The 230,686-nt window shown below is 40.9% G+C and carries 182 protein-coding genes, 1 tRNA gene and 65 pseudogenes (2 of these 248 cut by a window edge); 111 read left to right on the forward strand and 137 right to left on the reverse strand.

Going from position 1 to position 230,686, the window contains the following annotated elements:
* The 8 genes and pseudogenes from KA717_03335 to KA717_03370 all read right to left on the reverse strand — a co-directional run.
* Positions 1 to 511, reverse strand: the 5' end (the start) of a protein-coding gene (locus tag KA717_03335; protein UXE61963.1) for a glucose-6-phosphate isomerase. 1,085 nt of this gene lie to the left of the window's left edge; 511 of the gene's 1,596 nt are visible here — the first part of the coding sequence; the start codon lies at positions 509 to 511; its stop codon lies off the left edge, out of view.
* Between the two features lie 132 nt (positions 512 to 643).
* Positions 644 to 943 carry an HNH endonuclease gene (locus KA717_03340; protein UXE61964.1) on the reverse strand — a complete coding sequence of 100 codons (300 nt, stop codon included), beginning with the start codon at positions 941 to 943 and terminating at the stop codon, positions 644 to 646.
* Between the two features lie 231 nt (positions 944 to 1,174).
* Entirely contained in the window at positions 1,175 to 1,780 is a 606-nt protein-coding gene (locus tag KA717_03345; protein UXE61965.1) for a hypothetical protein, read from the reverse strand.
* 66 nt (positions 1,781 to 1,846) lie between these two features.
* A complete protein-coding gene (locus KA717_03350) occupies positions 1,847 to 2,149 on the reverse strand; it encodes a hypothetical protein (protein UXE61966.1) in 303 nt (100 codons plus the stop codon).
* An 89-nt stretch (positions 2,150 to 2,238) separates the two neighbouring features.
* Complete coding sequence (locus tag KA717_03355) at positions 2,239 to 3,051, reverse strand: IS1 family transposase (protein UXE61967.1); 813 nt, start codon at positions 3,049 to 3,051, stop codon at positions 2,239 to 2,241.
* Positions 3,052 to 3,102: 51 nt separating this feature from the next.
* A pseudogene (locus KA717_03360) lies at positions 3,103 to 3,437 on the reverse strand (transposase).
* Entirely contained in the window at positions 3,430 to 4,326 is an 897-nt protein-coding gene (locus KA717_03365) for an ISL3 family transposase (GenBank protein UXE61968.1), read from the reverse strand. The pseudogene KA717_03360 and the gene KA717_03365 overlap by 8 nt, the downstream one beginning before the upstream one ends.
* Positions 4,323 to 5,030: pseudogene (locus tag KA717_03370) on the reverse strand (IS630 family transposase). The gene KA717_03365 and the pseudogene KA717_03370 overlap by 4 nt, the downstream one beginning before the upstream one ends.
* 197 nt (positions 5,031 to 5,227) lie before the next feature.
* Here KA717_03370 and KA717_03375 point away from each other — a divergent pair.
* Together KA717_03375 and KA717_03380 are read left to right on the forward strand one after the other, a co-directional pair.
* Positions 5,228 to 5,422 (forward strand): transposase, encoded by a 195-nt coding sequence (locus KA717_03375; protein ID UXE61969.1) that lies wholly within the window; start codon positions 5,228 to 5,230, stop codon positions 5,420 to 5,422.
* A 17-nt stretch (positions 5,423 to 5,439) separates the two neighbouring features.
* Positions 5,440 to 6,360: pseudogene (locus KA717_03380) on the forward strand (IS4 family transposase).
* 229 nt (positions 6,361 to 6,589) lie between these two features.
* Here KA717_03380 and KA717_03385 read toward each other — a convergent pair.
* Positions 6,590 to 7,931: pseudogene (locus KA717_03385) on the reverse strand (IS5 family transposase).
* 124 nt (positions 7,932 to 8,055) lie between these two features.
* Between KA717_03385 and KA717_03390 the strand changes: the two are divergent.
* Positions 8,056 to 8,313, forward strand: a pseudogene (locus KA717_03390) (IS4 family transposase).
* Positions 8,314 to 8,328: 15 nt separating this feature from the next.
* Here KA717_03390 and KA717_03395 read toward each other — a convergent pair.
* From KA717_03395 to KA717_03405, 3 genes and pseudogenes are all read right to left on the reverse strand, one after another.
* Positions 8,329 to 8,475: pseudogene (locus KA717_03395) on the reverse strand (IS630 family transposase).
* Positions 8,476 to 8,527: 52 nt separating this feature from the next.
* Positions 8,528 to 9,607: an IS1 family transposase gene (locus tag KA717_03400; GenBank protein UXE61970.1), complete on the reverse strand. Its 1,080-nt coding sequence runs from the start codon at positions 9,605 to 9,607 to the stop codon at positions 8,528 to 8,530.
* Between the two features lie 147 nt (positions 9,608 to 9,754).
* Positions 9,755 to 9,961, reverse strand: a pseudogene (locus tag KA717_03405) (helix-turn-helix domain-containing protein).
* 591 nt (positions 9,962 to 10,552) lie between these two features.
* Between KA717_03405 and KA717_03410 the strand changes: the two are divergent.
* From KA717_03410 to ureG, 6 genes and pseudogenes are all read left to right on the forward strand, one after another.
* A pseudogene (locus KA717_03410) lies at positions 10,553 to 11,834 on the forward strand (ISKra4 family transposase).
* 252 nt (positions 11,835 to 12,086) lie between these two features.
* Positions 12,087 to 13,412: pseudogene (locus tag KA717_03415) on the forward strand (IS4 family transposase).
* A 234-nt stretch (positions 13,413 to 13,646) separates the two neighbouring features.
* A complete protein-coding gene (locus tag KA717_03420) occupies positions 13,647 to 14,801 on the forward strand; it encodes an alanine--glyoxylate aminotransferase family protein (protein ID UXE61971.1) in 1,155 nt (384 codons plus the stop codon).
* A gap of 606 nt (positions 14,802 to 15,407) precedes the next feature.
* On the forward strand, positions 15,408 to 16,190 hold the full coding sequence (locus KA717_03425; GenBank protein ID UXE61972.1) for a segregation/condensation protein A: 783 nt from the start codon (positions 15,408 to 15,410) through the stop codon (positions 16,188 to 16,190).
* A 1,080-nt stretch (positions 16,191 to 17,270) separates the two neighbouring features.
* Entirely contained in the window at positions 17,271 to 19,379 is a 2,109-nt protein-coding gene (locus KA717_03430; GenBank protein UXE61973.1) for a sigma 54-interacting transcriptional regulator, read from the forward strand.
* A gap of 471 nt (positions 19,380 to 19,850) precedes the next feature.
* Positions 19,851 to 20,456: an urease accessory protein UreG gene (gene ureG / locus KA717_03435; protein UXE61974.1), complete on the forward strand. Its 606-nt coding sequence runs from the start codon at positions 19,851 to 19,853 to the stop codon at positions 20,454 to 20,456.
* Between the two features lie 49 nt (positions 20,457 to 20,505).
* On the opposite strand, the gene KA717_03440 is transcribed toward ureG, so the two are convergent.
* Genes KA717_03440 through KA717_03450 form a run of 3 tightly spaced genes read right to left on the reverse strand, consistent with a single transcriptional unit; the run spans position 20,506 to position 23,243 of the window.
* On the reverse strand, positions 20,506 to 21,768 hold the full coding sequence (locus KA717_03440) for an FGGY-family carbohydrate kinase (GenBank protein UXE61975.1): 1,263 nt from the start codon (positions 21,766 to 21,768) through the stop codon (positions 20,506 to 20,508).
* Positions 21,769 to 21,783: 15 nt separating this feature from the next.
* On the reverse strand, positions 21,784 to 22,872 hold the full coding sequence (gene ald, locus KA717_03445) for an alanine dehydrogenase (GenBank protein ID UXE61976.1): 1,089 nt from the start codon (positions 22,870 to 22,872) through the stop codon (positions 21,784 to 21,786).
* A 2-nt stretch (positions 22,873 to 22,874) separates the two neighbouring features.
* A complete protein-coding gene (locus KA717_03450) occupies positions 22,875 to 23,243 on the reverse strand; it encodes a hypothetical protein (GenBank protein UXE61977.1) in 369 nt (122 codons plus the stop codon).
* Between the two features lie 1,030 nt (positions 23,244 to 24,273).
* On the opposite strand from KA717_03450, the gene KA717_03455 reads away from it, so the two are divergent.
* Entirely contained in the window at positions 24,274 to 25,788 is a 1,515-nt protein-coding gene (locus tag KA717_03455; protein ID UXE61978.1) for a hypothetical protein, read from the forward strand.
* Between the two features lie 38 nt (positions 25,789 to 25,826).
* Here the strand turns inward: KA717_03455 and KA717_03460 are convergent.
* Positions 25,827 to 27,108, reverse strand: a pseudogene (locus tag KA717_03460) (ISKra4 family transposase).
* 252 nt (positions 27,109 to 27,360) lie between these two features.
* Between KA717_03460 and KA717_03465 the strand changes: the two are divergent.
* Positions 27,361 to 28,697, forward strand: a pseudogene (locus tag KA717_03465) (IS5 family transposase).
* 310 nt (positions 28,698 to 29,007) lie between these two features.
* Here the strand turns inward: KA717_03465 and KA717_03470 are convergent.
* Positions 29,008 to 29,991, reverse strand: a complete 984-nt coding sequence (locus tag KA717_03470) for an IS110 family transposase (GenBank protein ID UXE61979.1) — start codon at positions 29,989 to 29,991, stop codon at positions 29,008 to 29,010.
* A 379-nt stretch (positions 29,992 to 30,370) separates the two neighbouring features.
* Here KA717_03470 and KA717_03475 point away from each other — a divergent pair, with 379 nt between their 5' ends.
* From KA717_03475 to KA717_03485, 3 genes are all read left to right on the forward strand, one after another.
* Positions 30,371 to 30,808, forward strand: coding sequence for a hypothetical protein (locus KA717_03475; protein ID UXE61980.1), 438 nt, complete (start codon positions 30,371 to 30,373; stop codon positions 30,806 to 30,808).
* Positions 30,809 to 30,850: 42 nt separating this feature from the next.
* Complete coding sequence (locus tag KA717_03480) at positions 30,851 to 31,330, forward strand: hypothetical protein (GenBank protein ID UXE61981.1); 480 nt, start codon at positions 30,851 to 30,853, stop codon at positions 31,328 to 31,330.
* A gap of 138 nt (positions 31,331 to 31,468) precedes the next feature.
* On the forward strand, positions 31,469 to 32,296 hold the full coding sequence (locus KA717_03485) for a glucosaminidase domain-containing protein (protein ID UXE61982.1): 828 nt from the start codon (positions 31,469 to 31,471) through the stop codon (positions 32,294 to 32,296).
* Between the two features lie 64 nt (positions 32,297 to 32,360).
* Here KA717_03485 and KA717_03490 read toward each other — a convergent pair whose 3' ends face one another.
* The 14 genes from KA717_03490 to KA717_03555 form a co-directional block, all read right to left on the reverse strand.
* On the reverse strand, positions 32,361 to 34,877 hold the full coding sequence (locus KA717_03490) for a hypothetical protein (protein ID UXE61983.1): 2,517 nt from the start codon (positions 34,875 to 34,877) through the stop codon (positions 32,361 to 32,363).
* 81 nt (positions 34,878 to 34,958) lie between these two features.
* A complete protein-coding gene (locus tag KA717_03495; GenBank protein UXE61984.1) occupies positions 34,959 to 41,549 on the reverse strand; it encodes a type I polyketide synthase in 6,591 nt (2,196 codons plus the stop codon).
* A gap of 60 nt (positions 41,550 to 41,609) precedes the next feature.
* Entirely contained in the window at positions 41,610 to 43,649 is a 2,040-nt protein-coding gene (locus tag KA717_03500) for an AMP-binding protein (protein ID UXE61985.1), read from the reverse strand.
* Between the two features lie 64 nt (positions 43,650 to 43,713).
* The gene (locus tag KA717_03505; GenBank protein UXE61986.1) at positions 43,714 to 47,883 is read right to left on the reverse strand and encodes a thioester reductase domain-containing protein; all 4,170 of its coding nucleotides are present in this window, start codon (positions 47,881 to 47,883) and stop codon (positions 43,714 to 43,716) included.
* 208 nt (positions 47,884 to 48,091) lie between these two features.
* Positions 48,092 to 49,342, reverse strand: coding sequence for a hypothetical protein (locus KA717_03510; GenBank protein UXE61987.1), 1,251 nt, complete (start codon positions 49,340 to 49,342; stop codon positions 48,092 to 48,094).
* A gap of 19 nt (positions 49,343 to 49,361) precedes the next feature.
* Positions 49,362 to 50,537, reverse strand: coding sequence for a hypothetical protein (locus tag KA717_03515; protein ID UXE61988.1), 1,176 nt, complete (start codon positions 50,535 to 50,537; stop codon positions 49,362 to 49,364).
* 38 nt (positions 50,538 to 50,575) lie between these two features.
* On the reverse strand, positions 50,576 to 51,652 hold the full coding sequence (locus KA717_03520) for a radical SAM protein (protein UXE61989.1): 1,077 nt from the start codon (positions 51,650 to 51,652) through the stop codon (positions 50,576 to 50,578).
* 8 nt (positions 51,653 to 51,660) lie between these two features.
* Positions 51,661 to 52,998: an MFS transporter gene (locus KA717_03525; GenBank protein ID UXE61990.1), complete on the reverse strand. Its 1,338-nt coding sequence runs from the start codon at positions 52,996 to 52,998 to the stop codon at positions 51,661 to 51,663.
* 587 nt (positions 52,999 to 53,585) lie between these two features.
* Positions 53,586 to 53,993: a hypothetical protein gene (locus tag KA717_03530; GenBank protein UXE61991.1), complete on the reverse strand. Its 408-nt coding sequence runs from the start codon at positions 53,991 to 53,993 to the stop codon at positions 53,586 to 53,588.
* 85 nt (positions 53,994 to 54,078) lie between these two features.
* Positions 54,079 to 55,023, reverse strand: coding sequence for an isoaspartyl peptidase/L-asparaginase (locus KA717_03535; protein ID UXE61992.1), 945 nt, complete (start codon positions 55,021 to 55,023; stop codon positions 54,079 to 54,081).
* Between the two features lie 57 nt (positions 55,024 to 55,080).
* A complete protein-coding gene (locus KA717_03540) occupies positions 55,081 to 55,983 on the reverse strand; it encodes a CoB--CoM heterodisulfide reductase iron-sulfur subunit B family protein (GenBank protein ID UXE61993.1) in 903 nt (300 codons plus the stop codon).
* The gene (locus tag KA717_03545) at positions 55,980 to 56,255 is read right to left on the reverse strand and encodes a glutaredoxin family protein (GenBank protein UXE61994.1); all 276 of its coding nucleotides are present in this window, start codon (positions 56,253 to 56,255) and stop codon (positions 55,980 to 55,982) included. The genes KA717_03540 and KA717_03545 overlap by 4 nt, the downstream gene beginning before the upstream one ends.
* A gap of 4 nt (positions 56,256 to 56,259) precedes the next feature.
* Entirely contained in the window at positions 56,260 to 56,676 is a 417-nt protein-coding gene (locus KA717_03550) for a phosphomannose isomerase type II C-terminal cupin domain (GenBank protein ID UXE61995.1), read from the reverse strand.
* Positions 56,677 to 56,730: 54 nt separating this feature from the next.
* Positions 56,731 to 57,111, reverse strand: coding sequence for a DUF4359 domain-containing protein (locus KA717_03555; GenBank protein ID UXE61996.1), 381 nt, complete (start codon positions 57,109 to 57,111; stop codon positions 56,731 to 56,733).
* Positions 57,112 to 57,234: 123 nt separating this feature from the next.
* Here KA717_03555 and KA717_03560 point away from each other — a divergent pair.
* From KA717_03560 to KA717_03570, 3 genes are all read left to right on the forward strand, one after another.
* Positions 57,235 to 57,307, forward strand: a tRNA-His gene (locus tag KA717_03560).
* Between the two features lie 296 nt (positions 57,308 to 57,603).
* Entirely contained in the window at positions 57,604 to 57,909 is a 306-nt protein-coding gene (locus KA717_03565; GenBank protein UXE61997.1) for a hypothetical protein, read from the forward strand.
* 15 nt (positions 57,910 to 57,924) lie between these two features.
* On the forward strand, positions 57,925 to 58,383 hold the full coding sequence (locus KA717_03570) for a hypothetical protein (GenBank protein ID UXE61998.1): 459 nt from the start codon (positions 57,925 to 57,927) through the stop codon (positions 58,381 to 58,383).
* A 15-nt stretch (positions 58,384 to 58,398) separates the two neighbouring features.
* On the opposite strand, the gene KA717_03575 is transcribed toward KA717_03570, so the two are convergent.
* The gene (locus KA717_03575; protein ID UXE61999.1) at positions 58,399 to 59,235 is read right to left on the reverse strand and encodes an Rpn family recombination-promoting nuclease/putative transposase; all 837 of its coding nucleotides are present in this window, start codon (positions 59,233 to 59,235) and stop codon (positions 58,399 to 58,401) included.
* A 230-nt stretch (positions 59,236 to 59,465) separates the two neighbouring features.
* On the opposite strand from KA717_03575, the gene KA717_03580 reads away from it, so the two are divergent.
* Complete coding sequence (locus tag KA717_03580) at positions 59,466 to 59,882, forward strand: hypothetical protein (protein UXE62000.1); 417 nt, start codon at positions 59,466 to 59,468, stop codon at positions 59,880 to 59,882.
* On the opposite strand, the gene KA717_03585 is transcribed toward KA717_03580, so the two are convergent.
* The 8 genes and pseudogenes from KA717_03585 to KA717_03620 form a co-directional block, all read right to left on the reverse strand.
* On the reverse strand, positions 59,879 to 63,916 hold the full coding sequence (locus KA717_03585; GenBank protein ID UXE62001.1) for a CHAT domain-containing protein: 4,038 nt from the start codon (positions 63,914 to 63,916) through the stop codon (positions 59,879 to 59,881). The two genes, KA717_03580 and KA717_03585, sit on opposite strands and share 4 nt — an antisense overlap.
* Before the next feature lie 84 nt (positions 63,917 to 64,000).
* Positions 64,001 to 64,120, reverse strand: a pseudogene (locus KA717_03590) (DUF4351 domain-containing protein).
* A gap of 310 nt (positions 64,121 to 64,430) precedes the next feature.
* Positions 64,431 to 65,384: pseudogene (locus KA717_03595) on the reverse strand (ISAs1 family transposase).
* 60 nt (positions 65,385 to 65,444) lie between these two features.
* Positions 65,445 to 66,524: an IS1 family transposase gene (locus KA717_03600; GenBank protein ID UXE62002.1), complete on the reverse strand. Its 1,080-nt coding sequence runs from the start codon at positions 66,522 to 66,524 to the stop codon at positions 65,445 to 65,447.
* Between the two features lie 147 nt (positions 66,525 to 66,671).
* Positions 66,672 to 66,842 (reverse strand): annotated as a pseudogene (locus tag KA717_03605) (transposase family protein).
* 48 nt (positions 66,843 to 66,890) lie between these two features.
* Complete coding sequence (locus tag KA717_03610; protein UXE62003.1) at positions 66,891 to 67,268, reverse strand: type II toxin-antitoxin system PemK/MazF family toxin; 378 nt, start codon at positions 67,266 to 67,268, stop codon at positions 66,891 to 66,893.
* Positions 67,265 to 67,498, reverse strand: a complete 234-nt coding sequence (locus tag KA717_03615) for a hypothetical protein (protein UXE62004.1) — start codon at positions 67,496 to 67,498, stop codon at positions 67,265 to 67,267. Before KA717_03615 ends, KA717_03610 begins: the two co-directional genes overlap by 4 nt.
* 253 nt (positions 67,499 to 67,751) lie before the next feature.
* On the reverse strand, positions 67,752 to 68,816 hold the full coding sequence (locus tag KA717_03620) for an ABC transporter substrate-binding protein (GenBank protein UXE62005.1): 1,065 nt from the start codon (positions 68,814 to 68,816) through the stop codon (positions 67,752 to 67,754).
* A 476-nt stretch (positions 68,817 to 69,292) separates the two neighbouring features.
* Here KA717_03620 and KA717_03625 point away from each other — a divergent pair.
* The 4 genes and pseudogenes from KA717_03625 to KA717_03640 all read left to right on the forward strand — a co-directional run bounded on the left by KA717_03625 (position 69,293) and on the right by KA717_03640 (position 73,151).
* A protein-coding gene (locus KA717_03625; GenBank protein ID UXE64541.1) for an ISKra4 family transposase occupies positions 69,293 to 70,350 on the forward strand; the annotation gives its coding sequence in 2 pieces (ribosomal slippage) (positions 69,293 to 69,449 and positions 69,449 to 70,350; 1,059 coding nt in all).
* Between the two features lie 42 nt (positions 70,351 to 70,392).
* Positions 70,393 to 70,662 (forward strand): annotated as a pseudogene (locus tag KA717_03630) (IS4 family transposase).
* A 124-nt stretch (positions 70,663 to 70,786) separates the two neighbouring features.
* Positions 70,787 to 72,124 (forward strand): annotated as a pseudogene (locus KA717_03635) (IS5 family transposase).
* A gap of 226 nt (positions 72,125 to 72,350) precedes the next feature.
* Positions 72,351 to 73,151: pseudogene (locus KA717_03640) on the forward strand (IS4 family transposase).
* Here KA717_03640 and KA717_03645 read toward each other — a convergent pair.
* Entirely contained in the window at positions 73,128 to 73,712 is a 585-nt protein-coding gene (locus KA717_03645) for an N-6 DNA methylase (GenBank protein UXE62006.1), read from the reverse strand. The pseudogene KA717_03640 and the gene KA717_03645 overlap by 24 nt on opposite strands.
* Before the next feature lie 139 nt (positions 73,713 to 73,851).
* Here KA717_03645 and KA717_03650 point away from each other — a divergent pair, with 139 nt between their 5' ends.
* From KA717_03650 to KA717_03660, 3 genes and pseudogenes are all read left to right on the forward strand, one after another.
* Positions 73,852 to 74,046: a transposase gene (locus tag KA717_03650; GenBank protein UXE62007.1), complete on the forward strand. Its 195-nt coding sequence runs from the start codon at positions 73,852 to 73,854 to the stop codon at positions 74,044 to 74,046.
* 17 nt (positions 74,047 to 74,063) lie between these two features.
* The gene (locus tag KA717_03655) at positions 74,064 to 75,239 is read left to right on the forward strand and encodes an IS4 family transposase (GenBank protein UXE62008.1); all 1,176 of its coding nucleotides are present in this window, start codon (positions 74,064 to 74,066) and stop codon (positions 75,237 to 75,239) included.
* A gap of 782 nt (positions 75,240 to 76,021) precedes the next feature.
* A pseudogene (locus KA717_03660) lies at positions 76,022 to 76,333 on the forward strand (ISAs1 family transposase).
* A gap of 34 nt (positions 76,334 to 76,367) precedes the next feature.
* On the opposite strand, the pseudogene KA717_03665 reads toward KA717_03660, so the two are convergent.
* Positions 76,368 to 77,649, reverse strand: a pseudogene (locus tag KA717_03665) (ISKra4 family transposase).
* A gap of 238 nt (positions 77,650 to 77,887) precedes the next feature.
* On the opposite strand from KA717_03665, the pseudogene KA717_03670 reads away from it, so the two are divergent.
* Positions 77,888 to 78,238 (forward strand): annotated as a pseudogene (locus KA717_03670) (transposase).
* Between the two features lie 159 nt (positions 78,239 to 78,397).
* Here the strand turns inward: KA717_03670 and KA717_03675 are convergent.
* Positions 78,398 to 79,679 (reverse strand): annotated as a pseudogene (locus tag KA717_03675) (ISKra4 family transposase).
* Between the two features lie 640 nt (positions 79,680 to 80,319).
* Here KA717_03675 and KA717_03680 point away from each other — a divergent pair.
* Complete coding sequence (locus KA717_03680) at positions 80,320 to 81,213, forward strand: fatty acid desaturase (GenBank protein UXE62009.1); 894 nt, start codon at positions 80,320 to 80,322, stop codon at positions 81,211 to 81,213.
* Between the two features lie 616 nt (positions 81,214 to 81,829).
* Here KA717_03680 and KA717_03685 read toward each other — a convergent pair.
* Positions 81,830 to 82,018 (reverse strand): annotated as a pseudogene (locus tag KA717_03685) (ISAs1 family transposase).
* Between the two features lie 7 nt (positions 82,019 to 82,025).
* A protein-coding gene (locus KA717_03690) for an IS630 family transposase (GenBank protein UXE62010.1) occupies positions 82,026 to 83,101 on the reverse strand; the annotation gives its coding sequence in 2 pieces (ribosomal slippage) (positions 82,026 to 82,738 and positions 82,738 to 83,101; 1,077 coding nt in all).
* A gap of 78 nt (positions 83,102 to 83,179) precedes the next feature.
* Here KA717_03690 and KA717_03695 point away from each other — a divergent pair.
* A complete protein-coding gene (locus KA717_03695) occupies positions 83,180 to 83,608 on the forward strand; it encodes a hypothetical protein (GenBank protein ID UXE62011.1) in 429 nt (142 codons plus the stop codon).
* On the forward strand, positions 83,574 to 84,356 hold the full coding sequence (locus KA717_03700) for a hypothetical protein (GenBank protein ID UXE62012.1): 783 nt from the start codon (positions 83,574 to 83,576) through the stop codon (positions 84,354 to 84,356). The genes KA717_03695 and KA717_03700 overlap by 35 nt, the downstream gene beginning before the upstream one ends.
* A 155-nt stretch (positions 84,357 to 84,511) precedes the next feature.
* Here KA717_03700 and KA717_03705 read toward each other — a convergent pair.
* A pseudogene (locus tag KA717_03705) lies at positions 84,512 to 85,849 on the reverse strand (IS5 family transposase).
* A gap of 141 nt (positions 85,850 to 85,990) precedes the next feature.
* Between KA717_03705 and KA717_03710 the strand changes: the two are divergent.
* Positions 85,991 to 86,182 (forward strand): annotated as a pseudogene (locus KA717_03710) (ISKra4 family transposase).
* 152 nt (positions 86,183 to 86,334) lie between these two features.
* Here KA717_03710 and KA717_03715 read toward each other — a convergent pair.
* Positions 86,335 to 87,276, reverse strand: a pseudogene (locus tag KA717_03715) (ISAs1 family transposase).
* A gap of 138 nt (positions 87,277 to 87,414) precedes the next feature.
* Here KA717_03715 and KA717_03720 point away from each other — a divergent pair.
* Positions 87,415 to 87,831 (forward strand): DUF4277 domain-containing protein, encoded by a 417-nt coding sequence (locus KA717_03720; GenBank protein UXE64542.1) that lies wholly within the window; start codon positions 87,415 to 87,417, stop codon positions 87,829 to 87,831.
* A gap of 88 nt (positions 87,832 to 87,919) precedes the next feature.
* On the opposite strand, the gene KA717_03725 is transcribed toward KA717_03720, so the two are convergent.
* From KA717_03725 to KA717_03750, 6 genes and pseudogenes are all read right to left on the reverse strand, one after another.
* On the reverse strand, positions 87,920 to 88,606 hold the full coding sequence (locus KA717_03725; protein ID UXE62013.1) for a hypothetical protein: 687 nt from the start codon (positions 88,604 to 88,606) through the stop codon (positions 87,920 to 87,922).
* Positions 88,607 to 89,000: 394 nt separating this feature from the next.
* A pseudogene (locus KA717_03730) lies at positions 89,001 to 90,282 on the reverse strand (ISKra4 family transposase).
* Between the two features lie 66 nt (positions 90,283 to 90,348).
* Positions 90,349 to 90,954, reverse strand: coding sequence for a Rha family transcriptional regulator (locus tag KA717_03735; GenBank protein ID UXE62014.1), 606 nt, complete (start codon positions 90,952 to 90,954; stop codon positions 90,349 to 90,351).
* A gap of 3 nt (positions 90,955 to 90,957) precedes the next feature.
* Complete coding sequence (locus tag KA717_03740; protein ID UXE62015.1) at positions 90,958 to 91,299, reverse strand: ribbon-helix-helix domain-containing protein; 342 nt, start codon at positions 91,297 to 91,299, stop codon at positions 90,958 to 90,960.
* A 75-nt stretch (positions 91,300 to 91,374) separates the two neighbouring features.
* The gene (locus tag KA717_03745) at positions 91,375 to 92,241 is read right to left on the reverse strand and encodes a protein rep (GenBank protein ID UXE62016.1); all 867 of its coding nucleotides are present in this window, start codon (positions 92,239 to 92,241) and stop codon (positions 91,375 to 91,377) included.
* Between the two features lie 322 nt (positions 92,242 to 92,563).
* Positions 92,564 to 92,857, reverse strand: coding sequence for a hypothetical protein (locus KA717_03750; GenBank protein ID UXE62017.1), 294 nt, complete (start codon positions 92,855 to 92,857; stop codon positions 92,564 to 92,566).
* Positions 92,858 to 93,071: 214 nt separating this feature from the next.
* On the opposite strand from KA717_03750, the gene KA717_03755 reads away from it, so the two are divergent.
* Positions 93,072 to 94,406 carry a cation:proton antiporter gene (locus KA717_03755; protein UXE62018.1) on the forward strand — a complete coding sequence of 445 codons (1,335 nt, stop codon included), beginning with the start codon at positions 93,072 to 93,074 and terminating at the stop codon, positions 94,404 to 94,406.
* Between the two features lie 183 nt (positions 94,407 to 94,589).
* Here the strand turns inward: KA717_03755 and KA717_03760 are convergent, their stop codons facing one another.
* Positions 94,590 to 95,396 carry an ISAs1 family transposase gene (locus KA717_03760; GenBank protein UXE62019.1) on the reverse strand — a complete coding sequence of 269 codons (807 nt, stop codon included), beginning with the start codon at positions 95,394 to 95,396 and terminating at the stop codon, positions 94,590 to 94,592.
* Positions 95,397 to 95,460: 64 nt separating this feature from the next.
* Between KA717_03760 and KA717_03765 the strand changes: the two genes are divergently transcribed.
* Both KA717_03765 and KA717_03770 read left to right on the forward strand, forming a co-directional pair.
* Positions 95,461 to 95,889 carry a hypothetical protein gene (locus KA717_03765; protein UXE62020.1) on the forward strand — a complete coding sequence of 143 codons (429 nt, stop codon included), beginning with the start codon at positions 95,461 to 95,463 and terminating at the stop codon, positions 95,887 to 95,889.
* Positions 95,855 to 96,637 carry a hypothetical protein gene (locus KA717_03770; protein UXE62021.1) on the forward strand — a complete coding sequence of 261 codons (783 nt, stop codon included), beginning with the start codon at positions 95,855 to 95,857 and terminating at the stop codon, positions 96,635 to 96,637. The genes KA717_03765 and KA717_03770 overlap by 35 nt, the downstream gene beginning before the upstream one ends.
* Positions 96,638 to 96,792: 155 nt before the next feature.
* Here KA717_03770 and KA717_03775 read toward each other — a convergent pair.
* Positions 96,793 to 98,130, reverse strand: a pseudogene (locus KA717_03775) (IS5 family transposase).
* Positions 98,131 to 98,271: 141 nt separating this feature from the next.
* Here KA717_03775 and KA717_03780 point away from each other — a divergent pair.
* Positions 98,272 to 98,463: pseudogene (locus KA717_03780) on the forward strand (ISKra4 family transposase).
* A 35-nt stretch (positions 98,464 to 98,498) separates the two neighbouring features.
* Here KA717_03780 and KA717_03785 read toward each other — a convergent pair.
* Positions 98,499 to 99,454 (reverse strand): annotated as a pseudogene (locus tag KA717_03785) (ISKra4 family transposase).
* Between the two features lie 212 nt (positions 99,455 to 99,666).
* Between KA717_03785 and KA717_03790 the strand changes: the two are divergent.
* The 3 genes from KA717_03790 to KA717_03800 all read left to right on the forward strand — a co-directional run bounded on the left by KA717_03790 (position 99,667) and on the right by KA717_03800 (position 101,456).
* Complete coding sequence (locus tag KA717_03790) at positions 99,667 to 99,909, forward strand: hypothetical protein (protein ID UXE62022.1); 243 nt, start codon at positions 99,667 to 99,669, stop codon at positions 99,907 to 99,909.
* Between the two features lie 8 nt (positions 99,910 to 99,917).
* Entirely contained in the window at positions 99,918 to 100,283 is a 366-nt protein-coding gene (locus KA717_03795; protein UXE62023.1) for a hypothetical protein, read from the forward strand.
* A gap of 93 nt (positions 100,284 to 100,376) precedes the next feature.
* The gene (locus KA717_03800) at positions 100,377 to 101,456 is read left to right on the forward strand and encodes an IS1 family transposase (protein UXE62024.1); all 1,080 of its coding nucleotides are present in this window, start codon (positions 100,377 to 100,379) and stop codon (positions 101,454 to 101,456) included.
* Between the two features lie 32 nt (positions 101,457 to 101,488).
* Here KA717_03800 and KA717_03805 read toward each other — a convergent pair whose 3' ends face one another.
* Both KA717_03805 and KA717_03810 read right to left on the reverse strand, forming a co-directional pair.
* On the reverse strand, positions 101,489 to 102,037 hold the full coding sequence (locus KA717_03805; GenBank protein UXE62025.1) for a hypothetical protein: 549 nt from the start codon (positions 102,035 to 102,037) through the stop codon (positions 101,489 to 101,491).
* Positions 102,003 to 102,431, reverse strand: coding sequence for a hypothetical protein (locus tag KA717_03810; GenBank protein ID UXE62026.1), 429 nt, complete (start codon positions 102,429 to 102,431; stop codon positions 102,003 to 102,005). Before KA717_03810 ends, KA717_03805 begins: the two co-directional genes overlap by 35 nt.
* 799 nt (positions 102,432 to 103,230) lie before the next feature.
* Between KA717_03810 and KA717_03815 the strand changes: the two genes are divergently transcribed.
* Complete coding sequence (locus tag KA717_03815; GenBank protein UXE62027.1) at positions 103,231 to 103,383, forward strand: hypothetical protein; 153 nt, start codon at positions 103,231 to 103,233, stop codon at positions 103,381 to 103,383.
* Here the strand turns inward: KA717_03815 and KA717_03820 are convergent.
* Positions 103,370 to 104,413: an IS630 family transposase gene (locus KA717_03820; GenBank protein ID UXE62028.1), complete on the reverse strand. Its 1,044-nt coding sequence runs from the start codon at positions 104,411 to 104,413 to the stop codon at positions 103,370 to 103,372. The two genes, KA717_03815 and KA717_03820, sit on opposite strands and share 14 nt — an antisense overlap.
* Positions 104,414 to 104,480: 67 nt before the next feature.
* Between KA717_03820 and KA717_03825 the strand changes: the two genes are divergently transcribed.
* From KA717_03825 to KA717_03835, 3 genes and pseudogenes are all read left to right on the forward strand, one after another.
* Positions 104,481 to 105,473: an ISKra4 family transposase gene (locus KA717_03825; protein ID UXE62029.1), complete on the forward strand. Its 993-nt coding sequence runs from the start codon at positions 104,481 to 104,483 to the stop codon at positions 105,471 to 105,473.
* Positions 105,474 to 105,500: 27 nt separating this feature from the next.
* Positions 105,501 to 105,722, forward strand: a pseudogene (locus KA717_03830) (ISKra4 family transposase).
* Between the two features lie 226 nt (positions 105,723 to 105,948).
* Positions 105,949 to 107,076: an ISAs1 family transposase gene (locus KA717_03835; protein UXE62030.1), complete on the forward strand. Its 1,128-nt coding sequence runs from the start codon at positions 105,949 to 105,951 to the stop codon at positions 107,074 to 107,076.
* On the opposite strand, the gene KA717_03840 is transcribed toward KA717_03835, so the two are convergent.
* On the reverse strand, positions 107,065 to 107,505 hold the full coding sequence (locus KA717_03840) for an ISAs1 family transposase (protein ID UXE62031.1): 441 nt from the start codon (positions 107,503 to 107,505) through the stop codon (positions 107,065 to 107,067). The two genes, KA717_03835 and KA717_03840, sit on opposite strands and share 12 nt — an antisense overlap.
* 251 nt (positions 107,506 to 107,756) lie before the next feature.
* On the opposite strand from KA717_03840, the gene KA717_03845 reads away from it, so the two are divergent.
* The 3 genes from KA717_03845 (at position 107,757) to KA717_03855 (ending at position 109,618) form a co-directional block, all read left to right on the forward strand.
* Positions 107,757 to 107,972, forward strand: a complete 216-nt coding sequence (locus KA717_03845; protein ID UXE62032.1) for a helix-turn-helix domain-containing protein — start codon at positions 107,757 to 107,759, stop codon at positions 107,970 to 107,972.
* Positions 107,973 to 108,049: 77 nt separating this feature from the next.
* Entirely contained in the window at positions 108,050 to 109,093 is a 1,044-nt protein-coding gene (locus KA717_03850) for an IS630 family transposase (protein UXE62033.1), read from the forward strand.
* 96 nt (positions 109,094 to 109,189) lie between these two features.
* Complete coding sequence (locus KA717_03855; protein UXE62034.1) at positions 109,190 to 109,618, forward strand: hypothetical protein; 429 nt, start codon at positions 109,190 to 109,192, stop codon at positions 109,616 to 109,618.
* Here the strand turns inward: KA717_03855 and KA717_03860 are convergent.
* Positions 109,574 to 109,870, reverse strand: a pseudogene (locus KA717_03860) (transposase). The gene KA717_03855 and the pseudogene KA717_03860 overlap by 45 nt on opposite strands.
* A 216-nt stretch (positions 109,871 to 110,086) precedes the next feature.
* Between KA717_03860 and KA717_03865 the strand changes: the two are divergent.
* Complete coding sequence (locus tag KA717_03865; protein UXE62035.1) at positions 110,087 to 110,329, forward strand: hypothetical protein; 243 nt, start codon at positions 110,087 to 110,089, stop codon at positions 110,327 to 110,329.
* A gap of 761 nt (positions 110,330 to 111,090) precedes the next feature.
* Here KA717_03865 and KA717_03870 read toward each other — a convergent pair.
* On the reverse strand, positions 111,091 to 111,762 hold the full coding sequence (locus KA717_03870; protein ID UXE62036.1) for an IS630 family transposase: 672 nt from the start codon (positions 111,760 to 111,762) through the stop codon (positions 111,091 to 111,093).
* Between the two features lie 17 nt (positions 111,763 to 111,779).
* Entirely contained in the window at positions 111,780 to 111,926 is a 147-nt protein-coding gene (locus KA717_03875) for a hypothetical protein (protein ID UXE62037.1), read from the reverse strand.
* A gap of 139 nt (positions 111,927 to 112,065) precedes the next feature.
* On the opposite strand from KA717_03875, the gene KA717_03880 reads away from it, so the two are divergent.
* Both KA717_03880 and KA717_03885 read left to right on the forward strand, forming a co-directional pair.
* A complete protein-coding gene (locus tag KA717_03880) occupies positions 112,066 to 112,260 on the forward strand; it encodes a transposase (GenBank protein UXE62038.1) in 195 nt (64 codons plus the stop codon).
* Positions 112,261 to 112,277: 17 nt separating this feature from the next.
* Positions 112,278 to 113,453 carry an IS4 family transposase gene (locus tag KA717_03885; protein UXE62039.1) on the forward strand — a complete coding sequence of 392 codons (1,176 nt, stop codon included), beginning with the start codon at positions 112,278 to 112,280 and terminating at the stop codon, positions 113,451 to 113,453.
* 296 nt (positions 113,454 to 113,749) lie between these two features.
* Here the strand turns inward: KA717_03885 and KA717_03890 are convergent.
* The 4 genes and pseudogenes from KA717_03890 to KA717_03905 form a co-directional block, all read right to left on the reverse strand.
* Positions 113,750 to 115,031, reverse strand: a pseudogene (locus KA717_03890) (ISKra4 family transposase).
* 55 nt (positions 115,032 to 115,086) lie between these two features.
* Complete coding sequence (locus KA717_03895) at positions 115,087 to 115,233, reverse strand: hypothetical protein (protein ID UXE62040.1); 147 nt, start codon at positions 115,231 to 115,233, stop codon at positions 115,087 to 115,089.
* Between the two features lie 268 nt (positions 115,234 to 115,501).
* Positions 115,502 to 116,257 (reverse strand): annotated as a pseudogene (locus KA717_03900) (IS630 family transposase).
* A gap of 496 nt (positions 116,258 to 116,753) precedes the next feature.
* Entirely contained in the window at positions 116,754 to 117,908 is a 1,155-nt protein-coding gene (locus KA717_03905; protein ID UXE62041.1) for an ISL3 family transposase, read from the reverse strand.
* Positions 117,909 to 118,307: 399 nt separating this feature from the next.
* Here KA717_03905 and KA717_03910 point away from each other — a divergent pair, with 399 nt between their 5' ends.
* From KA717_03910 to KA717_03940, 7 genes are all read left to right on the forward strand, one after another.
* Positions 118,308 to 119,228 carry an IS982 family transposase gene (locus KA717_03910; protein ID UXE62042.1) on the forward strand — a complete coding sequence of 307 codons (921 nt, stop codon included), beginning with the start codon at positions 118,308 to 118,310 and terminating at the stop codon, positions 119,226 to 119,228.
* Positions 119,229 to 119,267: 39 nt separating this feature from the next.
* Positions 119,268 to 119,912, forward strand: coding sequence for a pyridoxamine 5'-phosphate oxidase (pdxH, locus tag KA717_03915; GenBank protein ID UXE64543.1), 645 nt, complete (start codon positions 119,268 to 119,270; stop codon positions 119,910 to 119,912).
* A 204-nt stretch (positions 119,913 to 120,116) separates the two neighbouring features.
* A complete protein-coding gene (locus tag KA717_03920) occupies positions 120,117 to 120,830 on the forward strand; it encodes an ISAs1 family transposase (protein ID UXE62043.1) in 714 nt (237 codons plus the stop codon).
* 118 nt (positions 120,831 to 120,948) lie between these two features.
* The gene (locus KA717_03925; GenBank protein UXE62044.1) at positions 120,949 to 122,028 is read left to right on the forward strand and encodes an IS1 family transposase; all 1,080 of its coding nucleotides are present in this window, start codon (positions 120,949 to 120,951) and stop codon (positions 122,026 to 122,028) included.
* Between the two features lie 89 nt (positions 122,029 to 122,117).
* Positions 122,118 to 122,591: an ISAs1 family transposase gene (locus KA717_03930; GenBank protein ID UXE64544.1), complete on the forward strand. Its 474-nt coding sequence runs from the start codon at positions 122,118 to 122,120 to the stop codon at positions 122,589 to 122,591.
* A 226-nt stretch (positions 122,592 to 122,817) separates the two neighbouring features.
* Positions 122,818 to 123,261 (forward strand): helix-turn-helix domain-containing protein, encoded by a 444-nt coding sequence (locus tag KA717_03935; protein ID UXE62045.1) that lies wholly within the window; start codon positions 122,818 to 122,820, stop codon positions 123,259 to 123,261.
* A 17-nt stretch (positions 123,262 to 123,278) separates the two neighbouring features.
* Positions 123,279 to 123,860 (forward strand): IS630 family transposase, encoded by a 582-nt coding sequence (locus KA717_03940; protein ID UXE62046.1) that lies wholly within the window; start codon positions 123,279 to 123,281, stop codon positions 123,858 to 123,860.
* 19 nt (positions 123,861 to 123,879) lie between these two features.
* Here KA717_03940 and KA717_03945 read toward each other — a convergent pair.
* A pseudogene (locus KA717_03945) lies at positions 123,880 to 124,071 on the reverse strand (ISKra4 family transposase).
* Between the two features lie 141 nt (positions 124,072 to 124,212).
* Between KA717_03945 and KA717_03950 the strand changes: the two are divergent.
* Positions 124,213 to 125,550: pseudogene (locus tag KA717_03950) on the forward strand (IS5 family transposase).
* A gap of 155 nt (positions 125,551 to 125,705) precedes the next feature.
* On the opposite strand, the gene KA717_03955 reads toward KA717_03950, so the two are convergent.
* Both KA717_03955 and KA717_03960 read right to left on the reverse strand, forming a co-directional pair.
* Positions 125,706 to 126,488 (reverse strand): hypothetical protein, encoded by a 783-nt coding sequence (locus tag KA717_03955; GenBank protein UXE62047.1) that lies wholly within the window; start codon positions 126,486 to 126,488, stop codon positions 125,706 to 125,708.
* Positions 126,454 to 126,882, reverse strand: coding sequence for a hypothetical protein (locus KA717_03960; GenBank protein UXE62048.1), 429 nt, complete (start codon positions 126,880 to 126,882; stop codon positions 126,454 to 126,456). The genes KA717_03955 and KA717_03960 overlap by 35 nt, the downstream gene beginning before the upstream one ends.
* 47 nt (positions 126,883 to 126,929) lie before the next feature.
* On the opposite strand from KA717_03960, the pseudogene KA717_03965 reads away from it, so the two are divergent.
* Positions 126,930 to 127,748 (forward strand): annotated as a pseudogene (locus tag KA717_03965) (ISAs1 family transposase).
* A 324-nt stretch (positions 127,749 to 128,072) separates the two neighbouring features.
* Here KA717_03965 and KA717_03970 read toward each other — a convergent pair.
* A pseudogene (locus KA717_03970) lies at positions 128,073 to 128,429 on the reverse strand (transposase).
* Between the two features lie 122 nt (positions 128,430 to 128,551).
* Here KA717_03970 and KA717_03975 point away from each other — a divergent pair.
* Complete coding sequence (locus tag KA717_03975) at positions 128,552 to 128,869, forward strand: transposase (GenBank protein UXE62049.1); 318 nt, start codon at positions 128,552 to 128,554, stop codon at positions 128,867 to 128,869.
* Positions 128,863 to 129,447 carry an IS3 family transposase gene (locus KA717_03980; GenBank protein UXE62050.1) on the forward strand — a complete coding sequence of 195 codons (585 nt, stop codon included), beginning with the start codon at positions 128,863 to 128,865 and terminating at the stop codon, positions 129,445 to 129,447. The genes KA717_03975 and KA717_03980 overlap by 7 nt, the downstream gene beginning before the upstream one ends.
* Positions 129,448 to 129,474: 27 nt before the next feature.
* Here KA717_03980 and KA717_03985 read toward each other — a convergent pair.
* Positions 129,475 to 130,532, reverse strand: a protein-coding gene (locus tag KA717_03985) for an ISKra4 family transposase (GenBank protein UXE64545.1) whose coding sequence is annotated in 2 segments (ribosomal slippage) — positions 129,475 to 130,376 and positions 130,376 to 130,532 — 1,059 coding nt in all. Because the reading frame shifts where the segments join, the coding sequence is not laid out codon by codon here.
* A gap of 157 nt (positions 130,533 to 130,689) precedes the next feature.
* On the opposite strand from KA717_03985, the pseudogene KA717_03990 reads away from it, so the two are divergent.
* The 3 pseudogenes from KA717_03990 to KA717_04000 all read left to right on the forward strand — a co-directional run bounded on the left by KA717_03990 (position 130,690) and on the right by KA717_04000 (position 131,792).
* A pseudogene (locus KA717_03990) lies at positions 130,690 to 131,061 on the forward strand (ISKra4 family transposase).
* 34 nt (positions 131,062 to 131,095) lie between these two features.
* Positions 131,096 to 131,461: pseudogene (locus KA717_03995) on the forward strand (transposase).
* 33 nt (positions 131,462 to 131,494) lie between these two features.
* Positions 131,495 to 131,792, forward strand: a pseudogene (locus tag KA717_04000) (transposase).
* Between the two features lie 10 nt (positions 131,793 to 131,802).
* On the opposite strand, the pseudogene KA717_04005 reads toward KA717_04000, so the two are convergent.
* The 4 genes and pseudogenes from KA717_04005 to KA717_04020 all read right to left on the reverse strand — a co-directional run bounded on the left by KA717_04005 (position 131,803) and on the right by KA717_04020 (position 134,789).
* Positions 131,803 to 132,081 (reverse strand): annotated as a pseudogene (locus tag KA717_04005) (transposase).
* A gap of 34 nt (positions 132,082 to 132,115) precedes the next feature.
* Positions 132,116 to 133,397, reverse strand: a pseudogene (locus KA717_04010) (ISKra4 family transposase).
* A gap of 55 nt (positions 133,398 to 133,452) precedes the next feature.
* Positions 133,453 to 134,319: an IS630 family transposase gene (locus tag KA717_04015; protein UXE62051.1), complete on the reverse strand. Its 867-nt coding sequence runs from the start codon at positions 134,317 to 134,319 to the stop codon at positions 133,453 to 133,455.
* A 38-nt stretch (positions 134,320 to 134,357) separates the two neighbouring features.
* Positions 134,358 to 134,789 carry a helix-turn-helix domain-containing protein gene (locus KA717_04020; protein UXE62052.1) on the reverse strand — a complete coding sequence of 144 codons (432 nt, stop codon included), beginning with the start codon at positions 134,787 to 134,789 and terminating at the stop codon, positions 134,358 to 134,360.
* 227 nt (positions 134,790 to 135,016) lie between these two features.
* Between KA717_04020 and KA717_04025 the strand changes: the two genes are divergently transcribed.
* The 3 genes and pseudogenes from KA717_04025 (at position 135,017) to KA717_04035 (ending at position 139,299) form a co-directional block, all read left to right on the forward strand.
* Positions 135,017 to 136,171 (forward strand): ISL3 family transposase, encoded by a 1,155-nt coding sequence (locus KA717_04025; GenBank protein UXE62053.1) that lies wholly within the window; start codon positions 135,017 to 135,019, stop codon positions 136,169 to 136,171.
* Positions 136,172 to 136,541: 370 nt separating this feature from the next.
* Positions 136,542 to 137,823, forward strand: a pseudogene (locus tag KA717_04030) (ISKra4 family transposase).
* 194 nt (positions 137,824 to 138,017) lie between these two features.
* Positions 138,018 to 139,299: pseudogene (locus KA717_04035) on the forward strand (ISKra4 family transposase).
* A 33-nt stretch (positions 139,300 to 139,332) separates the two neighbouring features.
* Here the strand turns inward: KA717_04035 and KA717_04040 are convergent.
* Positions 139,333 to 139,650: pseudogene (locus KA717_04040) on the reverse strand (ISAs1 family transposase).
* 170 nt (positions 139,651 to 139,820) lie between these two features.
* On the opposite strand from KA717_04040, the gene pgm reads away from it, so the two are divergent.
* The gene (gene pgm, locus KA717_04045) at positions 139,821 to 141,467 is read left to right on the forward strand and encodes a phosphoglucomutase (alpha-D-glucose-1,6-bisphosphate-dependent) (GenBank protein ID UXE62054.1); all 1,647 of its coding nucleotides are present in this window, start codon (positions 139,821 to 139,823) and stop codon (positions 141,465 to 141,467) included.
* A gap of 24 nt (positions 141,468 to 141,491) precedes the next feature.
* On the opposite strand, the pseudogene KA717_04050 reads toward pgm, so the two are convergent.
* From KA717_04050 to KA717_04090, 9 genes and pseudogenes are all read right to left on the reverse strand, one after another.
* A pseudogene (locus KA717_04050) lies at positions 141,492 to 141,626 on the reverse strand (IS1 family transposase).
* Positions 141,627 to 142,362: 736 nt separating this feature from the next.
* Positions 142,363 to 145,344 (reverse strand): leucine-rich repeat domain-containing protein, encoded by a 2,982-nt coding sequence (locus KA717_04055; GenBank protein UXE62055.1) that lies wholly within the window; start codon positions 145,342 to 145,344, stop codon positions 142,363 to 142,365.
* A 214-nt stretch (positions 145,345 to 145,558) separates the two neighbouring features.
* Positions 145,559 to 145,954 (reverse strand): type II toxin-antitoxin system VapC family toxin, encoded by a 396-nt coding sequence (locus KA717_04060; GenBank protein ID UXE62056.1) that lies wholly within the window; start codon positions 145,952 to 145,954, stop codon positions 145,559 to 145,561.
* 9 nt (positions 145,955 to 145,963) lie between these two features.
* Positions 145,964 to 146,146, reverse strand: a complete 183-nt coding sequence (locus KA717_04065) for a hypothetical protein (protein UXE62057.1) — start codon at positions 146,144 to 146,146, stop codon at positions 145,964 to 145,966.
* Between the two features lie 46 nt (positions 146,147 to 146,192).
* Positions 146,193 to 146,492, reverse strand: a complete 300-nt coding sequence (locus KA717_04070; GenBank protein ID UXE62058.1) for a nucleotidyltransferase domain-containing protein — start codon at positions 146,490 to 146,492, stop codon at positions 146,193 to 146,195.
* Between the two features lie 165 nt (positions 146,493 to 146,657).
* Entirely contained in the window at positions 146,658 to 146,795 is a 138-nt protein-coding gene (locus KA717_04075; GenBank protein UXE62059.1) for a type II toxin-antitoxin system HicA family toxin, read from the reverse strand.
* A gap of 14 nt (positions 146,796 to 146,809) precedes the next feature.
* Complete coding sequence (locus KA717_04080) at positions 146,810 to 147,064, reverse strand: type II toxin-antitoxin system HicB family antitoxin (GenBank protein ID UXE62060.1); 255 nt, start codon at positions 147,062 to 147,064, stop codon at positions 146,810 to 146,812.
* Positions 147,065 to 147,228: 164 nt separating this feature from the next.
* A complete protein-coding gene (locus KA717_04085; protein ID UXE62061.1) occupies positions 147,229 to 148,248 on the reverse strand; it encodes an AI-2E family transporter in 1,020 nt (339 codons plus the stop codon).
* Positions 148,249 to 148,337: 89 nt separating this feature from the next.
* Positions 148,338 to 149,060, reverse strand: coding sequence for a TPM domain-containing protein (locus KA717_04090; protein UXE62062.1), 723 nt, complete (start codon positions 149,058 to 149,060; stop codon positions 148,338 to 148,340).
* A gap of 221 nt (positions 149,061 to 149,281) precedes the next feature.
* On the opposite strand from KA717_04090, the gene KA717_04095 reads away from it, so the two are divergent.
* From KA717_04095 to KA717_04105, 3 genes are all read left to right on the forward strand, one after another.
* Positions 149,282 to 149,755, forward strand: coding sequence for a photosystem I reaction center protein subunit XI (locus KA717_04095; protein ID UXE62063.1), 474 nt, complete (start codon positions 149,282 to 149,284; stop codon positions 149,753 to 149,755).
* Positions 149,756 to 149,819: 64 nt separating this feature from the next.
* Positions 149,820 to 149,936 (forward strand): photosystem I reaction center subunit VIII, encoded by a 117-nt coding sequence (locus tag KA717_04100; protein UXE62064.1) that lies wholly within the window; start codon positions 149,820 to 149,822, stop codon positions 149,934 to 149,936.
* Between the two features lie 168 nt (positions 149,937 to 150,104).
* Positions 150,105 to 150,887: a Gfo/Idh/MocA family oxidoreductase gene (locus KA717_04105; GenBank protein UXE62065.1), complete on the forward strand. Its 783-nt coding sequence runs from the start codon at positions 150,105 to 150,107 to the stop codon at positions 150,885 to 150,887.
* Here the strand turns inward: KA717_04105 and KA717_04110 are convergent.
* Positions 150,876 to 152,003, reverse strand: coding sequence for an ISAs1 family transposase (locus KA717_04110; GenBank protein UXE62066.1), 1,128 nt, complete (start codon positions 152,001 to 152,003; stop codon positions 150,876 to 150,878). The two genes, KA717_04105 and KA717_04110, sit on opposite strands and share 12 nt — an antisense overlap.
* Positions 152,004 to 152,098: 95 nt before the next feature.
* Between KA717_04110 and KA717_04115 the strand changes: the two are divergent.
* Together KA717_04115 and KA717_04120 are read left to right on the forward strand one after the other, a co-directional pair.
* Positions 152,099 to 152,512: pseudogene (locus KA717_04115) on the forward strand (Gfo/Idh/MocA family oxidoreductase).
* 60 nt (positions 152,513 to 152,572) lie between these two features.
* Positions 152,573 to 153,508 carry an NAD-dependent epimerase/dehydratase family protein gene (locus KA717_04120; GenBank protein ID UXE62067.1) on the forward strand — a complete coding sequence of 312 codons (936 nt, stop codon included), beginning with the start codon at positions 152,573 to 152,575 and terminating at the stop codon, positions 153,506 to 153,508.
* A gap of 1 nt (position 153,509) precedes the next feature.
* Here the strand turns inward: KA717_04120 and KA717_04125 are convergent, their stop codons facing one another.
* Positions 153,510 to 153,959: an SRPBCC family protein gene (locus KA717_04125; GenBank protein ID UXE62068.1), complete on the reverse strand. Its 450-nt coding sequence runs from the start codon at positions 153,957 to 153,959 to the stop codon at positions 153,510 to 153,512.
* 248 nt (positions 153,960 to 154,207) lie between these two features.
* On the opposite strand from KA717_04125, the pseudogene KA717_04130 reads away from it, so the two are divergent.
* The 8 genes and pseudogenes from KA717_04130 (at position 154,208) to KA717_04165 (ending at position 159,043) form a co-directional block, all read left to right on the forward strand.
* A pseudogene (locus tag KA717_04130) lies at positions 154,208 to 154,518 on the forward strand (ISKra4 family transposase).
* Between the two features lie 46 nt (positions 154,519 to 154,564).
* Positions 154,565 to 154,993 (forward strand): hypothetical protein, encoded by a 429-nt coding sequence (locus KA717_04135; GenBank protein ID UXE62069.1) that lies wholly within the window; start codon positions 154,565 to 154,567, stop codon positions 154,991 to 154,993.
* Positions 154,959 to 155,168, forward strand: coding sequence for a hypothetical protein (locus KA717_04140; protein UXE62070.1), 210 nt, complete (start codon positions 154,959 to 154,961; stop codon positions 155,166 to 155,168). Before KA717_04135 ends, KA717_04140 begins: the two co-directional genes overlap by 35 nt.
* 197 nt (positions 155,169 to 155,365) lie before the next feature.
* Positions 155,366 to 155,560 carry a transposase gene (locus KA717_04145; GenBank protein ID UXE62071.1) on the forward strand — a complete coding sequence of 65 codons (195 nt, stop codon included), beginning with the start codon at positions 155,366 to 155,368 and terminating at the stop codon, positions 155,558 to 155,560.
* A 17-nt stretch (positions 155,561 to 155,577) separates the two neighbouring features.
* Positions 155,578 to 156,753 (forward strand): IS4 family transposase, encoded by a 1,176-nt coding sequence (locus KA717_04150; GenBank protein UXE62072.1) that lies wholly within the window; start codon positions 155,578 to 155,580, stop codon positions 156,751 to 156,753.
* Between the two features lie 15 nt (positions 156,754 to 156,768).
* Positions 156,769 to 157,431: a hypothetical protein gene (locus KA717_04155; GenBank protein ID UXE62073.1), complete on the forward strand. Its 663-nt coding sequence runs from the start codon at positions 156,769 to 156,771 to the stop codon at positions 157,429 to 157,431.
* Between the two features lie 48 nt (positions 157,432 to 157,479).
* Positions 157,480 to 158,608, forward strand: a pseudogene (locus KA717_04160) (ISAs1 family transposase).
* Between the two features lie 159 nt (positions 158,609 to 158,767).
* Positions 158,768 to 159,043 (forward strand): annotated as a pseudogene (locus KA717_04165) (ISKra4 family transposase).
* A 27-nt stretch (positions 159,044 to 159,070) separates the two neighbouring features.
* Here KA717_04165 and KA717_04170 read toward each other — a convergent pair.
* Positions 159,071 to 159,262 (reverse strand): annotated as a pseudogene (locus tag KA717_04170) (ISKra4 family transposase).
* Between the two features lie 141 nt (positions 159,263 to 159,403).
* On the opposite strand from KA717_04170, the pseudogene KA717_04175 reads away from it, so the two are divergent.
* Positions 159,404 to 160,741: pseudogene (locus tag KA717_04175) on the forward strand (IS5 family transposase).
* A gap of 155 nt (positions 160,742 to 160,896) precedes the next feature.
* Here KA717_04175 and KA717_04180 read toward each other — a convergent pair.
* Both KA717_04180 and KA717_04185 read right to left on the reverse strand, forming a co-directional pair.
* Entirely contained in the window at positions 160,897 to 161,679 is a 783-nt protein-coding gene (locus KA717_04180; protein ID UXE62074.1) for a hypothetical protein, read from the reverse strand.
* Positions 161,645 to 162,073 (reverse strand): hypothetical protein, encoded by a 429-nt coding sequence (locus tag KA717_04185; GenBank protein UXE62075.1) that lies wholly within the window; start codon positions 162,071 to 162,073, stop codon positions 161,645 to 161,647. Before KA717_04185 ends, KA717_04180 begins: the two co-directional genes overlap by 35 nt.
* Before the next feature lie 47 nt (positions 162,074 to 162,120).
* On the opposite strand from KA717_04185, the pseudogene KA717_04190 reads away from it, so the two are divergent.
* Positions 162,121 to 162,318 (forward strand): annotated as a pseudogene (locus tag KA717_04190) (ISKra4 family transposase).
* A 67-nt stretch (positions 162,319 to 162,385) separates the two neighbouring features.
* On the opposite strand, the pseudogene KA717_04195 reads toward KA717_04190, so the two are convergent.
* Positions 162,386 to 162,901: pseudogene (locus KA717_04195) on the reverse strand (transaldolase).
* A gap of 151 nt (positions 162,902 to 163,052) precedes the next feature.
* Between KA717_04195 and KA717_04200 the strand changes: the two are divergent.
* From KA717_04200 to KA717_04210, 3 genes and pseudogenes are all read left to right on the forward strand, one after another.
* Entirely contained in the window at positions 163,053 to 164,930 is a 1,878-nt protein-coding gene (locus KA717_04200) for an ABC transporter ATP-binding protein (GenBank protein ID UXE62076.1), read from the forward strand.
* A 174-nt stretch (positions 164,931 to 165,104) separates the two neighbouring features.
* Positions 165,105 to 166,442: pseudogene (locus KA717_04205) on the forward strand (IS5 family transposase).
* A 295-nt stretch (positions 166,443 to 166,737) separates the two neighbouring features.
* Positions 166,738 to 166,983, forward strand: coding sequence for a hypothetical protein (locus KA717_04210; GenBank protein UXE62077.1), 246 nt, complete (start codon positions 166,738 to 166,740; stop codon positions 166,981 to 166,983).
* Between the two features lie 124 nt (positions 166,984 to 167,107).
* Here KA717_04210 and KA717_04215 read toward each other — a convergent pair whose 3' ends face one another.
* Positions 167,108 to 167,536: a hypothetical protein gene (locus KA717_04215; GenBank protein UXE62078.1), complete on the reverse strand. Its 429-nt coding sequence runs from the start codon at positions 167,534 to 167,536 to the stop codon at positions 167,108 to 167,110.
* Positions 167,537 to 167,671: 135 nt separating this feature from the next.
* On the opposite strand from KA717_04215, the pseudogene KA717_04220 reads away from it, so the two are divergent.
* Positions 167,672 to 168,694 (forward strand): annotated as a pseudogene (locus KA717_04220) (IS5 family transposase).
* 73 nt (positions 168,695 to 168,767) lie between these two features.
* Here KA717_04220 and KA717_04225 read toward each other — a convergent pair.
* Together KA717_04225 and KA717_04230 are read right to left on the reverse strand one after the other, a co-directional pair.
* Entirely contained in the window at positions 168,768 to 170,093 is a 1,326-nt protein-coding gene (locus tag KA717_04225; GenBank protein ID UXE64546.1) for an IS4 family transposase, read from the reverse strand.
* A gap of 98 nt (positions 170,094 to 170,191) precedes the next feature.
* Positions 170,192 to 171,253: an ISKra4 family transposase gene (locus KA717_04230; GenBank protein ID UXE62079.1), complete on the reverse strand. Its 1,062-nt coding sequence runs from the start codon at positions 171,251 to 171,253 to the stop codon at positions 170,192 to 170,194.
* Positions 171,254 to 171,368: 115 nt separating this feature from the next.
* Here KA717_04230 and KA717_04235 point away from each other — a divergent pair.
* Positions 171,369 to 171,698: pseudogene (locus KA717_04235) on the forward strand (transposase).
* Positions 171,699 to 171,938: 240 nt separating this feature from the next.
* On the forward strand, positions 171,939 to 172,235 hold the full coding sequence (locus tag KA717_04240) for a helix-turn-helix domain-containing protein (protein ID UXE62080.1): 297 nt from the start codon (positions 171,939 to 171,941) through the stop codon (positions 172,233 to 172,235).
* Here the strand turns inward: KA717_04240 and KA717_04245 are convergent.
* The 4 genes and pseudogenes from KA717_04245 to KA717_04260 form a co-directional block, all read right to left on the reverse strand.
* Positions 172,202 to 172,528 (reverse strand): annotated as a pseudogene (locus KA717_04245) (IS4 family transposase). The gene KA717_04240 and the pseudogene KA717_04245 overlap by 34 nt on opposite strands.
* Positions 172,529 to 172,563: 35 nt before the next feature.
* Positions 172,564 to 173,845: pseudogene (locus KA717_04250) on the reverse strand (ISKra4 family transposase).
* A 66-nt stretch (positions 173,846 to 173,911) separates the two neighbouring features.
* The gene (locus KA717_04255) at positions 173,912 to 174,430 is read right to left on the reverse strand and encodes a transposase (protein UXE62081.1); all 519 of its coding nucleotides are present in this window, start codon (positions 174,428 to 174,430) and stop codon (positions 173,912 to 173,914) included.
* 24 nt (positions 174,431 to 174,454) lie between these two features.
* Positions 174,455 to 174,940 (reverse strand): hypothetical protein, encoded by a 486-nt coding sequence (locus KA717_04260; GenBank protein ID UXE62082.1) that lies wholly within the window; start codon positions 174,938 to 174,940, stop codon positions 174,455 to 174,457.
* Positions 174,941 to 175,070: 130 nt separating this feature from the next.
* Between KA717_04260 and KA717_04265 the strand changes: the two genes are divergently transcribed.
* The 3 genes and pseudogenes from KA717_04265 (at position 175,071) to KA717_04275 (ending at position 178,390) form a co-directional block, all read left to right on the forward strand.
* Complete coding sequence (locus KA717_04265; GenBank protein ID UXE62083.1) at positions 175,071 to 175,529, forward strand: hypothetical protein; 459 nt, start codon at positions 175,071 to 175,073, stop codon at positions 175,527 to 175,529.
* A 66-nt stretch (positions 175,530 to 175,595) separates the two neighbouring features.
* Positions 175,596 to 176,878 (forward strand): annotated as a pseudogene (locus tag KA717_04270) (ISKra4 family transposase).
* A 649-nt stretch (positions 176,879 to 177,527) separates the two neighbouring features.
* Positions 177,528 to 178,390, forward strand: a pseudogene (locus KA717_04275) (ISKra4 family transposase).
* A gap of 227 nt (positions 178,391 to 178,617) precedes the next feature.
* Here KA717_04275 and KA717_04280 read toward each other — a convergent pair.
* Positions 178,618 to 179,955: pseudogene (locus KA717_04280) on the reverse strand (IS5 family transposase).
* Between the two features lie 123 nt (positions 179,956 to 180,078).
* Here KA717_04280 and KA717_04285 point away from each other — a divergent pair.
* A pseudogene (locus tag KA717_04285) lies at positions 180,079 to 180,279 on the forward strand (ISKra4 family transposase).
* An 87-nt stretch (positions 180,280 to 180,366) separates the two neighbouring features.
* Here KA717_04285 and KA717_04290 read toward each other — a convergent pair.
* The 9 genes and pseudogenes from KA717_04290 to KA717_04330 all read right to left on the reverse strand — a co-directional run bounded on the left by KA717_04290 (position 180,367) and on the right by KA717_04330 (position 186,366).
* Positions 180,367 to 180,651, reverse strand: a pseudogene (locus tag KA717_04290) (transposase).
* A 112-nt stretch (positions 180,652 to 180,763) separates the two neighbouring features.
* Entirely contained in the window at positions 180,764 to 181,405 is a 642-nt protein-coding gene (locus KA717_04295; GenBank protein ID UXE62084.1) for a transposase, read from the reverse strand.
* Between the two features lie 26 nt (positions 181,406 to 181,431).
* Positions 181,432 to 182,115, reverse strand: a complete 684-nt coding sequence (locus KA717_04300; GenBank protein ID UXE62085.1) for a hypothetical protein — start codon at positions 182,113 to 182,115, stop codon at positions 181,432 to 181,434.
* On the reverse strand, positions 182,105 to 182,497 hold the full coding sequence (locus tag KA717_04305; GenBank protein UXE62086.1) for a hypothetical protein: 393 nt from the start codon (positions 182,495 to 182,497) through the stop codon (positions 182,105 to 182,107). Before KA717_04305 ends, KA717_04300 begins: the two co-directional genes overlap by 11 nt.
* A gap of 139 nt (positions 182,498 to 182,636) precedes the next feature.
* Entirely contained in the window at positions 182,637 to 182,873 is a 237-nt protein-coding gene (locus tag KA717_04310; GenBank protein UXE62087.1) for a hypothetical protein, read from the reverse strand.
* A 172-nt stretch (positions 182,874 to 183,045) separates the two neighbouring features.
* A complete protein-coding gene (locus KA717_04315; protein ID UXE62088.1) occupies positions 183,046 to 184,005 on the reverse strand; it encodes an ISKra4 family transposase in 960 nt (319 codons plus the stop codon).
* A 299-nt stretch (positions 184,006 to 184,304) separates the two neighbouring features.
* Positions 184,305 to 185,642, reverse strand: a pseudogene (locus KA717_04320) (IS5 family transposase).
* Between the two features lie 122 nt (positions 185,643 to 185,764).
* Complete coding sequence (locus KA717_04325; protein UXE62089.1) at positions 185,765 to 186,163, reverse strand: IS1 family transposase; 399 nt, start codon at positions 186,161 to 186,163, stop codon at positions 185,765 to 185,767.
* 74 nt (positions 186,164 to 186,237) lie between these two features.
* A complete protein-coding gene (locus KA717_04330) occupies positions 186,238 to 186,366 on the reverse strand; it encodes an IS1-like element transposase (protein UXE62090.1) in 129 nt (42 codons plus the stop codon).
* 236 nt (positions 186,367 to 186,602) lie between these two features.
* Here KA717_04330 and KA717_04335 point away from each other — a divergent pair, with 236 nt between their 5' ends.
* Entirely contained in the window at positions 186,603 to 186,845 is a 243-nt protein-coding gene (locus KA717_04335) for a hypothetical protein (GenBank protein ID UXE62091.1), read from the forward strand.
* A 214-nt stretch (positions 186,846 to 187,059) separates the two neighbouring features.
* On the opposite strand, the gene KA717_04340 is transcribed toward KA717_04335, so the two are convergent.
* From KA717_04340 to KA717_04350, 3 genes are all read right to left on the reverse strand, one after another.
* Positions 187,060 to 187,503 (reverse strand): DUF29 domain-containing protein, encoded by a 444-nt coding sequence (locus KA717_04340; protein ID UXE62092.1) that lies wholly within the window; start codon positions 187,501 to 187,503, stop codon positions 187,060 to 187,062.
* A gap of 63 nt (positions 187,504 to 187,566) precedes the next feature.
* Positions 187,567 to 188,187, reverse strand: coding sequence for a Uma2 family endonuclease (locus KA717_04345; protein UXE62093.1), 621 nt, complete (start codon positions 188,185 to 188,187; stop codon positions 187,567 to 187,569).
* Positions 188,188 to 188,219: 32 nt separating this feature from the next.
* The gene (locus tag KA717_04350; protein UXE62094.1) at positions 188,220 to 189,140 is read right to left on the reverse strand and encodes a hypothetical protein; all 921 of its coding nucleotides are present in this window, start codon (positions 189,138 to 189,140) and stop codon (positions 188,220 to 188,222) included.
* A gap of 87 nt (positions 189,141 to 189,227) precedes the next feature.
* On the opposite strand from KA717_04350, the gene KA717_04355 reads away from it, so the two are divergent.
* The 5 genes from KA717_04355 (at position 189,228) to msrB (ending at position 192,671) form a co-directional block, all read left to right on the forward strand.
* Positions 189,228 to 189,896, forward strand: a complete 669-nt coding sequence (locus KA717_04355; protein ID UXE62095.1) for an energy-coupling factor ABC transporter ATP-binding protein — start codon at positions 189,228 to 189,230, stop codon at positions 189,894 to 189,896.
* A gap of 4 nt (positions 189,897 to 189,900) precedes the next feature.
* A complete protein-coding gene (gene rsmG / locus KA717_04360) occupies positions 189,901 to 190,635 on the forward strand; it encodes a 16S rRNA (guanine(527)-N(7))-methyltransferase RsmG (GenBank protein UXE62096.1) in 735 nt (244 codons plus the stop codon).
* A gap of 16 nt (positions 190,636 to 190,651) precedes the next feature.
* Positions 190,652 to 191,056 (forward strand): MAPEG family protein, encoded by a 405-nt coding sequence (locus KA717_04365; GenBank protein UXE62097.1) that lies wholly within the window; start codon positions 190,652 to 190,654, stop codon positions 191,054 to 191,056.
* A 100-nt stretch (positions 191,057 to 191,156) separates the two neighbouring features.
* A complete protein-coding gene (locus tag KA717_04370; protein ID UXE62098.1) occupies positions 191,157 to 192,119 on the forward strand; it encodes a glycosyltransferase family 9 protein in 963 nt (320 codons plus the stop codon).
* 42 nt (positions 192,120 to 192,161) lie between these two features.
* Positions 192,162 to 192,671 (forward strand): peptide-methionine (R)-S-oxide reductase MsrB, encoded by a 510-nt coding sequence (msrB, locus tag KA717_04375; protein UXE62099.1) that lies wholly within the window; start codon positions 192,162 to 192,164, stop codon positions 192,669 to 192,671.
* A gap of 169 nt (positions 192,672 to 192,840) precedes the next feature.
* Here msrB and KA717_04380 read toward each other — a convergent pair whose 3' ends face one another.
* The 9 genes from KA717_04380 to KA717_04420 all read right to left on the reverse strand — a co-directional run bounded on the left by KA717_04380 (position 192,841) and on the right by KA717_04420 (position 199,339).
* Entirely contained in the window at positions 192,841 to 192,921 is an 81-nt protein-coding gene (locus KA717_04380) for a hypothetical protein (GenBank protein ID UXE64547.1), read from the reverse strand.
* A gap of 72 nt (positions 192,922 to 192,993) precedes the next feature.
* Positions 192,994 to 193,521 (reverse strand): DUF433 domain-containing protein, encoded by a 528-nt coding sequence (locus tag KA717_04385; protein UXE62100.1) that lies wholly within the window; start codon positions 193,519 to 193,521, stop codon positions 192,994 to 192,996.
* Between the two features lie 51 nt (positions 193,522 to 193,572).
* The gene (locus tag KA717_04390) at positions 193,573 to 193,881 is read right to left on the reverse strand and encodes a hypothetical protein (protein ID UXE62101.1); all 309 of its coding nucleotides are present in this window, start codon (positions 193,879 to 193,881) and stop codon (positions 193,573 to 193,575) included.
* A 566-nt stretch (positions 193,882 to 194,447) separates the two neighbouring features.
* Complete coding sequence (locus KA717_04395) at positions 194,448 to 194,681, reverse strand: hypothetical protein (GenBank protein ID UXE62102.1); 234 nt, start codon at positions 194,679 to 194,681, stop codon at positions 194,448 to 194,450.
* Between the two features lie 232 nt (positions 194,682 to 194,913).
* Positions 194,914 to 195,585: a hypothetical protein gene (locus KA717_04400; protein ID UXE62103.1), complete on the reverse strand. Its 672-nt coding sequence runs from the start codon at positions 195,583 to 195,585 to the stop codon at positions 194,914 to 194,916.
* Positions 195,586 to 196,224: 639 nt separating this feature from the next.
* Positions 196,225 to 197,205, reverse strand: a complete 981-nt coding sequence (locus KA717_04405) for a caspase domain-containing protein (GenBank protein ID UXE62104.1) — start codon at positions 197,203 to 197,205, stop codon at positions 196,225 to 196,227.
* A 228-nt stretch (positions 197,206 to 197,433) separates the two neighbouring features.
* Positions 197,434 to 198,609: an IS4 family transposase gene (locus KA717_04410; protein ID UXE62105.1), complete on the reverse strand. Its 1,176-nt coding sequence runs from the start codon at positions 198,607 to 198,609 to the stop codon at positions 197,434 to 197,436.
* A 17-nt stretch (positions 198,610 to 198,626) separates the two neighbouring features.
* A complete protein-coding gene (locus KA717_04415) occupies positions 198,627 to 198,821 on the reverse strand; it encodes a transposase (GenBank protein UXE62106.1) in 195 nt (64 codons plus the stop codon).
* Positions 198,822 to 199,018: 197 nt separating this feature from the next.
* Positions 199,019 to 199,339: a hypothetical protein gene (locus KA717_04420; GenBank protein ID UXE62107.1), complete on the reverse strand. Its 321-nt coding sequence runs from the start codon at positions 199,337 to 199,339 to the stop codon at positions 199,019 to 199,021.
* A 148-nt stretch (positions 199,340 to 199,487) separates the two neighbouring features.
* Here KA717_04420 and KA717_04425 point away from each other — a divergent pair, with 148 nt between their 5' ends.
* Positions 199,488 to 200,228 carry a hypothetical protein gene (locus tag KA717_04425; protein ID UXE62108.1) on the forward strand — a complete coding sequence of 247 codons (741 nt, stop codon included), beginning with the start codon at positions 199,488 to 199,490 and terminating at the stop codon, positions 200,226 to 200,228.
* A gap of 114 nt (positions 200,229 to 200,342) precedes the next feature.
* On the opposite strand, the gene KA717_04430 is transcribed toward KA717_04425, so the two are convergent.
* The 7 genes from KA717_04430 to KA717_04460 all read right to left on the reverse strand — a co-directional run bounded on the left by KA717_04430 (position 200,343) and on the right by KA717_04460 (position 206,616).
* Positions 200,343 to 200,807, reverse strand: a complete 465-nt coding sequence (locus KA717_04430) for a DUF29 domain-containing protein (protein ID UXE62109.1) — start codon at positions 200,805 to 200,807, stop codon at positions 200,343 to 200,345.
* Positions 200,808 to 201,110: 303 nt separating this feature from the next.
* Positions 201,111 to 201,509 (reverse strand): DUF29 domain-containing protein, encoded by a 399-nt coding sequence (locus tag KA717_04435; protein ID UXE62110.1) that lies wholly within the window; start codon positions 201,507 to 201,509, stop codon positions 201,111 to 201,113.
* 254 nt (positions 201,510 to 201,763) lie between these two features.
* Positions 201,764 to 202,369 carry a GUN4 domain-containing protein gene (locus KA717_04440; protein ID UXE62111.1) on the reverse strand — a complete coding sequence of 202 codons (606 nt, stop codon included), beginning with the start codon at positions 202,367 to 202,369 and terminating at the stop codon, positions 201,764 to 201,766.
* 57 nt (positions 202,370 to 202,426) lie between these two features.
* Positions 202,427 to 203,353: a histone deacetylase gene (locus KA717_04445; GenBank protein UXE62112.1), complete on the reverse strand. Its 927-nt coding sequence runs from the start codon at positions 203,351 to 203,353 to the stop codon at positions 202,427 to 202,429.
* 61 nt (positions 203,354 to 203,414) lie between these two features.
* On the reverse strand, positions 203,415 to 204,863 hold the full coding sequence (gene cysS / locus KA717_04450; protein ID UXE64548.1) for a cysteine--tRNA ligase: 1,449 nt from the start codon (positions 204,861 to 204,863) through the stop codon (positions 203,415 to 203,417).
* 151 nt (positions 204,864 to 205,014) lie between these two features.
* Positions 205,015 to 205,944: a hypothetical protein gene (locus tag KA717_04455; GenBank protein UXE62113.1), complete on the reverse strand. Its 930-nt coding sequence runs from the start codon at positions 205,942 to 205,944 to the stop codon at positions 205,015 to 205,017.
* A 381-nt stretch (positions 205,945 to 206,325) separates the two neighbouring features.
* Positions 206,326 to 206,616, reverse strand: coding sequence for a 4a-hydroxytetrahydrobiopterin dehydratase (locus tag KA717_04460; GenBank protein UXE62114.1), 291 nt, complete (start codon positions 206,614 to 206,616; stop codon positions 206,326 to 206,328).
* 93 nt (positions 206,617 to 206,709) lie between these two features.
* Here KA717_04460 and KA717_04465 point away from each other — a divergent pair, with 93 nt between their 5' ends.
* Together KA717_04465 and KA717_04470 are read left to right on the forward strand one after the other, a co-directional pair.
* A complete protein-coding gene (locus KA717_04465; protein ID UXE62115.1) occupies positions 206,710 to 208,404 on the forward strand; it encodes a glycosyltransferase family 4 protein in 1,695 nt (564 codons plus the stop codon).
* Positions 208,405 to 208,820: 416 nt separating this feature from the next.
* Positions 208,821 to 209,513 carry a hypothetical protein gene (locus tag KA717_04470; GenBank protein UXE62116.1) on the forward strand — a complete coding sequence of 231 codons (693 nt, stop codon included), beginning with the start codon at positions 208,821 to 208,823 and terminating at the stop codon, positions 209,511 to 209,513.
* A gap of 326 nt (positions 209,514 to 209,839) precedes the next feature.
* Here KA717_04470 and KA717_04475 read toward each other — a convergent pair whose 3' ends face one another.
* Together KA717_04475 and surE are read right to left on the reverse strand one after the other, a co-directional pair.
* Positions 209,840 to 210,421, reverse strand: coding sequence for a DUF3727 domain-containing protein (locus KA717_04475; GenBank protein ID UXE62117.1), 582 nt, complete (start codon positions 210,419 to 210,421; stop codon positions 209,840 to 209,842).
* Between the two features lie 71 nt (positions 210,422 to 210,492).
* Positions 210,493 to 211,308: a 5'/3'-nucleotidase SurE gene (gene surE, locus KA717_04480; GenBank protein UXE62118.1), complete on the reverse strand. Its 816-nt coding sequence runs from the start codon at positions 211,306 to 211,308 to the stop codon at positions 210,493 to 210,495.
* Between the two features lie 130 nt (positions 211,309 to 211,438).
* Here surE and KA717_04485 point away from each other — a divergent pair, with 130 nt between their 5' ends.
* The 6 genes from KA717_04485 (at position 211,439) to KA717_04510 (ending at position 218,592) form a co-directional block, all read left to right on the forward strand.
* On the forward strand, positions 211,439 to 212,617 hold the full coding sequence (locus KA717_04485; protein UXE62119.1) for an extracellular solute-binding protein: 1,179 nt from the start codon (positions 211,439 to 211,441) through the stop codon (positions 212,615 to 212,617).
* 107 nt (positions 212,618 to 212,724) lie between these two features.
* Positions 212,725 to 213,606: a response regulator gene (locus KA717_04490; GenBank protein ID UXE62120.1), complete on the forward strand. Its 882-nt coding sequence runs from the start codon at positions 212,725 to 212,727 to the stop codon at positions 213,604 to 213,606.
* A gap of 4 nt (positions 213,607 to 213,610) precedes the next feature.
* Positions 213,611 to 213,904 (forward strand): circadian clock KaiB family protein, encoded by a 294-nt coding sequence (locus KA717_04495; GenBank protein UXE62121.1) that lies wholly within the window; start codon positions 213,611 to 213,613, stop codon positions 213,902 to 213,904.
* A gap of 184 nt (positions 213,905 to 214,088) precedes the next feature.
* The gene (gene murQ, locus KA717_04500; protein ID UXE64549.1) at positions 214,089 to 215,009 is read left to right on the forward strand and encodes an N-acetylmuramic acid 6-phosphate etherase; all 921 of its coding nucleotides are present in this window, start codon (positions 214,089 to 214,091) and stop codon (positions 215,007 to 215,009) included.
* Between the two features lie 111 nt (positions 215,010 to 215,120).
* Positions 215,121 to 216,638, forward strand: a complete 1,518-nt coding sequence (locus KA717_04505; protein ID UXE62122.1) for a site-2 protease family protein — start codon at positions 215,121 to 215,123, stop codon at positions 216,636 to 216,638.
* Positions 216,639 to 216,678: 40 nt separating this feature from the next.
* Positions 216,679 to 218,592, forward strand: a complete 1,914-nt coding sequence (locus tag KA717_04510; protein UXE62123.1) for an ABC-F family ATP-binding cassette domain-containing protein — start codon at positions 216,679 to 216,681, stop codon at positions 218,590 to 218,592.
* Between the two features lie 43 nt (positions 218,593 to 218,635).
* On the opposite strand, the gene KA717_04515 is transcribed toward KA717_04510, so the two are convergent.
* The 4 genes from KA717_04515 to trpA all read right to left on the reverse strand — a co-directional run bounded on the left by KA717_04515 (position 218,636) and on the right by trpA (position 222,674).
* Positions 218,636 to 220,054 (reverse strand): ATP-binding protein, encoded by a 1,419-nt coding sequence (locus tag KA717_04515; GenBank protein UXE62124.1) that lies wholly within the window; start codon positions 220,052 to 220,054, stop codon positions 218,636 to 218,638.
* 177 nt (positions 220,055 to 220,231) lie between these two features.
* Positions 220,232 to 221,029: a protein phosphatase 2C domain-containing protein gene (locus tag KA717_04520; protein ID UXE62125.1), complete on the reverse strand. Its 798-nt coding sequence runs from the start codon at positions 221,027 to 221,029 to the stop codon at positions 220,232 to 220,234.
* 3 nt (positions 221,030 to 221,032) lie between these two features.
* Positions 221,033 to 221,692, reverse strand: coding sequence for a VWA domain-containing protein (locus tag KA717_04525; protein UXE62126.1), 660 nt, complete (start codon positions 221,690 to 221,692; stop codon positions 221,033 to 221,035).
* Between the two features lie 187 nt (positions 221,693 to 221,879).
* On the reverse strand, positions 221,880 to 222,674 hold the full coding sequence (trpA, locus tag KA717_04530) for a tryptophan synthase subunit alpha (GenBank protein ID UXE62127.1): 795 nt from the start codon (positions 222,672 to 222,674) through the stop codon (positions 221,880 to 221,882).
* Positions 222,675 to 222,817: 143 nt separating this feature from the next.
* On the opposite strand from trpA, the gene KA717_04535 reads away from it, so the two are divergent.
* From KA717_04535 to KA717_04545, 3 genes are all read left to right on the forward strand, one after another.
* Complete coding sequence (locus tag KA717_04535; GenBank protein UXE62128.1) at positions 222,818 to 223,540, forward strand: pyridoxine 5'-phosphate synthase; 723 nt, start codon at positions 222,818 to 222,820, stop codon at positions 223,538 to 223,540.
* Positions 223,541 to 223,633: 93 nt separating this feature from the next.
* Complete coding sequence (locus KA717_04540) at positions 223,634 to 223,963, forward strand: DUF2488 family protein (GenBank protein UXE62129.1); 330 nt, start codon at positions 223,634 to 223,636, stop codon at positions 223,961 to 223,963.
* Between the two features lie 280 nt (positions 223,964 to 224,243).
* Entirely contained in the window at positions 224,244 to 224,543 is a 300-nt protein-coding gene (locus KA717_04545) for a hypothetical protein (protein UXE62130.1), read from the forward strand.
* Between the two features lie 86 nt (positions 224,544 to 224,629).
* On the opposite strand, the gene KA717_04550 is transcribed toward KA717_04545, so the two are convergent.
* Together KA717_04550 and KA717_04555 are read right to left on the reverse strand one after the other, a co-directional pair.
* Entirely contained in the window at positions 224,630 to 226,903 is a 2,274-nt protein-coding gene (locus KA717_04550; GenBank protein ID UXE62131.1) for a polysaccharide biosynthesis tyrosine autokinase, read from the reverse strand.
* Between the two features lie 73 nt (positions 226,904 to 226,976).
* Entirely contained in the window at positions 226,977 to 228,476 is a 1,500-nt protein-coding gene (locus KA717_04555; protein UXE62132.1) for an SLBB domain-containing protein, read from the reverse strand.
* A gap of 168 nt (positions 228,477 to 228,644) precedes the next feature.
* Between KA717_04555 and KA717_04560 the strand changes: the two genes are divergently transcribed.
* On the forward strand, positions 228,645 to 228,896 hold the full coding sequence (locus tag KA717_04560; GenBank protein ID UXE64550.1) for a TIGR02450 family Trp-rich protein: 252 nt from the start codon (positions 228,645 to 228,647) through the stop codon (positions 228,894 to 228,896).
* A gap of 64 nt (positions 228,897 to 228,960) precedes the next feature.
* On the forward strand, positions 228,961 to 229,704 hold the full coding sequence (locus KA717_04565; GenBank protein UXE62133.1) for a DUF1995 family protein: 744 nt from the start codon (positions 228,961 to 228,963) through the stop codon (positions 229,702 to 229,704).
* Positions 229,705 to 229,725: 21 nt separating this feature from the next.
* Here KA717_04565 and KA717_04570 read toward each other — a convergent pair whose 3' ends face one another.
* Positions 229,726 to 230,686: the 3' portion of a SpoIID/LytB domain-containing protein gene (locus KA717_04570; GenBank protein UXE62134.1), read on the reverse strand. Its footprint extends 275 nt past the window's final position; 961 of the gene's 1,236 nt are visible here — the last part of the coding sequence; the start codon falls outside the window, past its right edge — the gene reads right to left on this strand; it ends in the stop codon at positions 229,726 to 229,728.

Consider the following 230,686-nt stretch of genomic DNA (forward strand, 5'->3'; position numbering starts at 1 on the left):
GAGTGCTTTTGAGCTTGTCCCGCAGACGATTTAACAGGCGATCTAAACCGGCTGGATCAGAATTATCAATAAAATGAATAGCTAGGGGTGGAAAATCGGGGGAAAGAGCTTCAGCCACGAATTGAGGGCCTAGGGCAGAGCCACCAATCCCAATAGAAACAATATCGGTAAATTTATCGCTCTGAGGCGGTTTAATCACTCCCTGGTGAACTTGAGCGACAAAATCATGGATCTGTGCCAAGGGTTCTAGAATTTCCTGCTTTAGAGCCTCATTGGGAGCTAAATCGGGATTCCGTAACCAGTAATGACCTACCATCCGTTGTTCATCGGGATTGGCGATCGCCCCTTTTTCGAGGGCCACCATATCCTGAAAAGCCTTAGCAAACTTCGGTTTGAGATATTCAACAAACGCTTCATCGAAACGCATCCGACTGATATCCAAATAAAAATTCAGATCAGGGTGATAATACAGCCAATCCTGGTAACGTTGCCAAAGTTCTTGATTATTCATACATAGCTTCAGAGGTGACTGTTAGGAGTCGAGAAAAAGGGCAACCTTTTTCCCTCCCATTCAGAACCGGACTTGAGACTTTCACCTCATCCGGCTCCTAGTTCGATTTTCCTTTTGTCATAAGGAACAGCTTTAGTGCCTTTGATTGATTTGTTGAGAACCATCATTGGCAGTTTTTAAGTCGTGACAGTGACGGTGTAACAATTGTAAGTTCGCATATTCATCTTTTCCCCCATGGGAGATTGGTTGAATATGGTTAACTTCTAACTGGTCTGAGTTAGTAAAGTATTGATTACAGATTGTACACTGTCCTTGCTGCCTCTTGAGTAGTGTTGCTACTCTTTTTGGGGTTCCTAATTCGGTTCCCTTTCGGGTTGCCCAATATATCCAGTTTCCGTCATAGGGTGATGCGTCTGGCTTAACTAGCAGCAATTCTAAATTTGCCCTGTAGCAAGGGTTTCAGGTTTTAGTTCGCGTAATACGGGGTAAAATTCAACGGGATTAACAAGTTCATTTTACGAGTCTTCAGGCTTTCAGGCATGGTAGTACACATAGAATTGCCCCAAAAACCCCCTTTGAAATGTTCTTTAAATCCCTAAAAGGCTTGCTGTATCTAAAACTGAGAATTGCTGTTCTGAGGTCAGCAATTCTAAATTTGAAAAATCAGGAGGAATTAGTGGCGGGCAGAGAGTCAAATGGCTCAAGCATAAAATCAAGAAGGTGTTGCCAGCTATCAAAGACAAAATAGGTAGTAAGAGTGCGTAAATGGGAAAAAAAGCATCTTCGAGTCCCTAAAAGTAGTCGGATACGTTGGTAGGACTCATCTAAAAGCTGTAAAACGGTGTGAAACAAGAAAGCCAGTAAATTTAAGGTGAGCAAAAAGGTAGCAAGATGGTGGTCACCATGTCCAAAATTGTGTTCTAGATGGTAGCCCTGAGTCTTAAGAGTATTATGGTTCTCATTTTCGGTTTTCCAACGAGAGCGAGCGACACTGACTAACTCAACAATGTTATCGGCTTGGGGAAAAAGGTCGGTAATCCAATCGTTGTGAAAGAGAACCTGACCGTCAGAACGGCGAGTAACAGTGACCTCAAACCAATGAGTATTGAGGGCGGCGGAACCATCTCTTAGGGGCAAGTGATAAGTCCAACGATAATGATAGTCATGCCAATCGCGACCATGACGACGACGCTCATGGAAAGAGTAAACTTCCCCAATCTTCTCGGCATAGTCCAAAAACTCATAGAGAGTAGGGTGAGATTCAGGCAAACGACAAAGAGATAGTGAAAGTGGTTTTGAAGAGCCTCTTCGCACATCGGTTGACGACTATAGAGGTCATCCCCCAATCATAGTAACGCTAAACGGGTCAAAGAATTCTCGATGTCTGTGGAGCCAACGTTTTGCCGCCGCTACCTCACAGTCCTGTTTCTCGTGACCATCTTGAGGAGTAATAAATTCAGGGTCAAGACTAATCACCGCTTTTTGCTGAGGTGAGACAATTACCGGTAAGATTGCCGAATGAAAGTAAGTCACTGTCCCGTTTTTATGGGTTCGATGGGAACATTGCTCACAGTGGATATTTTGGGAGGAGAAATACTCTGTGCCATCTAGCGGAATTAGTAATTGCTTGTCTAACACCTCATACCGAGTCAATATTCCTCTGGTCTTTAGTAGTTGGGCACTGGTATCGTCTAGCTAGAAGCTACAAACGTTGCAATACGAGAGGTTCAAGAAATCAGGCGAATTTGGAGTAAGTCCTCCCAAGTTAACCCTTTTTCAATTATACCGAGAGCTACAGCAGGAACTTCTCTAGTCGTAAAATGGCTGCGAACAAAGTTATGAACCATCCAGAAAATATCTAGGACTCGCTGTAATCCCACAACAGATTTAGCATAAGTATTTGTACGACGACGAAAGGCGGCTAAATAGCGTCGGATAGCACTATTAAATGCCTCAACGTGGTTGGCATGGACGTCCTTTTCTTCTGGTTTTTCTGTTGTCTCTGGATGTTCTGGTTTCGGCGTTTCTACTTTCTTTAGTTTACCTTCAGAATCTCGACGTTTACTACTCTTATTTTTTAATCTTACTACCATTCCCTTCGGTAATACTTTGACGGGACGACCACGTTTTCCAGTCTTCAATACTTCGTGACAAATATTAAATAGCAGTTGACTATATCGCTTTTCTCCATCTGTAAATAACTGGAGAGATTCTGCACTCCTTTCAAATAATTCCGCTACCGTCATCATTGCCTCTAGAAATAATTTCTGCTCTTTTCGACCACATTTTAAATGCCAAATAAAGCGGCTAGCCCTGTCCATGAGAACGATTGTCCACCACTCAGAGGCACTTGCTTCTTTATTTTTTCCAACTTTTGTGTATAGTTCATCCCCTTCTATTACTAATTTAACAAATTCATTCACTAAGGCGTATAAAAACAATGTCTCTTGTAATCCTGATAATTTCTTTTCCCAATTCAATATTGTTGTTTTCGCGTAGCCGAATACTCGGACTGCGGCATTTAATCCTATTCCTTCCATTCTAGCTTTTAATACTTTTATAATTGGTTCTACCAGAGTTGCTAGGTAAAATTAAGAAACAGAAGCAAAACTTAGCTCACATCGTAGCACAAAGTTGTCGAAGTTTCTAAACCCATAACTGCGTCTCTTAATTACCTTTAGCTTATTATTTATCCTTCTACAACCCCTTGAGTTGTTCTATTATCAAAATAAGCCACTATCTCCCCTAACCATCTTCTTATTACCCCACAACTCTTCGGTAAATAGTATATCGCTTTTCGCATCCAGTTGGTTATTCTTAATAAACCATCCGCCCAGTTTTCACAGGTGTTAAATATCTGTCTTAGCTTTTCTTTTAGGCGATACGTACTCCCCAGCTCCTCATAATTTTTGAGGATATCATCCATTTTTTTTCACCTCTTCTTCTTCCAAGTCTTCCCGATTTTTCAGTAAGACATATTTGCTATTTTTAAGTATTTCTAACTGGCTTTTTAATTCCTGTTTCTTCTTTTTGTTTTTTGCTTTTTTGATCCTTAATTCCATTTCTCTTTTCGCACTTCTTCTCGCTTTATCTAACTCCTCATTAATCTGCTTCATTACATGAAATCTATCCACCACTACCTCCGCTTCTGGCATCATTTCTTCCGCCACTTTTTGATAGGGTCTCCACATATCTATGCTTACCTCCTCAATACCTAAAAGCACTTCTTCCCCCCATTCTTTCATGTATTTTATCAATTCTTCCTTGTTTCGCTTTTCTAATATCCCTAACAGCTCCCCCGTTTCTATATTTACTAATACTGCACAATAATTCTGCTTACCTTTTTCTAACGCTATTTCATCTATCCCTAACTTTTTCAGCCCTACTGGCTTCCCCTTTTTTAGTTCTTCTCCTTTGTCTTTTAGCATTGTTTGAATTTCTTGCTCACTCACTTCATTATTGAGCGCTGTATTTTTTATGTCACTATTGATGACTTCTTTGATAATCTTCTCTGCCATTCTATTGGTAAATTTTCTGTTTTTCTTCACATAGCTTAATTCTTCGACAAATTTATGACCGCACTTTTGACATCTCATTTGACGACGATTAATATTTAAATGAACCATTTTACCCATCATCGGTAAATCTCTAATCAACTGGCTATCATTTCTATTTACTCTACCCGTTTTGCTTTGACATTTAGGGCATTCTACTATTGGACATTTATTCTCCACTGAAATGACTAGACCGAACTCAGGTATGAATCCAAAATTGATGACTTTTACATCATCTAAGTCTAAACATTTATACTTCAAACGTTCATAATCTGAGATTTATCAAAGCGTTGAAATCGTAAGGTGAGCAAAGAATCAAGCTCCTCCTTATATTTTACGTTAGCATCTTCAAGACATCCTGAAATTGCTGCAGAAAACTGCGTAAAATCTTCATAATATTTTGCGTATAAACACTTCTTCTTCACAAACTTCCACAGTCTTTCAATTAAATTCAAGTTAGGAGAATAAGGAGGTAAGTACAGTAACTCTATTCCTAATGATTCTGCCAACTCCTGCACAATTCGGCATTTTTGATAACGAGCATTGTCTAATACCAACGTAATCGGTATTAATAGTCCTAATTCTGCTATCTTTTCTAGGAGTTCACAAACCTGAGTTCCCGTAATATAAGAACTGTTCGTTACCATAATTACTTCATGGGTAATTGCATTTAATGCTCCTAACACATTAAAACGTTTTCTCCCTGATGGTGACTTAATAAAAATCCTCTTGAAGCACCATATAAAATTTACAAATGCTCCCATTACAAAATGAGAGGCATCTACAAAGAAAACTGCCCTTTTTCCTGCTTTTGCCTCTTCTAGCCTTGGTTCTAGCTCTTTTTCTCTATAGCTATCCTGAGCTTCTACATCTGCTTTTGATGGAATTGTTCCCACCTTTAGACACCTCATTCCTATTGACTTTAAAAATTTTCTGACTTGCGTTGGACTTCTTTTTATTCCTGACTTTTCCCGTTAAGTCCAAAATCCAGCAATGCAAACTTCTAGAGGCTTTATCTGGCAAGGGTTTGAGTAATGATTCTCTTGACAGGAAAAAAATATTCTGAAGCCATCATCCCGCTTATCGTTCAAATTTCAAAAACAAAGGATGAAGGGAGTATGAGACTGTAAAATGGAGAAAATCTTAAAGGGCAGGTCAAAAAATGTTGGAATGGTGGACAAAAAACTTTGCCAGTTGTGAATTGGGAGACGAGAGGCTAAACAATCGTGCCTTCTCGATTGGGAAAAAGTTAAGTGAGGGGTTTGGAAAAGCCTTATCAGAAGTGTTTAAGGGAGGAAACGAGTTAAAGAGGGCCTATGAATTTTTGGGAATCCGAAAACAGACTTTGTCAAGATAATAGAGCCGCACTGTGAAATGACAACTGCCGCCGTAGAAGAATATAAGATAATGCTATCAGTCGGAGATACGACCTTCTTAGATTATCGCAATATCAAGGAAAAAAGGGAAGGGTATGGGCCGACTGGAAAAGGAGGGAATGGATTAATACTGCATAGTGCTTTAGCAATTGAGCCAGAAAAAGGACAAGTATTAGGTTTATTATGGCAAAAACTGTGGAATAGGGAGGTAAAAGAAAAGCCCCCAACAGATGAAACGGCGAAGCAGAAAAAAGAAAGACAGAAAGAACAAAGAAAAGCAGCTCGTCAAAGACCATTTGAGGAAAAAGAATCCTACAAATGGGTAGAGGCTCTAAACACCTGTGAGAAACAGGTAGAAAGTTCAACGAGGGTAATTCATGTATTTGACAGAGAAGGAGATGTTTCAGAAGTCTTTGACTCAGTGCGTCAACTCAAGCATACAGGAGTGCTGGTCAGAGCGTCTCATAATCGTAGTTTAGACAAAAATAGTGAACGACTTTGGCAACATTTGGAATCAGAACCGATTCGTTTTCATCAAGAAATCGAGATTCCGAGTACAGGAAAAAGAAAAGCACGGAAGGTTAAGCTTGCCGTCCGATTTTGCTCAGTTAATCTACGAACTCCCTATCGTTTTGATAATCGTGACCCGTTGAATGTCTATGCTGTTTATGCGACAGAAATCGATTGTCCCGAAGGCGAAACTCCTTTATCTTGGATGCTTCTGACTACAGAAGTTGTTGAGACTATTGAGATGGCTGTCACTATTCTTCGTTGGTACACCTACCGATGGCGGGTTGAAGAATTTCATAAAGTCCTTAAGTCTGGTTGTCAGAGTGAGCGTTATCGACTTGCCTCTGATGGAATGAAAACTCTTTTGGGTTTTTTAAGTGTCATTGCTGTTGAACTTTTACACGTTACTTAGGGCTTGCTGAAAAAGTCAAAAAACGAAAGAAATGTGGGTTAGGGAAGTATGGACTGAAAAAGCATAGATAACTTATCCTTATGGAAACAAATCAAAATACAGATTTTGTTTAATCTATTGTTCCTTTCTGTCTAAAAAGGTCAACACAAATCACTCCTCACAAAAGAGAGGAAAATTAACACCATTTTTCACAAGAAAAACGACTCTACAACTTTTTACTTTTTGTCTTCTGAAGTAGAGTAGAAAGATTCATTACCAAAAAGTTCATCGCAATTACCGTTTCCGAGGTCTCAGGTAGTTTGGCCATCACTCGACCAAGACTAAATTTCCTCTTTCCCTGTCCGAATTTACCCTCAATGGCATTACGCACTCTTTCATCTGAGCGTGCCTCTTTCTTTTTTTCTTTGCTCACCTCTTTCGGCGGTCTTCCCAATCGGGGACCACTCATTCTTATATCCCTTTCTTTACAATAAGCTCGATTCGCTTTTGTTCGATAGATTTTATCCACATGAACCGATTCCGGATAACATCCTGTTTCCCTTTTATATTCTTCTATTCGCGCTTGTAAATCTCCCGATTCGTTGTAATTATCCCAACTTAATTTGTCTAAGAAGACAAAGCCATTCACATTACTTGCCGATATTTTAGCTCCAAACTCTACTGCTTTTCCCGCTTTTCCACGCACTATTGGACGCACGTGAGGTTGGCTTACACTCACAATTCTGTTTTCTACTTTATTTGTCTTTTTTTCATACATTTCTAACTGTTGCTCATACACTTTTCCTATCGTTACAAGCTCTTCTTGCTCTTTTTTCGTTAGTTTTTCTAACTTTGCTCCCTCTTCTATCATTTTTTCTATATCAGACAAGTTTCTTTTTATATATCCTAGTTGTTTTTTTGTTCCTTTTCTTCTTTCTTTTTTTGACACACGACGTTTTTTTGCTATGGCTAAGTACTCTTTTCTTGCCACTTCCCTATAAGTCCTCGGCTTTTCTTTCCTTTTCTCTTTTATTTCTTCATACAGCTTATCTATTATTTTTTCTGTTTTTTCTCTGGCATCATTCAATATTCCTATATCCGTTGGATATTTTATATCTGCTGGTGTACAAGTCGCATCTAACAATAACTTTCCTTCATTTTCTTTTTTTTCTGACGCTACACCCGTCGCTTTTTTTTCTATTTCTTTATTAATTTTATTTATTTATTAATTCCATTCCTATTTTTTTACGAAAATGAACCATCATTGACGCATTAAATGCTTCTTTGCTACTATAGCTTTCCATTCCTATAAAGTACTGTAAATAAGGGTTCTCTTTTATTTGTTCTACTGTTTCTCTGTCACTTTTTCCTGAAATTTCTTTGATAATTAATGCTCCTAATGCCATTCTAAATGATTTGGCTGGGGCTCCTTTTTTTTCTGTGAAGTTTTTTGCATATTCTTCCTCATATTCTTCCCAAAGAATCATTTTTGACATTTCTATCCAACGATTTTCTTCGTCTAACTGCCCGCCGAACAGATTTTTCAAGTTTTCTGGTGTTTCAATTGAGTACTGTTGCTTTCGGTACATCTGCTTTCTCTCTTCTTAATGCAATGGTTTTGAGGCATTCTACCCTATTTTCGTGCATTCTAGCGGTTCTTAATTCGCCTACTATTTTTCTCCGTAAAGGTTTCAGCTTTTTTCAGCAAGCCCTACTTATCTTCATCGTACCCAGCCCGATGCTCTCGCGATTGAAATTCTTAATCCTCTTCAACTTCAGGTGTTAAAAGCAGCCGCCTCTCAAAAACTTCCCCCTATTTTGACTGTTGCTTGGGCTGTCGAGTCTGTTGCTTTTCTTGGTGGTTATCTTGAACATCGTCGTAAAACTCCTCTCGGTATCCAAGTCCTTTGGCGCGGTTGGTTGAAGTTGCATGACCTTTGCCAAGGCTGGCAGCTTGCAATCCGCACTTAACGGGAAAAGCCAGCTTTTTATTCCCGTTAATTCTTCTATTCTTTTTACTGCTTCATTTATTGTTGCTGGTGGATTTGACTCAAAATATGCCTCAATTGTCCCTTGATGCTCTGTTAACTCGCTTTTCGGGCGATTAAATTTTATTTCTTTTAGTTTTTCTATCCGGCACTGGTATCGTCTAGCTAGAAGCTACAAACGTTGCAATACGAGAGGTTCAAGAAATCAGGCGAATTTGGAGTAAGTCCTCCCAAGTTAACCCCTTTTCAATTATACCGAGAGCTACAGCAGGAACTTCTCTAGTCGTAAAATGGCTGCGAACAAAGTTATGAACCATCCAGAAAATATCTAGGACTCGCTGTAATCCCACAACAGATTTAGCATAAGTATTTGTACGACGACGAAAGGCGGCTAAATAGCGTCGGATAGCACTATTAAATGCCTCAACGTGGTTGGCATGGACGTCCTTTTCTTCTGGTTTTTCTGTTGTCTCTGGATGTTCTGGTTTCGGAGTTTCTACTTTCTTTAGTTTACCCTCAGAATCTCGACGTTTACTACTCTTATTTTTTAGTCTTACTACAAGACCCTTCGGTAATACTTTGGTGGGACGACCTCGCTTTCCAGTCCTTAATACTTCGTGACAAATATTAAATAGCAGTTGACTATATCGCTTTTCTCCATCTGTAAATAACTGGAGAGATTCTGCACTCCTTTCAAATAATTCCGCTACCGTCATCATTGCTTCTAGAAATAATTTCTGCTCTTTTCGACCACATTTTAAATGCCAAATAAAGCGGCTAGCCCTGTCCATGAGCACGATTGTCCACCCCTCAGAGGCACTTGCTTCTTTATTTTTTCCAACTTTTGTGTATAGTTCATCCCCTTCTATTACTAATTTAACAAATTCATTCACTAAGGCGTATAAAAATAATGTCTCTTGTAATCCTGATAATTTCTTTTCCCAATTCAATATTGTTGTTTTCGCGTAGCCGAATGCTCGGGCTGCTGCATTTAATCCTATTCCTTCCATTCTGGCTTTTAATACTTTTACAATTTCACTTAATGGGGTTTCTACGCCAGCGATTACGCTACCATAAGTCTCAGCAAAACAAGAACTACATTCTTGACAAATGAACATTTTACGTTCCCCGTTACCTTTCGTTTGATAATGAGAATGTATTTTTACGTTTTCACTATAGCAATGAGGACAGTTTTTCTTGAATAAGGCATCCTCTTTCTCTTGGCACAAGCCAACATCATTCAGGATTTTCATAGAGCTTTTCTTTAATATTGACATTGTTTTCTGTTTCCTTCTTCTTTGATATAATGACAATAATAATAGTATAATAAAAACGGGCCGATGTCTAGTCTTAAACTATTTTTCTATTTTCTCAAAGCCTTACACCATAACTTTTTCCAACTTTGATCAGACGATACCAGTTCCTTCTATCCCGCCCTCTTGATAATCACGGATATAGCTTGTCACCGTATTTACTGAAACTCCTGCGAATTGAGCAATTTTTTGATGAGATAATCCCTGACTTTTTAACCATAAAACTTCCATCTTTAGCTGTACTCTAGGATGCGGGTGATTAAACCGACCGTAAGACAACAGTCTTTTGTCTTCTTCCGTAAATTCTAACTTAATCATTTCTCAGCCTCTTGACTACTTTTTCTATTTTTACTATATTATCTCTTATTTTTAAAATTCGCAACTTGTGACCGTGTTCAGTATAGTTAAAAGGCTTAATTCACTATTAGAAGGCATAGGTTAACTTTATTAAAATACAATGATAACTGAAAGGCAATAAAATGCTTTTGGAGAAAATCCAAAACTTTATATTATGCTTTAAAACCATTTCTGAGAAAGGATTACAGCAATTATAGCATAAACTTCCCATGAACTTTATTGAAGTTTTATAATCTAGTTTTACCTCATAAGTTCGGTAGAGCCTTATAATTTCACTTAATGGGGTTTCTAAGCCAGCGATTACGCTACCATAAGTCTCAGCAAAACAAGAACTACATTCTTGACAAATGAACATTTTACGTTCCCCGTTACCTTTCGTTTGATAATGAGAATGGATTTTTACGTTTTCACTATAGCAATGAGGACAGTTTTTCTGAAATAAGGCTTCCTCTTTCTCTTGACGTAAGCCGATATCACTGGGTGCGACCTTTAGTTGATGAAGGAAAAGAAAAGTGTTAACATGAGATGAAAAGTGACAAAGAGGAAACAATGATGACAGCAAAACTAATTAATGTAGAGGGTTCAAAGATAAAAATAGAACTAACATTAGAACTCAGTCGTTCAATGTTGGATACAGAAATAAATATTCAAAAAGGCTTAAACGAAGTAGGTTGCATCGCCAGCAAAGAAGCCTTGAAATATTTAGATACAGATGGTTCACCCTTAAAAATCGGTGAAGAAATCTGGAAGAGTAAGGGAGAGCAACCGAAAGAATATCAAACACCTTATGGTGAGGTTATAGTGAATCGTCATGTATATCAGCGTTCACCTTTGAGGAAAAACGTATTGCCCCTTAGAAAGAGAAGCAAGGATAATCATAACATCAACGCCATTATTGGCAAAACAGGTATCCTCAAAAATGTCAGGGATGGCAGGCAAAGAGGTGAAAAATGATTTATTAGAAAATCATGGTAGAAAAGTAGCGCTATCCTATATCCAAAGATTGAGTGAAGCAGTAGGAAGTGTGGTACAGGCAAAAGAAGAAGCGTGGAGTTATGCCCCGCCCAAGGAGGATAGCCAAATTGCAACAGTGGGAATAGGATTAGATGGAACCTGTATGCTGATGTGTGAGGATGGCTACCGTGAAGCAATGGTGGGAACCGTTTCCCTATACGATAGTGAAGGCGAACGTCAACCTACAATCTATCTAGGTGCGGCACCAGAGTATGGAAAAAAGAGTTTTCTAGAAAGATTAGAAAGAGAAATTGAGCGAGCGAAAAACCGTTATCCAGAGGCAACATTGGTCGGGATAGCAGACGGGGCAGAATCAAATTGGAAGTTTTTAGAAAAGCAAACGGAAGAACAGATATTAGATTTCTATCATGCCTCTGGTTACTTAGGTGCCTTGGCAGAAGCGTTGCATCCGAATACCGTGTCAAAACAAAAAGAATGGTTGACTGAAAATTGTCGAGAACTCAAGCATGAAAAAGGAAAAGCAGGAGAACTGCTAAATCTGATGAAAGAAGTCAAAGAAGAAAAAAGTCATTCTAAGAATCTTACCGAGAAACTACAAGCGGCGATTACTTATTACGAGAATCATCAGCATCAAATGGATTATGCTGAATACATAGAGAAAAAGTATCCGATTGGTTCAGGTGTTACGGAAGCAGCTTGTAAGACGTTGGTCAAACAACGATTATGTTGTTCAGGGATGCGATGGAAGGAAAAAGGAGCAGGAATTATTTTGAGCCTACGAGCTTTGGTATTGACCAAGGAACGATGGAGTCAATTTTGGGCAAAACTTGATCAATATGGGTTCCCTGTAGAACCCTGATTACAACAGCTTTTATCAACTAAAGGTCGCACCCTATCCCAGTCTGCCGATTTTTCTTTGCCGTTGCCGTTTAAAGCAAGCTTTGGTGTTAAGCTTTATGTCTCCATCGTCTGGGTGGGTCAGTGACCACTAGTATCCATTGGTGTCAACTTAAGCCAAAATGCCTACTCACAAAAGATTAGCCTAAAAGCAGGCGGAAGTAAGAGTAGGCTGAAAAAAAGGTTAGTATATAAAAAAGTGAGCAAAAAACAAATGGCAAGACAACATCCTCGGAGAAAAGGAAACCCAGACTTACGTCGTAAGACAAATCAGCCAGGGGTAGAAATCCCTGAAATAACAAAAGAGTTGTTTGAATTACTAGAACCCACAATGTTTACACCATTAAAATATTTACAGGGAACTCATGAGAAAATGATGAGAGATAGGGTGCTAAATTTACCAGTAATGGTGGCATTAGTGTTAAGTATAGTGTATCGTCAAATAGCGGGTATAAGTGAAGCGGTAAGACTGCTAGAGGAAGAGGGATTGCTATGGGTAGCATCATTAAAAGCAAGCAAACAGGCAGTATCAAAAAGAATGATGAATGTGCCAGCCGAAATATTTGCAATATTACTAAAAGGAGTGTTAGAAAAAGCAGCCGAAAAAGGGAAGAAGCTCCAAGTAGGAGAAAAATGGGAAAAAATAAGAGAAAAGTTTAGTGCAGTGTGGATAGCAGATGGCTAAACGCTAGAGCAGATAAGGAAAAATATGAAAATAAGTAAAGAAGAAAAGAGTAAATTGGGGGGTAAAATAATGATGGTAGTGGAAGCCTTTACCCAAAGACCCGTTACTTTATGGTACACAGAAAATGATAAATCAAATGATAAAATATGGTGTAAAGAATTGGCAGCTAAATTACCAGAAAATGGTTTAATTCTCGTAGATATGGGATTTTTTAGCTTTGTGTGGTTTGATTTGTTAACAGAAGCTAAAAAGTTTTTTCTAACCAGATTTAGAGCGGGTACATCTTACAAAACCAAACAAGTATTGTCTCAAGGTAGTCATTACAGAGATGAGATTATCATTATGGGAAATTACCGTTCTAATCCTTGCAAGCATCCGGTGAGATTAGTCTCAGTATTATGGGGAACAATCTGGTATCAGTATTTAACAAATGTGTTGTCTCCCGAACAACTGTCCGCCGAAGAGGTCTGTGATTTATATCGAAGACGATGGACAATCGAAGAAGCCTTTTTATTAACGAAAAGACTTTTAGGACTAGCCTATTTATGGGTAGGTAATAAGAATGGTGTCCAAATCCAGATTATTTGCACTTTGATTTTCTATACGGTCTTAAATCAATTGGTAGGGGAAGTGGCGATTGCTCTAAATCAACCGAAAGAAAAAATCTCAGTAGAGATGGTGTTTCGGAGTCTATACTATGTAGCGAAGGCTATTGCTAGAGGAGAAAAGCCTGATACAGTAACCTATCTGGCTGAACGTGCTAAGTTATTTGGTTTGGTCAAAGCTGAGAGAAAGCGACATCGAGAAAAGGCCGCTCTCAATCAACAAATTTGGGAACCCATTCCTTTAAGTTGACACGGATGACTAGTATCCTACCAGATAAAGCCGTCCTAGAACGACGGGGTTTCAGACCCAAATTTTTGATGATTATTGCCCAAAAGTAAAGATTTTCTTAAGAGCCGAAACCGCTAGAAATGCTAGGATCATTGCTTGATTATCAAAACCCATCCCGATTATAGTATTAGTCATTGGTAGATCTACAGGCTTTGATATCATCTGTTAACGCAACCCAAGGGAGAATAAACCTGTATGGACAATAAGCAAATGCTGATGATTCCGGGGCCAACACCTGTACCGGAAAAGGTTTTATTAGCGATGGCGAAACATCCCATCGGCCATCGGAGTGGTGAATTCAGCAAAATTATTGGGGAATTAACCGAAAATCTAAAATGGCTTCATCAAACTCAAAATGATGTTTTGATGCTGACGGCGAGTGGTACTGGTGCGATGGAAGCGGGTATCATTAATTTTCTGAGTCCAGGCGATCGCGTTCTGGTCGGAAACAATGGTAAATTTGGCGATCGCTGGGCCAAAGTCAGCAAAGCCTATGGATTAACGGTCGAAGAAATTAAAGCAGAATGGGGCAAAGCGCTTGCTCCCGAAGAATTTCGTGCCAAATTAGCGGCAGATAGTGATAAAAGCATCAAGGCCGTTATTGTTACCCATTCTGAAACCTCAACAGGTGTCTTAAACGATTTAGCCGCTATCAATACCGCCGTTAAAGAACATGGGGAAGCACTGATCATTGTCGATGCCGTTACCAGTTTAGGGGCTGTTTCCCTACCCGTTGATGAATGGGGTTTAGATGTGGTCGGTTCTGGTTCTCAAAAAGGCTATATGATTCCTCCGGGTCTAGCATTTGTTTCCGTTAGTGCCAAAGCCTGGAAGGCCTACGAATCGGCTAAAATGCCGCGCTTCTATTTAGACTTGAAAAAATATAAAAAGGCGACGGACGAGAATAGTTCTCCTTTTACCCCTCCCGTCAATTTGATGTATGGTTTGCAAGCGTCTCTTCAGATGATGCAAGCGGAAGGCTTAGACAATATTTTTGCTCGTCACCAACGCCATACCCAGGCAACACGGGCGGCCATGAAAGCCATGAATTTACCCCTCTTTGCACCGGATGAAGCTGCCAGTCCAGCCATTACAGCCGTCGCACCTGTTACAGTCGATGCTGAAAAAATTCGGGGGGCGATGCGGAAGCAATTTGATATTGCCTTAGCGGGCGGTCAGGACCATCTCAAGGGTAAGATTTTTCGTATTGGTCATCTCGGTTTTGTCTGCGACCGCGATATTCTTAGTTGCGTTGGAGCCCTGGAATCAGTCTTGCTAGGCTTAGGCAATAGTGACGCAACTCCTGGGGCTGGGATTGCAGCAGCGGCTCAGGTATTTGCAGGCAAATAAGATAAGTTGACTGTTGCGATTAATCAATGAAACTCAATTTACACGGTCATTTGTTGATCGTGTTTTTTAATAAAATCATTTCACGGTACTGGTTCAGGATGGTTAAAAGTGGGAAGTCTTACTGGCTATGCCTTAGAGAGACAAGAAGTCAATATAAGTTTGGAAGATACAGCAATTCTAAATTTGCGCTGTAGCAAGGGTTTCAGGTTTTAGTTCGCGTAATACGGGGGAAAATTCAACGGGATTAACAAGTTCATTTTACGAGTCTTCAAGCTTTTAGGTACAATAGTACGCCTAGGATTGCCCCAAAAACCCCTTTTAAATGTTCTTTAAATCCCTAAAAGGCTTGCTGTGTCTAAAACTGAGAATTGCTGTGGAAGATAACGACTTTAAAGTTATAGCAGTTTAACAAGTATAATAACATAAATATAGCATTTTTCATTAAAATGAGATATAAAATAAATGAAATTAATAATTCTTGAAAATGAGAGCCTATTCCCTCGACTTTAGACACAAGATAGTTCAAACCTATGAGATTAAAGGGGGGGCTAAAAACCTTGCTGACTACTAGGTTATTTTAACTCACATCAGACGTATAGTTATATTATGACGACATTAGCTGCTAGTGAAGCGATCGCCACCTTAATTGACCTTGCCGAGCGGGGGGATATCAATCCCTGGGATGTATCGGTAATCGAGGTGATTGATCGTTTTTTGCAAGAATTAGGGATTTTAAATAGTTTTGATCTGGCCTATCAACAACGCAATTTACCGCGATCGGGTCAAGCTTTTCTTTGGGCTTCTTTATTAGTGCGTTATAAGGCTGATACCTTGGAATTTTGGGGTCAGGAACCCGAACCTGAATCAGAGCTACCCCTAGAAGAACTTTTAACGGACGAAAATGGACTGCGAACTCTACCCCTCCACCTAGAGCAACATCTACGGCGCAGAACTGCTGCTCCTCCTTTACGACGACGACGGGTCACATTACAGGAATTAATTGACCAAATCCAACAAATTGCTCAGGAAATTGACAAAGGAGATCGCCCCAAACCGGCCAAGCGTCCGCGTCCCCAATCTCGCAAAGAAGCTCTACAAATTATTACTGAGTTAGCTCACCAGGAAAATTTAACTGAGTTAGCCGCCCAATTAGATCAATTTTTACGGGGACGTTTACCCGAATTTGAAACCGAGGGAGAAGGCATTGAACTAGAGACTCTGCTGCATTGGTGGCATCAACATCAAGCCATTCAACAACCCATTTCTAAACAGGATAAGGTCGGAGTGTTTTGGGCCTTACTGTTACTTTGCTCTCAATCCAAAGTAGAATTATCCCAGGAAGAATTTTATCAGGATATTAAGGTACAAGTTATTCCTGAATTGGCTTAAATTGCATGGGTGCATCCCAACTAGAGTAGTACGAGATATCTGAGGTAAAATAGAAAAAAGCTTGCTGTAAAATTTTTGTTGATTACGTCTGATGCGATGGCGAGAGTCCTGTTGTACCATTTTGCCGGATAATTTATCAACGAATTATTTACAGGTGGAAAAACTCCAGTTTTGAAAATAGATAAGCTGTCGCACATTTAGATTGCATAATGACTTTTCTGAAAGCTTTGTAACAAGGGGCTTAAGCCCCTTGCCTATATGCAGTTTAGATGATCAACAGCTTAGGGTTTAACAATGGCGGCATCGTGATTCTAACACCTTGCTACTGGCTCAAAAAAGAATCGTTGCTAGGCTTAAAGCGCGATCACAATGTAACTTTTATCAAGAAGTATGAGGCTTAAAAATCATTTCTTCCCGATTTCTTTACTTTTTTTGATTACTATTATTTCATAGACTCTCAATCCTGTAAAAGTTATATTTTTCTGCGCCCAATAATCGCTCTTCTACTTTGCAGTTTAATAACATTTTTCATTTTGTAGGGTGTAATTACAGAGTTTTGGAAATTACAGCGACTTTCGATCAAACCCGCCACAAGGGTTGGTCACCAAATCAAGTCTAGGCAAGGTTTTCACATTTTGTACATATACACGTTTGATAGCAATTTGCTGTAAAACGCAGAAACCTTACCCATGCTTGGACTCCACTAAAATCATAAGTAAAACTAATATAGTGTTTTTTACTTTGGTGAGGTATCTACAAATTTTGCTAACCACGAGCTTAAGCCCCTTGCCCGCCGTACGTCATTCTATGAAAATTGCTATAAATTTAATGCTAAATTTTAAAACAGATCAATTTTTCATGACTATAATGACTATAATATAGATCGGGCGTATAAACTAAGAAATGACAATGCGGGTTATCTTGCAGGGCTGAATCTTGACTACTTAGTACGCATGCCTGTGAACTAAGCTCTTTTATCTCTGTTGACCTAGCGAAAAACTTGCAGTGCAACTCACAACGGATAATCACCCACTAAACATTAGGGAGAGTGCTATGGAAACAGAAGTTTCAAAATTATCCATGCTTCAACAAAAAGTTCCTTTAACCTGGACTATTCCCCCCGTTACTCATCTGGAATCGAGAGAAATCCCTGAATGCTGTAGTCGAGCGGCTAAAAGTTTAACTCGACAAGTCTTAGAAGCAACCACCGATCAGAAAGCGATCATTTTCCAAGCTTCTCCAGGCAGTGGCAAAACCTTTATCGCCAGTTTTATTCATTGCCAATCTTGGTTAAAAGATACAGTTTTTGTGGAGATAGACTGCGCCCAATTACCCAAAGATGAGACAGGTCAAATTACCCTTAATGGACTCTTTGGTGATCTGCATACCAGGGGTGTGATTGAAGAGTTAAAGCAAGGAACGTTATTGATTGATAATGTTCACCTCTTAAGTCACAAAGAACGCGATCGCCTTTTAACGTTGCTCAAAAAAAGAGAAAGTAGTGCCAATCAAGTTCGTCTCATTTTGGCCAGCCCCACCGCCATTGATAGTCAAGGAGCAGACATTCATCGCATCAGGCTCTTTGCTCTCTCCCAGCGTCGGGAAGATATTCCCCTATTTGCTAACTATTTTCTCAAAAAAATCTGTCAAAAACAAAATCGTCCTATTCTACAACTGAGTCAAGTCGTGCTACGGCGTTTAGTGAGTTATGACTATCCCCATAACTTGGCCGAATTAGAAATAATTTTGACTCGTGCTGTCTTGATGACTCCCCTCGCAGAAACGGTGATTTCTGAACAAGCTCTTTGGTCAGTGCAAGCTAAGAAAAATACCTTTCGTCTTGATCTTTTGGAATATGTTCCTGGACTACGCCAATTCTTGCTCAGTAAATGGTGGTTAAAACCTTTTTGGTGGCTCCACATGGCACTTTTTATTCCTTTGATAATCTCTGGTTTGATGGGGTCTCATCCACGCGGTCAAAGCTTAACCCTTAACATTTTTTGGGCATGGTGGTGGCCCTTCTATTTATTACTGTTTCCCATCGTTGGCCGACTTTGGTGTGCAGTTTGTCCCTTTATGATCACGGGGGAATGGATTCAGAAAATTTCCCTTTGGATTTATCCGCGTCAATTGCGGGCTTGGCCCAATAAATGGCTAAATCAATGGGGAGCCTGGTGTGTTTGGGGTGGATTTTTAGTGATTTATCTTTGGGAAAAACTCTGGGATTTACCTCATTCAGCCTATCTTTCCACCTGGTTATTGTTAATTATTACCGCAGGGGCAGTTCTCTTTAGTCTGATTTATGAAAGACGGTTATGGTGTCGTTATTTATGTCCCATTGGTGGCATGAATGGAATGTTTGCCAAACTTTCAATGATTGAGTTGCGTGCCACCGAACAATTCTGTGGGCAATTGTGTACGGCTAAAGCTTGTCAAAAACCGACTGGTGCGAGTAATGTTACCTTTGCTGAGGCTCTACCCCAGGAAGGCCAGGCCAGTAAGGGATGCCCTATTTATTCTCTGCCTGCTCAGTTATCTAATAACCGCGACTGTGTGTTATGTATGGGCTGCATTAAGTCTTGCCCGAATCGTTCTGTACAGCTAAATTTACGTTTCCCAGCCGCTGATTTATGGGAAAATCATCGTGGTTTTGCAGCAGAAGTTGCCCTACTACTATTGCTATTGGGAGGTGTCTTTTTGCATAATTCCCAAGCGTTTCTCAGTTGGTTTGGATTCGGTTATTTACCTGTTGACTTTGAGCATTTTCTGGTGGCGGTTCCAACGGCGATCGCTCTTTTAAGTTTACCGGCGATCACTATTTATGTAACGCATAAAATTAGTCAGTTACTTGATCCTCAACTGCCTGATTATGTCACAATGGCCTATGTCTATTTACCCATGACTCTAGCGGCAAATCTGGCCTATTATCTACCATCTTTAATTACTGAATCAGGAAAAATTTTACCAATTTTTGCTCAGAATATTGGTTTCCAAGGCCTTTCTTTACCGAGCTTAACTTGGGGCATGGAAGTTGCCCATTTTGTCCAGGGTGCGTCCCTATTAGCCATTGTGCCGTTGAGTATTTTTATCTTAGTTAAAATTAGCCAACGTCCTTTATTAAGCAATTTACCCCATCTTGGTTTAATGATCGGATTTGTGGGTCTGTTTTTCCGTTTGATGGTGTTTTAGGTAATGTTCTGAATCTGTGGCTAGATCGCTCTCTAATGGTCAAACTGACTAGGATTCAGAAAATCGATCCACAGGTTCAAGGCTCACAACATTGCTCAAGAGCTATATGCCTATTCAGCAAGCCCTATGTAGAGAGTAGGCGATCTCTTTTAAAATAAAGAAGCGGTCAGTGTTACAATCACTAGCCGCGTAAAAAGAAGTGAAAAATTTCAAACAAATGAACAAAGTCCATCTTGTTTCAACAGAAACCATTAGGAACGTCCACATGATTAATTGTAGCATTGAATCTAACTTTGATGCTAACCCAGGCTGTAACCTCTCAAAACAGCTTTGATTTTGGCGGCGATCATGATTTAAGGTAATGTTCTGGATCTGTGGCTAGATCGCTCTCTAATGGGCAAACTGACTAGGATTCAGAAAGTCGATCCACAGGTTTGCAACATCACCCCTTTATTCTAGAACGTTTAACAAATGATTACTCCTCTGCGTGTTGGTATCGCTGGCCCCGTTGGTTCAGGAAAAACGGCTCTTTTAGATCATCTTTGTAAGGCTCTTCGCGATCGCGCCTCGATTGCCGTTGTCACCAATGATATTTATACCCAGGAAGATGCTCAGTTTTTGGTTCGTTCCCAAGCCCTAACCCCCGATCGCATTTTAGGCGTTGAAACAGGCGGTTGTCCCCATACCGCTATACGAGAAGATGCTTCTATGAATTTGGCGGCGATCGAACAATTAGAAAGTCAATTTACTTCCCTGGATTTAGTCTTTTTGGAAAGTGGTGGAGACAATTTAGCTGCAACCTTTAGTCCTGAATTAGTAGATTTAACCCTTTACGTTATCGATGTGGCTGCTGGGGATAAAATTCCTCGCAAAGGTGGGCCAGGGATTACCAAATCTGATTTATTAGTGATTAATAAAATTGATTTAGCTCCCTTCGTTGGAGCCGATTTAACCGTAATGGACAGAGATGCCAAGAAAATGCGCGGTGAAAAACCCTTTATTTTTACCAATCTCAAAACCCAGCAAGGGCTACCAGAGGTTATTGCTTTTGTGGCAGATCATCTAGTTAAAAATTAGTGACAAGCTCAAGATTTTAAGGACAATTTTGGGGACGCAAACTCTGGGTTTAAGTTCGAGAATGGAAGGATTGGGAGGCTAAACAGGCTGTTCCATAGGCAGCTTCGGTTTGGGGAGAAAGCAAAATGGGAACCTGACAATATCGGGAACGAATTGCTCGCCAGGTTGCGTTTTTAGCTCCACCGCCAGCCGTATAAATGCGGGTTAAAGGAGTGGCTCCTAAGGCCTGTAGTTTTTGATAACCCATTGCTTCAATTTTGGCTAATCCCTCCAGGATTGCCTGTAAAAAATCGACTTTTTGGGCCGGACGGGGTTCTAATCGTGGTGACATTTGGGGATCATTAATGGGAAAGCGATCGCCGATTTTAGGGAGAGGATAATAATCATAGGGGCTGATTATCTGAGGATCAATTTGAGAACTTAAATCGATCAATTCCTGATCACTAAAAAACTGTTTGAGCACCGTTCCCCCTGCATTAGACGCTCCTCCCGTTAACCACAAATCGCCCCAACGATGGCTATAAACTCCCGAACTTAAATCCTCAACGTAGGTTCGGCTCAGTAATTTTAAAACCAGGGTTGATCCCAAGGATGTGACCGCTTCTCCGGGTTGATTTGCTCCACTAGCAAAAAAGGCAGCAATGCTGTCGGTGGTTCCCGCACAAATCAGGCAATCGGGATTAATTTGCAACCGTTGAGCTAGATCAGGTTTAAGGGGCGCGATCGCTGTTCCTGGGGTGAGAACCTGAGGCAATATTTCCCGAAAAGAGGTATTTTTTAACCAATTGGGATAACTCAGTTTTTGTACGTCGTAGCCCAGTTTTAGGGCATTGTGATAGTCACTAAAACCCAATTTTCCATGCAGTAAAAAACCAAGCCAATCGGCCTGATGCAAAAAATAATGCGCTTCCGCAAAAATAGCCTGTTCAGACCACCAGAGTAATTTGGCCAAACTAGAACTAGAACTGCGGGCCAAATGATTAGGCGGTACTAGCTTTTCGAGGGAAGATTGAACGGCAAAACCGCGCTCCTCGTTATAGAGTAGGGGATGGTCTAGAGGTTGACCCTGGCGATCGCCAAGGATTACCGTTCCTGATGTACCATTAACAGCAATGGCTTGTAGTTTAGCTCTAATTTGCAGGGGCAGATCGGCCAATAAATCCGTTAAAGTGTTTTGCCAACAGCCACACCAATCCAGACTATCCGGGGGCGTAAATAGCCGTGAACTTTCCGCCAAAATTTGGCCCTGATGATCAACGGCGATCGCCCTGGCTCCCGATGTTCCAAAATCTATACCGAGAAAAGCTGTCATTATTACGAAGGAAAATTAGGCCACCAAATCAGGGAAAACCGACTGTACCGCCGGATGCACCAAACGATGATGCTGAACATTCAAACCCTTGGCTAAAGCAGCATCCTGGTGAAGAGCCTCTAAACCCTGATTGGCTAACTGGAGAACGTAGGGCAAAGTACTATTGTTTAAGGCTTGGGTCGCTGTCCAGGGAGTTGCACCAGGCATATTGGGAATACCGACATGAACAACGCCTTCTTCCACATAACTGGGCTGACTGTGGGATGTGGTTCTGAGGGTTTCAATACAGCCCCCCTGATCAACGGCCACATCAATAATCACCGAACCGGCCTGCATTTGAGCCACCAGGGAACGAGAAACTAAAATCGGGGCGCGTTTGCCTGGGATTAAAACGGCTCCAATTAACAAATCAGCCTGGGGAACGATCGCCTCAATTTGAGAAGCATTACTGTAGAGCAATTGCACGCGGGAACCAAAGAGGGTTTCCAAATAACTGAGACGGTCAACGTTAACATCCAGAATGGTCACTTGGGCCCCCAGACCGACCGCAATTTTAGCCGCTTCTGTCCCGACTACGCCTCCCCCTAAAATCACCACTTTTCCAGGTGCAACGCCTGGAACGCCTCCCAGTAATACCCCTCGTCCTCCCTGTTGTTTTTCGAGATAGCGGGCCCCCAATTGAACCGCCAAACGTCCGGCAATGATGCTCATGGGACTGAGCAGGGGTAAACGTCGATCCGCTAGTTCCACAGTTTCATAGGCGATCGCGGTAATGCCTGATTGGAGTAGAGCTTCTGTTAAAACCCGATCAGCGGCCAAATGAAGATAGGTAAATAACAGTTTAGGCTTACCCAAAAAGCCATATTCTGAGGGCAGAGGTTCTTTGACCTTCACCACTAAGTCCTGTTGCCAGGCTGCTAGGGCTGTTTCCACAATGGTTGCCCCCGCCGCTTCATAGAGGCGATCGCTGAAACTAGAGCCAAGACCCGCCTGAGTTTCTACAAGGACAGAATGTCCCTGCTCAGTGAGAGACCGGACTGCACTGGGGGTTAAGCCCACTCGATACTCTTGATCCTTGATTTCCTTGGGAATACCGATCTGCATAGCTACTTATCCTCAATTTCTGTTTGTAATATAAAGGCAAAACCGCCATAGTTTTCAAGAACTTGATCAATTGTTGTTGTTAGTGCGATTGTGCGCTTGATGATGGCGACAATTTGGGAATAATGCTCAAAATCATCGTCGGTAAATTCTCGATCTTTACGGTCTTTTAGCCATTTATGACAAACTTGATAACCACCAATATAAAAGTTATAAATTTCGGAGGGAACGTTATCAATATATTGGGTTTTGTTGATATAAACTCGACCGTTTTGTTTTTCTGTGGGTTCGGTATAGATAATTTTTTCTATTTGTAAATACTTCGTTGATAGCTTTTCTTGTGAAAAGATATGATAAGACTTTCGCGATAACACCAGACATAATCAATGAAAAATTTACAGTAAGAATTAATTTATCAAAAAGTGATCGCTTTCTTAATCCTAAATATAAACTGCGATCGCCACTTCCCATCTCATCCCCATAAAATGCGATCGCCTGTGTGGAATTTTAATCGGGAAAGTACCGGATAGTGCGCTAGGGGGAATTAACTCTGTTGCTTTTTCCTGTCTATTTTGGGGGAGACAACTTACGACTTAGTCTAGATAGAACAGGAGTGCCAAAAGAAAATATGAGTAGTTCATCTTTGTCGATGTTACGACTGACGATAGAAATATGTAATTGTGTTTAATTCCATTCTGGTTGTCTTAAACTGTTCAAAGGATTGCACTCCTGTTGTGAAAATCATGGATGCTTTGCGTCTTTATCCCAGGCCAGTCTTCGCCTCTGTCAGTTAGATCCCTACACTTTTTTTACTGCAAAGATCCAAGAGATCAAAACACCTGAATCACTGTCACTATTTATTCAGTATATATACGGATGGCTATTCTGCGTGAACTATGGTATCGTTACCCTCGGACTTCATAAGTAATTGTTTATTCATCTACAATTAGTTGTTTATTCATCTGCTTTCTTATGTGGTCACTATGTTTGTCCTCCTAACTTTGAGATTTATCAGAAGTGTGGTCGTTTTTCTAGAATAGAAGCTCTATTCAGCTGGTCCTTAACACCTTAAATTTGAGTAGGATTACCATGGTAAAACAAAATTCTTGCTCACATAATAGTATATGTATTTAGGGCTTGCTGAATAAGTATAGAACCCTTGCCAGATAATGCTTTCAAGCATTTTAAAAACGATCAGGTGCAAGGTTATGGCCTTTGGAGGCTCAAAGCCCATGCACGTCGTTGGAAAACTGGGGGTTGAAATTGGAAACTACTCTCTGAAGTCACTCTCTGAAGTCACCATTTTTCGCCTCCTGTGGCATCTAGGTTCGTTTTGTGGACTTTTTCAGCAAGCCCTATTTATTGTTTCATTGACTTTTTTTTAGATGAGGAGTGCTTAACGCAATGTTAATTCATCACCACAGATTCATTCTCCCTTTGCTTACGTTTCTCTGTTTGGGTTCGTCAGTATCAGCCCAAACGGCTAGTCAACTAACGGCCAGCCTTCTGGGAAATGATCCCATTATTCCTAATACAAGTCCCTTTGCAGCCGAAAAACCACCTGTCAGCCAGACTGTTCAATCTCACCTAGAAAGGATTGAAATTCAATCTAAAGGGATTGCCTATCTACCTATTTCCCTAGATATTAAAACTGAGACGGTCAGAGAAGGAGATGCTTTTCTTGAGATGGCCAATGCCGCCATGATTTCTCCTGAAGAACTTTTTTTAGCCAAGTTGGAAAAACTCCAAGCGGAAGTGAAGAATAGTCCTTTGGAGACAATTCAGCTCGAAAACGCATTAATTCACTCCGATGGTTTTGAAACTGCTGGTAAAAAGCAAGATTTTCAAATTGCAAAGACGATTAGTAAATTAGCACAGACAAAAGATACCACAGAGAATAATCCTGACTTATCATCATCGCTCATCTTAAGTGAGTTAACGGATGATGTTCCCACAAGGGAAGAATCTGGACTATCTAGTTTTTCGTCCCAAGACAATTTGACCGTAACAGCTGAAGACACGGCAACTCAACTGCCAACCCTTGACGAAAAGCAAATTGCTGATTCTGATAAGGTGTTGTCCCAAGCCATCTCTGAGTCTGTTAACAACAACAGCCCTGATACTTCTGCTCCGATGAATGGCCAAGGCGAAACAGAGGAGCCGAAGAGTTTGGCAGAACTGAAGCAACAGTTAAAGGTGGATCCAATGATTGTTGCTGCTGCTGGACAAAGAGTCTATTCACCGGCCTTAACCTTTGGTATTCCCAGTGCGTTTGGCCCGAGTTGGGGCGATTTCTTCATTGAACTTTCCGGTGCAACGGCAGGTAAAGTTAGGGATAATGTAGATGGCAGTATTAGTACTGGCTTTGGTTTTGGGGATAGTGAAAAGCTGATTGGATTAAGCTTGACCTATAACATGGGTAGTATTAATAATTTTGGACAGACGGGGACTTTTGATTTGTCAGGCTCTCGTGTTGTTTATATGGATAAAATTACTCAGGTGGCGATCGCGGCTGGCTGGAGTGCCTTTGCTCAATATAGTTCGGGAAATAGCATAGAAGGTGTGATTCCCTCAAGTGTTTGGGGAACTGTCACCAGTTATTCCCTATTGCAACCAGACGATCCGGTCAATAAATTACCCCTCTTACTTTCCCTCGGTGTAGGGGGAGGTTACTATCGCCAAGATCCAGCTAGTACTGGAGTCTTTGGGGGTATCGGCTTACAGGTCGCGCCTCAATTGGGTGTGGGCCTACAATGGAGTGGTGTGGGTTTGAACTTAGGTCTATCCTTTGTCCCCGTGCCAACCATTCCCCTCACGATTGTAGCCACCGGAGCCGATTTAACGGATAACAGTCCAGGCGGAACGGTGTTTGTTTTGAGCGTCAACTACGGTTTCAATTTCCTACCGACAAGTTATTAGCGATGGGTGCGACCTTTAGTTGATAAAAGCTGTTGTAATCAGGGTTCTACAGGGAACCCATATTGATCAAGTTTTGCCCAAAATTGACTCCATCGTTCCTTGGTCAATACCAAAGCTCGTAGGCTCAAAATAATTCCTGCTCCTTTTTCCTTCCATCGCATTCCTGAACAACATAATCGTTGTTTGACCAACGTCTTACAAGCTGCTTCCGTAACACCTGAACCAATCGGATACTTTTTCTCTAAGTATTCAGCATAATCCATTTGATGCTGATGATTCTCGTAATAAGTAATCGCCGCTTGTAGTTTCTCGGTAAGATTCTTAGAATGACTTTTTTCTTCTTTGACTTCTTTCATCAGATTTAGCAGTTCTCCTGCTTTTCCTTTTTCATGCTTGAGTTCTCGACAATTTTCAGTCAACCATTCTTTTTGTTTTGACACGGTATTCGGATGCAACGCTTCTGCCAACGCTCCTAAGTAACCAGAGGCATGATAGAAATCTAATATCTGTTCTTCCGTCTGCTTTTCTAAAAACTTCCAATTTGATTCTGCACCATCTGCTATACCGACAAATTTTGCCTCTGGATAACGGTTTTTCGCTCGCTCAATTTCTCTTTCCAATCTTTCTAGAAAACTCTTTTTTCCGTACTCTGGTGCCGCACCTAGATAGATTGTCTGTTGACGTTCTCCCTCACTATCGTATAGGGAAACGGTTCCCACCATTGCTTCACGGTAGCCATCCTCACACATCAGCATACAGGTTCCATCTAATCCTATTCCCACTGTTGCAATTTGGCTATCCTCCTTGGGCGGGGCATAACTCCACGCTTCTTCTTTTGCCTGTACCACACTTCCTACTGCTTCACTCAATCTTTGGATATAGGATAGCGCTACTTTTCTACCATGATTTTCTAATAAATCATTTTTCACCTCTTTGCCTGCCATCCCTGACATTTTTGAGGATACCTGTTTTGCCAATAATGGCGTTGATGTTATGATTATCCTTGCTTCTCTTTCTAAGGGGCAATACGTTTTTCCTCAAAGGTGAACGCTGATATACATGACGATTCACTATAACCTCACCATAAGGTGTTTGATATTCTTTCGGTTGCTCTCCCTTACTCTTCCAGATTTCTTCACCGATTTTTAAGGGTGAACCATCTGTATCTAAATATTTCAAGGCTTCTTTGCTGGCGATGCAACCTACTTCGTTTAAGCCTTTTTGAATATTTATTTCTGTATCCAACATTGAACGACTGAGTTCTAATGTTAGTTCTATTTTTATCTTTGAACCCTCTACATTAATTAGTTTTGCTGTCATCATTGTTTCCTCTTTGTCACTTTTCATCTCATGTTAACACTTTTCTTTTCCTTCATCAACTAAAGGTCACACCCTTAGCGATTATCTTGTTTGTCAAGGCCTTGATAGGATCGCTATCAAATAAAATTAGGGCTTGCTGAAAAAAGCTGAAACCTTTACGGAGAAAAATAGTAGGCGAATTAAGAACCGCTAGAATGCACGAAAATAGGGTAGAATGCCTCAAAACCATTGCATTAAGAAGAGAGAAAGCAGATGTACCGAAAGCAACAGTACTCAATTGAAACACCAGAAAACTTGAAAAATCTGTTCGGCGGGCAGTTAGACGAAGAAAATCGTTGGATAGAAATGTCAAAAATGATTCTTTGGGAAGAATATGAGGAAGAATATGCAAAAAACTTCACAGAAAAAAAAGGAGCCCCAGCCAAATCATTTAGAATGGCATTAGGAGCATTAATTATCAAAGAAATTTCAGGAAAAAGTGACAGAGAAACAGTAGAACAAATAAAAGAGAACCCTTATTTACAGTACTTTATAGGAATGGAAAGCTATAGTAGCAAAGAAGCATTTAATGCGTCAATGATGGTTCATTTTCGTAAAAAAATAGGAATGGAATTAATAAATAAAATTAATAAAGAAATAGAAAAAAAGCGACGGGTGTAGCGTCAGAAAAAAAAGAAAATGAAGGAAAGTTATTGTTAGATGCGACTTGTACACCAGCAGATATAAAATATCCAACGGATATAGGAATATTGAATGATGCCAGAGAAAAAACAGAAAAAATAATAGATAAGCTGTATGAAGAAATAAAAGAGAAAAGGAAAGAAAAGCCGAGGACTTATAGGGAAGTGGCAAGAAAAGAGTACTTAGCCATAGCAAAAAAACGTCGTGTGTCAAAAAAAGAAAGAAGAAAAGGAACAAAAAAACAACTAGGATATATAAAAAGAAACTTGTCTCATATAGAAAAAATGATAGAAGAGGGAGCAAAGTTAGAAAAACTAACGAAAAAAGAGCAAGAAGAGCTTGTAACGATAGGAAAAGTGTATGAGCAACAGTTAGAAATGTATGAAAAAAAGACAAATAAAGTAGAAAACAGAATTGTGAGTGTAAGCCAACCTCACGTGCGTCCAATAGTGCGTGGAAAAGCGGGAAAAGCAGTAGAGTTTGGAGCTAAAATATCGGCAAGTAATGTGAATGGCTTTGTCTTCTTAGACAAATTAAGTTGGGATAATTACAACGAATCGGGAGATTTACAAGCGCGAATAGAAGAATATAAAAGGGAAACAGGATGTTATCCGGAATCGGTTTATGTGGATAAAATCTATCGAACAAAAGCGAATCGAGCTTATTGTAAAGAAAGGGATATAAGAATGAGTGGTCCCCGATTGGGAAGACCGCCGAAAGAGGTGAGCAAAGAAAAAAAGAAAGAGGCACGCTCAGATGAAAGAGTGCGTAATGCCATTGAGGGTAAATTCGGACAGGGAAAGAGGAAATTTAGTCTTGGTCGAGTGATGGCCAAACTACCTGAGACCTCGGAAACGGTAATTGCGATGAACTTTTTGGTAATGAATCTTTCTACTCTACTTCAGAAGACAAAAAGTAAAAAGTTGTAGAGTCGTTTTTCTTGTGAAAAATGGTGTTAATTTTCCTCTCTTTTGTGAGGAGTGATTTGTGTTGACCTTTTTAGACAGAAAGGAACAATAGATTAAACAAAATCTGTATTTTGATTTGTTTCCATAAGGATAAGTTATCTATGCTTTTTCAGTCCATACTTCCCTAACCCACATTTCTTTCGTTTTTTGACTTTTTCAGCAAGCCCAAATTAGTCAAAACAAACAACTCATCCTCATACAACTCGTCAGAGAATGAGTTATGTTAACTCTTTCAACCAATATCAGAGAATTAGCACGCTTGCAGTTTTTCCTCCTTTGTCTCTATATTTTCAGGACATCGCCAAGGTTTTTGACTCTTGACTATAGCATGAAGAAATCCCAATAGCTTATGAGCGCAGGCAATTAAAGCTACTTTTTTGGCCTTACCTGCCTGGAGCAATTTTTGATAAAACGCCTTAATTACCGGATTGTGTTGTATTGCCACTAGGGCTGACATATACAGCACGGCACGCACCCTTGCTCGTCCACCGATAATACGTCGTTTTCCTCGCATTTGCCCACTGTCACAGTTCATGGGAGCAATTCCCACTAGACTCGACAGTTTCTTCAATGGTAGCTCTCCTAATTCTGGCAACATTGATAGCAAGGTCACGGCCGTTACTCTGCCCACTCCAGGTACACTGGTTAATAGCTCATACTGCTTTTTACTCTCTTCGTTGTCTTGCCGCAGTTGGTCTATCTGCTCATCCATTCCTTTTATCCTTTGTTTGAGCCATTGAATATTAGTCTCAATGTCAGCTTTCGCCGTGCTACTACGAACACTGTGCGCTCGTTTTTGTTCACTGTTTAGCATTTCCACTAACTGACTACGACGATTGACCAAATCGGATAAAGCTACTTGAGATTCTGATGCTAACGGTTTTGGGCTTGGTTGCAAGGCTTCTCCAAAATGGGCTAATACCTCGGCATCTATTTTGTCCGTTTTCGCTAGACGACCTGATGCCTTGGCAAAATCTCTGGCTCTTTTGGGATTAATCACTGCTACCTTGAATTCCTCTTTTTGCAGCTTGTGAGCCACTCCTCTTTCCATTCCTCCTGTTGATTCGATGATGATTAACTCAATTTTGTATTTTTTGAGTTGTTCGCTTAATTCCTGCCAGCCTGACTCTTGATTGGTTACTTGCAAAACCTTATTCGCTGGACGTAAAGCTATGTCCAACTTGGCTTTGCTGACATCTATACCAACCCATTGGCTTGCTACTTGAGTTTCCATGCTTTTACCCCTTTACTTTGAGTTTTTATCTTCATTACTCGACCTTGTTCACTACGGGTTCGAGACCCTCTCGATTTTTCGAGTTTTTGAAGGATTGATGAGTGGCGACCTAGACTAAATCTCGGCTTTTATAACCAAGGGGGAATCGGTCTACCACTCTTCCTTTAAGATACAAGGGTGACAAAATTAATTTCTCGTTTAAAGTTGAGTTTTTTGGAGCGTATTATTCATGATAAAAGTTAACCTTTTCGCTTGGACAGTGAGTCCCTTGGTGCTCTTGTCCCTGATTTCTTCCCCTGTCACCTTGGCTCAGAGCCAAGGGCCAGCCGGTTTCCCAAGTGGGAATGCTCCAACCGCAGGGAGCCAAACCCCCATCTCTGTGCCCGTCACGGTTACTCCCCCAGGGGGAATACAGCCATTTAATGATTTGATCACGATTGTGCCTGGCACGAATGGTGGTCCACTAACGATTATCATTCCGCCCACAATTACAACAGCAGTTAATGAGGCAGGAACGAACATCATTATTGTTTTCAGTACTGGCAGTTTAACTCAACAACAACTTGCTACCTTGGTCAGTGCGACCCCTACCATTGTGGCTAGTCTTGGTGGTGATGTTCCAGGTACGATCACGATAAGTACTACCCAGGACAACAATACAACTAGTACTGTAACGGCTGCTACCCTAGGAGAAGCTGCGTCTCTGATGACTACGGCGGTGGCCGATGCCCCCGCAAATGGCATAGTTGTACTTGAGATTGGAGATGTCACTGTGCGTATTAGTCCCTCAAATAGAACGAACCTAAATCTCCAATAAACAAACATAGAATATTTAAAGTGAATTCTGGAGTGTTGAGCAATGTGGAAATTTTCTAAGCTTGTGTTTTCACTAGGGTTGGTTACTGTGCTGGTGGCGGTGTCGGGGCTTAAGGCTCAGGCTCAAGATGAGTCGCAAGTGACCAATACCATTACCTATGAAAAGAAAGGCCAAAAACCGACTCAACTTAGCGTAAACGGTACATTAGAGCGAGTGAACTCGGCCTCCGTGGTGGGAGCGATTTCCCTAGGAGGAGGGGTAGAACTGGATGCAGTTCAAACTGCCATTAATTTAACGCTGGCGGGAGCTGACTCGGATGCAGTTTCTAATCTGATGTTGGCGATGGGGGGTCTGGTTTCCGGTGGGAATCAAGTTGACCCTACCCGTTTGGCCCTGGCAATCAATGCCTTTAACAGTATTATTGACAAGGCCGATGCCGATACCCTGAATGCGCTTCAAGAGCTCCCTGAATTTATAGATATCCGCACATTCCTTGCGGAAATCAGAAAACCAATTAGCTAGAGTCCTTTTGATGCTGAAGATGAGGGATCATCCTTTGGCGAATTTGGCACTCAAAAGAGATAATTTTATGGCAATTCTCTCTAGCCTTGATAACATCAACCTCAATATAAATTGCAGGAAAGGAGATAGTTACAGTCAATGAGAAAACGCTTGTTTTTAAAAGAGTTAGCTATTTTAGTTATCTCTTTTTTTTCTGTGGTAGCACGAGGCAAAAGTTCTCTGGCACGACAAGTTTTGTCAGATGCTTCAGATCGTCAACAATCAGAGACTCTTCCGAAAGAGTTAGTGCTTGTTCAAAAACCCAAGTTGACCTTTCCACCTGTTCCTGCCGAGGATCCGGACAAGGGTTTGAATAGTAATGCTCATCTTCCTGGCACTCCTGAGCCAACGGCATCGGAAAAGCAGGCTTTTATCAAAGAGATTACTCAATATGCCTTGCCTTTGGAAAAACAATATGGGGTTCCCGCCTGTGCTATAACAGCGATCGCGGCTTTCGAGACCAATTTTGGTCATACGCGCATTGCTTACTATGCGAATAATCTTTTTAAATTAAAGTATATTAATCGCAAAAAAAATTGCCATGACGGTTCCTGTGAGAATATTAAAACTTATCAATTAATTGGTCAACCGAATGAGATAGCCAATACTGCCATTATCATTTCCGAGAGTTATGGAGATAATCGTTTTGTCTTTGATGAAAGCCGTCGCTTTGGTAATCGCTATCGGGTTTTTGACTCTTATCAAGATAGTGTAAATTTTTTAGTGACAGAGGTTTTGCTCAAAAAAGAGGATTACAAAGCAGCTTTAGAAAAATATCAAGCCAATGTTAAAACGCTTGGTGCGAAGAAGGCAGCTAGTCAATTCTTACTTGATCTAGCCACCGAGGGCTTTACTATCACGAACCCTCAAACTTACCAAAATAACGTTACAAAGATCATGGATGAGTGGCAACTTTGCCCATCCTAATACCCAAAAATGAAAAAGAAGGGACACACATTTCGCTAATTCCGATTAACTTTTTTTCTGGAAATTATCTATACCACTGTATGCTGGCGGAGAAACGAGTGCCTGGTTCGGCAATTAACTCTCCTAAATCAAATTGGCTAGTGGAATTGGTGCCGAGCAGATCGATCGCAATATTTTTGATGGGGAAAATTCTGAATCCTGCGGCCCAGACAGTCCGCTCCCCTGTAATAATCGGAGTTACTTCCCCAATCATTTGAAGCTCAGGTATGATTTGATAATTAATACCAAATCCCAAACCTACCGGCGTATTGCCGCCATTAATAGCCGCCTTCGGGGAAAATAGGGCTGCCCATTGCTCATTAAATTCATACATCATGGGATATTCCACCATCATGTATCCTTGTTTGTTACCAAAATCCCGACCAAAGGTTAAGCGTCCACTAATAGAAAAAGGATCCCCATCTAGCTGATTCAAGATCACCAGTTTGCCACCGGCCCGCCATTGGGTATTGGTTCCCTGGGCTTCGCCAAGGACAGACTGGGTATCAAAGCCACCGATGGAAGAAACGATCGCTTCGACTTGAAAGTCTTGAAGAAAACTGTAAAAAATACCACCACCAATACTGCCACCCGAATCTCCCGCTAAGCGTAAGCCATAATCATCCGTCGGTAAAATATAGGGTGTGGTTAGGGTAAACCAATCAAAGGACAACTTTTGGTTGCGATCGCTGAGAACAATGTCAGTCCGTTTTTCCTTAGCCGAGGGAACCATAATAAAACTGCCACCTAACAACACCTCGTTACTGGCCGTCGGTAAAGTCAAAATACCGGTGGTCGGAGTTCCTCCAAAGGAGTTAGTTAAATGCAATTCAATGGCGATCTCCTTATTATAGGCAAGGGTTCCTCCCACTGACCAGAGCACTTTCCGGAACAATTGACGGGATGTATTTAAAGCATTATTGCCAGAACCCAATGGCACTGTAGTGTTGGCAAAAACCGAAAGATTATCAAAAATCTGCCAACTAGCCCCGGCACCCACATTAAAAATCGTGCCAAAGAAAGGAACTCCATTGAGGTTATTAGAAAAAATATTAACGCTAGGAGTCAGAGTAACCTGGAATTCTTTACTGAGATCATAACTAATCGGAACTTGAATGGTTCCCGCCAGGGTATTACTCACCGTCGGAGATTCCTGATTGTTATATAAACCTGGCCCACTATAAATCTGGAACTGTTCTAACGCGCCTAAAATTCCCAAAGACCAATTGTCGTCCTGATAAAAACGATATTTAATATTGGGCCCCATTGACTGGTACTGCTGGTCAATATTAACCCCATTAATCGGTAAATAGGTGGGGTCATCGTTGAGCATATAGGCCCAACCAATCTGTAAATCATCCGTCAGCCCCCAATCACTGTAAGTAAAATAGGTTTGGTTTCCTGTTCCATATCCTCCTTGAATCGTTTGAGTTTCACCATAACTAGCAATGGACTCCCCCGCTTTGAGTTGGTTAGCTGTATTGAGATGAAGTAAACGAATAGGTTGACGAGCAAGAGGCGTTTCAATGACAGGAGCGATCGCTTCAGGAACGGGTTCGATGGGGACATTATCTTCGGCGGTTTTTTCTGGCGTTACTGAACCATCCAACGAGCTTTCTGGACTGGCTAAGGGAACTGCTTCATTAACAGTAGGAGAGGTTGGCACAACGGTAGGTTCAGGGGTGACTGGCTGTTCAATTGGCTTTTCAACGGAATTGTCTGGACTAGGTAAGGGAATCGATTCTGGAAACGTTTGGGTAATTTCTGCTGGAGTCGGATTGACTGGCATAGCAGCCATAGGACTTTCCGCCTCTATCCCTGGTTGCGGCTGAGGAGGTAGCGTGGCTTCATTAACGACGGGAGATGACTGGGGCAAGGCCTGCTCAATGGTAGAGGCTGGATTCGAGGCCTGCATCTCGGCAGTGGGGGGATCTTGTATTGCGGACAGAATCAAACCGCTTTGACGGGGAATGGCCTGCCAATTTTTGTGATCCGTCTTAATAATTATTTCTACACTCGTCGCCGTTGTGCCTTTAGAAATGCTCGGTTCACTATCAATCTGGTTAACTTGAACCGATTCCACGAACGATTCAGCCTGCTTAGTGTTTTGAGGTAATTTAAAATAAGGGTCAAGTCGGGTTGCCTGGAGACTGAGGTGGATAGTTCCTGGCTCTTTTTGAGAATCCATAACCACAACTGGATCATCCCCTGTCAAATAGATAAATATCCCTTCTGGTTTGACATATAAGGATTGGATAACGGTGGGTTTGGACTGAGGAGATTGAACCTGACTCTGATTTTGGCTAAGAACTTCCTGAACTAGTTGGGATTTATCCAGATCAGTTAGGCTTGATGAGGAATTGAAGTTTTCTAGCGGTTCAGCGAAGGTAGATGGAGGAGTGACCTTAAATTCCTTTTTGAGGCGATTGAGTTGCTCTAGGGTTATGGATAAAGAACTTCTAAAACCAGGACTATCGGAACGCCCAATACTAGTCCAACACAACAGTAGCAATAGTCCTAACCCCACACCTTTTAAACGCATAACCCATACACTCCTTTGATCCGAATTTGATCCAAAATAGACAGTCACTAATAGGTTAGCTGACCTTGACCTTAAGATTCACTATTTTCGAGTTAATCTTGCTTGAATTTCCTGATCAGAGACAGTCTCCAACTCTGCTAATAAATCATCTAGGTCTTCATTGTCAAAACTTACTGGAGCGTTAGACCCAGGCACAATGGTAGTTTGAACACTCGTTACGATAGTAGCTATGCCCAGCAATTCTTGAGCTAAATAATCCGCTAAGGTTTCAACGGTTGGATAATTAAAAATGACGGATTGGTTGAGGGTGCAACCTAAATGAATCTCAAAACGATTATTGAGTTCGATCGCCATTAGAGAATCCAGACCCAGGTCAAAGAGGCGAGCATCCGGGTTGATATTATCAGATGAATTCAATCCTAAGACCTTAGCCAGTTGTTGGCGAATAAAGTCAATTAATAAATTTCGTTGATCATTACTAGGAGCCGCTTTTAGGGTAACTAAGAACTCAGATTCTGTTGTCTGCGGACTAGTAGCAGAGGATGATTCCCGCAGGTTTTCCAAAAAGGGAACTTCAAAGCCAGGGGGAAACTGAGTAAAAAGGGTTTCCCAATCCATCTGCATAACTCCTATTTGAGGAGAAGCAACATTGAGGAGTTGTTCAAGAATTTTTAGACCTTCCTGGGGGGGAATCATGCCTAAACCCATTTGTAAAAGTCGCTGTTTACTGGCTTCCTTCAGGGTTGTGGCCATCCCACCGCTTTCCCAGGTTCCCCAGTTAATACTTAAGGCGGGTAAACCCTGAGCTTGGCGATAATGGGCGATCGCATCCATAAAACTATTAGCGGCTGCATAATTGCCTTGACCAGACGCTCCTAAGAGGGCCGCCGCCGAAGAAAAACAGATGAAGAAATCCAATTCCAGATCAATACTACATTGATGTAAATTCCAGGTACCTGTGACCTTAGGAGCCATAACGGTTTCAAAACGCTCCCAAGTTAAACTCGACAAGGTGCCATCATCTAAAACACCGGCTGCATGAATAACGCCTTTTAGGGAGGGGAATTGTTGCTGAATTTGTTGAAAGAGTTGGATAACCTCTGTTTCGTCAGTCAGATCACAGCTAGTGACAAAAACATCTACCCCGTCTTGCTGTAGTTCTCCAATCAGATTTTGAGCGGTATTATTGGGTTTACTTCTTCCCGTTAAAACCAGGTTTTTTGCCCCTTTTCGTGCCAGCCATTGTGCGACCTGTAAACCCAAGGCTCCCAAGCCTCCTGTAATCAGATAACTAGCATCAGGGCGAATCTCTGTTAAGGCTGAAATATTTTCTGTGGCAATAAATTCAGGTAGAGTAATTACCACTTTTCCCAAATGTTTGGCTTGAGCCATATAACGAAAAGCAACGACACTTTGCTCAATCTTGAATTCCGTTAAAGGTAGGGGTTTCAAGGATCCCTGTTCAAAATCTCGCATTAAGTCTTGGAACATTCCATAAATTAAATCGGGGTTGGCCAAGGCTACTTCGATTAAATCGAACAAGAAATAAGCAGCATCGGGGCGTTGGCTGTGAGCTTTTTCTTCGCTCCAAATTTCTAGTTTGCCAATTTCCAGAAAGCGTCCACCTGGCTTGAGTACAGCAAAACTTTGATCGACAAACTCTCCCTTGAGACTATTAAGAACAATATCCACTCCTTCTCCTTGGGTTAGGTCTCGAACTTCCACCGCAAAATCTAGAGAACGCGAATTGACGGTTGCGGTTACTCCCATTTCCTTGAGAAAATTCCACTTGAGTGGACTAGCTGAACCAATAATTTCTGCCCCGGCCCGTTGCGCCAATTGCACTGCTGCTTGCCCTACCCCACCGGCGGCTGCATGAATCAAAACGCGATCGCCAGCTTTAATCTGAGCACAATGATGTAAACCATAGTAAGCCGTCAGAAAAGCCGTGCTGATGGTAGCAGCTTCACTAAAACTGAGATTAGGGGGTTTGGCGACCACTAAACCCGCTTTAGCACGAACATGACTGGCCAAACTACCGATCGCCAGGGCCGCCACCACTTCGTCACCCACTTTAATTTGGGAAACACCGGCTCCAACGGCCACCACAATGCCGCTACATTCACCCCCAAAGGGAATTTCCTGAGCCTTACTAATCCCCAATTCCTCACTCAAACGCTGGAGTAAACCTAAGGCATTCAGTACATCACGGAAATTTAAACCCACTGCTTTGACGGCAATTTCTACCTCATCAGGGCCGGGAAGGACGCGCTCACAGGCAACCAGCTTTAAATTTTCCAACAGCCCGTATTCACTAATTTTTAATTGAAAAGGAACGCCGACAGGAGTAACCAGTTGATGTTCCGTTGGTTTCGCATCGGGTTGAGAACGTTGTAAACGAGCGACATAGCGTTGTCCTTGACGGTAGGCAATTTGATTTTCTGCATCCGTACTGGTCAACGTTTCCACCAGCGAGGTCACCGGATTGGAGGCAGAATTCGGATCGAGATCTAGCAACACTCCCCGAAATTGGGGATATTCCAAATTGCTCGTTTTACCTAATCCCCATAACGTTGCCTGTTCGGGGTGTAAATTTAATTTGGCATCGTCAATTACTTGCGTTCCCTGGGTGACAAACCAAATCCTGGGCGGTGTTTTGACCTGACTTTGAGCAAGCGTTTGTAAAAGGGATAGTGCGCTACCACAGCCTTTAATCTGTTCCGTCAACTGAATATCTCGAATCTCTAAACTCCAAAGATGAACAATGCCATTAATCTCGATTGCCCCCGCTCTGGTAATACTTTGCCAAAGTTGACTAAAATCATCGGGTTGAGTTGGGTTGAGCCGATAGTCTTCGGCATTTGCCTGGCTAAATTCGTTACCAATCTCTACCATTAGACAACGATCGCCTTGAGCCCGAAGAGTCTTGGCCAGATCCAGACCAATACCCTGACTATCGGCAAAAATCAACCAGTTTTGAGGCGATCCAGCCGGGGCAGTCTGGGCGGATTTGGCCTGCCAATTAACTTGATACAGCCAGTTTTCAGACGAGTCATTTTGATTTAACAGCGATCGCAAAATACCGATATTCAGCCAACGCAAGATTAGATTTTCAATTTGTCCGATTAACTGACCGGCTTGATTAAAAAGATTGACTTGAACTCGCAAAAGTTGGGAATTTTTTTCTTGAATCTCAACTTGACACCAGAGGGCATTTCCCAGAGCTTGTCCTAATTGAAAAGATTCAAAACCAACCGGTAGATAAAATCCATTTTGAGCTTTTTGGTTGTCTTCTCCCTGTTCCACCGCTAAGAGAGCGGCAATAATACTTTGAAAACAGGAATCCAGAAGAGCGGGATGGGCTTGATAACCTGCTGTTTCTACTTGCTGGGGTAAACGGATTTCGGCGATCGCTTGATTTTGCTTCCACCACACTTTTTGTATGCCTCGAAAAGTAGGGCCATAATTCAGCCCATAACTTTGTAAAAACTCATAATCTGGAACTAAACTTTGATAATCAGCCAGTTCTTCCTGCTTTAGGGTTGTTAGAGGAAGAGATTGACTGAGGGGCGACAGATGGCCAACCGCGTGCTTAATCCAAACTGCTTGCTCTAAATCTTTTGTATTGGGAGCGATCGATAAACTAAAAACTTCTCCAGAATAACAGGAGTTTTCATCTTGCCTCAATGCAACTTGCAACGTCACAAATCCCTCATTGGGAAGGCTTAACGGTTGCTCAATGTTAAAACTTTCTAAATTGAGACCTTCGGTTTTTAGGCTTCTCCTCCCAGCCTCTAGAAGCATTTCAATATAAACCGTTGCAGGGATAACAACTTTTTCGTAAAGCTGATGATCCTTTAGATAGGCGGGACTGGTTTGACTTAGCTGACTCTCAAAATAAATCTCTTTTGAACCGGCCAGGGCAATCTGTTTTCCCAACACCCCTAACGGAGCAGCAGCATCCCTTTTTGTCGAAGTAAGTACCATGAGACTATTTAGCTTACCATCATCAAACCAATAGCGTTGGCGTTGAAAGGGATAAAAGGGCAGAGAAACTGCTTTGAATTGGGGATAGTCCTGGTAAAATCTTGACCAATCAATCGCAAAACCATCAAGATAAAGAGTGGCTAAACTCTGCAATAACTGTTGCCAATCAGACTGTTGAGGCCGGAGACTGGGAATCCAACGCAGATTATGATCACTCAAGCAATAGCGTCCCATTCCCAAAAGAGTCGGTTGAGTCCCAATTTCCAGAAAGACCTGATAGCCTTGCTGATACAGGGTTTGCATACTGCGATGAAAGTTAACCGGCTGGCAAATATGATCACACCAATAATTAGGATCGGTTAATTCTGTACTGATAAATTGACCAGTTAAATTAGAAATAATCTTAATTTTAGGCTGGGAATAGGTGATAGTCGCCGCTAATGCTTTAAATTCAGCCAGGATCGGTTTCATTAAGAGAGAGTGGAAAGCATGGGAGACCGCTAGAATACGATAGGGAATTTCCTGTTTTAAGCATTTTTGGATAATTTGTTCTAAAGCAGTTAAAGCTCCCGATACTACGACATTTTCCGGGCCATTAAAGGCAGCAATATAAACGTCCTCTTCATATTCAGCGATCGCCTCTCCCACAACTGACTCATTGGCCAAAATCGCTAACATTCCCCCGCCAGCCGGTAAAGACTGCATCAAACGCGCCCTCGTGACAATTAGCTTTAATCCCTCTTCTAAACTAAAAACCCCCGCAATACAAGCCGCCACATACTCCCCAACACTATGGCCCATGACCGCAGTGGGTTGAATTCCCCAGGATAGCCACAACTGAGCCAGAGCGTATTCCACTGCAAAGATCGCCGGTTGGGTATAGAGAGTTTGGTCGAGCAGAATAGTTTCGACCGCCAGATCAGAACTCGAAGGATATAAAACTTCTAGTAGAGATCTTTCTAGCAAAGGACGCAAAATTTGATCACAGGTATCTAAAGCCTTGCGGAAGGTCGGTTGAGACTCATACAGTTCCTTGCCCATACCCACATACTGAGAACCCTGACCTGTAAATAAAAAAGCAATCTGGTTCGAGCGGTGTAATTTGCCCGAATTACTTTGGATGCCAACCTCTTCTTCTCCTACTTGTACTGATTGTAATTGCTTTAAAAATTGCTCACGAGAATGAGCGATCAGGGTAAGACGATGGCTAAAGTGGGAACGACGACAACTCGCACTAAAACAAACGTCCCCAAGGGAAAGAGTCGGATTGTTTTGTAGGTGCTGGGCATAACGACCCGCTAAGACTTGTAAGGTTTTGCCGTCTTTAGCAGAGAGGGGCAACAGGAAAAAAGTCGGTTTAAAGGCAACATCTTCTTCAATGGGATTATCCTGGGACAGTTCACTTAACACCAGATGGGCATTGGTTCCACCAAAACCGAAGGAACTGACCCCCATAATTACGGGTTCAGGACTGACTGGTAAAGTAGTTAAGTTATCTTGTACTCGCAGTTGTAATTTCTCAAAATCAACGTAGGGATTAGGCTGGTGAAAATGTAAGCTAGGCGGAATTTGTCGATGCTTAAGAGCCAGAGCTACTTTAATAACACCTGTAATTCCTGCGGCAGTTTCGGAATGCCCAACATTGGTTTTCGCCGATCCGATCGCACAATAATTACCCGATGCTCTATTTTCTCCGACAACCTTACCTAGAGCATTTAATTCAATCGGATCGCCAATTTTTGTGCCTGTACCATGAGCTTCTACATAATAAACCTGACTAGGGAAAATTCCCGCACTTTGATAGGCTGATCGCAAAACCGCTTCTTGAGCCTCAGGATTCGGAGCCGCCATGCCATTACTACGTCCATCTTGGTTAATCGCTCCACCCCGAATGACCGCATAGATAGAATCTCCATCCTTTTGAGCCTGGAATAAGGGCTTTAAAAGTACCATCCCAGCCCCTTCACCTCGAACGTAACCGTTAGCCGCCGCATCAAAGGATTTACAACGACCGTCAGGGGATAGTAAACCTGCCTTACAAAAACTAATCATCAGTCCAGGGGAAAGAATGGCTTGTACTCCCCCTGCTAGAGCCAAACTGCTTTCACCCTTCCAGAGCGATTCACAAGCAAGATAGGTGGCAACCAAAGAAGAAGAACAAGCCGTATCGATCGCCAAACTCGGCCCCTTAAAATCAAACACATAGGAAACTCGGTTGGCAGCAACACAGCCAGTATTTCCAGACAAACAGTAGGGATCATCAGAACCAAGAATGTTGTGAGAATATTCCTGGGACGAAATACCCACAAAAACACCCACCGGTTTACCGGCGAGATTTTCAACCTGTAGTCCGCTATCTTCAATCGCCTCCCAAGCCACCTCTAAAATCAGACGCTGCTGGGGATCCATACTGGCGATTTCCCTAGGGGCAATTCCGAAAAATTGCGGATCAAATTCTTCAATCTTGTCAATGAAGCCCCCCCAACGTGTGCTCATTTTATGCGGTTTAGTCGGATCGGGGTCGTAGTAAGCCTCAACATCCCAGCGGGAGGCAGGAATTTCTCCCACTGCATCCACACCATTTGCCAACAACTGCCAAAATTCTTCTGGGGTTTGGGACTGAGGGAAACGGCACCCAATACCAATAATGGCAATTGGTTCTCTAGCATTTGGTGGTAATTTCATGGATAGTTTTCAGCTGACAAAGGAGTATAAAAATTATAGGGAGGTTTTTCCGAAAAGATCCTAGGGGTGAGTTTGCCGTGAGATTTTTTGACTAGCTAAATGTTCTGATAAAGCGGCAATGCTAGGATATTGCCAAAACAAAGTCACGTCAAAATTCTCTCCGAGCCAAGCACTCAGATCTTCCATCGCAGAGACAACTTGAACCGAATCCATACCATAATAATCAAAGCACTGCTCAATGTCGATTTTGTCTGGAGATAGGCGCAAATAAACCGCTAATCGCATTTGTAGCCAACTCGCAATATCGGCTTGGCTGAAGTTGCTTTGAGGACAAATATCTGTCGCTAAAAATGCTCTGTCCAGTTCTCCTTGACTTGATTCCCATTTGGCTAGGATTGGTAAGCGTTGTTGCAAAAAATCAGCACGACAGGCGACTCGTTTAATTTTTCCACTAGAGGTTTTGGGTAAACTAGCCGGTTTAATCAGCACGAGGGTTTGGAGATGAAGATCATATTCAGCGGCGATCGCTTGACGAACCACTGTCGCAATTTCCTCTACGGGCGGATTGTTCAAATAGGAACGCTCAATTTCCTGCACTAATACCAACTGCTCAATACCATTTTTTTCCACAGCAAAAGCGGCTCCCCCATTCAAGCGGAGAGCAGGATGATTTTGTTGAGCTAAAATCTCCAAGTCTTGGGGATAATAATTGGCACCTCGAATAATAATTATCTCTTTCAATCTTCCCGTAATCCACAATTCTCCTTTGTACAAAAATCCAAGGTCTCCCGTACGGAGAAAAGGCCCTTGACCCGTATCTTTTAAATAAGCTTGAAAACTTTCCCGACTAGCACGGGTATTGCGCCAATACCCTTGAGCAACCGATTTGCCGGTGATCCAGATTTCTCCCACCTGATCAGGGTCACAAGTGCGATAGGTTTCCGGATCAACAATGACGATCTGGCAATGATTCTGACTTTGCCCGACTCCCACCAAATGATAACTGGTAGTAGCTTGATTGAGTTTGACTTGATTCTGTTGCAGGTGTTGGGAATCAAGGGACAGAAACAGGGGTTCCGTGCCCTGGTGTTTGGCGGTAATCATGAGTGTCGCTTCTGCCATCCCATAACAAGGGGTTAAGGCAGTACGAGACAAACCACAGGGAAGAAAATAATCCCTAAATTTTTGTAGTGTCTCTGCTCGGATCGGTTCCGCACCGTTAAAGGCCACTTGCCAACTTCGCAAATCCAATTGCTCTCTTTGTTCTAGCGATATTTTACTCAAACAAAGATCGTAGGCAAAATTTGGGCCGCCGCTAGTATGGGCTTGATAATGAGAAATGGCTTTAAGCCAACGCAGGGGTTTTTGTAAAAAATCGATAGGCGACATCAAAATCGCCTGGGAGCCTAAATATAAAGGTTGGAGCACATTACCAATTAAGCCCATGTCGTGAAAGAGGGGTAACCAACCCACAACGATGCTTTGGTGATCATGGCCAAAAATTTGCTGGATCTGCTGTTGATTATGAATTAGGTTGCCATGACTGACCATGATGCCCTTCGGCTCGTTGGTAGAACCAGAAGTATATTGTAACAAGGCAATTGTTTCTGACTGAATCGAGACTTTCTGCCATTGGGGAGCTAGGTCGAAAGTGAGGGTATCTGTCGCAATCCAGTGCTGGAATTGAGGTGGAAGTCGTGGGGCAAGTTTCGAGGCTAGGCTAGGGTAAAGAGTACTGGTTGTGAGAATGGCGATCGCCTGAGCATCCTGAATAATAGACTGAATGCGTTGAAAAGAACGATTGGGACGAGGCGGGTAGGCTGGAACGGCAATCACCCCCGCATATAAACAACCAAAAAAAGCACTAATAAACTCCAAGCCTGATGGGTATAAAAGTAAAGCTCTCTCCCCTGCCAGATTTAAAGATTGTAGATGGGCCGCAATGACCCTCGCTTGTCGATCCAATTGAAAATAGGTCAACCCTGCCGACTCAGTTTCACCATCCTTAAGAAAAACAAAAATACGATCATTGGGCTGTTGTCTTGCTCTGGTTTGCAGAACCTCAATAACGTTTTGATAGCCCATACCGATAATTGTCATATTTATTAAGAAAACTTATTTTAGAAATATCCCATTAGAAATATCCAATAATTTAAACATCTGATCAAGATTGTTGAGAGAGGCGGCGAATGATCGGTAAATCACTGATCAATAGACCACTGCGAATAAAATAGGCTAAATAGCTCTTAAATAAATCTTCAAAAGCTGGACAAACAATACCACTATGGGCAAGAGCCTGAACTGTGGCCTGGCAATCAATCTGAGGAGCCTGGGCAGAAGCCGCTCTTTCCAGGTAGGTCAATCCGCCGGAGTTAGTCTGCATTAAAAAAGGTAGGAGAGGATAGAGAGGGTTTTGCTTCTGTTGAGGAGCTTTGAGTTTTTCGACCCAAGCTGGATAGCTCACGGTCTCCAGAGGAATACCTTCAGTACGGGTGAAATTTTGATATTCTGACCAGGGTAGCGGATCCGGATTTTGGAGGTGAAAAACCTTACCTTCAGAGATATTTTGACGAGATAAATAGGCGATCGCCTTAGCCACATAATCGACAGGCGAAAAATTTAAGGGTAGAGGCAAATCGGGAACAAATCCCAATTGTAAGCAGCCCTGAATCATTCTGATAAAAAAGTCATCGGTGTTGGAAATCCCTGTCTGACTATCCCCACTGATCAGACCAGGACGATAAATGGTAATCGGTAATCCCCGTTGTCCAGCTAACCAAACTAGACGCTCTGAAACCCATTTCGATTGGGAATAACCGAGGTAAATGCCCTCTGATTCTAAAATCGGATCCCCTTCGGTTAATACTTTACCTGCGTAAGCAGAGGCTTCAAATACAGCGACACTGGAAACAAAATGCACCGGTTTAATTTTTTTCGAGACCGCAAAACCCAGAACCGTTTTTGTGCCGATTACATTGGTAGCTTTTAGTTGAGCGTAGGAATGAACATAGCTTAATTGAGCCCCATTATGGTAAATCACATCCACTTCTGATGCTAATTGATTAAATTTTTCAGAAGACAATCCCATCAATGGTTCGGCCAGATTACCCAAAATCGGGATAATTTGTGAATCATAGGTATTGCGCCATAATTTGTAGGTCTTTAAATTATTTTGCAGTCTAAGCCTAGCTTCTTCTTCATCCTTGCCCCTGACTAAACAGTAAATTTTAGCTGGAGTTTGTTGTAAGAGTTCTGAAAGTAAAAAAGCACCTAAAAATCCCGTGGCTCCGGTTAAAAGAATCGTCCTCGGCTCTTGGGCTAGGGGAAAGACCGTCTCTCGATCCAAGAATTCCGGTACGATTGTTGTTTCTAGCACGACTTCGGCTTGCAGATTAATTTTTTCTACTTGAGGAGGAATCTTAGTATTTAAGTTTGTCAGAATGAGATTAGCTAAACTAGCAATTGTCGGTTGATCGAATAGAGATTCGATAGATAAATTTAATTGTAAATCCTCATAAATTGACAGTATTATTTCCGTCGCTTTCATCGAATTTAGACCCAAATCGAGGAGGGATTGCTGAGGATCTAAAGCCGGAAGTGAAAGATCTACCATCGGTTGAATCTGCGTCTGTAAATAGGTCATCAAAAAGGTGAGGCGATCGCTGTCAGGGGTTTTCCCAAATGCCTTGAGAATCTCAGATGGAAATGTCCTAGCTGTTTGGGATTGATGAAGATCAATTAACGTCTCCAGTAGCTGCGGTAAGAGGGCTATTTGCTCGGCGGAAAAAGTGCCTGTTGTAGCCAGAATTTGTTGTAGTTGTTGGCTATCTGCCTGTTGAATTAAATCTAAAATGGGGCTACTGCTTGCCAAAGGAGTTGAGGCTTGAGGAGGTTTTCCTTGCCGCCAATACCGTTGTCGTTGAAAAGGATAGGTTGGTAATACTAATTTTTGATAGGTATAATCCTGATCATAGCTAACCCAGTCAATTTTTATACCCTTAGTGTATAACTGGGCAAGATTATTCAGCATTACCAGCCAAACTGGGCCATGATTATTGTCTGAATTGGCTAAGGTAAAACTCGTCAAATTAGCTGGGTTTTTGATCTCAAATTGAGTACTAACTTGGATAAGATAATCATACTTTTCTAGGTTTAGAGAATGATAGGTTGCTGATACCAGGGCTGATGCTAGAACAGACCAATATTCCCCAGTGGCCGCGGACAATCCTTGGTGGCCACGAGTGGGAATAAATTGAATTGTAGGATTAGAAAATTTAATGCGTTTGAGGATCTCGACCCGTTGGTCATCATTTTGAGCTAATAACAATCGTCCACTATCTTCTAGGGTCATCAACCCTGATAAACAAGCTGCAACATATTCTCCGACCCCATCTCCTAGCATGGCACTAGGCATTATTCCCCAACCTAGCCACAGTTTAGCCAATCCGTATAGGAGACTAAAAATTAGGGGTTTAGCGATCGCTGAAGTCAGTAGTTGGGGGGAGATTTTAGTTTCTAAAAACGGAGCTAGAATCGACTTGCCAAGGAGAGAGATAAATAGCAGATCGCATCCCTGTAAATATTCTTGAAAACTGGGACTTGTCTCATACAGTTGTTGAGCTAAAATCAAACATTCTTTGTCCAATTCCTGGAAACAAAAAACCAGTTTAGGGGGACGAATATTCAGACTATCTTGATTCAGATTAATGTTATGCTGCTCAACCAAGAATTTATCCAACTGTCGCTGAATATCGCTGATCGAGTTACCGACAACGGCCAATCTACAGGGAAAATGATTTCTTCCTATATTGGTACTGTAGCAAATATCGCCTAAATTGCTTGAACTTTCTGCCTGGGCAAAGTAAGATTGATATTTTTTCACTAATTCCCTTAGAGCCGGTTGGGTTTTAGCCGATAGAGCTAGTAAATGATAGGGACGAGTAATCGATTGAAATGGCTTTTCTTGATAGGGTGCTTCCTCCAAAATCAGATGGACATTGGTGCCACTTAGCCCAAAAGAACTGATGCCCGCAATTCTTTCCTGTTCGACCTGCCAATCAACGGTTTGGGTCGGAATTTTAACAAAGGGGACTTTACTCCATTCAATTAAGGGACTAGGGTTTTTAAAATTAAGATGGGAAGGAATTTTTCGATGTTGTAAGGCCAAAATGACTTTAATTAGGGCCGAGATGCCACCGGCTGCTTCCAGATTACCAATATTCGTTTTGATCGAACTGACAAAAAGTGGCTTTTGACTCGCTTTTTTCTCTGCAAATACTTCGGCGATCGCGGCCATTTCAATCGGATCACTGAGGGGTAAACCGAGAGCATTAGCTTCTAGATAACTAACTTGATCCGGTGTAATTCCGGCATTTTGTAATGCCTCACGTATAACCGACTGTTGGGCAAATCTATTAGGAATAAAAACTGCTCCCCTTTGCCCATTTTGATTGACCGCAGAACCCCGAATCACCCCTAAAATATTGTCCCTATCTCTGAGAGCATCTCCTAAACGTTTGAGAACGACAATACCGCAACCTTCACCTCGAACATAACCGTTAGCCCGCGCCTCAAAGCTATAACAGCGACTATCTTTAGACATCATCCCAGATTGAGAAAAACAAACACTATTAATCGGCGATAACAGGATATTGACCCCCCCCGCCAAGGCTAAATGACATTCTCGATAGCGTAAACTCTGACAAGCGAGATGAACACTCAATAGAGAAGAAGAGCAAGCCGTATCGACGGCAAAAGCAGGCCCGGTTAATCCCAAGAGGAAAGAGAGACGACCAGCAGCCATACTTAAGGCATTGCCAGAGACTAAATAGGCATCATAATATTTAGGATCAATCGGCTCATCCACAATTTTCATCGAATAGTCAAAGGAGGAGATGCCAATAAAAACCCCAGTAGCCGTATTGGTTAATTTTTCTGGAGCTTGATTGCCTCTCTCTAATGCTTCCCAGGCAACTTCTAAGAGTAGTCTTTGCTGGGGATCTAGGTTTAAAATTTCCCTCGGTGTGATACCAAAAAATTGAGGATCAAATTGATCAACACTATCTAAAAAGGCGGCTTCCCTCCCCTGCATTTTTCCCGATTTTAACGGTTCAGGATCATAATATTTATCAATATCCCAACGCTCTTTGGGAACCTCTTTAATACCCTCTCTACCTTGCTCTAACATCTGCCAATAGGCTTCTGGGCTATTACTCCCTCCTGGAAAACGACAAGCAACACTGATAACAGCGATCGGTTCAGCCTTCAGTAAATTAATTTGTCCTTCAATTTTTTGGGAGAGAAAAGCTAATTTGGTTGCAGATAGGTTTGCCAATCTCTGTTGTAAATCACTCATATAAAACTATAAATAGGAAGAAAAAGGTAAACGGAATAGAAGTTGTGATTATTGTATCATTTATTCCATCTGAGCGCAAAGGTTAAGGATAACTCCGTCACATAAATGCTGCTAAACCACATCTATTTTGGGAACTGAAGTTTTTGGAGATATCTTTTAGCAGCAAGTCCCCCTTTTTAAGGGGGATTTAGGGGGATCTACTTGAGTGATCAAAAATATTGGTTTCAAGTGAGACGGGGTTTATATCCCAAAAGAAGGATCCGTCCTTAGATTTTTCTTGAATATTCGTCATGATAGATTTCATAATAGTTTCAGGATGATGATTGAGTTTAGAGGCGATCACTCTTGTTTTAAGCTGGCGATAGTTTTCTGGTGCATCTAGCCAAAACTCAAGGATAATTCTTAACTCTTTTGCCCAATGAACCGAATGAGCAATATCTCGATCTTTAAAGTAACGCATTGCTAACAATTCCTGGGGCATTACTCCTCCCATCAGATTAAAAATCATTGGACAACCACAATGGATCGATTCGATCGCCGTTCTCGCGCCTGGACGAGCTACAACCACAGAACTGATCTGGAGCAATTTAGCCATTTGATTGGTAAACGGTAAAGCACAAAGGGAAAAATTGGGATGGGAAACTTGCCATTCATCTAATTTAGTTTTGGTCACAGCATTTTTGCCACAGAGAGCAATCACCTGAATTCGCTTTTCTAAGGGTAACAATTGCCGCAAAAATTTTAAATGATTATTAGCCCCTGCTCCCCCAGTTCCTAATAAAACGGTAAATCGATCAGCCTGTAGCCCTAATTCATTTTGTAAAAAAGCTTTTTCATCTTCCTCCGTTAAAACAGGTTCATAAAAGGAGCGATTTAATAAGGTTCCCCAGTCAAAGACCTGTTCTGGCCTTAATCCCATCTTTACAGCCTGCGCGCTTACTTCTGGAGTCTGTGTCCAAAAAATATCAACCTTGGGGTTGATCCAATTATGGGTAAAACCAAAACCGCCATCAATTTCCGTGCAGTAGGTCATGCAAATTAGATGACTATCTAATATCTGTTTGGCTAGATCAAAATAACCCAAATTGATCTGACAATGGGTAGAAAGAATAACATCTGGTGAGAAATCTTGTAGGCGTTTAATCCAATAGTTTTTGCCCACAAAAGGTTTACCTGGACGAATATCTTGAAGGTCTTTTTGGTATTCTAAAATCGCATAGTAGAGATTATGGAGTAGGGGAATATTCCGTTGAATAAAATTATAAAAATTTACTAATTTGTGGTAATTAGCATGGGAATTTTCTAACAAAAGCTCAATTTCAACAATTATTTTTTCTCCATATAAGTATTCACACCATTCCCGAAAAGCATTGGCGGCTGCATTATGGGCATAGCCGGTATTAGAGGTTAGGATTAAAATCCGTAGAGGGTAGGTCATAGGAATGAAACATTAAAGATTATTGGAAAAGGGGATACTTATTTGCCTTGACTTGCTCGATCAACCTCTGAACTTGTTCTTGGCCAGTAAGAGGATAGCTTTGATAAGCATGATGAGCTTGACAAATTATCTCATAACTTTCTGGAAAATCTAGCCAATTTTTGATAGTGGAAAATAATTGCTGAGGACGGGTAATGGTCGTAGCCATTTTTCGGGGTAAAAAATAACGAATTGCTAAATATTCCTGGGGCATAATTCCTCCCATACCATTAAAAATTATCGGACACCTCCAATAAACGGATTCGGCTGTCATCATAAAGCCAGGACGTTGAACATTCGCCTGGCTAACTTGCAACAATTGAGGCATTTTCTCCGTAAAGCTCAACACAGAAGTCTTTAATTGGGGATTAGTTTGACACCATTGGAGCACTTTTTTTTGAGCATAGAGATTTTTTCCACAAAGAACGATCACCTGTAATTTTTCTGCTAGGGGTAAGAGTACTTTTAAAAAGTCAATGTGATTTTGTGAACCAGCCCCATTGGTAGAGAGAAGTAAGGTAAATTTGTGAGTATCCAGGTTAAGTTCATCCTGTAAAAACTGCTTTCTTTCCTGTTTAATTAGTGGGTCTTGGTAAAAATTTTCTCGCAAAAGCTGGGATGATAACTGGATTTTTTCAAGAGACATTCCTAATTTAATAGCCTGTTGTTTTACTGGTTCCGTGTGACACCAAAATAAATCTGCATTGCCATTAATCCAATTGATACTAAAACCATAGCCGCCAGCATATTCAGGGCAAAGGGTTACACACAAAACCTGTTTTTCTAAAAGTTCCTTCGCTGCCTCAAAATAGCCCCGATTTAAACTGCCAAAGACACTTAAAATCAGATCCGGTTGATAATCAAGAACTAAGTTTTTATAATAATCACTCACAAAGGTTTGGGTTCCCCATTGCATCAAAGCTGAAACTTCAAAAATATTGAAATAAATGTGATGAAACCAGGGAGCATGGCGATGAATCCAATTATAGAATTGGATAATTTGGTGGGTAAAGGAATGAGAGTTAGCAAAAATATCTTCAATTCTGATGACGACAGTATCACCAAACTGTTTTGTGGCAATTTGTTGAAAAGCCAAGGCTGTTAGGTTGTGAGCCGAGCCTCCACTAGCAGTCAGAATTAAAATTTTGGTTTTCATGAATGAGAAACTTCTCGGATTTAATGAATTGCAATCTATTAGGGGAGACTTTTAATGGTTGATTTAATAATAGCTTTTAACCATTGTTGTGAGAGCCAAGAACGATTGATCATACTGACTCCAAATTTGCCCCATTTTGCTCCCCATTGATAGAGCCAGGATTCTTGAATTTCTTTAGCTTGCAGATAGGTATTATTTTTTTGCATATTTTGATAGACATAGCAGGTCGTGCAAGGAATATCTTCTCGTTCAGGAACTTGCCCCAGGAGCATTTGCCTCGCATAATTCATCTTCGGATTATTGAAAACCTTGACCAATTTATCATCAAAGGCATTGCCGTAATCTCCCCAGGAATTAATACAACATCCTAATACCCTACCATCCCAATTAATTTGGGGCGATTGAAACATTTGCTTACAAAAATATTGATTCATATAATCTCTTTTATTCTTTTTGAGGAATTCGCTTTGACTAATTACTTGACTATTGGTTTCTAATCGCACCTGTTCAGGATGTTTTAAGGGAGAAATCTCTTCATCCCAGGATAGCTTGACATAAAATTCCATCTTCAGTTCTTTTGCCAATTGTCTGGCTTGGGCGATTTCATGTTCATTGTGTCCAAAGACAACAAATTGCCACAGTAAAATGGGAAAGTCGGTTTTATGGATAGATTTATAGTGATTAATGGTTTTAATGTTGTCAATAACGCGGTTAAAATTTCCCCCCAGACGATATTGTTGATAGGTTTCTTGACTCGCGCCATCGATGGAACAGGTAATCTGCCGAACTCGATATTTCACCAACGCTTCTAGGGTTTCTGCTTTCGCAGTGTTGAGGTTAGCACCATTACTGATCGTAATAATGACATTTTTTTGATAAGCATATTCTAAAATTAAGGGTAATTCAGGATTCAGTAAGACTTCTCCCCAATTAGATAGTTCTATATGCAAGATTTCAGGATTATTAGTGACAATTTTCTGGAAATTTTCTGAGCTGACAAAACCGGCACCGAGTTGTTCCTTGATTTTACCCTGGGCTGTTGGGCAGGAAGGACATTTCAGTTGACAATGGGTGGAAAGGTCTAGACGAATGGTTTGGGGATTAATAGTCGTCATAACTAGTTTTAACGAGAGGTTTGACTGTCCAATCTCAGCAGTGGAGTATAACGATAGGCAGCGATCGCCCCTAAGAGATTAATTGCCCCCATGATACTCAATAAAGCAGCAATGCCTCGACCTTCTCCCCGTCCTGTCAACCAACCGACTTGATCGAGTAACCAATAATCTCCCCGAAAAAAGGGTTCAAATAGGCGATCAACCAGGGGGCCAGCTAGGACAAGGGTGATCAGTCGAAATGACCATTCAATTGCTAAACGAGTCGCAAAAACTTGACCTTGATATTCCGGTTCTACCTGTTCTTGCCAAAGGGTTTGATTAAAACTCAAAATCAAGGGACAGACGAGACAATAGGCAACAATGCCGCCCACACAGACCGGAAAAATTTTGATTGTCCATTCTCCGCCAGCACCAAGCAAAACCCAACCTTGAACCAATACCCCACCGATAATGGGTAGGACTAAACGGGGCGGATCTCGCCAAAAACTGACCATGAGACTACCCACTACCCAACCCCCTCCGGCCATACTGAGTAAAGAGCCTAATTCCTTGGTTGTCGCAAAACTAAGTACAAAAGGGGTGAACAGGACTTCTGTCATGCCCAGGGTTGCATAGGTAATACTCATCAGTAGTAGCAGAGCTAGTAAACCAGGGCGATGTTGGATATAGTGCCAGCCCCAAAGGGTTTCTTGGATCAGACTAAGATAGGTAGCGGGTGATGGGGAACGGGCAGGAGGCGCGATTTCAGGAAACCGAACCATCAACAGGGTAATCAGAATAAAGCCAAAACTGAGACAGTCCAACAAAATGATGCCAGGAAGTTGGAGGGAAAGAATTAACCAAGCTGCTGTAAAGGGGGCTACCAGTTGGGCCACAGAATGACCGATCAGGATTAGACCATTGGCCCGACTTAAAAATGTTCTCGGAACCATGAGAGTGGTAGCGGCGAGGTAAGCCGGAACCTGCAAACTATTAAAAGCAGAACTGATTCCTAAAAGTAGATAAATTTGCCAACTGGCCAAGGCTTCAAATTGTAGTAACCACCCCAAGAGCAAAATTCCCGCGATCGCCCCCGTATCACTGAGAATCATAATTAACCGTCGCTGATAATGATCGGCTAGATGACCTGCTAGAGGAGCCATTAAAATGGGAGGCAGATAAATCGCCAGAATCATCAGAGCAAATTGAGTAACGGATTGAGATTGCTGATAAACCGAAACCCCAAAGGCAAAAAGGGTTAACTGAGTGCCAATATTAGAGATTAACTGACCAAACCAAACCCAGAAAAAGAGGTGAAGATGGGTTTGGGGCACAGTCGAGGGGGCCACTCTAAGTTTTACAGTCATGGAGGTGGGATTTCTGAGGGTACAGGTATTTGTCTAAAATACAGGATTAATTTAATTTCTGGTATTTTTAGGGGTTAAGCAGCGTGGCATAAAGTCAGTTGTTTTCTGGCAATTTCCGACCAGGGTCACGTTAATGGGGAAATTTTCACAAATTTTGCTAACCTTGGTTCTATAATCCGACCTTCTGTAAGAATACTATTTTGGCACTGGTATCGTCTGAGTAAATCAGCAAAAGCTTGTAGTGTAAGGCTTAGAGGAAACGAAAAAATAATTAAAGACTGGACACAATTCTATTCTTATTATACTATTATTATTGTTACAATATCAAAGATAAGGAAAAAAGAAAACAATGTCAACATTGAACAAAAGCTCAATGGAAGTCCTGAATAATGTAGGCTTATGCCAAGAGAAAGAGGAAAGAAGAAAGAGGAAGCCTTATTCCAGAAAAGCTGTCCTCATTGCTATAGCGAAAAAGTAAAAATTCATTCTTATTACTAAACGAAGGGTAAGGTCGAACGTAAAATGTTCATCTATCAGCAGTGTAAGTCTTATTTTGCATTTTGCCCACTATAAAATTGAGTTAAAACTTACTTAATAAATCGGTTAACAAAGTTTAAATAACCCTGGCGACCATCTTTTTTTGTCCAGAGTTTTACAGATGATTTTAAGCGTTGCAGACACTCAACCATTTCTGAATAGGTTCTTATTTTTACTGGCAGTTGGATTTCTCCTTCTTCTTGCTTGACAGTCAAACTATTATCTCCTACGAAAATATCACAAATCCCTTGAACTTTTAATAAAAGATTTGCACTAGTGCCTTTGGGTTGAGGGTAGGAGCTTGAGCGTCCCTGGGACTTTGCTTGATAATACTTAACTAACCAGGTAAAGACAGTATCTACCTCTGTATCTATTAAGCTTGGATCTGCTTGGTAAAAACCCATAATTGCACTTTCAATGCTCAAAAGTACGTCTTCGTAATCTTCTTCAAACGACATAAATACTAATCTCCTTTCCTATTGAGATAAAACTAAGTGAAAATCTTAACAAGTTTCTGTCAAAAAATTATGGTTTGACAAAAGCCTATTCTAAATAACCAACAGTCTCACTATCAGCTAATTCCAATGTATCCCCGATCGCTGTGCCATTATGGTAAGCTCCCAATAACACTGGACAGGTTTTTCCCCAGGCAATGACTCCCGTTTGATCTAAAGCGATCGCCGCTAAATCGGTTTGATGGGACTGAGCCTCCTGAATAGATTTAGTCATGGATTGAGCAAGAGAAAATCCATCGCTAACACGAATAACAATTTTGGCAGCCAGACATTCATTAATAATATCTTCCCCCACTCCCGTACAACTGACTCCGGCAAATTGGGTTGCATAATTTCCGGCGGGCATGGCTGAATCACTGACCCGACCAATCCGTTCTAAACCTTTACCTCCCGTTGACGTTCCTGCCGCAATTTTCCCTTGACTATCCAAAGCCACCACACCAATCGTTCCCTTTCTTGCTTCCGAGGTATCAGCCGAAATGAGGCGAGCCATACGTTGCTTATTTTGAAAATTGGCGCGGCGTTCTTCCATCCATTCTTCGATACGAAAATCGGTTAAAGGATCATAGGGAGGAATTTGTAATTCTCGTGCTAATTCGGAAGAACCATAATCCGACAAAATACGATCCGTTTCCTGTTGCAAGAATTTCGCTAAATGAATGGGATTTTTAACGCGAGCAACATTAATAACTCCACTAAAATTTTGTCGTTCTCCGTCCATTAACGAGGCACTCATCCGCACCTGACCATCGGATTGCACGACTGACCCTGTACCGGCATTAAAACAAGGTTCATTTTCCAATAATTCACAACCTCGAACCACCGCATCGATCGCCTCTCCACCCTGCGCTAACAGACCGTAAACTTCCGCCACAATTTGATGCAGCGATCGCCGAACAGCATCTAAACCGCCCTTATCATCAAGGGAACTCGCACCACCGTGAATAATTAACTTAGGTTGTTGGGATATCATGAAAATATTGGTGATAAAAGAAATAATTAATTGTCGTCTCAAACCTTGTCTTCAAGCTTAAAGTCCCAACTTTTCTAAGAGCGGAAGCGGGGAAACAATATGACGATCTAAGCCTAATTCTTTAGGAGTCAGACCCACCGCTAAACCCACTAATTGGGGTAAATGCAAAACAGGAATGGCCAAGTCTTGATCAAGAGCTTTAGCAATTTCAGGTTGACGAGAATCTAATTGTAAATGACAGAGGGGACAAGGGGTAACTAAACAATCGGCTCCGGCGGCGATCGCGTCTTGCAGATGACCGCCTGCTAATTGAAAAGATTGGGGCGTAGCGTAACTAGAAATCGGCCAACCACAACACTGAGTACGACCAGCATAGTAAATTGGATTGGCTCCCACTGTGCGAAAAACATTTTCCATCGACTGTGGCTCAAAAACATTTTCCTCTGGAATTGTCTCTTGCACCCGTAATAGATAACAACCATAGAAAGCGGCACAGTTTAGACCTTCTAGGCGTTTAGTAACCCGTTGTTGCAATTTTTCTAGCCCATAGTCGGCAATTAAGGCCCAAAGAATATGGGTGACACGGCTAGAACCTTGATAGGGAGAACAATTTTCTCGCTTGAGATAGCCATTTACCTGCTCCAGATAGGCGGGATCATTTCCCTGGGCTGCTTTTAAACGCTCATCCACATGGCCAATCACCCCTTGGCAAGTACTACAGTGAGTCAGGAGAGGTAAACCCAAGGATTCTGCTAGGGCAATATTACGAGCATTAACTGTATCTTCGAGTAGTAGCGAATCTTCCTTAAAAGTACCAGAGCCACAACAAGAAGCTTTTTTAAGTTCGATGAGTTCAATGCCAAGGGCCTGGGTGAGAGCGGCGGTAGATTGATACAGTTCTCGACAGGCTCCCTGGGCAACACAACCAGGAAAGTAAGCGTATTTAAGCGATGAAGTCATTGATTTAAGTTCGCCAGATGAATATTTTTCTCAAGCAATTGTTCTAGGATTTTGACCGTTGCTCTAGGGGATAAACGAGGCAAGACTTTTTCTCCCTGAGGACTCTGGAGGCAAAGAACTGGAATTTCGTATTGATATAAATTAAACCAATCCTCACGGGTGGTAATATCTCGCCGTTCCAAATCAAATTGGATTGAGGTGATTTGTTCTAACTTTTCCTCAAGTCCTTCACAAAGATGACAGTCAGGTTTACGGTAAAGAATTAATTGCATAGCGTTATGGCACTTCCTGGGTTTCAGGGACGTGATCAGCAAATCGCACAATATCATCATCGCCTAAATATTCCCCATTCTGCACCTCAATGAGTACCAGGTCGATCACGCCTGGATTTTCTACTCGGTGGGGCGTATTCATCGGCACATAGGTGGATTCTTTTTGTTTAAGCAATTTTTCCTCGCCATTACAGATCACCCTCGCCGTCCCTGACACAACGACCCAATGCTCGCTACGATGATAGTGCATTTGTGTACTCATGTGTTGCCCTGGTTTGATGACAATGCGATTTATACGGTATCGGGAACTTTCTTCTAGAACAGTCACCGTCCCCCAGGGGGGAGTGCGAGTCAGAGAAGCTTCAGGGTGAGAAGAATGGGTAGCAAATTCCGGCAGATCAAGCTTAATCGGTTCACTCATGACTAACTCTCAACGTTGTGCTTCTATTTTAAAGTTTAAGTTTAAAGTTTAAGTTTAAAGTTTCTCTGCTTCGTAGGTATAAAATTGTTGCATTACACCGATAGTTTGAAATTTGTAGGTTGGGACAGGAGAGGGTAAGGAGAGTTCGGTGGCATAAATACTAAAAATCAAGTAGTTTTTGCGGGTGGTGGAATAGGTAATCAGGTGATGAATTTGAGGTCTGCCTGTATCAACCAAGGTTTTGCAGTAGCTTTGAATCAGACCACCTAAGTTGTTGGCTGCTTGAGGACAGACCTGTTCTTTGAGATAACGACTCAGGGCATCTGTTGCGTAGGTTTCGTAGTCTTGTGGGCCAGGATTGCCGATCATCATGATCAATCCTCCTCCTGCCAAGAGAAGACTCCCTAAGGTTGTTAATACCCGCAACACTTTCATCGCTCCCCTATTCACCTTTACGGACAATAATACTGGATCTATCGAGAACTGCCTCAGTTTGATATCAGAAAAACTAAATTTGCCACTTTTTTTTGTCTTGTGCTATATTAGATTTTGCTAATGGCGAGCGTAGCCAAGGGGTTAAGGCAGAGGATTGTGGTTCCTCCATTCGTGGGTTCGATTCCCATCGTTCGCCCTTCTAATGAAAATTAAGAAAAGAGACTGTTGCGAGGATTGTTCTCCATTCGTGGGTTCGATTCCCATCGTTCGCCCTTTCAAAAAAAGTAAACAGACAGTTGCGAGAATTGTTCTTCCTTTCGTAGGTTCGATTTTCAGTGATCGCCTATTTCAAGGCGGTGATAATGTGACTTCGCATTCTTACCCGAATAGAAGCTCCTTTCTCTACAGACAGATTAATTATCAGAAAAATGGGTTTTAAACCCTGTCGTTCTACGACCTCATCCCGATAAATAATTCAACAACTAAAAAATTGTGACTAGAGGTATAACTCCTGATGAAAACCCAACCAACTTACAAGAGCAACTCCTTCTTGAAGACGCAAAAGCTGGTAATGGTATCCCCATTCAAGGAGGTATGGCAGAACCTTTAGGAGATGCTCCTCGACTCGTTGCTCACTATGGCGGAAACCCTGAAGATTGGGTTAAAATGAGTAGCATCCAGACTAAAATTATAAATGGTATGACTGTGCAAATTCATTGGTTTAAAAACATTCAAAATAATCAAGTCGTTGAGCTTAAGCTTAAACGTACTCATCTTAAAATAGCACCAAAAAATTAATAAAAATTTTAACCTATGAAAATTCGTTGTCTTGCTAATATTGGTTTAACCCTTCCTAAAAATTACTTAAAACCTGAGTTTTGTTACACCCCAAAAATAGAATTTCCCTTAACAATTGGTCAAGAATATATAGTTTATGCCTTAAAAGAATGGCAAGGAAATATTTGGTATTATATTTGTGATGATAATTATACTTACTATCCCATACAACATCCTGCCCCTTTATTTGAAGTAATTGATGATCGCTTATCATCCTATTGGCGGTTTAAATGTTACCCTAATGGCCTAATTAGACTGGCTTTTGAGGAGTGGTTAGTCGAAACTTCTTTTTATGATAAATTAACCGATCAAGAAGAAAGAGAAGTTCTGATTTTTGAAAAAATTAAACAGCTTATAGATAACGAAGAATATCCTCAAAAATCCATTTTCAATCAAACTGAAAAATCTTCAGAAAAAGCTAAGGTTTTTGCATGAAACCGCGATCGCCCCTCATTCCCCTATTTGAAACCCTAACCAATTATCCAAATCTGCAAGTTCGCCAAAATCCAATAGAGCTTCTCCCAAATCATCCAACTGCTCCAGGGTCAAACTATTAATAATTTGAATACGGCGATCGCTAATCTTGCCAAACCGCCGAGATAACTGACGAATCAGCAAACGAATCTCTCCCTCTTGGCGACCCTCTTGTTTAGCCTCTTGATAGACCCGTGTTTGCTTAATATCACTCAGTAAAAACATCGCTTGAATCTCCTTGCGGCTTAATTGGGCAAATTTGGAAACCAACACCGTCTCCAATAAATCTATAATATCGCGGGTCACTAAAGGATCAGCAATTTCTGTCTTGGCCCTTTGTAGTAATTGTTGAACTAAAACAGGAGCTTGAACATCCTGAGCGAGGATTAACTGAATCAATCCGACTCCAATAGAACCCGATCGCATCTCATCCAAATAGATCGGCAAAATTCGACCACTATTAATCAATTCCTGTTGGTAAAGTGTTAAAGATGTAACATCAAAACGACGTTGGGCAAAAAGAGCAACAGCCTTCCAATCCTGAACGGGTTTATATTGATTTAAATAGAGACTAATTTCAGCAATCAGTTCCCAGTAAAAATCAGGCTTATTTTGGAATTGTACCTCGACAAAATAGATGGGCTTATCTTCTCGATCTGGCATAAAAATTCCGTCAAAACGAAAAGCCTTTTCCTTGATTTCGGCAGAGATAAATTGATAATAAGCCGCATCGTCAACAGGTTTTCCCAACAATTCAAAAAGAAGAGAGTTAAAGGTTAGGAATAATTGATAAAAGATTGTGTCAGTACGCATAATGTCCTTAGATTAGCACAGATCACAACTAGACAATAGCGATCGCTCTTTAACTCTGAACCCTAAACCAAAAGGCGATCGCTCTTGTTGCTCTTATCGATCATAAAAGAACTGACAATGATTGCTGTTGTAAATTCTAACAAAATAGACGGTGATCGCTGTTTTATCGTAGTTTGTTATTCTCAAGGGCAATCAATGGGATAATATGAAAAAGGAACTTATCAAAGGTAATGACTATGACAGAGACAATCCAGTTAACATCAGAACAAATTGCTAAGTATCGCGTTGAACTAGCAGATAATTCTGATTTTTTGGCAGCACTTGATGTAATCGAAGAATGGGATGGAGATTTGGCCGATGCGGCTGAATCCATTGCGACTCGTAACAGTATCGAAGGAGTGGAGGATAATGCTGATATGCGTTGGTTTGTTATTGTTCTCCAAAAATGTCGTGGTTACATCTGTCAGCCGAAATATGAAAGGTTGAGAGAAAAATATTTACCTGCTCTTATACCTCCTTTAACAGATTTTATCGCGGGGGCTTTCATGTGTCCACCGGGGATTGCAGGGATTTTATCGGCTCCTATTGCGCTTTATATTTCAGAGGAAGGAATGGATAAATTTTGTCAAATTTCCACCGATGGCTAAACTCCTGTGGCGATAAATGCTGTCCAATAATAGGGATTGGCAAAGGGATAGGGTTCGCGTTTAACCGCAGCTTCTAATAAGTCTTGAAATTTCTTTCTATCGCGTTTAATTTCAAAGACTTGATCGAGTAATTGCTGGAATATTTGACTATTTTTTATTCGGGCTAATTTTTTGCTATTTAATGTTCTTAACCATGTTTGAGTATTATTTAAAACAATAGCAATACTTCCTTTATCTTGGATAGAAATTCGTTTAAGATCGTGATAAAATTTAGTCATAAATAAGGTTGTTGCTAGGGGATCTACTGTCCAAAGGGTGCTAACAACACTAGAACTTCCTGCAAATAGAAAACCACTGGGTAAACCGACGTATTCATCACTAATACTATCCGCTTTACTTTCGATTATACCACTTTCACAAGCGGAAAAGGTGACTAAACGGCATTCTCTTAAATCCAGTTTTTCAAAGACTTCTGCTAGGGTTAGGTTAGCTGATTCTCCTAAGTTACCTTCTGGATCTGCTAACATTAATGCCGAGTCTCTAGGGGATTTATCATCAAATTTTCCATGACAGGAAAAGTGAATACAATGGGATGCTTGTAAGTCTTGACGACGGTTTTCTAGGGTTTGTTCTGATGCTTCTGATTCACCAATAATAATGGTTTTGTCAGCATCAAATCCTTGACTAATTCTCTCTATTTCCAGATTTGCCCCTAAGAGGGGTTTTAGTCCTTTTCTGGTGGGGTTTTTAATGGCAAAAAGACGATTAAAGTTTTCTCGCTGTGATGATTGTACTAGTTTCAAAAGTTGGCAACTGGGAACGTATCCTACACCATTAGAAAAGCGTTGATAGAGAAATTGTCCATCTTTTAGGGGTAAACAATGAAGGGGAATAATATGTAAAAACCAATGGGGAATGATGATTAATCGTTTGCAAGATGGAGGAATTAGTTCTAAAAGTTCATCAATGTGGAGAATTTCTGATAGTTGATTTAAACGAGAATCAAGAGTTTTAATCCACTCGGTTTTATTATTTTCATAAGCTTCACGATAATCTTTAATGAAATTAATCAAGTTTTCTCGATCTGTTGCTGAAGATTGCCAAACTTTAACTCCTTTTACCTCATTCTCATTCCAATTCCCCCCTTTTGAAGGGGGGTTAGGGGGGATCAAACCTTCATTAGTTACAATAAACGCCATAATACTATCCCCTGAAATATACCATTCTAAAATGGCAGTTTGTTGATCAATTAAGGATTGAATCTCACTTAAGGGAATGCTTTGAACCTTTTGAGTTAAGCTAAAAGTGGGATCTATGGGGGTTATTTCACGGTCAATGAATTGATTTAACTCTTGTTTTAAATGATTGAGGTGAGTATAGTCATTTAAGATGGGTTGTTTTTGTTGATCTAGGGTTAAAATTACTCCCCGATTGCGGGTTTGTTCTTGGATGGCTAACTGTTGTTCTTCCCCAATAATGGCACGACGGAGGCGATCTAATTCGGTAATAATAGTTTGGGGGATATTACCTTTAGGATAGATATCTCGATCGGTTAGCAATTGGACTAGATAGCGAGTTTTGCTGCGTTCAACGTATTCTAAGGCGCGATCTCTTTGATTGAGGTTGAGATAGGATTGAACTATGCCATGATAAACATCCATTGCTTCGGAGAGGATTTCTTGTTGCCGTTGGGGGTTTAAGGCTTCGAGTCGAGTATTTTCTACTGCTTCGATCGCTAAATTGTAGCCTTTGATGGCGGTTTCCCAGTCTTCGATCAGGTTAGCTGTAACTCCTAAGTTTCGTCCTGCCACTAAACAGTAAATGGGATAAGCAGTGGAAGTCCAAACTTCTAAAGACAGGTTATAAGCTTCAATAGCTAACTCTAGATTATCTGCCCTTTCCCCAAGAATGCGATTACTATAAGTTAACCCCAAATTATTTTGTGACCTTGCCCAATTTTCAGGAAAGGCTTCACGGGTATAGACTTCTAAAGACAGGTTTAAAGCTGTGATCGCTTTTTCTAGATTATCTGCCCTTTCCCCAAGAATGCGATTTCCATAAGCAGTCCCCAGATTATTTTGTGTCATTGCCCAATCTTCAGGAAATGCTTGACGGGTATATACATCTAAAGACAGGTTAATAGCTGCGATAGCTAACTCTAGATTATCTGCTCTTTCCCCAAGAATGCGATTTCTATAAGCAGTCCCCAGATTATTTTGGGTCGTTGCCCAATATTCAGGAAAGGCATCACGGGTTCTTACTTCTAATGACTGGTTATAAGCTGCGATCGCTAACTCTAGATTATCTGCCCTTTCCCCTTTGATGCGATCACGATAAGCAATCCCCAGATTATTTTGTGCCGTTGCCCAATATTCAGGAAAAGCTTCACGGGTATATACCTGTAATGACAGGTTATAAGAAGCGATCGCTAACTCTAGATTATCTGCCATTTCCCCTCTGATGCGAGTTTGATAAGCACCCCCCAGATTATTTTGTGTACTTGCCCGTCGTTCAGGAAAAGCTTCACGGGTATATACTTCTAATGACAGGTTATAAGCAGCGATCGCTAACTCTAGATTATCTGCCCTTTCCCCTTTGATGCGATAACTATAAGCAGCACCCAGATTATTTTGTGTACTTGCCCATTCATAAGGAAAGCTATCACGGGTATATACTTGTAAAGACAGGTTAAAAGCGGCGATAGCTAACTCTAGATTATCTGCCCTTTCCCCAAGAATGCGATTTCCATAAGCAGTCCCCAGATTATTTTGTGTCATTGCCCAATCTTCAGGAAATGCTTCACGGTTATATACTTCTAATGACTGGTTATAAGCTGCGATGGCTAACTCTAGATTATCTGCTCTTTCCCCTCTGATGCGATTACTATAAGCTAACCCCAGACTATTTTGTGACCTTGCCCATTCAGAAGGAAAAGCTTCACGGTTATATACTTCTAATGACTGGTTACAAGCTGCGATGGCTAACTCTAGATTATCTGCCCTTTCCCCAAGAATGCGATCACCATAAGTTAACCCCAAATTATTTTGTGACCTTGCCCAATCTTGAGAAAAGGCTTCACGGGTTAATACTTCTAAAGACAGGTTTAAAGCTACGATGGCTAACTCTAGATTATCTGCCCTTTCCCCTTTGATGCGATCACTATAAGCAGTCCCCAGATTATTTTGTGACCTTGCCCATTCATAAGGAAAGGCATCACGGTTATATACTTCTAATGACAGGTTATAAGCCGTAATAGCTAACTCTAGATTGTCTGCCCTTTTCCCTCTGATGTGATTACAATAAGCATTCCCCAGATTATTTTGTGAATTTGCCCATTCATAAGGAAAGGCATCACGGGTATATACTTGTAAAGACAGGTTTAAAGCTGCGATGGCTAACTCTAGATTATCAGCTCTTTCCCCTCTGATGCGATTACTATAAGCTAACCCCAGATTATTTTGTGTCATTGCCCATTTTTCAGGAAAGGCATCACGGGTTAATACTTCTAAAACGGTGTGATAGCCTTTAATAGAGATTTCTAGATTATTAGCCCGACTTCCCAAGGGAAACTCTGAAATATCAAGACATAAATTTTGAATCAACACGGCAATAACTGCCACTTCTTCTGGTTTCGCTTGAGAAAACTTATTTCTCGCCCATTGTTGCAACAGTTGGGCAAAGGTACCATCTAACAGATGTTGACGGCGTTGTAGGATCGGATAAACGACCGCAGGATTATTACTCTCATATTCTGCTTGTAATACTTCTAATAAAAACCCCTGATATTCCTCCATACTTCCCACTTGAGGGTTGAGATATTGCCCCAACTGTTGCGCCATATTCCGTAACCAAGCCGCAGGATTATTATTTCCTTGTTGTTCTAACCCTGTTGCATAGTTTTCCATCACCTGCAAAAATTCGGGATCAATCAATTCCTGATTTGCTTGCAGAATATTATTGAGTTCCTCATCATCAGCACAAGTGAGCAACTGTTCAATTAAATTAACATAAGCTTGTAATCTGGCTTCATCCATAACCGTCCCCTCTAACCCCATCACTTAATGGCAATTGTAACGACCAATATAAAGCAAAAAATGCTCCTTTACTGCCGCTAAAACTTAACTTGTAAGCCGAGACTGTAACCATTGATCCAAATCCGCAAGCTCACAAAAATCCAGTAAAGCTTCTCCTAAATCATCCAACTGCTCAAGAGTCAAACTATTAATCACTTGAACACGGCGATTCTATCATTTGTCGAAGAGCCTAAGCTATTTTCCCATATTGTTGAGCAGGGCGAACGCATCTTATTTTTGAAAGGTAGGCTGGATAAGGGTTTCCGAGATCATGATTGATTTTTTATGAAACGCTGAAAGTCTTATCAGATAAGGAGTCTAGAATTTAGATGCGTTTGCTCTGCGATCGCGGTTTTGAGTCTTGTTATAGAAAATTAATCGCTTTTCCTGTTGATGCTGCTCTTGAGCAAGTTGCCTAACTGGACAGTGCGAAGTTTATGGATGCCAGATAAGGTCAGAACAGGGCAAACGCATCTTATCCGAGTAAAACCTTAAGGAGATAGTCCTCGTCCCAACCAGCGCGTAGCCGTTTATTCTTGATACCAAGTTTCAGAGTATTTTCCTTTGTGAGCAAGTTAAGAGCGATATGGCGTAAGACGGCTAAATTCTCAGGAGCAAAATCCTTACGAATGCGACAAGCATCCTCGTTGAAGGCCAAGTCTAGAACCCAATGTAAAGAGTTTTCTATCAACCAATGACTACGAACAGATTGGGATAATTTTTGAGCATTACTCGGCAGGCTACTGATATAGTAGCGAGTCTCATACTCTGTTTTGTCTTTCAATCGTCTCTCCGCTTTAATCATACAGATGCTCGTCAACTTTGCCCATTTCTCCGCACCCAGCAAAAATTCTGTTTGTTCCATCGTCCAGCAACGGCGAATTTCAATCCGTCCATGTCCCTTGTCTATTGTTTGATGAAAATCATGCTTAATTCCCACAAAATTAACCGATTGAGCATGAGCAAATAATTGTTCAACATCCTCACATAAATTACCTTGATTGCCTTTCAATGCCAAAACATAATCTCCCCCTCGCCCTACTATCTGTTGGGCAATCTTTGTCTGAGTTCCCATGGCATCAATCGTTACGATACAACCTTTGACCTCTAGCATTTTCAGGAGTTTAGGAATCGCCGTGATTTCATTCGATTTGCTTTCCACCTTGCACTGTCCTAGTACTAGACGATTTGCTGTTGCCCATGCACTTACCATCTGAATTGCGCCCTTTCCGTTGGCATTGTCATAGGAGTGGCGAAGGGTTTTGCCGTCAATCGCTATCACTTCTCCTTCACTTACCTCCGCTATACTTTTGACCCAATGCAGAAAACAGTCTTGAAATTGCTCTGGATTCAGACTAGCAAATACACGCGCAAACGTATCGTCGGAGGGGATGCCATTCGGCAATTCCAAAATTTTTTTTAGCCATTGATGTTTAGCCGGCACTGGTATCGTCTAGCTAGAAGCTATAAACGTTGCAATACAAGAGGTTCAACAAATCAGGCGAATTTGGAGTAAGTCCTCCCAAGTTAACCCTTTTTGAATTATACCGAGAGCTACCGCAGGAACTTTTTTCGTCGTAAAATGGCTGCGAACAAAGTTATGAACCATCCAGAAAATATCTAGCACTCGCTGTAATCCCACAACAGATTTAGCATAAGTATTTGTTCGACGACGAAAGGCGGCTAAATAGCGTCGTAGAGAACTATTAAATGCCTCAACGTGGTTGGCATGAACATCCTTGTCTTCTGGTTTTTCTGTTGTCTCAGGATGTTCAGTTTTCGGAGTTTCTACTTTCTCTAGTTTACCCTCAGAATCTCGACGTTTACTACTCTTATTTTTTAATCTTACCACCATACCCTTCGGTAATACTTTGGTGGGACGACCTCGCTTCCCAGTCCTTAATACTTCGTGACAAATATTAAATAGCAGTTGACTATATCGCTTTTCTCCATCTGTAAATAACTGGAGAGATTCTGCACTCCTTTCAAATAATTCCGCTACCGTCATCATTGCTTCTAGAAATAATTTCTGCTCTTTTTTACCACATTTTAAATGCCAAATAAAGCGGCTAGCCCTGTCCATGAGCACGATTGTCCACCCCTCAGAGGCACTTGCTTCTTTATTTTTTCCAACTTTTGTGTATAGTTCATCCCCTTCTATTACTAATTTAACAAATTCATTCACTAAGGCGTATAAAAATAATGTCTCTTGTAATCCTGATAATTTCTTTTCCCAATTCAATATTGTTGTTTTTGCGTAGCCGAATACTCGGGCTGCTGCATTTAATCCTATTCCTTCCATTCTGGCTTTTAATACTTTTACAATTTCACTTAATGGGGTTTCTAAGCCAGCGATTACGCTACCATAAGTCTCAGCAAAACAAGAACCACATTCTTGACAGATGAACATTTTACGTTCCCCGTTACCTTTCGTTTGGTAATGAGAATGTATTTTTACTTTTTCACTATAGCAATGAGGGCAGTTTTTCTGAAATAAGGCTTCCTCTTTCTCTTGAGGTAAGCCAATATCACTTAGGAGGTCAATTGAGCTTTTATTCAATGTTGACATTGCTTTCCGTTTTCCCTTTCTTTAATATAATGACAATAATAATAGTATAACAAAAACGGGAATATGTCCAGTCGTAAGTTATTTTCTATTTTCTCAAACTCTTACACCATAACTTTTTCTAGCTTTGATCACACGATACCAGTACCGTTTAGCCTTGCCGAAACTTTCCATGGCTACCCAACCTTCTGCTCCACAAATGACGGCTAAGATGGCAATCGTTAGAATATCAATGAGTTTATGCCGTTTTGTTCGTTCGATGCGAGGGTCATCTATTTCGGCAAAGTGTTCTACCAGTCTATATTTGGGTCGGAGTTTCATCGCTTTTGTTTTCTATGCACTTTCCCTTATTTTCCCTTATCCATCCCTCTATAATGTTCTTGTATCTGTATCATTTTTAGATGCGTTCGCCCTGTATTGTTGAGACGTGAGACTACCCCGATACAAAACAACACGAGCAAGATCAATGGCACGAACCTGATCTAAAAGGGCAATTGAAAGAGATTTTAAGCCAGCAACTCCCGCCGCAAACCGAACATATAAATTAGGAGAATTTATCACCCAATCTTGCCCTCGATCCGTTGTCATCGGCACAACAAAAATGAGCGGAAATCTTAGCTTGCCTAAACGACTCGGAAGCCCAACCACAATAGCTGGTCTAAAACCCTCCTGCTCTCTGCCCCTGGGAACCTGACTAGGAAATTTAAACGTTACAACATCACCAACCTGTAAAACCCGATCTGTCATATCCCAATCTCAATCTTGCCTGTTTCAGCCACAAACTTAACAGGTAATCCCTTCTCTAATTCTCCCTCTTGCCACTCATAGGTATAGTAACTTTCTAAGCCAGATAAATCGCTTTCTAGCCAATCCCGATCTTGTTGAGTTTGAGGATTTTCTTGCGGTCGTAGCAGATAATTTAAAAAATCTAAAACTTCTCCCAATCGTTCATCAGGAATCACTTCCAAACTTTGCACAACTTGAGTTCTGAGGGTGTTCATCTTAGCAAATTTCCCCTAAAAATAGAAAACGATGATTTGCGATCAGACCTTTGCCGAAAACCGCAATTTTGGCTTTGATGGCACTTGACCTCCCAATTTTAGCAAAAACAATAAAATGCGATTATTAATCGTAATCAGATTTTATTATCTCTCGAACAGCTTGGGCGATCGCCAATTTCCAAAGTTGATAATCTTTAACTCATTTTGTGGACTTTTCAGCAGACCCCAATTACGGGGGAAAATCAATGGGGAAAAATTGATGATTCTTTTCGTTCAATTGCACCTGTACGAAATCCCCTGTTGTTGGGCTGGGAATACGATCGCCGCTTGGTAAAAATTGAATATCTCCAGTTACGCCCTTACCCTTAAAATCCTGACGGCGCAAAACCTGAGCAATTCCGTTACGGGTCGGATTAATAGATAAAGCGGTGGCGATCGTGACAGTTGCATCGTAGGATAAAATCGTACGCCAATTGCGAGTACTTCCCCATTTTTTTGCCAGTTCTTGACTAAAAGCATCAGACTGATCTTTGTACCAAGGCACTACCAAGACTAAGTTATTAACGGCTTGTCCTCCCTTTAAGGTTAATCCCGTGAGTAGGGTACTGCTTCCAAAAAGTGTTAAGCGACCTTGATTCGCTTTGGCCATTTCCAAGGCTTTTTCAATGCGATCAACGTGGGGAGCCAAAATGAGAGTATCTATCCCCTGATTAATAATTTCATTGATTTTTTGATCCGCCTTAAATTGGGGATCGGAAAAGTTACAGGGAATATTAATATAAGAAATCTTTTCATCAATTAATTTAGAAGCAACTCTGGTCGCAAAAGAAGCATTATCAATTGCTTCCCCATCAAAACAACTTGTAACCCTCGCTTTTGGAGTGGTTTTAACAATATAATTTGCCAATTTATCGGTTAAAGAACTAAGGGGAACCATCCGAAAAATATGATCTCCCAAAGTAATTAGGCGATCAGAAAAAGAGGTGGGACTTAACATCACGAGACCCCCTTTTTGGTAAATCGGAGCCGCCGCCACACTAGCATCGGAGGCATTATGACCAATCACGGCTTGGATGGCAGTCTCTTTAACAAAATACTTGGCAATTTCTTGGGCGATCGCTGGATTATTGTCATCATTAGCAATTTCAATCACTAATGATCGTCTATCTCTACCCATTTTTTGAGTATTTAATTTATCTTGAAAGGTTGCAACTCCTCTCAAAATTTCTTCAGCAATTTCCCTGTTACTGCCGATAGGAACACTAACCCCAATATGATCATAATTTCCCTGCATTAAAGCACGAGCATTGTTTAAATAAATGACCGTTTCAGGATCATTTTTTCCTGTTTTAGTGATTGGCTAAAATAATCGATCGCGCTTTGATAATCTTGGTTTTTAAAACCCACATTCCGCAGGTTGTCGAAGAGGAGCACTAGTTCACGCGAGCTAGTATCGGTACTTGTGCATTGATTTCGGGCAAGGATAAAAAATGTCAATAAAGTTCTAAAATGGAGTCTTGTCTTAGATAGAATCAACAGTAAAAATGAATAACCTAAATATTAAAGACCTCGACCACTTAGGAATCGTAGCGGGAATTATAGATGAAATGGGTGGGAGCATCTCACTTATGCAATAAGTATTAATACTTATGGGCAGAAAAATAAGACTTTGAACTTTATCGAACTTTATCAAAAAAAGAAATGAGAGTATAATAGTCGAGACCCACTTTCCAAAATCTATCCCAATTGAGGAACAATCTCATGTTATCAGTGTTATCAGAAAATGAAAAAAGGATTCAAGAGTTATGTCAAGAGTTGGGAGAATGTCTCTATCAACAATCTCAAGTTAAAACATTTAATAATTTGGGCGAAATAGAGGAGACTGTCAGAGACTTAATGATTCAGTATGTCAACCCAGAAATAGGTATTTTTTTGTCAAAACAAGTACCGAGGAAACCACAGGTCGGATACGAACAGTAAAAAGTATTTTGGGGGAATTGCCCATTACAGAAAAACAAGCGAAGAAATTAGAACTAAAGCCTCGAACTCAGATGAGTCCAATGTTAGAGAAGAACTGTTTGCTACTGAGTGGCGATGAGTCTTATGGAAAAGCAGCTAAGAAAATCCAATCATTGACGGGAATTGCTGTTTCTCACAGTACGCAACAACGCCTTGTACATCGCTATCATTTTGAAGAATTACCCTCTAACACAGAAGTCGAAGAAATTAGCATAGATGGTGGGAAGGTACGACTCAGAACTCCCAAGGGAGAACCCTTAATTTGGCGTGATTATAAAGGAGTCAGTTTTCATCAATTGGGGGTAGCTGCCTTTTTTCAAGATAACTCGGCTTTATTAGATTTGGTTAATTCTCAAATTTTGGCTAAGCCTTTAATTTGTTTGGGAGATGGACATGATGGTATCTGGAACTTATTTCGTGAGATAGGACAGAAACATGAGCGAGTTGAAATTTTGGACTGGTATCACTTAATTGAAAACCTCTATAAAGTTGGGGGGTCATTCCAGCGAATTGAGGAGGTCAAGTCTTTTCTTTGGACGGGTGAAGTGGATGCCGCTATCTCCTGTTTTGAGGGATGGTCAGAGCCTCAAGCTGAGAATTTTATCATTTATTTAAACAAGCATAAACATCGGATTGTCAATTATGGTTATTTGCAGGCAGAGGGCATTTCTATTGGCTCTGGCTCTGTCGAATCTCAAGTTAAACAAATTGGTCATCGTCTTAAAATTACTGGTGCGAGTTGGAATTCTGACAATGTACCACAAGTCCTTCGTCATCGCTGTTCCTATTTAAATGATTACCTTTTTTGACTCTTTCATTTACCTCGTTAAGTATTTCTACTTATTGCAAAGGTGAGATGCTCCCCATTGAAACAAGCCCTAAAACCCCATTTGGGATGGCATGGTGCCAGACTCTCCTTCCTAACCTTGTTCTTACTCGCCCTCCTCAAAGTGAAAACGGTTAACCTTAAAGAATTGGCTCTGGGTTTTGAAGGTCGGGCATTGGTGGATTCTCATTACAAACGCTTACAACGCTTTTTCTCAGGATTTGAGCTGGATTACCATCACATTGCCCGTATTGTAGTCAGTTGGCTGGATATCCCTCAACCTTGGGTATTAAGTAGGGCTTGCTGAAAAAAGCTGAAACCTTTACGGAGAAAAATAGTAGGCGAATTAAGAACCGCTAGAATGCACGAAAATAGGGTAGAATGCCTCAAAACCATTGCATTAAGAAGAGAGAAAGCAGATGTACCGAAAGCAACAGTACTCAATTGAAACACCAGAAAACTTGAAAAATCTGTTCGGCGGGCAGTTAGACGAAGAAAATCGTTGGATAGAAATGTCAAAAATGATTCTTTGGGAAGAATATGAGGAAGAATATGCAAAAAACTTCACAGAAAAAAAAGGAGCCCCAGCCAAATCATTTAGAATGGCATTAGGAGCATTAATTATCAAAGAAATTTCAGGAAAAAGTGACAGAGAAACAGTAGAACAAATAAAAGAGAACCCTTATTTACAGTACTTTATAGGAATGGAAAGCTATAGTAGCAAAGAAGCATTTAATGCGTCAATGATGGTTCATTTTCGTAAAAAAATAGGAATGGAATTAATAAATAAAATTAATAAAGAAATAGAAAAAAAAGCGACGGGTGTAGCGTCAGAAAAAAAAGAAAATGAAGGAAAGTTATTGTTAGATGCGACTTGTACACCAGCAGATATAAAATATCCAACGGATATAGGAATATTGAATGATGCCAGAGAAAAAACAGAAAAAATAATAGATAAGCTGTATGAAGAAATAAAAGAGAAAAGGAAAGAAAAGCCGAGGACTTATAGGGAAGTGGCAAGAAAAGAGTACTTAGCCATAGCAAAAAAACGTCGTGTGTCAAAAAAAGAAAGAAGAAAAGGAACAAAAAAACAACTAGGATATATAAAAAGAAACTTGTCTGATATAGAAAAAATGATAGAAGAGGGAGCAAAGTTAGAAAAACTAACGAAAAAAGAGCAAGAAGAGCTTGTAACGATAGGAAAAGTGTATGAGCAACAGTTAGAAATGTATGAAAAAAAGACAAATAAAGTAGAAAACAGAATTGTGAGTGTAAGCCAACCTCACGTGCGTCCAATAGTGCGTGGAAAAGCGGGAAAAGCAGTAGAGTTTGGAGCTAAAATATCGGCAAGTAATGTGAATGGCTTTGTCTTCTTAGACAAATTAAGTTGGGATAATTACAACGAATCGGGAGATTTACAAGCGCGAATAGAAGAATATAAAAGGGAAACAGGATGTTATCCGGAATCGGTTCATGTGGATAAAATCTATCGAACAAAAGCGAATCGAGCTTATTGTAAAGAAAGGGATATAAGAATGAGTGGTCCCCGATTGGGAAGACCGCCGAAAGAGGTGAGCAAAGAAAAAAAGAAAGAGGCACGCTCAGATGAAAGAGTGCGTAATGCCATTGAGGGTAAATTCGGACAGGGAAAGAGGAAATTTAGTCTTGGTCGAGTGATGGCCAAACTACCTGAGACCTCGGAAACGGTAATTGCGATGAATTTTTTGGTAATGAATCTTTCTACTCTACTTCAGAAGACAAAAAGTAAAAAGTTGTAGAGTCGTTTTTCTTGTGAAAAATGGTGTTAATTTTCCTCTCTTTTGTGAGGAGTGATTTGTGTTGACCTTTTTAGACAGAAAGGAACAATAGATTAAACAAAATCTGTATTTTGATTTGTTTCCATAAGGATAAGTTATCTATGCTTTTTCAGTCCATACTTCCCTAACCCACATTTCTTTCGTTTTTTGACTTTTTCAGCAAGCCCTAAGTATTGACCGCACAACCTGGGAGTTTGGCAGTCATGGTTATAATATCCTCACTGTCGGCATTGTCCATGAAGGAGTAGCCATTCCCATCTTGTGGTGGATGCTTAGCAAGAAAAAGGGCAATTCTAACAGTGATGAACGAATGCGTTTTATCGAGGAGATGCTCAAGATTTTTCCCACCGCCCTGATTCGTTGTTTATGTGGCGACCGTGAGTTTATTGGTCAGGCTTGGCTTCGCTATCTTCTGCTCGAACCGCTACTGGCTTTCTGTCTGAGAATTCGGGCTACGGACAAGATTGAGCACAATGGCAAGCTTTTGGCCGCCAAAGTCATTTTTGCCCATCTTGCTATTGGTGAATCTCAACGTCTTCAAGGGAGTTGTCGGGTTTGGGGATATCCTGTTTCTGTAGAGGCTCTTCGATTGCCTGATAATTCTCTACTCATCGTCATTGGACATCCCGATTCCCAAGGTCTTATTCACGATTATGCCCTGCGTTGGGGCATTGAAACCCTTTTTGGCATCTTTAAGACTCGTGGCTTTTGCTTGGAATCTACTCACTTTACTGACCCCAAGCGTCTTCGTAAGCTTTTGGCTTTACTGGCTTTAGCTTTGGCTTGGTCTCTCAAAACTGGTCTAGCAATTCATCATCTTCATCCCATTCCCCTCAAGAAACATGGTCGCCTAGCGCAGAGTCTTTTTCGTCTTGGTTTTGACCATCTTCGTCATCTTGTTCTTAATCCTTCTCTACCCAATTTTTCTCTTTTTCTCGACTCCCTACATTTTTTGTCCTGTACTTAGAAATTCAATATTCAAATTGGCAATATAATAGGGCAAAATTGCCACCTCATTACAGTGAATTTCATGCTGATATTTATACTTTAACTTATCCTTATTAATATACTCAATTAACTCAGTGATAAAAGTTCCCGTCCCCGTTGCCGGGTCTAAAATCTCTACATTTTTATCCTGTAATAACTTGCCAAAATGCTTATCTAATAAATAATCTACACTCTCAATCATAAACTTAACAATCTCACTGGGCGTATAAACAATGCCCAAACGATCCGCCGCTTTCGGATTATAAGCCTTATAAAAATTCTCATAAATTGCCTTCAAAAACTTTTGCTTTTCTTGATGATTATAGATATTAGCTGCCGTGCGTCGAATTACTCCATAATAATGTTCAATACTGCCTAACATATTACGTCGAACTGAACCAACAAAAAACGTATTAATCACATTACCTAACTCACGGGCAATATTATTTTCTCGATGAAATTGCGACTCATTGAAAATACTGACTTTTCCCGTTAAGTCCAAAATCCAGCAATGCAAACTTCTAGAGGCTTTATCTGGCAAGGGTTTGAGTAATGATTCTCTTGACAGGAAAAAAATATTCTGAAGCCATCATCCCGCTTATCGTTCAAATTTCAAAAACAAAGGATGAAGGGAGTATGAGACTGTAAAATGGAGAAAATCTTAAAGGGCAGGTCAAAAAATGTTGGAATGGTGGACAAAAAACTTTGCCAGTTGTGAATTGGGAGACGAGAGGCTAAACAATCGTGCCTTCTCGATTGGGAAAAAGTTAAGTGAGGGGTTTGGAAAAGCCTTATCAGAAGTGTTTAAGGGAGGAAACGAGTTAAAGAGGTCCTATGAATTTTTGGGAATCCGAAAACAGACTTTGTCAAGATAATAGAGCCGCACTGTGAAATGACAACTGCCGCCGTAGAAGAATATAAGATAATGCTATCAGTCGGAGATACGACCTTCTTAGATTATCGCAATATCAAGGAAAAAAGGGAAGGGTATGGGCCGACTGGAAAAGGAGGGAATGGATTAATACTGCATAGTGCTTTAGCAATTGAGCCAGAAAAAGGACAAGTATTAGGTTTATTATGGCAAAAACTGTGGAATAGGGAGGTAAAAGAAAAGCCCCCAACAGATGAAACGGCGAAGCAGAAAAAAGAAAGACAGAAAGAACAAAGAAAAGCAGCTCGTCAAAGACCATTTGAGGAAAAAGAATCCTACAAATGGGTAGAGGCTCTAAACACCTGTGAGAAACAGGTAGAAAGTTCAACGAGGGTAATTCATGTATTTGACAGAGAAGGAGATGTTTCAGAAGTCTTTGACTCAGTGCGTCAACTCAAGCATACAGGAGTGCTGGTCAGAGCGTCTCATAATCGTAGTTTAGACAAAAATAGTGAACGACTTTGGCAACATTTGGAATCAGAACCGATTCGTTTTCATCAAGAAATCGAGATTCCGAGTACAGGAAAAAGAAAAGCACGGAAGGTTAAGCTTGCCGTCCGATTTTGCTCAGTTAATCTACGAACTCCCTATCGTTTTGATAATCGTGACCCGTTGAATGTCTATGCTGTTTATGCGACAGAAATCGATTGTCCCGAAGGCGAAACTCCTTTATCTTGGATGCTTCTGACTACAGAAGTTGTTGAGACTATTGAGATGGCTGTCACTATTCTTCGTTGGTACACCTACCGATGGCGGGTTGAAGAATTTCATAAAGTCCTTAAGTCTGGTTGTCAGAGTGAGCGTTATCGACTTGCCTCTGATGGAATGAAAACTCTTTTGGGTTTTTTAAGTGTCATTGCTGTTGAACTTTTACACGTTACTTATCTTCATCGTACCCAGCCCGATGCTCTCGCGATTGAAATTCTTAATCCTCTTCAACTTCAGGTGTTAAAAGCAGCCGCCTCTCAAAAACTTCCCCCTATTTTGACTGTTGCTTGGGCTGTCGAGTCTGTTGCTTTTCTTGGTGGTTATCTTGAACATCGTCGTAAAACTCCTCTCGGTATCCAAGTCCTTTGGCGCGGTTGGTTGAAGTTGCATGACCTTTGCCAAGGCTGGCAGCTTGCAATCCGCACTTAACGGGAAAAGTCAGATTGAAAATATTGGTAAAAATATCCTCCGTTAAAATATGCTGAATGATCATTTCTCGCACATCATCCCTATTAACCTCTGGATTAATAGACTGCTGACAAATTCTTAAAAACTTATCTCTAGCTATAACAAAATTAGCATTATTTTCTGACTGCTCATTAATCATTTCTCGTAAGCGAATTAAAATGGTCGGTAAATCCTCATTGAAAACCGCGATCGCCGAGCGAAAATCCTTAACCTCTGGCCGTTCATAATTAATAAATTCCGTTAAAAGCTGATCAAGAGCCTGCTCATCACGCATCGCAACACGCCAACAAACCTCACCCTGACGTAACAAAATCGCCGTCTGAGAATCTTCAAATAAAATATTATCGTCGGGATAACCCTTGGCTAATTTTTTCTCAATTTCTTTCTCCAAATCATCATCATCATCCTTGGCCTCCCAATAGCCCCACTCCAGACGCAGCGCATCTTTAACAACGCCATCCAAACGGATCAAATTACCGCGTTTTGTTCGATAATCCAACTCTGAAACCACCAAAAAATCCTTCGGTTGACAATACTCATTTAACAAACTTTGAAAAGCAAAACGAATCTGACTTTCATTCCGACGACCGCCATACTGAATAATTTGATCCAGATCTCGATAATATTGGCTAATAGCAAGACGAGACATCAGGGCGAACGCATCTAAAAATGATACAGATACAAGAACATTATAGAGGGATGGATAAGGGAAAATAAGGGAAAGTGCATAGAAAACAAAAGCGATGAAACTCCGACCCAAATATAGACTGGTAGAACACTTTGCCGAAATAGATGACCCTCGCATCGAACGAACAAAACGGCATAAACTCATTGATATTCTAACGATTGCCATCTTAGCCGTTATTTGTGGAGCAGAAGGTTGGGTAGCCATGGAAAGTTTCGGCAAGGCTAAACATCAATGGCTAAAAAAAATTTTGGAATTGCCGAATGGCATCCCCTCCGACGATACGTTTGCGCGTGTATTTGCTAGTCTGAATCCAGAGCAATTTCAAGACTGTTTTCTGCATTGGGTCAAAAGTATAGCGGAGGTAAGTGGGTGCGACCTTTAGTTGATAAAAGCTGTTGTAATCAGGGTTCTACAGGGAACCCATATTGATCAAGTTTTGCCCAAAATTGACTCCATCGTTCCTTGGTCAATACCAAAGCTCGTAGGCTCAAAATAATTCCTGCTCCTTTTTCCTTCCATCGCATCCCTGAACAACATAATCGTTGTTTGACCAACGTCTTACAAGCTGCTTCCGTAACACCTGAACCAATCGGATACTTTTTCTCTAAGTATTCAGCATAATCCATTTGATGCTGATGATTCTCGTAATAAGTAATCGCCGCTTGTAGTTTCTCGGTAAGATTCTTAGAATGACTTTTTTCTTCTTTGACTTCTTTCATCAGATTTAGCAGTTCTCCTGCTTTTCCTTTTTCATGCTTGAGTTCTCGACAATTTTCAGTCAACCATTCTTTTTGTTTTGACACGGTATTCGGATGCAACGCTTCTGCCAAGGCACCTAAGTAACCAGAGGCATGATAGAAATCTAATATCTGTTCTTCCGTTTGCTTTTCTAAAAACTTCCAATTTGATTCTGCCCCGTCTGCTATCCCGACCAATGTTGCCTCTGGATAACGGTTTTTCGCTCGCTCAATTTCTCTTTCCAATCTTTCTAGAAAACTCTTTTTTCCATACTCTGGTGCCGCACCTAGATAGATTGTATGTTGACGTTCGCCTTCACTATCGTATAGGGAAACGGTTCCCACCATTGCTTCACGGTAGCCATCCTCACACATCAGCATACAGGTTCCATCTAATCCTATTCCCACTGTTGCAATTTGGCTATCCTCCTTGGGCGGGGCATAACTCCACGCTTCTTCTTTTGCTTGTACCACACTTCCTACTGCTTCACTCAATCTTTGGATATAGGATAGCGCTACTTTTCTACCATGATTTTCTAATAAATCATTTTTCACCTCTTTGCCTGCCATCCCTGACATTTTTGAGGATACCTGTTTTGCCAATAATGGCGTTGATGTTATGATTATCCTTGCTTCTCTTTCTAAGGGGCAATACGTTTTTCCTCAAAGGTGAACGCTGATATACATGACGATTCACTATAACCTCACCATAAGGTGTTTGATATTCTTTCGGTTGCTCTCCCTTACTCTTCCAGATTTCTTCACCGATTTTTAAGGGTGAACCATCTGTATCTAAATATTTCAAGGCTTCTTTGCTGGCGATGCAACCTACTTCGTTTAAGCCTTTTTGAATATTTATTTCTGTATCCAACATTGAACGACTGAGTTCTAATGTTAGTTCTATTTTTATCTTTGAACCCTCTACATTAATTAGTTTTGCTGTCATCATTGTTTCCTCTTTGTCACTTTTCATCTCATGTTAACACTTTTCTTTTCCTTCATCAACTAAAGGTCACACCCTAAACAAATTGGTCATCGTCTTAAAATTACTGGTGCGAGTTGGAATTCTGACAATGTACCACAAGTCCTTCGTCATCGCTGTTCCTATTTAAATGATTACCTTTTTTGACTCTTTCATTTACCTCGTTAAGTATTTCTACTTATTGCAAAGGTGAGATGCTCCCTGTGAACTCCTAGAAAAGATAGCAGAATTAGGACTATTAATACCGATTACGTTGGTATTAGACAATGCTCGTTATCAAAAATGCCGAATTGTGCAGGAGTTGGCAGAATCATTAGGAATAGAGTTACTGTACTTACCTCCTTATTCTCCTAACTTGAATTTAATTGAAAGACTGTGGAAGTTTGTGAAAAAGAAGTGTTTATACGCAAAATATTATGAAGATTTTACGCAGTTTTCTGCAGCAATTTCAGGATGTCTTGAAGATGCTAACGTAAAATATAAGGAGGAGCTTGATTCTTTGCTCACCTTACGATTTCAACGCTTTGATAAATCTCAGATTATGAACGTTTGAAGTATAGTTGCATAATTGATAGATAGCACTGGCTATCGATTTTCTATATCAGCCAGTTTCGGACATAACGGCACTCTTGGGTATCGCATGTCCGATTTTCTTTTCTCACTTACCCTGCTCGAGAAGGGTGCGACCTTTAGTTGATAAAAGCTGTTGTAATCAGGGTTCTACAGGGAACCCATATTGATCAAGTTTTGCCCAAAATTGACTCCATCGTTCCTTGGTCAATACCAAAGCTCGTAGGCTCAAAATAATTCCTGCTCCTTTTTCCTTCCATCGCATCCCTGAACAACATAATCGTTGTTTGACCAACGTCTTACAAGCTGCTTCCGTAACACCTGAACCAATCGGATACTTTTTCTCTATGTATTCAGCATAATCCATTTGATGCTGATGATTCTCGTAATAAGTAATCGCCGCTTGTAGTTTCTCGGTAAGATTCTTAGAATGACTTTTTTCTTCTTTGACTTCTTTCATCAGATTTAGCAGTTCTCCTGCTTTTCCTTTTTCATGCTTGAGTTCTCGACAATTTTCAGTCAACCATTCTTTTTGTTTTGACACGGTATTCGGATGCAACGCTTCTGCCAAGGCACCTAAGTAACCAGAGGCATGATAGAAATCTAATATCTGTTCTTCCGTTTGCTTTTCTAAAAACTTCCAATTTGATTCTGCCCCGTCTGCTATCCCGACCAATGTTGCCTCTGGATAACGGTTTTTCGCTCGCTCAATTTCTCTTTCTAATCTTTCTAGAAAACTCTTTTTTCCATACTCTGGTGCCGCACCTAGATAGATTGTAGGTTGACGTTCGCCTTCACTATCGTATAGGGAAACGGTTCCCACCATTGCTTCACGGTAGCCATCCTCACACATCAGCATACAGGTTCCATCTAATCCTATTCCCACTGTTGCAATTTGGCTATCCTCCTTGGGCGGGGCATAACTCCACGCTTCTTCTTTTGCCTGTACCACACTTCCTACTGCTTCACTCAATCTTTGGATATAGGATAGCGCTACTTTTCTACCATGATTTTCTAATAAATCATTTTTCACCTCTTTGCCTGCCATCCCTGACATTTTTGAGGATACCTGTTTTGCCAATAATGGCGTTGATGTTATGATTATCCTTGCTTCTCTTTCTAAGGGGCAATACGTTTTTCCTCAAAGGTGAACGCTGATATACATGACGATTCACTATAACCTCACCATAAGGTGTTTGATATTCTTTCGGTTGCTCTCCCTTACTCTTCCAGATTTCTTCACCGATTTTTAAGGGTGAACCATCTGTATCTAAATATTTCAAGGCTTCTTTGCTGGCGATGCAACCTACTTCGTTTAAGCCTTTTTGAATATTTATTTCTGTATCCAACATTGAACGACTGAGTTCTAATGTTAGTTCTATTTTTATCTTTGAACCCTCTACATTAATTAGTTTTGCTGTCATCATTGTTTCCTCTTTGTCACTTTTCATCCCATGTTAACACTTTTCTTTTCCTTCATCAACTAAAGGTCACACCCCTCGAGAACTTCCCACTGTCCAGTTACGAGAATATTTCGGCTTGTTTTCTTCCTAACGACCCTGCCATTGGCGAACTTTTGTTCTTTTAAGACTTTTTTACTGTCTTTCTTTGGGGGAAACTCACCGGCTAGCTATCCCTAGCAGCCCTAATTCATGATTTGTAATTCTTAGAGCCCACATTCCGCAAACGCTACAGATAGCGCATAAATACAAATAGATGCTCTTTCTGTATGGCGTTAATTTGTTCTAATGCACTATGAATAGAGTAGTTTAAATTAATTACTCTATAGGTGGCGGCAACCTGCGGAATGTCGGTTAGAGCTTAGTTAGATAAGATGCGGTAATGTTACACATCTCAGGGCAAACGCATCAAAATTCTAGACTCTTTATTTGACAAGCCTTTTAGCATTTCATAAAAAATCAATAATGATTGCTGAAACCTTTACCTAGCCTATCGTTCAAAAATAAGATGCGTTTGCCCTGTTACAAATCTTTATTTAATTGCCCTAATACTATAAACTGGCTGAAAATGAGTCTTTTAGGTAGTAAGGAGTAAATCACGGTAATGCAGGCGACGCAGACACTGCAAACTGTCCCCAGGGAATTTCTGAAGGCAGATGGCGGATTTAATCCCAACGTCTTGATGTTTTCCACTGCCCTGATGCTAATTGGACTATCGGTTCTGGGTTATTGGTGTTGGGGGCTCCCGGATTGGCTCTGCTTCTGCGCCAATGTTCTGGCCTTACATTTATCGGGGACAGTGATCCATGATGCTTCTCATAATTCAGCCCATCGCAATCGCATTTTGAATGCCATTCTGGGTCACGGTAGTGCTTTAATGCTGGGTTTTGCCTTTCCTGTGTTTACCAGAGTCCATCTCCAACACCATGCTCATGTCAACGATCCCGATGATGATCCTGATCATTATGTTTCCACGGGCGGGCCGTTGTTATTGATTGCAGCCCGATTTTTTTACCATGAGATTTTCTTTTTTAAGCGGCAGTTGTGGCGTAAATATGAGCTATTAGAGTGGTTTTTGAGCCGTTTATTTCTCTTGACCATTGTTTCTTTGGGGATTTATTTTGATTTTATTGGCTATATTATGAATTTTTGGTTTGTCCCAGCCCTAGTGGTTGGCATTGCTCTGGGTTTATTTTTTGACTATTTGCCCCATCGTCCTTTTCAAGAACGCGATCGCTGGAAGAATGCCAGGGTATATCCTAGTCCGATCCTCAATTTAATGATTTTTGGCCAAAATTATCATCTCATTCACCATCTTTGGCCCTCGATTCCTTGGTACAATTATCAGCCCGCCTATTATGCGACCAAATCTTTGCTAGATCAAAAAGGCTGTGATCAGTGTTTGGGTTTGCTAGAGGGCAAAAATTTCTGGGGTTTTCTTTACGATATTTTTCTAGGGATTCGTTTTCATCATCAAAACGACAAAAATATTTCCTAAACTTGGATCATAAGGGTCTGCACCCTTTGCCAACTTGTTTCATTCAAATCGTAATTATGTCAAGCTAAGTAACATTTGATGTAGGGCAAACACATCTAAATTCTAGACTCCTTATCTGATAAGACTTTCAGCATTTCATAAAAAATCAATCATGATCTCGGAAACCCTTATCCAGCCTACTTTTCAAAAATTAAGATGCGTTCGCCCTGTCCTAAGAATCAGTTATCCTCATTTTTTCAGTTCATACTTCCCTCACTTATATTTCTTTGGTTTTTGACTTTTTCAGCAAGCCCCAGGTAGCTTCTCCTCGATTAAGATGAAAATCCTTAAGTTGACACCAACCTTGTTTCCCACGCCAAATCCAGCAATTACTTTTAACCCGTATCCGATAGTGCCATCCCCACTTTTCTGTACACGCCCGCATCAATCGGGTATGGACAAAGCCTCTATCAGCTAATAACCCATATTCCGTACTGATTTGAAAAAATAAAAATAAAGTGAGAAATGGTAACGGAATAGTTAAAATCAAATAAGCGAATAAACCTCAAGAGAAAATGACTAAGTTAAGCGTTAAAAATCTAGACCATTTAGGGATAATCGCCAGGGCAAACGCATCTTATCCGAGTAAAACCTTAAGGAGATAGTCCTCGTCCCAACCAGCGCGTAGCCGTTTATTCTTGATACCAAGTTTCAGAGTATTTTCCTTTGTGAGCAAGTTAAGAGCGATATGGCGTAAGACGGCTAAATTCTCAGGAGCAAAATCCTTACGAATGCGACAAGCATCCTCATTGAAGGCCAAGTCTAGTGGTCTGTCAATTTTCTATTTGTGGATAAAGACGCTTGAGACGGATACGAGCCTCAGCCGTCGTGAATTGCCAATCTACCGACTTTTGGGAATGATTGCGCTGAGTGTACCAAGCCGTTGTTTCTTGCTCTAAAGTTTCCCGATCTGGAATTCGACGAGCTAGGCATTGCCGAGTCATTGCGGACAGCTCGTTTTCAGCAATATTAAGCCAACTGCCATGTTTTGGGGTATGGTGAATTTCCAACCGTTCGACTAGACGACGAGCCGTGGAAGGCTCAAATGCTTCATATAGTGAGGCAAGTTTGTGAGTATTTAGCTGATCACATACTAAAATGACTTTGTCGTTATCAGCATAGTCGTTATCGAGTAAATTCTTAATTTCTGTTGCCCAGTCAACCGATGTTCTACGTTCACTGACAACTGTCTTTCGCCACCCAGACAAGGGTTCTGTAAACATAAAGATATTGGCTGTTCCATTGCGTTCATATTCGTAATCATGCGCCTCTGGCTGTCCAGGTTTGGCTGGTAGAGGAAGGCGGGTTTCTTTGACCAATTGTATAGGTTGCTCATCCATGCAAATCACTGGACAATTGGGGTCATAGGGTCGGTGATAAATTTCTAGAACATCTTCCATGTTAGACACAAATTCGGCACTCTTTTCTGGTGGAATCACGTACATCTGTCGCAGATGAGGTTTTAGTTCGTTTTTTTTAACACTTGACGCACGGTTTCGTGACTAATTGCTGGCACAATTTCTAACTCGACCGCCTTGTCGGCTAGTAACCTCAATGTCCAACGGGCTTGACCAGCAGGCGGTTCTCCACAACGTAAGGCGATTAGTTTTGCTTCTACCTCTCCATCAATAATCGGTTGACGAGGCGGCGTTTTGCGGGGCTTGCGGCTTAATGCTGACTCCACACCTTCATTGACCAATCGCTCCCTGAGATTGGCGACTGTGTTACGGTGACAACTAAAGGCGGCGGCAGCTTCCTCATCCGTCCATCCTTGTCCATTCACATCAATGTTTAACAGAATATTGGCGTGCTTAATTTTGTAAGCCGCTCCTTTGCCGATGGATACCAAATCTTTTAGGGTCTGACGTTCTTCTTGACTTGGGTGTGACCTTTAGTTGATGAAGGAAAAGAAAAGTGTTAACATGGGATGAAAAGTGACAAAGAGGAAACAATGATGACAGCAAAACTAATTAATGTAGAGGGTTCAAAGATAAAAATAGAACTAACATTAGAACTCAGTCGTTCAATGTTGGATACAGAAATAAATATTCAAAAAGGCTTAAACGAAGTAGGTTGCATCGCCAGCAAAGAAGCCTTGAAATATTTAGATACAGATGGTTCACCCTTAAAAATCGGTGAAGAAATCTGGAAGAGTAAGGGAGAGCAACCGAAAGAATATCAAACACCTTATGGTGAGGTTATAGTGAATCGTCATGTATATCAGCGTTCACCTTTGAGGAAAAACGTATTGCCCCTTAGAAAGAGAAGCAAGGATAATCATAACATCAACGCCATTATTGGCAAAACAGGTATCCTCAAAAATGTCAGGGATGGCAGGCAAAGAGGTGAAAAATGATTTATTAGAAAATCATGGTAGAAAAGTAGCGCTATCCTATATCCAAAGATTGAGTGAAGCAGTAGGAAGTGTGGTACAGGCAAAAGAAGAAGCGTGGAGTTATGCCCCGCCCAAGGAGGATAGCCAAATTGCAACAGTGGGAATAGGATTAGATGGAACCTGTATGCTGATGTGTGAGGATGGCTACCGTGAAGCAATGGTGGGAACCGTTTCCCTATACGATAGTGAGGGAGAACGTCAACAGACAATCTATCTAGGTGCGGCACCAGAGTACGGAAAAAAGAGTTTTCTAGAAAGATTGGAAAGAGAAATTGAGCGAGCGAAAAACCGTTATCCAGAGGCAAAATTTGTCGGTATAGCAGATGGTGCAGAATCAAATTGGAAGTTTTTAGAAAAGCAGACGGAAGAACAGATATTAGATTTCTATCATGCCTCTGGTTACTTAGGAGCGTTGGCAGAAGCGTTGCATCCGAATACCGTGTCAAAACAAAAAGAATGGTTGACTGAAAATTGTCGAGAACTCAAGCATGAAAAAGGAAAAGCAGGAGAACTGCTAAATCTGATGAAAGAAGTCAAAGAAGAAAAAAGTCATTCTAAGAATCTTACCGAGAAACTACAAGCGGCGATTACTTATTACGAGAATCATCAGCATCAAATGGATTATGCTGAATACTTAGGGCTTGCTGAAAAAGTCAAAAAACGAAAGAAATGTGGGTTAGGGAAGTATGGACTGAAAAAGCATAGATAACTTATCCTTATGGAAACAAATCAAAATACAGATTTTGTTTAATCTATTGTTCCTTTCTGTCTAAAAAGGTCAACACAAATCACTCCTCACAAAAGAGAGGAAAATTAACACCATTTTTCACAAGAAAAACGACTCTACAACTTTTTACTTTTTGTCTTCTGAAGTAGAGTAGAAAGATTCATTACCAAAAAGTTCATCGCAATTACCGTTTCCGAGGTCTCAGGTAGTTTGGCCATCACTCGACCAAGACTAAATTTCCTCTTTCCCTGTCCGAATTTACCCTCAATGGCATTACGCACTCTTTCATCTGAGCGTGCCTCTTTCTTTTTTTCTTTGCTCACCTCTTTCGGCGGTCTTCCCAATCGGGGACCACTCATTCTTATATCCCTTTCTTTACAATAAGCTCGATTCGCTTTTGTTCGATAGATTTTATCCACATGAACCGATTCCGGATAACATCCTGTTTCCCTTTTATATTCTTCTATTCGCGCTTGTAAATCTCCCGATTCGTTGTAATTATCCCAACTTAATTTGTCTAAGAAGACAAAGCCATTCACATTACTTGCCGATATTTTAGCTCCAAACTCTACTGCTTTTCCCGCTTTTCCACGCACTATTGGACGCACGTGAGGTTGGCTTACACTCACAATTCTGTTTTCTACTTTATTTGTCTTTTTTTCATACATTTCTAACTGTTGCTCATACACTTTTCCTATCGTTACAAGCTCTTCTTGCTCTTTTTTCGTTAGTTTTTCTAACTTTGCTCCCTCTTCTATCATTTTTTCTATATGAGACAAGTTTCTTTTTATATATCCTAGTTGTTTTTTTGTTCCTTTTCTTCTTTCTTTTTTTGACACACGACGTTTTTTTGCTATGGCTAAGTACTCTTTTCTTGCCACTTCCCTATAAGTCCTCGGCTTTTCTTTCCTTTTCTCTTTTATTTCTTCATACAGCTTATCTATTATTTTTTCTGTTTTTTCTCTGGCATCATTCAATATTCCTATATCCGTTGGATATTTTATATCTGCTGGTGTACAAGTCGCATCTAACAATAACTTTCCTTCATTTTCTTTTTTTTCTGACGCTACACCCGTCGCTTTTTTTTCTATTTCTTTATTAATTTTATTTATTAATTCCATTCCTATTTTTTTACGAAAATGAACCATCATTGACGCATTAAATGCTTCTTTGCTACTATAGCTTTCCATTCCTATAAAGTACTGTAAATAAGGGTTCTCTTTTATTTGTTCTACTGTTTCTCTGTCACTTTTTCCTGAAATTTCTTTGATAATTAATGCTCCTAATGCCATTCTAAATGATTTGGCTGGGGCTCCTTTTTTTTCTGTGAAGTTTTTTGCATATTCTTCCTCATATTCTTCCCAAAGAATCATTTTTGACATTTCTATCCAACGATTTTCTTCGTCTAACTGCCCGCCGAACAGATTTTTCAAGTTTTCTGGTGTTTCAATTGAGTACTGTTGCTTTCGGTACATCTGCTTTCTCTCTTCTTAATGCAATGGTTTTGAGGCATTCTACCCTATTTTCGTGCATTCTAGCGGTTCTTAATTCGCCTACTATTTTTCTCCGTAAAGGTTTCAGCTTTTTTCAGCAAGCCCTACTTAGAGAAAAAGTATCCGATTGGTTCAGGTGTTACGGAAGCAGCTTGTAAGACGTTGGTCAAACAACGATTATGTTGTTCAGGGATGCGATGGAAGGAAAAAGGAGCAGGAATTATTTTGAGCCTACGAGCTTTGGTATTGACCAAGGAACGATGGAGTCAATTTTGGGCAAAACTTGATCAATATGGGTTCCCTGTAGAACCCTGATTACAACAGCTTTTATCAACTAAAGGTCGCACCCCTTGACTTAATCGGACAATATAGGTCTTGAGCATGGTTACTTATTACGATATCTGTTGAGGTAATGAATAGCCTCTCCATTTTCCCTCAAATTCACAATCTTTAGCTTGACAGACCACTAGAACCCAATGTAAAGAGTTTTCTATCAACCAATGACTACGAACAGATTGGGATAATTTTTGAGCATTACTCGGCAGGCTACTGATATAGTAGCGAGTCTCATACTCTGTTTTGTCTTTCAATCGTCTCTCCGCTTGAATCATACAGATGCTCGTCAACTTTGCCCATTTCTCCCCACCCAGCAAAAATTCTGTTTGTTCCATCGTCCAGCAACGGCGAATTTCAATCCGTCCATGTCCCTTGTCTATTGTTTGATGGAAATCATGCTTAATTCCCACAAAATTAATCGATTGAGCATGAGCAAATAATTGTTCAACATCCTCACATAGATTACCTTGATTGCCTTTCAATGCCAAAACATAATCTCCCCCTCACCCTACTATCTGTTGGGCAATCTTTGTCTGAGTTCCCATGGCATCAATCGTTACGATACAACCTTTGACCTCTAGCATTTTCAGGAGTTTGGGTATCGCCGTGATTTCATTCGATTTGCTTTCCACCTTGCACTGTCCTAGTACTAGACGATTTGCTGTTGCCCATGCACTTACCATCTGAATTGCGCCCTTTCCGTTGGCATTATCATAGGAGTGGCGAAGGGTTTTGCCGTCAATCGCTATCACTTCCCCTTCACTTACCTCCGCTATACTTTTGACCCAATGCAGAAAACAGTCTTGAAATTGCTCTGGATTCAGACTAGCAAATACACGCGCAAACGTATCGTCGGAGGGGATGCCATTCGGCAATTCCAAAATTTTTTTTAGCCATTGATGTTTAGCCTTGCCGAAACTTTCCATGGCTACCCAACCTTCTGCTCCACAAATGACGGCTAAGATGGCAATCGTTAGAATATCAATGAGTTTATGCCGTTTTGTTCGTTCGATGCGAGGGTCATCTATTTCGGCAAAGTGTTCTACCAGTCTATATTTGGGTCGGAGTTTCATCGCTTTTGTTTTCTATGCACTTTCCCTTATTTTCCCTTATCCATCCCTCTATAATGTTCTTGTATCTGTATCATTTTTAGATGCGTTCGCCCTGGGATAATCGCTGCCATAGTTGACGAACTGGGCATCGCGGATTACATTAATGAACAGTTACAAGAAAATGACCGTGCCAAAATCAGCGCAGGCCTAGTGTTCAAAGCGATGATTCTCAATGGTCTAGGATTTATCCACTCTCCGTTGTATTTATTCAGTCAGTTTTTTGAAGATAAACCCCTAGAACATCTCTTAGGAAAAGGAGTAAAAGCCAGTTACCTCAAGTCGCGCTGTCGCGCTAAAGGTCGCCAAATGCGCGGTGATTTTGGCGGTAGGGAAACAAATATTTCCAAGCCTCCTGCCGAGTGGCTACGGACTATGAAGGCTTTATGTCGGTTCCTACGTTGGTCTCCACCAGAGCGTATTGTCTTCGATTATAGATTATCGGATGAGTTTTTCAACCGACATAAAGGGAGAAGTACAGAGTTTGGCGATCGTCCAAATCCTAATGTGAAGTTCTAGAACTTCACTAAGACACTTAGAAGATTACAAGAAACGAACTACTTAAGCAGATCTCGATTCGCATTTCAACGACACGATCAAGAAGTGATTACGGATTTTCCTGAATCCACTTAAGTAGTTTACTTTGTAGCTCAGTGGACAATTTACTGGCAGGAACATAGCCAATCTTTCTGCCCTTATATTCCCATCCAATGTTGTCAATATCTAGCTCCATTGTCCATTGAGAGAAGTCATCGGTAGCTCTCTTATTTTCGGTACTCAGTTTAGATTCGCCAATACTTTTCCCTGTCTTTGACAGAATCAATCTTTTTTCCAATATTTTTCCCTTAATGGGACTTATCTTAGGTAATTCCCCTAGTGGTTCTCCCAATAGATTGTCTATATAAATATTTGACGCATCGGTTGTCTGAATAGGTAAACTGACAGGTAATTCACTTAGTATATCGTTCTCTGCGCCACCGTTTATCCCTGGAATTTCTGGCTGAGCAACTATAGAATCAGGTAGTTCACTATAAGGTTTATTTTCTAGTTTACTGAGCCTCCCAAATAAATCGCTAACCTGAGACTCTAAAACTTTAATCCTATCCAACGCACTATTATCGGTTGTGGTCTCCCCAGTAATCTCCTTAACAATATCCTCCAACCCAAAGAATTTAGCAAAGATCACTGCCGCCGACTGCGACATAGAGAGCCCAGAGTCTCGGCGGAACTCATCAAAGCAGTCATAGATTACCTGTGGGACGTAAGCTGAAATTTTAGGGTTGTCAGTAGGCATAATAGTAAGCCACTAAGTGGAATACTATTAATTATGCTATAAACCAATGACTATGTTGGGTTGAAAGGCAAATAACGACTTACTATTGCTTCCCTAGCGGCTAAGAATAGCTCATACTTTTCTTGTTCATTAACAGAAGCTCTCTTTATTTCAGTAAGCTGAATTATGTAGTCATTAAGCAATCTTTGTTCCTCATATATTTGTCTAACAGCAAGCTTGCCATATTTATTAAGCAGATAAGCGGGGAGGTGCAGAGGAACATACTGATCTCTCAACCATGCCTTAAAATATGGGATTTCATTATAGTGATAAGCGTTACAACTTCTAGGGCCACGTTTATCACGAAACTTGTGTGTATATGGGTGCGACCTTTAGTTGATAAAAGCTGTTGTAATCAGGGTTCTACAGGGAACCCATATTGATCAAGTTTTGCCCAAAATTGACTCCATCGTTCCTTGGTCAATACCAAAGCTCGTAGGCTCAAAATAATTCCTGCTCCTTTTTCCTTCCATCGCATCCCTGAACAACATAATCGTTGTTTGACCAACGTCTTACAAGCTGCTTCCGTAACACCTGAACCAATCGGATACTTTTTCTCTATGTATTCAGCATAATCCATTTGATGCTGATGATTCTCGTAATAAGTAATCGCCGCTTGTAGTTTCTCGGTAAGATTCTTAGAATGACTTTTTTCTTCTTTGACTTCTTTCATCAGATTTAGCAGTTCTCCTGCTTTTCCTTTTTCATGCTTGAGTTCTCGACAATTTTCAGTCAACCATTCTTTTTGTTTTGACACGGTATTCGGATGCAACGCTTCTGCCAAGGCACCTAAGTAACCAGAGGCATGATAGAAATCTAATATCTGTTCTTCCGTTTGCTTTTCTAAAAACTTCCAATTTGATTCTGCCCCGTCTGCTATCCCGACCAATGTTGCCTCTGGATAACGGTTTTTCGCTCGCTCAATTTCTCTTTCTAATCTTTCTAGAAAACTCTTTTTTCCATACTCTGGTGCCGCACCTAGATAGATTGTAGGTTGACGTTCGCCTTCACTATCGTATAGGGAAACGGTTCCCACCATTGCTTCACGGTAGCCATCCTCACACATCAGCATACAGGTTCCATCTAATCCTATTCCCACTGTTGCAATTTGGCTATCCTCCTTGGGCGGGGCATAACTCCACGCTTCTTCTTTTGCCTGTACCACACTTCCTACTGCTTCACTCAATCTTTGGATATAGGATAGCGCTACTTTTCTACCATGATTTTCTAATAAATCATTTTTCACCTCTTTGCCTGCCATCCCTGACATTTTTGAGGATACCTGTTTTGCCAATAATGGCGTTGATGTTATGATTATCCTTGCTTCTCTTTCTAAGGGGCAATACGTTTTTCCTCAAAGGTGAACGCTGATATACATGACGATTCACTATAACCTCACCATAAGGTGTTTGATATTCTTTCGGTTGCTCTCCCTTACTCTTCCAGATTTCTTCACCGATTTTTAAGGGTGAACCATCTGTATCTAAATATTTCAAGGCTTCTTTGCTGGCGATGCAACCTACTTCGTTTAAGCCTTTTTGAATATTTATTTCTGTATCCAACATTGAACGACTGAGTTCTAATGTTAGTTCTATTTTTATCTTTGAACCCTCTACATTAATTAGTTTTGCTGTCATCATTGTTTCCTCTTTGTCACTTTTCATCCCATGTTAACACTTTTCTTTTCCTTCATCAACTAAAGGTCACACCCGTGTATATTCTCCAATCTCACACAACCATGACTTAGGATTACCATCAGCATCTTTTTTTTCACGATAATTTTTCCATCGACTACCAATACTTCCATCACACAAGTCAAAATTATTAACTGGAACTTTATATTGTTTTTCAACTAAGAGTAAAATTTCAGCACCTTCACGAAAAGTAGTCCACAAATGATCAGGAACCTTGTGATCAGCCATATTTTCCAATCGCTGAATATACACCGTACTATGAGGCTGAAGTAAAACACCTCTACGCCTTAATTCCTGCCGATACGCTATAAAAGCTTTAACTAAATTAGCTTTACATTCAACGACTCTAGGAGAATTTTTGCTAAGGGTTACATAAAAAAGGGATTGTTCCTCAGTTAACCAAGCAAAAAGTTCTGGTCGTCCACCTTTTGAGCCAACTTCGGGTTTTCCGTTTTCAAAACGGAGAACCCCAAACGATTGCTCCGTCTGAGCTTGATACTTTTTAATAATGTTCTGCATCCAATCAGAGTGGTTGATCTCTAGCTCTTGGGCTATTAAACGAGAGTCAACGACCAAAGCACTATCTTCATAAGCAGCGACAGCTATCTCACCCATAAGTTACCATTCCTTAGTTAAAGCAGTTAAAACAACATCATTAAGGCTTTTAGGCTCTATTTTGTACCCTTTACGGACTAAATCGCTAAGTTTTACGCCCATCTGACCAGAGATAACAGTAATTGACACCCCAGACATATCAATGACTTTAGATTGTGTGCCACAATCAATTGTGGCTGTTTTTGGCTCTTCTCCCTTTTCAATAAAGGATAAGCCCCGATCTAATCCTTGAGCTATCTCAATGATTCTATCAACCAAAGCAATAGGTACTCTAATGGTCACAGTTTTTCCATGATGCCATTTAAACCTATTTCCCGATCCTGGTCGTTTACCACCTCTAGGCATGGCTATCCAGTCCTCTCTATAAAATTTCAATCAATAAGACCATCATAAACCACTGATGGTTTACTACGTAGTTCACTATTCCGTATTCTGATATTCCTTATCAGGGATCTTATAGACGACTCCCATTGAGTCAGAACGCACCATCACATACTTTTTGATTTTCCGATTCCAACGAAAATAGAGAGACTCTGGTTCAACCTCATCGTCCGACTCCTCATCATGTCCAATTAAATCTTCTGGCTCCTCTTCTAATTCTCTGAAATAGTCCCGAAGAACACCACCAACCCCAACGGCTCTTGTACCATGTACCTGCTTGACATACTCCAAAAACCAGTCACAATCAGCAACAAGATCGCTTTCCTTGCACTGGTACTTTAAAATCTCTGCAATCAATCCCACTGGTGAGCTTTCAGCCTGAACAGCCTTTACATCAAGAATTGGGGAATAATCAACTCGAAGGCATTGTTTCCATAAAGCGATCCAATCTGACTTAGATAGATAATCTTCCTTGTAATAGCTATCCTTTAGCAGAATCAGACAATGAAGATGGGGATGGGCTGACTGACCATCACGGCCCCTTGTGACCTCAACCGATTTGATCCAACCTATCCCAGGGAAAGCCTTTAGCTGAGTCAACCGCCTGAAAGACTGATTAAGGTGATGCAATGTCTCCCTTAAATCAGTCAACTGACAATTTTTCATAGTCAACGTCAGAAAAATCCAACGCCCATTAGGGTAATCAGCAATGACTTTCGGCAAGTTCTCATAGGCTTTTGCCTTCCAACGAAGTGATCTTCGCCATTGACAGATAGGACAATGCCGAACCCGACAAAATTTAGCAGAAGCTAGTTTTAACTTCTGTTGGCCAAGCTGCTTATCAGGAACTATTTTGAATTCTAGTAACTGAGAACAGAGTGAGACCCTCTCTGCGTGAGAGTCCATTCCCCCCTGTCTGTAGTAGTTGCTTATGATGTCAGCGTTTTTCCGATGCTTGTCCCAAGGTTTATCTTTTTCAGAGAGAGACTCCAGAAAAGTATATTCATCTGAAGGCAAAGAGGTTACAATGGGGTCACAAGCTTTATGGCTGACATTGAGTCGGTCGGGCACAAAAACTCCATGTATTTAGTTTGGTGTAGTTACTTAACAGAATACAGGAGTTTTTTGCTATCTGAGATTAATTATTTTAAAGTGCGGATTTACTGAAAAAGATCTTGATCAACGTTATCCCTTAATGATTTAAAGCTGAGAATTGCTGTGCCCAAACTCACTGTAAGGTAACAAAGTCCACCCTAGGTTCTAAGGGATCTTGCACCATCCCTAAACCTTTAAAGCCCCAACGTTGGATCATGCCCTTTAATTGACTGTTACTAACGGACTCCACACCAAAGCGATCGCGGAGATCGGCAGCATGGGTATTTAGATAACTCAAAGCGTCATAATCCTCCTTAAATACCAGCAAATAGGCGAGGGGCGTTTCTTGATCAGGACTTTTGAGGCGAGCAACAAGATACTGTCCATCTAGTCTAGAGCGTAAAGTATAGTAATACTGCGATAGCATAATATTAAAAAAGAAGTCGGTAATCGTCTATTAAAATATCAGGAAAAGAAGATAAATTAACGGGATTAAATTAAATAGGACAGAAGCGAATGCCGTAGAAAGGTGAAAAGTTTGGGTTTACGCTTATCAAGCTCTACTATAAATTAAACAATAGTCATCTTGCCAATTATTCTTAGCAATGAGTGTTCTAACCCCCTTCTTTCCGTTTCTGGCTATGGCAACCGAAAGCGAGCCAGCCGATAGCTCATTAGTTCTAGCAGGCGTTTTGTTAAGTCTAGTGGTCATCTATATGGCTAGTAAATTAGGCGGCGAAATTTGTCTGCGAGTCAACCTACCACCGGTTCTGGGTGAATTAGTCGGCGGTGTGCTGATTGGTGTTTCGGCTTTCCGACTCCTGCTTTTTCCTGAGAGTGGAGCAGAGGCAACCGATTCTCTCCTAATGCAACTGATCTCTGCCAGTACTTATCTCACCCCTGGTCAGGCAACAACGGTTTTTAATGTTCAAAGTGAAGTGATTTCTGTTATTTCCGAATTGGGGGTCATTATCCTCCTCTTTGAAATTGGTTTGGAATCTGATTTACAAGAATTAATTCGGGTTGGCCCTAAAGCGGCGATCGTTGCCATTGTGGGGGTTGTGGCCCCTTTTACCCTAGGGGTAGTGGGATTAATCGCCCTCTTTCATGTGCCTGTCATTCCAGCGATTTTTGCCGGAGCGGCTTTAACAGCGACCAGTATTGGCATTACAGCCAAGGTTTTATCCGAACTCAATCGTCTCAATTCCGATGAGGGGCAAATTATTATTGGGGCAGCCGTCCTGGACGATATTTTAGGCATTATCGTTCTGGCAGTGGTGGCCAGTTTGGTGAAAACGGGCGAAATTCAAATTAGCAAGATCGTTTATCTGATCATTAGCGCGACTGTCTTTGTGGTCGGTTCGATTTTTCTAGGGCGTTGGCTAAGTCCCTACTATGTCAGTTTGGTTAACCGCATGAAATCGAGGGGGCAATTGCTCTTAGTTTCCCTGGGTATTGCCTTTACCCTATCCTATGTTGCCCAGGTCATCCAACTAGAAGCGATTTTAGGTTCCTTTGCGGCGGGGTTAATTATTGCCGAAACGGAAAAAAGGAAGGAATTGGAGGAACAGGTTTTACCGATCGCCGATTTTTTTGTCCCTGTTTTCTTTGTTTGTGTGGGAGCGAAAACCGATTTAGGGGTATTAAATCCTGCCATTCCTAGTAATCGTGAAGGACTCATTATTGCGGCCTTTTTAGTAGTAGTGGCCATTGTGGGTAAGGTTGTCTCTGGTTTTACCCTCTGGGGCGATAATCATCTCAACAAATGGGCGATCGGCGTTGGCATGATTCCCAGGGGAGAAGTGGGTCTGGTCTTTGCGGGAGTCGGAGCAGCCAGTGGTGCGCTCAGTGAATCCACAACCGCCGCTATCATTCTGATGGTGATTTTTACAACCTTTGTTGCGCCACCTTGGTTACGATTGGTCTTTAAAGATTCTGATGCGGAATCAGAAAGCCTGGCAAAAACCATTGAGTAAGCTGACGTAAAACTTTAGCTGGTTAGCGATCGCCGATTTAGTGGATAGTTGATAGTGAATAGTTGATAATTATCCATTGTCAATTGTCCATTATCCATTGCAAATGCGATCGCCAATCTTGGTTATACACTCAAGAATAATTAAAAGGAAATTAGCTTATGTCTCGTCCAGGGCAAACGCATCTTATCCGAGTAAAACCTTAAGGAGATAGTCCTCGTCCCAACCAGCGCGTAGCCGTTTATTCTTGATACCAAGTTTCAGAGTATTTTCCTTTGTGAGCAAGTTAAGAGCGATATGGCGTAAGACGGCTAAATTCTCAGGAGCAAAATCCTTACGAATGCGACAAGCATCCTCATTGAAGGCCAAGTCTAGAACCCAATGTAAAGAGTTTTCTATCAGCCAATGACTACGAACAGATTGGGATAATTTTTGAGCATTACTCGGCAGGCTACTGATATAGTAGCGAGTCTCATACTCTGTTTTGTCTTTCAATCGTCTCTCCGCTTTAATCATACAGATGCTCGTCAACTTTGCCCATTTCTCCCCACCCAGCAAAAATTCTGTTTGTTCCATCGTCCAGCAACGGCGAATTTCAATCCGTCCATGTCCCTTGTCTATTGTTTGATGAAAATCATGCTTAATTCCCGCAAAATTAACCGATTGAGCATGAGCAAATAATTGTTCAACATCCTCACATAGATTACCTTGATTGCCTTTCAATGCCAAAACATAATCTCCCCCTCGCCCTACTATCTGTTGGGCAATCTTTGTCTGAGTTCCCATGGCATCAATCGTTACGATACAACCTTTGACCTCTAGCATTTTCAGGAGTTTGGGTATCGCCGTGATTTCATTCGATTTGCTTTCCACCTTGCACTGTCCTAGTACTAGACGATTTGCTGTTGCCCATGCACTTACCATCTGAATTGCGCCCTTTCCGTTGGCATTATCATAGGAGTGGCGAAGGGTTTTGCCGTCAATCGCTATCACTTCCCCTTCACTTACCTGGGTGTGACCTTTAGTTGATGAAGGAAAAGAAAAGTGTTAACATGGGATGAAAAGTGACAAAGAGGAAACAATGATGACAGCAAAACTAATTAATGTAGAGGGTTCAAAGATAAAAATAGAACTAACATTAGAACTCAGTCGTTCAATGTTGGATACAGAAATAAATATTCAAAAAGGCTTAAACGAAGTAGGTTGCATCGCCAGCAAAGAAGCCTTGAAATATTTAGATACAGATGGTTCACCCTTAAAAATCGGTGAAGAAATCTGGAAGAGTAAGGGAGAGCAACCGAAAGAATATCAAACACCTTATGGTGAGGTTATAGTGAATCGTCATGTATATCAGCGTTCACCTTTGAGGAAAAACGTATTGCCCCTTAGAAAGAGAAGCAAGGATAATCATAACATCAACGCCATTATTGGCAAAACAGGTATCCTCAAAAATGTCAGGGATGGCAGGCAAAGAGGTGAAAAATGATTTATTAGAAAATCATGGTAGAAAAGTAGCGCTATCCTATATCCAAAGATTGAGTGAAGCAGTAGGAAGTGTGGTACAGGCAAAAGAAGAAGCGTGGAGTTATGCCCCGCCCAAGGAGGATAGCCAAATTGCAACAGTGGGAATAGGATTAGATGGAACCTGTATGCTGATGTGTGAGGATGGCTACCGTGAAGCAATGGTGGGAACCGTTTCCCTATACGATAGTGAAGGCGAACGTCAACATACAATCTATCTAGGTGCGGCACCAGAGTATGGAAAAAAGAGTTTTCTAGAAAGATTAGAAAGAGAAATTGAGCGAGCGAAAAACCGTTATCCAGAGGCAACATTGGTCGGGATAGCAGACGGGGCAGAATCAAATTGGAAGTTTTTAGAAAAGCAAACGGAAGAACAGATATTAGATTTCTATCATGCCTCTGGTTACTTAGGTGCCTTGGCAGAAGCGTTGCATCCGAATACAGTGTCAAAACAAAAAGAATGGTTGACTGAAAATTGTCGAGAACTCAAGCATGAAAAAGGAAAAGCAGGAGAACTGCTAAATCTGATGAAAGAAGTCAAAGAAGAAAAAAGTCATTCTAAGAATCTTACCGAGAAACTACAAGCGGCGATTACTTATTACGAGAATCATCAGCATCAAATGGATTATGCTGAATACTTAGGGCTTGCTGAAAAAGTCAAAAAACGAAAGAAATGTGGGTTAGGGAAGTATGGACTGAAAAAGCATAGATAACTTATCCTTATGGAAACAAATCAAAATACAGATTTTGTTTAATCTATTGTTCCTTTCTGTCTAAAAAGGTCAACACAAATCACTCCTCACAAAAGAGAGGAAAATTAACACCATTTTTCACAAGAAAAACGACTCTACAACTTTTTACTTTTTGTCTTCTGAAGTAGAGTAGAAAGATTCATTACCAAAAAGTTCATCGCAATTACCGTTTCCGAGGTCTCAGGTAGTTTGGCCATCACTCGACCAAGACTAAATTTCCTCTTTCCCTGTCCGAATTTACCCTCAATGGCATTACGCACTCTTTCATCTGAGCGTGCCTCTTTCTTTTTTTCTTTGCTCACCTCTTTCGGCGGTCTTCCCAATCGGGGACCACTCATTCTTATATCCCTTTCTTTACAATAAGCTCGATTCGCTTTTGTTCGATAGATTTTATCCACATGAACCGATTCCGGATAACATCCTGTTTCCCTTTTATATTCTTCTATTCGCGCTTGTAAATCTCCCGATTCGTTGTAATTATCCCAACTTAATTTGTCTAAGAAGACAAAGCCATTCACATTACTTGCCGATATTTTAGCTCCAAACTCTACTGCTTTTCCCGCTTTTCCACGCACTATTGGACGCACGTGAGGTTGGCTTACACTCACAATTCTGTTTTCTACTTTATTTGTCTTTTTTTCATACATTTCTAACTGTTGCTCATACACTTTTCCTATCGTTACAAGCTCTTCTTGCTCTTTTTTCGTTAGTTTTTCTAACTTTGCTCCCTCTTCTATCATTTTTTCTATATCAGACAAGTTTCTTTTTATATATCCTAGTTGTTTTTTTGTTCCTTTTCTTCTTTCTTTTTTTGACACACGACGTTTTTTTGCTATGGCTAAGTACTCTTTTCTTGCCACTTCCCTATAAGTCCTCGGCTTTTCTTTCCTTTTCTCTTTTATTTCTTCATACAGCTTATCTATTATTTTTTCTGTTTTTTCTCTGGCATCATTCAATATTCCTATATCCGTTGGATATTTTATATCTGCTGGTGTACAAGTCGCATCTAACAATAACTTTCCTTCATTTTCTTTTTTTTCTGACGCTACACCCGTCGCTTTTTTTTCTATTTCTTTATTAATTTTATTTATTAATTCCATTCCTATTTTTTTACGAAAATGAACCATCATTGACGCATTAAATGCTTCTTTGCTACTATAGCTTTCCATTCCTATAAAGTACTGTAAATAAGGGTTCTCTTTTATTTGTTCTACTGTTTCTCTGTCACTTTTTCCTGAAATTTCTTTGATAATTAATGCTCCTAATGCCATTCTAAATGATTTGGCTGGGGCTCCTTTTTTTTCTGTGAAGTTTTTTGCATATTCTTCCTCATATTCTTCCCAAAGAATCATTTTTGACATTTCTATCCAACGATTTTCTTCGTCTAACTGCCCGCCGAACAGATTTTTCAAGTTTTCTGGTGTTTCAATTGAGTACTGTTGCTTTCGGTACATCTGCTTTCTCTCTTCTTAATGCAATGGTTTTGAGGCATTCTACCCTATTTTCGTGCATTCTAGCGGTTCTTAATTCGCCTACTATTTTTCTCCGTAAAGGTTTCAGCTTTTTTCAGCAAGCCCTACTTAGAGAAAAAGTATCCGATTGGTTCAGGTGTTACGGAAGCAGCTTGTAAGACGTTGGTCAAACAACGATTATGTTGTTCAGGGATGCGATGGAAGGAAAAAGGAGCAGGAATTATTTTGAGCCTACGAGCTTTGGTATTGACCAAGGAACGATGGAGTCAATTTTGGGCAAAACTTGATCAATATGGGTTCCCTGTAGAACCCTGATTACAACAGCTTTTATCAACTAAAGGTCGCACCCTTTGTTTAACTTGAGATTCGACAGAGCCAGAGCCAATAGAAATGCCCTCTGCCTGCAAATAACCATAATTGACAATCCGATGTTTATGCTTGTTTAAATAAATGATAAAATTCTCAGCTTGAGGCTCTGACCATCCCTCAAAACAGGAGATAGCGGCATCCACTTCACCCGTCCAAAGAAAAGACTTGACCTCCTCAATTCGCTGGAATGACCCCCCAACTTTATAGAGGTTTTCAATTAAGTGATACCAGTCCAAAATTTCAATTCGCTCATGTTTCTGTCCTATCTCACGAAATAAGTTCCAGATACCATCATGTCCATCTCCCAAACAAATTAAAGGCTTAGCCAAAATTTGAGAATTAACCAAATCTAATAAAGCCGAGTTATCTTGAAAAAAGGCAGCTACCCCCAATTGATGAAAACTGACTCCTTTATAATCACGCCAAATTAAGGGTTCTCCCTTGGGAGTTCTGAGTCGTACCTTCCCACCATCTATGCTAATTTCTTCGACTTCTGTGTTAGAGGGTAATTCTTCAAAATGATAGCGATGTACAAGGCGTTGTTGCGTACTGTGAGAAACAGCAATTCCCGTCAATGATTGGATTTTCTTAGCTGCTTTTTCATAAGACTCATCGCCACTCAGTAGCAAACAGTTCTTCTCTAACATTGGACTCATCTGAGTTCGAGGCTTTAGTTCTAATTTCTTCGCTTGTTTTTCTGTAATGGGCAATTCCCCCAAAATACTTTTTACTGTTCGTATCCGACCTGTGGTTTCCTCGGTACTTGTTTTGACAAAAAAATACCTATTTCTGGGTTGACATACTGAATCATTAAGTCTCTGACAGTCTCCTCTATTTCGCCCAAATTATTAAATGTTTTAACTTGAGATTGTTGATAGAGACATTCTCCCAACTCTTGACATAACTCTTGAATCCTTTTTTCATTTTCTGATAACACTGATAACATGAGATTGTTCCTCAATTGGGATAGATTTTGGAAAGTGGGTCTCGACTATTATACTCTCATTTCTTTTTTTGATAAAGTTCGATAAAGTTCAAAGTCTTATTTTTCTGCCCATAAGTATTAATACTTATTGCATAAGTGAGATGCTCCGGGTACATCCCGGATAAAATAGTACATAGAATCTGGGGTAAAATGGAAAAAAACTGATGAGCGAAAAAAGTATGTTACCGATTCCCCCAGAAGAAAAAGCACTGTTAAAACAGCATCTCACCGAATCAGCCCGTATCCTGCGCAAATATACGGAACCAGAGAAACAGAAGGACTTTGGAAGCATCGAAGTAGAAGTCAGAACCCAGATGTTAGAAATTGTGGGGCCAACAATGGGGGAGTTTTTTTTTCAGAAGGGGGAAAAAAACGGTCTGGAAACAAGCGAAAAATCAAAACCCTAGTCGGAGAAGTGGAAATAAGCCAAAAACAAGCCAGAAAACTAAAGGTGTCGCCAAAAATCGTCTTAAGTCCAGGTTTAGAGAAATGCTGTCTAAGAGCCAGTGCGAAAACATCCTACCAACAAGCAGAAGAAGATATAGAGGAGTTGATGGGGATAAAAGTAGGACATAGCAGTTTACATCGCTTGGTAGAACGGACAGAACTGCCCTTAGCTCAAGCTCAGTCAGAGAGTGCGGGGGTCAGTATAGATGGGGGAAAGATTTGTCTGCGGGGCGAGGAGAAGGAAGGGGGACAGTGGCGAGATTATAAACTGGTGAGTCTTCGGTACTGGTATCGTGTGATCAAAGCTAGAAAAAGTTATGGTGTAAGAGTTTGAGAAAATAGAAAATAACTTACGACTGGACATATTCCCGTTTTTGTTATACTATTATTATTGTCATTATATTAAAGAAAGGGAAAACGGAAAGCAATGTCAACATTGAATAAAAGCTCAATTGACCTCCTAAGTGATATTGGCTTACCTCAAGAGAAAGAGGAAGCCTTATTTCAGAAAAACTGCCCTCATTGCTATAGTGAAAAAGTAAAAATACATTCTCATTACCAAACGAAAGGTAACGGGGAACGTAAAATGTTCATCTGTCAAGAATGTGGTTCTTGTTTTGCTGAGACTTATGGTAGCGTAATCGCTGGCTTAGAAACCCCATTAAGTGAAATTGTAAAAGTATTAAAAGCCAGAATGGAAGGAATAGGATTAAATGCAGCAGCCCGAGTATTCGGCTACGCAAAAACAACAATATTGAATTGGGAAAAGAAATTATCAGGATTACAAGAGACATTATTTTTATACGCCTTAGTGAATGAATTTGTTAAATTAGTAATAGAAGGGGATGAACTATACACAAAAGTTGGAAAAAATAAAGAAGCAAGTGCCTCTGAGGGGTGGACAATCGTGCTCATGGACAGGGCTAGCCGCTTTATTTGGCATTTAAAATGTGGTAAAAAAGAGCAGAAATTATTTCTAGAAGCAATGATGACGGTAGCGGAATTATTTGAAAGGAGTGCAGAATCTCTCCAGTTATTTACAGATGGAGAAAAGCGATATAGTCAACTGCTATTTAATATTTGTCACGAAGTATTAAGGACTGGGAAGCGAGGTCGTCCCACCAAAGTATTACCGAAGGGTATGGTGGTAAGATTAAAAAATAAGAGTAGTAAACGTCGAGATTCTGAGGGTAAACTAGAGAAAGTAGAAACTCCGAAAACTGAACATCCTGAGACAACAGAAAAACCAGAAGACAAGGATGTTCATGCCAACCACGTTGAGGCATTTAATAGTTCTCTACGACGCTATTTAGCCGCCTTTCGTCGTCGAACAAATACTTATGCTAAATCTGTTGTGGGATTACAGCGAGTGCTAGATATTTTCTGGATGGTTCATAACTTTGTTCGCAGCCATTTTACGACGAAAAAAGTTCCTGCGGTAGCTCTCGGTATAATTCAAAAAGGGTTAACTTGGGAGGACTTACTCCAAATTCGCCTGATTTGTTGAACCTCTTGTATTGCAACGTTTGTAGCTTCTAGCTAGACGATACCAGTGCCTTCTTTTTGTTTTGACACGGTATTCGGATGCAACGCTTCTGCCAAGGCACCTAAGTAACCAGAGGCATGATAGAAATCTAATATCTGTTCTTCCGTTTGCTTTTCTAAAAACTTCCAATTTGATTCTGCCTCGTCTGCTATCCCGACCAATGTTGCCTCTGGATAACGGTTTTTCGCTCGCTCAATTTCTCTTTCCAATCTTTCTAGAAAACTCTTTTTTCCATACTCTGGTGCCGCACCTAGATAGATTGTATGTTGACGTTCTCCCTCACTATCGTATAGGGAAACGGTTCCCACCATTGCTTCACGGTAGCCATCCTCACACATCAGCATACAGGTTCCATCTAATCCTATTCCCACTGTTGCAATTTGGCTATCCTCCTTGGGCGGGGCATAACTCCACGCTTCTTCTTTTGCTTGTACCACACTTCCTACTGCTTCACTCAATCTTTGGATATAGGATAGCGCTACTTTTCTACCATGATTTTCTAATAAATCATTTTTCACCTCTTTGCCTGCCATCCCTGACATTTTTGAGGATACCTGTTTTGCCAATAATGGCGTTGATGTTATGATTATCCTTGCTTCTCTTTCTAAGGGGCAATACGTTTTTCCTCAAAGGTGAACGCTGATATACATGACGATTCACTATAACCTCACCATAAGGTGTTTGATATTCTTTCGGTTGCTCTCCCTTACTCTTCCAGATTTCTTCACCGATTTTTAAGGGTGAACCATCTGTATCTAAATATTTCAAGGCTTCTTTGCTGGCGATGCAACCTACTTCGTTTAAGCCTTTTTGAATATTTATTTCTGTATCCAACATTGAACGACTTAGTTCTAATGTTAGTTCTATTTTTATCTTTGAACCCTCTACATTAATTAGTTTTGCTGTCATCATTGTTTCCTCTTTGTCACTTTTCATCTCATGTTAACACTTTTCTTTTCCTTCATCAACTAAAGGTCACACCCCTGGGATAAGAGGATAGGGCAATGGGCAGTCCACCCCTAGAATCAAAACCAAAGACAAGAATTCTCGGTTTGAGACTTCAATACATAGGAACCGCAGGGCTTGCGGGGATAGTCTGTGGAGCGAACATAAGACTATAAAACTCCTTGGGGGTGGAGGCAGTTGCTATGAAGCAGAAACCTAAATCTCACAATTTAGGTTTCTTCGCCGTTCTACGGTGGAGAGGATGTCAACTTGAAAAGACAACAATTTGTCTCTCGCTCCGATAGTTCGATAGGGTTCTGAATAGACCTCTTGCAAAAGTTTTTTAACGGTTGACATGAAATAATACATTTAATCTAGAAAATTCGCCTCGACTGTCAAAAACGGTGAACAACTCATCGAAAATCAAGCCAAAATAATCTCTTAAAGTAGAAGAACAAAAAATTGGCACACTCAATCCGCTCAGCTTGTCTCCAAAAGCTGAACTTAAAGAATAAATTATCTTGAATAAATTATTCTGTTTTCATCTCCACCTTAGTTTTTAATTCTTTTGTTTCTAATTCGTAGTTATAAATACATGGGCACTGGTATCGTCTAGCTAGAAGCTACAAACGTTGCAATACGAGAGGTTCAAGAAATCAGGCGAATTTGGAGTAAGTCCTCCCAAGTTAACCCTTTTTCAATTATACCGAGAGCTACAGCAGGAACTTCTCTAGGGGTACATCCCGGATAAAGTAGTAGATAGAATCTGGGGTAAAATGGAAAAAAACTGATGAGCGAAAAAAGTATGTTACCGATTCCCCCAGAAGAAAAAGCACTGTTAAAACAGCATCTCACCGAATCAGCTCGTATCCTGCGCAAATATACGGAACCAGAGAAACAGAAGGACTTTGGAAGCATCGAAGTATACTTCAAACGTTCATAATCTGAGATTTATCAAAGCGTTGAAATCGTAAGGTGAGCAAAGAATCAAGCTCCTCCTTATATTTTACGTTAGCATCTTCAAGACATCCTGAAATTGCTGCAGAAAACTGCGTAAAATCTTCATAATATTTTGCGTATAAACACTTCTTCTTCACAAACTTCCACAGTCTTTCAATTAAATTCAAGTTAGGAGAATAAGGAGGTAAGTACAGTAACTCTATTCCTAATGATTCTGCCAACTCCTGCACAATTCGGCATTTTTGATAACGAGCATTGTCTAATACCAACGTAATCGGTATTAATAGTCCTAATTCTGCTATCTTTTCTAGGAGTTCACAAACCTGAGTTCCCGTAATATAAGAACTGTTCGTTACCATAATTACTTCATGGGTAATTGCATTTAATGCTCCTAACACATTAAAACGTTTTCTCCCTGATGGTGACTTAATAAAAATCCTCTTGAAGCACCATATAAAATTTACAAATGCTCCCATTACAAAATGAGAGGCATCTACAAAGAAAACTGCCCTTTTTCCTGCTTTTGCCTCTTCTAGCCTTGGTTCTAGCTCTTTTTTCCTATAGCTATCCTGAGCTTCTACATCTGCTTTTGATGGAATTGTTCCCACCTTTAGACACCTCATTCCTATTGACTTTAAAAATTTTCTGACTTGCGTTGGACTTCTTTTTATTCCCGTTAATTCTTCTATTCTTTTTACTGCTTCATTTATTCTTGCTGGTGGATTTGACTCAAAATATGCCTCAATTGTCCCTTGATGCTCTGTTAACTCGCTTTTCGGGCGATTAAATTTTATTTCTTTTAGTTTTTCTATCCCGCCCTCTTGATAATCACGGATATAGCTTGTCACCGTATTTACTGAAACTCCTGCGAATTGAGCAATTTTTTGATGAGATAATCCCTGACTTTTTAACCATAAAACTTCCATCTTTAGCTGTACTCTAGGATGCGGGTGATTAAACCGACCGTAAGACAACAGTCTTTTGTCTTCTTCCGTAAATTCTAACTTAATCATTTCTCAGCCTCTTGACTACTTTTTCTATTTTTACTATATTATCTCTTATTTTTAAAATTCGCAACTTGTGACCGTGTTCAGTATAGAAGTCAGAACCCAGATGTTAGAAATTGTGGGGCCAACAATGGGGGAGTTTTTTTTTCAGAAGGGGGGAAAAAAACGGTCTGGAAACAAGCGAAAAATCAAAACCCTAGTCGGAGAAGTGGAAATAAGCCAAAAACAAGCCAGAAAACTAAAGGTGTCGCCAAAAATCGTCTTAAGTCCAGGTTTAGAGAAATGCTGTCTAAGAGCCAGTGCGAAAACATCCTACCAACAAGCAGAAGAAGATATAGAGGAGTTGATGGGGATAAAAGTAGGACATAGCAGTTTACATCGCTTGGTAGAACGGACAGAACTGCCCTTAGCTCAAGCTCAGTCAGAGAGTGCGGGGGTCAGTATAGATGGGGGAAAGATTTGTCTGCGGGGCGAGGAGAAGGAAGGGGGACAGTGGCGAGATTATAAACTGGTGAGTCTTCATGGCAATGTCTGTGAAGCCTTTTTCCAAGACCCAGAGGGCTTAAAGAATTGGAGCAATGTTCAACCTTTGTCTCCAATAGTGACCTTTTTGGGAGATGGTCATCCCGGAATCTGGAATGCGGTAGAGAGTTTCGCCACTCAATCGTGGCTGATACGACGAGAGGTGTTGGATTGGTATCATCTCAAGGAGAATCTGTTCAAAGTGGGTGGCTCTCTCAAACGGCTAGAAGCAGTGGAGCATTTACTGTGGCGGGGTTTTGTGAACAAGGCAATAGATGCGTTTGATGGAGTCAAAAGCAAGAGGGCAAAGAATTTTCAAGCCTATTTGACGAAGCATTATCAGCGTATCCCTGATTACCAATACTATCAACAGCTTGGTATTGTGATTGGTTCTGGTGATGTGGAGTCTAAGATTAAACAGGTGGGAGCTAGGGTTAAATTGTCGGGAGCACGTTGGCATCTTCATAATGTTTCTCGTATTCTTCGGCTACGATGTGCTTATCTCAATCACTCTCCTCTTTTGAGTGTCAATGTATTATCTTAAGTGGGATGCACCCGATGGTCAGAGCCTCAAGCTGAGAATTTTATCATTTATTTAAACAAGCATAAACATCGGATTGTCAATTATGGTTATTTGCAGGCAGAGGGCATTTCTATTGGCTCTGGCTCTGTCGAATCTCAAGTTAAACAAATTGGTCATCGTCTTAAAATTACTGGTGCGAGTTGGAATTCTGACAATGTACCACAAGTCCTTCGTCATCGCTGTTCCTATTTAAATGATTACCTTTTTTGACTCTTTCATTTACCTCGTTAAGTATTTCTACTTATTGCAAAGGTGAGATGCTCCCAGTCAGGGAAACCGTTTGACCAGACTAAGTTGGCTCTTCCTAACGTTGTTTTAGAGGAGGAAACTGATTTTTTGCCTCAGGGCGAACGCATCTAAAAATGATACAGATACAAGAACATTATAGAGGGATGGATAAGGGAAAATAAGGGAAAGTGCATAGAAAACAAAAGCGATGAAACTCCGACCCAAATATAGACTGGTAGAACACTTTGCCGAAATAGATGACCCTCGCATCGAACGAACAAAACGGCATAAACTCATTGATATTCTAACGATTGCCATCTTAGCCGTCATTTGTGGAGCAGAAGGTTGGGTAACCATGGAAAGTTTCGGCAAGGCTAAACATCAATGGCTAAAAAAAATTTTGGAATTGCCGAATGGCATCCCCTCCGACGATACGTTTGCGCGTGTATTTGCTAGTCTGAATCCAGAGCAATTTCAAGACTGTTTTCTGCATTGGGTCAAAAGTATAGCGGAGGTAAGTGAAGGAGAAGTGATAGCGATTGACGGCAAAACCCTTCGCCACTCCTATGACAATGCCAACGGAAAGGGCGCAATTCAGATGGTAAGTGCATGGGCAACAGCAAATCGTCTAGTACTAGGACAGTGCAAGGTGGAAAGCAAATCGAATGAAATCACGGCGATTCCTAAACTCCTGAAAATGCTAGAGGTCAAAGGTTGTATCGTAACGATTGATGCCATGGGAACTCAGACAAAGATTGCCCAACAGATAGTAGGGCGAGGGGGAGATTATGTTTTGGCATTGAAAGGCAATCAAGGTAATTTATGTGAGGATGTTGAACAATTATTTGCTCATGCTCAATCGGTTAATTTTGTGGGAATTAAGCATGATTTTCATCAAACAATAGACAAGGGACATGGACGGATTGAAATTCGCCGTTGCTGGACGATGGAACAAACAGAATTTTTGCTGGGTGCGGAGAAATGGGCAAAGTTGACGAGCATCTGTATGATTAAAGCGGAGAGACGATTGAAAGACAAAACAGAGTATGAGACTCGCTACTATATCAGTAGCCTGCCGAGTAATGCTCAAAAATTATCCCAATCTGTTCGTAGTCATTGGTTGATAGAAAACTCTTTACATTGGGTTCTAGACTTGGCCTTCAACGAGGATGCTTGTCGCATTCGTAAGGATTTTGCTCCTGAGAATTTAGCCGTCTTACGCCATATCGCTCTTAACTTGCTCACAAAGGAAAATACTCTGAAACTTGGTATCAAGAATAAACGGCTACGCGCTGGTTGGGACGAGGACTATCTCCTTAAGGTTTTACTCGGATAAGATGCGTTTGCCCTGCCTATCATAAGAACCTCTTTTCGTTTTTCCATCTATCTGTATCAGCTCTATGTCCATTTTCTCCGTTAGACTGCTTATCCAGCTCAGAAAACTTTTTTCTAGTTCTTCTGTTTCCAACATTCCAAATACTCTTCCAAAGGTATCGTGAGAGGGAATTCCCTTTGGTAACTCTAGAAACATTTCTAGCCATTCTCGTTTGGCTTTGCCATAGGCTTCAATTGCTACGAAGCCATCTGCCCCTGACAATACTGCCAATATTCCTATGGTGACAATTGCTGTTAAGTTATAGTCTTGCCTTCTCCCTGTTCTCGGTTCTTTTAGGCACTGAAAATGTTTCAGTATGCTTCTTTTGATAATTTTGACTTCTTTTTCTTGTTGTGGGGTTAGAACTCTTGCGCCGAAGCCTTTTGCCATCTTTGACCTCACTCACTTACTTTTTTTAAATAATAGCCTTTTCTTCTCTTAGATGACTGCTTCTTTTTTACACTATATTTCTCTCTTTTTGTCTGTATTTTTTGTAACAAATAAGATGCGATTACCCTGTTTTTTGCCTGTTTCCCCTTGACACTTAACACAGTATCTACTAGTAGTCTAAGGCGTAAGTTAAGATACTATTATTAGGCAACCGATAAAAAGATAAATATAGGTATATAGGAGAAAAAGTCATGCCCCGATTAGCCTCCAAAGAGTTAAAGTTGGAAGCAAAAGAACGAGAACATCTAGAAAAACTGATAAATCGTCATACAACAGAGCAGCAAATTGCCTTAAGGGCAAAAATAGTGCTTCTGGCAGATGAGGGAGAAAATAATCGAGAAATTGCTAGAAAATTAAAAATCAGCCGAAAAATGGCAAGTCAATGGAGAGAAAGATGGATATACTGAACACGGTCACAAGTTGCGAATTTTAAAAATAAGAGATAATATAGTAAAAATAGAAAAAGTAGTCAAGAGGCTGAGAAATGATTAAGTTAGAATTTACGGAAGAAGACAAAAGACTGTTGTCTTACGGTCGGTTTAATCACCCGCATCCTAGAGTACAGCTAAAGATGGAAGTTTTATGGTTAAAAAGTCAGGGATTATCTCATCAAAAAATTGCTCAATTCGCAGGAGTTTCAGTAAATACGGTGACAAGCTATATCCGTGATTATCAAGAGGGCGGGATAGAAAAACTAAAAGAAATAAAATTTAATCGCCCGAAAAGCGAGTTAACAGAGCATCAAGGGACAATTGAGGCATATTTTGAGTCAAATCCACCAGCAAGAATAAATGAAGCAGTAAAAAGAATAGAAGAATTAACGGGAATAAAAAGAAGTCCAACGCAAGTCAGAAAATTTTTAAAGTCAATAGGAATGAGGTGTCTAAAGGTGGGAACAATTCCATCAAAAGCAGATGTAGAAGCTCAGGATAGCTATAGAGAAAAAGAGCTAGAACCAAGGCTAGAAGAGGCAAAAGCAGGAAAAAGGGCAGTTTTCTTTGTAGATGCCTCTCATTTTGTAATGGGAGCATTTGTAAATTTTATATGGTGCTTCAAAAGGATTTTTATTAAGTCACCATCAGGGAGAAAACGTTTTAATGTGTTAGGAGCATTAAATGCAATTACCCATGAAGTAATTATGGTAACGAACAGTTCTTATATTACGGGAACTCAGGTTTGTGAACTCCTAGAAAAGATAGCAGAATTAGGACTATTAATACCGATTACGTTGGTATTAGACAATGCTCGTTATCAAAAATGCCGAATTGTGCAGGAGTTGGCAGAATCATTAGGAATAAAGTTACTGTACTTACCTCCTTATTCTCCTAACTTGAATTTAATTGAAAGACTGTGGAAGTTTGTGAAGAAGAAGTGTTTATACGCAAAATATTATGAAGATTTTACGCAGTTTTCTGCAGCAATTTCAGGATGTCTTGAAGATGCTAACGTAAAATATAAGGAGGAGCTTGATTCTTTGCTCACCTTACGATTTCAACGCTTTGATAAATCTCAGATTATGAACGTTTGAAGTATAGCAGGACAGAAAAGTGAAATAGAAATAACAGAAAGAATCAAAGATGCTGAACGTAGTGGAGCACCCGCCAAGTTTAAACGCGAACAAATCTTGAAGTTGTTCAAATTAGCCTGTGATGACCCAAAGAATTATGAGCGTCCGATAAGTCACTGGACAGGACGAGAATTAGCCGAGGAATTAGTAAAGCAAGGAATAGTGGAAAGTATATCTCCTCGACAGGTAGGAAGATTATGGGAAGAAGCAGATATTAAACCCCATCAGTCAGGATACTGGCTGAATCCCCCCCCTGACCCAAATTTTGGGGAAAAAGTGAATGATATCTGCCAAGCCTATGAGAGTGCAATTTTAGGAGAGGAAAAGGGAGAAAAGACTATTTCTCTAGATGAAATGACGGGAATTCAAGCATTAGAGCGGAAAGCACCAGACCGTCCGATGTCTCAGGGGAAGATTCAAGGTCGAGAATTTGAATATACTTCAAACGTTCATAATCTGAGATTTATCAAAGCGTTGAAATCGTAAGGTGAGCAAAGAATCAAGCTCCTCCTTATATTTTACGTTAGCATCTTCAAGACATCCTGAAATTGCTGCAGAAAACTGCGTAAAATCTTCATAATATTTTGCGTATAAACACTTCTTCTTCACAAACTTCCACAGTCTTTCAATTAAATTCAAGTTAGGAGAATAAGGAGGTAAGTACAGTAACTCTATTCCTAATGATTCTGCCAACTCCTGCACAATTCGGCATTTTTGATAACGAGCATTGTCTAATACCCAGCAATTCTCAGTTTTAGATACAGCAAGCCTTTTAGGGATTTAAAGAACATTTCAAAGGGGGTTTTTGGGGCAATTCTATATGTACTACCATGCCTGAAAGCCTGAAGACTCGTAAAATGAACTTGTTAATCCCGTTGAATTTTACCCCGTATTACGCGGGTACATCCCGGATAAAGTAGTACATAGAATCTGGGGTAAAATGGAAAAAAACTGATGAGCGAAAAAAGTATGTTACCGATTCCCCCAGAAGAAAAAGCACTGTTAAAACAGCATCTCACCGAATCAGCCCGTATCCTGCGCAAATATACGGAACCAGAGAAACAGAAGGACTTTGGAAGCATCGAAGTAGAAGTCAGAACCCAGATGTTAGAAATTGTGGGGCCAACAATGGGGGAGTTTTTTTTTCAGAAGGGGGAAAAAAACGGTCTGGAAACAAGCGAAAAATCAAAACCCTAGTCGGAGAAGTGGAAATAAGCCAAAAACAAGCCAGAAAACTAAAGGTGTCGCCAAAAATCGTCTTAAGTCCAGGTTTAGAGAAATGCTGTCTAAGAGCCAGTGCGAAAACATCCTACCAACAAGCAGAAGAAGATATAGAGGAGTTGATGGGGATAAAAGTAGGACATAGCAGTTTACATCGCTTGGTAGAACGGACAGAACTGCCCTTAGCTCAAGCTCAGTCAGAGAGTGCGGGGGTCAGTATAGATGGGGGAAAGATTTGTCTGCGGGGCGAGGAGAAGGAAGGGGGACAGTGGCGAGATTATAAACTGGTGAGTCTTCATGGCAATGTCTGTGAAGCCTTTTTCCAAGACCCAGAGGGCTTAAAGAATTGGAGCAATGTTCAACCTTTGTCCCCAATAGTGACCTTTTTGGGAGATGGTCATCCCGCAATCTGGAATGCGGTAGAGAGTTTCGCCACTCAATCGTGGCTGATACGACGAGAGGTGTTGGATTGGTATCATCTCAAGGAGAATCTGTTCAAAGTGGGTGGCTCTCTCAAACGGCTAGAAGCAGTGGAGCATTTACTGTGGCGGGGTTTTGTGAACAAGGCAATAGATGCGTTTGATGGAGTCAAAAGCAAGAGGGCAAAGAATTTTCAAGCCTATTTGACGAAGCATTATCAGCGTATCCCTGATTACCAATACTATCAACAGCTTGGTATTGTGATTGGTTCTGGTGATGTGGAGTCTAAGATTAAACAGGTGGGAGCTAGTGGTCTGTCAATTTTCTATTTGTGGATAAAGACGCTTGAGACGGATACGAGCCTCAGCCGTCGTGAATTGCCAATCTACCGACTTTTGGGAATGATTGCGCTGAGTGTACCAAGCCGTTGTTTCTTGCTCTAAAGTTTCCCGATCTGGAATTCGACGAGCTAGGCATTGCCGAGTCATTGCGGACAGCTCGTTTTCAGCAATATTAAGCCAACTGCCATGTTTTGGGGTATGGTGAATTTCCAACCGTTCGACTAGACGACGAGCCGTGGAAGGCTCAAATGCTTCATATAGTGAGGCAAGTTTGTGAGTATTTAGCTGATCACATACTAAAATGACTTTGTCGTTATCAGCATAGTCGTTATCGAGTAAATTCTTAATTTCTGTTGCCCAGTCAACCGATGTTCTACGTTCACTGACAACTGTCTTTCGCCACCCAGACAAGGGTTCTGTAAACATAAAGATATTGGCTGTTCCATTGCGTTCATATTCGTAATCATGCGCCTCTGGCTGTCCAGGTTTGGCTGGTAGAGGAAGGCGGGTTTCTTTGACCAATTGTATAGGTTGCTCATCCATGCAAATCACTGGACAATTGGGGTCATAGGGTCGGTGATAAATTTCTAGAACATCTTCCATGTTAGACACAAATTCGGCACTCTTTTCTGGTGGAATCACGTACATCTGTCGCAGATGAGGTTTTAGTTCGTTTTTTTTAACACTTGACGCACGGTTTCGTGACTAATTGCTGGCACAATTTCTAACTCGACCGCCTTGTCGGCTAGTCTGACTTTTCCCGTTAAGTCCAAAATCCAGCAATGCAAACTTCTAGAGGCTTTATCTGGCAAGGGTTTGAGTAATGATTCTCTTGACAGGAAAAAAATATTCTGAAGCCATCATCCCGCTTATCGTTCAAATTTCAAAAACAAAGGATGAAGGGAGTATGAGACTGTAAAATGGAGAAAATCTTAAAGGGCAGGTCAAAAAATGTTGGAATGGTGGACAAAAAACTTTGCCAGTTGTGAATTGGGAGACGAGAGGCTAAACAATCGTGCCTTCTCGATTGGGAAAAAGTTAAGTGAGGGGTTTGGAAAAGCCTTATCAGAAGTGTTTAAGGGAGGAAACGAGTTAAAGAGGGCCTATGAATTTTTGGGAATCCGAAAACAGACTTTGTCAAGATAATAGAGCCGCACTGTGAAATGACAACTGCCGCCGTAGAAGAATATAAGATAATGCTATCAGTCGGAGATACGACCTTCTTAGATTATCGCAATATCAAGGAAAAAAGGGAAGGGTATGGGCCGACTGGAAAAGGAGGGAATGGATTAATACTGCATAGTGCTTTAGCAATTGAGCCAGAAAAAGGACAAGTATTAGGTTTATTATGGCAAAAACTGTGGAATAGGGAGGTAAAAGAAAAGCCCCCAACAGATGAAACGGCGAAGCAGAAAAAAGAAAGACAGAAAGAACAAAGAAAAGCAGCTCGTCAAAGACCATTTGAGGAAAAAGAATCCTACAAATGGGTAGAGGCTCTAAACACCTGTGAGAAACAGGTAGAAAGTTCAACGAGGGTAATTCATGTATTTGACAGAGAAGGAGATGTTTCAGAAGTCTTTGACTCAGTGCGTCAACTCAAGCATACAGGAGTGCTGGTCAGAGCGTCTCATAATCGTAGTTTAGACAAAAATAGTGAACGACTTTGGCAACATTTGGAATCAGAACCGATTCGTTTTCATCAAGAAATCGAGATTCCGAGTACAGGAAAAAGAAAAGCACGGAAGGTTAAGCTTGCCGTCCGATTTTGCTCAGTTAATCTACGAACTCCCTATCGTTTTGATAATCGTGACCCGTTGAATGTCTATGCTGTTTATGCGACAGAAATCGATTGTCCCGAAGGCGAAACTCCTTTATCTTGGATGCTTCTGACTACAGAAGTTGTTGAGACTATTGAGATGGCTGTCACTATTCTTCGTTGGTACACCTACCGATGGCGGGTTGAAGAATTTCATAAAGTCCTTAAGTCTGGTTGTCAGAGTGAGCGTTATCGACTTGCCTCTGATGGAATGAAAACTCTTTTGGGTTTTTTAAGTGTCATTGCTGTTGAACTTTTACACGTTACTTATCTTCATCGTACCCAGCCCGATGCTCTCGCGATTGAAATTCTTAATCCTCTTCAACTTCAGGTGTTAAAAGCAGCCGCCTCTCAAAAACTTCCCCCTATTTTGACTGTTGCTTGGGCTGTCGAGTCTGTTGCTTTTCTTGGTGGTTATCTTGAACATCGTCGTAAAACTCCTCTCGGTATCCAAGTCCTTTGGCGCGGTTGGTTGAAGTTGCATGACCTTTGCCAAGGCTGGCAGCTTGCAATCCGCACTTAACGGGAAAAGTCAGGTCGGCTAGTAACCTCAATGTCCAACGGGCTTGACCAGCAGGCGGTTCTCCACAACGTAAGGCGATTAGTTTTGCTTCTACCTCTCCATCAATAATCGGTTGACGAGGCGGCGTTTTGCGGGGCTTGCGGCTTAATGCTGACTCCACACCTTCATTGACCAATCGCTCCCTGAGATTGGCGACTGTGTTACGGTGACAACTAAAGGCGGCGGCAGCTTCCTCATCCGTCCATCCTTGTCCATTCACATCGGGTGCGACCTTTAGTTGATAAAAGCTGTTGTAATCAGGGTTCTACAGGGAACCCATATTGATCAAGTTTTGCCCAAAATTGACTCCATCGTTCCTTGGTCAATACCAAAGCTCGTAGGCTCAAAATAATTCCTGCTCCTTTTTCCTTCCATCGCATCCCTGAACAACATAATCGTTGTTTGACCAACGTCTTACAAGCTGCTTCCGTAACACCTGAACCAATCGGATACTTTTTCTCTATGTATTCAGCATAATCCATTTGATGCTGATGATTCTCGTAATAAGTAATCGCCGCTTGTAGTTTCTCGGTAAGATTCTTAGAATGACTTTTTTCTTCTTTGACTTCTTTCATCAGATTTAGCAGTTCTCCTGCTTTTCCTTTTTCATGCTTGAGTTCTCGACAATTTTCAGTCAACCATTCTTTTTGTTTTGACACGGTATTCGGATGCAACGCTTCTGCCAAGGCACCTAAGTAACCAGAGGCATGATAGAAATCTAATATCTGTTCTTCCGTTTGCTTTTCTAAAAACTTCCAATTTGATTCTGCCCCGTCTGCTATCCCGACCAATGTTGCCTCTGGATAACGGTTTTTCGCTCGCTCAATTTCTCTTTCTAATCTTTCTAGAAAACTCTTTTTTCCATACTCTGGTGCCGCACCTAGATAGATTGTAGGTTGACGTTCGCCTTCACTATCGTATAGGGAAACGGTTCCCACCATTGCTTCACGGTAGCCATCCTCACACATCAGCATACAGGTTCCATCTAATCCTATTCCCACTGTTGCAATTTGGCTATCCTCCTTGGGCGGGGCATAACTCCACGCTTCTTCTTTTGCCTGTACCACACTTCCTACTGCTTCACTCAATCTTTGGATATAGGATAGCGCTACTTTTCTACCATGATTTTCTAATAAATCATTTTTCACCTCTTTGCCTGCCATCCCTGACATTTTTGAGGATACCTGTTTTGCCAATAATGGCGTTGATGTTATGATTATCCTTGCTTCTCTTTCTAAGGGGCAATACGTTTTTCCTCAAAGGTGAACGCTGATATACATGACGATTCACTATAACCTCACCATAAGGTGTTTGATATTCTTTCGGTTGCTCTCCCTTACTCTTCCAGATTTCTTCACCGATTTTTAAGGGTGAACCATCTGTATCTAAATATTTCAAGGCTTCTTTGCTGGCGATGCAACCTACTTCGTTTAAGCCTTTTTGAATATTTATTTCTGTATCCAACATTGAACGACTGAGTTCTAATGTTAGTTCTATTTTTATCTTTGAACCCTCTACATTAATTAGTTTTGCTGTCATCATTGTTTCCTCTTTGTCACTTTTCATCCCATGTTAACACTTTTCTTTTCCTTCATCAACTAAAGGTCACACCCTTCACATCAATGTTTAACAGAATATTGGCGTGCTTAATTTTGTAAGCCGCTCCTTTGCCGATGGATACCAAATCTTTTAGGGTCTGACGTTCTTCTTGACTTAATCGGACAATATAGGTCTTGAGCATGGTTACTTATTACGATATCTGTTGAGGTAATGAATAGCCTCTCCATTTTCCCTCAAATTCACAATCTTTAGCTTGACAGACCACTAGGGTTAAATTGTCGGGAGCACGTTGGCATCTTCATAATGTTTCTCGTATTCTTCGGCTACGATGTGCTTATCTCAATCACTCTCCTCTTTTGAGTGTCAATGTATTATCTTAAGTGGGATGCACCCGTATTACGCGAACTAAAACCTGAAACCCTTGCTACAGGGCAAATTTAGAATTGCTGGTCTAATACCAACGTAATCGGTATTAATAGTCCTAATTCTGCTATCTTTTCTAGGAGTTCACAAACCTGAGTTCCCGTAATATAAGAACTGTTCGTTACCATAATTACTTCATGGGTAATTGCATTTAATGCTCCTAACACATTAAAACGTTTTCTCCCTGATGGTGACTTAATAAAAATCCTTTTGAAGCACCATATAAAATTTACAAATGCTCCCATTACAAAATGAGAGGCATCTACAAAGAAAACTGCCCTTTTTCCTGCTTTTGCCTCTTCTAGCCTTGGTTCTAGCTCTTTTTCTCTATAGCTATCCTGAGCTTCTACATCTGCTTTTGATGGAATTGTTCCCACCTTTAGACACCTCATTCCTATTGACTTTAAAAATTTTCTGACTTGCGTTGGACTTCTTTTTATTCCCGTTAATTCTTCTATTCTTTTTACTGCTTCATTTATTCTTGCTGGTGGATTTGACTCAAAATATGCCTCAATTGTCCCTTGATGCTCTGTTAACTCGCTTTTCGGGCGATTAAATTTTATTTCTTTTAGTTTTTCTATCCCGCCCTCTTGATAATCACGGATATAGCTTGTCACCGTATTTACTGAAACTCCTGCGAATTGAGCAATTTTTTGATGAGATAATCCCTGACTTTTTAACCATAAAACTTCCATCTTTAGCTGTACTCTAGGATGCGGGTGATTAAACCGACCGTAAGACAACAGTCTTTTGTCTTCTTCCGTAAATTCTAACTTAATCATTTCTCAGCCTCTTGACTACTTTTTCTATTTTTACTATATTATCTCTTATTTTTAAAATTCGCAACTTGTGACCGTGTTCAGTATATATTCGTCACGGCACTCAAACGTTAATAGCCAGTTTTGATGTGGCCAAGGGTCAAGTAATCTGCTCTACAGTCGGAAATACTCGCACAGAGGCAGACTATTTAAGCCATATCCAAAAAACCATTGCCACCAGCCCTGATGTAGCAAAATGGCACTTGATTATGGATTGCCTAAATACCCATCAGTCAGAATCTTTGGTTCGCTATGTAGCAGAATTTGAGGGACTTAATCTTGAATTAGGAGAGAAGGGCAAGAGTGGCATCCTTCAATCAATGGCGAGTAGAGCAACTTTTCTCAGTGACCCCAATCATCGAATTGTTTTTCACTTCACACCGAAGCATTGTTCATGGCTCAATCAAATTGAGATTTGGTTTGGTATTTGGCTCTCCCCTTGTCTGTGTGTAATGTTATGTTACGAGTTAAAGCAAGCTAACAATTTAAGCCGTAGATGCTCAAAATTAGCAAATCCATAACTTTTCCTTTTTATTAATTTAATTTTTGTATTCATCCCTTCCGTTAATCCATTAGTTGTATGGTTTTCAAAATAATTGCATATACCTGTCAAATGAGTTTTCAGCATACCCACACTTTTTTTATAGAATAGGCTCGCTGTTCTCATCCATTTTTCAAATTTTCTCCTTGCACCATTTGTTGTTCTTGAATGCTCATAAATATCTCTAATCTCTTCCTTCATTTCATACGCTATTCCTAAACAAGGATACATTTTCAATATCTCTTCTAACTCTTCTCTTTTTTCTTCTTTTAACTCTTCTTTATTTTTCCATAATAGGTATGTTAAACCCTTTTTATGCATATTCATTTTCTTTCTCAATTTATTCAATTCTTCATTTATATTTTTCATTACATGAAATCTATCATAGACGATTTTAGCATTTACAAATAACTCCTTTATTGCTGACGTAAATCCCTCCCACATATCCACACTTACTTCCTTTACATTCTCTCTAACCCTTGCTGGCTGCACTTTTAGGGCTTCTATTATCTCTTCTTTTTTGTGTCCTTTTATTACTTCTAACAATTCCTTTTTATTTATATCTATCACTGTTGTAATAAAGTCTTTTTTTCCTTTTCTATTACTAAATTCGTCTAAACTTATCTTTTCTGGTAATTCCCATTCCTTCTTTTCTGCCTGCTTTGCATACTCTTCAAATATTGATTCCAATGTTCCCCAACTTATTTCTTCTTCTTGCCTTACCTCTTCTACATTTTTCTTTTTTACTTGCTCATAAATCTTTTCTTCATAACGAATTGTATAATGTTTTCTTAGCTGCATAAAGTCCAGTCTTTCTGTTATGTATTTCTGACATTTTTCACAATGGAACTGGCGGCGGGGCACTTCCAGATATACTTTCTTTCCCAATAGGGATAAATCCCGAACCAAATTATATTCTATTTGATTTATATCTTCCAATTCTTTATGACAATTTGGACATTCCATTACTTCGTTTTTCATTTTTAATTTTAAGAACAAAGCACCATCTATTTCTCGATAGTTTACGACTGTTACCTTTGGCAAACCTAGTAGCTCATCCAAGTTTATCCACATACTCCACCTCCTACCGTGGTATTACTATTATACACTTTCCACACAGTTGGGGGAAGAGCCATCCTGTCAATGCGTAAGTTCTGGGCCTGCTAGGGGATTTACGTTTGATGTCATAGAGCCCCAGGGCAAACAGCAATTCCAAATTCAAAACTTGATAGCTCTGAAAACCTTACACCAAAAGGACTTTACAATTCTTGACAATTTGGTGAATCGCTGAAACGACGCAAAATCGTTCTGAATTTATTTTTGCTGCAGGGCAAACGCATCAAAATTCTAGACTCTTTATTTGACAAGCCTTTTAGCATTTCACGGCTGATGTGAGATAGAGATGTTTGCAAAATCAAGGGGAGCATCATGATAAAGGTAATCATACTCCAAAGCATGAGGTCTCCCATAAATATGATAGATGCTCCAACCCTCTTGACCATCATTTATGTCCTTGTGGATGACTGGTATCAAGAACAAGGATATCGCTTTATTCCCATCTTGCCTAGACCCAAGCCTAGTTTCAGTGAGAGTGAGATGTTGACATTATTGTTAGCAATGGATTACTTCCCCTATCCCAAAGAACGACAATTTCTGGGATTTATACGAGCAAACTACTTGAGCCTGTTTCCCAAGCTCTTAGACCAGAGCCAGTTCAATCGACGTGCTCGGCGATTAGAAGGACTGATGGAGGAGTTAAGACGCTCTTGGGTTAAGCAGATGGGTGTCCATTTCGAGCGAACGCTGCTCCTCGATACAAAGCCAGTGCCCGTCGTTGGTTACAAGCGAAGTAAAGGTCAAAGCGATTTTACAGGCAGTGCCACCTATGGCTATTGTGTTAGCCGCCAGATGAAGTATTTTGGCTACAAGTTAGTCGTGGTGAGCAGCCTTGAGGGTGTCCCTTTGGTTTATTCTCTCGTCCCTGCTCATAGTGACGAACGGGAAGCAACAGAATCCGTATTGCAGTTCATTCAAGGCTGCAACATCTTGGCGGACAAGGGATTTGTTAGTACTGATTGGCAGTCCGAGATATCGAGAACTACAGGTAATCGAGTCTCTACAGCTAAGAGAGTCCATCAACATCAACAAACTCCTCCCGTCTTTGAGCGGCTTCTCCAGCATTTTCGAGAACGGATTGAGGGAGTTTTCAATGAGGTGCAAAATACAGGACGCAACTTGGAGCGATTGCTCAGAAAGAAAGTTGAGGGACTCTGTGTCCATGTTGCCGCTAAAATGGCAAGTCATACGCTACGTATATTGTTGTGCCAGCTTTTTGGCATCGATGTTCTCACCTTTGAGCAGACTCCTGTTCAACCCTTTGGACAACTCACATAAGGCGTACTATCTTAATCTTTAAAAATTGTCTTGTCCTCTATGGCCTTGTCCCTAGCCGATCTACGCTTAAACTACTGTAAAGCTGAACTCAACGAAAATTCTGTCGCCGATCATCCTTTTGTTCAATTTCACCATTGGCTAGAAGAAGCGATCGCGGCCCAATTGCTAGAACCGAATGCCATGAGTCTGGCCACGATTTCTGCCACCGGCAAACCTGTGGCTCGTATGGTGTTATTAAAAGCCTTAGATGAAAACGGTTTTGTTTTTTTTACCAATTACGACAGTGCCAAGGGCCAACAATTAACGGCAAACCCTGATTGTGCTTTGGTTTTTTGGTGGGGAGAATTAGAGCGACAAGTGAGGATTGAAGGCTCAGTGGAAAAAATTAGTGCAGAAGAGTCGGATTTCTATTTTCAATCTCGTCCGAGAGCCTCTCAATTAGGAGCCTGGGCTTCTCCCCAAAGTGAAATTATCAGCGATCGCCATTTACTAGAGCAAAAACTGGCTTTGCTTGAAGAAAAATATACGAACCAAAAAGTTCTCCGACCAGACCATTGGGGCGGTTTTCGAGTCATACCAAAGGCGATCGAATTTTGGCAAGGCCGTCCGAGTCGTCTTCATGACCGTCTTTGTTTTCAGTTAGATCCCCAGGGGAATTGGCAAAAATATCGTCTGGCACCTTGACTTTTTAGTAATGTTCTAGTGGTCTGTCAAGCTAAAGATTGTGAACTTGAGGGAAAATGGAGAGGCTATTCATTACAGGGTAATCGCATCTTATTTGTTACAAAAAATACAGACAAAAAGAGAGAAATATAGTGTAAAAAAGAAGCAGTCATCTAAGAGAAGAAAAGGCTATTATTTAAAAAAAGTAAGTGAGTGAGGTCAAAGATGGCAAAAGGCTTCGGCGCAAGAGTTCTAACCCCACAACAAGAAAAAGAAGTCAAAATTATCAAAAGAAGCATACTGAAACATTTTCAGTGCCTAAAAGAACCGAGAACAGGGAGAAGGCAAGACCATAACTTAACAGCAATTGTCACCATAGGAATATTGGCAGTATTGTCAGGGGCAGATGGCTTCGTAGCAATTGAAGCCTATGGCAAAGCCAAACGAGAATGGCTAGAAATGTTTCTAGAGTTACCAAAGGGAATTCCCTCTCACGATACCTTTGGAAGAGTATTTGGAATGTTGGAAACAGAAGAACTAGAAAAAAGTTTTCTGAGCTGGATAAGCAGTCTAACGGAGAAAATGGACATAGAGCTGATACAGATAGATGGAAAAACGAAAAGAGGTTCTTATGATAGGGAAAAAGGACTAAATGCGTTACACAGCATAAGTGCGTGGAGTAGTGAGCGGGGACTGATGTTAGCGCAAAAGAAAGTAGATAGTAAATCTAATGAAATAAAAGCAGTCCCCTTGTTACTGAAGTTACTTAACATCAAGGGGGCAGTAGTAACCCTAGATGCAATGGGAACGCAGACAGAAATCGCAAAACAAATAAAGCAAGGTGAAGGTGACTATGTATTGGCTCTCAAAGGAAATCAGGGCAAACTTAATAAACAAGTTAGGGATTGGTTGGTACTGGTATCGTGTGATCAAAGCTAGAAAAAGTTATGGTGTAAGAGTTTGAGAAAATAGAAAATAACTTACGACTGGACATATTCCCGTTTTTGTTATACTATTATTATTGTCATTATATTAAAGAAAGGGAAAACAGAAAGCAATGTCAACATTGAATAAAAGCTCAATTGACCTCCTAAGTGATATTGGCTTACCCCAAGAGAAAGAGGAAGCCTTATTTCAGAAAAACTGCCCTCATTGCTATAGTGAAAACGTAAAAATACATTCTCATTATCAAACGAAAGGTAACGGGGAACGTAAAATGTTCATTTGTCAAGAATGTAGTTCTTGTTTTGCTGAGACTTATGGTAGCGTAATCGCTGGCTTAGAAACCCCATTAAGTGAAATTGTAAAAGTATTAAAAGCCAGAATGGAAGGAATAGGATTAAATGCAGCAGCCCGAGTATTCGGCTACGCGAAAACAACAATATTGAATTGGGAAAAGAAATTATCAGGATTACAAGAGACATTATTTTTATACGCCTTAGTGAATGAATTTGTTAAATTAGTAATAGAAGGGGATGAACTATACACAAAAGTTGGAAAAAATAAAGAAGCAAGTGCCTCTGAGGGGTGGACAATCGTGCTCATGGACAGGGCTAGCCGCTTTATTTGGCATTTAAAATGTGGTCGAAAAGAGCAGAAATTATTTCTAGAAGCAATGATGACGGTAACGGAATTATTTGAAAGGAGTGCAGAATCTCTCCAGTTATTTACAGATGGAGAAAAGCGATATAGTCAACTGCTATTTAATATTTGTCACGAAGTATTAAGGACTGGAAAGCGAGGTCGTCCCACCAAAGTATTACCGAAGGGTCTTGTGGTAAGACTAAAAAATAAGAGTAGTAAACGTCGAGATTCTGAGGGTAAACTAAAGAAAGTAGAAACTCCGAAACCAGAACATCCTGAGACAACAGAAAAACCAGAAGAAAAGGACATCCATGCCAACCACGTTGAGGCATTTAATAGTGCTATCCGACGCTATTTAGCCGCCTTTCGTCGTCGTACAAATACTTATGCTAAATCTGTTGTGGGATTACAGCGAGTCCTAGATATTTTCTGGATGGTTCATAACTTTGTTCGCAGCCATTTTACGACTAGAGAAGTTCCTGCTGTAGCTCTCGGTATAATTGAAAAAGGGTTAACTTGGGAGGACTTACTCCAAATTCGCCTGATTTCTTGAACCTCTCGTATTGCAACGTTTGTAGCTTCTAGCTAGACGATACCAGTGCCGATTGGTTTAAACAAGCGGTCGCTCAGAACTGGCAAGGAATTGAATACAGTTATCATGAGAAGACAGAAAAAGGACATTACCGTTTAGAAACTCGTCAAGTCTGGACAGTGTCAATCAATCAGCTTTCCGCATTGCATCGCCAAAATCAGTGGGTCGGTTTAGCAACTGTTGTGATGGTTAAAAGTAAAACTCAATTCGGTCATAAAACAACAGAGACGTTTCGCTATTATATTAGCAGTCTTCCTACGGATGCCGAACGTCATAGCCATGTGATTCGTTCTCACTGGAGTATTGAAAATAGTCTGCATTGGGTTTTAGATGTCACTTTTAATGAGGATGCGAGTCGAGTGCGTCAAGGTAATGCGGCTGATAATTTGGGCTTGCTCCGTCGTTTAAGTATTAATTTGCTTAAACATGAGCCATCTCAAAAAAGCTTGAAGATGAAGCGTTATTTGGCGGCGATGGACAACAATTTTCTTCTACAGGTTTTAGCAGCTAGTTCACAGGAGTGATATTCATGAGTATATTTAGCTTCAAATAGGAGGATTGGCAAAATATTGACACCAACAATTATGAATTAGCGAAATTACTTAATCTTTTAGAGTTTAAGTTGATTTTCTTCTCTTTTTAGTTTTTGATATAGTCTATTTTTAAGCTAGATTTCTTTTTTGATTCCACTCTACTAATATGCGATTACCCTGCTATTCATTACCTCAACAGATATCGTAATAAGTAACCATGCTCAAGACCTATATTGTCCGATTAAGTCAAGAAGAACGTCAGACCCTAAAAGATTTGGTATCCATCGGCAAAGGAGCGGCTTACAAAATTAAGCACGCCAATATTCTGTTAAACATTGATGTGAATGGACAAGGATGGACGGATGAGGAAGCTGCCGCCGCCTTTAGTTGTCACCGTAACACAGTCGCCAATCTCAGGGAGCGATTGGTCAATGAAGGTGTGGAGTCAGCATTAAGCCGCAAGCCCCGCAAAACGCCGCCTCGTCAACCGATTATTGATGGAGAGGTAGAAGCAAAACTAATCGCCTTACGTTGTGGAGAACCGCCTGCTGGTCAAGCCCGTTGGACATTGAGGTTACTAGCCGACAAGGCGGTCGAGTTAGAAATTGTGCCAGCAATTAGTCACGAAACCGTGCGTCAAGTGTTAAAAAAAACGAACTAAAACCTCATCTGCGACAGATGTACGTGATTCCACCAGAAAAGAGTGCCGAATTTGTGTCTAACATGGAAGATGTTCTAGAAATTTATCACCGACCCTATGACCCCAATTGTCCAGTGATTTGCATGGATGAGCAACCTATACAATTGGTCAAAGAAACCCGCCTTCCTCTACCAGCCAAACCTGGACAGCCAGAGGCGCATGATTACGAATATGAACGCAATGGAACAGCCAATATCTTTATGTTTACAGAACCCTTGTCTGGGTGGCGAAAGACAGTTGTCAGTGAACGTAGAACATCGGTTGACTGGGCAACAGAAATTAAGAATTTACTCGATAACGACTATGCTGATAACGACAAAGTCATTTTAGTATGTGATCAGCTAAATACTCACAAACTTGCCTCACTATATGAAGCATTTGAGCCTTCCACGGCTCGTCGTCTAGTCGAACGGTTGGAAATTCACCATACCCCAAAACATGGCAGTTGGCTTAATATTGCTGAAAACGAGCTGTCCGCAATGACTCGGCAATGCCTAGCTCGTCGAATTCCAGATCGGGAAACTTTAGAGCAAGAAACAACGGCTGGGTGCGACCTTTAGTTGATAAAAGCTGTTGTAATCAGGGTTCTACAGGGAACCCATATTGATCAAGTTTTGCCCAAAATTGACTCCATCGTTCCTTGGTCAATACCAAAGCTCGTAGGCTCAAAATAATTCCTGCTCCTTTTTCCTTCCATCGCATCCCTGAACAACATAATCGTTGTTTGACCAACGTCTTACAAGCTGCTTCCGTAACACCTGAACCAATCGGATACTTTTTCTCTAAGTAGGGCTTGCTGAAAAAAGCTGAGACCTTTACGGAGAAAAATAGTAGGCGAATTAAGAACCGCTAGAATGCACGAAAATAGGGTAGAATGCCTCAAAACCATTGCATTAAGAAGAGAGAAAGCAGATGTACCGAAAGCAACAGTACTCAATTGAAACACCAGAAAACTTGAAAAATCTGTTCGGCGGGCAGTTAGACGAAGAAAATCGTTGGATAGAAATGTCAAAAATGATTCCCTGGGAAGAATATGAGGAAGAATATGCAAAAAACTTCACAGAAAAAAAAGGAGCCCCAGCCAAATCATTTAGAATGGCATTAGGAGCATTAATTATCAAAGAAATTTCAGGAAAAAGTGACAGAGAAACAGTAGAACAAATAAAAGAGAACCCTTATTTACAGTACTTTATAGGAATGGAAAGCTATAGTAGCAAAGAAGCATTTAGTGCGTCAATGATGGTTCATTTTCGTAAAAAAATAGGAATGGAATTAATAAATAAAATTAATAAAGAAATAGAAAAAAAAGCGACGGGTGTAGCGTCAGAAAAAAAAGAAAATGAAGGAAAGTTATTGTTAGATGCGACTTGTACACCAGCAGATATAAAATATCCAACGGATATAGGAATATTGAATGATGCCAGAGAAAAAACAGAAAAAATAATAGATAAGCTGTATGAAGAAATAAAAGAGAAAAGGAAAGAAAAGCCGAGGACTTATAGGGAAGTGGCAAGAAAAGAGTACTTAGCCATAGCAAAAAAACGTCGTGTGTCAAAAAAAGAAAGAAGAAAAGGAACAAAAAAACAACTAGGATATATAAAAAGAAACTTGTCTGATATAGAAAAAATGATAGAAGAGGGAGCAAAGTTAGAAAAACTAACGAAAAAAGAGCAAGAAGAGCTTGTAACGATAGGAAAAGTGTATGAGCAACAGTTAGAAATGTATGAAAAAAAGACAAATAAAGTAGAAAACAGAATTGTGAGTGTAAGCCAACCTCACGTGCGTCCAATAGTGCGTGGAAAAGCGGGAAAAGCAGTAGAGTTTGGAGCTAAAATATCGGCAAGTAATGTGAATGGCTTTGTCTTCTTAGACAAATTAAGTTGGGATAATTACAACGAATCGGGAGATTTACAAGCGCGAATAGAAGAATATAAAAGGGAAACAGGATGTTATCCGGAATCGGTTCATGTGGATAAAATCTATCGAACAAAAGCGAATCGAGCTTATTGTAAAGAAAGGGATATAAGAATGAGTGGTCCCCGATTGGGAAGACCGCCGAAAGAGGTGAGCAAAGAAAAAAAGAAAGAGGCACGCTCAGATGAAAGAGTGCGTAATGCCATTGAGGGTAAATTCGGACAGGGAAAGAGGAAATTTAGTCTTGGTCGAGTGATGGCCAAACTACCTGAGACCTCGGAAACGGTAATTGCGATGAACTTTTTGGTAATGAATCTTTCTACTCTACTTCAGAAGACAAAAAGTAAAAAGTTGTAGAGTCGTTTTTCTTGTGAAAAATGGTGTTAATTTTCCTCTCTTTTGTGAGGAGTGATTTGTGTTGACCTTTTTAGACAGAAAGGAACAATAGATTAAACAAAATCTGTATTTTGATTTGTTTCCATAAGGATAAGTTATCTATGCTTTTTCAGTCCATACTTCCCTAACCCACATTTCTTTCGTTTTTTGACTTTTTCAGCAAGCCCTAAGTATTCAGCATAATCCATTTGATGCTGATGATTCTCGTAATAAGTAATCGCCGCTTGTAGTTTCTCGGTAAGATTCTTAGAATGACTTTTTTCTTCTTTGACTTCTTTCATCAGATTTAGCAGTTCTCCTGCTTTTCCTTTTTCATGCTTGAGTTCTCGACAATTTTCAGTCAACCATTCTTTTTGTTTTGACACGGTATTCGGATGCAACGCTTCTGCCAAGGCACCTAAGTAACCAGAGGCATGATAGAAATCTAATATCTGTTCTTCCGTTTGCTTTTCTAAAAACTTCCAATTTGATTCTGCCTCGTCTGCTATCCCGACCAATGTTGCCTCTGGATAACGTTTTTTCGCTCGCTCAATTTCTCTTTCTAATCTTTCTAGAAAACTCTTTTTTCCATACTCTGGTGCCGCACCTAGATAGATTGTATGTTGACGTTCGCCTTCACTATCGTATAGGGAAACGGTTCCCACCATTGCTTCACGGTAGCCATCCTCACACATCAGCATACAGGTTCCATCTAATCCTATTCCCACTGTTGCAATTTGGCTATCCTCCTTGGGCGGGGCATAACTCCACGCTTCTTCTTTTGCCTGTACCACACTTCCTACTGCTTCACTCAATCTTTGGATATAGGATAGCGCTACTTTTCTACCATGATTTTCTAATAAATCATTTTTCACCTCTTTGCCTGCCATCCCTGACATTTTTGAGGATACCTGTTTTGCCAATAATGGCGTTGATGTTATGATTATCCTTGCTTCTCTTTCTAAGGGGCAATACGTTTTTCCTCAAAGGTGAACGCTGATATACATGACGATTCACTATAACCTCACCATAAGGTGTTTGATATTCTTTCGGTTGCTCTCCCTTACTCTTCCAGATTTCTTCACCGATTTTTAAGGGTGAACCATCTGTATCTAAATATTTCAAGGCTTCTTTGCTGGCGATGCAACCTACTTCGTTTAAGCCTTTTTGAATATTTATTTCTGTATCCAACATTGAACGACTGAGTTCTAATGTTAGTTCTATTTTTATCTTTGAACCCTCTACATTAATTAGTTTTGCTGTCATCATTGTTTCCTCTTTGTCACTTTTCATCTCATGTTAACACTTTTCTTTTTCTTCATCAACTAAAGGTCGCACCCAGTGAAGGAGAAGTGATAGCGATTGACGGCAAAACCCTTCGCCACTCCTATGACAATGCCAACGGAAAGGGCGCAATTCAGATGGTAAGTGCATGGGCAACAGCAAATCGTCTAGTACTAGGACAGTGCAAGGTGGAAAGCAAATCGAATGAAATCACGGCGATTCCTAAACTCCTGAAAATGCTAGAGGTCAAAGGTTGTATCGTAACGATTGATGCCATGGGAACTCAGACAAAGATTGCCCAACAGATAGTAGGGCGAGGGGGAGATTATGTTTTGGCATTGAAAGGCAATCAAGGTAATTTATGTGAGGATGTTGAACAATTATTTGCTCATGCTCAATCGGTTAATTTTGTGGGAATTAAGCATGATTTTCATCAAACAATAGACAAGGGACATGGACGGATTGAAATTCGCCGTTGCTGGACGATGGAACAAACAGAATTTTTGCTGGGTGCGGAGAAATGGGCAAAGTTGACGAGCATCTGTATGATTAAAGCGGAGAGACGATTGAAAGACAAAACAGAGTATGAGACTCGCTACTATATCAGTAGCCTGCCGAGTAATGCTCAAAAATTATCCCAATCTGTTCGTAGTCATTGGTTGATAGAAAACTCTTTACATTGGGTTCTAGACTTGGCCTTCAACGAGGATGCTTGTCGCATTCGTAAGGATTTTGCTCCTGAGAATTTAGCCGTCTTACGCCATATCGCTCTTAACTTGCTCACAAAGGAAAATACTCTGAAACTTGGTATCAAGAATAAACGGCTACGCGCTGGTTGGGACGAGGACTATCTCCTTAAGGTTTTACTCGGATAAGATGCGTTTGCCCTGTTCGGGGAGCTTTTCGCTTGGTTTTAGAGATTCGCCTAGGGCGTGTCATCAATCAGCAATTCCAAATTCAGAATGTAGTCAAAGATACAAAAGGCTCGATGTATTTACTGGCAAGGGTTTTGCTATGAAAATTGCCAATTAATCAACTAGTAGTCCAAGGCGTAAGTTTAGGTGCTATAAAATTTAAGCAGCCAAAACCTTCCCCCGATACGTCCATCGAAAGGGCTTCGCCATAGTGCGGTTAAAATAGTCGATGAATTCAAGAATTTGCGTTCTTAAATCATCTTGACTGAGAAAATTTCCTCGTTTCAGTAACTTACGCATTAAAATACCAAACCAAATCTCAATTTGATTGAGCCATGAACAATGCTTCGGTGTGAAGTGAAAAACAATTCGATGATTGGGGTCACTGAGAAAAGTTGCTCTACTCGCCATTGATTGAAGGATGCCACTCTTGCCCTTCTCTCCTAATTCAAGATTAAGTCCCTCAAATTCTGCTACATAGCGAACCAAAGATTCTGACTGATGGGTATTTAGGCAATCCATAATCAAGTGCCATTTTGCTACATCAGGGCTGGTGGCAATGGTTTTTTGGATATGGCTTAAATAGTCTGCCTCTGTGCGAGTATTTCCGACTGTAGAGCAGATTACTTGACCCTTGGCCACATCAAAACTGGTTATTAACGTTTGAGTGCCGTGACGAATATATTCAAATTCTCGACCTTGAATTGAGGTAGCCCCCCAAAACTGGACAGTAGTGTAAGCTCTAAATCGAAATCAGGAGAGCTATGAGCAACAAGAAAAAACAGTATGGAGCCCAGTTCAAAGCCAAAGTCGCCTTAGAAGCAATTCGAGGAGAGAAAACGGTATCTGAATTAGCCAGTCAATATGAAATTCATCCAACAATGATTAATGGATGGAAACGAAAAGTATTAGACGAAGCTAGTCAAATCTTTGAAACAGAAAACCAAGGAAAAGAAATCAAAGAAAATGCTGAAACTCAGATAAATGAGCTATATCGGCAAATAGGAAAGCTAAAAGTCGAGCGAGATTTTTTAGTGGACAGGTCGGTACAATTGGGGCTACCGACCGAAAAACCTTGGTAGCCCCCAAACATTCTGAATTGTGCATTCAACGTCAATGTGAATTATTAGGAATAAATCGTTCGAGTTATTATTACGAACCAAAGGAAATTAGTTCCGAAGAATTGACACTATTGAGACTGTTGGATGAACAATATATGAAAACACCATTTTATGGGAGCAGAAAGATGACAGTATACCTCAACACATTAGGTTATGAGGTAAATCGAAAAAGAGTAATACGATTGATGAATCAAATGGGAATACAAGCAATTTACCCCAAGAAAAGAACAACGTTGCGAAACCCTGAGCATCAAATTTATCCTTACTTATTACGAGACTTAAGCATTGAAAAAGCCAATCAAGTTTGGTGTACCGACATCACCTATTTGCCAATAGGAAAAGGACACTTTTATCTAGTAGCAATTATGGATTGGTTGAGTCGTAAGGTATTGTCATGGAGGATTAGCAACACTATGGATGTTTATTTTTGTAAGTCAGCATTGGAGGAAGCATTGTCAATTTATGGCAAACCAGACATCTTTAATAGTGATCAAGGAAGCCAATTTACCTCGGGAGCATCTCACCTTTGCAATAAGTAGAAATACTTAACGAGGTAAATGAAAGAGTCAAAAAAGGTAATCATTTAAATAGGAACAGCGATGACGAAGGACTTGTGGTACATTGTCAGAATTCCAACTCGCACCAGTAATTTTAAGACGATGACCAATTTGTTTAACTTGAGATTCGACAGAGCCAGAGCCAATAGAAATGCCCTCTGCCTGCAAATAACCATAATTGACAATCCGATGTTTATGCTTGTTTAAATAAATGATAAAATTCTCAGCTTGAGGCTCTGACCATCCCTCAAAACAGGAGATAGCGGCATCCACTTCACCCGTCCAAAGAAAAGACTTGACCTCCTCAATTCGCTGGAATGACCCCCCAACTTTATAGAGGTTTTCAATTAAGTGATACCAGTCCAAAATTTCAATTCGCTCATGTTTCTGTCCTATCTCACGAAATAAGTTCCAGATACCATCATGTCCATCTCCCAAACAAATTAAAGGCTTAGCCAAAATTTGAGAATTAACCAAATCTAATAAAGCCGAGTTATCTTGAAAAAAGGCAGCTACCCCCAATTGATGAAAACTGACTCCTTTATAATCACGCCAAATTAAGGGTTCTCCCTTGGGAGTTCTGAGTCGTACCTTCCCACCATCTATGCTAATTTCTTCGACTTCTGTGTTAGAGGGTAATTCTTCAAAATGATAGCGATGTACAAGGCGTTGTTGCGTACTGTGAGAAACAGCAATTCCCGTCAATGATTGGATTTTCTTAGCTGCTTTTTCATAAGACTCATCGCCACTCAGTAGCAAACAGTTCTTCTCTAACATTGGACTCATCTGAGTTCGAGGCTTTAGTTCTAATTTCTTCGCTTGTTTTTCTGTAATGGGCAATTCCCCCAAAATACTTTTTACTGTTCGTATCCGACCTGTGGTTTCCTCGGTACTTGTTTTGACAAAAAAATACCTATTTCTGGGTTGACATACTGAATCATTAAGTCTCTGACAGTCTCCTCTATTTCTCCCAAATTATTAAATGTTTTAACTTGAGATTGTTGATAGAGACATTCTCCCAACTCTTGACATAACTCTTGAATCCTTTTTTCATTTTCTGATAACACTGATAACATGAGATTGTTCCTCAATTGGGATAGATTTTGGAAAGTGGGTCTCGACTATTATACTCTCATTTCTTTTTTTGATAAAGTTCGATAAAGTTCAAAGTCTTATTTTTCTGCCCCATAAGTATTAATACTTATTGCATAAGTGAGATGCTCCCAAAGAAGGGAAGTATTGGATTGGTATCACTTGGTGGAAAATATCCATAAAGTGAAAGTTTCAAAAAAGGTAAAGAGGCAAATAGAGACGTACTTATGGCAAGGGGAGCAAGATTCAGCAATTAAAGAATTGAACGGTTCAAAACAAAAGGAAGCAATTAACTTCATCAATTATATGAAGAAACATGAAAGCAGAATGCCAGATTATGGACTCTATCAAGACTTAGGTATCTGCATTGGCTCAGGAAGTGTAGAGTCAAAAATCAAACAAATTGGCAAGAGAATACAAATAGCAGGGGCTTGTTGGAAGTCAGAAAACGTTCCTCAAATATTGAGATTACGCTGTGCTTATCTCAATGAAGCTATTGCCTGAGTACTTTTACTCATTGCAAATCTGGGATGCTCCCAATAAAGAAGAGTTAAAAGAAGAAAAAAGAGAAGAGTTAGAAGAGATATTAAAGATGTATCCTTGTTTAGGAATAGCGTATGAAATGAAGGAAGAGATTAGAGATATTTATGAGCATTCAAGAACGACAAATGGTGCAAGGAGAAAATTTGAAAAATGGATGAGAACAGCGAGCCTATTCTATAAAAAAAGTGTGGGTATGCTGAAAACTCATTTGACAGGTATATGCAATTATTTTGAAAACCATACAACTAATGGATTAACGGAAGGGATGAATACAAAAATTAAATTAATAAAAAGGAAAAGTTATGGATTTGCTAATTTTGAGCATCTACGGCTTAAATTGTTAGCTTGCTTTAACTCGTAACATAACATTACACACAGACAAGGGGAGAGCCATGTAACCGATGACCAAGTGTATGGCCCTCAAGAAGGTGCGTTTTTCAACACGCATTATCAAGGAGTGTGTTATGCGCCTTTATATATTTTCTGTGGGCATCATTTATTAGTAGCAAAACTCCGTTCATAAACATGTCGATCCAGCCGGAGGAGCTTTAGAAGAATTACAGAGAATTATCGGAATTATTAGAGCAGAATGGAAAGAGACTCAAATCATAGTTAGAAGTGATAGTGCATATGCTCGTAAAGATATCATGAAATTCTGTGAAGAGCAAGCTTGTGTTGATTATGTGATAAGCTGTCATCAGTTTAACTTGCAATAATACTTGAGCCCTTGTTTTTGATTTTACGTCCCCAACATATTGTCAATCCACCTTCATTAAGAAGTTTATGGATGAGAGATTCTAATTCTTCAATTGATTTGAATAATTTATTTGCAATATATTCTTTTGCTGAATGCCATACCAATTCCATTAAATTATAATCGGGACTATAGGGGGGTAAAAACTCCAAAATAATGTTTGGCATTTCTTCCGTGAGCTCGTCTAGAATTTCTTGCTTTTTGTGGAAGCTCGCATTATCTAAAATGGGTGCGACCTTTAGTTGATAAAAGCTGTTGTAATCAGGGTTCTACAGGGAACCCATATTGATCAAGTTTTGCCCAAAATTGACTCCATCGTTCCTTGGTCAATACCAAAGCTCGTAGGCTCAAAATAATTCCTGCTCCTTTTTCCTTCCATCGCATCCCTGAACAACATAATCGTTGTTTGACCAACGTCTTACAAGCTGCTTCCGTAACACCTGAACCAATCGGATACTTTTTCTCTATGTATTCAGCATAATCCATTTGATGCTGATGATTCTCGTAATAAGTAATCGCCGCTTGTAGTTTCTCGGTAAGATTCTTAGAATGACTTTTTTCTTCTTTGACTTCTTTCATCAGATTTAGCAGTTCTCCTGCTTTTCCTTTTTCATGCTTGAGTTCTCGACAATTTTCAGTCAACCATTCTTTTTGTTTTGACACGGTATTCGGATGCAACGCTTCTGCCAAGGCACCTAAGTAACCAGAGGCATGATAGAAATCTAATATCTGTTCTTCCGTTTGCTTTTCTAAAAACTTCCAATTTGATTCTGCCCCGTCTGCTATCCCGACCAATGTTGCCTCTGGATAACGGTTTTTCGCTCGCTCAATTTCTCTTTCTAATCTTTCTAGAAAACTCTTTTTTCCATACTCTGGTGCCGCACCTAGATAGATTGTAGGTTGACGTTCGCCTTCACTATCGTATAGGGAAACGGTTCCCACCATTGCTTCACGGTAGCCATCCTCACACATCAGCATACAGGTTCCATCTAATCCTATTCCCACTGTTGCAATTTGGCTATCCTCCTTGGGCGGGGCATAACTCCACGCTTCTTCTTTTGCCTGTACCACACTTCCTACTGCTTCACTCAATCTTTGGATATAGGATAGCGCTACTTTTCTACCATGATTTTCTAATAAATCATTTTTCACCTCTTTGCCTGCCATCCCTGACATTTTTGAGGATACCTGTTTTGCCAATAATGGCGTTGATGTTATGATTATCCTTGCTTCTCTTTCTAAGGGGCAATACGTTTTTCCTCAAAGGTGAACGCTGATATACATGACGATTCACTATAACCTCACCATAAGGTGTTTGATATTCTTTCGGTTGCTCTCCCTTACTCTTCCAGATTTCTTCACCGATTTTTAAGGGTGAACCATCTGTATCTAAATATTTCAAGGCTTCTTTGCTGGCGATGCAACCTACTTCGTTTAAGCCTTTTTGAATATTTATTTCTGTATCCAACATTGAACGACTGAGTTCTAATGTTAGTTCTATTTTTATCTTTGAACCCTCTACATTAATTAGTTTTGCTGTCATCATTGTTTCCTCTTTGTCACTTTTCATCCCATGTTAACACTTTTCTTTTCCTTCATCAACTAAAGGTCACACCCTCTAAAATAATCACAATCTTCGGACCATTCTTTTCAAAGTCTTCTTTTTTATTTCCTTGTTCTATCCATTCTCTTTGTATGTCTTTGTAAAATTTTAATAATACACTCTTGAAGTTCTGAGAGTTACCAGTGGGAATCAAATCAACCCACCGTTTTTTGTCAGTATATCTAATACCACCCATTACATTGACTCTTCCTTTTCTTCTATCTCCCCTCACTTTTTTACGCTTTCCTTTTTTTGTCCAATGTTTTCTCCGTATTACTCTTAAGCTGAAGCCACTTTCATCCCAAAACCATATCTGGATTGATTCTGGCTTTTCTTTCAAAAGCTTCTTGTACTCTTCAACTTTCTTTCTAAATTCCTCTCTTTTTTGCTCATCTTTTTTATCTTCTAGACTATATTTTGCCCAGATGTAGACAAATCGCTTTTTTTTAAGCATATTTCTAAGTTGTGTATTTCCTAACAATATACCCGTTTCTTTTTCCATATGAGTTGATAGTCTTGCTACTGTCCAACGTCCAAATTCATATCCAAACTCTTCAGGCTCTTTGATTATTATCTCCGTCAATTTCTCTATGTATTCTTCTGTTACTTTCCTGTGATTTCCTTTTTTTCTTTTGTCTCTTAAGCTTTCTATCTCTTTCGGATTTCCATTATTGCACCAGTACCACACTTGTCGTTTGCAACATCCTAATAATCCTGATATTTCATCATACGTTTTTCCTTCATTTCTCAGTAACATAATCAATATTCTCTCTCTTGTAACTGCGTGCTCTTCCGTTTTAAGGGCTTTTTGTAGCTCTTTCTTGGTCTTTTGGTCTAAGAAGTTTAACGTCAGCATAGTCATACAAAAAAGTAAGTCTATATATTCTACCTTATATCCACTTAGAGTGATGACAGCTTATCATTCACTTTTTCCCCAAAATTTGGGTCAGGGGGGGGATTCAGCCAGTATCCTGACTGATGGGGTTTAATATCTGCTTCTTCCCATAATCTTCCTACCTGTCGAGGAGATATACTTTCCACTATTCCTTGCTTTACTAATTCCTCGGCTAATTCTCGTCCTGTCCAGTGACTTATCGGACGCTCATAATTCTTTGGGTCATCACAGGCTAATTTGAACAACTTCAAGATTTGTTCGCGTTTAAACTTGGCGGGTGCTCCACTACGTTCAGCATCTTTGATTCTTTCTGTTATTTCTATTTCACTTTTCTGTCCTGCTATCCATCTTTCTCTCCATTGACTTGCCATTTTTCGGCTGATTTTTAATTTTCTAGCAATTTCTCGATTATTTTCTCCCTCATCTGCCAGAAGCACTATTTTTGCCCTTAGGCAATTTGCTGCTCTGTTGTATGACGATTTATCAGTTTTTCTAGATGTTCTCGTTCTTTTGCTTCCAACTTTAACTCTTTGGGGGCTAATCGGGGCATGACTTTTTCTCCTATATACCTATATTTATCTTTTTATCGGTTGCCTAATAATAGGGCTCTTCCCCCAACTGTGTGGAAAGTGTATAATGATAATACCACAGTAGGAGGTGGAGTATGTGGATAAACTTGGATGAGCTACTAGGTTTGCCAAAGGTAACAGTCGTAAACTATCGAGAAATAGATGGTGCTTTGTTCTTAAAATTAAAAATGAAAAACGAAGTAATGGAATGTCCAAATTGTCATAAAGAATTGGAAGATATAAATCAAATAGAATATAATTTGGTTCGGGATTTATCCCTATTGGGAAAGAAAGTATATCTGGAAGTGCCCCGCCGCCAGTTCCATTGTGAAAAATGTCAGAAATACATAACAGAAAGACTGGACTTTATGCAGCTAAGAAAACATTATACAATTCGTTATGAAGAAAAGATTTATGAGCAAGTAAAAAAGAAAAATGTAGAAGAGGTAAGGCAAGAAGAAGAAATAAGTTGGGGAACATTGGAATCAATATTTGAAGAGTATGCAAAGCAGGCAGAAAAGAAGGAATGGGAATTACCAGAAAAGATAAGTTTAGACGAATTTAGTAATAGAAAAGGAAAAAAAGACTTTATTACAACAGTGATAGATATAAATAAAAAGGAATTGTTAGAAGTAATAAAAGGACACAAAAAAGAAGAGATAATAGAAGCCCTAAAAGTGCAGCCAGCAAGGGTTAGAGAGAATGTAAAGGAAGTAAGTGTGGATATGTGGGAGGGATTTACGTCAGCAATAAAGGAGTTATTTGTAAATGCTAAAATCGTCTATGATAGATTTCATGTAATGAAAAATATAAATGAAGAATTGAATAAATTGAGAAAGAAAATGAATATGCATAAAAAGGGTTTAACATACCTATTATGGAAAAATAAAGAAGAGTTAAAAGAAGAAAAAAGAGAAGAGTTAGAAGAGATATTGAAAATGTATCCTTGTTTAGGAATAGCGTATGAAATGAAGGAAGAGATTAGAGATATTTATGAGCATTCAAGAACGACAAATGGTGCAAGGAGAAAATTTGAAAAATGGATGAGAACAGCGAGCCTATTCTATAAAAAAAGTGTGGGTATGCTGAAAACTCATTTGACAGGTATATGCAATTATTTTGAAAACCATACAACTAATGGATTAACGGAAGGGATGAATACAAAAATTAAATTAATAAAAAGGAAAAGTTATGGATTTGCTAATTTTGAGCATCTACGGCTTAAATTGTTAGCTTGCTTTAACTCGTAACATAACATTACACACAGACAAGGGGAGAGCCATAATAGTATCTTAACTTACGCCTTAGACTAATAGTTTGCCAATAGGCGTGTCACATCAACTAATGTTTTGGTGGGGGCAGGTTGGCCTGCTAGGGGATTTACGTTTGATGTCATAGAGTCCCAGGGCAAACGAATCAAAATTCTAGACTCTTTATTTGACAAGCCTTTTAGCATTTCATAAAAAATCAATAATGATTGCTGAAACCTTTACCTAGTGGTCTGTCAATTTTCTATTTGTGGATAAAGACGCTTGAGACCTTCACTGGGTGTGACCTTTAGTTGATGAAGGAAAAGAAAAGTGTTAACATGAGATGAAAAGTGACAAAGAGGAAACAATGATGACAGCAAAACTAATTAATGTAGAGGGTTCAAAGATAAAAATAGAACTAACATTAGAACTCAGTCGTTCAATGTTGGATACAGAAATAAATATTCAAAAAGGCTTAAACGAAGTAGGTTGCATCGCCAGCAAAGAAGCCTTGAAATATTTAGATACAGATGGTTCACCCTTAAAAATCGGTGAAGAAATCTGGAAGAGTAAGGGAGAGCAACCGAAAGAATATCAAACACCTTATGGTGAGGTTATAGTGAATCGTCATGTATATCAGCGTTCACCTTTGAGGAAAAACGTATTGCCCCTTAGAAAGAGAAGCAAGGATAATCATAACATCAACGCCATTATTGGCAAAACAGGTATCCTCAAAAATGTCAGGGATGGCAGGCAAAGAGGTGAAAAATGATTTATTAGAAAATCATGGTAGAAAAGTAGCGCTATCCTATATCCAAAGATTGAGTGAAGCAGTAGGAAGTGTGGTACAAGCAAAAGAAGAAGCGTGGAGTTATGCCCCGCCCAAGGAGGATAGCCAAATTGCAACAGTGGGAATAGGATTAGATGGAACCTGTATGCTGATGTGTGAGGATGGCTACCGTGAAGCAATGGTGGGAACCGTTTCCCTATACGATAGTGAAGGCGAACGTCAACATACAATCTATCTAGGTGCGGCACCAGAGTATGGAAAAAAGAGTTTTCTAGAAAGATTGGAAAGAGAAATTGAGCGAGCGAAAAACCGTTATCCAGAGGCAACATTGGTCGGGATAGCAGACGGGGCAGAATCAAATTGGAAGTTTTTAGAAAAGCAAACGGAAGAACAGATATTAGATTTCTATCATGCCTCTGGTTACTTAGGTGCCTTGGCAGAAGCGTTGCATCCGAATACCGTGTCAAAACAAAAAGAATGGTTGACTGAAAATTGTCGAGAACTCAAGCATGAAAAAGGAAAAGCAGGAGAACTGCTAAATCTGATGAAAGAAGTCAAAGAAGAAAAAAGTCATTCTAAGAATCTTACCGAGAAACTACAAGCGGCGATTACTTATTACGAGAATCATCAGCATCAAATGGATTATGCTGAATACTTAGAGAAAAAGTATCCGATTGGTTCAGGTGTTACGGAAGCAGCTTGTAAGACGTTGGTCAAACAACGATTATGTTGTTCAGGGATGCGATGGAAGGAAAAAGGAGCAGGAATTATTTTGAGCCTACGAGCTTTGGTATTGACCAAGGAACGATGGAGTCAATTTTGGGCAAAACTTGATCAATATGGGTTCCCTGTAGAACCCTGATTACAACAGCTTTTATCAACTAAAGGTCGCACCCCTTGAGACGGATACGAGCCTCAGCCGTCGTGAATTGCCAATCTACCGACTTTTGGGAATGATTGCGCTGAGTGTACCAAGCTGCTGGGGTGTGACCTTTAGTTGATGAAGGAAAAGAAAAGTGTTAACATGAGATGAAAAGTGACAAAGAGGAAACAATGATGACAGCAAAACTAATTAATGTAGAGGGTTCAAAGATAAAAATAGAACTAACATTAGAACTCAGTCGTTCAATGTTGGATACAGAAATAAATATTCAAAAAGGCTTAAACGAAGTAGGTTGCATCGCCAGCAAAGAAGCCTTGAAATATTTAGATACAGATGGTTCACCCTTAAAAATCGGTGAAGAAATCTGGAAGAGTAAGGGAGAGCAACCGAAAGAATATCAAACACCTTATGGTGAGGTTATAGTGAATCGTCATGTATATCAGCGTTCACCTTTGAGGAAAAACGTATTGCCCCTTAGAAAGAGAAGCAAGGATAATCATAACATCAACGCCATTATTGGCAAAACAGGTATCCTCAAAAATGTCAGGGATGGCAGGCAAAGAGGCGAAAAATGATTTATTAGAAAATCATGGTAGAAAAGTAGCGCTATCCTATATCCAAAGATTGAGTGAAGCAGTAGGAAGTGTGGTACAGGCAAAAGAAGAAGCGTGGAGTTATGCCCCGCCCAAGGAGGATAGCCAAATTGCAACAGTGGGAATAGGATTAGATGGAACCTGTATGCTGATGTGTGAGGATGGCTACCGTGAAGCAATGGTGGGAAACGTTTCCCTATACGATAGTGAAGGCGAACGTCAACCTACAATCTATCTAGGTGCGGCACCAGAGTATGGAAAAAAGAGTTTTCTAGAAAGATTAGAAAGAGAAATTGAGCGAGCGAAAAACCGTTATCCAGAGGCAACATTGGTCGGGATAGCAGACGGGGCAGAATCAAATTGGAAGTTTTTAGAAAAGCAAACGGAAGAACAGATATTAGATTTCTATCATGCCTCTGGTTACTTAGGTGCCTTGGCAGAAGCGTTGCATCCGAATACCGTGTCAAAACAAAAAGAATGGTTGACTGAAAATTGTCGAGAACTCAAGCATGAAAAAGGAAAAGCAGGAGAACTGCTAAATCTGATGAAAGAAGTCAAAGAAGAAAAAAGTCATTCTAAGAATCTTACCGAGAAACTACAAGCGGCGATTACTTATTACGAGAATCATCAGCATCAAATGGATTATGCTGAATACATAGAGAAAAAGTATCCGATTGGTTCAGGTGTTACGGAAGCAGCTTGTAAGACGTTGGTCAAACAACGATTATGTTGTTCAGGGATGCGATGGAAGGAAAAAGGAGCAGGAATTATTTTGAGCCTACGAGCTTTGGTATTGACCAAGGAACGATGGAGTCAATTTTGGGCAAAACTTGATCAATATGGGTTCCCTGTAGAACCCTGATTACAACAGCTTTTATCAACTAAAGGTCGCACCCCCTTCACTTACCTCCGCTATACTTTTGACCCAATGCAGAAAACAGTCTTGAAATTGCTCTGGATTCAGACTAGCAAATACACGCGCAAACGTATCGTCGGAGGGGATGCCATTCGGCAATTCCAAAATTTTTTTTAGCCATTGATGTTTAGCCTTGCCGAAACTTTCCATGGCTACCCAACCTTCTGCTCCACAAATGACGGCTAAGATGGCAATCGTTAGAATATCAATGAGTTTATGCCGTTTTGTTCGTTCGATGCGAGGGTCATCTATTTCGGCAAAGTGTTCTACCAGTCTATATTTGGGTCGGAGTTTCATCGCTTTTGTTTTCTATGCACTTTCCCTTATTTTCCCTTATCCATCCCTCTATAATGTTCTTGTATCTGTATCATTTTTAGATGCGTTCGCCCTGGCTCCCCGAAAGAGAAACTCATCCCTTGGCCCATTTTGCCCTAGCATTTGAATACTGACAATCCTTTGAGGACTCTATGGTATCAAACGTAAATCCCCTAGCAGGCCAACCTGCCCCCACCGAAACCTTAGTTGATGTGACGCGCCTATTGGCAGACTACTACGATCGCCGTCCCGACCCTGACAATCCGCTCCAACAAGTCAGTTTTGGTACATCGGGCCATCGCGGTTCCTCCCTCAATCACACCTTTAACGAAGACCATATCCTCGCTGTTTCTCAAGCCGTCGCCGAATATCGCCAAAGCCAAGGTATTACAGGGCCTTTGTATTTGGGAATGGATAGTCACGCCCTCTCCACTCCCGCCCAAAAAACCGCCCTCGAAGTTCTCATTGCCAACGGAGTCGAAGTTTATCTCAACACCGATAGCGATTATCGCCAATTTACGCCCACTCCTGGCGTTTCCCATGCCATACTGCGCTACAACCAGGGCAAAACGACGGGACTCGCTGACGGCATTATTATTACTCCTTCCCATAATCCCCCTGCGGACGGAGGTTTTAAGTACAATCCACCTAGTGGTGGCCCCGCCGAACCCGAAATCACTAAATGGGTACAAAATCGCGCTAATGAATTATTAAAACAGGGTAATCAAGGTGTTAAACGCATTAGTTATGAAAAAGCATTACAAGCCGATAATTGCCATTATTTTGACTTTATTACTCCCTACGTTAACGACCTAGAAAATATTATTGATCTGGAGGCTATTCGGGCTGCTGGTATTCGTTTAGGAGCCGATCCTTTAGGTGGTTCTAATGTTGCCTATTGGGAACCGATCTCCGAACGGTATGGATTAAATATTACGGTGGTAAATCCTAAAATTGATCCCACGTTTCGCTTTATGACCTTGGATTGGGATGGCAAAATTCGCATGGATTGTTCTTCTCCCTACGCCATGGCCAATCTAGTTAAACTTAAGGATGATTACGATATTGCTTTTGGCAATGATACTGATTCAGACCGTCATGGCATTGTCACCCCCAGCGTCGGTTTAATGAATCCTAATCATTTTCTTTCTGTTGCTATTTGGTATTTATTCACCCATCGTAAACAGTGGTCGGGCTTAAGTGCGATCGGCAAAACCCTGGTAAGTAGTAACATGATTGATCGCGTAGCTAAGGCAATTGGCCGCAAAGTTTATGAAGTGCCTGTGGGTTTTAAATGGTTTGTAGATGGTCTTTTAGATGGTTCCTTCGGCTTTGGTGGCGAAGAAAGTGCAGGAGCTTCTTTTCTCAAGAAAAATGGCACGGTTTGGACAACGGATAAAGACGGCATCATTATGGATTTATTGGCCGCTGAAATTACCGCAATTACTGGCAAAGACCCTGGTTTGCACTATCAAGATTTAACCGCCCGTTTAGGCAATCCCATCTATCAACGCAAGGATGCTCCCGCCACGCCCGAACAAAAGGCCAAACTGAGTAAGTTGTCTCCTGAAGCGGTTACGGCTTCTACCCTGGCCGGGGATGCCATCACTGCCAAATTAACTAAGGCTCCTGGCAATCAAGCGGCGATCGGTGGCTTAAAAGTAACCACAGATTCAGGTTGGTTTGCGGCCCGTCCTTCTGGTACGGAAAATGTCTATAAAATCTATGCGGAAAGTTTCAAGGATGAGAGCCATTTGCAACAGATTTTCACGGAAGCTGAGGCGATCGTGACTGGGTAGTGATTCGATAGTAGTGGTGGCAGCTTAAGCCTTTGCTAATTGGGCATTGTAGTCGTGTATGAAGTACCAAATTGCCCCAATATGATTTTCCACATGTTTGGAAAAAGAGAGGCTTTGGCGCACCAATCGGGAAATTCGTTGTCGCAAGGTATTATTTAACCCACATTCCGTACATAAAAGAAGAACAAAGAAAATAAGAAAAGCACCTATGACAAAAGATAATACTGACAAGTAGTAGCCCCAAAAAAGCCTAAAAGCCTCTCTCGCTCAAGCGTGAGATGATAATTTGGGGACAATTATCCAGTACAACCCAATGAATCCCCCTCAAAGTCTGAAAAATCTAACGCAGAGTCGGACGTTGAGTCGGCTTTCCCAACTGATTAGGCACAGTCTCCTCCTGCTCTGCCAGAGCCTGTCTCAGTTTACGTTGCCCCAAGCTGTACACCAACAAACACAACGCCATAATGAAAGTCAATGCGGGTGCGACCTTTAGTTGATAAAAGCTGGTGTAATCAGGGTTCTACAGGGAACCCATATTGATCAAGTTTTGCCCAAAATTGACTCCATCGTTCCTTGGTCAATACCAAAGCCCGTAGGCTCAAAATAATTCCTGCCCCTTTTTCCTTCCATCGCGTCTTTTTAATAACAATCGTCCGACTGTTCGGCTAAGTCCCCGTTCCTCTGTCAATACGAATTCTGATACAAATCCTGCTGAAGTTAAACCGACTCCAGAAGCAGCTAAACCTACGGATGGGTCAACAGAAAGCAGTTCTTTGGCTGCACCAGCCGCAGGCAAGAAATAGGACTCAAAGAGATCGCCTTGGTGAGGTGGCTTTTTCGGGTATTGCTGCTATTTTGTTCTTCTAGGGAAGACAAGGAAGTCAGTACAGAAAGATTAATACTCACCAACAAATTGAGGATGTACCCAAAGAAATTTCCCCTGATTGGTTTGCACTTTTTCTAAACCACCAAAACCAGGGTCTTTTTGTTTGATAATAGCTTGAAATTCTCGCAAAATAGAACCTCTAGCCTCCGTGACTTCACCAACTTCTAAATCATACAATTTTTCATTAGAAACTTGACTGAAGGAATCGCTAGTTTTAGCAACAGCTTCTAGGGATTTTTGTCCAAAATCGAGATTTTCTTTGAATTGACTATAGCTTTGATCATCAATGCCTAATTGATAGGCTGAATTAAGAGCGGGTAAACCAATGCTGAGGGCTTTACTGATAGGAATAATCCAGGGAGAGGCTTTTTTTAACCAATCTCGTTTAATACTAATTTGATAAACTCCCGCTTTTGGATTATCGCTTTTATAGTTGAGCCAGGGCAAGGGACAACGGGAATGTTCACACCAGAGAATTAGCTGAAATTGTTTTTCGATCCAGGCAGGATTATCAAGAAATTTGGTATCTACAGGAATTAAACTAAATAGGCGAGGAGCTTCTTTGGCTTCATCGGTAAGAGTATTCATTAAACGGACGAAATTATCTTCTAATTCGGCTTGGAATTTGTCTTGATTGTCGAGAATTTTTTGTTGATTTTCTCCTTGGTGATCTATTTTCTGATGTAAGGAATCTAATTTTTCAACAACGACTTGAAAAGAATTAATTTTTTCGATAGTAGATTTTCGCAGTAGATCGTTAATTTGAAACCAAGTTTTACAGCCTGAAACCTCGCAACGAATTTTTGTAATGTCTTCTTCTAAAGATTCATATAATATTTCCTCTTTAAATAGTCCCAGACCAGGTTTATTCATTCCACAGGGATTAATGCAAGGTAGAAAAATTTCGCAACGAATGCCTGCCCAGAATTCTTTGATTAAATACTGAATATCTTCAGTAACGGCATAGAGCAAACCATCAGGATAAAGACCCCGCACGGTAATTTTAATCCCGTCTTCAATTTGTTCAATTAGAGCATAGTTTCTATGGCTATCTTTGAGCATTAGGCCATGTTGCCAGTGGATACTATCAGCATAATTATCTTGACCGAGGGAATAGCGATAAAAACGGACAATGAGGCGATAAATCAGACCCTCTGGTTCGGCAGGTCGGCCCCAGGCTTTTTCAAAAAAGCGACAGAATTGCACTTTTTCGCTCTGTTCGGCTTTGGGTTGCGACCAGACGGGGGGAAAGGGAGAAATTTGTTCGGTGACTAATTGGGCAATGAGGATTTCATTGGTTTCTTGGCTTTCTTTTTTGATGGGATAGCAGAGATCAAAGCGTTCCATCAATCGCAGAAAAATGGGATGTAAGTTGTCGGGATAACCTCTTTCTGGTTGACGTTGATCATTGTTTTTAGCAGGATTTTTCCAGATTTTACTTAATCTTTCTAGGGTAATAATGCCTTGATTATTTTTGGTAATTTCATCATCTAAAATAAAACTAATGGCTTTTGCCAACCAATCGGGTTTAAGAATCACAATATCGCGTAAAGTGGGATCGTTATGATAATGAATTAAACGCCCTAAACGGTGAGAGGCTTCTAAAAATGCTTCGGCTCTATCTGACTCTAAACCTGCTTTTTGATAAATAGTAATCACTTCCCCATAGGGTAAATAGGCTTGATTTTTATTTTCGAGGGTTTCCCAAACTGTTTCCCATTTTTTCGGGACTTTTTCACCCATACCAGGTAAGTGATAGGCAACTTCAGCAATTTTATTTTTAAGTTCTTCAATGCCCGTTTCTTCTTCGGGTTTACTGTTAATAAAAAAGAAGTTAATGAGGGTATTTTGACCAAATTTTTCGATGAGTTGCTGGCTTGGAATATCAGGTTGGCTTTGGTTTGGGTTTTTGTGGGTGGCAATGACCAAGATTTTTGCTTGGGGAGCGCGACGGATAACGAGGGTAATCCAATATTCGACACAGCCTTGGTGAATGCCCATTCTCGGATTCCAAACCACCAAATAAACCGCAGGGGCAGAGAAAAAGAGTTGATGGGTAGGACGATAAATAGTTTGACCGCCAAAATCCCAACCGTTCAGGGTGATTTCGGTCTGGTTATGGGTAAATTGGCAGGGTTTAATTTCAATGCCGTGAGTTTTAGAACGCCCTTCGATCCATTCATCTCCCCGCAAGGCTCCTAAGAGGCAACTTTTACCCACCGCACCTTCACCAACCAAGATTAATTTGCCTTCGTTGAGGGTGATTTGGGATTTAGCTCTTTCAAGGAGATAGTTTTTGAGTTCAGGCAATCCTTGTTTATAAACAGCCGCTAGAGTTGGATTAAGAGGATTATTATCAAGGTTAAGTTTTTGTAAATTGGAAAGTTGGGCAATCACATCTGGAATTTCTACTATTTGGTTATTATAAAGGAAAAGTTGTTGTAAATTAGAAAGTTGGATGATCGCATCTGGAATTTCTACTATTTTGTTATCAGAAAGCTTAAGTTTTTGTAAATTGTCAAGTTGGGCGATTTCTTCAGGAATTTTCACTATTTTGTTATTGTTCAGATTAAGCAGTTGTAAATTGTCAAGTTGGGCGATCTCTTCAGGAATTTCTACTATTTTGTTATGATTAAGATAAAGTTTTTTTAGATTAAAAAGTTGGCCAATCTCTTTAGGTATTTCTACTATTTGATTTTTATGAAGATACAAATTTTTTAACTTGGAAAGTTTGGCGATTGCGTCAGGAATTTCTACTACTTGATTATTCTCAAGTGAAAGATATTGTAAATTGGAAAGTTGGGTGATCGCGTCAGGAATTTCAACGATTTTGTTCTTGTCAAGATGAAGGATTTGTAAATTAGAAAGTTGGGCGATTTGAGGTGGGATTTTTGTTAGTTGAAGATTGGAAAGATAAAGTCCTATTGTTCTTAATCTTTGTGCTTCTGTAATGCGTTGTTCTGCTTCACGATACCCTTCTTCTGGTATCATAATGCCTCCTTAATTTTTTGATTTGTAATGGGTTGAATAATTCTAATTTAACGTAGGGGCTTGGTCTCCAAGTCCTACAATCCTTAATTTAGAAGACCATCAAATTGTAACAATATAGCCGATGGATTTGGCAACCAAACCCCTACCAATTTTATAACACAGTATTCGGATGTCATAATTGCTCCTCTTAATGTAAAAACTAAAACATAATAATTCAATCCCAGATTGTATTTAGGTTTTTATAACTCCTTAAAATATTATCTCGTGTAATTAAAACCGCCTGATAATAAAGTGACGTTGCGGCAATAATTCGATCATGAATATCCCAACAGTCTGGTAATTCTAACATAGCTTTTAGAATTGGAAAATCAAAAGCAATAATTGTAAATCCATTACTTTGATCAATTCGTTCAATAACCGTTTCAATTCCTACATTGATTCGTTTCTTTTGGACAAGATGGGTAATCTCAGCCAAAACCAAAGTCGGCACTAAAACTTGAGTTGTTCCCAGTTCTCCTCCTTTTAAAATCTTCTCGGCTTGCAATGATAAACGGGAATCTTCACCAATGAACCAAGCTAAAGCATGAGTATCAACCACATAAACATTCATAAATACTAATTAATCAAATTTTAAATCAGAACGAAAAACTGAATGTTTGGCTTCCATTAAATCTTGATCTGTAATGTCAATCCCTTTCCATAAACCTTGAATTTTAACCACCTTAGAAGTATTTTGAGATTCAGACTCAACGATCTTTTTGAGCATTTCTAACTCATCTTGGATCGCTTGAATTCGTTGCAAAACGTAATGGCTCATAACAATTATCCTCTAAAAATTTCTGTATCCATCATACCCAAATAGAGTCTCGCTCAATTATATTACGAAAAAATGGTCTTAGGGCCTTACTCTCATGGATAATATCCACTTCACAGCCCAACAAATTTATTAACTCCTCTCGTAAATGTACAAGCGCAAATAAGTTAGGCTTACTCAATTTGACAATAACATCCATGTCACTATCCTCCCGTGCCTCATCTCGTGCCACCGACCCAAAAATTCCCAAAGAAATCAAACCATAGCGATCGCATAAATCCGCCTTATTTTGACTTAGAATTGTTAGTACACTGTCTCGTTGTAAATGTTTCATTCTTTTTTTCTGAAAAAACATAGCTATATTATAACAATAGATAGAGCGGCGATCGCTCTTCTGGTGTCATAATCCCTCCTTAATTTTTTGAATTTTTAACCTATTTTATAATGAGTTAAACTTCTCCCAGTTAAGACCCAATTGGTGAATAAGTTGCCGTAAAACTTAGGCTTTTAAATCCTTACTTCCCCAATCTGGAATAGGAGCGATCGCTCCACCTTCGGGATTGTACCATTTTCGATGGGAACCACCGCCTTTTCTCTGAATTTCCTGACATCCCATTTCCTTAAGTTTTCGAGCCACCTCTTTGTATTTCACTATGCACCTACAGGAATTAAACTTTCTGTCCAAAGAATCGTGGGTTCAACAATAGGCTGTAATATCGGAGGTAAAGGCTGTCCCAAATCTTGATAAGCCTCAATGAGTGCCGATAAAGCATCAGAAACATTCGGAACAACTTCTTCTAATGTATCCGCCTCTGTAATGAGATTCGGCAAAAGCGGACAAGTAATCGTATAACCGCCTTCTGGTTGAGGCTCTAAAATTAACGGCAACTTATAAATATTTTCCATTTTTGTTAATCAGTAAGATTACTTTTAGGCGTAAGTTCTGCTCCCCTAAAGATATTTTAACCCCTTTTTTATCTTCAAAGACAATTTGGCTAGCAATCTAGCCAACGGATTTGGAAACCAAACCCCTACCTAATTTTAAAAATTATGCCCACATAGACTCTAAACTAGCCGATCTCATCCTCCGAAGCAGAAAGACTAGTCGTAACCTTTTCCGTATTACCGGCTCCCATCAACAGGGCAATAAAACGAGTCTCCTCCGAACTTTCCAAAACCAACTTTTTCACCATCATCGTTAGCGGAACCGATAAAATTGCTCCCGTTGGCCCCAATACCCAACTCCAGAATAAAATCGAGAGAATAATCACCAAAATTGAGAGATCTAAACCTTCCTGCATATAGCGAGGTTTAATCGCCTTATCCACAATATTATCCACCAACAAACAACCCACAAACACTAATAACGCCCTCAAGCCATCATGTTCTAATAACGCTAATAAAACAGGTGGAATGACCGCCAACAAAAAACCAACCCCTGGGATAAAACTTAAGAGAAAAAACATCACCCCCCACAAAGGTGCGAGATCAACCCCCAAGACTAGTAACACTAGAAAATCCCCAAAAGCCGCTAAAGCTCCTGTCCAAGCAGTGATCATCATATATTTGCGAATGTCACCACTAAAGGCAGTTAGCTTGCTTAAAAGGACTCCTTCTGGTTCAAAAACACGACGTAACTTGCTCGGAAAACTGGTGGACTCAATCAACATGAAGGCGACAATTAACAACAACAACAGAGAAGAGGCGATCGCCTCACCAATGCGCTGAATAAATACCACTGCCCCTTTTAAAAGGTTACTCGGTTGTAAAACGTCGGAACCCATCGTGTTGTTGAGATTAATGCCCTTAGCCGCAAAAAAATGAACGAGAGAATCCTTGATTGCACTAATCCGATTCTCGTAAGTAGGCAAAATATGAATTAGCTGATTAATGGAAACGCCTAAAAAAGCCATCAAGCTGGCTACAATCCCTAGCACCAATAAAATGGTAAGCAATAGGGCGAGTTTTGGGGATAATCCTTTGCGGACTAGCCAACCGAGTAAAGGACTAACACTAATAACAATAATGAGAGAGAGGAAGAACGCATTGAGGAGGGAAGAGGCTGACTGCATTCCCGCCACCACGATCACAAAGCTGGCCGCCCCCAAGAGGAACAGAAAAATGGGAGAAAATCTGGTATTTGGGGACATAATACTGATTGTATGGGGATGAGGATCAACTATCTTCCAGGAATGCCAACATACCAGAAGTAAGTCGCCATCGGAATTAGGGTGGCTAGAGCTAACAGAACAATCACCCAGAAGGTTGCACTTTTATCATCCGTCTCTTCCGCCGTGGCAAAGGTTCCTTCCAGATTGATTTCCTGAAGGGTTGGTGGCCCCGGATCCGCTTGACCAGACAACAGAGCCGTCAATCGTTTATCCGCTTCTAAGACAGCTTGGTTATATTTGCCACCGTTTTTTAAGGGAACGGCGATCGTTTCATTGGTAATACTTTCAGCCACCTCATCATTGACCAAGGATTGCGCCTCTACACCTCGATACAGAGCCGTTCCATTCGTGAGAGTATCAATGACGACCAAGGTTTGATTAGCTTGCTCCTCTGGGGTTGGATACCAACGCTGAAATAACTTTTCAGTAAAGCCAGGCATGGTTTCGTCAAAGTCCAAACGACGAATGACCACAAAACGCACTTCTTGTCCGGTTTTCTGAGCTAACTTTTTCAAATCGCCATTAATTTTCCCTTCATTGGCCAGACTAATAGCCTCGGCTTGATCCACTAACCAGGTTGACGATCCCGCATTAACCACCGGCAAGTCATAAATTCCCGTTGCCCAGACTGGCGTGATCACGAACATCATCCCCATTAGGGCAAAAAAGAGAGAAGATAGTCCAGCAGTGAGGCATTTGTGCCAACTAGCAAAGGTCAAAGGAAGTTTCATAATGGCATTAGATTTAGACGAGAAGAGCTTGCAGTCTATTATAAAATCCATTGTTCCCCCCTGTTCAATTCTCTGGTCAGACAATATCTTCACGAAACTTCATAAATTTTTCTAAAGCTGCGACAGAATTTAACCGTCAGACTGGCCGTCCATGCTTAAAATGTAATCTTAAGTTTTGTCATAAATTTCACTCTACTAGTCAAGAGGAGAACTCAATTAAGATGGCTGAATATACCCAAGTCGTCAAAGCCTATAATGATGACCCCTTTACGGGCAATCTTTCTACCCCGATCTCAGACTCCGGCTTTACCAGAGCATTCATTGGCAATTTACCTGCCTATCGCAAAGGTTTAGCACCTATCCTACGGGGTTTAGAAGTGGGCATGGCTCATGGCTATTTCTTGATAGGCCCCTGGACATTGCTCGGCCCCCTGCGCGATTCAGACCATGCCTCCCTTGGTGGATTGATTGGTGCTCTGGCTCTGATCCTCGTAGCAACGGCTGCGCTGAGTAGCTATGGACTAGTTTCCTTCCAAGGATCGAGTGACAGTTCTGATTCGTTACAAACCTCTGAAGGTTGGAGCCAATTTGCGGCTGGTTTCTTTGTCGGCGGTATGGGTGGCGCGTTTGTCGCTTATTTCCTCTTAGATCATTTAACGGTGGTCGATGGGATTTTCCGAGGTGGTTTTAACTAACCGCACCTTTCTTTTTAAGCAAAAGCTGTTTTTGTGTTTGCAAACCATTTAGGAGATTTTAACCATGACTGGAGCCTACGCCGCTTCCTATTTACCTTGGATCTTAATTCCCATTGTGGGCTGGTTATTTCCCGCCGTTGTAATGGGTTTACTCTTTATCCACATTGAAAGTGAAGCCTAATTTTCCTTCGACTCGGCGATCGCTTGTCGAGTTTAGATAGAAGGGACAAGAATACTCTGCCTTCGGGTAGGGTATTTTTACTTGAGTGTAGTGATTCGGGAAAATCCAGCGATTAGAATTGCTGGTAATTCTTAATCCAACTTTAAGCAAGATTCAAAAGGTTAGTGAATGGGCAAACATAATTTTTCTCGGTTTGGTGTGGCAGTAGTGGGGACTGGCTTTGGCCAAGCGATTCATATTCCAGGCTTTCAGCATCATCCCCGTACTGAAGTCGTAGCGGTTTATCATCGAGATTTGCCTAATGCCCAGGCGATCGCTGCCGATCATCAAATTCCTCAAGCCGATGATCAACTGGAAAAAATCCTCGCACGGCCAGAGGTGCAGGGGGTTAGTCTCTCAACACCGCCTTTTTTACACTACGACATGGCCAAAAAGATCCTACAAGCAGGTAAGCATCTGTTGCTCGAAAAGCCCATGACTTTAAAGGCCACTGAAACCCGTGAACTTTACCATTTAGCCCAAACTCATCATCTAACCGCGATCGCCGACTTTGAATTTCGGACAGTTCCCGCTTGGCGGCTATTAGCAGAATATTTGCAACAGGATTATGTGGGCAAAATTCGCTTTATTAAAGTTGATTGGTTAGTAACAAGTCGTGCTAATCCTGAACGGTCTTGGAATTGGTATGCCCGTGCCGACCAAGGGGGGGGAGTATTAGGGGCGATCGGTTCCCATGTCTTTGACTACCTGCATTGGCTATTTGGCCCGATCCACAAACTATGCGGTCAATTAAGTTGTGCGATTGTCGAACGTCCCGATCCCCAGGACAATAACCGTCTTAAACCTGTTACCGCCGATGATACCTGTCTAATCCTGTTAGAACTGGCCGATGGAACATCCTGTCAAGTGTCTCTGAGTTCTGTCCAGGGCAAACGCATCTTATCCGAGTAAAACCTTAAGGAGATAGTCCTCGTCCCAACCAGCGCGTAGCCGTTTATTCTTGATACCAAGTTTCAGAGTATTTTCCTTTGTGAGCAAGTTAAGAGCGATATGGCGTAAGACGGCTAAATTCTCAGGAGCAAAATCCTTACGAATGCGACAAGCATCCTCGTTGAAGGCCAAGTCTAGAACCCAATGTAAAGAGTTTTCTATCAACCAATGACTACGAACAGATTGGGATAATTTTTGAGCATTACTCGGCAGGCTACTGATATAGTAGCGAGTCTCATACTCTGTTTTGTCTTTCAATCGTCTCTCCGCTTGAATCATACAGATGCTCGTCAACTTTGCCCATTTCTCCGCACCCAGCAAAAATTCTGTTTGTTCCATCGTCCAGCAACGGCGAATTTCAATCCGTCCATGTCCCTTGTCTATTGTTTGATGAAAATCATGCTTAATTCCCACAAAATTAACCGATTGAGCATGAGCAAATAATTGTTCAACATCCTCACATAGATTACCTTGATTGCCTTTCAATGCCAAAACATAATCTCCCCCTCGCCCTACTATCTGTTGGGCAATCTTTGTCTGAGTTCCCATGGCATCAATCGTTACGATACAACCTTTGACCTCTAGCATTTTCAGGAGTTTAGGAATCGCCGTGATTTCATTCGATTTGCTTTCCACCTTGCACTGTCCTAGTACTAGACGATTTGCTGTTGCCCATGCACTTACCATCTGAATTGCGCCCTTTCCGTTGGCATTGTCATAGGAGTGGCGAAGGGTTTTGCCGTCAATCGCTATCACTTCTCCTTCACTTACCTCCGCTATACTTTTGACCCAATGCAGAAAACAGTCTTGAAATTGCTCTGGATTCAGACTAGCAAATACACGCGCAAACGTATCGTCGGAGGGGATGCCATTCGGCAATTCCAAAATTTTTTTTAGCCATTGATGTTTAGCCTTGCCGAAACTTTCCATGGCTACCCAACCTTCTGCTCCACAAATGACGGCTAAGATGGCAATCGTTAGAATATCAATGAGTTTATGCCGTTTTGTTCGTTCGATGCGAGGGTCATCTATTTCGGCAAAGTGTTCTACCAGTCTATATTTGGGTCGGAGTTTCATCGCTTTTGTTTTCTATGCACTTTCCCTTATTTTCCCTTATCCATCCCTCTATAATGTTCTTGTATCTGTATCATTTTTAGATGCGTTCGCCCTGGAGTTCTGTCACCTATGCAGGACGGGGCCATTGGTTAGAAATCTATGGCGAAAAAGGAACTCTAGTGCTTGGCAGTGATAATCTCAAGGATTATGTTCATGGTTTCCGCTTACTGGCGGCTCCGGCGGGAAAACCGCTCACAGAGGTTGAAATTCCTAAACGTTTAGCCTTTCCCCAGGTCTTTAGTGATGGTCGATTAGCTCCTTTTATCGCCATTGTGGATCGCTGGTTAGAGGGGATTGAACAAGGCCAATCAGTCATTCCCTCGTTACGAGAAGGGGTTTATTCCCAATTGTTGATGGATTTAACCCACCAATCCCATCGGCTGCAAAAATGGGTGACAGTTCCCGATCTCGATGCTTACCTAAACGAATCTGAGCAATTTTTTTTAGATCTGAAGACGGTTGTGAAATAATAAACTTCAACTAGGAATAAACACAATAATGCTGTTTTTATCGATCAAGGGGGAATTACAATGCGTGTTTTAGTAATGGGGGGAACCCGTTTTATTGGGGTTTATTTGACTCAAATTCTGATAGAACAAGGTCATGAGGTTGTTCTCTTTAATCGAGGGAAGAAAGCTCCTCCTCTGCAAGACCTTCAACAAATTCACGGCGATCGCACCGCTCCTGAACAACTGCGAGAAAAGTTGGCCAAGGAAAACTTTGATGCTATTTTCGACAATAATGGACGGGAATTGAGCGATACCCAGCCCTTAGTAGAATTATTTCGAGATAAAGTAGAGCATTTTATCTATGTCAGTTCGGCGGGGGTTTATCTCAAATCAGAGCAAATGCCCCATCGAGAAGGGGATGCCGTTGATTCCAAGAGTCGTCATAAGGGTAAATTCGAGACAGAGTCCTATTTAGCGAAAAGCGGTATTCCCTGGACTTCTTTGCGTCCGACCTATATCTATGGCCCCCAAAATTACAATGATTTGGAAGCTTGGTTTTTTGATCGGATTGTCCGCGATCGCCCGATTCCGATTCCGGGCAATGGTCAACATTTTACCCAATTTGGTCATGTGCAGGATTTAGCCGAGGCGATGACAGCAATTTTGGGCAATGAACGGGCGATTAATCAGATTTATAATATTTCCGGCGATCGCTATGTCACGTTTGATGGCTTGGCCAAGGCCTGTGCCGTGGCGGCGGGTAAAAAAGCGGATGAGATTAAAATTGTCCACTACGATCCTAAGGAATTTGATTTTGGTAAACGGAAGGCTTTCCCCCTACGAATGCAACACTTTTTTGCGGATATTCATAAGGCCAAAACGGATTTGAATTGGCAACCTCAATTTGACTTAATTTCTGGTTTAAAGGATTCTTTTACCAAGGATTATCTAGTTTCAGGTCGTCAGGATGCCAACATTGATTTCTCTACCGATGAAGAAATTCTAGCTTTCCTTTGAATTATAACCATTGTTGTTGATAAATTTCTTCAGCTACCTGTTTCAGTCTTCGTAGTTGTGCCTGCATATCCGCTCCTGTCCATCTAGCTGCAAATAGTTGAAAACCCCAATTAACCAGAGGATTGGGAATGGTAAATTCAAAGCAGTTAATCAATAACGTTCCAGCCTCTAGCGGTTGACATTCCCAGCGATCGCGTCCTTTAAAAAAGCCAGTAAATTCCCAAACCACTAGACCGGGTTCCCTTTGAATAACCACACTACGGAGGGTTGGCTTTAATAAGGGAATTTGGATCACGAAACGACTTTTGCTACCAATTTCGGTTGTCCATTCAGCGATCGGTTCACAGCGTAGAACTGGATTTAACCAACGGTGCATTAACTCTAAATCGGTAAAACATTGTTCGACAATGGTGGCACTAGCTTGAATCTCGATCCGTTGTTCAAAAATCATGATTGATAAAGTTTTAATAATCCAGATTAGACCAAACCCCGCCCCTGACGGTTAAATTCGGCAACAGTTTGTTCCGAAAGCTCATGGGTAGGGGAGCATCTCACTTATGCAATAAGTATTAATACTTATGGGCAGAAAAATAAGACTTTGAACTTTATCGAACTTTATCAAAAAAAGAAATGAGAGTATAATAGTCGAGACCCACTTTCCAAAATCTATCCCAATTGAGGAACAATCTCATGTTATCAGTGTTATCAGAAAATGAAAAAAGGATTCAAGAGTTATGTCAAGAGTTGGGAGAATGTCTCTATCAACAATCTCAAGTTAAAACATTTAATAATTTGGGAGAAATAGAGGAGACTGTCAGAGACTTAATGATTCAGTATGTCAACCCAGAAATAGGTATTTTTTTGTCAAAACAAGTACCGAGGAAACCACAGGTCGGATACGAACAGTAAAAAGTATTTTGGGGGAATTGCCCATTACAGAAAAACAAGCGAAGAAATTAGAACTAAAGCCTCGAACTCAGATGAGTCCAATGTTAGAGAAGAACTGTTTGGGTGTGACCTTTAGTTGATGAAGGAAAAGAAAAGTGTTAACATGGGATGAAAAGTGACAAAGAGGAAACAATGATGACAGCAAAACTAATTAATGTAGAGGGTTCAAAGATAAAAATAGAACTAACATTAGAACTCAGTCGTTCAATGTTGGATACAGAAATAAATATTCAAAAAGGCTTAAACGAAGTAGGTTGCATCGCCAGCAAAGAAGCCTTGAAATATTTAGATACAGATGGTTCACCCTTAAAAATCGGTGAAGAAATCTGGAAGAGTAAGGGAGAGCAACCGAAAGAATATCAAACACCTTATGGTGAGGTTATAGTGAATCGTCATGTATATCAGCGTTCACCTTTGAGGAAAAACGTATTGCCCCTTAGAAAGAGAAGCAAGGATAATCATAACATCAACGCCATTATTGGCAAAACAGGTATCCTCAAAAATGTCAGGGATGGCAGGCAAAGAGGTGAAAAATGATTTATTAGAAAATCATGGTAGAAAAGTAGCGCTATCCTATATCCAAAGATTGAGTGAAGCAGTAGGAAGTGTGGTACAGGCAAAAGAAGAAGCGTGGAGTTATGCCCCGCCCAAGGAGGATAGCCAAATTGCAACAGTGGGAATAGGATTAGATGGAACCTGTATGCTGATCTGACTTTTCCCGTTAAGTCCAAAATCCAGCAATGCAAACTTCTAGAGGCTTTATCTGGCAAGGGTTTGAGTAATGATTCTCTTGACAGGAAAAAAATATTCTGAAGCCATCATCCCGCTTATCGTTCAAATTTCAAAAACAAAGGATGAAGGGAGTATGAGACTGTAAAATGGAGAAAATCTTAAAGGGCAGGTCAAAAAATGTTGGAATGGTGGACAAAAAACTTTGCCAGTTGTGAATTGGGAGACGAGAGGCTAAACAATCGTGCCTTCTCGATTGGGAAAAAGTTAAGTGAGGGGTTTGGAAAAGCCTTATCAGAAGTGTTTAAGGGAGGAAACGAGTTAAAGAGGGCCTATGAATTTTTGGGAATCCGAAAACAGACTTTGTCAAGATAATAGAGCCGCACTGTGAAATGACAACTGCCGCCGTAGAAGAATATAAGATAATGCTATCAGTCGGAGATACGACCTTCTTAGATTATCGCAATATCAAGGAAAAAAGGGAAGGGTATGGGCCGACTGGAAAAGGAGGGAATGGATTAATACTGCATAGTGCTTTAGCAATTGAGCCAGAAAAAGGACAAGTATTAGGTTTATTATGGCAAAAACTGTGGAATAGGGAGGTAAAAGAAAAGCCCCCAACAGATGAAACGGCGAAGCAGAAAAAAGAAAGACAGAAAGAACAAAGAAAAGCAGCTCGTCAAAGACCATTTGAGGAAAAAGAATCCTACAAATGGGTAGAGGCTCTAAACACCTGTGAGAAACAGGTAGAAAGTTCAACGAGGGTAATTCATGTATTTGACAGAGAAGGAGATGTTTCAGAAGTCTTTGACTCAGTGCGTCAACTCAAGCATACAGGAGTGCTGGTCAGAGCGTCTCATAATCGTAGTTTAGACAAAAATAGTGAACGACTTTGGCAACATTTGGAATCAGAACCGATTCGTTTTCATCAAGAAATCGAGATTCCGAGTACAGGAAAAAGAAAAGCACGGAAGGTTAAGCTTGCCGTCCGATTTTGCTCAGTTAATCTACGAACTCCCTATCGTTTTGATAATCGTGACCCGTTGAATGTCTATGCTGTTTATGCGACAGAAATCGATTGTCCCGAAGGCGAAACTCCTTTATCTTGGATGCTTCTGACTACAGAAGTTGTTGAGACTATTGAGATGGCTGTCACTATTCTTCGTTGGTACACCTACCGATGGCGGGTTGAAGAATTTCATAAAGTCCTTAAGTCTGGTTGTCAGAGTGAGCGTTATCGACTTGCCTCTGATGGAATGAAAACTCTTTTGGGTTTTTTAAGTGTCATTGCTGTTGAACTTTTACACGTTACTTATCTTCATCGTACCCAGCCCGATGCTCTCGCGATTGAAATTCTTAATCCTCTTCAACTTCAGGTGTTAAAAGCAGCCGCCTCTCAAAAACTTCCCCCTATTTTGACTGTTGCTTGGGCTGTCGAGTCTGTTGCTTTTCTTGGTGGTTATCTTGAACATCGTCGTAAAACTCCTCTCGGTATCCAAGTCCTTTGGCGCGGTTGGTTGAAGTTGCATGACCTTTGCCAAGGCTGGCAGCTTGCAATCCGCACTTAACGGGAAAAGTCAGGTATGCTGATGTGTGAGGATGGCTACCGTGAAGCAATGGTGGGAACCGTTTCCCTATACGATAGTGAAGGCGAACGTCAACCTACAATCTATCTAGGTGCGGCACCAGAGTATGGAAAAAAGAGTTTTCTAGAAAGATTAGAAAGAGAAATTGAGCGAGCGAAAAACCGTTATCCAGAGGCAACATTGGTCGGGATAGCAGACGGGGCAGAATCAAATTGGAAGTTTTTAGAAAAGCAAACGGAAGAACAGATATTAGATTTCTATCATGCCTCTGGTTACTTAGGTGCCTTGGCAGAAGCGTTGCATCCGAATACCGTGTCAAAACAAAAAGAATGGTTGACTGAAAATTGTCGAGAACTCAAGCATGAAAAAGGAAAAGCAGGAGAACTGCTAAATCTGATGAAAGAAGTCAAAGAAGAAAAAAGTCATTCTAAGAATCTTACCGAGAAACTACAAGCGGCGATTACTTATTACGAGAATCATCAGCATCAAATGGATTATGCTGAATACATAGAGAAAAAGTATCCGATTGGTTCAGGTGTTACGGAAGCAGCTTGTAAGACGTTGGTCAAACAACGATTATGTTGTTCAGGGATGCGATGGAAGGAAAAAGGAGCCAGGGCGAACGCATCTAAAAATGATACAGATACAAGAACATTATAGAGGGATGGATAAGGGAAAATAAGGGAAAGTGCATAGAAAACAAAAGCGATGAAACTCCGACCCAAATATAGACTGGTAGAACACTTTGCCGAAATAGATGACCCTCGCATCGAACGAACAAAACGGCATAAACTCATTGATATTCTAACGATTGCCATCTTAGCCGTCATTTGTGGAGCAGAAGGTTGGGTAGCCATGGAAAGTTTCGGCAAGGCTAAACATCAATGGCTAAAAAAAATTTTGGAATTGCCAAATGGCATCCCCTCCGACGATACGTTTGCGCGTGTATTTGCTAGTCTGAATCCAGAGCAATTTCAAGACTGTTTTCTGCATTGGGTCAAAAGTATAGCGGAGGTAAGTGAAGGGGAAGTGATAGCGATTGACGGCAAAACCCTTCGCCACTCCTATGATAATGCCAACGGAAAGGGCGCAATTCAGATGGTAAGTGCATGGGCAACAGCAAATCGTCTAGTACTAGGACAGTGCAAGGTGGAAAGCAAATCGTAATGAAATCACGGCGATACCCAAACTCCTGAAAATGCTAGAGGTCAAAGGTTGTATCGTAACGATTGATGCCATGGGAACTCAGACAAAGATTGCCCAACAGATAGTAGGGCGAGGGGGAGATTATGTTTTGGCATTGAAAGGCAATCAAGGTAATTTATGTGAGGATGTTGAACAATTATTTGCTCATGCTCAATCGGTTAATTTTGCGGGAATTAAGCATGATTTTCATCAAACAATAGACAAGGGACATGGACGGATTGAAATTCGCCGTTGCTGGACGATGGAACAAACAGAATTTTTGCTGGGTGCGGAGAAATGGGCAAAGTTGACGAGCATCTGTATGATTAAAGCGGAGAGACGATTGAAAGACAAAACAGAGTATGAGACTCGCTACTATATCAGTAGCCTGCCGAGTAATGCTCAAAAATTATCCCAATCTGTTCGTAGTCATTGGTTGATAGAAAACTCTTTACATTGGGTTCTAGACTTGGCCTTCAACGAGGATGCTTGTCGCATTCGTAAGGATTTTGCTCCTGAGAATTTAGCCGTCTTACGCCATATCGCTCTTAACTTGCTCACAAAGGAAAATACTCTGAAACTTGGTATCAAGAATAAACGGCTACGCGCTGGTTGGGACGAGGACTATCTCCTTAAGGTTTTACTCGGATAAGATGCGTTTGCCCTGAAAAAGGAGCAGGAATTATTTTGAGCCTACGAGCTTTGGTATTGACCAAGGAACGATGGAGTCAATTTTGGGCAAAACTTGATCAATATGGGTTCCCTGTAGAACCCTGATTACAACAGCTTTTATCAACTAAAGGTCGCACCCAACTGTTTGCTACTGAGTGGCGATGAGTCTTATGAAAAAGCAGCTAAGAAAATCCAATCATTGACGGGAATTGCTGTTTCTCACAGTACGCAACAACGCCTTGTACATCGCTATCATTTTGAAGAATTACCCTCTAACACAGAAGTCGAAGAAATTAGCATAGATGGTGGGAAGGTACGACTCAGAACTCCCAAGGGAGAACCCTTAATTTGGCGTGATTATAAAGGAGTCAGTTTTCATCAATTGGGGGTAGCTGCCTTTTTTCAAGAGGGTGCGACCTTTAGTTGATAAAAGCTGTTGTAATCAGGGTTCTACAGGGAACCCATATTGATCAAGTTTTGCCCAAAATTGACTCCATCGTTCCTTGGTCAATACCAAAGCTCGTAGGCTCAAAATAATTCCTGCTCCTTTTTCCTTCCATCGCATCCCTGAACAACATAATCGTTGTTTGACCAACGTCTTACAAGCTGCTTCCGTAACACCTGAACCAATCGGATACTTTTTCTCTAAGTAGGGCTTGCTGAAAAAAGCTGAAACCTTTACGGAGAAAAATAGTAGGCGAATTAAGAACCGCTAGAATGCACGAAAATAGGGTAGAATGCCTCAAAACCATTGCATTAAGAAGAGAGAAAGCAGATGTACCGAAAGCAACAGTACTCAATTGAAACACCAGAAAACTTGAAAAATCTGTTCGGCGGGCAGTTAGACGAAGAAAATCGTTGGATAGAAATGTCAAAAATGATTCTTTGGGAAGAATATGAGGAAGAATATGCAAAAAACTTCACAGAAAAAAAAGGAGCCCCAGCCAAATCATTTAGAATGGCATTAGGAGCATTAATTATCAAAGAAATTTCAGGAAAAAGTGACAGAGAAACAGTAGAACAAATAAAAGAGAACCCTTATTTACAGTACTTTATAGGAATGGAAAGCTATAGTAGCAAAGAAGCATTTAATGCGTCAATGATGGTTCATTTTCGTAAAAAAATAGGAATGGAATTAATAAATAAAATTAATAAAGAAATAGAAAAAAAAGCGACGGGTGTAGCGTCAGAAAAAAAAGAAAATGAAGGAAAGTTATTGTTAGATGCGACTTGTACACCAGCAGATATAAAATATCCAACGGATATAGGAATATTGAATGATGCCAGAGAAAAAACAGAAAAAATAATAGATAAGCTGTATGAAGAAATAAAAGAGAAAAGGAAAGAAAAGCCGAGGACTTATAGGGAAGTGGCAAGAAAAGAGTACTTAGCCATAGCAAAAAAACGTCGTGTGTCAAAAAAAGAAAGAAGAAAAGGAACAAAAAAACAACTAGGATATATAAAAAGAAACTTGTCTGATATAGAAAAAATGATAGAAGAGGGAGCAAAGTTAGAAAAACTAACGAAAAAAGAGCAAGAAGAGCTTGTAACGATAGGAAAAGTGTATGAGCAACAGTTAGAAATGTATGAAAAAAAGACAAATAAAGTAGAAAACAGAATTGTGAGTGTAAGCCAACCTCACGTGCGTCCAATAGTGCGTGGAAAAGCGGGAAAAGCAGTAGAGTTTGGAGCTAAAATATCGGCAAGTAATGTGAATGGCTTTGTCTTCTTAGACAAATTAAGTTGGGATAATTACAACGAATCGGGAGATTTACAAGCGCGAATAGAAGAATATAAAAGGGAAACAGGATGTTATCCGGAATCGGTTCATGTGGATAAAATCTATCGAACAAAAGCGAATCGAGCTTATTGTAAAGAAAGGGATATAAGAATGAGTGGTCCCCGATTGGGAAGACCGCCGAAAGAGGTGAGCAAAGAAAAAAAGAAAGAGGCACGCTCAGATGAAAGAGTGCGTAATGCCATTGAGGGTAAATTCGGACAGGGAAAGAGGAAATTTAGTCTTGGTCGAGTGATGGCCAAACTACCTGAGACCTCGGAAACGGTAATTGCGATGAACTTTTTGGTAATGAATCTTTCTACTCTACTTCAGAAGACAAAAAGTAAAAAGTTGTAGAGTCGTTTTTCTTGTGAAAAATGGTGTTAATTTTCCTCTCTTTTGTGAGGAGTGATTTGTGTTGACCTTTTTAGACAGAAAGGAACAATAGATTAAACAAAATCTGTATTTTGATTTGTTTCCATAAGGATAAGTTATCTATGCTTTTTCAGTCCATACTTCCCTAACCCACATTTCTTTCGTTTTTTGACTTTTTCAGCAAGCCCTAAGTATTCAGCATAATCCATTTGATGCTGATGATTCTCGTAATAAGTAATCGCCGCTTGTAGTTTCTCGGTAAGATTCTTAGAATGACTTTTTTCTTCTTTGACTTCTTTCATCAGATTTAGCAGTTCTCCTGCTTTTCCTTTTTCATGCTTGAGTTCTCGACAATTTTCAGTCAACCATTCTTTTTGTTTTGACACGGTATTCGGATGCAACGCTTCTGCCAACGCTCCTAAGTAACCAGAGGCATGATAGAAATCTAATATCTGTTCTTCCGTCTGCTTTTCTAAAAACTTCCAATTTGATTCTGCACCATCTGCTATACCGACAAATTTTGCCTCTGGATAACGGTTTTTCGCTCGCTCAATTTCTCTTTCCAATCTTTCTAGAAAACTCTTTTTTCCGTACTCTGGTGCCGCACCTAGATAGATTGTCTGTTGACGTTCTCCCTCACTATCGTATAGGGAAACGGTTCCCACCATTGCTTCACGGTAGCCATCCTCACACATCAGCATACAGGTTCCATCTAATCCTATTCCCACTGTTGCAATTTGGCTATCCTCCTTGGGCGGGGCATAACTCCACGCTTCTTCTTTTGCCTGTACCACACTTCCTACTGCTTCACTCAATCTTTGGATATAGGATAGCGCTACTTTTCTACCATGATTTTCTAATAAATCATTTTTCACCTCTTTGCCTGCCATCCCTGACATTTTTGAGGATACCTGTTTTGCCAATAATGGCGTTGATGTTATGATTATCCTTGCTTCTCTTTCTAAGGGGCAATACGTTTTTCCTCAAAGGTGAACGCTGATATACATGACGATTCACTATAACCTCACCATAAGGTGTTTGATATTCTTTCGGTTGCTCTCCCTTACTCTTCCAGATTTCTTCACCGATTTTTAAGGGTGAACCATCTGTATCTAAATATTTCAAGGCTTCTTTGCTGGCGATGCAACCTACTTCGTTTAAGCCTTTTTGAATATTTATTTCTGTATCCAACATTGAACGACTGAGTTCTAATGTTAGTTCTATTTTTATCTTTGAACCCTCTACATTAATTAGTTTTGCTGTCATCATTGTTTCCTCTTTGTCACTTTTCATCCCATGTTAACACTTTTCTTTTCCTTCATCAACTAAAGGTCACACCCTTTCAAGATAACTCGGCTTTATTAGACTTGGTTAATTCTCAAATTTTGGCTAAGCCTTTAATTTGTTTGGGAGATGGACATGATGGTATCTGGAACTTATTTCGTGAGATAGGACAGAAACATGAGCGAATTGAAATTTTGGACTGGTATCACTTAATTGAAAACCTCTATAAAGTTGGGGGGTCATTCCAGCGAATTGAACCCAATGGGTAGTCATAGCTTTTAAAAGATTTAATGGCAAGGTGAGATGATTAGCGCCGGCTAAAAGGGCTGCTGCTGCTTCCTGGGGAGATTTCAGACTGGCAGCGAGAATTTCTGTCTGGCTACCTCGAAGAATTTGAGCCATTTCTTGCAGTAGTTTGAGTCCATCTCCCTGTAAACGGCTGGCCCGATTAACGTAAGCGATCGCATATTTGGCTCCTGCTTCGGCGGCGATCGCGGCTTGGGCTGGACTATAAATGGCTGTAACGGAACAGGCAATATCGGAAGACAGTTGGGCTAATGCCTGAAAACCCTTGGCTGTGGCTGGAATTTTTAACACAGTTTTTTCTCCGATCAATTGATAGGCTTGATGGCCTTCTGCGATCATGGTTTCTACTTCCGTCCCCATCAGTTGATAGTAAAGTTCCCCCGGACTGAGTTGAGCTAACTGGGTAAGGGTGTCAGCAGCAGAGAGGGGACTTTGGGCTAATAAGGTGGGATTGGTGGTAATGCCTTTGACCCAACCGAAGTTGTGAACCTGTTGGGCTTCTTCAATGAGAGCGGAATCTAGGTAGAGCATGGAGGGATTGGAGAGAGAGGGGAGACGGGGAGGAGACGGGGAGACGGGGAGACTTTAATGAGTTTATCAGTTCGACAGGGAGCATCGGCAAATCGGCTACAATTTCAGGTGTTCTGTCTCTGCGATGCTAATGGCACGCTTCGCGCCCGCTATGAGTAATCTGATTCTGGATGTGCGTAACTTACAGGTAGAATTTTCATCCTTTGGCCAGGTTCAACCGACGGTGGCTGTGAAGGGAATTAGTTTTCAATTACATCGCGGTCAAGTATTGGGACTGGTGGGAGAATCGGGATCGGGAAAATCGGTGACATCCCTAGCGATGATGGGTTTAGTACCGCCTCCAGGGAAAGTTACACCCGATAGTGAGATCTACTTTTATACTAGCCAGGCGAGACAGATTGGACAAGAAAAGATTGCTGATCAAAAATCCCTCAACTTAGTGACTTTAAATGAGTCGGAAAAACGTCAGTATCGGGGTGGCAAAATTGCCATGATCTTTCAAGAACCGATGAGTTCTTTAAATCCAGTTTATACGATTGGTTTTCAAATTATTGAAGCCATTCAACTTCATCAACAGGTTACTCCTCTCCAAGCCCAAAATCAAGCGATCGCCCTTTTACAAGAAGTCCGTATTCTTCCCCAAGATGAAGATCTAGAAGCAGAATTTATTCAGTTAGGAGAAACTCAGCAATCAAGCTCTGAGCCGGTGAGCGAACAAGTTAGAAACTATATTCAACAGCGCAAAGCAAGTTTTTTGAAACGCTATCCCCACGAGCTATCCGGTGGACAATTACAACGGGTCATGATTGCTATGGCCATTTCCTGTAATCCTAGTTTATTAATTGCCGATGAACCGACAACGGCTTTGGATGTGACCGTGCAAGCTGAAATTTTACGTCTTCTTCGTGATTTGTGTAAGAGCGATCGCGATATGTCGATGATGTTTATTTCCCATGATTTGGGGGTGATTAATGAAATTGCCGATCAAGTTGCTGTCATGTATCAGGGAGGAATTGTGGAAAAAGGGAGTAAAGAACAAGTGCTTTATCATCCCCAACATCCCTACACTAAAGGCTTATTGGCCTGTCGTCCGCGCCTTCAACCTCAACTGGCTAAATTGCCAACAATTGCCGATTTTATGAATACGAAAGAAGCAATCTCCTATCGTATTATTCCCCCTGAGGAGGAAGCAACTCGTTTAGCCTCTCTTTGCCAACAAACCCCTCTCTTATCAGTAGAAAATCTGACCGTAGAATTTGCTCAACCCAATTTTTTGATCAAGAAAAAGGCTTTTAAAGCGATTGACAATGTTAGTTTTCAAGTTTTTCCTGGGGAAACTTTAGGACTAGTTGGAGAATCGGGCTGTGGTAAATCAACCTTAGCGAGAACAATTTTGCGGCTCATTCCCTCTCAACAGGGTAATATTAATTTTCAAGGTGAATCGCTTTCTAAGCTTAAGTCAGGAGATAAAAAGCTGCGGAATTTACGGCGAGAAATGCAAATTATTTTTCAAAATCCCTACAATTCTCTCAATCCACGTATTAGTATTGGCAAAGCGATTTTAGAGCCGATGATTATTCATCAAATGGGCGGCAATGATGCTAAACGCCGAGAACGAGTTACCTATCTGTTAGAAAGAGTGGGTTTAGATCCCCAATGGTTTGATCGCTATCCCCATGAATTGTCTGGTGGTCAACGACAACGGGTTTGTATTGCCAGAGCTTTAGCCTTAAATCCTCGTTTTATTATCTGTGATGAGTCGGTTTCTGCCCTGGATGTTTCTGTGCAAGCTCAGGTTTTAAATTTACTCAAGGATCTTCAGAAAGAGTTTCAATTAACCTATATTTTTATCTCCCATGATCTCAGTGTGGTGCGCTTTATGAGCGATCGCATTATGGTTATGAATCAAGGTAAATTGGCAGAGGCGATCGATGCCGCTCAGACAATTATCAGTCAACCCAAAAGTGTCTATACCCAAAAATTGATCAATTCCATTCCTCAATTTCCCGATGATTTAAGTTGGTTGTAGCTCTTATCTTGAAATAGGATCCTAAAGATTATCAACTGTTTAATCTAATTAGGGCTTGCTGAAAAAAGCTGAAACCTTTACGGAGAAAAATAGTAGGCGAATTAAGAACCGCTAGAATGCACGAAAATAGGGTAGAATGCCTCAAAACCATTGCATTAAGAAGAGAGAAAGCAGATGTACCGAAAGCAACAGTACTCAATTGAAACACCAGAAAACTTGAAAAATCTGTTCGGCGGGCAGTTAGACGAAGAAAATCGTTGGATAGAAATGTCAAAAATGATTCTTTGGGAAGAATATGAGGAAGAATATGCAAAAAACTTCACAGAAAAAAAAGGAGCCCCAGCCAAATCATTTAGAATGGCATTAGGAGCATTAATTATCAAAGAAATTTCAGGAAAAAGTGACAGAGAAACAGTAGAACAAATAAAAGAGAACCCTTATTTACAGTACTTTATAGGAATGGAAAGCTATAGTAGCAAAGAAGCATTTAATGCGTCAATGATGGTTCATTTTCGTAAAAAAATAGGAATGGAATTAATAAATAAAATTAATAAAGAAATAGAAAAAAAAGCGACGGGTGTAGCGTCAGAAAAAAAAGAAAATGAAGGAAAGTTATTGTTAGATGCGACTTGTACACCAGCAGATATAAAATATCCAACGGATATAGGAATATTGAATGATGCCAGAGAAAAAACAGAAAAAATAATAGATAAGCTGTATGAAGAAATAAAAGAGAAAAGGAAAGAAAAGCCGAGGACTTATAGGGAAGTGGCAAGAAAAGAGTACTTAGCCATAGCAAAAAAACGTCGTGTGTCAAAAAAAGAAAGAAGAAAAGGAACAAAAAAACAACTAGGATATATAAAAAGAAACTTGTCTGATATAGAAAAAATGATAGAAGAGGGAGCAAAGTTAGAAAAACTAACGAAAAAAGAGCAAGAAGAGCTTGTAACGATAGGAAAAGTGTATGAGCAACAGTTAGAAATGTATGAAAAAAAGACAAATAAAGTAGAAAACAGAATTGTGAGTGTAAGCCAACCTCACGTGCGTCCAATAGTGCGTGGAAAAGCGGGAAAAGCAGTAGAGTTTGGAGCTAAAATATCGGCAAGTAATGTGAATGGCTTTGTCTTCTTAGACAAATTAAGTTGGGATAATTACAACGAATCGGGAGATTTACAAGCGCGAATAGAAGAATATAAAAGGGAAACAGGATGTTATCCGGAATCGGTTCATGTGGATAAAATCTATCGAACAAAAGCGAATCGAGCTTATTGTAAAGAAAGGGATATAAGAATGAGTGGTCCCCGATTGGGAAGACCGCCGAAAGAGGTGAGCAAAGAAAAAAAGAAAGAGGCACGCTCAGATGAAAGAGTGCGTAATGCCATTGAGGGTAAATTCGGACAGGGAAAGAGGAAATTTAGTCTTGGTCGAGTGATGGCCAAACTACCTGAGACCTCGGAAACGGTAATTGCGATGAACTTTTTGGTAATGAATCTTTCTACTCTACTTCAGAAGACAAAAAGTAAAAAGTTGTAGAGTCGTTTTTCTTGTGAAAAATGGTGTTAATTTTCCTCTCTTTTGTGAGGAGTGATTTGTGTTGACCTTTTTAGACAGAAAGGAACAATAGATTAAACAAAATCTGTATTTTGATTTGTTTCCATAAGGATAAGTTATCTATGCTTTTTCAGTCCATACTTCCCTAACCCACATTTCTTTCGTTTTTTGACTTTTTCAGCAAGCCCTAATTAAAATTGATTTAAAAATAAGTCCTCAAGTCAGATAAAATACAGTAAGTCACTGGCAGATCATTATGGTTTTTCCTCCTCCCTCCAATAACGGCAATTCCCCCCTTCAGCAAGAGCGAGACTTTTCAGATCTTTCCCCTGAACGGAAAGCGGCCGCTCAAAAGCAAGCCCGAAAATGGTTTTTAATTTTGTTGACATCGGGACTGCTGATGGGCTTAATCGTTGCCCTGGGAATTGTTCAACTCCTACAAAAATTTGGTTTAGCAGCCAAACCCGATCATCCCCTTCGCATTGAGCGATATAGAGATTAGTTTTGTAAACAGTTCTTAGCCTCGGTACTGGTTCAGTCTAATTGAAGGACTGAAACTCTTACCAGCTAAGGATTAGCAGAGAATACGAAGGGGTGCGACCTTTAGTTGATAAAAGCTGTTGTAATCAGGGTTCTACAGGGAACCCATATTGATCAAGTTTTGCCCAAAATTGACTCCATCGTTCCTTGGTCAATACCAAAGCTCGTAGGCTCAAAATAATTCCTGCTCCTTTTTCCTTCCATCGCATCCCTGAACAACATAATCGTTGTTTGACCAACGTCTTACAAGCTGCTTCCGTAACACCTGAACCAATCGGATACTTTTTCTCTATGTATTCAGCATAATCCATTTGATGCTGATGATTCTCGTAATAAGTAATCGCCGCTTGTAGTTTCTCGGTAAGATTCTTAGAATGACTTTTTTCTTCTTTGACTTCTTTCATCAGATTTAGCAGTTCTCCTGCTTTTCCTTTTTCATGCTTGAGTTCTCGACAATTTTCAGTCAACCATTCTTTTTGTTTTGACACTGTATTAGGATGCAACGCTTCTGCCAAGGCACCTAAGTAGGGCTTGCTGAAAAAAGCTGAAACCTTTACGGAGAAAAATAGTAGGCGAATTAAGAACCGCTAGAATGCACGAAAATAGGGTAGAATGCCTCAAAACCATTGCATTAAGAAGAGAGAAAGCAGATGTACCGAAAGCAACAGTACTCAATTGAAACACCAGAAAACTTGAAAAATCTGTTCGGCGGGCAGTTAGACGAAGAAAATCGTTGGATAGAAATGTCAAAAATGATTCCCTGGGAAGAATATGAGGAAGAATATGCAAAAAACTTCACAGAAAAAAAAGGAGCCCCAGCCAAATCATTTAGAATGGCATTAGGAGCATTAATTATCAAAGAAATTTCAGGAAAAAGTGACAGAGAAACAGTAGAACAAATAAAAGAGAACCCTTATTTACAGTACTTTATAGGAATGGAAAGCTATAGTAGCAAAGAAGCATTTAATGCGTCAATGATGGTTCATTTTCGTAAAAAAATAGGAATAGAATTAATAAATAAAATTAATAAAGAAATAGAAAAAAAAGCGACGGGTGTAGCGTCAGAAAAAAAAGAAAATGAAGGAAAGTTATTGTTAGATGCGACTTGTACACCAGCAGATATAAAATATCCAACGGATATAGGAATATTGAATGATGCCAGAGAAAAAACAGAAAAAATAATAGATAAGCTGTATGAAGAAATAAAAGAGAAAAGGAAAGAAAAGCCGAGGACTTATAGGGAAGTGGCAAGAAAAGAGTACTTAGCCATAGCAAAAAAACGTCGTGTGTCAAAAAAAGAAAGAAGAAAAGGAACAAAAAAACAACTAGGATATATAAAAAGAAACTTGTCTGATATAGAAAAAATGATAGAAGAGGGAGCAAAGTTAGAAAAACTAACGAAAAAAGAGCAAGAAGAGCTTGTAACGATAGGAAAAGTGTATGAGCAACAGTTAGAAATGTATGAAAAAAAGACAAATAAAGTAGAAAACAGAATTGTGAGTGTAAGCCAACCTCACGTGCGTCCAATAGTGCGTGGAAAAGCGGGAAAAGCAGTAGAGTTTGGAGCTAAAATATCGGCAAGTAATGTGAATGGCTTTGTCTTCTTAGACAAATTAAGTTGGGATAATTACAACGAATCGGGAGATTTACAAGCGCGAATAGAAGAATATAAAATGGGTAGGGGAGCATCCCAGATTTGCAATGAGTAAAAGTACTCAGGCAATAGCTTCATTGAGATCATCCGTGTCAACTTAAAGGAATGGGTTCCCAAATTTGTTGATTGAGAGCGGCCTTTTCTCGATGTCGCTTTCTCTCAGCTTTGACCAAACCAAATAACTTAGCACGTTCAGCCAGATAGGTTACTGTATCAGGCTTTTCTCCTCTAGCAATAGCCTTCGCTACATAGTATAGACTCCGAAACACCATCTCTACTGAGATTTTTTCTTTCGGTTGATTTAGAGCAATCGCCACTTCCCCTACCAATTGATTTAAGACCGTATAGAAAATCAAAGTGCAAATAATCTGGATTTGGACACCATTCTTATTACCTACCCATAAATAGGCTAGTCCTAAAAGTCTTTTCGTTAATAAAAAGGCTTCTTCGATTGTCCATCGTCTTCGATATAAATCACAGACCTCTTCGGCGGACAGTTGTTCGGGAGACAACACATTTGTTAAATACTGATACCAGATTGTTCCCCATAATACTGAGACTAATCTCACCGGATGCTTGCAAGGATTAGAACGGTAATTTCCCATAATGATAATCTCATCTCTGTAATGACTACCTTGAGACAATACTTGTTTGGTTTTGTAAGATGTACCCGCTCTAAATCTGGTTAGAAAAAACTTTTTAGCTTCTGTTAACAAATCAAAACACACAAAGCTAAAAAATCCCATATCTACGAGAATTAAACCATTTTCTGGTAATTTAGCTGCCAATTCTTCACACCATATTTTATCATTTGATTTATCATTTTCTGTGTACCATAAAGTAACGGGTCTTTGGGTAAAGGCTTCCACTACCATCATTATTTTACCCCCCAATTTACTCTTTTCTTCTTTACTTATTTTCATATTTTTCCTTACCTGCTCTAGCGTTGAGCCATCTGCTATCCACACTGCACTAAACTTTTCTCTTATTTTTTCCCATTTTTCTCCTACTTGGAGCTTCTTCCCTTTTTCGGCTGCTTTTTCTAACACTTCTTTTAGTAATATTGCAAATATTTCGGCTGGCACATTCATCATTCTTTTTGATACTGCCTGTTTGCTTACTTTTAATGATGCTACCCATAGCAATCCCTCTTCCTCTAACAGTCTTACCGCTTCACTTATACCCGCTATTTGACGATACACTATACTTAACACTAATGCCACCATTACTGGTAAATTTAGCACCCTATCTCTCATCATTTTCTCATGAGTTCCCTGTAAATATTTTAATGGTGTAAACATTGTGGGTTCTAGTAATTCAAACAACTCTTTTGTTATTTCAGGGATTTCTACCCCTGGCTGATTTATCTTACGACGTAAGTCTGGGTTTCCTTTTCTCCGAGGATGTTGTCTTGCCATTTGTTTTTTGCTCACTTTTTTATATACTAACCTTTTTTTCAGCCTACTCTTACTTCCGCCTGCTTTTAGGCTAATCTTTTGTGAGTAGGCATTTTGGCTTAAGTTGACACCAATGCATTGAGATAAGCACAGCGTAATCTCAATATTTGAGGAACGTTTTCTGACTTCCAACAAGCCCCTGCTATTTGTATTCTCTTGCCAATTTGTTTGATTTTTGACTCTACACTTCCTGAGCCAATGCAGATACCTAAGTCTTGATAGAGTCCATAATCTGGCATTCTGCTTTCATGTTTCTTCATATAATTGATGAAGTTAATTGCTTCCTTTTGTTTTGAACCGTTCAATTCTTTAATTGCTGAATCTTGCTCCCCTTGCCATAAGTACGTCTCTATTTGCCTCTTTACCTTTTTTGAAACTTTCACTTTATGGATATTTTCCACCAAGTGATACCAATCCAATACTTCCCTTCTTTCGTCTTTATCCCTTATCTTTTCTATCAGATTCCAAATCCCATCATGTCCATCTCCTAAGCAAGTTACTACTCTCGCTAATGGTTGATTATTTGTCCAAGCGATTAATTCTTCCTGCGCTTGAAAAAATGCCGCACATACCTGACCATGTAAGCTTACTGCTTTATAATTTTTCCAGATACTTTCTTCGCCTACGCTCGTTCGTATTCTTACTGTTCCGCCATCTATGCTTAGACTTTCTATTTTCCCTTTACCTTGAGCTTCTTGAAATTCATACCCTAATGCTAATCGGTGTTGACTGCTTTTTGAGATGGACATTCCCGTCGTCATCTTGATTGTTTTTTCTCCTCTCTCAAATGACTCACAGGCTACAATATTTAAGCAGCATTTTTCTAAATAAGGACTCACTTGTTTATTTTTTTCTAACCCTAGCTTTTTCGCCTGTTTTTCTGTAATTTTTACTTTTCCGATAATACTGTCCACTGTTCTTTCTCTTCCTGCTTTTGTTCCTGTTGCTGTTTCACAAAAAAAACGGCCAATAGCTGGACTTACGACCGTCAACATTTGCTCTCGTACTGCTAGTTCTATACTTTCAAAGCTTTTCAAGTCTTCTTTTTGCGTATTTCTGACCATGATTTCTGCGATAGCTTTGAGATGGTCGTCTAATTTTTGCTTATCTTCAACGTTCATTTTTTGTACTCCAATTTTTATAACTTTTTAGATTATCCCCTTTTCCCTTCTTTGTAACTAAGCATTTATACTTACTGCAAATTTGGGATGCTCCCGAACCCAATATAAAAGGGAAACAGGATGTTATCCGGAATCGGTTCATGTGGATAAAATCTATCGAACAAAAGCGAATCGAGCTTATTGTAAAGAAAGGGATATAAGAATGAGTGGTCCCCGATTGGGAAGACCGCCGAAAGAGGTGAGCAAAGAAAAAAAGAAAGAGGCACGCTCAGATGAAAGAGTGCGTAATGCCATTGAGGGTAAATTCGGACAGGGAAAGAGGAAATTTAGTCTTGGTCGAGTGATGGCCAAACTACCTGAGACCTCGAAAACGGTAATTGCGATGAACTTTTTGGTAATGAATCTTTCTACTCTACTTCAGAAGACAAAAAGTAAAAAGTTGTAGAGTCGTTTTTCTTGTGAAAAATGGTGTTAATTTTCCTCTCTTTTGTGAGGAGTGATTTGTGTTGACCTTTTTAGACAGAAAGGAACAATAGATTAAACAAAATCTGTATTTTGATTTGTTTCCATAAGGATAAGTTATCTATGCTTTTTCAGTCCATACTTCCCTAACCCACATTTCTTTCGTTTTTTGACTTTTTCAGCAAGCCCTATTTAGGGAGAACTTAAAACAGAGGATAGGACAATGCCTAGATTAGCACCAACGCCACTGCACCTAAGCGAACTGGAGCGAGAGCAACTGCAACATTTGGTCAATCGGCACAGTACTTCCCAGCAAATTGTCCTCAGAGCCAAGATTATTCTACAAGCCGATGCTGGACAGAATCATCGAGAGATTGGTCGCGCCCTTAACATCAGTCGAGATATGGCCCGACTATGGCGCAATTGTTGGCTAGAGCTGAGTGGCAAGCCCCTGTCGGTGGTGGAGCGATTAACGGATCATCCGTGTCAACTTAAAGGAATGGGTTCCCAAATTTGTTGATTGAGAGCGGCCTTTTCTCGATGTCGCTTTCTCTCAGCTTTGACCAAACCAAATAACTTAGCACGTTCAGCCAGATAGGTTACTGTATCAGGCTTTTCTCCTCTAGCAATAGCCTTCGCTACATAGTATAGACTCCGAAACACCATCTCTACTGAGATTTTTTCTTTCGGTTGATTTAGAGCAATCGCCACTTCCCCTACCAATTGATTTAAGACCGTATAGAAAATCAAAGTGCAAATAATCTGGATTTGGACACCATTCTTATTCCCTACCCATAAATAGGCTAGTCCTAAAGGGTGCGACCTTTAGTTGATAAAAGCTGTTGTAATCAGGGTTCTACAGGGAACCCATATTGATCAAGTTTTGCCCAAAATTGACTCCATCGTTCCTTGGTCAATACCAAAGCTCGTAGGCTCAAAATAATTCCTGCTCCTTTTTCCTTCCATCGCATCCCTGAACAACATAATCGTTGTTTGACCAACGTCTTACAAGCTGCTTCCGTAACACCTGAACCAATCGGATACTTTTTCTCTATGTATTCAGCATAATCCATTTGATGCTGATGATTCTCGTAATAAGTAATCGCCGCTTGTAGTTTCTCGGTAAGATTCTTAGAATGACTTTTTTCTTCTTTGACTTCTTTCATCAGATTTAGCAGTTCTCCTGCTTTTCCTTTTTCATGCTTGAGTTCTCGACAATTTTCAGTCAACCATTCTTTTTGTTTTGACACGGTATTCGGATGCAACGCTTCTGCCAAGGCACCTAAGTAACCAGAGGCATGATAGAAATCTAATATCTGTTCTTCCGTTTGCTTTTCTAAAAACTTCCAATTTGATTCTGCCCCGTCTGCTATCCCGACCAATGTTGCCTCTGGATAACGGTTTTTCGCTCGCTCAATTTCTCTTTCTAATCTTTCTAGAAAACTCTTTTTTCCATACTCTGGTGCCGCACCTAGATAGATTGTATGTTGACGTTCGCCTTCACTATCGTATAGGGAAACGGTTCCCACCATTGCTTCACGGTAGCCATCCTCACACATCAGCATACAGGTTCCATCTAATCCTATTCCCACTGTTGCAATTTGGCTATCCTCCTTGGGCGGGGCATAACTCCACGCTTCTTCTTTTGCCTGTACCACACTTCCTACTGCTTCACTCAATCTTTGGATATAGGATAGCGCTACTTTTCTACCATGATTTTCTAATAAATCATTTTTCACCTCTTTGCCTGCCATCCCTGACATTTTTGAGGATACCTGTTTTGCCAATAATGGCGTTGATGTTATGATTATCCTTGCTTCTCTTTCTAAGGGGCAATACGTTTTTCCTCAAAGGTGAACGCTGATATACATGACGATTCACTATAACCTCACCATAAGGTGTTTGATATTCTTTCGGTTGCTCTCCCTTACTCTTCCAGATTTCTTCACCGATTTTTAAGGGTGAACCATCTGTATCTAAATATTTCAAGGCTTCTTTGCTGGCGATGCAACCTACTTCGTTTAAGCCTTTTTGAATATTTATTTCTGTATCCAACATTGAACGACTGAGTTCTAATGTTAGTTCTATTTTTATCTTTGAACCCTCTACATTAATTAGTTTTGCTGTCATCATTGTTTCCTCTTTGTCACTTTTCATCCCATGTTAACACTTTTCTTTTCCTTCATCAACTAAAGGTCACACCCGTCCTAAAAGTCTTTTCGTTAATAAAAAGGCTTCTTCGATTGTCCATCGTCTTCGATATAAATCACAGACCTCTTCGGCGGACAGTTGTTCGGGAGACAACACATTTGTTAAATACTGATACCAGATTGTTCCCCATAATACTGAGACTAATCTCACCGGATGCTTGCAAGGATTAGAACGGTAATTTCCCATAATGATAATCTCATCTCTGTAATGACTACCTTGAGACAATACTTGTTTGGTTTTGTAAGATGTACCCGCTCTAAATCTGGTTAGAAAAAACTTTTTAGCTTCTGTTAACAAATCAAACCACACAAAGCTAAAAAATCCCATATCTACGAGAATTAAACCATTTTCTGGTAATTTAGCTGCCAATTCTTCACACCATATTTTATCATTTGATTTATCATTTTCTGTGTACCATAAAGTAACGGGTCTTTGGGTAAAGGCTTCCACTACCATCATTATTTTACCCCCCAATTTACTCTTTTCTTCTTTACTTATTTTCATATTTTTCCTTACCTGCTCTAGCGTTTAGCCATCTGCTATCCACACTGCACTAAACTTTTCTCTTATTTTTTCCCATTTTTCTCCTACTTGGAGCTTCTTCCCTTTTTCGGCTGCTTTTTCTAACACTTCTTTTAGTAATATTGCAAATATTTCGGCTGGCACATTCATCATTCTTTTTGATACTGCCTGTTTGCTTACTTTTAATGATGCTACCCATAGCAATCCCTCTTCCTCTAACAGTCTTACCGCTTCACTTATACCCGCTATTTGACGATACACTATACTTAACACTAATGCCACCATTACTGGTAAATTTAATACCCTATCTCTCATCATTTTCTCATGAGTTCCCTGTAAATATTTTAATGGTGTAAACATTGTGGGTTCTAGTAATTCAAACAACTCTTTTGTTATTTCAGGGATTTCTACCCCTGGCTGATTTGTCTTACGACGTAAGTCTGGGTTTCCTTTTCTCCGAGGATGTTGTCTTGCCATTTGTTTTTTGCTCACTTTTTTATATACTAACCTTTTTTTCAGCCTACTCTTACTTCCGCCTGCTTTTAGGCTAATCTTTTGTGAGTAGGCATTTTGGCTTAAGTTGACACCAATGTTAACGGATGCACCTCGACCGGGAGGTCCCATGACCTTTAGCTTAGAGCAGATTCTTCAGTTATTTGCGATAGCTTGTGAGCCACCGGCGGATTATGACCGACCGCTCAGTCATTGGACAGCGCGGGAACTGGCGGATGAAATGCTCAAACAAGGCATTGTTGAGAGCATCTCCCCTCGCCATGTGGGACGATTGCTGGCGGAAGCCGACTTGAAACCACACCAATCGCAATATTGGTTAAATCCTCCCCCCGAACCTGAGTTTGATGAGAAAGTTAGTGACATTTGTCAGACCTACCTGAGTGCAATGGAGCGAGCAGAACAGGGAGAACAGACAATTTCCATTGATGAGATGACCGGCATTCAAGCCTTGGAACGAAAGGCTCCTGCCCAACCAATGCGACCTGGCAAACCAGAAAGGCGAGAATTTGAGTATATTCGTCACGGCACCCAGACGTTAATTGCCAGTTTTAATGTGGTTTGGGTGTGACCTTTAGTTGATGAAGAAAAAGAAAAGTGTTAACATGAGATGAAAAGTGACAAAGAGGAAACAATGATGACAGCAAAACTAATTAATGTAGAGGGTTCAAAGATAAAAATAGAACTAACATTAGAACTAAGTCGTTCAATGTTGGATACAGAAATAAATATTCAAAAAGGCTTAAACGAAGTAGGTTGCATCGCCAGCAAAGAAGCCTTGAAATATTTAGATACAGATGGTTCACCCTTAAAAATCGGTGAAGAAATCTGGAAGAGTAAGGGAGAGCAACCGAAAGAATATCAAACACCTTATGGTGAGGTTATAGTGAATCGTCATGTATATCAGCGTTCACCTTTGAGGAAAAACGTATTGCCCCTTAGAAAGAGAAGCAAGGATAATCATAACATCAACGCCATTATTGGCAAAACAGGTATCCTCAAAAATGTCAGGGATGGCAGGCAAAGAGGTGAAAAATGATTTATTAGAAAATCATGGTAGAAAAGTAGCGCTATCCTATATCCAAAGATTGAGTGAAGCAGTAGGAAGTGTGGTACAGGCAAAAGAAGAAGCGTGGAGTTATGCCCCGCCCAAGGAGGATAGCCAAATTGCAACAGTGGGAATAGGATTAGATGGAACCTGTATGCTGATGTGTGAGGATGGCTACCGTGAAGCAATGGTGGGAACCGTTTCCCTATACGATAGTGAAGGCGAACGTCAACATACAATCTATCTAGGTGCGGCACCAGAGTATGGAAAAAAGAGTTTTCTAGAAAGATTAGAAAGAGAAATTGAGCGAGCGAAAAACCGTTATCCAGAGGCAACATTGGTCGGGATAGCAGACGGGGCAGAATCAAATTGGAAGTTTTTAGAAAAGCAAACGGAAGAACAGATATTAGATTTCTATCATGCCTCTGGTTACTTAGGAGCGTTGGCAGAAGCGTTGCATCCTAATACAGTGTCAAAACAAAAAGAATGGTTGACTGAAAATTGTCGAGAACTCAAGCATGAAAAAGGAAAAGCAGGAGAACTGCTAAATCTGATGAAAGAAGTCAAAGAAGAAAAAAGTCATTCTTAAGAATCTTACCGAGAAACTACAAGCGGCGATTACTTATTACGAGAATCATCAGCATCAAATGGATTATGCTGAATACATAGAGAAAAAGTATCCGATTGGTTCAGGTGTTACGGAAGCAGCTTGTAAGACGTTGGTCAAACAACGATTATGTTGTTCAGGGATGCGATGGAAGGAAAAAGGAGCAGGAATTATTTTGAGCCTACGAGCTTTGGTATTGACGAAGGAACGATGGAGTCAATTTTGGGCAAAACTTGATCAATATGGGTTCCCTGTAGAACCCTGATTACAACAGCTTTTATCAACTAAAGGTCGCACCCTGTGGTTTCAGGTCAGATTGCCCAAGCCAGTGTGGGAGACACGCGCACTGAGATAGACTATCTCAATCATGTTCAACAGTTGGTTGTCAGTGACCCAAAGACTGTCAAGTGGCACCTGCTGATGGATTGCTTGAACACCCATCAATCAGAATCACTAGTAGGCTTGGGTGGCGCAAGTCGAAGGACTTGAGACCGACTTGGGCATCAAAGGAAAATCAGGCATTCTCCAATCAATGCAAAGCCGTTCTGAATTTTTGCGAGAGCCCAGTCATAAAATTGTCTTCCACTTCACCCCCAAGCATTGCTCTTGGCTCAATCAAATTGAGATGTGGTTCAGTATGCTGATGAGTAAGTTACTCAGACGAGGCAATTTCATGAGCAGAGAACAGCTCAAAACTCGCATCCTTGACTTCATTGATTACTTTAATCGCACTATGGCTAAACCCTTCAAATGGACTGGGAGCATCTCACTTATGCAATAAGTATTAATACTTATGGGCAGAAAAATAAGACTTTGAACTTTATCGAACTTTATCAAAAAAAGAAATGAGAGTATAATAGTCGAGACCCACTTTCCAAAATCTATCCCAATTGAGGAACAATCTCATGTTATCAGTGTTATCAGAAAATGAAAAAAGGATTCAAGAGTTATGTCAAGAGTTGGGAGAATGTCTCTATCAACAATCTCAAGTTAAAACATTTAATAATTTGGGCGAAATAGAGGAGACTGTCAGAGACTTAATGATTCAGTATGTCAACCCAGAAATAGGTATTTTTTTGTCAAAACAAGTACCGAGGAAACCACAGGTCGGATACGAACAGTAAAAAGTATTTTGGGGGAATTGCCCATTACAGAAAAACAAGCGAAGAAATTAGAACTAAAGCCTCGAACTCAGATGAGTCCAATGTTAGAGAAGAACTGTTTGCTACTGAGTGGCGATGAGTCTTATGAAAAAGCAGCTAAGAAAATCCAATCATTGACGGGAATTGCTGTTTCTCACAGTACGCAACAACGCCTTGTACATCGCTATCATTTTGAAGAATTACCCTCTAACACAGAAGTCGAAGAAATTAGCATAGATGGTGGGAAGGTACGACTCAGAACTCCCAAGGGAGAACCCTTAATTTGGCGTGATTATAAAGGAGTCAGTTTTCATCAATTGGGGGTAGCTGCCTTTTTTCAAGATAACTCGGCTTTATTAGATTTGGTTAATTCTCAAATTTTGGCTAAGCCTTTAATTTGTTTGGGAGATGGACATGATGGTATCTGGAACTTATTTCGTGAGATAGGACAGAAACATGAGCGAATTGAAATTTTGGACTGGTATCACTTAATTGAAAACCTCTATAAAGTTGGGGGGTCATTCCAGCGAATTGAGGAGGTCAAGTCTTTTCTTTGGACGGGTGAAGTGGATGCCGCTATCTCCTGTTTTGAGGGATGGTCAGAGCCTCAAGCTGAGAATTTTATCATTTATTTAGGGCTTGCTGAAAAAGTCAAAAAACGAAAGAAATGTGGGTTAGGGAAGTATGGACTGAAAAAGCATAGATAACTTATCCTTATGGAAACAAATCAAAATACAGATTTTGTTTAATCTATTGTTCCTTTCTGTCTAAAAAGGTCAACACAAATCACTCCTCACAAAAGAGAGGAAAATTAACACCATTTTTCACAAGAAAAACGACTCTACAACTTTTTACTTTTTGTCTTCTGAAGTAGAGTAGAAAGATTCATTACCAAAAAGTTCATCGCAATTACCGTTTCCGAGGTCTCAGGTAGTTTGGCCATCACTCGACCAAGACTAAATTTCCTCTTTCCCTGTCCGAATTTACCCTCAATGGCATTACGCACTCTTTCATCTGAGCGTGCCTCTTTCTTTTTTTCTTTGCTCACCTCTTTCGGCGGTCTTCCCAATCGGGGACCACTCATTCTTATATCCCTTTCTTTACAATAAGCTCGATTCGCTTTTGTTCGATAGATTTTATCCACATGAACCGATTCCGGATAACATCCTGTTTCCCTTTTATATTCTTCTATTCGCGCTTGTAAATCTCCCGATTCGTTGTAATTATCCCAACTTAATTTGTCTAAGAAGACAAAGCCATTCACATTACTTGCCGATATTTTAGCTCCAAACTCTACTGCTTTTCCCGCTTTTCCACGCACTATTGGACGCACGTGAGGTTGGCTTACACTCACAATTCTGTTTTCTACTTTATTTGTCTTTTTTTCATACATTTCTAACTGTTGCTCATACACTTTTCCTATCGTTACAAGCTCTTCTTGCTCTTTTTTCGTTAGTTTTTCTAACTTTGCTCCCTCTTCTATCATTTTTTCTATATGAGACAAGTTTCTTTTTATATATCCTAGTTGTTTTTTTGTTCCTTTTCTTCTTTCTTTTTTTGACACACGACGTTTTTTTGCTATGGCTAAGTACTCTTTTCTTGCCACTTCCCTATAAGTCCTCGGCTTTTCTTTCCTTTTCTCTTTTATTTCTTCATACAGCTTATCTATTATTTTTTCTGTTTTTTCTCTGGCATCATTCAATATTCCTATATCCGTTGGATATTTTATATCTGCTGGTGTACAAGTCGCATCTAACAATAACTTTCCTTCATTTTCTTTTTTTTCTGACGCTACACCCGTCGCTTTTTTTTCTATTTCTTTATTAATTTTATTTATTAATTCCATTCCTATTTTTTTACGAAAATGAACCATCATTGACGCATTAAATGCTTCTTTGCTACTATAGCTTTCCATTCCTATAAAGTACTGTAAATAAGGGTTCTCTTTTATTTGTTCTACTGTTTCTCTGTCACTTTTTCCTGAAATTTCTTTGATAATTAATGCTCCTAATGCCATTCTAAATGATTTGGCTGGGGCTCCTTTTTTTTCTGTGAAGTTTTTTGCATATTCTTCCTCATATTCTTCCCAAAGAATCATTTTTGACATTTCTATCCAACGATTTTCTTCGTCTAACTGCCCGCCGAACAGATTTTTCAAGTTTTCTGGTGTTTCAATTGAGTACTGTTGCTTTCGGTACATCTGCTTTCTCTCTTCTTAATGCAATGGTTTTGAGGCATTCTACCCTATTTTCGTGCATTCTAGCGGTTCTTAATTCGCCTACTATTTTTCTCCGTAAAGGTTTCAGCTTTTTTCAGCAAGCCCTATTTAAACAAGCATAAACATCGGATTGTCAATTATGGTTATTTGCAGGCAGAGGGCATTTCTATTGGCTCTGGCTCTGTCGAATCTCAAGTTAAACAAATTGGTCATCGTCTTAAAATTACTGGTGCGAGTTGGAATTCTGACAATGTACCACAAGTCCTTCGTCATCGCTGTTCCTATTTAAATGATTACCTTTTTTGACTCTTTCATTTACCTCGTTAAGTATTTCTACTTATTGCAAAGGTGAGATGCTCCCTTAAATGCTTCTTTGCTACTATAGCTTTCCATTCCTATAAAGTACTGTAAATAAGGGTTCTCTTTTATTTGTTCTACTGTTTCTCTGTCACTTTTTCCTGAAATTTCTTTGATAATTAATGCTCCTAATGCCATTCTAAATGATTTGGCTGGGGCTCCTTTTTTTTCTGTGAAGTTTTTTGCATATTCTTCCTCATATTCTTCCCAGGGAATCATTTTTGACATTTCTATCCAACGATTTTCTTCGTCTAACTGCCCGCCGAACAGATTTTTCAAGTTTTCTGGTGTTTCAATTGAGTACTGTTGCTTTCGGTACATCTGCTTTCTCTCTTCTTAATGCAATGGTTTTGAGGCATTCTACCCTATTTTCGTGCATTCTAGCGGTTCTTAATTCGCCTACTATTTTTCTCCGTAAAGGTTTCAGCTTTTTTCAGCAAGCCCTACTTAGAGAAGGAGGCTGCTCCCCTAGTCGAGCCGCTAGACATGATTGCGTCAGAAAATCTAAGACAGAACGCCCTTGTAATTTCAACGAATGATTGACTGTCAGCATTCTCGACACAAACTCACTCCCCGCTTGAGACTGAGAACCAAAGCTGAGGTTACGCCAAATTACGGCTGGTCGCAAAGCTCGTTGTGCTGAATTATTCGTCGGTTCCACCCCCTCTCTATAGACAAACGTCCAGAGAGCCGCCTCCACTTTCAGCAACTTTCGACAGGTACGGACTGTTTTCGCGAGGGGCGATTTTTCGCGCCAACCAATTTCGATAGCCGCCGCCGACATTAATTCTTGGTGCATTCCCCATCTGAGCAATTCTACTGCTTCGATAAATAACTCCTTCGACAGCGTGCCGTCTCTGACTTTGTGCCACCAATGAAACAGGCGATAGCCTCTCGCTAGTAATGCTGTACCGATTTCTTGTGATGCCCCTGTTCTTTCTGCCATCGCCTGAAAGTCTCTCAGCACATGAGACCAACATAGTTGTCGCAATTCTGGCTTCACCCAACTGTAGCTGCCATAACGGTCACTGCCTAAGTAGCCCGTGAATGTCTCGCCGATTAACTGTTTGGCCACTTCTCAGCAATTCTAAATTTGAAAAATCAGGAGGAATTAGTGGCGGGCAGAGAGTCAAATGGCTCAAGCATAAAATCAAGAAGGTGTTGCCAGCTATCAAAGACAAAATAGGTAGTAAGAGTGCGTAAATGGGAAAAAAAGCATCTTCGAGTCCCTAAAAGTAGTCGGATACGTTGGTAGGACTCATCTAAAAGCTGTAAAACGGTGTGAAACAAGAAAGCCAGTAAATTTAAGGTGAGCAAAAAGGTAGCAAGATGGTGGTCACCATGTCCAAAATTGTGTTCTAGATGGTAGCCCTGAGTCTTAAGAGTATTATGGTTCTCATTTTCGGTTTTCCAACGAGAGCGAGCGACACTGACTAACTCAACAATGTTATCGGCTTGGGGAAAATGGTCGGTAATCCAATCGTTGTGAAAGAGAACCTGACCATCAGAACGGCGAGTAACAGTGACCTCAAACCAATGAGTATTGAGGGCGGCGGAACCATCTCTTAGGGGCAAGTGATAAGTCCAACGATAATGATAGTCATGCCAATCGCGACCATGACGACGACGCTCATGGAAAGAGTAAACTTCCCCAATCTTCTCGGCATAGTCCAAAAACTCATAGAGAGTAGGGTGAGATTCAGGCAAACAGACAAAAAGATAGTGAAAGTGGTTTTGAAGAGCCTCTTCGCACATCGGTTGACGACTATAGAGGTCATCCCCCAATCATAGTAACGCTAAACGGGTCAAAGAATTCTCGATGTCTGTGGAGCCAACGTTTTGCCGCCGCTACCTCACAGTCCTGTTTCTCGTGACCATCTTGAGGAGTAATAAATTCAGGGTCAAGACTAATCACCGCTTTTTGCTGAGGTGAGACAATTACCGGTAAGATTGCCGAATGAAAGTAAGTCACTGTCCCGTTTTTATGGGTTCGATGGGAACATTGCTCACAGTGGATATTTTGGGAGGAGAAATACTCTGTGCCATCTAGCGGAATTAGTAATTGCTTGTCTAACACCTCATACCGAGTCAATATTCCTCTGGTCTTTAGTAGTTGATAAATGTCACTAAACACCACAAATAACCAGCAATTCTCAGTTTTAGACACAGCAAGCCTTTTAGGGATTTAAAGAACATTTCAAAGGGGGTTTTTGGGGCAATCCTGTATGTACTATTGCGCCTAAAAGCCTGAAGACTCGTAAAATGAACTTGTTAATCCCGTTGAATTTTACCCCGTATTACGCGAACTAAAACCTGAAACTCTTGCTACAGCGCAAATTTAGAATTGCTGTTAGTAGTTGATAAATGTCACTAAACACCACAAATAACGAATTGGCTTTGATTTTATCCAGGATATTGCGGATTTGATTGTCACTAGGTATTTTGATGGCACCGAATAGAGTTTGAAGATTATCCCTACCGTTGCGACTATGCAGTTGTCTTTGATGTTCTAGCCCACATTCCGCAGGTAAGTCAAGAGACAAAGTAGTACTTTTGACATGAAGAGCCAAGAAAGGAAAGAATATGTTTGTGTTTGGAGGTCAAATTAACGATAGTTTGAATGCCGTCAATCTCTAACCAACGGATAAACAGAAAAGACTGAAAGACCCAACGCAGAGTGGGAATGGCGGTCGGTTTACCCTGGGTGCATCCCACTTAAGATAATACATTGACACTCAAAAGAGGAGAGTGATTGAGATAAGCACATCGTAGCCGAAGAATACGAGAAACATTATGAAGATGCCAACGTGCTCCCGACAATTTAACCCTAGCTCCCACCTGTTTAATCTTAGACTCCACATCACCAGAACCAATCACAATACCAAGCTGTTGATAGTATTGGTAATCAGGGATACGCTGATAATGCTTCGTCAAATAGGCTTGAAAATTCTTTGCCCTCTTGCTTTTGACTCCATCAAACGCATCTATTGCCTTGTTCACAAAACCCCGCCACAGTAAATGCTCCACTGCTTCTAGCCGTTTGAGAGAGCCACCCACTTTGAACAGATTCTCCTTGAGATGATACCAATCCAACACCTCTCGTCGTATCAGCCACGATTGAGTGGCGAAACTCTCTACCGCATTCCAGATTGCGGGATGACCATCTCCCAAAAAGGTCACTATTGGGGACAAAGGTTGAACATTGCTCCAATTCTTTAAGCCCTCTGGGTCTTGGAAAAAGGCTTCACAGACATTGCCATGAAGACTCACCAGTTTATAATCTCGCCACTGTCCCCCTTCCTTCTCCTCGCCCCGCAGACAAATCTTTCCCCCATCTATACTGACCCCCGCACTCTCTGACTGAGCTTGAGCTAAGGGCAGTTCTGTCCGTTCTACCAAGCGATGTAAACTGCTATGTCCTACTTTTATCCCCATCAACTCCTCTATATCTTCTTCTGCTTGTTGGTAGGATGTTTTCGCACTGGCTCTTAGACAGCATTTCTCTAAACCTGGACTTAAGACGATTTTTGGCGACACCTTTAGTTTTCTGGCTTGTTTTTGGCTTATTTCCACTTCTCCGACTAGGGTTTTGATTTTTCGCTTGTTTCCAGACCGTTTTTTTCCCCCCTTCTGAAAAAAAAACTCCCCCATTGTTGGCCCCACAATTTCTAACATCTGGGTTCTGACTTCTACTTCGATGCTTCCAAAGTCGGTAGTGTTCTGAATCTGTGGAAGCACATCTAAATAGGGCTTGCTGAAAAAGTCAAAAAACGAAAGAAATGTGGGTTAGGGAAGTATGGACTGAAAAAGCATAGATAACTTATCCTTATGGAAACAAATCAAAATACAGATTTTGTTTAATCTATTGTTCCTTTCTGTCTAAAAAGGTCAACACAAATCACTCCTCACAAAAGAGAGGAAAATTAACACCATTTTTCACAAGAAAAACGACTCTACAACTTTTTACTTTTTGTCTTCTGAAGTAGAGTAGAAAGATTCATTACCAAAAAGTTCATCGCAATTACCGTTTCCGAGGTCTCAGGTAGTTTGGCCATCACTCGACCAAGACTAAATTTCCTCTTTCCCTGTCCGAATTTACCCTCAATGGCATTACGCACTCTTTCATCTGAGCGTGCCTCTTTCTTTTTTTCTTTGCTCACCTCTTTCGGCGGTCTTCCCAATCGGGGACCACTCATTCTTATATCCCTTTCTTTACAATAAGCTCGATTCGCTTTTGTTCGATAGATTTTATCCACATGAACCGATTCCGGATAACATCCTGTTTCCCTTTTATATTCTTCTATTCGCGCTTGTAAATCTCCCGATTCGTTGTAATTATCCCAACTTAATTTGTCTAAGAAGACAAAGCCATTCACATTACTTGCCGATATTTTAGCTCCAAACTCTACTGCTTTTCCCGCTTTTCCACGCACTATTGGACGCACGTGAGGTTGGCTTACACTCACAATTCTGTTTTCTACTTTATTTGTCTTTTTTTCATACATTTCTAACTGTTGCTCATACACTTTTCCTATCGTTACAAGCTCTTCTTGCTCTTTTTTCGTTAGTTTTTCTAACTTTGCTCCCTCTTCTATCATTTTTTCTATATCAGACAAGTTTCTTTTTATATATCCTAGTTGTTTTTTTGTTCCTTTTCTTCTTTCTTTTTTTGACACACGACGTTTTTTTGCTATGGCTAAGTACTCTTTTCTTGCCACTTCCCTATAAGTCCTCGGCTTTTCTTTCCTTTTCTCTTTTATTTCTTCATACAGCTTATCTATTATTTTTTCTGTTTTTTCTCTGGCATCATTCAATATTCCTATATCCGTTGGATATTTTATATCTGCTGGTGTACAAGTCGCATCTAACAATAACTTTCCTTCATTTTCTTTTTTTTCTGACGCTACACCCGTCGCTTTTTTTTCTATTTCTTTATTAATTTTATTTATTAATTCCATTCCTATTTTTTTACGAAAATGAACCATCATTGACGCATTAAATGCTTCTTTGCTACTATAGCTTTCCATTCCTATAAAGTACTGTAAATAAGGGTTCTCTTTTATTTGTTCTACTGTTTCTCTGTCACTTTTTCCTGAAATTTCTTTGATAATTAATGCTCCTAATGCCATTCTAAATGATTTGGCTGGGGCTCCTTTTTTTTCTGTGAAGTTTTTTGCATATTCTTCCTCATATTCTTCCCAGGGAATCATTTTTGACATTTCTATCCAACGATTTTCTTCGTCTAACTGCCCGCCGAACAGATTTTTCAAGTTTTCTGGTGTTTCAATTGAGTACTGTTGCTTTCGGTACATCTGCTTTCTCTCTTCTTAATGCAATGGTTTTGAGGCATTCTACCCTATTTTCGTGCATTCTAGCGGTTCTTAATTCGCCTACTATTTTTCTCCGTAAAGGTTTCAGCTTTTTTCAGCAAGCCCTAAATAAGACATCCAAATTCAAAGCGATTGATAAATAATCCAAGGACAATATCGTGCATCACAATAGATTTGGAGAAACAAATCGTTTTTCTCGCTAATCTCTTTATTCGAGTTCTCAATGTCAAGTGCTTTCGTTCGATTTTTTGAGTATTATACTTACCCACCTCATGCAATGCTGGCTCAATATGTCGTTCGTAAGCCCCCCATCCATCTGTATAATATTGAGTAATACCAAAAGATTCTAACAACTCTTTTAGCCTTAGAAATGCTTCGTCTTTGTGACCAGACAAAACATAAGCTAATATCTCACCTGTCTTATGAGCAATAGCGTGCCATAACCATCTTTGCTCTTTTTTGCTCTTCACAAAACCCCACATTTCGTCGAGTTCTGCTTCCACGTCATTCCATTGGCAGAGCTTTACAATACTCTGACTGGGTTCCAGTTCTGCTAGTTTTTTTTCGTTGACGAATACTAAACTAGACTCTTTTTTTTTAGTTCACTAATCACTGTTGATGGACTAATCCTCAGCACACGGGCTGTATCCCTTATGCCACTACCATTCATTGCCATTTCGGCAATCTTTTCCTTTACTTCTGGCAAATAACCTTTATAAGTATAGTTTAAGATAAATGTGCAACGCTTACATTCTGTATTACGACATCTGTAACGCTCTTTCCCCTCCCCAGAGGGGCCGTGTTTCACAATATCCGTACTTTGACAACTTGGGCAAACAATTGCTTTGAATAGCATGGCACACCAATTTTAAGATTTACATTTATTTATTATTACTCTTTTCCACAGGTTTAGAACACGACCCCAATGAAAATCATGTTTTAGTGGTTGAGGTCAAAAGTAGTTTGGGGGTAAATGATGTCAAAGAATTACAATCAGACTTGAACAAATTTAGACAATTTTTTCCAGAATATGCCCAGAAGCAACTATACGGAGCCGTTGCAGGCATTGAGATTGAAGAGGGAGCAGATCGCTATGCCTATCGTCAAGGTTTATTTGTTTTAGCTCAGGCGGGAGAGACGGTTTCTATTTTAAATAATCCTGATTTTCAACCTAAAAATTGGTGATTAGGAGATCGCCTTTTGGTAAGATCATGACAAGATGAACAACTCAAGCGACGACATTATTATATGAAAGGGATTGGGGAAAACAGCAAATTATTGATTTGTTTGCAGTAATTGAAGCAAAAAGCCAAAAAGACCAAAAAGACGCTTAATTGATCTTCTTTAAAATATCCAAAGAGAATCTTCTGAATGACACAAAATTTGAATAATATCAATTTTATTCAGGAAAATAGTCAGCATCTAAAACTTGTTCAGAGCTAAAAGGACAATCCGAAGGAAAAGTTATTTTGGGCAAATTTGTTTCTTTTGAAGCATCATTGCAAGCCAATTGATAGCATTTTGAAAAAACTTCAGTCAAATAAGGCTTTAAGCTTGGGCTATCCTCCAAAACAGTAGAAATTTGCCGTCTTTGTTCATTAATGGTACTAATCCAGCTAGAAGTTCTTTTTTCGGGTTGGTATTGCCACTTAAGTAAGTGCATGAACAGCACAATTAGTCGGTTTTTAACTTCCCGTTTATCATTTCTTCCCATTGATTCGATCTCGTCTATCAGATTTTGTCGGTCTAAATCTTGTAAATCTCCATTTTTGAGTTGATTGACGGTTTGCTCAATCCAGAGATTAAAATCAGTATCATAAAGCGTTTGGGTTAGGGTCTTCATTTTCAATACTCATTCATAATTAATTATTTTAAGACTTTAGGGATTGTCATGGCTCAACTCCAGCTAAATCATCCCCAGTTGAAAAACTTGATTCGCCGTCAAATTTAATTCAGGAAAAGTTTGGGAAATAAGGCGATCGCCATTTTGAAATTTATTGATTTGATATTCTTCCTCTACCAAATTACAAATAGAAATTGTCGGTTGCTTAGGATTGCCAATAAAATTACGCCCTCCTAGAGCCCCATAATCCACAATCCAATATTCCAGAATTCCCATTTCCTCATAATCAGCAAATTTTAAATGGTAATCATTCCGCCAATTGGTCGAGACAACTTCAATCACTAATGGGATAGATACCCCACTACTCAGAATAGATTCTTTCTGCCAGCGAGATTCATTCGGTAAATTAGCGCGATTCATCACCAGAATATCGGGAAAATAACCAGAATCTTTGTCATCGGGTCTCACAATGACTTGATTAGGAATCAAATAGGGAAGATTTAATCTGTCAATCATTCCACTCAGCTTAATTGTCAGAAATCCTTTAATTTCTTCGTGTTCACCGACCGGTTGAGCCATTTCAACAATATTTCCATGATGAAGTTCGTAACGCAGATCAGAATTCTCAGGCAGCCAATCGACAAATTCCTGAAAAGTCGTTGTTTTGAGTAAGGTTTGGCTCATAACTTTATGGCTTTATGATTTACAGATTAGAATTAAAAATCCTTAAGATTAGGATTATTTTGTAGTTTTTGAATTTCATCAATTACCGCATTATTCTCGTGATTTAATTGCACCGTTACTGAACGGGATAACTGATCTTGCTTTTGCAAGGCTTGGGCATAATAGGTTTGGGCTTGTTGAAGTTTACTTAAATCTTTATCATTTCTGCCCTCAAGACGCAATAATTGACCCTTAAGATACTGTAATTCAGGATTATTAGGAGTTTCAGCGATCGCTTGATTCAGATAGTTCATGGCCTTATCATACTGTTTTAAATCACGATAGGTTGTTGATAAGGCACGGTTTTTTAGATAATCAGGGGAAGCATATTTTTCAAAACGGCTAATTACCTGATCGGATTGGGAAAAAGGCGTGTATTTAGATAAAAATAAATCCAAATAACCCCGTAAAAGATTTAATTCTGGATCATTCGGATCGATTTTTGAGGCTAGATCGAGATAGTCAAATACCTGTCCGGCTTTACCCACAGCTTCGAGATAGCTACCTTGTTTAAGTAAATAACCGCCTTCTAAGAAATGACCCACCGCTAGATATAAATTGCCACGCAGGGGATCTTGTCCCTTTAAAATTTCCGCCGTTTTTAAGGTTTTGTCGGCATAAACTTTCATGGATTCATAGTTAGCCGCATCGTAGGCGAGGGAAGCTTGCATCGCATAGGCCAATGGTTCAGTTGGCTCTGTCTGAAAAGCCTGATCTAAATAACTTTGAGCGGTTTTGTAATTTCCATCCCGAAAAATAGCTATAAACGCGGCTTCGGTATTATCGCCAATATTGTGGGGATTTTGGCTGCGAAAGGGATCACCGGCCCAAACTGCCGGATAACTCGCTCCTAAACAGGTGACAAGGGTTAAGAAAAATAACCTAAACCGTTTGGAGAGGGAAAGTGCCTTCATAGAATGGTATTGTCCTAAAAGTCCTGGGTGAGGATAAGCTAAAACAAATTCTTTTCCTAGGTTAACCGCTTGAGGGAGCGATCGCCCATGCTCTATTTACGAAATGTTAGTTATCATCCACCAGCTAGTCTGACCCCAATTTTAAAGGAGGTTAATTTGGAGTTGGCTCCCCAGGAGTTAGGTTTAATTATTGGCCCCAGTGGTTCGGGTAAGACGACTCTGTTGGAAATTCTGGCGGGTTTGGCGGAAAAAACCGAGGGGGATATTTTTTGGCGTGATCAGCCCCTAATGCCTATTCATCTTCAGCAGTTGGGTGGCTTGGTGTTTCAGTTTCCAGAACGACATTTTTGCGGTGGTACGATTTTAGAAGAGTTGCGCTTAGGTCATCCCGAAATGAGCAGCGATCGCCTCAAGGAAGCCTTAGCAGAAGTGGGCTTAGAACATTTAGCCTGGGAAACCGTTCCCCATGCTCTCAGTGGTGGTCAACAAAGACGTTTGGCCCTGGCAGTGCAATTGATTCGCCAACCCAATTTATTATTGTTGGATGAACCGACTGCGGGTTTAGATTGGTCGATGCGCCGTCAATTGGCAAAATTATTGGGCAAATTAAAACATCATTGGACGTTATTAATTGTGAGCCACGACCCAGGAGAACTGTTACAAATCGCCGATCGCAGTTGGAAAATCCATCAAGGTGAACTAACCTCGTTTGACCCCAATTTGTTATTAAGCCAGTCTGAAGCGGTGGCGGTCTAAAGCCATGAATGATAATAACTTGTCAATTTCTCCCTTACCTCTGCAATTAGAAACTTGGGAAACTAGCCTGGGCTGGCAACCCCAGAGTCAATGGCCCCAATTCCAGCATTTGTATGAATTAATTTTGACTGGCAATCAACATTTGAACTTGACACGCATTACCGAACCTCTGGATTTTGTGGAGAAACATCTCTGGGATTCCCTAGCCGGTTTGTTTTTATTACCTGACATTTCCCAGTTAACCCAGCCCCAGGTCATTGATATTGGCACAGGAGCCGGTTTTCCTGGCATTCCCACCGCGATCGCCTTTCCCGATTGGTCTATTACCCTTTTGGATTCAACCCGCAAAAAAATCCAATTTATTGACGAGTTGTTAACCACCCTGCAAATTACCAATGCGAAAACCTGGCTAGGACGGGCCGAAACCCTAAGCGGCGATCGCCATCATCGCAGTCACTATGATCTGGCTCTCATTCGGGCAGTGGCTCAACCCGCTATTTGTGCCCAGTATGCCCTACCCTTGGTAAAGCTGGATGGTTGGGTCGTGCTCTATCGCGGTCAATGGGAAGCGGCGGAAACCGAAGCTCTTCTGCCCATTGTGGAGGAATTAGGGGGTAAAATCGAAACCATTAAAACGATCCAAACACCTTGGACATCGGGGATTCGCAATCTAATTTATCTTCGCAAAGTCAAAAGCACTGCCGTAACCCTTCCTCGTCTCAAGCGTAAAACTATTTAAAATTCCGGCAATTTTCATGAATAATACAACTTATCTTTTACCCAGTTTAGTCACAGTGTTAACCCTATTGGTCTATCAGGTTTTGGTAATCAATGTGGGACGGGCCAGAGCCAAGTACAAGGTAATGCCGCCAGCCACTTCTGGTGATGAGAATTTTGAGCGGGTTTTACGGGTACAGCAAAATACCCTAGAACAATTAGTCGCTTTTCTACCGGCTTTATGGCTATTTTCGTTTTATGTTAGTCCGGTTTGGGGAGCGGCGATCGGGGCTGGCTGGGTGATTGGTCGCATTGTCTATGCCTGGGGTTACTATCAAGCTGCCGAAAAACGGATTGCCGGTTTTGCAATGAGTTCTCTGAGTGGATTGACGTTATTGTTTGGGGCCTTAGTCGGCATTGGCTGGACAATATTCCATTCTTAAGGATCATCGGACTTGTGCAACGCTCAAAACTTGCTATAGTAAAGCTGATTAATTGGTAAACCCATTAAGCTGACTGCTACTGTTCAAGGTTCCGATCATGATGCGAATACTAGCACTTGTCCCTGGGGGAATTAGCGATCAACTGCTCTTTTTCCCCGCCCTCGAAAGCCTCAGAGCCACTTACCCTAATGCGGCGATCGATGTGATCGTTGAACCTCGCGCTAAATCAGCCTATCGGGTCTGTCCCTACGTGAATGAAGTTTTACTCTTTGACTTCAAAGACCGCAATGGTTTAGCCGATTACTTAAACTTACTTGGCATTATCCGCGATCGCGAATACGAAGCTGCTGTGAGTGTCGGCAGAAATTGGGCGGTGGGACTATTACTTTGGCTAAACGGTATTCCGGTGCGAGTCGGTTATCAAACGGAGGCTTCTTGGTTCTTATCCAATCCTGTCCCCCTCAAACCTGAGCAGTACGCAGCCGAGCTTTACCATGATTTAGTACAAGGCTTTGGCATTCAATCCCCCTGTCCAGCCCTAAAAGTCACGGTTCCCAAGGAAGATATTGTTTGGGCAGAAGCGGAACAACAACGCTTAGACCTCAAAAGTAACGGCTATATTTTAATTCATGATAGTTCCAGTCGTTTAGCCTCGATTCAGGGACTCAATAAAATTTATCCCGTCGCTAAATGGCATCAAGTGATAGAAGATATTCAGGCCAAACAGCCGGATTTGGGCATTGTGCTACTTCAGGGGCCAGACAGTGAAGAATGGCTGGCGGAAATGCAGAAAAATCATCCCCATTTAAAAATTACTCGACCTGGAGATCTGGGTAAGTTGGCAGCCATGATTGCAGGGGCCAACTTAATGATTTGTACTAATAGCGCACCAATGCACCTTTCCGTAGCCGTCGGAACCTATACGATCGCCCTTTTTGGCCCAACCGACCAGGCAAAATTACTTCCTTCTGGCCAAGAGCGTTTTATTGGTATTCAATCTCCCAGTGGCGATATTGGTGATATCAAACCGGAGAAAATTTTAGAGCAGGTATGGCGTAGCTGATGACAACAGACTGCATAGCGAGAAATCCGTAATCCTTAATCAATGAAAAGACGTTACCTTTTAGAAGCGGGTTCAGTTACCCTAGGAGCCGTCTGGTTGGCTCAATCTTTTTCTCATCGTTCTAACCTTGAAATTTCTATGGCAAGTACAAAAGAAACCTTTGAAGTGACTAAAACGGAAGCTGAATGGCGTGCTATTCTCTCTCCAGGACAGTTTAATGTGCTTCGGAAACATGGTACGGAGCGATCGCATACCAGTCCCCTGGATAAGCAGTATGGTCAGGGGGTTTATCATTGTGCCGGCTGTGATTTACCGTTATTTTCCTCGGAAACAAAGTTTAATAGCGGGACAGGTTGGCCCAGTTTTAATCAACCTCTGGAAAAGGCTGTGGCAACTTCCACTGATCGCAGCTTATTTATGACTAGGGTAGAGGTACATTGTGCTCGCTGTGGTGGGCATCTTGGTCATGTTTTCGATGATGGCCCTGCTCCTACGGGTAAGCGTTATTGTATGAATGGGGTTTCGCTTAATTTTGTCCCTGACGAGGCCTAAAAAACTGAAACCGGCGATCGCCTTCTAAACCTAAATGCCAAAACGCGATCGCCCATAGTAGGGCCATAGGTGTCAGCATAGGTGCGGCGATCGATGCGGTAACTCATAGGAGTTTCTCTCAGTAGGGTTTAGGTTATTATATAAGGTTAGAGAAGTTAGGCAAAAATCATTATTCATAATGTGTCCAGATTCGTACAATTTTGATTTTATGTTCTGACTTGATAACTTTATAAACTAGACAATGTTGAATGTTAATTTGTCGAGAATAGGCTCCATTTAAATCACCGATAAGTTTTTCGTAAGCTATAAATCAATCGCCATTTTACCATTCTATTTCCTCGTCACAGTTTTCAATAGGTGTGTTTAAACCTTCCTGAATAGATTGTCGCATTCCTGGAATAGAGAGTAAATATAAGGTATGCCAATAGTCGGCGGTGACGGCCTCGCTTGGAGAGTCTAAACCTTCTTGTAATAGAGCAGTTAATTTTTCTTGAGCTTGTTGTTTTTGGCGATCTTGATTCAGTAAAGTTAAATTCTTTTCTAATTTCTGGGATTTGGCTTGCTTCAATCGTTGAATAAGCGGTGATGATTCCTTTTGCCAATTTTGATAGTTCTGCTCTCTTCTTTGATTAACGTTGAAAAGATAGGCGTTGATTGCGGTTTGATTTTGATGATAATAGGTTAGGGTTGCGTAAATTTTTTCTAGGTTTAGACTAGGAAGTTCGGATAAAATTTCTTCAGGGGAGTAACCATTTAAGTGATATTTTAAAATGTCTTCGATACCGATACGATGGCCTTTGAGTCGAATGTCGTCTTCGGCTAAAAATTCAAAGTAGTTTTCTAGTTGCATGGGATTAATTTGATGTGATGATAGGTTAATAGGATTAATTGACGAATATTTTTATCCAGCATTAGATTCTGCAATAATCTTGGCGTTGAGAAGGGTAAAAATTTGATTGAGTTCTAGAATACCTGCCAATTCTGCGGATTCTTCTGAGGTTAGTGCTTCTCCTTTTTGTTTATCAAACAGTTCATCTAAACGTTGTTGAAGTTTATCGGTAAATTTAAACAAATACAGTTGTCGAACTTTACTGATTTTGATTTCTGTTTCTACCCAGGAGGAGGGTTTGACCATGTTTTCTGTTAGCATTTTAACCTCTGTAACGGTTAATTTTTCTTTAGCTTGTTGTTTTTGGCGATCGCGGTTCATTAGGTTAAAAAGTAATCGGCGACGGAATTATAGTTACCTGAGCGCAATTGTCGTAGTAGGGTTCAAGTTCTTGGGGAATGGGAAAGTTTACGTTCATCGTTTATTCTCCTAAAACATTAGGTTTTTGTAAAATTTAACAATATTGAATTTAGGGTAGGGGCTTGGTCTCCAAGTCCGATTATTTCTGATAATAGAGGTATTGTCTTCAAATTTTATAGTCTCTGGATTTGGAAAACCCCTACGGGTATTTAAGTTGAAAAAGTTCAGCAGTTTGCCTATAATCATTAATCGCATTTTGATTTTTATAAACGGTAGGGGTTTGGTTTCCAAATCCATTCCCAAATTCACGATAATCACCCATATTTAAAAATGTTATTGTCGAATTTTATTGTTTGGAATTAGGGATATTGAGATAGGAATTAAAATTTTGGGGATTTGGGATGGGAATCAAAAATTGGGGATTTGGAGACCAAACCCCTACGGGAATTTAATTGGAAACGCCCAATTCAAAAGTTTATTAAAAGCGTCTGCATAGACGAATTTTTCTTTTAATGTTATAGTCTTCCTTAAGGAGAAAATAAGCTAAAAAAAATGATCAAATCTTCTTGGATAAAATGTTTATCATGGGTGAATATTTCATGAATACCAAGTTGTTTTATTACGATTATTGAGACACAATCGGTAAGGCTATATCCTTTATCTAGAAGATTGGCATAAAGTTCTGCAAAATAACCATCGAAATCTTCAAATAAAGCTAACGCACCTCCCTGCTCGGTACTTTGAGCCGCTTGAAATTTCATCTACAATAGATCTGTTTTCTATGGCTTGTATCGTAATGATTTTGTTTTATATAAAAAAGAAAAGATATTCTTTAATAATTCCAAAAATTATACCTCAACTTTAATTTCGCATCAATTTCATACTAATTTTAAAAGACTGGAAAAATGGAGAGCAAAACAATCGTAAAAGTGAAAAAATTTCACACAAAAGTGACAATATTACCTCCACTTTATCTAAAAGGTTTTTTGTTTATTAAGGTTTGCAAGAAGAATTAAAACTATAAACATTTTTCCAGCGTCTTACTGTTTCAATGCCAATGGGGAAAATAATGGTTGAATCATCCGCAAATGTAATTCTTGCCTTTACTTCATCTTCAGGCGAAGAACGTAATAAACGAACCTGTTCAGCAGTGGCAAGAAAATTTTGACTGGACATATACCATCTACCCGTTCTGTCCTCAGATTTGCTATTTTCATAGACTGGGTAAGTATAATCTTTCTGCCAATATTTATTTTCAGAATTTTCAGAACTTAGTCTAACAATTTTATCGCCAACTCCAATTTCTAGTCTAACAGGAATGATAGTTTTAGGCTCAATAGAAGTGGAAGCCGATGCGTACTGATATACAAGTTTAACAAAACAGCCCTCAACCTTACTTCCGAAAAAAGAAATAAAATTTTTTTTTCCTGGAAGAGGATAACCGAACCAAGAACCATTTGTCTCTTCATGTTTGTCTATCACAATTTTACCAACCGTCGTATTGACTAGACCATCTTGGATACTAGTTACTTGACTATAAGGCCAATTTCTTCCTCCCCAGGGTAAACCCTTGCTCATGTTAAGGTCATCCTCAAGAATAGATGCCTCTGAAAAGCTTTGAGCAACAACAGATTTGATTCCTAAGACAAAATTACTTGTTGACAATAAAAATAAGACTGCTAATTTAAAAAAGTTCATAAGAACATACAATATAAACTGTAAAGTGAAGATGATTAAAATCCCTACAAAGCAAGGAATTCAACGTTCTAAATATACTAACAGTTGTTAATTTAGCTCAAATCCATTATTAACAAGGCTTTTACTCAATTCTTACATGACAACATCGGATGAATCTTTAAAAATATTTTTTTCTAACATTAAGATAGACTTAATACTAAAGTTTACAGCAAATTGGGATCAGCCATGTCATGTATGCAAAGCATCAAAACCAGTGCCAGAAAGCGTTTTCCAATTTATTCCTGTAGCGGATTTGATCGGAAATCGCTGTAATACATTCGATCATTAATAAAGCGGTTACAAAGATATCATAACTTTTTATAGTTATTGAGTCAAGGATCAATTATCAGCAATTCTCAGTTTTAGACACAGCAAGCCTTTTAGGGATTTAAAGAACATTTAAAAGGGGTTTTTGGGGCAATCCTAGGTGTACTATTGCACCTAAAAGCTTGAAGACTCGTAAAATGAACTTGTTAATCCCGTTGAATTTTCCCCCGTATTACGCGAACTAAAACCTGAAACCCTTGCTACAGCGCAAATTTAGAATTGCTGATCAATTATGTAATTTTAGCAATTTTTTTCATTACCAGGACATACTTTTGGTTGTTCCAATGTGGGTGTTGATTCTATAACAAGGGGACGAATCGGTTTTTGAGTGTCTGGATTTTTTTCAGGCTTAGGAATAGGTGGAATAATCAGAGTGGGAAAGGTTATTTCAGCCTTTTGATTAAAAGCAAATTCTCCTGTTAAAGAAGATGAGTTCCAAGGCACTTGATAATTCTTGGTATCTTTAGCAACATTAGATCGCACTTGTCGCAGCATTAAATCCACATCTAGATTTGGAGTTTTAATATATTTCAATAAATAAGAAGTAAACAACCCATTACGTCCCATACCATCACTGGCTACTTTTCCTGGTGCAGTTGCAAAAGCGATTAACGTTCCTGATGCGGGCTGTACTGGTGTTGTTAATCCCCTGCTAGATGACCGCGAAAATTTGCGGAAAGGATTATCACGACAAGCATCTAAAATCACAATATTAATCTGATTACCTGCACTTTCCATTCTGCCTAGTATTTTCCCCAAAGGGATTGACTCATATTCAACATCTTTTTCGGCTTTGATCTGAGCATTAACAGGAATGAGATAATTTTCTCCTTCTACCTGCATTCCATGACCCGCATAATAAAATAAACCGACGTAACCTTGATTAATTCGAGTTGAAAATTGATCAAGAGAATCATTCATCTCTCGTTTAGAAGAATCCTTAAGCAAAATCACCTCAAAACCTAATTCCTTCAATGCGGCAGTCATATCCGTTGCATCATTAAGCGGGGTATCGAGTTTACCAACTTGATAATTTGCATTGCCAATAACTAACGCGATTCTTTTCTGCTGTTGAGTATTAAGCGAATTTTGGGCAATAGCTTGATTGATACTTTGAAACGGTAAAAAATTAGATCTCTCAACAGAAATTGAGAAACCAAAGGAGAGGATCGTAGTGGCGATTACCAATTTACCAACAATTTTAAGACGGGGAATGAACATAATAAATTATTTTTTGGGCATGGAGAAAGCTTCTATGGTCATTTTTTGAGGAGAATTAAAGCTAATTTTTGATAGCACTTGAACTTTTTCCTTATTATTAATCATTTTCTGCACATCATTCACTGGTATCACCTTATTCAAGTCAATCTGTACTGACTGAGCCGATTTTTGTAGTCTGAATGCCTTAATGGGTACACCAGGCCAAGTTTTGATATCTGACTTTTCCCGTTAAGTGCGGATTGCAAGCTGCCAGCCTTGGCAAAGGTCATGCAACTTCAACCAACCGCGCCAAAGGACTTGGATACCGAGAGGAGTTTTACGACGATGTTCAAGATAACCACCAAGAAAAGCAACAGACTCGACAGCCCAAGCAACAGTCAAAATAGGGGGAAGTTTTTGAGAGGCGGCTGCTTTTAACACCTGAAGTTGAAGAGGATTAAGAATTTCAATCGCGAGAGCATCGGGCTGGGTACGATGAAGATAAGTAACGTGTAAAAGTTCAACAGCAATGACACTTAAAAAACCCAAAAGAGTTTTCATTCCATCAGAGGCAAGTCGATAACGCTCACTCTGACAACCAGACTTAAGGACTTTATGAAATTCTTCAACCCGCCATCGGTAGGTGTACCAACGAAGAATAGTGACAGCCATCTCAATAGTCTCAACAACTTCTGTAGTCAGAAGCATCCAAGATAAAGGAGTTTCGCCTTCGGGACAATCGATTTCTGTCGCATAAACAGCATAGACATTCAACGGGTCACGATTATCAAAACGATAGGGAGTTCGTAGATTAACTGGGCAAAATCGGACGGCAAGCTTAACCTTCCGTGCTTTTCTTTTTCCTGTACTCGGAATCTCGATTTCTTGATGAAAACGAATCGGTTCTGATTCCAAATGTTGCCAAAGTCGTTCACTATTTTTGTCTAAACTACGATTATGAGACGCTCTGACCAGCACTCCTGTATGCTTGAGTTGACGCACTGAGTCAAAGACTTCTGAAACATCTCCTTCTCTGTCAAATACATGAATTACCCTCGTTGAACTTTCTACCTGTTTCTCACAGGTGTTTAGAGCCTCTACCCATTTGTAGGATTCTTTTTCCTCAAATGGTCTTTGACGAGCTGCTTTTCTTTGTTCTTTCTGTCTTTCTTTTTTCTGCTTCGCCGTTTCATCTGTTGGGGGCTTTTCTTTTACCTCCCTATTCCACAGTTTTTGCCATAATAAACCTAATACTTGTCCTTTTTCTGGCTCAATTGCTAAAGCACTATGCAGTATTAATCCATTCCCTCCTTTTCCAGTCGGCCCATACCCTTCCCTTTTTTCCTTGATATTGCGATAATCTAAGAAGGTCGTATCTCCGACTGATAGCATTATCTTATATTCTTCTACGGCGGCAGTTGTCATTTCACAGTGCGGCTCTATTATCTTGACAAAGTCTGTTTTCGGATTCCCAAAAATTCATAGGCCCTCTTTAACTCGTTTCCTCCCTTAAACACTTCTGATAAGGCTTTTCCAAACCCCTCACTTAACTTTTTCCCAATCGAGAAGGCACGATTGTTTAGCCTCTCGTCTCCCAATTCACAACTGGCAAAGTTTTTTGTCCACCATTCCAACATTTTTTGACCTGCCCTTTAAGATTTTCTCCATTTTACAGTCTCATACTCCCTTCATCCTTTGTTTTTGAAATTTGAACGATAAGCGGGATGATGGCTTCAGAATATTTTTTTCCTGTCAAGAGAATCATTACTCAAACCCTTGCCAGATAAAGCCTCTAGAAGTTTGCATTGCTGGATTTTGGACTTAACGGGAAAAGTCAGGTTTTGATATAACCTCGAATCTTAGAAGGAAGCGATTGCCCCTCAATCCAAACATCCCCTTCAAAACTAACTGACTTCACCTGATTTAATGGAATCGTTTCCGTTTCTCCCCCTGCCGCCACCGTTAACTTTATTTCCCCAAAAGCCGTTAACCGTCCCGTCAAAGGAGTCCCCTGCTTCCGTACCACCGTCGCCGTATCAGGTACAGCCACCTCCAAAACCGTTGATTGACTGCCAACACTTGCCGCCATCGAAGCCCAGAGCGTAATGCCGATTAATCCAGAAAAAATACTTCCCCGCAAAATGACCTTATTCACAGAATTAACCCCTTAATATCCAGACAAATCAGAGATAATGGGATTTTAGCATAACTTTTTAGCCCAACTATCTGAGGTAATTAAAATGGCCGAACCCCAGAATACTGAATTTAATCCCCTCGGCAAACTGATTAGTGTACTGGCTTTATTGGCCGCCGCGCTTTACTTCACCGGCTGGATTTATCGCTGGGCCTACTTTAGCTTTTTTCACCTCGAAGTTACGACCCTTAGCCTTCCCAACGAATCCTTTTATTTTGCCGCTTTTCAAACATTTTTTGGAGATATTTGGGCAATTCCCAGAAAAATCCTATTTTTAATCGTGATCATATTCGCTATTCTTATTACCTTTACAGTGCAAAAATGGCTTGGAAAATATCTAAAAAAATTACCGATCGCCTTCAATAAATCCCAAACCAAGATCATTAATTTTTTATCCTCTTTATTAAATGAATTTGTTATCGTTCTTTTTGTGTTGACGGCTCTCTTTTGGCTCGCAATCTGGCAAGCAAAGGATGATGCTTGGAATGATGCTGTTAACGAAACCTCTTCTTTACCAATTGTCACGATTGTTATGCCCAAAGATGCAGTATTGGGACGAAAATTTGATAATCCCTTAGAAAGTCGCTCGACAAAACCCAACTTACCAAAATTTAGTATTATCGGCGATCGTCAATCCTACGAACGTTTGTTAGATAAAGAACTTAATGATATTAGTAACCCTGATAAACCTAGAGTTTGGCGACTTTTACTAAAGGGTGATGGCTACTCCTATATTTTTCCAGCCCTACCTGAAAACAATCCTAAATTAACCGTTCCCGTTGTGATGGTTTATGAAAGAGATAACGGCGTTCAACTAACAATTTTAAATTCCTCTCTTGCTAAACCTTGATAATTCAAATATCTCAATCTTAAATCAACAACAAAGGATAAACCTAAGCGATCGCAGTTAAGTATTAGTGAATAGCAGGCGATCGCTATTCCCTGTCTTCTCCTTCCTTTTGACTCACTGCGATCGCGGTAAAAAATCAAAATCTAAAACCTGTTCCCAGGAGTAAGGGCATTGGGCTGGAAAGGTAGAAGGAGGTAAACCTGTTTTGTCTATAGCTAACTTCCGAGCTTTACGATAAACGATCTCAAATTTAGCAAAAAGATAATTGTAGAGTGTCTTAGACTGGAAGCGTAATTCCAATTCATCTCGAAAATTACGAATTTCTTCGCACCACCCCCGATGACAGTAATCCCATTCTGACTGCCAATAATGATAAAGTAATAGATGTTTTAATAATTGCTTGAGATAACTTTCTACTTGATGTCTTTGTTCATTCCCCAAAGCAGTTATTTCCTCGATTAAGTTTTCCAAATCTAAAGAATTAAAATCCCTTCGATGCAATTGCTCTAGGGTTTGATCGAGCCAAAGCATAAAATCTTGCTCATACAAAAGCTCAATTTTTGATGGTAATGGTATCATAGCTTTTTTCTAAACCGAATAAATATGTAACAATTGTCATAAAAACGAGGTATGGACAAAGGACTTAAGTCCCTTGTTAGCAAAATTAACAGATACTCCATAACAATGAAAAACGCCATATTCCTATAATTGTAACGGGATCAGGCGATCGCAGTTAAATATTAGTGGAGAAAGCGATCGCTTTTGGATTAAGATGAAACGATCACCTCTCAAATTTTATCTCGACAAAAAGAGATCGCCAATGCTGATTCAGCTTATCTAACAACCAATAGCTGCTAAACGTAACCATTATAACAAATCGCACTAATTTCCCCATATATCTTCATTTAGAATTGTTTCAATTGTTTGCTCAAATGGACATTCTTCTGGAAAAGAAACTTTTTGATATTCTTTTTTTACTTTTAATAAAGCTCGTTGCCAGGCATCATTAAAACTGATTTCCCATCGAGATTGAAGACTTGGTACTTGACTAATCAACAAATCAATTTCGGCTCGTTGATTACGAATTGTTCTTTCCCAAGCATTGTAATCATAGGGAGAATCTACATAAAGACGTTTTAATAAATGTTCAAGTAAAATCATTAAACGAGAAATTAATTCCTTTTTTTGAGAAATCCCCAAGGCTTCAACCTCCTCAATTAAATTTTTAATATCCAAGTTTTCAAAATCATGTTTTTTTAATTTACTAACGGTATCTTCCACCCACAGTAAAATATCCTTTTCATAAAGTGTGCTATCCATGGTTATTCCTCTAACGCTTTTCTAGTAATTACTTATTTTATCTTTTTTGATGCTAATCGCCCCTTACCCACAGATAAAAAGCGATCGCCGATTAATTGATACTGGGTAGTGTTCTGAATCTGTAGATAAGGCCAATTGTAATTAGTACACTGACAAGGTTCTAGAAAAGCGATCCGCAGGTCTAGAACATTACCAACGCTTTGTTCATTAAGCTTCTAGATATTGCATTCAAAAAGACGCATAAAGAAAAAAGTGACCATCTTGAGACCATAGGGAGATTTCCACCAGATCGCTGGAAAACAACCGCGAGGAGCGTTTAGAGAAAAATCCCATTGATCATAGACATCAAAACGAACCTGGCCATCTACCATCCAACCGACTTCTCTAGCGAAACTTGCCATAATTTTTCTATCTTGGGTTCTGAGGCTATCTAAGTTGCCCCCCCCCTTTTCATAAATTTCAAGTTGTATGCTAAATCCAAAACGATCTTGGCTATAGGTACGCCACAGACGATCAATCACTTGTAGAACATTGCAGGGAAACTTTGATAGGATTTCGGGAGCCAGATCATCTCTTTTCATGGCAACGGTTTCCAGAATTACTTGGTTTGTTTCTAGATCGGCCTCTTGAAAATGTCCTGAACTCAGGAATTGCTGGAGCCGACTGTAACGCTCAATGTCTGGAACTAAGAGTAGTTTTTCTTCCAAACTGGTTACTCGTTGGGTCAAGGTTGCTACCTGCTCGGAGAGGACAGCCCATTGTTGACTAGGATCAGAGAGATTTGACGGATTGATAGGGTCTGGACTGGTGAGATCGGACATGGAGATCAGTTCCTAGAAAGTCTAGTTCAACAAAAAGGATAACCTGAATTTGCTTCCCTAAAATGTCGGCTTGAAGGCTTTCCCCGCCATGACATCTCTAGCGGCTCGATGTAAAAGGGAATGACGATAAACTAAGGCCGTTAAATCTTCGGCATAACCCCCCCCAATTACGCAGGCAACAGGATATCCACCGGCAAGACAGGTACTTAGGACTTGTCGTTCTCGTCGATATAGACCCATATCCGTAAGTGCGAGTTTACCGAGACGATCACCGATATGAGGATCAACCCCGGCATCATAAAGCACCAAATCCGGTTTAACCTGGGTGAGGAGATCGGGTAAATATTGGGCCAAAATTTGCAGATAACCGTCATCATCCAAGCCTTCCGGCAGAGGAATATCGAGATCACTGGTCTGTTTACGGGTAGGAAAATTCACTTCACAGTGCATAGAGAAGGTAAATACCTGGGGATCATCCCGAAAGATCCAGGCTGTCCCATCGCCCTGATGAACATCTAAATCCACGATTAGTACTCGCTCCACAAGCCCCTGATGCTGTAAAACGCGCACAGCGATCGCCAGGTCGTTAAAAATGCAAAATCCTGAACCGTAGCTGGGAAAAGCATGATGGGTTCCCCCGGCGGTATTACAAGCTAGACCCATTTCGAGGGCCAACTGGGCTGTTAAAATCGTTCCTCCCACGGCAGTACAAGTACGTCGCACTAATTCAGGACTCCAGGGTAATCCAATCCGACGTTGGGCCTTGGCATCTAATGTTCCCTTGCAATAGCCTTCAACATAGTCGGGAGTATGGACTAATTGCAATATGGCCGATGAGGCGATCGCCGGCGTAAAACAGGAATCGAGGCTAATCACCTGATCTTTCAGCAGTAACTCGTACAATAGCTGAAATTTAAGCATTGGAAAGCGATGACCAGGCGGCAAGGGTGCGACATAGTGGGGATGGTAAACAACAGGAACCATGGCGATCGCGGATTAAGTCTCTAGCGGGAAAAGTAATTGACTCCTCTCGTTGCGGCACATTTTAACGATGCCATTTGGTGACACCGCCAGGCTGATCAATGAGGGTAATGCCTAGCTCCTTAAGTTGATCTCGTAGGCGATCGCTTTCTGCAAAGTCTTTATTTTTTCGGGCGATCATGCGTTGTTGAATGAATTGCTCAATCTCTTGGTCATTCAGGTTATTTTCGGTAACGGATTCCTCACTAATAGGCGCGCTCGCTAATCCCAAGACTCCAGCGAGAGTAACTAAGGTTTGCCAAGGTAGTCGCAATTGCACTGGATCAGTTTCCGTCTGACCTTGATGGACAAGGATATTGCCCTCTTTCCGCAAGTCTTTTGCGAGTTCAAAGAGAATGGCTAACCCTTCCGCAAAATTAAAATCATCATTAACGGCTGCTTCAAAACGTTGCGTCCAATCATTGGCGAGGGGGGTTAAAGGGGAAAAGTCTAAATCCCAGCCAAATCTTGACCCGTAACTATATCCAAAGGCCAAACCTTCTCGTAAAGTCTGCCAACCATTCGTCGCCGCTTGTAAGGCTTCCTGGGTAAAGTCTAAGGGCTTGCGGTAATGACCTTGCAGCACAAATAAACGCACAGCCATCGGGTCAATTTGGGCCAGTAGCTCCCGAATGGTGGTGAAGTTCCCCAGGGATTTAGACATTTTTTCACCCTCCACCCTGACCATGCCATTGTGTAACCAATAATTTGCTAAAGGCTGACCTGTAGCGGCTTCGGATTGGGCAATTTCATTTTCATGGTGGGGAAAAATCAAATCACTGCCTCCAACATGGAGATCAATGGTGGGGCCTAAATAGTCTCGTACCATTGCCGAACATTCAATGTGCCAGCCGGGCCGCCCTTCTCCCCAGGGGGAATCCCAAGCCGGTTCGCCAGGTTTAGCCGCTTTCCAAAGGGCAAAGTCAAAGGGATCTTTTTTCTTGGCTTCTTCGGGATCGGTGACTCGACCACTGGCTCCGGCCTGCATATCCTCTAATTTGCGCCCCGATAGTTTACCGTAGTCGGAAAAATGGCGTACTGAATAATAGACATCTCCTGCGGCTGGATAGGCATAACCCTGCTGTTCCAATTCAGCAACCAGTCGTTTAATCCCATCTAGGCTGTGGGTCGCACGGGGATAGGCGGTGGCTGGTTTGACCTGTAACTGTTCCATATCCTCAAAATAGGCGGCAATAAAGCGTTCCGAAACCGCCTCCATTGTCGAGCCTTCCTGTTTAGCCCGATTGAGGATTTTATCGTCAATATCGGTAAAGTTTTGGATATATTGCACGGCATAACCGAGCCATTCTAGGTAGCGTCTAACCACATCCCAGGTAATACAGGTACGGGCATGACCCAAATGACAATAGTCATAGACGGTAATCCCACAGCAATACATCTTCACCTTTCCCGCTTCTAGGGGAACAAAGGTTTGTTTTTGACGGGTTAGGGTGTTGTACAGGCTCAGGGTCATGTTTCTGGTTAGGCGATCGCGGCACAAAATAGGGTGATATACCGTGGGAAAATTGAGGGAAAACAAGCTAGGGGCGATCGCCACGATCTCGATCCAAGTAGAAATGGTGGCTACGCGGGTAAAGTTACAAGTAAAGTTAACCGGCCTGACCCTAAGCTGTTTTTTTCGGAGCGGGTTGTCTAATTGGTTTGAGATACTTAGGCGTTCTGAGGGTGGGTTCATCCAAGAGCGTCACGAAACCAAAGCAATTTTTGGCTGGAATAAAACGGGCTTCCAATTGGCAGAAGTAGCGTTCGGGTTTTTTATCCTCTTCTTTCGGAGCCTTGGGATTAAAGTAGAAAGGCTTAACGGGAGAGTCCTGCCATAGCAAGGGTAAATGATTGGATTTGCACTTGTCCCAATCCCCTAACCTTTCATTCCGATAGATGCTTAGGACTGGGCGTTTATATTGGGGGATAAACTGCCAAAGACCCCGCAGAATAAAAATATTGAGAGTATCTGCTTCTCTGAGTTCAGTCTGAAAAGCAACCAATTGGAAACCCAGGTTAACGGTCATGCGATCGCCTTTGAGAGGATACCAGGCTTTTGGATAAACTCGGAGGTAAAGTTCCGTTTCGAGAGCTAGGGCCCGTTTCAAAAGTAGCTTTTTGCCCATCAAGGGATAAACATTGTCTCCTATCTTTACTTGATATTTCCCCTCTTCGGCGGATTGAATCAGCCCCTTGATCACGCCAACTCCCTGGAAAAACAACTTTGCTTTTTCTGTTTTCTCTGGTTGCTCTGAGTCCGCTTCCCCAAGCACTGCCGTCTCTGGCTCTGGATTTTCTAGTACTGGTGCTACAGTTGGCTCTACTGGTGCATCAACTTCTGGCTCCACTGAGACAACTTCCTTGGTTTCAGGAATAACCTCTGGTTTCGATTTCTGTTTAGTTGCTGCTTTGGTCTTTTTCGCCTTGGTGGGAACTGGCTCTTTAACCGGAGTCGTTTCTGGCGTTACCTGCTGACTAGGAACTTCAGGTTCTGGCGGTTTTTCCGCCTCAGGCTTGGAATTTTTTTTGAGTCCAACAATTTTCAAGGTCATGGTGATGCCCCTCTGGATATTTTCGTGGTTAAGGTGTAAAGGTCTTTTTTGTCCTGTCCGTTCTATTAATATTAGAGCTAATCCTATGATCTATGACTAGAAAATCGAGAATTCTGTACAACTCTTTCTAGCTAAGGTTTTTCATCATCAGGAAATGGGTTTGAAACCAGGGCAAACGCATCAAAATTCTAGACTCTTTATTTGACAAGCCTTTTAGCATTTCATAAAAAATCAATAATGATTGCTGAAACCTTTACCTAGCCTATCATTCAAAAATAAGATGCGTTTGCCCTGGGTTTGAAACCCCGTCGCTCTATGAGGGCTTTATCTTGTTGGTGCCATAGGTCAAACTGCAACAAATTAGGGCATTCACACCGTCTTTCAGGGAGCGATCGCATTAATTTTGCGTGCCAGTTCCAGATCTAGGGCGGTAATTCCTCCGGCATCATGGGTGGTGAGATCGATGGTGACACGGTTATAGACATTAGACCATTCAGGATGATGCCCCATCGCTTCCGCCGAGATCGCAATACTAGACATAAAACCAAAAGCTTCTACAAAGGATTGAAATTGAAGTTGACGATGCAGTTTGCCATTGACGACTTGCCAACCCATCAAAGATTCTAAGGCAAGGTTAAGTTCCTGGTTGGATAGACAGGGGGGAACAGCCATCGTTTGAGTCTCCTAGAGATAGAATAATGAGATAATGCTCTTCGATTCCTATTTATTTTATTGTAAAACCCCAGTCAATCTTGATGATTAACAATGAATATGACAGCCGCAGTTTTCTATAAACGAGATAGTTACAATACCCAAGAAAAAAGATTGTTAGGTCGCCAATCAGCAGGGGAAGGATTTCTGAAAGCGTTTGTTCAATATAGCCAAGCTGATTCCATTTATTGTTATACCGATACCCAGGCTGAGTTTCACGAATTTTGTCAACGGGTTCAACCGTGGATAGTCGGGACTCGTCAAGGGGTATGGATTCCCAGAGATAATCCGGCAACGCTTGCTGTGCCAGGTAATCTATATCATCCCGATCCTAGACTTTCCAAACTCGCCTGGCAAAGAAGATTTACTGACCAAAAGGCCTATAGTTTATGTGGCATCACTCATACCATTGCCAGTATTGGAGTCATGGAGGCGATCGGTGATTTGCTCATTGCTCCCATACAACCCTGGGATGCTTTAATCTGTACATCTCAATCTGTCAAGACTGCTGTATTACATATTTTGGATCATTGGGCTGAATATCTGGCTCAACGAACGGGGGGAAAACCTAATATTGATATTCAACTGCCGATTATTCCTTTAGGGATAGATTTGAATGCTTTTTCTCCCGCCAATAGTCAGCCGAATGCCCGTCAAAATTTACGTCAACGCTTAAATATTCCTTCAGAAGAGATTGTTGTTTTATTTGTGGGTCGCTTATGTTTTTACGCTAAAGCGCATCCTGTACCAATGTATCTTGCTTTAGAAAAAGCTGCCCAAATTACCAATCAAAAAATCCATCTTATTCAAGCGGGTTGGTTTGAAGATGAAAGGGAAGAGAAAGGATTTCAAGAAAGCGCGAAGAGTTTTTGTCCCACTGTTAACTGTATTTTTGTTGATGGCCGTCAACTAGACATCCGTCGAGACATTTGGCATACTGCTGATATTTTTATTTCCTTAGTTGATAATATTCAAGAAACCTTTGGGTTAACGCCGCTAGAAGCGATGGCTGCTGGTTTACCCGTTATTGTTTCGGATTGGGACGGCTATAAGGAATCTGTACGTCATGAGATTGACGGCTTTAGAATTCCCTCTCTGTCTCCGTCTCCCCCGTTAGGGTTCGGGATTGCGGCGGCCTATTTAACCGGAAAAATCAATTACAGTACCTATATTGCTGAATCTTCCATGGCAACCATTGTCGATATTAATGCTACGGCTCAGGCCTTAGTTACATTAATTACTAATCCCCAACTGAGGAAAAAAATGGGAGAAAATGGTCAGCAACGGATCAAAGAAATCTATGATTGGCAAAGAATTATCCCCCAATATGAAGAACTCTGGCAAACCCTAAAAGAGATTCGTAACTCCGCGATAATATCAGTTCCTCTACAACCCGATAGCCCTCCCTATCCCCTCTGTGATGACCCTTTCCGTGTCTTTGCCCATTATCCAACAACACCATTAAAGAATGAAATGGTATTAGAGTTGGGTGATTTAGGCAATGCTCAAGGATTGGCAATGATTAGTCAACATTGGGTAACAAATTTCGGAGCGGATAAACGATTGTCACCTCAAATTATCCAGACTATTTTAGAAGTCATTCAAGCCGCCAAGGGAGAAAGTATTGCTAATCTCCATCAACATCATCCCGATATTCATTATTTTCAACTTATTTTTACCTTAGCCTATTTGATAAAGTTTAATATACTCCAAATAAATAAATTAAATATACTCCAAATTAATCATTAAGGGACAACGTTGATCGGGGTTTTTCCGCGCTTCAAGATAATTAACCTCAGATAACAAAAAACTCCTACCTGTAAATAATTGGCACTGGTATCGTCTGAGTAAATCCGCAAAGGATTATAGTGCAAAGCTTAGAGAAAACGAAAAAATAATTAGGGTCTGCTGAAAAAGTCCACAAAACGAACCTAGATGCCACAGGAGGCGAAAAATGGTGACTTCAGAGAGTTGTTTCCAATTTCAACCCCCAGTTTTCCAACGACGTGCATGGGCTTTGAGCCTCCAAAGGCCATAACCTTGCACCTGATCGTTTTTAAAATGCTTGAAAGCATTATCTGGCAAGGGTTCTATACTTATTCAGCAAGCCCTAGATAGTTTTTTTTTGCTAAGATCCGTGCAGTTTATCTAAAAAGCAACTTTCTATGAAAATTCAAGCGCAACTTCTTCTACTGGGTGCAGCCAGTGCTTTTGTATGGGGGGTAAGCGTCGCTCCCAGTTACGCCCTTAACCTGATTGGTAACTTGCCCCCGACCGATGATAACAGCGCGAATACCTTTTCCCCTACCGGTGGAGTCAGTATTAACGCGGTTTCTTTTACCCTTCCTACAGGGACAGACTATACCCTGGACAATGCCGTTTTACGTCTGGGGGCTTATGACGGTACCGAAGTTTTTAATGTGCAAATCCGCAATGATACTGGGGGAGTAAACCCTGGCTCAACGGTTTTGGCAAATTTCACTCTTCCAGCCTCCCAGGGAGCAGGTATTTTTGACTACACCTTTAACTCTCCAACTGCTTTTACTTTCACACAAAATACCAAATATTGGCTCTATGTCGATATTTCAACGGGTTCAGGCGGCTCAGGATCGTTTGATTGGCTTGCTTCCTCGCCTAATGTCACTCCTACAGGTGTGGCTAGTTTTGGAGCCTATCGCTTCAGCCTCAACAACGGAACAAGCTTTGTTCAAAATAATACTTTCAATAGTTTTCAGGTTAATGCCACTGCGGTTCCCTGGGAGACGGATGCCCTACCCGTTATTGGTAGCACGGTTCTGTTCGGTTTAGGTTTGTGGGGCAAGCGCAAACTCGCTCAAAAGAAAATCGACAGTCTTTAAATTAGTACTAAATTCTGTTCGTTTCTGATTAAAGGTAGGGGCTTAACAGTGTTAAGTCCTTTTACGCGATCTATCAAGCAATACATTGTCTGTTAACCGTTAAGATCAAGGACATAAAAGTAGTAGTAATATTTTGTTTTGATTAAAGGTAGGGGCTTAGTTCCTAAGTCCGTTGAATTATGGATTTGGAAACCAAACCCTTACCAGTTTTTAAGCATTCCAATACAACCATCAAGAATTTCACGGACGGCGCACTTCAATTTTGGCAGGGACAAGGAATATGGCGCAGGAAGTCCCCAATCTCAGCGATCGCGGGTCGGAGTAGTTCACTCACTTTCCTCGAATAACAACTCCTCTAAAATATGCTGCATCTGGTCATCTTCCGGCGATACCAATTCAATTTTGCTGTCTTGATTCATCTTGGCTAAAAATAGCAGGGGAGCCAAGGGCGTATAGATAGAATAACGCTGTTCTTCATGATAAAAACTCACCAAAAACTGAAGTTCTTCTGGTTCTAAGGGTTGATCATCACTTTCTAACTCTAGGGTTAAAATATCATCATCTTCAATGGGAGGCAGTTCCCCACTGACCGTCAGCGTATAGGCAGTGTACTTAAGGCTTAAATCCAGTTCAGCCAAAACCGCTTTAGCGTCAGCAAAAATCTGCTCAATTTCTTCGTAGTCTTCTAATAAAATGGCATCCGCTTCTTCATCGTCTTCTTCCGAATCTTCATCCCAAGCAATGATTATCACCGGAATATCTACTGGCATCAGTAACAAATAGGCGGCATCATCGACTTCAAGAGAATTCTCCACATAGCAATCTAACGTTCGTCCCATTTCATCAAAGAGGGTAACGCTATCTGCTTCATCCGGCTCATTTTCTTGGTTATAGAGATAGGAAGACATAGGGCTGGGTTATACTTTGAGTACTCAGAATATCACATTGATGTTACCGCTCTAGTTTTTTCTCCCAGATATTACACTGTTAACCAGTCAGACTCCGCCAAAACATGAAAAGCATTGACATCTGTGAGGTTGTATTGTAAAGGGGTCAAAGTAATATAACCTAACTGAAGGGCCTGTACATCGGTCGGAATACTAGCGGAGAGATGAAAGTGATCCGGCTGTTCAATATCCTTGGCAATTTCTCCGGCTAACCAGTAGTAGCTTTTACCTCTGGGATCCAAGCGTTTTTCAAAGGTTTCAATATAACGTCGTATTCCCTGACGAGTTAGCATCACGCCCGCAATTTCTGCTTGGGGCAAGGGAGGCACGTTGACACTGAGAAGCGTCGATTGGGGGAGGGGATTAGCCACCAGTTGAGAGAGAAGACTCTGGGCAAAATTGGCAGCCGGTTGAAAATCCTGGAAGGCAAAGCTGGCTAAACTAATGGCGATACTTGGAATTCCTTCAATCAGTCCCTCCATCGCAGCAGACACGGTTCCTGAGTAAATAACGTCTGTTCCGAGGTTGGCTCCATGATTAATGCCGGAGAGGACAAAATCGGGGCGTTCTTCCACCACAGCAGCCAGGGCGAATTTGACACAATCAGCAGGCGTTCCCGAACAAGACCAGGCCGTTACCTGGGGATGAAAAAAACCTTCCACCTGACTGGCTCGAATGGGTTGATGCAAGGTTAGACCATGGCCAGCCGCCGATCGTTCGCGATCGGGACAAACCACCAGCACCTGATGACCCGCAGCAGCCAGGGTATTGGCTAGAGTACGGACTCCTTGGGCAAAAATACCGTCATCGTTACTAATTAATAGTTTGAGAGGAGGATTTAGAGTCATAATTTGGGGCCATGATTTAGCAGTTTACGGGTAAACCGTTCAGGTTGATTGACTGAAATTGGGATGAAGAGAGGGAAAAAACTTGTGATAAGCTCAGAAGCACACCCTGATTGAGAAGTGTATTACAAAATTGAATCGTCGGCAATTTTTAACCCGCTCTGTCCTGGGAACGGCTCTTGGTCAAGGGCTGATAGCTTGTAATGCTTCTTCTTCTTCTGCCTCCACAGTTCTTTTTCTGAAAAATTCGATTCCGCCCCAACTGATTCATGCTTTTCAGTCTCAGGTTGCCCAGGGCAAGGATCTTAATTTTAAACCAGAGGCCCAGTTAAAAAAGCTCTTTGAGTTTCTTAAGGATTGGCAACTCAAAAATCCAGAACCCCAAGGATTGCTGTCTCATTTACCTTTTATCGGCAATACACCAAAGGCGATCGCCGCTTTAACCACGACGGGAGATAGTTGGTTACAGGATGCCATTGTCAAAGGATTAATTCAACCCCTTAACCTTCAAGCGGTTCCAAGTTGGCAAAAGCTAGATCCCCGTTGGCATCAATTAGTCACCCGCGATCGCCAGGGCTTTTTAGCCGAAAAAGGTGACATTTGGGGGGCACCCTACCGTTGGGGAACCACCTTAATCGTTTATCGACGCGCAAAATTTCAGGACTGGGGCTGGACTCCTCAGGATTGGTCTGATCTCTGGCGACCAGAATTAAAACAACAAATTGCCCTGCTCGATCAACCCAGGGAAGTGATTGGCCTTACCCTCAAAAAACTAGGTTATTCCTATAATATTCCTGACCTAGAAAAAGTTCCTGACCTCAAATCTAGCCTACAGGCTTTACAAAAGCAGGTGAAATTCTACAGCAATGACTATTACCTGCAAGCCTTACAAGCAAAAGACGTAGCAGTCGCCGTAGGCTGGTCAAACGAAATTCTGCCCCTGTTAGTCAACAATCCTGATTTAGCGGCGGTGATTCCAGCTTCGGGAACGGCCATCTGGGCTGATCTATGGGTTAGACCGAAAAATGCTCCTTCTCATTCGGCAATTATTTCTGATTGGTTAGACTTTTGCTGGCAACCCCAAAGCGCGAATCAAATTGCCCTATTCAGTGACGGTAGTTCTCCACGTTTAGAAACTCTTGAGGCTGAAGCCATTCTTCCCACCGTTCGCAACAATCCCCTGTTGACTCTGACCCCGCATCTCTGGCGAAGTTGTGAGTTTCTTGAGCCCCTTTCTGTTCAAACCCAGCAACAATATCTCAAGCTTTGGCAAGCAATCAGGACAACGACAACGGAAAAATCGATGACCTGACCTGCCAATTGTCCACTGTTGTAGAATTGTAGGATAAGCGTGTTATTATCCACGAATCTTTCTCACAGACACAGGGGGAGTAGTTTTGTATTTAATTGCCAATAACAATGGTCAGTGAACTATGCAAAATTTTGTTAATAGAAGATGAGTCCGTAACGGCTGATCTTTTTAAAGAACTTTTGTTCTCAAAAACACCTTCTTCCCTAGCCCAGGGATTTAGTTTTGAGCTAACCACCATTACTTCCATCAGAGCAGGATTCAGGGAATTACAGGAAGACACTTTTGACCTCGTATTGTTAGATTTGATGTTACCCAATTGTCGAGGGGTCGAGGCTTTAGTTCGGATTAGAGAAACCCATCCGCAAATTTCCATTATTGTTTATACAGAAGTAGATGATGAAACAATTGTCATCCAAGCTTTTCAGAATGGTGCAGATGGCTATTTACGCTTAAAAAATCTGGATAGTGATTTATTGATATATGAAATTCGTTCTGCTAAAGAGCGACAGTCCTATCGCCAGAGTTTAGAACAGCGTCAACGGCTGGCCCAACAGGAAAAAGAGTTTGATGAATTAGCTTCTTTGGCTAATCTAACGACCAGTATCACGGCGCGGATGTTTGGTGCAGAAACATTGCAGGAGAGCTTACCAGAAATCTTTATTGAGTTAATGCAAACCTATGGTAACTTGCTAGATTTAGCCTTAGAACAAAGGGCCTTTCGAGTTGAACATCCTATTTCCACTCATCTCAGAACCATGGCTGACAAAATGGGTTTTCTTAAAGCCAGTCCGAGGGATGTCATTGAATTACATACCCGAACCTTGAGAGAAAAAAATAAAGATGTTACCCTAGCTAAAGCTCAAATGTATGTCGCCGAAGGACGATTGATGGTTCTCGAACTCATGGGTTATCTCACTTCTTTTTATCGCAAATACTATATCGGATTAAGCACTCTTAATATAGCGACCAAAATCTCTCAGGAAAATTAGTTCCATGAATAAATATTTGTTAAAACTTTATATTACTGGAAATTCTATTCGCTCTCAAAGAGCGATCGCCAATATCTGCCGTATTTGTCGCGAAGAACTCAAAGATCAATATACGGTAGAAATTATTGATGTTCTCGAAGAACCCCATCGAGCCGAACAGGAAAAAATTTTAGTGACCCCCACTTTAATTAAACAGTTACCTCCGCCTCTCCAACGGATTATTGGTGATATGTCGAATACCCAAAGGGTATTGTTCGGATTGGACATTTTACCCAGTGAATTGGAAGTGAATTCGTAACCCAATTCCGTACTTTTAACTGCGATTTTTAGGGCTAGTCTCCCATTCAACGTCTGATGAACAAAACTTGGCAGAACGTTTCCGTTTAGCGGATGAGGCTTTTCAGTAGATTTAAATACTAAGTACTCTTTTGGGGAGTGTTCCTCTCTCCTCTATGATAGAGAATGGTCTATTCCCTCTTGCTATGTTTATGAACGTCCTAGAACAACGGGGTCATCTCCTCACAGAACAGGTTAATCCCCAGAGTCAAAATCTTGACCAACTTTCCTGTCTAGAATTAGTGGAGCTTTTCAACCAAGAGGATGCTAAAACCCTAGCCGCGATCGCCGGTGCCAAAGAATCGTTAGCTAAGGCGATTGAGTTAACCAGTCAATGCCTAGGGACAGGGGGAAGATTGTTTTACATCGGGGCTGGAACCAGTGGACGTTTAGGAGTGTTAGATGCCGCCGAATGTCCTCCCACTTTTTGTACGCCACCTGACCTGGTGCAAGGGATTTTAGCTGGGGGAGCAGAGGCACTGATTAAGAGTTCAGAGGGTTTAGAGGATGTGGCCGCCGATGGTGCAACAGCGATCGCTGATTATGGTATTGGGCCAAATGATGTAATTGTGGGTATTACAGCCGGAGGAACGACTCCCTACGTTCAAGGAGCTTTAGCCGAGGCCAAGAAACAGGGAGCCATTACTATATTTATGGCTTGTGTACCGGTTGAACAGGTCAAGATTGCCGTCGATGTGGATATTCGTCTGCTAACCGGGCCAGAGATTTTAGCTGGCTCAACCCGACTCAAGGCGGGAACAGTGACGAAAATGGCTTTAAATATTATCTCGACCGGAACAATGGTACGACTGGGCAAGGTCTATGGCAATCGCATGATTGATGTGGCTGTTACTAACCGTAAACTGGAAGATCGAGCCTTAAGAATTTTAGAAGATTTAACCCAACTGAGTCGAGAAGATTGCGTTACACTCCTAGACAAAAGCGATCGCAGGGTCAAACTCGCTCTTTTAATGCACTGGACAGGATTGGAGGCAGAAGCCGGTCAAGCTTTATTAGCAAGTCATCATGGTAATTTACGGGCCGCATTGAAACAGGCTGAAGATTAGCGAAAACAAACCAATTTATCCCTCAGTAAATTGCCCTTTTGCCAAGGGTAAGCTAAGAAAAAACCTAAATCTACTTTTTAAATCTAATTTTATCTCTATAACTTTATCTCAATGTTTAATCTTTCTGAAACCACCGCGATCGCTTTGATTCTACTGATGGCTGGAGGCGTTTTAACTTGGGGTTATCAACGGTCTAAACCCTTTGGCAAATTAGGATTATTAGCCTGGTTCCAATCCGTTGTCCTCATGGCCCCTTGGTTAATTTTCTTTACCCTATTTGCTGCTGGGATTTATCTTAATTTAATCGGTGTGGTAATGCTGTTAGTTATTTCCGCCGGTATTTATATTTATCTGGGTAAACGACTACGAGCCGAGGGGCAGGATACCATGCTAAGGGAACGGGCAGCCCAAAGGCTCAAGGCCTTTGAGTCGGACAATACGGCTACCCCTTCAGAGGCAGAAACGACTAACTCGACTGACAATAGTGAAGCCAACAATCCTGATATTTTACCCATTCCTGAAGCGGATCTGGCTTTAATTAAAGGCATTTTTAGCATTGATACTTTTTTTGCCACTCAAACCATTTCCTACCAAGAAGGGGCGATTTTTCAGGGCAATTTGCGGGCGGATCCGGATGAGGCCTATCCCAAACTGAGTGAAAAATTAACGGCTGTTTTAAGTGAAAAATATCGGCTATTTTTGGTAGAAGGAACCGAAGGGCGGCCCGTGGTCATCATTCTTCCCCGCAGTAATGATCCCCAAACCATGACCCTGGCTCAGAAAAATCTGGCCCTAGTTCTGTTCATTGCTACCCTGGTCACTAGTTTGGAGGCGATCGCGGCTCTCTTGGGCTTTGATTTATTTAGTCAATGGCAACGTTATGGCGAAGCTTTACCCCTGGCAATGGGATTGTGGCTAATTTTAATTGCCCATGAAATCGGTCATCGTTGGGCCGCCAAAAACTATAACTTAAAATTAAGTTGGCCCTTTTTTCTTCCCACTTGGCAAATTGGTTCTTTCGGTTCTGTTACCCGTTTTGAATCCCTTTTACCCGATCGTTCTGCCCTCTTTGATATTGCCTTTGCGGGGCCAGCCCTAGGGGGAATAGTTTCCCTGTTCTTGCTATTTATCGGTTTAGTGCTTTCCCATCCGGGTAGTCTTTTTCAGGTTCCCAGCCAGTTTTTTCAAGGTTCTATTTTAGTTGGAGCGTTAGCGCGGGTTGTGCTAGGAGAAGAATTACAGAAAACGATTATTGATGTCCATCCTCTTACCGTTTTAGGTTGGTTAGGGTTAGTGATTAATGCCTTAAATTTAATGCCCGCCGGTCAACTAGATGGGGGACGAATTGTACAAGCCATTTACGGACGCAAAACAGCCCGCCGAACAACGGTTGCGACCCTTATTGTGTTGGGTTTAGTTTCTATCTTTAATCCGGCTAATCCCATTCCCTTATATTGGGCAGTTGTCATTCTCTTTTTGCAACGGGATTTAGAACGTCCCAGTTTAAATGAGTTAAGTGAACCCGATGATAATCGTGCTGGTTTAGCTCTTTTAGCTCTCTTTTTAATGTTAGTAACGATCATTCCCCTCAGTCCTGCTCTAGCGGGTCGTTTAGGGATTGGTAGTTAGTTAAAACCAGAATTTAGTTGCAAGCTTAAGGTAAACCCCTATGAGTCTGATTACGCTCCGATCGCTGAAAAAAGATTTTGGCATTAAAGAAGTGCTACGGGATGCGAGTTTTAGTCTAGAAGAAGGCGATCGCGTCGGTTTAATTGGAGTTAATGGATCGGGCAAGTCAACGCTGTTAAAAATGATTGCGGGTTTAGAACCCTTTGATAGTGGCGATCGCCAGGTGAATAGCAGCACTAAAATTATCTATCTACCTCAACAGCCAGAAATGGATGAAAACCATACCGTATTGGAACAGGTTTTTGTGGATAGCGGTGAAAAAATTCAAGTTGTGCGGGAATATGAAGCGGTTTCTGAGGCCCTTGAACAAGGGTTAGGAGATATCGAAAGTTTGACCCATCGAATGACAACTATCGCCGAAAAAATGGATCGTTTGGAGGCTTGGGGATTAGAAAATGATGCCAAAAGCATTCTCAGTCAACTGGGAATTGATCACCTGTCAGCCAAAATTGCTGAACTCTCTGGTGGCTACCGTAAACGGATTGCGATCGCCGCGGCCTTGCTATCAGAACCCGACGTTTTATTAATGGATGAACCGACCAATCATCTAGATGCCTTGTCAGTGGAATGGCTACAAACTTATCTCAAACGGTTTCGCGGAGCCTTATTACTAATTACCCACGATCGCTATTTTCTCGATCAAGTTACCAATCGTATTTTAGAAATTGATCAGGCCGAACTGTATGCATACACTGGTAATTACGCCTATTACCTAGAAAAGAAAGCCGAAGCCGAAGACTCTTTACAGAGCAGTCAGCGCAAACACGCTGGTGTTTTACGACGGGAATTAGAATGGTTAAAACGTGGGCCAAAAGCTCGTAGCACTAAACAAAAAGCCAGAATTGATCGCATTCGGGCCATGCAATCCCAGGAGTTTAAACAGGCCCAAGGGAAAGTCGAAATTTCCACCGCCGGACGACGCATTGGCAAAAAAGTGATTGAACTGACAGATATCTGTAAAGGATTTCAAGACAAAAATTTAATTGATCACTTTACCTATATTTTTAATCCTGAAGATCGTATTGGTATTGTCGGTAAAAATGGGGTCGGTAAATCCACTTTAATGAATTTAATTACGGGACGCTTAGAACCTGATAGTGGCACTGTTGAGATCGGCCCAACCATTCATTTTGGCTACTTTGATCAACATTCCGATGACTTAAATATTAATCCGAATCAGCGCGTCATTGATTATCTCAAGGAAGTGGCAGAGTTGGTCAAAACCGCAGACGGGCAAATTATTACTGCTTCCCAAATGCTAGAGAAATTTTTATTTCCGCCTAATCAGCAATACGCCCCCATTCATAAACTATCGGGAGGAGAAAGACGACGCTTGTTTTTATTACGCATTTTAATTGCGGCTCCCAATGTGTTAATTTTGGATGAACCGACCAATGATCTTGATGTACAAACCTTAGGGGTTTTAGAGGAATACCTCGAAGATTTTAACGGTTGTGTGATTATTGTCTCTCACGATCGCTACTTTTTAGATCGGACAGTAGATACTATTTTTGCCTTTGAAGAAGGCGGTAAATTACGTCAATACCCTGGCAATTATTCTGTCTATTTGGAGGTTAAAAAGTCGGAGTTAGAAGCTAACAAAATAAGCGAAGTTAAAACGAAAATTAAATCTGCGCCGGTTCCAGTCACCGTTAACCAGACCACTGAAGTGAAACCAAGAAAACTCAGCTTTAAAGAAAAAAAAGAATACGAAAGCCTCGAAACTAAAATTGCTGAATTAGAACAAGAAAAAAACAACATTGAACAACAACTTTATCAGAGTGTTCCCCAGAATTTTGACAGCTTACAACAACTGACTGTGCGTTTAGGAGAATTAACCCAAGAAGTTGATCAGGCGACGGAACGCTGGCTAGAACTGGCAGAAAGGCTTTAAAGAAAAAGATAGCTAAAAATTAAGGCTAGTAGGATAGCTTTAGCTATCGGGATGGAATTTCTGTATTTTGACAGATCGGCAGTAAAAGACGGAAAGTGCTGCCTCGTTCCACATGACTAGTGACAGAAACCGATCCCCCACAGCGTTTAACTAATTGCTGTACAATCGTCAAACCCAAACCCACACCGGCAATATCATGGGTAAGGGCATTACGACCTCGATAAAAACTGTTAAATAATTTAGGCAGGTCACTCATCTCAATGCCCATGCCGGTATCATTAACCGAGACTTCGATTTGTTGCCCTTTGAGGTTGGCTCGTACATAGACTTTACCCTGAGCCGGTGTGAACTTGAGGCTATTTTGCAGCAGATGTTGCAACATTTGGCGTAACCAATAGGTGGGACAAGCGACTAGAGGCAGGCCAGTGGGCACGGTATAACCCAAAGAGATTCCCTTTTCTTCGGCGATCGGTTGATAAGTACTGACGACACCAGGAATACAATCTTCAACCCGCACCGTAATATCTTTATCCTCAATGGGGTGATTGAGTTGAATCAACTCTTGCAGTCCCGTAATCATGGCATTTTGGCGGCTACATTCCCGTTTTAGTAAATCAAGATAACGTTGGCGTTGTTCTCGTTTATGCTGCATCGATTCGAGCAAACGTAGAGCCGTTTTCATATTGGTTAGGGGAATACTCAATTCCCTGGTCACATTCATGAGGAACTGATCATCGGCTTGGAACACTTCCTGACTGATGGTCTGGGCTGGAGCGGTACGATTAAACTGCTCGGTAGAGGTCACGGAATGTGTCTGGGAAATGGCTGGAGTCTGGGTTGATGATAGTAAATAATGTAATAGGGGGGTGAGGATTGAAGGGGAAATCTGATTCGGTAGGGCGAAAGATAATACGGAGTCGGTTATTAATTCTTCTGGCGTTTGATCGGTGATGGTAATAACTTGTTTAATTGCTTTCTGTATCGTTTCTATGGTTTGAGGCATAAAAGAGTAACAGATTTTGAGAGGTTGATCGGAAAAAATCTCTTGACCTTTGGGTGAACTGGAATCTTGAGCAAGAAGAAGCAAGCAGATCTGAGGAGATATGACCATTAAGAAATATTCCCGTTGCAGTTGAGTACTGGCTTCTAATTCAACAGTATTCCAACCGGCTAGCTGAGAGGAGGATTGCAGATTCAAAAATCGAGAATTATTGCCAATACCGCAAGCATAAATCTGGTGGGCCAATCCTGCCTGAAAATACTGCTTAACCGAACTTGACCATCCTAATATAGGGGGGAATTTTAACCAAAGGGTGGCGGCGATCGCTTGTTCACGCAGAAAATCCATCACACCGTTAACTAATCCTTCAAATCCATCGGCGGTAATCGATGAATGTAAGGACGGTTCTAAATCCTGAACTACTTGAAATAGGGATAATTCGGGACTAGCAGAAGGACTCATGAATAAAACTTAATATAGCGGTTTTCATAATGATGAGGTATCTTCCAAGCTCTGTAAAGCTTATACCATAAGCTTTATGTCATACCTCACTAAACTGCAAACTGCTATAGTAGTTGATAACTTTCTACAGCTTAAGCTTAGCAGTGAAATTACGGCCTCGGATCTACAGACTCAAACCTATTCTATGACAGATAGACAAAGCAATAGGGTTTTATCGTCCTGGGTACGATGATTGAGTCGCTCAGAATTCAGAAATTGTTCGAGATAGTTGGCTTCTGCTTCAGGATCGGGCGTTTCTTGTAAAAATGTTTCTAGGGGTTTAAAAAAGGGGGGAAAAGGTGACCAATCACTATATTTGATGGCAACTTTTTCGAGACCATCGGTGGCCGCACAGATAAACTCCAACGGTTTAGGGCAAATGCTGACCTGAAGAAAATCTAAGGCTGTTGCTGAGGTGACAAAGGTAGTTTCATTAATAAACTCTCCTTTATCTGGCCGGAAGAGCAGTTGATAGTCTTCACCCCTAGGGCGGACTAATAAAAAACCATCTCCAATCTGCATGGCGATCGCGCCCTCCTGGTTAGCAGCAAAGACCAAGAGGGTGGTTGCTAAAGCCGAAAGCGGACAATCAAGGAGTTGGGACTGCCGTTCTAAGGTACGTTGAATCCGTTGGATTAATTTGCTAAAAAAATGAGTTAATTGAGGCTCAGAAAGTTCTGACGGCGAGAAAGAAGCATGGCGTTGGCGAAAATCATGCCACTGTTGCAGGTAAGCCAAGGCACTCTTGACCGCAATTTCTGCGCCCACATGGGATAAAAAGGCACTGCCCGCGCCATCCGCCACCGCACCGATAATAATATTTCCCGAATCTAATAATTGATATTGGCTGTAATCTTGACAAGGGATTTGTTGCTCTTGATGACCACTGCCGATCACAGAACGAGCGATCGCTTTCCAGGGATAAATCTGTGCCATCTTTTAACTGGTAATTTGTCCCCAACCGACGGGGGGTAAGACAATGACTTCTCCCACTTTGCCACTAGAAACTCGCTTCATGGAGCTACTTAGCCAGATGAACAGCGATCGAAAATCTAAGCCATTCAGACGAACGGCTGGTCGAGATGGAGGAACCACATGATTGAGGGTATCCATATCGGCCCCTTCCACTCCCACTGCAAAAAAGAGTAATTTATTGTCCAACTCTGCCTCTCGTAACCGACGGGCCGCATTGCCCCAGGAATCGGTGGGCGCGCCATCGGTAATCATAAAAATCCAGGGGCGATAGTATTGAATACCGTTTTCACGATAGGTAGCCTTGCGTTTTTCCAGTAAATCTAGAGCGTATTCGATCGCCTCTCCCATCGGTGTCATGCCATCAGCAGTGAGTAAAGGCGGAATGAAATCATCAATGGTAATAAAGTCTTGAACTAACTTAACCGAGGCCCCAAATTGCACAATCGCAACTTCTACGCTAAGGGAAGCCTGGGTATCTCTGAACACTTCATCCTTAAAGGTTTTAAGTCCCTGGGTTAACTCCTGAATTGGCTGACCGCTCATCGAACGAGACGTATCTAATAACAAAATGACGGGACATCTATTCTCAGGATTTTCGACAAATTCAGGTAAGCCGACGGGCATTGATATCTCCTTCTTATTAGCTGCTAGGGCAAATTAGTGATGAGAACTTGGCTATTATAACCCACTTTAATTGGAGAAAACACCAGCATTTAATCATCCAGACAAGGGTTAGACGGCGCAAGAAGATGAACTAAACATTCAGTTTAGGGGATATTGCTATTTTTTGAGTGTTCAGTAAGTTAAAAAATTAACTAATTGCCAATTTTAGCTGACGGCAAAATTCCTCAATCTTGGCTAGTCCGGCTTCGGGACTGCCTTCCGCTAGGCGTTTAACAAAGGCACTGCCCACAATCACCGCATCAGCCCCCCATTGTTTTACCTGTCGTGCCTGTTCTGCTTCCGAAATACCAAAACCTACACCAATAGGTTTGTCGGTGACTTCCCGAATGCTGGTTAATAATGATTCGACCCGCGTTGCCACTTGATTTCGCATTCCCGTTACCCCAGTAACACTGACCAGATAGATAAATCCCTGGGACTGTTGGGCGATCGCTTGAATCCGTTCCATTGGACTAGTCGGGGCAATCAGTAGGGTGACATCAATCCCCATTTGGGCGGCGGGTTTGAGCAAAGAGTCTGCCTCCTCTAACGGTAAATCGGGAACCACTAGTCCCTTAACGCCTGCATCGGCAATCTCCTGCAAAAATAGGTCTATTCCGCGATAAAAAATGGGATTGTAATAGGTAAAAAGAATAATAGGGGCTTTAATCTCACCCTGGAGCGATCGCACGATTGCCAAGACATCTTCTAATCTTACACCCCGACCTAAAGCACGAGTGGCTGCTGCTTGAATGACTGGGCCATCGGCCAACGGATCAGAATAGGGAACCCCCAACTCGATCAGATCCGCCCCAGCCTGATCAAGCACACGCAAAGCTTGAGCGGTAGTAGCCAGATCGGGATCGCCTGCTGTAATAAAAGGAATGAGAGCACAGGCTCCCTGGGAACGTAGAGCTTGAAAACAATGGGCAACAGAAGTCATGGGCAAAAGATTGGGTTAGGATCGAGTGTAATCAACGACCGACCCCTCACATTCTGCCATAGTTACGCAAGACAACGATAGAATATTAACCTGAAAAATTTTGTCCCCTTCCATCATTATTGGCTACTAAGGAGAATCTGCCCTTGTTAAGTCTAGGCGTAAATATTGACCATGTTGCCACCCTCCGTCAGGCCCGTCGCACCGTAGAACCCGATCCGGTGGCTGCTGCTGTTCTAGCAGAATTAGGTGGAGCCGATGGCATTACCACTCATTTACGGGAAGACCGTCGCCATATTCAAGAACGCGATATTCGTCTATTGCGACAAACGGTTCGGACTCGACTCAATCTAGAAATGGCCGCCACCTCAGAAATGGTCGCGATCGCCCTTGATCTCAAACCCAACTATGTCACCCTTGTTCCTGAAAAACGCGAAGAAGTGACCACAGAAGGTGGCCTAGACGTAATCGGAAATCTGACTCGTTTGGCAGAAGTTGTTAATCAATTACAATCGGCCCAAATCCCTGTCAGCCTTTTTATTGACCCCGAACCCAACCAAATTACCGCCACCGCTAAAATTCAAGCCCAATTTATCGAACTCCATACCGGTAAGTATGCCGAAGCCTCCCAGGAAATTAGTCAAGCCCAGGAATTAAATGCTCTTAAACAGGGTTGTGAACAAGCTTTAAGTTTGGGACTACGGGTTAATGCTGGTCATGGACTAACCTATTGGAATGTTTATTCCGTTGCCTGTTTACCTGGGATGGAAGAATTAAATATTGGTCACACCATCATTAGCCGTGCTGTCCTGGTGGGGCTGGAACGGGCCGTTCGGGAAATGAAACTGGCCATGCGGGGGCAAGCCTAGCTCCGAAGCATGATAATTTTATAAAGGGGAAATCTTGAGCTGCATTAACAGCCTCTGTCCCAACACCGAATTAACTTTGAAAAAGCTGAATTTATGACCACTTATTACTACGTTCTCGCAAGTCAACAGTTTCTACTAGAAAAGGAACCCTTTGCAGAAGTTCTAAAAGAACGCACTAGAGATTATCAAGACAAAAATAAAGAAATTGATTTTTGGTTAGTCAAACAACCTGCCTTTCTAGAAGCGGCTGAAATGAAAGCAATTAAGTCCAAATGCCCGCCCCAAAATGTTGCGGTCATCTCAACCAACAAATCTTTTATTGTCTGGCTAAAGTTACGTCTAGAGTATGTGCTCACAGGAGAATTTGAAGCCCCCTCTGCTTCCATTCCTGATGCCTTAGCGTCTCTTGAAATGGCTGTATAGCCTCTTTACAGGTCTAGTAAAAACACCATGACCTGAAAATTTTGGGTTCTTAAGAGTCGAATATTGCTCGCATCATCAACCAATCTCTATTTCTCCGCTTCAAACAAGCAGGGAATTAGACTTATCTGAGATTAAATTGACTAAAATCTTCCGAATATCTTAAGAAAACCTAAAAATGACGGTCAATCCGTCGATAAATATCCGAAGCAGTGTTAACTTAAGGAGAAATGATGATTATACTTGTACCTTAAGCTAAAATCTTTGTATTTAGAGGATTTTTATGAGCGATCCCTATCTTCCTTTTGACGGCACTAGTGCGGAACTAGAGAGAGTAGCCATTGATCGTTATCGTCACCTTGTCAGTTTTTTGCCACCAGATTGCCTTCTTTTCCGCGAACCTTGGGGACGTTCAACCGTGCTCTGTCTGGACTTTAATCACTGTTCTTTCTGGCTACCAGCTATACAAATGAAATCCCAAACCCTATTGGAAGCGGCTGAGTACTTGGGGCTTGCCAATGCACTTATTTTTCGAGTAGGGAGAAAATTTATTGGCTTGAAAACGCGATCGCCGATTTCCTAGCATTTTCTAAAGCTTTATGACCTAAGTATAGGTATTGAACTACAAGCGAAAAAAAATCTTAAGCATCCAGATAAAACCATCTAAGCCTACCCAAAGCGGTAGTGATTATAATAATTGGAAGCTCCATAATCGTTGCGACTAATACTATTGGCAACGAGGCCGAGAATGGGAACCTGAGCCATTTTTAGATCATCAATGACATGGCGAAAGGCAGAACGATCCGTTTTACCTAACTTAAGAGTAAGGACTAAACCAGCCGTTGCCGCCCCTAAAATCCTAGCATCCGCAAAATTTAACATTGGCGGCGTATCGTAGATGATCAAGTCATAGGCATTGCTCTGTTCCCAGCTTTCCATCAATTCTTGCATTCGTCGAGACGTTAATAAACGAATTGGGTCAGGAGGAATATCGCCCGAAGTGAGAACAGAAAGATTATCCCATTGGGGAACACGCTGGATAGCCTCTTCTGGAGATAAACCCGTTGCAATGACATTACTCAGTCCTTGGGTATTGAGCAGTCCAAAGTACTGGTGAAGCCTGGGTCGTCGCAGATCCGCATCCACAAGCAAAATTTTTTGTCCCATGGCAGCCGCCGCCTGGGCTAAATGCAGACAGACAGTAGATTTGCCATCACTGGGGGTAGCAGAACTAATGACGAGAGAACGAATGGGGTGATCTGCCCCCAATAACCAAATACTGGTGTTGAGAGAACGAAACGCCTCTAAAAAACCAGAAGACCGATAACCGGAACGCAGAGATCGATTGGTAGCAGTTTTTTTCGGAGAGGGGGTAGTATTGTTGGTCATAGGAGAAAGATTAATGCCCACGACTTTCTCGACTATCTGTAAATCTTTCTGCCAGGGAATCATGCCTAAGATTGGCAATTGGGTATTTTCTTTAATTTCTTCAACGGAGTGGAAAACGGGGTCTAAACGTTCTAAGAGGAAGGCGGCGGCAATCCCTGATAAAAATCCAGCAATTAACCCTAAACTTAAGTTCCGAACTGGTTTGGGCCAAACAGGGTGATCGCCGATCGCCGTTTCTGAGATCAGTTGCCAGGGAACGGTTTGTTGAGCCGCATCAATTTGCAGTTTAGCTTGAGCCTCCAGAAAACGATTGAGGCTATCGGTCGCCACATTCATCTCCCTTTGCAAATCCATATATTGCCGCGCGATCGCTGGCATCATTTTTATTTGTTTTCCAACATCTTTAAGCTGTTTTTCGATCGCTTCTTTCTTCTGTTGTAAAACCTGAACCTGGTTATTGGCTTGAATATACTGTTGATTAAGACCTAGACGTAAAGTACTCGGAGAACTGAGGTCACTGTTCTTAAGCTTAGGATCAAACCGAGCCCCTAAAACGGATTGAGCTTCTTGACGCAATAAAGGCAGTAACCGATCCCGCTTGTCCTTGAGGGTTTTAATAACGGGGCTATCATCAGCGTAACGAGCAGACTCTTTAGCTATTTCTATTTCTACTTCTTGATATTGATTAAGCAGATTTTGATAACGGGGTGATTCACTTAAATAACTAGAGGCGATCGCATTATCAGGACTCAAGCCCAACTGACTCTTTAACAAGGTATTTAATGAAAGAGCTTCTCTCATTTGAACCTGAAGGTCAATATAAAGAGACTGAAGTTTAAACTCTAAATCGGATAATTCCTTCGCCCGTTGTTCTGGATCTAAAAGATTATACTGCTGTCGAAACCGTTGTAATTGTCCCTGACGCGCGTTCACCCGTTGTCGTAAGCGAGGAAGTTGATCATCAACAAATTTTATCCCCTGATTAATCTGAATCTTGCGCTCGTCTAAACTATATCTTAGATAAGCCTTTGCCAATTCATTCAGAACATATTCAATTTGGGAACGATCTGTACTCAGGTAGGCAACTTCTAGAATTTTGGTTTCCTTCAGTTGACTAATCGACAAGAGGGGACGCTGACCACCAGCAAGAGATTCGTAAGTGACATTAGGATACTGTTGTTGAATCCGCTCAATAATTGGATTCAAAATACTAGAACTTTGTAACACCGCTATCTGGGTCGCATAATCGACTTCCCTAACCCCTAATTCCTCCAAAATAGCTTGGTTGACTGTATTGTTTTGTTGAATAATGGGATCCCCCACCAAAAGCTGGAATTTTCCTTCATAGGTAGGTGTTTGTTGAAAAGTCCAAACCCCAACGGCAGCAGTGACACCAAAGGTCACAGCAATGACTAAACGCAGACGATGCTTGAGAATAAACCAAGCCTGACGGAGGTTAATTTCTTCAGTGGCAGCACTACTATTACGACTAATCTCGTAGGATATCCGTCCTACCTCATTGTCATGACTTTTGGTAGGAGCGATGGGGCTCATCGGACGTTCTTCCATTACTTTTCTCCGCATATTAGGTCATCAATGGTCAGGCTTTTTCAACATAGAATTCCCCTTATTTGAAGACGTTATACAAACTAAGAAAACCACCGCCGAGAATGGCTCCTAGGGGACTAAAGAATGTTCCCAATGTATCTGTCGTTGAGGCCAGTGAACTGGTATTTACCAGAATGACATCATTATTGCGTAAAGTTGGGTTATTTTCTGGATTAATATCCTCGCCAAAATCAGGTTTGATGGCCATTTTGGTGACAGTACCGTCAGGATTGAGTCGAATTAAATTGACATTACTATCATCCGCACGACGGGGATCAAAGCCACCACCAGCCATAATGCCTTGATTGAGGGTGCTATTGGGCGGCAACTCCACTGAGCCAGGTCTTCTGACTTCCCCAATGACATTGACTCGAATCGTTTTCGGCGCGAAGTTAGCTGTTGCCATCGTATCGAATTCTTGGGGGGTGACACTCTTAGATTGGGGGACGGTAATGGTATCTCCATTTTGCAGAATCACATCTTTATCTAAGTTTCCCTCATCTAGCAAATCCCAGAGATTGACAGCAATAATTTCTTCTTGACCATTGCGGTTTTGACGACGAACCTCCACATTACGGATATCGGCGATTGGTTTAATGCCACCGGCTTCTTGGATTGCCTGGGTTAGTCTCACTGGTTGCCGAATGCCTTGATTACGGCCAGAGGATTGACCTCCACCACCGAAAGAACCTACTTCTCCTAGGTTACTCGCTCTCGCACTTTGTGAAAGTTTATAGGAACCGGGTCGAAACACCTCACCGACCACTGCCACACTGATTTCATCATCAAAGCGGATCCCAAAATTAGCATCTACTAACTGTCGAACTTCTGTAGGATCGGTTTTAGTTTTGCTGGGTACAACAATGGTGTCGCCATCTCGAAGGGTAATGTTCTGACGGCTATCCCCCTTTTGCAACATTTCCCAAAGATTAATCCGAAAGAATTTTTCTCCATTGCTGGTATCACGGCGGACTTGTAACTGACTAATATCAGCAACTGGGGTCAATCCGTTGGCCTGCTGGATCAAATCTGTGACAGTGGGGAATTTCTGACCTTGATTAATGGGAATAATATAGGATCCAGGCGCATTGACCTCGCCAGCCATTGTAATGCTTAAAGGACGGGGTTGCAGCAGAATCAGGGTGATATCAGGACGTTTAATATACTTTTTATATTGTCCCCGTAGAGTATTGGTCAGTTCTGGAATCGTTTTTCCCTGCACTTTTACAGTGCCAATGAGGGGAAAACCCACTGTTCCATCGACGAGGACTTGAAATTCTCCCTTGAGATCATCGATTTGGTAAATGCTCATGCCTAGGCGATCGCCGGGGCCGAGGGTATATTCTGATTCCGAGGGTAGAATAGAAGGTGGTGGCGGCGAGGCTGGAGAGGTGGCCTTTACCTTAGATGAACTAGGGGCGATTTGAGCCAAGGTTGAACTAGGGGAAAATCCAAGAATAACGAACCAAGCAACGAGAAAAGTACTTGTTATGCGTTGAGTGGGTTTATAAAAATTCATCAATCGGGAACCGTGAATCATAAAATATAGTATAGAGACTCTGAGGTTAAAAGACGAAAAAAGATTACTCGTTCTAATTATAGGGATTCTAATCGTTTTTGACGGTAATCTGTTTTGATGAGTCTAATACAAGGTAATCTTAAGGGAAAGTACCCTGACCATAGACACATGGTAAGTCAAAGAAGGTTTCCTCATTTGCTGGGATCACGCTGGACAGCCAAGCACCCAAGCTGGGGATGGCGACATTTTCAGGTGGTTAATCGCCGTCATCAAGGACAATGGATTTTTGCTGAGCTGGTGGCTTGTTGTGATCCAACGGTTCGCTTTTGGGTAAACGCTCAACAACTAAAGGATCGCTCTCTTTGGCGACCAGGATGGCAGCCTTTAGCCGAAATTTCTTCTTTTGGTGATCTATCCTAACTTAGCTTAAGCTTTAAAAGGTTTTCTTTGAATTTTACGTTTTTCCATTTTTAATCCCAAGACTATGAGCCAGGTTCCCCAAAGTTTAGAAGCCGCGATCGCTGAAGCCTTAACCGCGAGTCAAAGGGCCTTAATCGGTGGTCATCGTCGTTTACAAATTGAACTGGTCATTCCTGAAATTGCCCTACAGGCTCAGTCCTTAGCCCTACAATTCACCAGCCTTTTCACCGAGTATGGTTCAGGATTGCGAGTCATGTTCCCTGATACTGGAGCCGCTGCCCTTGCCCGTCGAGATTGGGGAGAAACCGCTTTTTTGGTGGCAGATTTAGGCAGTCGCAATACTCCCATAGAAAAGAAGATTTCTGAGCAGGATCAAGCTTACTTGGTGATTGCTCCCTCTGCTGTTGAAGTACAAACCGTAGAGAGACTTTGTGAGTTGGCTGGCGATCGCCCGGTAGTCTTGCTGATTCCCCAACTGGAAGATGTGGCGGTGGTGGGGATTGGTTACGCGGCCCGTCAACTGCGGGAACGGTTTCTCAGTACGTTGCTGACGAGTTATTATCTTCGTCCCTTAGAAGGGCTGGTAGTTCTGCGTTCCTATCCTTCTCTATGGCAGGTTTATCTAGAAAAAGAGAACGATTATCAGTTGATCGCGGAAGAAACCCAGAAACCGATGGGAGAAGCCCTAGAGTTATTAGTGATCAAAGCAACTCAGCCAGAAGGGAATGATACGGGAAACAATCCTGCCCCCCCCAAGTCGGGATTATTTGCCAGTATGGGGCGTTTTCTGAGGGCCTTAAACCAGTAATTTTCGCCGTTTGCCAAACGGTTACTGCTGTAGAATGACCCTGGCTAAACCAACCCCTGGGTAATAACGATTCAGGATTTGCTGGTAATTGTAACCCTGTTTAGCTAATTCATAAGCTCCCAGTTGGCTCATACCTCTTCCCTTGTGGACACTAGCCACGATCGCATCGGTAGAAGCATAGAGAGATTCCACCACACCGCCTTGATAACTGAGAACTTGGCCAGCCGTATCACTAACCGCCTGCAATCCGGTATTGTACTCACTATTCAGTCCTTTATAAACTTGCCAGCGTTGATTATCTCCTAGATCATACCAATCACTAGCAGGACGAATCATGTGAACTAATGCGTAGGAACGAGCCGCGATCGCCTGGGCCTTTAGGGCCTCTGTGGGGGCCGTAGCGTGCATTTCACTACCAACCACACTGGTCAGATAATGCTCTAAATCGACATAATTGATCGCCAAGAGACTATTGCCCTTGGAAACCAACAAAACCCTTCCGCGATACCAGCGATCGCCGACATAGACAAAACTATTCTGACTAGGGTTCAACCACATTACCCCTGGCATCGTGCGACCATTGATTAACAGAGAAGAGCCGCTAGGAACCACCGTTAAACTTTGATTGGGAGCAACCGTCTCTAGGGTTTTACCTGTGCGCTCCTGAAGATACGCTTGCTGAGATGTGCCAATAACCGTGCTGGACTCTCCTCGCACTACCCCAACTCGAATTTCCAAGGGCGGTGGCACATAAGCTGCTTGTTTGACCGGAGCCATGCCTGCCTGGTGACGAGAATGGGTTTTGTGATGGTGGTTAGTCAGGGACGAATGGCTTGGAGAGGATTGAGGAGAAGTGGCCTTGGCTGAGGGGGGCTTAGAGACAGCAGTGGCTGTTTTAGTACTTTTGGGTAAAGGCGGTAGGGGATCGGGAGTTACAGTCCCTGTTTTTGAACTAGAAGTCCGAGTAACACTATTGACCACC

This window comes from Woronichinia naegeliana WA131 (assembly GCA_025370055.1).
Lineage (GTDB): Bacteria > Cyanobacteriota > Cyanobacteriia > Cyanobacteriales > Microcystaceae > Woronichinia > Woronichinia naegeliana.

Bases quoted from the DNA above. Each gene is read 5' to 3' on its own strand.
- KA717_03355 (UXE61967.1), bottom strand. From the start codon at position 3,051: ATGGAAGGAATAGGATTAAATGCCGCAGTCCGAGTATTCGGCTACGCG.
- KA717_03375 (UXE61969.1), top strand. From the start codon at position 5,228: ATGTTGGAATGGTGGACAAAAAACTTTGCCAGTTGTGAATTGGGAGAC.
- KA717_03400 (UXE61970.1), bottom strand. From the start codon at position 9,607: ATGTCAATATTAAAGAAAAGCTCTATGAAAATCCTGAATGATGTTGGC.
- KA717_03420 (UXE61971.1), top strand. From the start codon at position 13,647: ATGGACAATAAGCAAATGCTGATGATTCCGGGGCCAACACCTGTACCG.
- KA717_03425 (UXE61972.1), top strand. From the start codon at position 15,408: ATGACGACATTAGCTGCTAGTGAAGCGATCGCCACCTTAATTGACCTT.
- KA717_03430 (UXE61973.1), top strand. From the start codon at position 17,271: ATGCTTCAACAAAAAGTTCCTTTAACCTGGACTATTCCCCCCGTTACT.
- ureG (UXE61974.1), top strand. From the start codon at position 19,851: ATGATTACTCCTCTGCGTGTTGGTATCGCTGGCCCCGTTGGTTCAGGA.
- KA717_03440 (UXE61975.1), bottom strand. From the start codon at position 21,768: ATGACAGCTTTTCTCGGTATAGATTTTGGAACATCGGGAGCCAGGGCG.
- ald (UXE61976.1), bottom strand. From the start codon at position 22,872: ATGCAGATCGGTATTCCCAAGGAAATCAAGGATCAAGAGTATCGAGTG.
- KA717_03455 (UXE61978.1), top strand. From the start codon at position 24,274: ATGTTAATTCATCACCACAGATTCATTCTCCCTTTGCTTACGTTTCTC.
- KA717_03470 (UXE61979.1), bottom strand. From the start codon at position 29,991: ATGGAAACTCAAGTAGCAAGCCAATGGGTTGGTATAGATGTCAGCAAA.
- KA717_03480 (UXE61981.1), top strand. From the start codon at position 30,851: ATGTGGAAATTTTCTAAGCTTGTGTTTTCACTAGGGTTGGTTACTGTG.
- KA717_03485 (UXE61982.1), top strand. From the start codon at position 31,469: ATGAGAAAACGCTTGTTTTTAAAAGAGTTAGCTATTTTAGTTATCTCT.
- KA717_03490 (UXE61983.1), bottom strand. From the start codon at position 34,877: ATGCGTTTAAAAGGTGTGGGGTTAGGACTATTGCTACTGTTGTGTTGG.
- KA717_03495 (UXE61984.1), bottom strand. From the start codon at position 41,549: ATGAAATTACCACCAAATGCTAGAGAACCAATTGCCATTATTGGTATT.
- KA717_03500 (UXE61985.1), bottom strand. From the start codon at position 43,649: ATGACAATTATCGGTATGGGCTATCAAAACGTTATTGAGGTTCTGCAA.
- KA717_03510 (UXE61987.1), bottom strand. From the start codon at position 49,342: ATGACCTACCCTCTACGGATTTTAATCCTAACCTCTAATACCGGCTAT.
- KA717_03515 (UXE61988.1), bottom strand. From the start codon at position 50,537: ATGAAAACCAAAATTTTAATTCTGACTGCTAGTGGAGGCTCGGCTCAC.
- KA717_03520 (UXE61989.1), bottom strand. From the start codon at position 51,652: ATGACGACTATTAATCCCCAAACCATTCGTCTAGACCTTTCCACCCAT.
- KA717_03525 (UXE61990.1), bottom strand. From the start codon at position 52,998: ATGACTGTAAAACTTAGAGTGGCCCCCTCGACTGTGCCCCAAACCCAT.
- KA717_03530 (UXE61991.1), bottom strand. From the start codon at position 53,993: ATGTCGTTTGAAGAAGATTACGAAGACGTACTTTTGAGCATTGAAAGT.
- KA717_03535 (UXE61992.1), bottom strand. From the start codon at position 55,023: ATGATATCCCAACAACCTAAGTTAATTATTCACGGTGGTGCGAGTTCC.
- KA717_03540 (UXE61993.1), bottom strand. From the start codon at position 55,983: ATGACTTCATCGCTTAAATACGCTTACTTTCCTGGTTGTGTTGCCCAG.
- KA717_03545 (UXE61994.1), bottom strand. From the start codon at position 56,255: ATGCAATTAATTCTTTACCGTAAACCTGACTGTCATCTTTGTGAAGGA.
- KA717_03550 (UXE61995.1), bottom strand. From the start codon at position 56,676: ATGAGTGAACCGATTAAGCTTGATCTGCCGGAATTTGCTACCCATTCT.
- KA717_03555 (UXE61996.1), bottom strand. From the start codon at position 57,111: ATGAAAGTGTTGCGGGTATTAACAACCTTAGGGAGTCTTCTCTTGGCA.
- KA717_03570 (UXE61998.1), top strand. From the start codon at position 57,925: ATGAAAATTCGTTGTCTTGCTAATATTGGTTTAACCCTTCCTAAAAAT.
- KA717_03575 (UXE61999.1), bottom strand. From the start codon at position 59,235: ATGCGTACTGACACAATCTTTTATCAATTATTCCTAACCTTTAACTCT.
- KA717_03580 (UXE62000.1), top strand. From the start codon at position 59,466: ATGACTATGACAGAGACAATCCAGTTAACATCAGAACAAATTGCTAAG.
- KA717_03585 (UXE62001.1), bottom strand. From the start codon at position 63,916: ATGGATGAAGCCAGATTACAAGCTTATGTTAATTTAATTGAACAGTTG.
- KA717_03600 (UXE62002.1), bottom strand. From the start codon at position 66,524: ATGTCAACATTGAATAAAAGCTCAATTGACCTCCTAAGTGATATTGGC.
- KA717_03610 (UXE62003.1), bottom strand. From the start codon at position 67,268: ATGACAGATCGGGTTTTACAGGTTGGTGATGTTGTAACGTTTAAATTT.
- KA717_03620 (UXE62005.1), bottom strand. From the start codon at position 68,816: ATGCAGGGAAATTATGATCATATTGGGGTTAGTGTTCCTATCGGCAGT.
- KA717_03650 (UXE62007.1), top strand. From the start codon at position 73,852: ATGTTGGAATGGTGGACAAAAAACTTTGCCAGTTGTGAATTGGGAGAC.
- KA717_03655 (UXE62008.1), top strand. From the start codon at position 74,064: ATGACAACTGCCGCCGTAGAAGAATATAAGATAATGCTATCAGTCGGA.
- KA717_03680 (UXE62009.1), top strand. From the start codon at position 80,320: ATGCAGGCGACGCAGACACTGCAAACTGTCCCCAGGGAATTTCTGAAG.
- KA717_03695 (UXE62011.1), top strand. From the start codon at position 83,180: ATGAAAAGTGACAAAGAGGAAACAATGATGACAGCAAAACTAATTAAT.
- KA717_03700 (UXE62012.1), top strand. From the start codon at position 83,574: ATGTCAGGGATGGCAGGCAAAGAGGTGAAAAATGATTTATTAGAAAAT.
- KA717_03725 (UXE62013.1), bottom strand. From the start codon at position 88,606: ATGCCTACTGACAACCCTAAAATTTCAGCTTACGTCCCACAGGTAATC.
- KA717_03735 (UXE62014.1), bottom strand. From the start codon at position 90,954: ATGGGTGAGATAGCTGTCGCTGCTTATGAAGATAGTGCTTTGGTCGTT.
- KA717_03740 (UXE62015.1), bottom strand. From the start codon at position 91,299: ATGCCTAGAGGTGGTAAACGACCAGGATCGGGAAATAGGTTTAAATGG.
- KA717_03745 (UXE62016.1), bottom strand. From the start codon at position 92,241: ATGGACTCTCACGCAGAGAGGGTCTCACTCTGTTCTCAGTTACTAGAA.
- KA717_03750 (UXE62017.1), bottom strand. From the start codon at position 92,857: ATGCTATCGCAGTATTACTATACTTTACGCTCTAGACTAGATGGACAG.
- KA717_03755 (UXE62018.1), top strand. From the start codon at position 93,072: ATGGCAACCGAAAGCGAGCCAGCCGATAGCTCATTAGTTCTAGCAGGC.
- KA717_03765 (UXE62020.1), top strand. From the start codon at position 95,461: ATGAAAAGTGACAAAGAGGAAACAATGATGACAGCAAAACTAATTAAT.
- KA717_03770 (UXE62021.1), top strand. From the start codon at position 95,855: ATGTCAGGGATGGCAGGCAAAGAGGTGAAAAATGATTTATTAGAAAAT.
- KA717_03790 (UXE62022.1), top strand. From the start codon at position 99,667: ATGAGCGAAAAAAGTATGTTACCGATTCCCCCAGAAGAAAAAGCACTG.
- KA717_03800 (UXE62024.1), top strand. From the start codon at position 100,377: ATGTCAACATTGAATAAAAGCTCAATTGACCTCCTAAGTGATATTGGC.
- KA717_03805 (UXE62025.1), bottom strand. From the start codon at position 102,037: ATGTCAGGGATGGCAGGCAAAGAGGTGAAAAATGATTTATTAGAAAAT.
- KA717_03810 (UXE62026.1), bottom strand. From the start codon at position 102,431: ATGAAAAGTGACAAAGAGGAAACAATGATGACAGCAAAACTAATTAAT.
- KA717_03815 (UXE62027.1), top strand. From the start codon at position 103,231: ATGAGCGAAAAAAGTATGTTACCGATTCCCCCAGAAGAAAAAGCACTG.
- KA717_03820 (UXE62028.1), bottom strand. From the start codon at position 104,413: ATGATTAAGTTAGAATTTACGGAAGAAGACAAAAGACTGTTGTCTTAC.
- KA717_03835 (UXE62030.1), top strand. From the start codon at position 105,949: ATGAAACTCCGACCCAAATATAGACTGGTAGAACACTTTGCCGAAATA.
- KA717_03840 (UXE62031.1), bottom strand. From the start codon at position 107,505: ATGGCAAAAGGCTTCGGCGCAAGAGTTCTAACCCCACAACAAGAAAAA.
- KA717_03845 (UXE62032.1), top strand. From the start codon at position 107,757: ATGCCCCGATTAGCCTCCAAAGAGTTAAAGTTGGAAGCAAAAGAACGA.
- KA717_03850 (UXE62033.1), top strand. From the start codon at position 108,050: ATGATTAAGTTAGAATTTACGGAAGAAGACAAAAGACTGTTGTCTTAC.
- KA717_03865 (UXE62035.1), top strand. From the start codon at position 110,087: ATGAGCGAAAAAAGTATGTTACCGATTCCCCCAGAAGAAAAAGCACTG.
- KA717_03870 (UXE62036.1), bottom strand. From the start codon at position 111,762: ATGTACGTGATTCCACCAGAAAAGAGTGCCGAATTTGTGTCTAACATG.
- KA717_03880 (UXE62038.1), top strand. From the start codon at position 112,066: ATGTTGGAATGGTGGACAAAAAACTTTGCCAGTTGTGAATTGGGAGAC.
- KA717_03885 (UXE62039.1), top strand. From the start codon at position 112,278: ATGACAACTGCCGCCGTAGAAGAATATAAGATAATGCTATCAGTCGGA.
- KA717_03895 (UXE62040.1), bottom strand. From the start codon at position 115,233: ATGCTCAAGACCTATATTGTCCGATTAAGTCAAGAAGAACGTCAGACC.
- KA717_03905 (UXE62041.1), bottom strand. From the start codon at position 117,908: ATGTGGATAAACTTGGATGAGCTACTAGGTTTGCCAAAGGTAACAGTC.
- KA717_03910 (UXE62042.1), top strand. From the start codon at position 118,308: ATGATAGATGCTCCAACCCTCTTGACCATCATTTATGTCCTTGTGGAT.
- pdxH (UXE64543.1), top strand. From the start codon at position 119,268: ATGGCCTTGTCCCTAGCCGATCTACGCTTAAACTACTGTAAAGCTGAA.
- KA717_03920 (UXE62043.1), top strand. From the start codon at position 120,117: ATGGCAAAAGGCTTCGGCGCAAGAGTTCTAACCCCACAACAAGAAAAA.
- KA717_03925 (UXE62044.1), top strand. From the start codon at position 120,949: ATGTCAACATTGAATAAAAGCTCAATTGACCTCCTAAGTGATATTGGC.
- KA717_03935 (UXE62045.1), top strand. From the start codon at position 122,818: ATGCTCAAGACCTATATTGTCCGATTAAGTCAAGAAGAACGTCAGACC.
- KA717_03940 (UXE62046.1), top strand. From the start codon at position 123,279: ATGTACGTGATTCCACCAGAAAAGAGTGCCGAATTTGTGTCTAACATG.
- KA717_03955 (UXE62047.1), bottom strand. From the start codon at position 126,488: ATGTCAGGGATGGCAGGCAAAGAGGTGAAAAATGATTTATTAGAAAAT.
- KA717_03960 (UXE62048.1), bottom strand. From the start codon at position 126,882: ATGAAAAGTGACAAAGAGGAAACAATGATGACAGCAAAACTAATTAAT.
- KA717_03975 (UXE62049.1), top strand. From the start codon at position 128,552: ATGAGCAACAAGAAAAAACAGTATGGAGCCCAGTTCAAAGCCAAAGTC.
- KA717_04015 (UXE62051.1), bottom strand. From the start codon at position 134,319: ATGACTATGCTGACGTTAAACTTCTTAGACCAAAAGACCAAGAAAGAG.
- KA717_04025 (UXE62053.1), top strand. From the start codon at position 135,017: ATGTGGATAAACTTGGATGAGCTACTAGGTTTGCCAAAGGTAACAGTC.
- pgm (UXE62054.1), top strand. From the start codon at position 139,821: ATGGTATCAAACGTAAATCCCCTAGCAGGCCAACCTGCCCCCACCGAA.
- KA717_04055 (UXE62055.1), bottom strand. From the start codon at position 145,344: ATGATACCAGAAGAAGGGTATCGTGAAGCAGAACAACGCATTACAGAA.
- KA717_04060 (UXE62056.1), bottom strand. From the start codon at position 145,954: ATGAATGTTTATGTGGTTGATACTCATGCTTTAGCTTGGTTCATTGGT.
- KA717_04070 (UXE62058.1), bottom strand. From the start codon at position 146,492: ATGAAACATTTACAACGAGACAGTGTACTAACAATTCTAAGTCAAAAT.
- KA717_04080 (UXE62060.1), bottom strand. From the start codon at position 147,064: ATGGAAAATATTTATAAGTTGCCGTTAATTTTAGAGCCTCAACCAGAA.
- KA717_04090 (UXE62062.1), bottom strand. From the start codon at position 149,060: ATGAAACTTCCTTTGACCTTTGCTAGTTGGCACAAATGCCTCACTGCT.
- KA717_04095 (UXE62063.1), top strand. From the start codon at position 149,282: ATGGCTGAATATACCCAAGTCGTCAAAGCCTATAATGATGACCCCTTT.
- KA717_04100 (UXE62064.1), top strand. From the start codon at position 149,820: ATGACTGGAGCCTACGCCGCTTCCTATTTACCTTGGATCTTAATTCCC.
- KA717_04105 (UXE62065.1), top strand. From the start codon at position 150,105: ATGGGCAAACATAATTTTTCTCGGTTTGGTGTGGCAGTAGTGGGGACT.
- KA717_04110 (UXE62066.1), bottom strand. From the start codon at position 152,003: ATGAAACTCCGACCCAAATATAGACTGGTAGAACACTTTGCCGAAATA.
- KA717_04120 (UXE62067.1), top strand. From the start codon at position 152,573: ATGCGTGTTTTAGTAATGGGGGGAACCCGTTTTATTGGGGTTTATTTG.
- KA717_04125 (UXE62068.1), bottom strand. From the start codon at position 153,959: ATGATTTTTGAACAACGGATCGAGATTCAAGCTAGTGCCACCATTGTC.
- KA717_04135 (UXE62069.1), top strand. From the start codon at position 154,565: ATGAAAAGTGACAAAGAGGAAACAATGATGACAGCAAAACTAATTAAT.
- KA717_04140 (UXE62070.1), top strand. From the start codon at position 154,959: ATGTCAGGGATGGCAGGCAAAGAGGTGAAAAATGATTTATTAGAAAAT.
- KA717_04145 (UXE62071.1), top strand. From the start codon at position 155,366: ATGTTGGAATGGTGGACAAAAAACTTTGCCAGTTGTGAATTGGGAGAC.
- KA717_04150 (UXE62072.1), top strand. From the start codon at position 155,578: ATGACAACTGCCGCCGTAGAAGAATATAAGATAATGCTATCAGTCGGA.
- KA717_04155 (UXE62073.1), top strand. From the start codon at position 156,769: ATGCTGATGTGTGAGGATGGCTACCGTGAAGCAATGGTGGGAACCGTT.
- KA717_04180 (UXE62074.1), bottom strand. From the start codon at position 161,679: ATGTCAGGGATGGCAGGCAAAGAGGTGAAAAATGATTTATTAGAAAAT.
- KA717_04185 (UXE62075.1), bottom strand. From the start codon at position 162,073: ATGAAAAGTGACAAAGAGGAAACAATGATGACAGCAAAACTAATTAAT.
- KA717_04200 (UXE62076.1), top strand. From the start codon at position 163,053: ATGAGTAATCTGATTCTGGATGTGCGTAACTTACAGGTAGAATTTTCA.
- KA717_04210 (UXE62077.1), top strand. From the start codon at position 166,738: ATGGTTTTTCCTCCTCCCTCCAATAACGGCAATTCCCCCCTTCAGCAA.
- KA717_04225 (UXE64546.1), bottom strand. From the start codon at position 170,093: ATGGCAAGACAACATCCTCGGAGAAAAGGAAACCCAGACTTACGTCGT.
- KA717_04230 (UXE62079.1), bottom strand. From the start codon at position 171,253: ATGAACGTTGAAGATAAGCAAAAATTAGACGACCATCTCAAAGCTATC.
- KA717_04240 (UXE62080.1), top strand. From the start codon at position 171,939: ATGCCTAGATTAGCACCAACGCCACTGCACCTAAGCGAACTGGAGCGA.
- KA717_04255 (UXE62081.1), bottom strand. From the start codon at position 174,430: ATGAAAATAAGTAAAGAAGAAAAGAGTAAATTGGGGGGTAAAATAATG.
- KA717_04265 (UXE62083.1), top strand. From the start codon at position 175,071: ATGACCTTTAGCTTAGAGCAGATTCTTCAGTTATTTGCGATAGCTTGT.
- KA717_04315 (UXE62088.1), bottom strand. From the start codon at position 184,005: ATGTTAGAAATTGTGGGGCCAACAATGGGGGAGTTTTTTTTTCAGAAG.
- KA717_04340 (UXE62092.1), bottom strand. From the start codon at position 187,503: ATGAAGACCCTAACCCAAACGCTTTATGATACTGATTTTAATCTCTGG.
- KA717_04345 (UXE62093.1), bottom strand. From the start codon at position 188,187: ATGAGCCAAACCTTACTCAAAACAACGACTTTTCAGGAATTTGTCGAT.
- KA717_04350 (UXE62094.1), bottom strand. From the start codon at position 189,140: ATGAAGGCACTTTCCCTCTCCAAACGGTTTAGGTTATTTTTCTTAACC.
- KA717_04355 (UXE62095.1), top strand. From the start codon at position 189,228: ATGCTCTATTTACGAAATGTTAGTTATCATCCACCAGCTAGTCTGACC.
- rsmG (UXE62096.1), top strand. From the start codon at position 189,901: ATGAATGATAATAACTTGTCAATTTCTCCCTTACCTCTGCAATTAGAA.
- KA717_04365 (UXE62097.1), top strand. From the start codon at position 190,652: ATGAATAATACAACTTATCTTTTACCCAGTTTAGTCACAGTGTTAACC.
- KA717_04370 (UXE62098.1), top strand. From the start codon at position 191,157: ATGCGAATACTAGCACTTGTCCCTGGGGGAATTAGCGATCAACTGCTC.
- msrB (UXE62099.1), top strand. From the start codon at position 192,162: ATGAAAAGACGTTACCTTTTAGAAGCGGGTTCAGTTACCCTAGGAGCC.
- KA717_04385 (UXE62100.1), bottom strand. From the start codon at position 193,521: ATGCAACTAGAAAACTACTTTGAATTTTTAGCCGAAGACGACATTCGA.
- KA717_04390 (UXE62101.1), bottom strand. From the start codon at position 193,881: ATGAACCGCGATCGCCAAAAACAACAAGCTAAAGAAAAATTAACCGTT.
- KA717_04395 (UXE62102.1), bottom strand. From the start codon at position 194,681: ATGAAATTTCAAGCGGCTCAAAGTACCGAGCAGGGAGGTGCGTTAGCT.
- KA717_04405 (UXE62104.1), bottom strand. From the start codon at position 197,205: ATGTTCATTCCCCGTCTTAAAATTGTTGGTAAATTGGTAATCGCCACT.
- KA717_04410 (UXE62105.1), bottom strand. From the start codon at position 198,609: ATGACAACTGCCGCCGTAGAAGAATATAAGATAATGCTATCAGTCGGA.
- KA717_04415 (UXE62106.1), bottom strand. From the start codon at position 198,821: ATGTTGGAATGGTGGACAAAAAACTTTGCCAGTTGTGAATTGGGAGAC.
- KA717_04430 (UXE62109.1), bottom strand. From the start codon at position 200,807: ATGATACCATTACCATCAAAAATTGAGCTTTTGTATGAGCAAGATTTT.
- KA717_04440 (UXE62111.1), bottom strand. From the start codon at position 202,369: ATGTCCGATCTCACCAGTCCAGACCCTATCAATCCGTCAAATCTCTCT.
- KA717_04445 (UXE62112.1), bottom strand. From the start codon at position 203,353: ATGGTTCCTGTTGTTTACCATCCCCACTATGTCGCACCCTTGCCGCCT.
- cysS (UXE64548.1), bottom strand. From the start codon at position 204,863: ATGACCCTGAGCCTGTACAACACCCTAACCCGTCAAAAACAAACCTTT.
- KA717_04455 (UXE62113.1), bottom strand. From the start codon at position 205,944: ATGACCTTGAAAATTGTTGGACTCAAAAAAAATTCCAAGCCTGAGGCG.
- KA717_04460 (UXE62114.1), bottom strand. From the start codon at position 206,616: ATGGCTGTTCCCCCCTGTCTATCCAACCAGGAACTTAACCTTGCCTTA.
- KA717_04465 (UXE62115.1), top strand. From the start codon at position 206,710: ATGAATATGACAGCCGCAGTTTTCTATAAACGAGATAGTTACAATACC.
- KA717_04470 (UXE62116.1), top strand. From the start codon at position 208,821: ATGAAAATTCAAGCGCAACTTCTTCTACTGGGTGCAGCCAGTGCTTTT.
- KA717_04475 (UXE62117.1), bottom strand. From the start codon at position 210,421: ATGTCTTCCTATCTCTATAACCAAGAAAATGAGCCGGATGAAGCAGAT.
- surE (UXE62118.1), bottom strand. From the start codon at position 211,308: ATGACTCTAAATCCTCCTCTCAAACTATTAATTAGTAACGATGACGGT.
- KA717_04490 (UXE62120.1), top strand. From the start codon at position 212,725: ATGGTCAGTGAACTATGCAAAATTTTGTTAATAGAAGATGAGTCCGTA.
- KA717_04495 (UXE62121.1), top strand. From the start codon at position 213,611: ATGAATAAATATTTGTTAAAACTTTATATTACTGGAAATTCTATTCGC.
- murQ (UXE64549.1), top strand. From the start codon at position 214,089: ATGTTTATGAACGTCCTAGAACAACGGGGTCATCTCCTCACAGAACAG.
- KA717_04505 (UXE62122.1), top strand. From the start codon at position 215,121: ATGTTTAATCTTTCTGAAACCACCGCGATCGCTTTGATTCTACTGATG.
- KA717_04510 (UXE62123.1), top strand. From the start codon at position 216,679: ATGAGTCTGATTACGCTCCGATCGCTGAAAAAAGATTTTGGCATTAAA.
- KA717_04515 (UXE62124.1), bottom strand. From the start codon at position 220,054: ATGAGTCCTTCTGCTAGTCCCGAATTATCCCTATTTCAAGTAGTTCAG.
- KA717_04520 (UXE62125.1), bottom strand. From the start codon at position 221,029: ATGGCACAGATTTATCCCTGGAAAGCGATCGCTCGTTCTGTGATCGGC.
- KA717_04525 (UXE62126.1), bottom strand. From the start codon at position 221,692: ATGCCCGTCGGCTTACCTGAATTTGTCGAAAATCCTGAGAATAGATGT.
- trpA (UXE62127.1), bottom strand. From the start codon at position 222,674: ATGACTTCTGTTGCCCATTGTTTTCAAGCTCTACGTTCCCAGGGAGCC.
- KA717_04540 (UXE62129.1), top strand. From the start codon at position 223,634: ATGACCACTTATTACTACGTTCTCGCAAGTCAACAGTTTCTACTAGAA.
- KA717_04545 (UXE62130.1), top strand. From the start codon at position 224,244: ATGAGCGATCCCTATCTTCCTTTTGACGGCACTAGTGCGGAACTAGAG.
- KA717_04550 (UXE62131.1), bottom strand. From the start codon at position 226,903: ATGAGCCCCATCGCTCCTACCAAAAGTCATGACAATGAGGTAGGACGG.
- KA717_04555 (UXE62132.1), bottom strand. From the start codon at position 228,476: ATGAATTTTTATAAACCCACTCAACGCATAACAAGTACTTTTCTCGTT.
- KA717_04560 (UXE64550.1), top strand. From the start codon at position 228,645: ATGGTAAGTCAAAGAAGGTTTCCTCATTTGCTGGGATCACGCTGGACA.
- KA717_04565 (UXE62133.1), top strand. From the start codon at position 228,961: ATGAGCCAGGTTCCCCAAAGTTTAGAAGCCGCGATCGCTGAAGCCTTA.